Annotated in this window: 174 protein-coding genes, 1 tRNA gene and 1 pseudogene (1 of these 176 only partly in view); 110 read left to right on the top strand and 66 right to left on the bottom strand. The window is 45.5% G+C overall.

From position 1 onward, the window contains the following. The 3 genes from uvrC to gpmI all read right to left on the bottom strand — a co-directional run. Positions 1-1,271: the 5' portion of an excinuclease ABC subunit UvrC gene (gene uvrC, locus CPIN_RS02335; RefSeq protein WP_012788151.1), read on the bottom strand. Its footprint begins 577 nt before the window's first position; the window shows 1,271 of its 1,848 coding nt (coding positions 1-1,271); the start codon lies at positions 1,269-1,271; the stop codon falls past the left edge of the window. A 16-nt stretch (positions 1,272-1,287) separates the two neighbouring features. Beyond that, positions 1,288-1,860, bottom strand: coding sequence for a hypothetical protein (locus tag CPIN_RS02330; RefSeq protein WP_012788150.1), 573 nt, complete (start codon positions 1,858-1,860; stop codon positions 1,288-1,290). A gap of 232 nt (positions 1,861-2,092) precedes the next feature. After that, entirely contained in the window at positions 2,093-3,616 is a 1,524-nt protein-coding gene (gpmI, locus tag CPIN_RS02325; RefSeq protein WP_012788149.1) for a 2,3-bisphosphoglycerate-independent phosphoglycerate mutase, read from the bottom strand. Between the two features lie 283 nt (positions 3,617-3,899). Between gpmI and CPIN_RS02320 the strand changes: the two genes are divergently transcribed. The 4 genes from CPIN_RS02320 to CPIN_RS02305 all read left to right on the top strand — a co-directional run bounded on the left by CPIN_RS02320 (position 3,900) and on the right by CPIN_RS02305 (position 6,531). Next, positions 3,900-4,319 carry a DUF4783 domain-containing protein gene (locus CPIN_RS02320; RefSeq protein WP_012788148.1) on the top strand — a complete coding sequence of 140 codons (420 nt, stop codon included), beginning with the start codon at positions 3,900-3,902 and terminating at the stop codon, positions 4,317-4,319. 127 nt (positions 4,320-4,446) lie between these two features. Continuing rightward, positions 4,447-5,292: a carboxylating nicotinate-nucleotide diphosphorylase gene (nadC, locus tag CPIN_RS02315; protein WP_012788147.1), complete on the top strand. Its 846-nt coding sequence runs from the start codon at positions 4,447-4,449 to the stop codon at positions 5,290-5,292. Between the two features lie 11 nt (positions 5,293-5,303). Further along, a complete protein-coding gene (locus CPIN_RS02310; protein WP_012788146.1) occupies positions 5,304-6,188 on the top strand; it encodes a diacylglycerol/lipid kinase family protein in 885 nt (294 codons plus the stop codon). A gap of 10 nt (positions 6,189-6,198) precedes the next feature. Then, the gene (locus CPIN_RS02305; RefSeq protein ID WP_012788145.1) at positions 6,199-6,531 is read left to right on the top strand and encodes a translation initiation factor; all 333 of its coding nucleotides are present in this window, start codon (positions 6,199-6,201) and stop codon (positions 6,529-6,531) included. Between the two features lie 415 nt (positions 6,532-6,946). On the opposite strand, the gene CPIN_RS02300 is transcribed toward CPIN_RS02305, so the two are convergent. Beyond that, positions 6,947-7,891, bottom strand: a complete 945-nt coding sequence (locus CPIN_RS02300; protein ID WP_012788144.1) for a helix-turn-helix domain-containing protein — start codon at positions 7,889-7,891, stop codon at positions 6,947-6,949. Positions 7,892-8,264: 373 nt separating this feature from the next. Between CPIN_RS02300 and CPIN_RS02295 the strand changes: the two genes are divergently transcribed. Continuing rightward, positions 8,265-9,797: a glycosyltransferase family 39 protein gene (locus CPIN_RS02295; RefSeq protein ID WP_012788143.1), complete on the top strand. Its 1,533-nt coding sequence runs from the start codon at positions 8,265-8,267 to the stop codon at positions 9,795-9,797. A 1-nt stretch (position 9,798) separates the two neighbouring features. On the opposite strand, the gene CPIN_RS02290 is transcribed toward CPIN_RS02295, so the two are convergent. Then, positions 9,799-10,542: a biotin--[acetyl-CoA-carboxylase] ligase gene (locus tag CPIN_RS02290; RefSeq protein WP_012788142.1), complete on the bottom strand. Its 744-nt coding sequence runs from the start codon at positions 10,540-10,542 to the stop codon at positions 9,799-9,801. Between the two features lie 288 nt (positions 10,543-10,830). Between CPIN_RS02290 and rsfS the strand changes: the two genes are divergently transcribed. From rsfS to CPIN_RS02265, 5 genes are all read left to right on the top strand, one after another. Continuing rightward, positions 10,831-11,190: a ribosome silencing factor gene (rsfS, locus tag CPIN_RS02285; protein ID WP_245552072.1), complete on the top strand. Its 360-nt coding sequence runs from the start codon at positions 10,831-10,833 to the stop codon at positions 11,188-11,190. A gap of 46 nt (positions 11,191-11,236) precedes the next feature. Beyond that, positions 11,237-13,258, top strand: coding sequence for an ATP-dependent zinc metalloprotease FtsH (gene ftsH, locus CPIN_RS02280; protein WP_012788140.1), 2,022 nt, complete (start codon positions 11,237-11,239; stop codon positions 13,256-13,258). A gap of 6 nt (positions 13,259-13,264) precedes the next feature. Further along, the gene (locus CPIN_RS02275) at positions 13,265-13,900 is read left to right on the top strand and encodes a LutC/YkgG family protein (protein ID WP_012788139.1); all 636 of its coding nucleotides are present in this window, start codon (positions 13,265-13,267) and stop codon (positions 13,898-13,900) included. An 84-nt stretch (positions 13,901-13,984) separates the two neighbouring features. Further along, complete coding sequence (locus CPIN_RS02270; RefSeq protein ID WP_012788138.1) at positions 13,985-14,431, top strand: hypothetical protein; 447 nt, start codon at positions 13,985-13,987, stop codon at positions 14,429-14,431. 104 nt (positions 14,432-14,535) lie between these two features. After that, on the top strand, positions 14,536-15,327 hold the full coding sequence (locus tag CPIN_RS02265; RefSeq protein ID WP_012788137.1) for a UDP-2,3-diacylglucosamine diphosphatase: 792 nt from the start codon (positions 14,536-14,538) through the stop codon (positions 15,325-15,327). 27 nt (positions 15,328-15,354) lie between these two features. On the opposite strand, the gene recO is transcribed toward CPIN_RS02265, so the two are convergent. Together recO and porZ are read right to left on the bottom strand one after the other, a co-directional pair. Continuing rightward, positions 15,355-16,086, bottom strand: coding sequence for a DNA repair protein RecO (gene recO, locus CPIN_RS02260; RefSeq protein WP_012788136.1), 732 nt, complete (start codon positions 16,084-16,086; stop codon positions 15,355-15,357). A 46-nt stretch (positions 16,087-16,132) separates the two neighbouring features. Further along, positions 16,133-18,430, bottom strand: coding sequence for a type IX secretion system anionic LPS delivery protein PorZ (gene porZ / locus CPIN_RS02255; protein WP_012788135.1), 2,298 nt, complete (start codon positions 18,428-18,430; stop codon positions 16,133-16,135). 69 nt (positions 18,431-18,499) lie between these two features. Here porZ and CPIN_RS02250 point away from each other — a divergent pair, with 69 nt between their 5' ends. The 8 genes from CPIN_RS02250 to CPIN_RS02215 all read left to right on the top strand — a co-directional run bounded on the left by CPIN_RS02250 (position 18,500) and on the right by CPIN_RS02215 (position 36,774). Continuing rightward, positions 18,500-20,920, top strand: a complete 2,421-nt coding sequence (locus CPIN_RS02250; RefSeq protein WP_012788134.1) for an efflux RND transporter permease subunit — start codon at positions 18,500-18,502, stop codon at positions 20,918-20,920. Between the two features lie 187 nt (positions 20,921-21,107). Next, entirely contained in the window at positions 21,108-21,797 is a 690-nt protein-coding gene (locus CPIN_RS02245; protein WP_012788133.1) for a LuxR C-terminal-related transcriptional regulator, read from the top strand. Positions 21,798-22,388: 591 nt separating this feature from the next. Continuing rightward, a complete protein-coding gene (locus CPIN_RS02240) occupies positions 22,389-25,604 on the top strand; it encodes a SusC/RagA family TonB-linked outer membrane protein (RefSeq protein WP_012788132.1) in 3,216 nt (1,071 codons plus the stop codon). A gap of 19 nt (positions 25,605-25,623) precedes the next feature. After that, a complete protein-coding gene (locus tag CPIN_RS02235; protein WP_044217680.1) occupies positions 25,624-27,075 on the top strand; it encodes a SusD/RagB family nutrient-binding outer membrane lipoprotein in 1,452 nt (483 codons plus the stop codon). A 288-nt stretch (positions 27,076-27,363) separates the two neighbouring features. Continuing rightward, a complete protein-coding gene (locus CPIN_RS02230; protein WP_012788130.1) occupies positions 27,364-30,357 on the top strand; it encodes a SusC/RagA family TonB-linked outer membrane protein in 2,994 nt (997 codons plus the stop codon). A gap of 18 nt (positions 30,358-30,375) precedes the next feature. Next, entirely contained in the window at positions 30,376-31,812 is a 1,437-nt protein-coding gene (locus tag CPIN_RS02225) for a RagB/SusD family nutrient uptake outer membrane protein (RefSeq protein WP_012788129.1), read from the top strand. A 512-nt stretch (positions 31,813-32,324) separates the two neighbouring features. After that, positions 32,325-35,345, top strand: a complete 3,021-nt coding sequence (locus CPIN_RS02220; RefSeq protein WP_012788128.1) for a SusC/RagA family TonB-linked outer membrane protein — start codon at positions 32,325-32,327, stop codon at positions 35,343-35,345. 19 nt (positions 35,346-35,364) lie between these two features. Beyond that, positions 35,365-36,774: a RagB/SusD family nutrient uptake outer membrane protein gene (locus CPIN_RS02215; RefSeq protein WP_012788127.1), complete on the top strand. Its 1,410-nt coding sequence runs from the start codon at positions 35,365-35,367 to the stop codon at positions 36,772-36,774. 73 nt (positions 36,775-36,847) lie between these two features. Here the strand turns inward: CPIN_RS02215 and CPIN_RS02210 are convergent, their stop codons facing one another. Both CPIN_RS02210 and gatB read right to left on the bottom strand, forming a co-directional pair. Continuing rightward, positions 36,848-37,993 carry a TlpA disulfide reductase family protein gene (locus CPIN_RS02210; protein WP_012788126.1) on the bottom strand — a complete coding sequence of 382 codons (1,146 nt, stop codon included), beginning with the start codon at positions 37,991-37,993 and terminating at the stop codon, positions 36,848-36,850. 17 nt (positions 37,994-38,010) lie between these two features. Then, a complete protein-coding gene (gene gatB, locus CPIN_RS02205; RefSeq protein ID WP_012788125.1) occupies positions 38,011-39,465 on the bottom strand; it encodes an Asp-tRNA(Asn)/Glu-tRNA(Gln) amidotransferase subunit GatB in 1,455 nt (484 codons plus the stop codon). A 483-nt stretch (positions 39,466-39,948) separates the two neighbouring features. Between gatB and CPIN_RS02200 the strand changes: the two genes are divergently transcribed. Beyond that, on the top strand, positions 39,949-41,319 hold the full coding sequence (locus tag CPIN_RS02200; RefSeq protein ID WP_012788123.1) for an aldehyde dehydrogenase: 1,371 nt from the start codon (positions 39,949-39,951) through the stop codon (positions 41,317-41,319). A 57-nt stretch (positions 41,320-41,376) separates the two neighbouring features. Here the strand turns inward: CPIN_RS02200 and CPIN_RS02195 are convergent, their stop codons facing one another. Beyond that, positions 41,377-42,420 carry a PDZ domain-containing protein gene (locus CPIN_RS02195; protein ID WP_012788122.1) on the bottom strand — a complete coding sequence of 348 codons (1,044 nt, stop codon included), beginning with the start codon at positions 42,418-42,420 and terminating at the stop codon, positions 41,377-41,379. A gap of 149 nt (positions 42,421-42,569) precedes the next feature. On the opposite strand from CPIN_RS02195, the gene CPIN_RS39435 reads away from it, so the two are divergent. After that, complete coding sequence (locus CPIN_RS39435; protein WP_272867911.1) at positions 42,570-42,698, top strand: hypothetical protein; 129 nt, start codon at positions 42,570-42,572, stop codon at positions 42,696-42,698. Between the two features lie 285 nt (positions 42,699-42,983). Here the strand turns inward: CPIN_RS39435 and alaS are convergent, their stop codons facing one another. Continuing rightward, positions 42,984-45,599 (bottom strand): alanine--tRNA ligase, encoded by a 2,616-nt coding sequence (alaS, locus tag CPIN_RS02190; RefSeq protein WP_012788120.1) that lies wholly within the window; start codon positions 45,597-45,599, stop codon positions 42,984-42,986. Between the two features lie 285 nt (positions 45,600-45,884). On the opposite strand from alaS, the gene CPIN_RS02185 reads away from it, so the two are divergent. The 3 genes from CPIN_RS02185 to CPIN_RS02175 are packed head-to-tail and all read left to right on the top strand — an operon-like array spanning position 45,885 to position 48,062. Continuing rightward, positions 45,885-46,856 (top strand): M23 family metallopeptidase, encoded by a 972-nt coding sequence (locus CPIN_RS02185; protein ID WP_012788119.1) that lies wholly within the window; start codon positions 45,885-45,887, stop codon positions 46,854-46,856. A gap of 48 nt (positions 46,857-46,904) precedes the next feature. After that, entirely contained in the window at positions 46,905-47,534 is a 630-nt protein-coding gene (locus tag CPIN_RS39280; protein ID WP_245552071.1) for a MerR family transcriptional regulator, read from the top strand. Positions 47,535-47,543: 9 nt separating this feature from the next. Further along, complete coding sequence (locus tag CPIN_RS02175) at positions 47,544-48,062, top strand: thioredoxin family protein (RefSeq protein ID WP_012788117.1); 519 nt, start codon at positions 47,544-47,546, stop codon at positions 48,060-48,062. Positions 48,063-48,193: 131 nt separating this feature from the next. On the opposite strand, the gene CPIN_RS02170 is transcribed toward CPIN_RS02175, so the two are convergent. Both CPIN_RS02170 and CPIN_RS02165 read right to left on the bottom strand, forming a co-directional pair. Further along, positions 48,194-49,285: a mechanosensitive ion channel family protein gene (locus CPIN_RS02170; protein ID WP_012788116.1), complete on the bottom strand. Its 1,092-nt coding sequence runs from the start codon at positions 49,283-49,285 to the stop codon at positions 48,194-48,196. A 33-nt stretch (positions 49,286-49,318) separates the two neighbouring features. Beyond that, the gene (locus tag CPIN_RS02165) at positions 49,319-50,473 is read right to left on the bottom strand and encodes an amidohydrolase family protein (protein WP_012788115.1); all 1,155 of its coding nucleotides are present in this window, start codon (positions 50,471-50,473) and stop codon (positions 49,319-49,321) included. A gap of 82 nt (positions 50,474-50,555) precedes the next feature. Between CPIN_RS02165 and prfA the strand changes: the two genes are divergently transcribed. The 3 genes from prfA to CPIN_RS02150 all read left to right on the top strand — a co-directional run bounded on the left by prfA (position 50,556) and on the right by CPIN_RS02150 (position 53,492). Further along, positions 50,556-51,620 (top strand): peptide chain release factor 1, encoded by a 1,065-nt coding sequence (prfA, locus tag CPIN_RS02160; RefSeq protein WP_012788114.1) that lies wholly within the window; start codon positions 50,556-50,558, stop codon positions 51,618-51,620. Between the two features lie 180 nt (positions 51,621-51,800). After that, entirely contained in the window at positions 51,801-52,478 is a 678-nt protein-coding gene (locus CPIN_RS02155) for a YiaD family glycine zipper/OmpA-like lipoprotein (protein ID WP_012788113.1), read from the top strand. A 102-nt stretch (positions 52,479-52,580) separates the two neighbouring features. Next, a complete protein-coding gene (locus tag CPIN_RS02150) occupies positions 52,581-53,492 on the top strand; it encodes a cation diffusion facilitator family transporter (RefSeq protein ID WP_044220704.1) in 912 nt (303 codons plus the stop codon). Here the strand turns inward: CPIN_RS02150 and CPIN_RS02145 are convergent. The 4 genes from CPIN_RS02145 to CPIN_RS02130 form a co-directional block, all read right to left on the bottom strand. After that, positions 53,485-53,865 carry a VanZ family protein gene (locus CPIN_RS02145; RefSeq protein WP_044217662.1) on the bottom strand — a complete coding sequence of 127 codons (381 nt, stop codon included), beginning with the start codon at positions 53,863-53,865 and terminating at the stop codon, positions 53,485-53,487. The two genes, CPIN_RS02150 and CPIN_RS02145, sit on opposite strands and share 8 nt — an antisense overlap. A 134-nt stretch (positions 53,866-53,999) precedes the next feature. Continuing rightward, complete coding sequence (gene gcvH / locus CPIN_RS02140) at positions 54,000-54,380, bottom strand: glycine cleavage system protein GcvH (RefSeq protein ID WP_012788110.1); 381 nt, start codon at positions 54,378-54,380, stop codon at positions 54,000-54,002. 54 nt (positions 54,381-54,434) lie between these two features. After that, a complete protein-coding gene (locus CPIN_RS02135) occupies positions 54,435-55,094 on the bottom strand; it encodes a peptidylprolyl isomerase (protein WP_012788109.1) in 660 nt (219 codons plus the stop codon). Positions 55,095-55,317: 223 nt separating this feature from the next. Continuing rightward, positions 55,318-55,659 (bottom strand): hypothetical protein, encoded by a 342-nt coding sequence (locus CPIN_RS02130; RefSeq protein WP_012788108.1) that lies wholly within the window; start codon positions 55,657-55,659, stop codon positions 55,318-55,320. A 313-nt stretch (positions 55,660-55,972) separates the two neighbouring features. Between CPIN_RS02130 and CPIN_RS02125 the strand changes: the two genes are divergently transcribed. The 5 genes from CPIN_RS02125 (at position 55,973) to rsgA (ending at position 61,149) form a co-directional block, all read left to right on the top strand. Beyond that, on the top strand, positions 55,973-56,974 hold the full coding sequence (locus tag CPIN_RS02125; RefSeq protein WP_012788107.1) for an AAA family ATPase: 1,002 nt from the start codon (positions 55,973-55,975) through the stop codon (positions 56,972-56,974). 53 nt (positions 56,975-57,027) lie between these two features. Next, positions 57,028-57,891: a DUF58 domain-containing protein gene (locus CPIN_RS02120; RefSeq protein ID WP_012788106.1), complete on the top strand. Its 864-nt coding sequence runs from the start codon at positions 57,028-57,030 to the stop codon at positions 57,889-57,891. Between the two features lie 26 nt (positions 57,892-57,917). After that, complete coding sequence (locus tag CPIN_RS02115) at positions 57,918-58,907, top strand: hypothetical protein (protein ID WP_012788105.1); 990 nt, start codon at positions 57,918-57,920, stop codon at positions 58,905-58,907. Positions 58,908-58,941: 34 nt separating this feature from the next. Continuing rightward, on the top strand, positions 58,942-59,952 hold the full coding sequence (locus CPIN_RS02110; RefSeq protein ID WP_012788104.1) for a vWA domain-containing protein: 1,011 nt from the start codon (positions 58,942-58,944) through the stop codon (positions 59,950-59,952). Positions 59,953-60,213: 261 nt separating this feature from the next. After that, a complete protein-coding gene (rsgA, locus tag CPIN_RS02105; RefSeq protein ID WP_012788103.1) occupies positions 60,214-61,149 on the top strand; it encodes a ribosome small subunit-dependent GTPase A in 936 nt (311 codons plus the stop codon). 112 nt (positions 61,150-61,261) lie between these two features. On the opposite strand, the gene CPIN_RS38870 is transcribed toward rsgA, so the two are convergent. From CPIN_RS38870 to CPIN_RS02100, 3 genes are read right to left on the bottom strand one after another with little or no spacing between them, the layout of a single operon-like run. Further along, complete coding sequence (locus CPIN_RS38870) at positions 61,262-61,417, bottom strand: hypothetical protein (protein ID WP_012788102.1); 156 nt, start codon at positions 61,415-61,417, stop codon at positions 61,262-61,264. Between the two features lie 15 nt (positions 61,418-61,432). Then, on the bottom strand, positions 61,433-61,588 hold the full coding sequence (locus tag CPIN_RS38865) for a hypothetical protein (RefSeq protein WP_012788101.1): 156 nt from the start codon (positions 61,586-61,588) through the stop codon (positions 61,433-61,435). 39 nt (positions 61,589-61,627) lie between these two features. Beyond that, positions 61,628-62,158 (bottom strand): gamma carbonic anhydrase family protein, encoded by a 531-nt coding sequence (locus CPIN_RS02100; protein ID WP_012788100.1) that lies wholly within the window; start codon positions 62,156-62,158, stop codon positions 61,628-61,630. A 110-nt stretch (positions 62,159-62,268) separates the two neighbouring features. On the opposite strand from CPIN_RS02100, the gene CPIN_RS02095 reads away from it, so the two are divergent. The 6 genes from CPIN_RS02095 (at position 62,269) to CPIN_RS02075 (ending at position 66,799) form a co-directional block, all read left to right on the top strand. Next, positions 62,269-63,405 (top strand): aspartate aminotransferase family protein, encoded by a 1,137-nt coding sequence (locus CPIN_RS02095; protein ID WP_245552070.1) that lies wholly within the window; start codon positions 62,269-62,271, stop codon positions 63,403-63,405. A gap of 189 nt (positions 63,406-63,594) precedes the next feature. Beyond that, positions 63,595-63,768, top strand: a complete 174-nt coding sequence (locus CPIN_RS38860; RefSeq protein WP_012788098.1) for a hypothetical protein — start codon at positions 63,595-63,597, stop codon at positions 63,766-63,768. A gap of 251 nt (positions 63,769-64,019) precedes the next feature. Beyond that, complete coding sequence (locus CPIN_RS02090) at positions 64,020-64,661, top strand: hypothetical protein (RefSeq protein WP_012788097.1); 642 nt, start codon at positions 64,020-64,022, stop codon at positions 64,659-64,661. A 44-nt stretch (positions 64,662-64,705) separates the two neighbouring features. Then, the gene (locus CPIN_RS02085; RefSeq protein WP_012788096.1) at positions 64,706-65,005 is read left to right on the top strand and encodes a winged helix-turn-helix domain-containing protein; all 300 of its coding nucleotides are present in this window, start codon (positions 64,706-64,708) and stop codon (positions 65,003-65,005) included. A gap of 52 nt (positions 65,006-65,057) precedes the next feature. After that, positions 65,058-66,413 (top strand): cell envelope integrity protein CreD, encoded by a 1,356-nt coding sequence (creD, locus tag CPIN_RS02080; protein ID WP_012788095.1) that lies wholly within the window; start codon positions 65,058-65,060, stop codon positions 66,411-66,413. A gap of 20 nt (positions 66,414-66,433) precedes the next feature. Then, a complete protein-coding gene (locus CPIN_RS02075; RefSeq protein WP_012788094.1) occupies positions 66,434-66,799 on the top strand; it encodes a diacylglycerol kinase family protein in 366 nt (121 codons plus the stop codon). A 56-nt stretch (positions 66,800-66,855) separates the two neighbouring features. Here the strand turns inward: CPIN_RS02075 and CPIN_RS02070 are convergent, their stop codons facing one another. After that, the gene (locus tag CPIN_RS02070) at positions 66,856-70,245 is read right to left on the bottom strand and encodes a hypothetical protein (protein ID WP_012788093.1); all 3,390 of its coding nucleotides are present in this window, start codon (positions 70,243-70,245) and stop codon (positions 66,856-66,858) included. A 56-nt stretch (positions 70,246-70,301) separates the two neighbouring features. Between CPIN_RS02070 and CPIN_RS02065 the strand changes: the two genes are divergently transcribed. Beyond that, positions 70,302-70,940: an MBL fold metallo-hydrolase gene (locus tag CPIN_RS02065; RefSeq protein ID WP_012788092.1), complete on the top strand. Its 639-nt coding sequence runs from the start codon at positions 70,302-70,304 to the stop codon at positions 70,938-70,940. A gap of 5 nt (positions 70,941-70,945) precedes the next feature. Here the strand turns inward: CPIN_RS02065 and CPIN_RS02060 are convergent, their stop codons facing one another. Further along, positions 70,946-72,484: an oligosaccharide flippase family protein gene (locus CPIN_RS02060; RefSeq protein ID WP_012788091.1), complete on the bottom strand. Its 1,539-nt coding sequence runs from the start codon at positions 72,482-72,484 to the stop codon at positions 70,946-70,948. Between the two features lie 25 nt (positions 72,485-72,509). After that, positions 72,510-72,890, bottom strand: a pseudogene (arfB, locus tag CPIN_RS02055) (alternative ribosome rescue aminoacyl-tRNA hydrolase ArfB); the annotation flags it as partial. Between the two features lie 103 nt (positions 72,891-72,993). Here arfB and CPIN_RS02050 point away from each other — a divergent pair. The 5 genes from CPIN_RS02050 to CPIN_RS02030 are packed head-to-tail and all read left to right on the top strand — an operon-like array spanning position 72,994 to position 77,639. After that, positions 72,994-74,355, top strand: coding sequence for a hypothetical protein (locus CPIN_RS02050; RefSeq protein WP_012788089.1), 1,362 nt, complete (start codon positions 72,994-72,996; stop codon positions 74,353-74,355). 41 nt (positions 74,356-74,396) lie between these two features. Then, positions 74,397-74,849, top strand: coding sequence for a D-aminoacyl-tRNA deacylase (gene dtd / locus CPIN_RS02045; RefSeq protein ID WP_012788088.1), 453 nt, complete (start codon positions 74,397-74,399; stop codon positions 74,847-74,849). 8 nt (positions 74,850-74,857) lie between these two features. Further along, positions 74,858-75,184 carry a nucleotide pyrophosphohydrolase gene (locus CPIN_RS02040; protein WP_012788087.1) on the top strand — a complete coding sequence of 109 codons (327 nt, stop codon included), beginning with the start codon at positions 74,858-74,860 and terminating at the stop codon, positions 75,182-75,184. 26 nt (positions 75,185-75,210) lie between these two features. Beyond that, positions 75,211-76,164, top strand: a complete 954-nt coding sequence (locus tag CPIN_RS02035) for a YihY/virulence factor BrkB family protein (protein WP_012788086.1) — start codon at positions 75,211-75,213, stop codon at positions 76,162-76,164. Between the two features lie 44 nt (positions 76,165-76,208). Further along, positions 76,209-77,639, top strand: a complete 1,431-nt coding sequence (locus CPIN_RS02030; protein WP_012788085.1) for a glycine--tRNA ligase — start codon at positions 76,209-76,211, stop codon at positions 77,637-77,639. A gap of 66 nt (positions 77,640-77,705) precedes the next feature. Here CPIN_RS02030 and CPIN_RS02025 read toward each other — a convergent pair whose 3' ends face one another. Then, positions 77,706-78,425 (bottom strand): ferredoxin--NADP reductase, encoded by a 720-nt coding sequence (locus CPIN_RS02025; RefSeq protein WP_012788084.1) that lies wholly within the window; start codon positions 78,423-78,425, stop codon positions 77,706-77,708. Between the two features lie 113 nt (positions 78,426-78,538). Between CPIN_RS02025 and mfd the strand changes: the two genes are divergently transcribed. Beyond that, positions 78,539-81,919: a transcription-repair coupling factor gene (gene mfd / locus CPIN_RS02020; protein WP_012788083.1), complete on the top strand. Its 3,381-nt coding sequence runs from the start codon at positions 78,539-78,541 to the stop codon at positions 81,917-81,919. Positions 81,920-82,007: 88 nt separating this feature from the next. On the opposite strand, the gene CPIN_RS02015 is transcribed toward mfd, so the two are convergent. Beyond that, positions 82,008-83,960 carry a lectin-like domain-containing protein gene (locus CPIN_RS02015; protein ID WP_012788082.1) on the bottom strand — a complete coding sequence of 651 codons (1,953 nt, stop codon included), beginning with the start codon at positions 83,958-83,960 and terminating at the stop codon, positions 82,008-82,010. Between the two features lie 222 nt (positions 83,961-84,182). On the opposite strand from CPIN_RS02015, the gene CPIN_RS02010 reads away from it, so the two are divergent. Continuing rightward, positions 84,183-84,887 (top strand): SIMPL domain-containing protein, encoded by a 705-nt coding sequence (locus CPIN_RS02010; protein ID WP_044217646.1) that lies wholly within the window; start codon positions 84,183-84,185, stop codon positions 84,885-84,887. Between the two features lie 75 nt (positions 84,888-84,962). Here the strand turns inward: CPIN_RS02010 and CPIN_RS02005 are convergent, their stop codons facing one another. From CPIN_RS02005 to CPIN_RS01985, 5 genes are all read right to left on the bottom strand, one after another. Then, positions 84,963-86,354: a SusD/RagB family nutrient-binding outer membrane lipoprotein gene (locus tag CPIN_RS02005; protein WP_012788080.1), complete on the bottom strand. Its 1,392-nt coding sequence runs from the start codon at positions 86,352-86,354 to the stop codon at positions 84,963-84,965. 13 nt (positions 86,355-86,367) lie between these two features. Beyond that, on the bottom strand, positions 86,368-89,403 hold the full coding sequence (locus CPIN_RS02000) for a SusC/RagA family TonB-linked outer membrane protein (protein ID WP_012788079.1): 3,036 nt from the start codon (positions 89,401-89,403) through the stop codon (positions 86,368-86,370). Positions 89,404-89,619: 216 nt separating this feature from the next. Further along, positions 89,620-90,081 carry a hypothetical protein gene (locus CPIN_RS01995; protein ID WP_012788078.1) on the bottom strand — a complete coding sequence of 154 codons (462 nt, stop codon included), beginning with the start codon at positions 90,079-90,081 and terminating at the stop codon, positions 89,620-89,622. A gap of 226 nt (positions 90,082-90,307) precedes the next feature. Next, entirely contained in the window at positions 90,308-92,287 is a 1,980-nt protein-coding gene (gene gyrB / locus CPIN_RS01990) for a DNA topoisomerase (ATP-hydrolyzing) subunit B (RefSeq protein ID WP_012788077.1), read from the bottom strand. Between the two features lie 127 nt (positions 92,288-92,414). Then, positions 92,415-94,097 (bottom strand): hypothetical protein, encoded by a 1,683-nt coding sequence (locus CPIN_RS01985; RefSeq protein WP_012788076.1) that lies wholly within the window; start codon positions 94,095-94,097, stop codon positions 92,415-92,417. Between the two features lie 250 nt (positions 94,098-94,347). On the opposite strand from CPIN_RS01985, the gene CPIN_RS01980 reads away from it, so the two are divergent. Continuing rightward, positions 94,348-95,271, top strand: a complete 924-nt coding sequence (locus CPIN_RS01980) for a helix-turn-helix domain-containing protein (protein WP_186774190.1) — start codon at positions 94,348-94,350, stop codon at positions 95,269-95,271. A gap of 889 nt (positions 95,272-96,160) precedes the next feature. Here the strand turns inward: CPIN_RS01980 and CPIN_RS01970 are convergent. Beyond that, on the bottom strand, positions 96,161-96,625 hold the full coding sequence (locus tag CPIN_RS01970; RefSeq protein WP_012788073.1) for a PepSY-like domain-containing protein: 465 nt from the start codon (positions 96,623-96,625) through the stop codon (positions 96,161-96,163). 247 nt (positions 96,626-96,872) lie between these two features. Here CPIN_RS01970 and ileS point away from each other — a divergent pair, with 247 nt between their 5' ends. Both ileS and CPIN_RS38580 read left to right on the top strand, forming a co-directional pair. Beyond that, positions 96,873-100,424: an isoleucine--tRNA ligase gene (gene ileS, locus CPIN_RS01965; RefSeq protein WP_012788072.1), complete on the top strand. Its 3,552-nt coding sequence runs from the start codon at positions 96,873-96,875 to the stop codon at positions 100,422-100,424. A gap of 5 nt (positions 100,425-100,429) precedes the next feature. Then, positions 100,430-101,476: a TraR/DksA family transcriptional regulator gene (locus tag CPIN_RS38580; RefSeq protein WP_012788071.1), complete on the top strand. Its 1,047-nt coding sequence runs from the start codon at positions 100,430-100,432 to the stop codon at positions 101,474-101,476. A gap of 498 nt (positions 101,477-101,974) precedes the next feature. On the opposite strand, the gene CPIN_RS36255 is transcribed toward CPIN_RS38580, so the two are convergent. Together CPIN_RS36255 and CPIN_RS01950 are read right to left on the bottom strand one after the other, a co-directional pair. Further along, positions 101,975-103,507 (bottom strand): glycosyltransferase, encoded by a 1,533-nt coding sequence (locus CPIN_RS36255; protein ID WP_012788070.1) that lies wholly within the window; start codon positions 103,505-103,507, stop codon positions 101,975-101,977. A gap of 265 nt (positions 103,508-103,772) precedes the next feature. Then, positions 103,773-105,605 carry an ABC transporter ATP-binding protein gene (locus tag CPIN_RS01950; protein WP_012788069.1) on the bottom strand — a complete coding sequence of 611 codons (1,833 nt, stop codon included), beginning with the start codon at positions 105,603-105,605 and terminating at the stop codon, positions 103,773-103,775. A gap of 145 nt (positions 105,606-105,750) precedes the next feature. Between CPIN_RS01950 and rbfA the strand changes: the two genes are divergently transcribed. Together rbfA and CPIN_RS01940 are read left to right on the top strand one after the other, a co-directional pair. Next, a complete protein-coding gene (gene rbfA, locus CPIN_RS01945) occupies positions 105,751-106,125 on the top strand; it encodes a 30S ribosome-binding factor RbfA (RefSeq protein ID WP_012788068.1) in 375 nt (124 codons plus the stop codon). A 12-nt stretch (positions 106,126-106,137) separates the two neighbouring features. Then, complete coding sequence (locus CPIN_RS01940) at positions 106,138-107,367, top strand: FtsX-like permease family protein (protein WP_012788067.1); 1,230 nt, start codon at positions 106,138-106,140, stop codon at positions 107,365-107,367. 174 nt (positions 107,368-107,541) lie between these two features. Here the strand turns inward: CPIN_RS01940 and CPIN_RS01935 are convergent, their stop codons facing one another. Then, on the bottom strand, positions 107,542-108,384 hold the full coding sequence (locus tag CPIN_RS01935; protein WP_012788066.1) for a transketolase: 843 nt from the start codon (positions 108,382-108,384) through the stop codon (positions 107,542-107,544). 175 nt (positions 108,385-108,559) lie between these two features. On the opposite strand from CPIN_RS01935, the gene CPIN_RS01930 reads away from it, so the two are divergent. Both CPIN_RS01930 and frr read left to right on the top strand, forming a co-directional pair. Next, positions 108,560-109,714, top strand: a complete 1,155-nt coding sequence (locus CPIN_RS01930) for a glycosyltransferase family 4 protein (protein WP_012788065.1) — start codon at positions 108,560-108,562, stop codon at positions 109,712-109,714. Between the two features lie 101 nt (positions 109,715-109,815). Further along, the gene (gene frr / locus CPIN_RS01925; protein WP_012788064.1) at positions 109,816-110,379 is read left to right on the top strand and encodes a ribosome recycling factor; all 564 of its coding nucleotides are present in this window, start codon (positions 109,816-109,818) and stop codon (positions 110,377-110,379) included. Between the two features lie 53 nt (positions 110,380-110,432). Here the strand turns inward: frr and CPIN_RS01920 are convergent, their stop codons facing one another. Next, positions 110,433-111,302: a DMT family transporter gene (locus tag CPIN_RS01920; protein ID WP_012788063.1), complete on the bottom strand. Its 870-nt coding sequence runs from the start codon at positions 111,300-111,302 to the stop codon at positions 110,433-110,435. Positions 111,303-111,422: 120 nt separating this feature from the next. On the opposite strand from CPIN_RS01920, the gene CPIN_RS01915 reads away from it, so the two are divergent. The 9 genes from CPIN_RS01915 to CPIN_RS01875 all read left to right on the top strand — a co-directional run bounded on the left by CPIN_RS01915 (position 111,423) and on the right by CPIN_RS01875 (position 118,440). Then, positions 111,423-112,169 (top strand): PPK2 family polyphosphate kinase, encoded by a 747-nt coding sequence (locus tag CPIN_RS01915; RefSeq protein ID WP_012788062.1) that lies wholly within the window; start codon positions 111,423-111,425, stop codon positions 112,167-112,169. 78 nt (positions 112,170-112,247) lie between these two features. Further along, a complete protein-coding gene (gene mscL / locus CPIN_RS01910; protein ID WP_012788061.1) occupies positions 112,248-112,679 on the top strand; it encodes a large conductance mechanosensitive channel protein MscL in 432 nt (143 codons plus the stop codon). A 173-nt stretch (positions 112,680-112,852) separates the two neighbouring features. Further along, entirely contained in the window at positions 112,853-113,803 is a 951-nt protein-coding gene (locus tag CPIN_RS01905) for a DUF3078 domain-containing protein (RefSeq protein WP_012788060.1), read from the top strand. Between the two features lie 93 nt (positions 113,804-113,896). Next, positions 113,897-114,679, top strand: a complete 783-nt coding sequence (locus CPIN_RS01900) for a segregation and condensation protein A (protein ID WP_012788059.1) — start codon at positions 113,897-113,899, stop codon at positions 114,677-114,679. Further along, positions 114,676-115,575, top strand: a complete 900-nt coding sequence (locus CPIN_RS01895; RefSeq protein ID WP_012788058.1) for a helix-turn-helix domain-containing protein — start codon at positions 114,676-114,678, stop codon at positions 115,573-115,575. The genes CPIN_RS01900 and CPIN_RS01895 overlap by 4 nt, the downstream gene beginning before the upstream one ends. Before the next feature lie 255 nt (positions 115,576-115,830). Further along, complete coding sequence (locus tag CPIN_RS01890; RefSeq protein WP_012788057.1) at positions 115,831-116,358, top strand: YceI family protein; 528 nt, start codon at positions 115,831-115,833, stop codon at positions 116,356-116,358. Between the two features lie 303 nt (positions 116,359-116,661). After that, complete coding sequence (locus CPIN_RS01885; protein WP_012788056.1) at positions 116,662-117,072, top strand: OsmC family protein; 411 nt, start codon at positions 116,662-116,664, stop codon at positions 117,070-117,072. Positions 117,073-117,226: 154 nt separating this feature from the next. Further along, positions 117,227-117,937 carry a pirin family protein gene (locus CPIN_RS01880; RefSeq protein WP_012788055.1) on the top strand — a complete coding sequence of 237 codons (711 nt, stop codon included), beginning with the start codon at positions 117,227-117,229 and terminating at the stop codon, positions 117,935-117,937. Between the two features lie 26 nt (positions 117,938-117,963). Next, positions 117,964-118,440: a Dps family protein gene (locus tag CPIN_RS01875; RefSeq protein ID WP_012788054.1), complete on the top strand. Its 477-nt coding sequence runs from the start codon at positions 117,964-117,966 to the stop codon at positions 118,438-118,440. Between the two features lie 76 nt (positions 118,441-118,516). Here the strand turns inward: CPIN_RS01875 and CPIN_RS01870 are convergent. Further along, positions 118,517-118,588: transfer RNA gene (locus CPIN_RS01870), tRNA-Met, on the bottom strand. A 392-nt stretch (positions 118,589-118,980) separates the two neighbouring features. Between CPIN_RS01870 and CPIN_RS01865 the strand changes: the two genes are divergently transcribed. Next, complete coding sequence (locus CPIN_RS01865) at positions 118,981-119,355, top strand: hypothetical protein (protein ID WP_012788053.1); 375 nt, start codon at positions 118,981-118,983, stop codon at positions 119,353-119,355. A gap of 15 nt (positions 119,356-119,370) precedes the next feature. Here CPIN_RS01865 and CPIN_RS01860 read toward each other — a convergent pair whose 3' ends face one another. Then, positions 119,371-120,423, bottom strand: a complete 1,053-nt coding sequence (locus tag CPIN_RS01860) for a ferredoxin--NADP reductase (RefSeq protein ID WP_012788052.1) — start codon at positions 120,421-120,423, stop codon at positions 119,371-119,373. 82 nt (positions 120,424-120,505) lie between these two features. After that, entirely contained in the window at positions 120,506-122,431 is a 1,926-nt protein-coding gene (gene dxs, locus CPIN_RS01855; RefSeq protein WP_012788051.1) for a 1-deoxy-D-xylulose-5-phosphate synthase, read from the bottom strand. 184 nt (positions 122,432-122,615) lie between these two features. On the opposite strand from dxs, the gene CPIN_RS01850 reads away from it, so the two are divergent. Then, positions 122,616-123,656, top strand: a complete 1,041-nt coding sequence (locus CPIN_RS01850; RefSeq protein WP_012788050.1) for a sensor histidine kinase — start codon at positions 122,616-122,618, stop codon at positions 123,654-123,656. Positions 123,657-123,693: 37 nt separating this feature from the next. After that, positions 123,694-124,422, top strand: a complete 729-nt coding sequence (locus tag CPIN_RS01845; protein WP_012788049.1) for a LytR/AlgR family response regulator transcription factor — start codon at positions 123,694-123,696, stop codon at positions 124,420-124,422. A gap of 80 nt (positions 124,423-124,502) precedes the next feature. On the opposite strand, the gene CPIN_RS01840 is transcribed toward CPIN_RS01845, so the two are convergent. After that, positions 124,503-125,261 (bottom strand): phosphoglycerol geranylgeranyltransferase, encoded by a 759-nt coding sequence (locus tag CPIN_RS01840; RefSeq protein ID WP_012788048.1) that lies wholly within the window; start codon positions 125,259-125,261, stop codon positions 124,503-124,505. A 1,091-nt stretch (positions 125,262-126,352) separates the two neighbouring features. On the opposite strand from CPIN_RS01840, the gene CPIN_RS01835 reads away from it, so the two are divergent. After that, entirely contained in the window at positions 126,353-126,934 is a 582-nt protein-coding gene (locus CPIN_RS01835) for a hypothetical protein (protein ID WP_012788047.1), read from the top strand. A gap of 17 nt (positions 126,935-126,951) precedes the next feature. Then, the gene (locus tag CPIN_RS01830) at positions 126,952-127,431 is read left to right on the top strand and encodes a YcxB family protein (protein WP_012788046.1); all 480 of its coding nucleotides are present in this window, start codon (positions 126,952-126,954) and stop codon (positions 127,429-127,431) included. Positions 127,432-127,816: 385 nt separating this feature from the next. Here CPIN_RS01830 and CPIN_RS01825 read toward each other — a convergent pair whose 3' ends face one another. From CPIN_RS01825 to prs, 3 genes are all read right to left on the bottom strand, one after another. Then, on the bottom strand, positions 127,817-129,277 hold the full coding sequence (locus CPIN_RS01825) for a SusD/RagB family nutrient-binding outer membrane lipoprotein (protein WP_012788045.1): 1,461 nt from the start codon (positions 129,275-129,277) through the stop codon (positions 127,817-127,819). Positions 129,278-129,288: 11 nt separating this feature from the next. Beyond that, complete coding sequence (locus tag CPIN_RS01820) at positions 129,289-132,993, bottom strand: SusC/RagA family TonB-linked outer membrane protein (protein WP_012788044.1); 3,705 nt, start codon at positions 132,991-132,993, stop codon at positions 129,289-129,291. Positions 132,994-133,430: 437 nt separating this feature from the next. Continuing rightward, positions 133,431-134,348 (bottom strand): ribose-phosphate diphosphokinase, encoded by a 918-nt coding sequence (prs, locus tag CPIN_RS01815; RefSeq protein ID WP_012788043.1) that lies wholly within the window; start codon positions 134,346-134,348, stop codon positions 133,431-133,433. A 221-nt stretch (positions 134,349-134,569) separates the two neighbouring features. Here prs and CPIN_RS36250 point away from each other — a divergent pair, with 221 nt between their 5' ends. Next, the gene (locus CPIN_RS36250; RefSeq protein ID WP_012788042.1) at positions 134,570-135,331 is read left to right on the top strand and encodes a carboxypeptidase-like regulatory domain-containing protein; all 762 of its coding nucleotides are present in this window, start codon (positions 134,570-134,572) and stop codon (positions 135,329-135,331) included. Between the two features lie 89 nt (positions 135,332-135,420). On the opposite strand, the gene CPIN_RS01805 is transcribed toward CPIN_RS36250, so the two are convergent. Genes CPIN_RS01805 through CPIN_RS01795 form a run of 3 tightly spaced genes read right to left on the bottom strand, consistent with a single transcriptional unit; the run spans position 135,421 to position 140,979 of the window. Continuing rightward, positions 135,421-136,734, bottom strand: coding sequence for a TolC family protein (locus tag CPIN_RS01805; RefSeq protein ID WP_012788041.1), 1,314 nt, complete (start codon positions 136,732-136,734; stop codon positions 135,421-135,423). 15 nt (positions 136,735-136,749) lie between these two features. Next, positions 136,750-139,863: an efflux RND transporter permease subunit gene (locus tag CPIN_RS01800; protein WP_012788040.1), complete on the bottom strand. Its 3,114-nt coding sequence runs from the start codon at positions 139,861-139,863 to the stop codon at positions 136,750-136,752. A 27-nt stretch (positions 139,864-139,890) separates the two neighbouring features. After that, positions 139,891-140,979: an efflux RND transporter periplasmic adaptor subunit gene (locus CPIN_RS01795; protein WP_012788039.1), complete on the bottom strand. Its 1,089-nt coding sequence runs from the start codon at positions 140,977-140,979 to the stop codon at positions 139,891-139,893. A 381-nt stretch (positions 140,980-141,360) separates the two neighbouring features. On the opposite strand from CPIN_RS01795, the gene CPIN_RS01790 reads away from it, so the two are divergent. The 3 genes from CPIN_RS01790 to rnc are packed head-to-tail and all read left to right on the top strand — an operon-like array spanning position 141,361 to position 143,602. Further along, entirely contained in the window at positions 141,361-141,597 is a 237-nt protein-coding gene (locus tag CPIN_RS01790; protein ID WP_012788038.1) for an acyl carrier protein, read from the top strand. A gap of 24 nt (positions 141,598-141,621) precedes the next feature. After that, positions 141,622-142,875, top strand: coding sequence for a beta-ketoacyl-ACP synthase II (fabF, locus tag CPIN_RS01785; protein WP_012788037.1), 1,254 nt, complete (start codon positions 141,622-141,624; stop codon positions 142,873-142,875). 4 nt (positions 142,876-142,879) lie between these two features. Then, a complete protein-coding gene (gene rnc / locus CPIN_RS01780; protein ID WP_223233164.1) occupies positions 142,880-143,602 on the top strand; it encodes a ribonuclease III in 723 nt (240 codons plus the stop codon). An 8-nt stretch (positions 143,603-143,610) separates the two neighbouring features. Here rnc and CPIN_RS01775 read toward each other — a convergent pair whose 3' ends face one another. Both CPIN_RS01775 and CPIN_RS01770 read right to left on the bottom strand, forming a co-directional pair. Beyond that, positions 143,611-144,210, bottom strand: a complete 600-nt coding sequence (locus CPIN_RS01775; RefSeq protein WP_012788035.1) for a GyrI-like domain-containing protein — start codon at positions 144,208-144,210, stop codon at positions 143,611-143,613. A 206-nt stretch (positions 144,211-144,416) separates the two neighbouring features. Further along, entirely contained in the window at positions 144,417-145,373 is a 957-nt protein-coding gene (locus tag CPIN_RS01770) for a helix-turn-helix transcriptional regulator (RefSeq protein ID WP_012788034.1), read from the bottom strand. Positions 145,374-145,846: 473 nt separating this feature from the next. Here CPIN_RS01770 and CPIN_RS01765 point away from each other — a divergent pair, with 473 nt between their 5' ends. The 12 genes from CPIN_RS01765 (at position 145,847) to CPIN_RS01710 (ending at position 162,899) form a co-directional block, all read left to right on the top strand. Beyond that, the gene (locus CPIN_RS01765; RefSeq protein ID WP_012788033.1) at positions 145,847-146,395 is read left to right on the top strand and encodes an RNA polymerase sigma factor; all 549 of its coding nucleotides are present in this window, start codon (positions 145,847-145,849) and stop codon (positions 146,393-146,395) included. Between the two features lie 37 nt (positions 146,396-146,432). Next, positions 146,433-147,578 (top strand): FecR family protein, encoded by a 1,146-nt coding sequence (locus tag CPIN_RS36245; protein ID WP_012788032.1) that lies wholly within the window; start codon positions 146,433-146,435, stop codon positions 147,576-147,578. A gap of 207 nt (positions 147,579-147,785) precedes the next feature. After that, positions 147,786-151,172, top strand: a complete 3,387-nt coding sequence (locus CPIN_RS01755) for a SusC/RagA family TonB-linked outer membrane protein (RefSeq protein WP_012788031.1) — start codon at positions 147,786-147,788, stop codon at positions 151,170-151,172. 19 nt (positions 151,173-151,191) lie between these two features. Continuing rightward, entirely contained in the window at positions 151,192-153,093 is a 1,902-nt protein-coding gene (locus tag CPIN_RS01750; protein WP_012788030.1) for a RagB/SusD family nutrient uptake outer membrane protein, read from the top strand. A gap of 23 nt (positions 153,094-153,116) precedes the next feature. After that, on the top strand, positions 153,117-153,830 hold the full coding sequence (locus CPIN_RS01745) for a DUF3823 domain-containing protein (protein ID WP_012788029.1): 714 nt from the start codon (positions 153,117-153,119) through the stop codon (positions 153,828-153,830). A gap of 4 nt (positions 153,831-153,834) precedes the next feature. After that, a complete protein-coding gene (locus CPIN_RS01740; protein ID WP_012788028.1) occupies positions 153,835-154,857 on the top strand; it encodes a glycoside hydrolase family 43 protein in 1,023 nt (340 codons plus the stop codon). Positions 154,858-155,609: 752 nt separating this feature from the next. Then, on the top strand, positions 155,610-156,893 hold the full coding sequence (locus CPIN_RS01735) for a peroxiredoxin family protein (protein ID WP_012788027.1): 1,284 nt from the start codon (positions 155,610-155,612) through the stop codon (positions 156,891-156,893). 89 nt (positions 156,894-156,982) lie between these two features. Continuing rightward, on the top strand, positions 156,983-157,642 hold the full coding sequence (locus CPIN_RS01730; RefSeq protein WP_012788026.1) for a YceI family protein: 660 nt from the start codon (positions 156,983-156,985) through the stop codon (positions 157,640-157,642). Then, the gene (locus CPIN_RS01725; protein WP_012788025.1) at positions 157,642-158,577 is read left to right on the top strand and encodes a cytochrome-c peroxidase; all 936 of its coding nucleotides are present in this window, start codon (positions 157,642-157,644) and stop codon (positions 158,575-158,577) included. The genes CPIN_RS01730 and CPIN_RS01725 overlap by 1 nt, the downstream gene beginning before the upstream one ends. A 42-nt stretch (positions 158,578-158,619) precedes the next feature. Continuing rightward, complete coding sequence (locus CPIN_RS01720) at positions 158,620-161,172, top strand: TonB-dependent receptor plug domain-containing protein (RefSeq protein WP_012788024.1); 2,553 nt, start codon at positions 158,620-158,622, stop codon at positions 161,170-161,172. Positions 161,173-161,203: 31 nt separating this feature from the next. Next, the gene (locus CPIN_RS01715) at positions 161,204-162,016 is read left to right on the top strand and encodes a DUF4397 domain-containing protein (RefSeq protein WP_012788023.1); all 813 of its coding nucleotides are present in this window, start codon (positions 161,204-161,206) and stop codon (positions 162,014-162,016) included. Positions 162,017-162,029: 13 nt separating this feature from the next. Continuing rightward, positions 162,030-162,899: a cupin-like domain-containing protein gene (locus CPIN_RS01710; RefSeq protein WP_012788022.1), complete on the top strand. Its 870-nt coding sequence runs from the start codon at positions 162,030-162,032 to the stop codon at positions 162,897-162,899. 147 nt (positions 162,900-163,046) lie between these two features. Here CPIN_RS01710 and CPIN_RS01705 read toward each other — a convergent pair whose 3' ends face one another. Together CPIN_RS01705 and CPIN_RS01700 are read right to left on the bottom strand one after the other, a co-directional pair. Further along, a complete protein-coding gene (locus CPIN_RS01705; RefSeq protein ID WP_012788021.1) occupies positions 163,047-163,751 on the bottom strand; it encodes a response regulator transcription factor in 705 nt (234 codons plus the stop codon). A gap of 58 nt (positions 163,752-163,809) precedes the next feature. After that, complete coding sequence (locus CPIN_RS01700; protein WP_012788020.1) at positions 163,810-165,306, bottom strand: sensor histidine kinase; 1,497 nt, start codon at positions 165,304-165,306, stop codon at positions 163,810-163,812. Between the two features lie 349 nt (positions 165,307-165,655). Here CPIN_RS01700 and CPIN_RS01695 point away from each other — a divergent pair, with 349 nt between their 5' ends. The 12 genes from CPIN_RS01695 (at position 165,656) to CPIN_RS01640 (ending at position 183,815) form a co-directional block, all read left to right on the top strand. After that, positions 165,656-166,549 carry a hypothetical protein gene (locus tag CPIN_RS01695; protein ID WP_148230492.1) on the top strand — a complete coding sequence of 298 codons (894 nt, stop codon included), beginning with the start codon at positions 165,656-165,658 and terminating at the stop codon, positions 166,547-166,549. Between the two features lie 744 nt (positions 166,550-167,293). Then, positions 167,294-167,545, top strand: coding sequence for a hypothetical protein (locus CPIN_RS01690; protein WP_012788017.1), 252 nt, complete (start codon positions 167,294-167,296; stop codon positions 167,543-167,545). A 205-nt stretch (positions 167,546-167,750) separates the two neighbouring features. Then, positions 167,751-168,326 carry a c-type cytochrome gene (locus CPIN_RS01685; protein WP_148230491.1) on the top strand — a complete coding sequence of 192 codons (576 nt, stop codon included), beginning with the start codon at positions 167,751-167,753 and terminating at the stop codon, positions 168,324-168,326. A gap of 42 nt (positions 168,327-168,368) precedes the next feature. Continuing rightward, positions 168,369-169,586, top strand: a complete 1,218-nt coding sequence (gene soxC, locus CPIN_RS01680; protein ID WP_012788015.1) for a sulfite dehydrogenase — start codon at positions 168,369-168,371, stop codon at positions 169,584-169,586. A 32-nt stretch (positions 169,587-169,618) separates the two neighbouring features. Then, the gene (locus CPIN_RS01675; RefSeq protein ID WP_012788014.1) at positions 169,619-172,750 is read left to right on the top strand and encodes a SusC/RagA family TonB-linked outer membrane protein; all 3,132 of its coding nucleotides are present in this window, start codon (positions 169,619-169,621) and stop codon (positions 172,748-172,750) included. A 74-nt stretch (positions 172,751-172,824) separates the two neighbouring features. After that, positions 172,825-174,168 carry a RagB/SusD family nutrient uptake outer membrane protein gene (locus CPIN_RS01670; RefSeq protein WP_012788013.1) on the top strand — a complete coding sequence of 448 codons (1,344 nt, stop codon included), beginning with the start codon at positions 172,825-172,827 and terminating at the stop codon, positions 174,166-174,168. Between the two features lie 38 nt (positions 174,169-174,206). Continuing rightward, on the top strand, positions 174,207-175,553 hold the full coding sequence (locus tag CPIN_RS01665) for a hypothetical protein (RefSeq protein ID WP_012788012.1): 1,347 nt from the start codon (positions 174,207-174,209) through the stop codon (positions 175,551-175,553). A gap of 10 nt (positions 175,554-175,563) precedes the next feature. After that, positions 175,564-177,042, top strand: coding sequence for a hypothetical protein (locus tag CPIN_RS01660; RefSeq protein WP_012788011.1), 1,479 nt, complete (start codon positions 175,564-175,566; stop codon positions 177,040-177,042). Between the two features lie 143 nt (positions 177,043-177,185). Next, positions 177,186-178,616: a phytoene desaturase family protein gene (locus CPIN_RS01655; protein ID WP_012788010.1), complete on the top strand. Its 1,431-nt coding sequence runs from the start codon at positions 177,186-177,188 to the stop codon at positions 178,614-178,616. 215 nt (positions 178,617-178,831) lie between these two features. Next, positions 178,832-181,417: a T9SS type A sorting domain-containing protein gene (locus tag CPIN_RS36240; RefSeq protein ID WP_012788009.1), complete on the top strand. Its 2,586-nt coding sequence runs from the start codon at positions 178,832-178,834 to the stop codon at positions 181,415-181,417. 329 nt (positions 181,418-181,746) lie between these two features. Then, the gene (locus CPIN_RS01645) at positions 181,747-182,625 is read left to right on the top strand and encodes a polysaccharide lyase (protein WP_012788008.1); all 879 of its coding nucleotides are present in this window, start codon (positions 181,747-181,749) and stop codon (positions 182,623-182,625) included. 188 nt (positions 182,626-182,813) lie between these two features. After that, on the top strand, positions 182,814-183,815 hold the full coding sequence (locus CPIN_RS01640) for an MBL fold metallo-hydrolase (protein WP_012788007.1): 1,002 nt from the start codon (positions 182,814-182,816) through the stop codon (positions 183,813-183,815). Positions 183,816-183,817: 2 nt separating this feature from the next. On the opposite strand, the gene CPIN_RS37835 is transcribed toward CPIN_RS01640, so the two are convergent. From CPIN_RS37835 to CPIN_RS01610, 6 genes are all read right to left on the bottom strand, one after another. Further along, positions 183,818-186,607, bottom strand: a complete 2,790-nt coding sequence (locus CPIN_RS37835; RefSeq protein ID WP_012788006.1) for a PAS domain S-box protein — start codon at positions 186,605-186,607, stop codon at positions 183,818-183,820. 52 nt (positions 186,608-186,659) lie between these two features. Beyond that, a complete protein-coding gene (locus tag CPIN_RS01630; protein ID WP_012788005.1) occupies positions 186,660-187,139 on the bottom strand; it encodes a YdeI/OmpD-associated family protein in 480 nt (159 codons plus the stop codon). Between the two features lie 3 nt (positions 187,140-187,142). Continuing rightward, positions 187,143-187,799 (bottom strand): hypothetical protein, encoded by a 657-nt coding sequence (locus CPIN_RS01625; protein ID WP_044217623.1) that lies wholly within the window; start codon positions 187,797-187,799, stop codon positions 187,143-187,145. A gap of 5 nt (positions 187,800-187,804) precedes the next feature. Then, positions 187,805-188,302 (bottom strand): RNA polymerase sigma factor, encoded by a 498-nt coding sequence (locus tag CPIN_RS01620; protein WP_012788003.1) that lies wholly within the window; start codon positions 188,300-188,302, stop codon positions 187,805-187,807. A gap of 521 nt (positions 188,303-188,823) precedes the next feature. Continuing rightward, positions 188,824-192,888 (bottom strand): DEAD/DEAH box helicase, encoded by a 4,065-nt coding sequence (locus CPIN_RS01615; protein WP_012788002.1) that lies wholly within the window; start codon positions 192,886-192,888, stop codon positions 188,824-188,826. An 18-nt stretch (positions 192,889-192,906) separates the two neighbouring features. Next, a complete protein-coding gene (locus tag CPIN_RS01610; protein WP_012788001.1) occupies positions 192,907-193,320 on the bottom strand; it encodes a response regulator in 414 nt (137 codons plus the stop codon). 158 nt (positions 193,321-193,478) lie between these two features. Between CPIN_RS01610 and CPIN_RS01605 the strand changes: the two genes are divergently transcribed. Together CPIN_RS01605 and CPIN_RS01600 are read left to right on the top strand one after the other, a co-directional pair. Beyond that, positions 193,479-199,592, top strand: a complete 6,114-nt coding sequence (locus CPIN_RS01605; protein WP_012788000.1) for a HAMP domain-containing protein — start codon at positions 193,479-193,481, stop codon at positions 199,590-199,592. A 33-nt stretch (positions 199,593-199,625) separates the two neighbouring features. Then, complete coding sequence (locus CPIN_RS01600) at positions 199,626-200,900, top strand: sensor histidine kinase (RefSeq protein ID WP_012787999.1); 1,275 nt, start codon at positions 199,626-199,628, stop codon at positions 200,898-200,900. A 69-nt stretch (positions 200,901-200,969) separates the two neighbouring features. Here CPIN_RS01600 and CPIN_RS01595 read toward each other — a convergent pair whose 3' ends face one another. Then, a complete protein-coding gene (locus tag CPIN_RS01595) occupies positions 200,970-203,387 on the bottom strand; it encodes a glycoside hydrolase family 3 N-terminal domain-containing protein (protein WP_222838179.1) in 2,418 nt (805 codons plus the stop codon). A 322-nt stretch (positions 203,388-203,709) separates the two neighbouring features. Between CPIN_RS01595 and CPIN_RS01590 the strand changes: the two genes are divergently transcribed. From CPIN_RS01590 to CPIN_RS01570, 5 genes are all read left to right on the top strand, one after another. Continuing rightward, a complete protein-coding gene (locus CPIN_RS01590; protein WP_012787997.1) occupies positions 203,710-204,375 on the top strand; it encodes an isochorismatase family protein in 666 nt (221 codons plus the stop codon). A 146-nt stretch (positions 204,376-204,521) separates the two neighbouring features. Continuing rightward, positions 204,522-206,417: an amidohydrolase gene (locus CPIN_RS01585; RefSeq protein ID WP_012787996.1), complete on the top strand. Its 1,896-nt coding sequence runs from the start codon at positions 204,522-204,524 to the stop codon at positions 206,415-206,417. A 15-nt stretch (positions 206,418-206,432) separates the two neighbouring features. Further along, the gene (locus tag CPIN_RS01580) at positions 206,433-206,867 is read left to right on the top strand and encodes a DoxX family protein (protein WP_012787995.1); all 435 of its coding nucleotides are present in this window, start codon (positions 206,433-206,435) and stop codon (positions 206,865-206,867) included. 12 nt (positions 206,868-206,879) lie between these two features. Then, complete coding sequence (locus CPIN_RS01575; RefSeq protein WP_012787994.1) at positions 206,880-207,353, top strand: Dps family protein; 474 nt, start codon at positions 206,880-206,882, stop codon at positions 207,351-207,353. Between the two features lie 6 nt (positions 207,354-207,359). Then, positions 207,360-208,001, top strand: a complete 642-nt coding sequence (locus tag CPIN_RS01570) for a YoaK family protein (protein WP_012787993.1) — start codon at positions 207,360-207,362, stop codon at positions 207,999-208,001. A gap of 104 nt (positions 208,002-208,105) precedes the next feature. Here the strand turns inward: CPIN_RS01570 and CPIN_RS01565 are convergent, their stop codons facing one another. The 4 genes from CPIN_RS01565 to CPIN_RS01550 form a co-directional block, all read right to left on the bottom strand. Continuing rightward, positions 208,106-210,046 (bottom strand): SPFH domain-containing protein, encoded by a 1,941-nt coding sequence (locus CPIN_RS01565; RefSeq protein ID WP_012787992.1) that lies wholly within the window; start codon positions 210,044-210,046, stop codon positions 208,106-208,108. 437 nt (positions 210,047-210,483) lie between these two features. Next, complete coding sequence (locus tag CPIN_RS01560; RefSeq protein WP_044217618.1) at positions 210,484-212,979, bottom strand: hypothetical protein; 2,496 nt, start codon at positions 212,977-212,979, stop codon at positions 210,484-210,486. After that, positions 212,942-214,012: a hypothetical protein gene (locus tag CPIN_RS01555; RefSeq protein ID WP_012787990.1), complete on the bottom strand. Its 1,071-nt coding sequence runs from the start codon at positions 214,010-214,012 to the stop codon at positions 212,942-212,944. Before CPIN_RS01555 ends, CPIN_RS01560 begins: the two co-directional genes overlap by 38 nt. A gap of 51 nt (positions 214,013-214,063) precedes the next feature. Next, positions 214,064-215,146 carry a hypothetical protein gene (locus CPIN_RS01550; protein ID WP_012787989.1) on the bottom strand — a complete coding sequence of 361 codons (1,083 nt, stop codon included), beginning with the start codon at positions 215,144-215,146 and terminating at the stop codon, positions 214,064-214,066. Positions 215,147-215,255: 109 nt separating this feature from the next. On the opposite strand from CPIN_RS01550, the gene CPIN_RS01545 reads away from it, so the two are divergent. After that, positions 215,256-216,482, top strand: coding sequence for a multiheme c-type cytochrome (locus CPIN_RS01545; RefSeq protein WP_012787988.1), 1,227 nt, complete (start codon positions 215,256-215,258; stop codon positions 216,480-216,482). Here CPIN_RS01545 and CPIN_RS01540 read toward each other — a convergent pair. Continuing rightward, positions 216,475-217,050, bottom strand: coding sequence for a Crp/Fnr family transcriptional regulator (locus CPIN_RS01540; protein WP_012787987.1), 576 nt, complete (start codon positions 217,048-217,050; stop codon positions 216,475-216,477). The two genes, CPIN_RS01545 and CPIN_RS01540, sit on opposite strands and share 8 nt — an antisense overlap. Before the next feature lie 84 nt (positions 217,051-217,134). Here CPIN_RS01540 and CPIN_RS01535 point away from each other — a divergent pair, with 84 nt between their 5' ends. Continuing rightward, entirely contained in the window at positions 217,135-218,115 is a 981-nt protein-coding gene (locus CPIN_RS01535; protein WP_012787986.1) for an NAD-dependent epimerase/dehydratase family protein, read from the top strand. 147 nt (positions 218,116-218,262) lie between these two features. Here CPIN_RS01535 and CPIN_RS01530 read toward each other — a convergent pair whose 3' ends face one another. Beyond that, complete coding sequence (locus CPIN_RS01530; protein WP_012787985.1) at positions 218,263-219,069, bottom strand: helix-turn-helix transcriptional regulator; 807 nt, start codon at positions 219,067-219,069, stop codon at positions 218,263-218,265. 242 nt (positions 219,070-219,311) lie between these two features. Between CPIN_RS01530 and CPIN_RS38855 the strand changes: the two genes are divergently transcribed. The 3 genes from CPIN_RS38855 to CPIN_RS01520 are packed head-to-tail and all read left to right on the top strand — an operon-like array spanning position 219,312 to position 221,321. After that, positions 219,312-219,467: a hypothetical protein gene (locus tag CPIN_RS38855; RefSeq protein ID WP_012787984.1), complete on the top strand. Its 156-nt coding sequence runs from the start codon at positions 219,312-219,314 to the stop codon at positions 219,465-219,467. Between the two features lie 50 nt (positions 219,468-219,517). Next, positions 219,518-220,591 carry a sensor histidine kinase gene (locus tag CPIN_RS01525; protein ID WP_012787983.1) on the top strand — a complete coding sequence of 358 codons (1,074 nt, stop codon included), beginning with the start codon at positions 219,518-219,520 and terminating at the stop codon, positions 220,589-220,591. Next, positions 220,569-221,321 (top strand): LytR/AlgR family response regulator transcription factor, encoded by a 753-nt coding sequence (locus CPIN_RS01520; protein WP_012787982.1) that lies wholly within the window; start codon positions 220,569-220,571, stop codon positions 221,319-221,321. The genes CPIN_RS01525 and CPIN_RS01520 overlap by 23 nt, the downstream gene beginning before the upstream one ends. A gap of 5 nt (positions 221,322-221,326) precedes the next feature. On the opposite strand, the gene CPIN_RS01515 is transcribed toward CPIN_RS01520, so the two are convergent. Genes CPIN_RS01515 through CPIN_RS01505 form a run of 3 tightly spaced genes read right to left on the bottom strand, consistent with a single transcriptional unit; the run spans position 221,327 to position 224,086 of the window. After that, complete coding sequence (locus tag CPIN_RS01515) at positions 221,327-222,595, bottom strand: hypothetical protein (protein WP_012787981.1); 1,269 nt, start codon at positions 222,593-222,595, stop codon at positions 221,327-221,329. Continuing rightward, a complete protein-coding gene (locus tag CPIN_RS01510) occupies positions 222,567-223,499 on the bottom strand; it encodes a FecR family protein (RefSeq protein ID WP_012787980.1) in 933 nt (310 codons plus the stop codon). The genes CPIN_RS01515 and CPIN_RS01510 overlap by 29 nt, the downstream gene beginning before the upstream one ends. Before the next feature lie 2 nt (positions 223,500-223,501). Further along, entirely contained in the window at positions 223,502-224,086 is a 585-nt protein-coding gene (locus CPIN_RS01505; protein ID WP_044217612.1) for an RNA polymerase sigma-70 factor, read from the bottom strand. Positions 224,087-224,672: 586 nt separating this feature from the next. Between CPIN_RS01505 and CPIN_RS01500 the strand changes: the two genes are divergently transcribed. From CPIN_RS01500 to CPIN_RS36230, 4 genes are all read left to right on the top strand, one after another. Beyond that, positions 224,673-225,884 carry a hypothetical protein gene (locus CPIN_RS01500; protein WP_012787978.1) on the top strand — a complete coding sequence of 404 codons (1,212 nt, stop codon included), beginning with the start codon at positions 224,673-224,675 and terminating at the stop codon, positions 225,882-225,884. 22 nt (positions 225,885-225,906) lie between these two features. Then, positions 225,907-226,476, top strand: coding sequence for a Crp/Fnr family transcriptional regulator (locus CPIN_RS01495; RefSeq protein WP_012787977.1), 570 nt, complete (start codon positions 225,907-225,909; stop codon positions 226,474-226,476). Between the two features lie 87 nt (positions 226,477-226,563). Beyond that, positions 226,564-227,532 (top strand): MBL fold metallo-hydrolase, encoded by a 969-nt coding sequence (locus CPIN_RS01490; protein WP_012787976.1) that lies wholly within the window; start codon positions 226,564-226,566, stop codon positions 227,530-227,532. 478 nt (positions 227,533-228,010) lie between these two features. Further along, positions 228,011-229,003, top strand: a complete 993-nt coding sequence (locus tag CPIN_RS36230) for a hypothetical protein (RefSeq protein WP_052306722.1) — start codon at positions 228,011-228,013, stop codon at positions 229,001-229,003. Positions 229,004-229,114: 111 nt separating this feature from the next. Here the strand turns inward: CPIN_RS36230 and CPIN_RS01480 are convergent, their stop codons facing one another. Beyond that, a complete protein-coding gene (locus CPIN_RS01480; RefSeq protein ID WP_012787974.1) occupies positions 229,115-230,650 on the bottom strand; it encodes a hypothetical protein in 1,536 nt (511 codons plus the stop codon). Between the last annotated feature and the right edge of the window lie 36 nt (positions 230,651-230,686).

Raw genomic sequence — 230,686 nt, 5'->3', positions numbered from 1 at the left:
TCCTTTTTGGAGGCAACACCGTCCTTGAACACCACGCAGGCAGAAACCGGGTAAGCACCCTGGAAGTTGGAGTTATCGAAACATTCGATGTGCAATGGTAATTCCTGGAGTTCGAGGTCGGCCTGCAACTGGTACAATACCTTCTTTTTCTCCATATCGCTTTTGCCTTCCAGGTGCAGGATCTTTTTCCTGTACAGCTCCTCCTTGAAATAGTTCACATTCTTTTCAGAGAGTTCCAGCAGTTTCTTTTTGTCTCCGCCTTTGGGTACAGAGATAGTGACGTGTTCTTCCGGGTATTCTATTTCCAGGGGAACGATGATTTCCCGGGCAAGACTCTGGAAGGCGTCCCGGAGGTAACCGACGGCATAGGTCAGTACTTCTGTATCATCTTCTTCCAGTTTCTTTTCCAGCGTGACGGTCTTCGTATCTGCAATGGTGCCGTTCAATACGCGCAGGTAGTTGACATACGCGTAATTGCCTTCGCTGATGATGGAGAAGACATCGACATTACCGACCCGGGTACCCACGATGGTGGATTTAGACTGGTAAGCCTGCAGACTTTCTATCTTCTTACGGACGATCTCCGCTTTTTCAAACTCCATGTTCATGGCATGTTCCTGCATCTGTGTGCGGAACAGCTGTAATACGGGTGAGAGATTGCCGCGAAGGATGTTTTTGACCTGCTGTAAGCCTTCCCTGTAATCTTCTTCCGTCTGCAATCCTTCACAGGGACCTTTACAGTTGCCCAGGTGATATTCCAGGCAGACTTTATACTTCCCTTTGGCGACATTCTGCGGAGAGAGATTCAGGTTGCAGGTACGCAGGGGAATGTTATATCTGATCACTTCCAGCAGTTCGCGTACGCGGCCTACGGAAGTGAATGGACCCAGGTATTCAGAGCCGTCTTTGATCACATTACGGGTCAGGAATACACGGGGGTAGGATTCGTGTTTGATGACGATATACGGGTAAGTCTTATCGTCTTTCAGGTTGATATTGAATTTGGGCTGGAACTGTTTGATCAGCGAGTTTTCCAGCAGGAAGGCATCCTGTTCAGAGCCAACGATGGTAAATTCAATATGGTGGATGTTTTCTACAAGCTTACGGGTCTTGTAGTTATCATGATTCTTAACAAAATAAGAGCTGACCCTTTTGCGCAGGCTTTTAGCTTTTCCTACATAAAGCAGTTCGCCTGCTTCGCTGTAATACTTGTAAATACCAGGCTGAAGGGGTATTGTATGTGATATTTGTTGAAACTCCGCTGCTGTCATGTTCTAAGAAAATCAGTTAGGGGTGTCTGAGCAGGACTTTCACATCCAGTTCCCTGGCGGGCAGAAAAGCGATCTTTTGCCAGGTTACAATGCGGATATGTTTGTTTTGCTGATACACCAGGTTTTGCTGGTATTCGTATACCAGGTTTTCCACATGCTTATTCATCTGCACGTTGGTAATATGCTGCTGGTTGTCAATATCCATAATCACTTCCTGGGGTACGGTGGCTGCATTTCTTGCCTTGTACATGAGGGAATGGGTACCGGAGAACTGGTCGGCCAGCAGAATGGTATCGTATGCACCGCTGAGGGAGGGTTTATTCAGGTCTACTTCGAGAAAAGGGGCCAGCAGGTGCTGGAGCTGGGCGGAATCGGGAGTGGCGATGGTAATGCTGTCCCTTTGTCCGTTCATGACGATTGTCTTCTGTAATGCAGGTTTATTCGTAGAAATAGTATTCAGTTCTTCCTGAAAGTATCCTTTGAGATCCCTGTAAGCCAATGCCTTGCCTTGTTGCCCTCCGTTGCTGTTACTGCAGGAGGCGCAGAGGGCAGCGACGGCCATCAGTATCCATGAAAAACGATGATCCATGCTGCAAATTTAGGGAAGATGCTTTAATGCGCCGCGCATCTGTCTGAAAGCAAACCATATAAAAAAGTTAATGCGCCGTAAAGACGGCGCATCTAATGCATGAGCAAATCTGTCGAGAGCACTAAAAAACGTAAAACGTATTATCTACGCGAATAGTTACAGCATTGAAATAATATAAAAAAAGCTGTCGCGCCGTAAGGCGGACAGCTTTCCTATCAATGAGCTATACTACTTAGATCAGGATGTTGCCGGTCATTTCTTTCGGGATGGAGAGATCCATCAGTGTCAGAATGGTTGGAGCAACGTCGCCCAGTTTACCAGGTTTTACCGCACCTTTAAAATCATTGCTGATAATGAAGTAAGGAACCAGGTTGGTGGTATGCGCTGTATTTGGCGTACCATCATTGTTGATCATGAAATCAGCATTACCGTGGTCAGCAGTAAGGAAAACGGTATAATTGTTTTTCAGGGCTGCGGTAACTACTTTCTCCACACAGGTATCTACTGTTTCTACCGCTTTGATAGCAGCTTCCCATATACCGGTATGGCCAACCATGTCGGCGTTGGCAAAGTTCAGACAGATAAAATCAGCTGATTTGCTTTCTATTTCAGGCACGATGGTGCTGGTAACTTCGTAAGCGCTCATTTCAGGTTGCAGGTCGTAAGTCGCTACTTTCGGAGAAGCAACGATCAGACGGCGTTCGCCCTGGAATTCTTTCTCACGTCCACCGGAGAAGAAGAAGGAAACGTGCGGATATTTTTCTGTTTCAGCGATACGGATCTGGCTGCGGTTGTTTGCTTCCAGTACTTCGCCGAGGGTATTCTGCAGGTTGTCATTTTCGAATATAACATGTACACCTTTGTAGGTTTTGTCATATTCGGTCATGGTGGTATAATGCAGCGCCAGCGGGTTCATACCGAAATCAGGGAATGCCTGCTGGGTCAGTACCTGTGTGATCTCGCGGCAACGGTCAGTACGGAAGTTAAAGCAGAGTACTGCATCGCCTTCTGTGATAGTTGCGATCGGATTCAGCTGTGAATCGGTAGCGATGATCGGCTTGATAAATTCGTCGGTTACGCCATCTGCATAGGATGCTCTGATCGCGTTTACAACGTCCTGGGTAGGCGTACCGGTACCATGTACCATCGCGTCATATGCGAGTTTCACGCGTTCCCAGCGTTTATCACGGTCCATTGCATAGTAACGGCCGGTGATGCTGGCTACTTCACCTACGGTTGTTTTGAGGTGCGCGACCAGGTCTTCCATATAATTCAGACCACCTTTAGGATCGGTATCACGGCCGTCAGTGAAGGCGTGAATGTATACTTTGGTCAGTCCTTTATCTTTTGCGATCTGTGTCAGGGCTTTCAGGTGGTTGATATGGGAGTGTACGCCACCATCGCTTACGAGACCGATGAGGTGCAATGCCTTATCGTTATCTTTTGCATAGCTGAACGTGTCCTGTAATACTTTGTTACCGGCAAGTTCACCTGTGCGGGCGGCTACGTTGATGCGCTGCAGTTCCTGGTACACGATACGGCCGGCGCCAAGGTTGAGGTGACCTACTTCGGAGTTACCCATTTGTCCTTCCGGCAGACCAACATCTTCACCACAGGTAATCAGTGTACTGTGCGGGTATTTTGCATACAGGCTGCTCACAAATGGCGTTTTAGAATGCGCGATAGCATCAGCGGCAGGAACCTGTCCCTGTCCCCATCCGTCCATGATAATGAGAATGGCTCTTTTCTTTTCCATATTTCCGGTTGTAATTTTCTTGTTCTGTAAAGGAGGCTAAAGTTATGAAGCATCCGCGAAACGGCGTCAAACTTATTGAAATGCCTTCAAAATTCATACAGGGGTAACAGAAGTTTGTCTTACTTAGGTTTTATTCTAAAAATATATATTAATATATTCGCATTAATTAGTGATTGTACAATACAACGATGATTGTATTTTAAAAGGCATCCCGCAAATTGGCATAGTTTTAGCCCATTTTACTATAATGATGAAAACTTTACTACTTAATAAAATACTGACGATGAAAAAGTTATTGTATGGGCTTGGAGTTGTGCTGTTTGGCGTCATTATCACTGCATTTACACTATCAGCCGCTAACTTAAAAGCTCCTGCAGCAGGCCCATTCGATGACGTGGTAACTGCAATCAAACAAGGCGATGCAGGCGCACTATCCCGCTACCTGGACAACACAGTAGAAATCAGCATGGCCGGTAAATCTAATTCTTACAGCAAAGCACAGGCAGAAATTATCCTGAAAGATTTCTTCTCCAAAAATCAGGTGAAAACGTTTGAACTGATTCACCAGGTGCAGAGCACAAACGGTTCCAGAGTTGGTATTGCCAATGTTGGTACCTCCGGCGGCGCTTACCGTACTTCCTTCTTTTTGCAGATGAAAGGCGGTTCTATGGTGCTGAACGAGCTTCGTTTCGAGAACAAATAATAAATAAAGAATTGTTAAGATTGATATTGAAAAGTCCGGCTCCGTCCGGACTTTTTTATATTCGGAGGGGTTCTGAGCCGGCCTCGTTTCTGAAATTGGCTTACTTTCGTTCTTTCAAACCGATAGTATGTTACAGGAACCAGCATTAACTGAGCTTATTCGCAACGCACTGGCAGAAGATATAGGGAATGGCGACCATTCCACTTTAGCGTGTATTCCGGCTGATGCCAGAGGTGGCGCCAGACTGAAAATAAAAGAAGACGGTATACTGGCCGGAATGGAAGTAGCGCAGGCTGTTTTCCAAATGCTGGACAGTAATTCCATTTTTCGGCCATTCAAGAAAGACGGCGATGTCATGAAGTCGGGAGAGATTGCATTTGAAGTGGACGCATCGATCCATACCTTATTGATGGGAGAACGCCTGGTATTGAACTGTATGCAGAGAATGAGTGGTATTGCCACACTTACCCGCAGCTATGTCGACGTCCTGAAAGGCTATCATACCCGCCTGCTGGACACCCGGAAAACCACTCCTAATTTCCGCCTGCTTGAGAAAGAAGCTGTACGCATCGGAGGCGGTGTCAATCACCGTATGGGACTCTATGATATGGTCATGCTGAAAGATAATCACATCGATTTTGCAGGAGGTATCACCGCCGCTGTTACCAAAACAGTCGCTTATCTGCAACAGCAACAATTGCCCTTACAGATAGAAGTGGAAACGCGTAACCTGGAGGATGTGAAAGAAGTGCTTGCCATCGGACAAATCCACCGTATCATGCTGGACAACTTCTCTCCTGCCCTGCTCAAAGAAGCCCTGGCACTCATAGATGGCCGGTACGAAACAGAAGCATCCGGCGGTATCAATCTCGATACACTGGAAGCATATGCCAAAACAGGCGTTGATTACGTCTCCGCCGGAGCTGTGATTCATCACGCAGTTAGTCTTGATCTTAGTTTAAAAGCAATATAATATCCCTAACGTTGAGAAAGATTCTATTCATCATCAACCGTAAAGCCGGCACAGACAGAGAAAAACGCCTTGAGGGTATCATCAGAAAATATCTGACCCCAAAAGCATTTTCCGTGGAAGTGACTCACCTTGAATACCTGGGTCATGGTACAGATCTCGCCAAAGCAGCGGTAGCAAATGGAACTGATACAGTAGTGGCAGTAGGCGGAGATGGCTCCATCAACGAAATTGCGCAGGGATTGGTAGGAAGTACGACCGCCCTGGCGATCATTCCGCTGGGAAGTGGTAACGGTCTCGCCAGAGCGCTGAAAATACCCTTGAAAGTTTCACGCGCACTGGAAGTAATCGCTGACGGAAAAAGAAAGGCAATAGATGTTGGCTACGCCAATGAACACCTGTTCCTCAGTAACGCCGGCGTCGGTTTTGATGCACTTGTCGCCGATCAGTTCAGACATAAAACAAAACGCGGTCTCTGGGGATACGCCAAACTCGTATTCCAGAGCTTCAGCAGCTATAAAGGCCCGTCCTACGAAATCAGCGTAGATGGTAAAACAATACAGGAACGTGCATTTCTGCTGACCGTCGCCAATGGTAACCAGTTTGGTTATGAGTTCAAACTCGCCCCCGACGCAAATGTGTTCGACGGGAAACTGGACCTTTGCGTAGTACCGCCAATCAGACTTATAGGCCTTATTCCTGTCGGGTTCTATTCCCTCATGGGTAATATCGATAAGACGCGCTATATGCAACACTTTACCGGAGAAACCATCGTTGTTAAAAGTAATGAGCTTGTACATTTACAGGTGGATGGTGATGCCGTGCCACTGAAAGAAAATGGTAAAGTCGCGTTTCGTGTGCATCCTGGTGCGTTGCAGGTAATCGTTAACCGTTCTTAAACTTATTGTTATGTCGAAGAAAAAAAACAATACAGGTGGTATTGTGTATTCCACCAATCCTGATTTCAGACAAGAGGATGAGGAACCGGAAGCCGTGGAGACATTGCCGCCGGCGCAGCAGCAGTTGCGGGTGAAGTTGGATACGAAGCAGCGGGCCGGGAAAGTGGTGACGTTGGTAGATGGCTTCGTTGGGGCTGATGAGGATCTGGAAAAGCTGGGGAAGGAGTTGAAGACGAAGTGCGGGACAGGCGGAAGTGCGAAAGATGGTCAGATCCTGATACAGGGGGATTATAAGGAGAAAGTGGTGAAGTGGTTGCAGGATTGGGGGTATAAAGCCAAGTAGCAGTCTCAATTGCTTTTGAATAAGGTCTGGATGGTTTTGCGACTGTCCAGGCCTTTTTTAATATCCTTCTTTGAAGTTCTGGAGTTTTTTTCTGGTTGCTTTTAATAGTCCTGGTGCCTTTAGAAGTGGGTTGGGCGGCAGTCGGCAAAGGCAGTATGGGCTGGCAGGCTGTCGTTCTTTGAAGTGTCATTGCCTGTCTTGGCGGCAACCACTTAGGATAGAATGCTATCGGTAATGTGGTAAAGGGCGGAAAAAGCCACGATCTGACTGGTGAGATCAGGTCGTGGGTAAAAAGTTGTTGTTACTGCCTCTTACCGGCCTTCTTTCATCTTATTGTTTTCTTTTAAGAGCCTTGCTTTATTTGAGATAGCCGTGCTCCTTTTATTCCTAATTCACTACATCTTTTCCATCAGGCTTATAGCATCCTGAAAGTATGCGGTGTATGTCCTGTCTGGCTTTTGAAGAAGTGGGAAAAGTTGGCCGGTTCCTCAAAGCCGAGGGAGTGGGCGATGGCGGAAATGGGCCAGTCGGTGTGCATCAGCAGGAGACGTGCTTCCAGGAGGATGCGCTGGCGGATATGCTCACTGGTGGTACGCCCTGTGACACGTTTGACGGTGGCGTTAAGGTGGTTGGGATGTACGTTTAAAGTGAGTGCGAAATCGCTGGCTGTTTTGAGATGGATCTGTTCCTGTTCGGAAGTGATCGGGAACTGTCTTTCCAGGGTATCAGTGAAGCGTTCTGCCAGTAGCTGAGCTGTGGTCAGAGAGCGCTGCGGTACTATCTGGGGAGCGGCCACCCTTTTGGCTTCCAGTAATAAGAGCTGGAGGTAGATAAGGATGGCTTCCTGACGGTAAGGATTGCAGTCCTTGCTTTCTTTCAGGAGATGCCCAAACAGCTGCAGCATATAAGCTGTTTGTTGTTCGGTCAGATTGATGACCGGGTTCGCCCCTACCTGGAAAAGTGGATGGTGCATTAACTCATCACGGGAATGACGCTGCATTTCAAACAGGTTCTCCGTGAACCGGCAGTAATAACCATCCTGTTCACCTTTCGGTTCCCAGAGTTTTGGTTCAAGCGGATTGATGAAGACAATTGCAGGCGCTTTGATCACATAAGTGCGCTGACCTAAAGTCATGATGCCGCCACCTTGTGTCATCAGTGTTATTTTGTAATAATCTCTTCTGCTGGCAGATATATATTCCCGGCAGGGATTGGTGGAACGGGAGTGAATGGAGAAATTACTCTTTGCCGGCACCTTTGGCAAGTTCTCCTGATCAACGCTTACCTGTGAAAAGTCCTCGCTCAGCGTTAGCTTTTTGCGAGGAACAGTTCTGCTATTCTTACTGTTTATGGAGGACATAGAGTAAAGTTACTCAAAAGCAGATTGCTAATGGTATGCTAATCAAATCCCGTCTATTATAGCGAGGACGTGCGGAATAATAGTGGTTTGGATGGTCGTTCCGCTGTTTAAAAGGAAGCTTGTTTGTAGCAATGTTGCAAATTTAGTTTTGATAAATTAACAAATATTTCACAACTTGAGGTCAACCTTTATCAACCAAAATCTTGTTTTCATCAACTGGTCTTTTTGATGAACTGCCTATTTAAACCAACTATCTGTTGCAGTAATACAAGATTCTTTATATCGGGCTACATGTTATTAATTCCATACCTATGGCTGTAGTAATGATGACATGTAGCCCTTTCTTTTTTCACTGTATTCATTGTTATTTCGAATGTCCGGACGGCCTTATCTGCTACTGATCTTTTTTCTCCTTTTCAAACTGACTTTTAACTATTGGGCTATATATGCCGGTTATGACCTGCATAGAGATGAATACCTTCACCTGGACCAGGCCAATCATCTGGCAGCAGGCTATCTTTCAGTGCCACCGTTTACGGCATTTATTTCACTGCTCATAAAAGCGCTTGGCGGCGGTATGCATTGGGTGCGCTTCTTCCCTGCCCTGTTTGGCGCATTGACCATGTTGCTGATCTGGAAGACTGTCGAATTACTGAAGGGTGGATGGTATGCACAACTGATCGCAGGACTGCTGTTTCTGTGTTCTGCCTTGTCGAGAATCAATACCCTGTTTCAGCCAAATAGTGCAGATATCCTGGCCTGGACGCTGATGCTTTACCTGTTGATACGTTACGTAAAAGAGGGGAATTCCAGGCTGCTATTGTGGCTTGGATTGACTACAGGTATCGCCTTCCTGAATAAATACAATGTACTATTCCTGGTAGCCGGTTTGCTACCTGCATTGTTGATCTCTTCACAACGAAAAATATTCCTTGATAAATACCTGTATGGCGGTCTGCTGATTGCTTGTCTGCTGGCATCGCCCAATGTAATCTGGCAGCTACAAAACGGTATGCCGGTGATACATCATATGCATGAACTGGCAGAGACGCAACTGGTGAATGTAGAACGGATGGGTTTTGTGAAAGACCAGTTGGGCATTTTCCTGATAGGTAGCCTGATCTGGATAACAGCATTGCTATCGCTGATCTGGTATGCTCCTTTCCGCCCTTATCGTTTTATTGGCTGGACTTTTCTGCTGGTAATGGCGCTGTTCATCTACCTGAAGGCGAAAGGATATTATGCGTACGGGATCTATCCCATATTACTGGCGCTTGGAGGTGTCTATTGGGAGCGGCTTTTTTCAAAAGGATGGTTACGATATCTGCGGCCGGTATGGGCTTTTCTGATCATATTTCCTACTGTGTGGTTATTCCGGCTGATATTTCCTGTACTGTCCCCACAGCAGTTATATGCCGCTATGACGCCGCTGAGACGCGAAATATTCTGCAGATGGGAGGATGGTAAATTGCATGATCTGCCACAGGATTTTGCTGATATGCGGGGTTGGCGGGAACTGGCTGATCTGGCAGTGAAGACTTATCAGCAGGTACCTGACAGCGAACGGAAAAATACCCTGATACTCTGCGACAACTACGGACAGGCAGGCGCTATTAACTACTATGCAGGAAAGGCGCTTCGTCCGGCGATCACCTTTAGTGCCGATTATGTATGCTGGTTTCCAAAAATGGACAGTCTGCACTACCTGATCGTAGTGGGAGAAGCGCCGATGGAATATGTCCGGAAATATGCGTCCGGAGACGTCAAAACCGGACAGATCAATGACGTTCTGGCAAGAGAATATGGCACCGGGGTATACCTGTTGCAGGGAATATCACCTGTTTTTCCTGCGAAATTGTTTGAATGGCAACGGCAGGAACAAGCCAGTTTCAGGGCTTGGAAATAAGCTATTTTACAATAACGAACTCTACTTCGCCAAAGCCCAGCTGCAGGATCTCTCCGTCCTTTTCAAGGCAGAGTTTTCCATCAGGAAGTACATCGCGGATAATGCCCTCAAATAACTCCCCGTTCATGCGGTACGTACCTGCTTTATTGAACCGGAAAAGTTTGCTTTTATACTCGTCCAGAAGGGTGTTGTAATGCGCAGGATGCAACAGTTTCATTCTCTCTTCCAGGCAGGCGCAAAGGGTGCGTGTCAGCTCAATAGGATCCCAGTCTTTTCCTGTGATCTGCTTGAGGGATACGGGATTGCTGAGATGCGGAGGGAAGCTGGTCTGGTTCAGGTTAACCCCTATACCCACGATGGCATATTGCCATGTAGTGCCACGTAAGACGTTTTCGATCAGGATACCACCTGCCTTTCTGTCACGCCAGTAAAGATCATTACTCCACTTAATTCCGGTTTCATCACCGGCATATTTACTGAACCAGTCATAGGTGCTGAGTGATATTACAACGCTAAGCATGAATTGTCTGGAAAGAGGCAGTGTGCCCGGTTGCAGGGCAATAGAGAGCATGAGATTTTCTCCCGGGGGAGACGACCATTGTTTACCACGTTGTCCTTTTCCTGCAGTTTGCTCCATGGCAAACCAGGCTGTACCGGGTGTCACATGGCCGGTATTTACCTGCTCCATGGCATAGTTATTGGTGCTGTCTACTGTGTCTAAAATATATAATGGCTGTCCGATCACTGAAAAATTCTTTTCTGATTTATTTTGAGAGCAAAGTAACTCATTTTATCTTTTTCTTAACAATCGGCCAGGCGCTGGCATAAGAGCAGGGGTATTAGACAAGTGTATGATTTATAGGCGATAAAGTACTGTACATCATTGATTATTGCACATTGTAACAATATCATATTCCGGCGTTTATTTGCTCCTTCTTTAGTAATTTTGACAATTAAAGATTATTTTTAACCAAAAGAGATTTTATTGGCACCCTTAACCGTTCTGAGTACGAGAAAGAAAGCGTTAACGCGCTTGAGTAGAGAAAGCGAGATTTTTTCCACCATCATCAAGGCCATCCAGGAAAAAAAGGGAGAAAATATTGTTTCTCTGGATCTGCGCCAGATTCCTGAAGCTGTGGCTGATTTCTTTGTTATATGTGAGGCTAACTCCAACACACAGGTTAGGGCGATAGCCGACTACGTGGAAGACCAGGTGTCGAAACACATCGGCGAAGAGCCTTATAAACATGAGGGTTTTACCGCGCAACAATGGATACTTGTAGATTATGTGAATGTTGTGGTGCATGTATTCCAACCTGAGGCCAGGCAGTTTTACAGCCTGGAAGATATGTGGAGTGATGCAGAACGAATGGAGCATAATGATACGAACTAATAACTTTTAACTATTACAGACATCCTTAAAAAAGGATCGTAAGATTATGGAAAGAGGCAACAACTTCAACAAGGGAGACAAAACGCCAAAGAAAGGACCAAAGTTCAACATATACTGGGTGTATGCTTTTATCGGGGTAGCTTTGCTGGCAATGAACTTCGCTAACTTTGGCGCCGGACCCAAAGAGCTGAGTTTCCAGGAGTTCCAGCTCAATTACCTGAAACCAGGTGATGTAGACAAGCTGGTAGTAGTGAATAAAAAATCCGTAGAGGTCTACATTAAGAAGGACAGACTCCCTGAGTCTAAATTCGACAAGGTATCCAAGAACCGTCTTGGCTCTCCTAATCAAGGCCCTCATTTCCGCTTCTCAATTGGTAGTGAAGAGAGTTTTAAGGCCGACCTTGACAAGGCACAGGCCGGAGTCCCTCTGGAAGATCAGGTGAAAGTGACGTATGAGGACAGACAGAGCTGGTTCGAACCATTTGTTCAACTGCTGCTCCCACTGGTGCTGCTGATTGGATTGTGGATACTGCTGATGCGTAAAATGGGTGGCCCTGCCGGTGGTAGTGGTGGTCCAGGTGGCATCTTCAACATTGGTAAATCCAAAGCGACACTGTTTGACAAGGGTACCCGTGTAAATATTACTTTCAGTGATGTAGCCGGTCTGGATGAAGCGAAAGTGGAAGTGATGGAGATCGTTGATTTCCTGAAGAATCCGAAAAAATATACCGCTCTGGGAGGTAAGATTCCTAAGGGCGCATTACTGGTAGGTCCTCCCGGTACAGGTAAGACCCTGCTGGCGAAAGCAATGGCAGGCGAAGCCCAGGTACCTTTCTTCTCCATGTCAGGTTCTGATTTCGTTGAATTGTTCGTAGGTGTGGGTGCAAGCCGTGTGCGTGACCTGTTCAAACAGGCTCGTGAGAAAGCGCCTTGTATCATCTTCATTGACGAGATCGATGCGATCGGACGTGCCAGAGGTAAGAATGTAATGATGAGTAATGACGAGCGTGAAAATACCCTGAACCAGCTGCTGGTAGAAATGGATGGTTTCGGTACCGACAGCGGTATCATCATCCTGGCTGCTACCAACCGTCCGGATGTACTGGACAGCGCGCTGCTACGTCCGGGACGTTTCGACCGTCAGATCTCTATCGATAAACCAGACCTGAATGGCCGTGAGCACATCTTCGACGTGCATCTGAAACCAATCAAAACTTCTCCAAACCTCGATATTAAGAAACTGGCTTCAATGACTCCTGGCTTTGCCGGTGCAGACATCGCCAACGTTTGTAACGAGGCTGCTCTGATCGCTGCCCGTAAAGGCAAGACTGAGGTTGAAATGGAAGATTTCAATGATGCAGTAGACAGGGTGATCGGTGGTCTGGAAAAGAAAAACAAGATCATTTCTCCGGAAGAGAAAGAAGTGATCGCATACCACGAAGCTGGTCACGCTATCTGTGGCTGGTACCTTGAGCACGCTAATCCGCTGGTGAAAGTAACAATCGTTCCCCGTGGTGTAGCAGCATTAGGTTATGCACAATATCTGCCGAAAGAACAGTACCTCTATAATACCGAACAACTGCTGGACGATATCTGTATGACTCTTGGTGGTCGTGCAGTTGAAGACATCGTTTTTGGTAAAGTATCTACCGGCGCCCAGAATGACCTGCAGGTAATTACCCGTATGGCTTATGCAATGGTAACCGTGTATGGTATGAACGATAAGGTTGGTAACGTGTCTTTCTACGATCCTAACAGCGATCAGTCATTCACTAAACCTTACTCTGAAGAAACAGCCAAAATGATCGACGAAGAAGTTCGTCTCCTGATCGAAAAGGCTTATCAGCGTACCAAAACCCTGCTAACCGATAAACTGGACAACGTGAAAGCGCTGGCGCAGGAACTGCTGAAAAAAGAAGTATTGTACCAGGCAGATCTGGAAAGATTGATCGGTAAACGTCCTTGGGATGTTCACCGTGAGCATATCGCAAACAAGGAAGGTATGACCACTGACGGCGTACATCCTACCGATATCATCAATCCTTCACCTACACCTGCTAACGCGTAAGCTATTATGAAGATTTCTCCTGCGAAGGAAAACATCCTCAAGAGAGTACGAAACGCATTGAGTCAGTCGGTGCAGTTGCCCTTCCCTAACTCGGAGGGCAACAGTTCCGTTTTTGTGAAGGAACATGATGGGCTGGAGATGAAATTCGCAGAAGAATTTGCCCGCTTACAGGGGAAGTTCATTTTCTGCACCAGTAAAAACGAACTGCTGGACAACCTGGCGGCATTAGTCGAATCCAAAGACTGGAAAGACATACACTGCCAGACGCCATCCCTGATGGAGCAGTTTCAGTTAAAGCAGTTTCCTTTTATGAATAAAGGAGATATGCATACTGCGGAGGCAGCGATCACAGACTGTGAGATGCTGGTAGCGCGTACAGGCACTATGGTGCTGAGCGCCGCACAAGCTTCCGGAAGGGCCTTACCGGTTTACACACCGGTGCATATAGTGATCGCTTACACACATCAGCTGGTATTCGATCTCAAAGATGCAATCGCCCGTCTGAAAGAAAAGTATCACGGTGATCTACCCTCCTCTATCTCCTTTGCCTCCGGTCCCAGTCGTACCGCAGACATCGAGAAAACACTGGTAGTCGGAATACATGGCCCGCGAGAGGTATATGTGTTCCTGTTGGATGAATAGATTTGTAAACAATAAAGCATATTTGAGCAGCGCGTGATCCTATCATGCGCTGTTCTTTTAAATGATCATGTTATACGGGCCACTATGACCAGGTTATTCCTAATTCTTTTTGCTGCTGTTCTGCTGGCGTCATGTGGACAGTCTTCCGAGCAGCGTACCGCCACAGTAGATACCATTAATACCTTCATCGTAAAAGAACCCAGCGCTGTTATCTTCAGACCTGCAGGGGATAAATTACGCTCGCTGAAAGCCGCTATCGGTGAAAAAGGCTTCCCTTCTCTTGAAGCAATTAATAAAAGTACACAGACTGACGACAGTGCTTACCTTGCCGCTAAAGGTGTGAAGGTGGTCAGCACAAGCGCTACACTGCTGAAATTTATCAAACCGAACGGCGAAGTGTTCTATCTCAGTCTGGTTCATCCGAAGTACTCCTGGGAGATATTCCTGTACAACGGTTATAGTGATCCTGTGAAGGCAGATCTGACAGATATCGAGTCCGCTTACCTGGAATCGGGTATAAAGAAACCATGAGGGTTGTTTTCTTAAAGACTTATCTATTACTTCGCGGTGCAAATCGCTTCATCATCAGCGGTCTGTTGTTTCAAACAATACAGACCGGATAAATATCATCATCTATGACGCATGGACTGTCCACAGTGGACTATTCCATTCCTCTTCCGGAAGGCAAACGTGTTTACTTCGCATCAGACTTTCACCTGGGCGCTCCTAATCCTGCTGCCAGCAGAGAAAGGGAAAAGCGTATTGTAAAATGGCTGGATGCCTGTTCGAAAGATGCTGAACACATCTTCCTGGTAGGTGATATTTTCGATTTCTGGTTTGAATACAAAGAAGTGGTGCCTAAAGGCTATACCCGTCTGCTGGGTAAACTGGCTGAATTGCGTGATAAAGGCATCGGCATCACCGTATTCATTGGTAATCATGATATGTGGATGGACGGCTACTTTGAAGAAGAGCTGGAAATCCCGGTACACTACGAACCTAAAACATATGATATTGGCGGTAAGCGATTTTATATCGGTCACGGCGACGGTCTTGGTCCTGGTGATCACGGATATAAAATGCTGAAGAAAGTATTCCGTAACCCCATATGCCGCTGGTTATTTTCATTGATACATCCTTCCTGGGGAATTGGTCTGGCGAATTACTTCAGCCGTAAAAGCCGTGCTGCTACTGGTGGCGAATTGGAAAAATTCCTGGGAGAAGAGAATGAATGGCTGGCTATCCACAGTAAAGAAGTATTACAGAAAGCCCATTTTGATTACTTCATTTACGGCCACAGACACCTGCCGCTGGATTTACAGGTAGGTCCTGACAGTCGCTATATTAACCTCGGCGACTGGCTGAATTACTTCACTTATGCCGTCTTTGACGGAAAGAAAACTGAATTGATATATGATGGAAAATAGCGCTTCGCGCTGTTGCAATAAACTCCGTCAGTCGAGGATTTCGTGCAGGATCGGGGGAGAATTTAATTCCTGGAAATCAGGCAGGTGCAATCTGAAGAAATCCAGATAAGCATATAACAGCTTTCTGCGTTTATCTTTATTCATGTTGATCTCGTCCAATGCTTCCCAGCTTTTACACTGGAACAGGCGATCTGTGATCTCACTGTTCGCAGCATCAAGATAATTACTGTGATGTGGTGGCAGATCTGTAAATGAGCCTTCCTGGAGATCGAGATAGTGGGCATATTCAGAATAACGTCCATTGAGCCGGAAACCAAGATGCTCCGCCAGTTTAAGGGTGAAATAAAGCGGGATATTGGCCGCAATACCCAGTGGCGCCATATCCAGCGCCTGTAAAGCCTGTTCGGCAAAGTAGTATAGGTCCACCTGCTGCTCCGGTTCACGCAGACTTTTCTGTAGCAACTCGATCATATAAAGCGCTACTGTGTTCTTCACAATATTGAAGTGCAGGGAGGTATAGATATAACCCAGTTTAAACTCAGAAATACGCTGGATGGTCTTTTGCTCATAGTGGTATACGACCATTTCCAGGATATTACCCGGCTGGAACAGATTGCCTTTGGCTTTTGGTTTGGAGCTGCGCACGCCGTTCACCATATAGGATTGTACCCCGAATAGTTCGGTGAATATATTGACGATGGCACTGGTATCGCCGTATTTGACTGTTCTTAATACTATTCCGCGGGTTTTGTGTAACATAAAACTAGACAGCAACTGCTGCACTCAAATGTACGACTAGCGCTTGTTAATTGATGAATACAATCTTTGTCACCACATGCTCCCCTCCTGTTTCCCCTGCAACAAATACGAGATAAACACCTGACTGTGGCCGATGACCGGTATAATCCAGTCCGTTCCAGATGGCTTGTCCGCCAAGAGCTCTTGTCTGGTATACCATTCTGCCACTGATATCGGTAATTTTTACCCGGGTGTTATCTGCCAGTCCACGGATAGCGATAGGGGCGCTATAATCATGTTTCACAGGATTCGGAAACACCAGCACGGAATCTCTCTCCATTTTGCTCACAGGTGCTGTGGCGGTACCATGCCAGGACATCAGGCCTTTGGCGGTAGCGAAGTAGACTTCTCCTATCTTCGGATCTATGGCAATACGGTGGATGTGATTGTCGGGTAGCGGACTATTACCGGTATTGAAATGTTCAAGGATACATTGTCCATCGTCGCTCACCAGCCAGGCACCATTGTAAGTGCCGACCCATTTGCGGTTTGCGCCGTCCACAGCGATGGTAGTCACTTGTTCATCCTGGAAGAGATAACCGGCAAAGTTGTCCTGCTGAATGACAGGAAGGATTGCATTACAACCATCGGCAGCGGCCTGCCCGGGACAATTGATAATGGCAACGCCACGGGCAGTGCCGATCCATATACTGCCATTACGGTCTTTGGCCAGGCAGTAAACATCATTGGAAGGCAGATTGCCCTGTGCGGCACCCAGACGGTATTGCCGCCATTGGTCGTCAGATTTATTGTCGAGGGTATTGTTGTGATTCAGCACATATAAACCATTGCTTTGCGGAGAAACCATGTATACTAGTCCATTGTCGTCTGTCAGTAACTGACTGATAGCATTGCCGGTCATGGCATAAGGGCTGCGGAAGGAGACCCAGTTATCGTCTGATTTTTTAACCAGCAGATTGTTGTTTGCGCCATAAGCGGCCACCCAGAGATTGCCATTAAGATCGGTAGCGAGGCCGCTGATATTGTATGCTGTTGGATCATTTGTTGCCGCCGGCAGGATGCCCTGTTTGAATACGGTCCGTTTGTCCCCGCTGATGCGGACCAGTCCACCCCCAAAGGAGCCCAGGTATATAGCATTGGCATCTACTGTCATAGTAGCGATATCATGCAGGGAATCCGGCCATCCTGCAGTCGCATTCCAGGAGCCGTTTTCAAAACTGTAATAGCCATCGCGGTTGCCGGCAGCCTTCCAGTTATTACTGATAGTACCGGGAGCAGCCAGCAGCGTATTGCCGGAGAAAAGCAGGTCGCCGGTAATAATGCCGGCAGGCGCATCAGGATTGACAGCTGTATATTCACTGGTTTGTTTATCGTATTGTATCAGTCCGGAAAGGGAGTCTGCTATCCAGAGCGCATGTTCAGTGCCGGCTGCCTGCATAGGTGCTTTCAAGAGGGCATGTTGAAAAGAGGATACGACTGCTGCATTGGCGTTCAGTGCCAGAATACGGGATGCGCCGGCCTGTGGCTGGCAGAGCAGCAGTTGATTGTTATATATGCTCATATTGCTGATAGTACGACCGGCAGTATACCATGGCGTCCAGGTATTATTGTTCAGCAGGTATAGTTGATTACGCTGGCGGCATATCAGCAGGTTATTGAAGGCAATGATTTCCTGTACGGAGTCAGGGGCAAGGCCCTGTGAGAGAGAGGACCAGTTGCGGAAATCGGATGGATTGTTGCTGTTAAGCGATGCCGTTCTAACCCCTTCTGAAGTGGCAGCAAAGAGGGAGGTCCCTATTATGGCAACCGAGTAAACGGGTGTATAGGCGCCGGTGCTGCCCACGACATAGGTCGCCTCAATTTCCGGTACGGAAGTATTCAGCACTACGATACCCAGACCGGTACAGAGATATGCTTTGTTGTTACGAAAAATGACCCGGAAAATGGTTTTATCGGCGGCGACCTGTTTACGCATCAGGTCAGGGATATTATAGATCGTGTTACCACTCAGCAGATCGACGTTGCTGTTGGCATAAGCGACGAGTATGGTCTCATCATTAACTGCAAGGGTGCTGATACCGATATCATGCAGACCGTTTGCCTTACTGTAGCGACTGAGCTCCAGTCCATCTTCAGGCGTATTGGCCACGGCGGACAGTCCCTGGGCGGCGGCACAGTATATCTTGTCTCCTTTCACGGCGACAGCGACAGCGGGACGCCAGGGAAGGTGGTCGCTCCACTGACCGACGTAAGTGCCTTCAATATGTTGCTGAGCGCTTATCTGGAGGGCATTCAGACAGGATAGGCATAGTATGGCACAGAGGGATATCAGAAAACGGTACATGCATCAAAAATAGTTATATGTTATTACTTTGAGTTACCTTTACGCCCTACTAAAATTACAAAGACGCGTATGTGGCAACGCTTAGCAGGATTCGTATTGAAATTTCGTTTACCACTCCTGGTCTTATTACTGTTGAGCACTGCAGTGATGACCTATTTCGCCAGCAAAGTAGAGCTTTCCTATGAAGCAAATAAATCTATCCCGCTGGATAATGCGAAATATAAGGAATATATGCAGTTCCGGGAATTGTTCGGAGAGGATGGTAATATGATGGTAATCGGTATTCAGACTGACAATTTCTTTCAGAAAGATTTCTTTCATGATTATGTAAAGCTGAATGAGGACCTGAAAAAGGTGGAGTTTGTAGAGAATGTACTGAGTGTACCTTTTGCCATTAACCTGGTGAAAAATGACAGTACACGCAAGCTGACAGCAGAACCGCTTTTTCGCGGAGATCTGCAGCAGCAGGCCATACTGGACAGCCTGGCTGGTACATTGAATAATCTGCCTTTTTATAAGGGATTATTGTATAATCCGCAGACACATGCTTACCTGATGATGATCAACATTCAGAAGGGTGTCATGATGACTCCGCGCCGTACAGAGGTGGTGGAGAATGTGATGAAGCTGGGTACTGCTTTCGGAGAGAAACATCATACAGAAGTACGTATGAGTGGTTTACCGCTGATCCGTACCCTGATGGCAAATAAAGTGAAGAAAGAACTGGATCTGTTCCTGAAGCTGTCGTTTATACTGACGGCTGTGATCCTGCTGATCTTCTTCCGCTCTATCAGTGCGGTATTGATGTCCATGATCGTAGTAGCAATCGGCGTGATCTGGTCTGTAGCAACGATCGTGCTGCTGGGTTATAAAATCACCTTGCTGACGGGGCTGATCCCACCATTGATTGTGGTGATCGGGATACCGAACTGCGTGTACTTCCTGAATAAGTATCATACAGAATACGCGAAGGACGGTAACAAGACGCGGGCGCTGGTACACATGATACAACGTATGGGTATTGTGACGCTGTTTACTAACCTGACCGCAGCGATTGGTTTTGGTGTGTTCTGTTTTACGAAGAGTGAATTGCTGAAAGAATTTGGTGTAGTAGCAGGTTTGAATATCATGCTGATCTTCCTGATCTCTTTTATTTTCCTGCCTGCAGTACTGAGTTACCTGCCACCGCCAAAGACCAAGCATACGAATTACATGAACAACCGCACGTTCCGCGCTTTGCTGGACGGGCTGACTGCATTGGTATTCAAATATCGCGCATGGGTGTATGGCGTGACGGTGGTGCTGGTGATTGGAGCTGTAGCGGGTATGCTGAAGTTGAAATCAGAGGCGCATATGTTGGATGATATTCCGACAAGTGACAAGCTGTATACAGATCTGAAATTCTTTGAGCAGAACTTCAAGGGTGTAATGCCGCTGGAAATAGCGGTGGATACAAAGAAGAAAAATGGTGTGGTAAATCTGAAAACGCTGGAGAAACTGGATCAGTTATCTAAGCTGATCGGTGCGCAGCCGGAGTTTGCAAGACCATTGTCTGTAGCGGAAGGTATTAAATTTGCCAAGCAGGCTTATTATAATGGAGATAGTTCTAACTACGCTATTCCAAACCAGTTTGATATTGGTTTCCTGGCGCCTTATCTGCGTATGAAGGGCGGCACTAATGCGGCGGGTAATGCGACTGCGTTTACGAAGCTGGTTTCCTCCTTTATGGACAGCAGCCGTCAGGTAGCCCGTGTGAGTGTGAATATGGCGGATGTTGGTTCTGCGAAACTGCCGATATTGCTGGATTCATTGCGTCCGCAGGTAGATGCGATCTTTGATACGGCACAATACAAGGTAAGTTATACCGGTACGAGTGTGATTTTCCTGGAAGGTAGCCGGTTTATTATCAATGGTCTGACAGAAAGTATTCTGCTGGCGTTTGTACTGATCATTTTCTGTATGCTGTATCTGTTCCGTTCCTGGAGGATGCTGCTGATATCATTGATTCCTAACATCATTCCGCTGGCGGTAACAGCAGGCGTAATGGGCTGGCTGAACATTCCGTTGAAGCCATCGACGGTGCTGGTGTTTAGTGTGGCGCTGGGGATCGCAATTGATGTGACGATCCGTTTCCTGGTCAACTTCAAGCAGGAGTTACCGCATCATAACCTGGATATTTCGGCTACGGTGAAGCAAACGATCCATGAGACGGGTTTGAGTATCATTTATACATCACTGATTCTGCTGGCTGGTTTTATGATCTTTAGTTTCTCTGAATTCGGTGGAACGAAGGCATTAGGTTGGTTGACTTCACTGACTTTGTTAATGGCGATGATCACAAACCTGACTATTTTGCCGGCATTGTTATTGTGGATGGAGAAGGCTTTATTGAAGAAGGCTAAGAAGAAGCAATTGTGGAATGCGCTTGATGAAGAGACGGATATAGAGATGTCAGAGCTGGGGCTGAAAGAAAGAGAAAAAGAAGACTAGACAAGTATAGTTTCTACATATGTTTAAAACGCTCAATACATGATTATCAGTATTGGGCGTTTTTGTTATACCCAAATAATCTAGTGGGCTACATTCATCCCCCCTTTATCGCCGCTCGTATAAAAGGGCGTTACATACCCGGTAAAAAGTAAGAGGTTTATAATGCCATTCTAACCTCTTTTAGTTCATGAAAAACAAATACTTAAAGGGCGCTCACCTTTCTGAGCGTAAATTTAAGGAGATACTACGGCTATTTGCCGAAGATCTTACAGCCACTCAGATTGCCAACATTAGTGGGGTAAGCCGTGTCACTGTAAATAGTTATCTCAAAAAGATCCGCCAGCAGATTGCCCGTCACTGTGAGTCTTTATCGCCCTCCGACAATCACAACCGTTCAGTAGCCCCCGCGCGCATCACACATGCTTCACCTGCCGAGGATGGGGACGTATCCGTCAAAACAGAAGTAGGCCGTACTGTAAAGCCGGTCGTATTTGGTATTTACCGTTCTTCGGACCGGTTACATACGGAGATATTGCCTGATGTAAGCAGGTCAATGATCCATTCTGTTGTGAGGAGCAGCCGTTCTATTCTGGAGATGCAGGGAGCCGCCGAGAAGATCCGCCGTTTCAGCAATGTGGTGGACCTGGGGCAATACCGTTTGTACAACCTGGAAAATGAGGGCGCTATTAGTATTGCGGACGACGTGGACGCGTTCTGGGGGTTGACCAAGCACAGGCTTGCCAAGTTCAAGGGATTGAACCGTAGTACTGTGTATTTACATTTAAAGGAGTGCGAGTTCCGGTATAACAACAGGAATGAGGACATTTATGAGACTTTGCTGGAATTGTTAAAAAGCCAGCCGCTGAGTCTTTCCTGATTATTTCTCTTTTACTAAGATATTGCTGCAATGAGGCAGCGGAACTTTTATTTAGATCTGGAACAAAACCCGGATTTAGATTTTGGTTGATGAGCGCGCAGGTGGTATTCCTATCACCTGCCTTACTTGTTTTAATTATACTCGTTTTAGTACGAAGTTAAGCCCAGTGAAGCCCGGTTGATATATGTGGAACATATTTTGGATTTTACAAATAATAATTTTTATATTATGTTAAAAAACTGTTAAAGGGGCGTTATAACATATAATTTGTTTGCCGCTTTTCACTGAAATTATTGTTAAATAATTTATATTTGAACGTTAAAATTAAGTTAAACAACAGAAGAAGGGTAAATGCTTATGAGAAATGACCCAAAGTAGTCTTCTCACCCTCTGTATACTAATTCAAGGATTTTCCAGGACAATTAAATCGTTATGAACGATTGAAGGGGAACCGTAGATTAAGAATTTTATCAACAAAAGTTTGTTTTATCAACGTAGGACAGCTATTTCAGAGCCAGTGGTCGGTTTCCTGAGAAGAGTTTTTTCTATTCATTGAATATTTAAACTAAACAACCAGAAACAACAAAGCTTATGAGGAAAAGTTTATTTTTCCTCCTGCCCTCTATCGTGGTAGTTGGACAGGTGGTTGCGCAGACCCGCCCCATTACAGGGAAGATCACTTCCTCTGATGACGGGAGTCCGGTGATCGGCGCTACAGTAATTGTAAAAGGTACAACGACTGGTACTGTTACAAACATGAATGGTGAGTATACCATTAATGTACCAGAAGGAGCTACTGCCCTAACTGTGAAATTCGTCGGTATGAAAGACCAGGAAATTAAACTTGGTACAGGTGCGAAACACAATGTAGTATTGTATCCCGACGTAACAAAACTGACAGAAACTGTTGTAACTGCGAACGCGATCCGTCGTGATAAAGCCTCCCTTGGTTACTCAGCTCCAACCTTAAAAAATGACGAACTGACCAAAGGTCAGAGCTCCAGCCCACTGAATGCCCTTGCAGGTAAAGTAGCGGGTGTAAATATCTCCACCAGTGCGAACGCTCCAGGTAGTTCTTCCAGGATCGTATTGAGAGGTGGTTCTTCTATCGGTGGTAATAACCAGGCGCTGATGGTTGTGGATGGTGTGCCTATCGACAACAGCAGCATCATTGGTGGTGGCGACAGCCGTAGCACAGTTGACTTCGGTAACCGTGGTAACGACCTGAACCCAGAAGACATCGAATCTGTAACTGTTCTGAAAGGCCCTGCAGCAGCAGCGTTGTATGGTTCCCGCGCTTCTAACGGTGCGTTGATCATCACTACTAAGAGCGGTAAAAAATCCGCAAACAAGAAGAACGAAGTAATTTTCAACAGTTCAATTACTTTGTCTAATGTGGTAAAACTGCCAGATTTCCAGAATGATTATGGTCAGGGTTATGATCAGGAGATTATAGATCCTATGGAAAACTGGAGCTGGGGTCCTAAGTTTGATGGTACTGAGAAAGAGTGGGGACAATCTATTAACGGTGTAAGACAGAAGAAAGCTTATTCTGCAGCTAAAGACAATGTTAAGAATTTCTTTAAAACTGGCCAGGCATATAGCAATAACTTATCCCTCTCAGGTGCCGGTGAAAAAACTACTTATTACTTATCTGTGAATAGCCTGAACTCTGATGGAGTTATGCCAGGTTCTTCTGACAAGTACAATAAATACAGCCTGCGTTTTAATGGTACCGCACAGCTGAATAACAAGTTCTACACAGGTATCAACTTCAACTACAGCAAGATTAACGCTAACATGATCCAGGGTGGTCAGGGTGAAGGTTCTGTATTTGATAACGTACTGCAGACTCCACGTGATATTCCTATCGACAAACTGGGAGATCTGAGTAATCCTTATAACAGCTTCAATGTTCCAGATGCGAATGGTATTCCTTCTTATGGTTATTATGGCGCTTATACCGTAAGCCCTTACTACATCCTGAAGAACTATCGCAACCTGAACGATGTTGACAGGGTAACAGGTAACTTCACTATCGGCTATAAACCAACTGAATGGTTGGATGTACTCGAAAGATTAGGTACTGACGTATATACTGACCGTCGTCGTTACAAATATCCAAAATTCGATCTGAAGCCACTGGATGACAATCCTGACTACTACGAAACTGGTACTAACAACCATACCAGCAATGGTAAATATGGTGAGGATAATTATACACTGAGCGAAGTAACACATGACCTGATGATCACTGCAAAAAAGGATTTCACTCCTGATTTCAAAGCATCATTGATGGTGGGTAATAACGTACGTCAGCGTATATTCAACACGATGGAAACTGAGACTAACCAATCAAGTGGTCTGGTAATTCCTGACTGGTATAACCTGGATAACAGTAACGGTCCTGTTTATACTTTCAACAGCCGCTCTACCCGTCGTTTGATCGGTCTCTATGCAGATCTGAACCTGTCATATAAAAACATGTTGTTCTTAGGTGCTACAGCGCGTAACGACTGGTCTTCCACACTGCCAAAGGGTAATAACTCATTCTTCTACCCTAGTGTGAACGCTTCCTTCGTGTTCACTGAGCTGACTAAAGAATCTGGTCTTGCAGAGATCCTGAACTTTGGTAAAGTACGTGGTAGCTGGGCAAAAGTGGGTAACGATGCTGATCCATACCTGCTGAGAACATACTATGGTAAAACTGACCTGTCAAGTGGTTTCGGTAACACTACCTTCCCATTTGGTAACATTGCTGGTTATACCTATGGTAACAGAATCGGTAATCCGAACCTGACGCCTGAGTTCACAACAGCATTTGAAGTAGGTACTGAATTAGGTTTCCTGGAAAACAGAATCTATGTAGACTTCTCTTACTACCAGAATAAATCTAAAGATCAGATCCTGAACGTACCTATTCCAACTTCTTCCGGTTTCACCAGCCAGGTATTTAATACTGGTCTTGTTGAAAACAAAGGTATTGAGGTTAGCTTAAGAGGTACACCTATCAAAACTGCTTCAGGTTTCAGCCTGGAACTGTTTGGTACTTACACAAGAAACAAGAATGAAGTAGTAGATCTGGGTTCAGTTGACCAGGTGGTAATCGGTGGTTTCGGTGGTATGAGTATCGTTGCTGCGAAAGGAAGACCATATGGTACTTTCTATGCGCAGGATATTCAGCGTGATGAGCAGGGACGTGTAATTGTAGATGCATCAAGCGGTAATCCTCTGCTAACAGCAAATCCGGTATACCTGGGTTCTTATAATCCTAAATACCAGGCATCATGGGGTGCAAATGCAAACTATAAAGGTTTCAGCTTCAGCATCCTGTTTGACACTAAACAAGGTAACCAGTTCTTCTCCCGTACCAAGGACATCCTTGATTTTACTGGAGCAGCTTACGAGACTGCAGTGGGTGGTCGTGACGCCTCTGTTTGGGAAAACTCAGTATATACTGATGCTACCACAGGTAAACTGGTACCAAACACAAGTGTTACTTATGACAAACAAAACTGGTTCCCAAGTGTAATTCCTTCCGGCCAGCACGTTGTTGACGCATCATATATCAGACTGCGTGAAGCTAGCTTGTCTTACAGACTGCCAAGAAATCTGCTGAACAGAACTCCATTTGGTGATCTGTCTGTAGGTATCTTCGGTAATAACCTGGCGCTGTGGACAGCTAAGGAGAATAGATATGCAGATCCGGAAGTTAACTCTGGTGGTGCAGGTAACGAGCAAGGTTTTGATTTCACTGCTCAACCTTCACTGAGAAACTACGGTTTTAATCTGAGAGTAACTTTCTAAAGTTTAAAGAGTAAAAACAATGATGAAGAAACATATATTTAAGGCGACTGCAGGCGTATTAACTGCGTTGTCTATCACCTTAGCAGGATGTAGCGACTTCCTGGACGTTAACGATAACCCGAACCAGACTACAGAAGCTTTACCTTCTCTGATACTGCCTTCTGCGCAGGCGGCGGTTGGTATTGTGCTCGGTAACACCTATCAGGTATATGGTAGCATGTGGAGCCAGTACTGGACGCAGAACAGAAGCTCTTCACAATACAAGAGCGTCGATCAGTTCCTGTTACAGGGTTCAAATTTTGACAGACCATGGCAATTATTATATGCAGATGGTATGGAAGACCTGCAGCTGATTATTAATCAGGCGAATGCTGAGCCGGTTAAACAGTACGCTGCTGCTGCAATGATCTTAAAAGCATATGAGCTGCAGATGCTGACAGATGCTTTCGGAGATATTCCAAATAGAGAAGCATTACAGGGCGAACAACTGAACCTGAATCCTCACTACGATTCTCAGGAATCAGTATATGATAGCATTTTTGCACTGATCAACAGAGGTATCTCTCTGATTGATGCAAGTTCTGAATATATACCTGGTGATGAAGACATGATTTTCCAGGGAGACATGGACAAATGGGAAGCTTTCGGTAATACCCTGAAGCTCCGTGCATACCTCCGTCTGTCTGAAGTAAACCCAACTAAAGCACAGGCAGGTATTGCTACGCTGGCTGGCGCTACATTCCTGACAGAAGACGCAGCAATCAACTACACATCAACTGGTGGTAATCAGAACCCACTGTATGCTGAAATGGTTGGTCTGGGTCGTACCCAGAACCTGGTTGCCAGCGAAACTGCTGTTAATCAAATGAAAGCGCTGAGCGATCCACGCTTACTAGCTTTCTACCAGAATGCTGCCGGTACTACTACCGTTAATCCTATTCCTCAGGGTAGCTTTAATACACCTCCATCCGCAGCTTATCCGCTGTCTCTGCCATCACCTAACACAGGTGCTGCTCCAAGAAGTGCTGCTTCTGCACTGGCTCCGGTTAAGTTCATGTCTGCTGCTGAAAGCTATTTCCTGCAGGCTGAAGCTGCTGCACGTGGCTGGCTGGCTGGCGATGCAAGAGGCCTGTTTGAAGATGGTATCACTGCGAGCTTCGAAGCTTACAATGTAACTCCAGGTGCTTATATCACTACTGCTGTTGCTGCATTCCCTGCTAGCGGACTGGCTGCTCAGCTGAAAGCGATCATCACCCAGAAATACTTTGCTATGAACGGTAACCAGGGCTTTGAAGCATGGTCTGAATGGCGTCGTACAGGTTATCCTGACTTCTTCGTTCGTTCAGTTGAGTCTTCTCTGCCTGCTGGTCAATTCCCTGCACGTTTCCTTTATCCTAACACTGAGCTGACCAGGAACCCTAACTTCCCGGGTGCAAAAGTTGTTACCGATAAAGTTTGGTGGGACAAGTAAGCAATAACGTATATGTATATACCAGAAAGGGGCTCGTTGTGAAACGAGCCCCTTTTTTTATGCCTACTCAGATCAGTATGTGCCAGTCTGGCAATTAGTTGTTAAACCACATATCCCTACATCTTTGTAAGAATTTTTATATCTTGTGTTGCTTTTTTGACTGTGTGAAGATCAAAATAATAAAAGACACGGGGGACAAATCATCGCATTTCACCACAAATGCGATTCTCAATCTTGGTACTATATATCACAATGCCTGACTTCCTGCATTAATTAAAAATCTGTTTGATGAAAAAAGGAGTATTCCTGTATCTGTTTTCATTAATATCTGTGCTGCCAGCATTCGCGCAGATGAGAACACTTACAGGCACTGTTACTGCCGACAGCAGCGGCACGCCTCTGCCCGGTGTTACTATCCATCTGAAGGGCTCTACCTATCGCCTTGCCACAAATCCTGATGGATCTTATACTATGAGCATCGGGGGAACACCCGAACTGCAATTTTCTATGGTCGGGTATCTGTCCCGACAGGTAAAAGTCGGACCGGATATGACCCGGCTCGATGTAAAACTGGAGCCTGTATCTTCCAAACTATCAGAAGTAGTCGTAGTCGGATATGGAGAACAATCCCAGCAGTATACCACAGAAGCCTTATCAGTAGTGAAAGCAGCTGATTTTGCCAATGTACCGGCTGTTACTCCCCAGCAACTGCTGCAAGGACAGGTGGCGGGTGTCAGCATGACCAATTCTTCCGGTCTGCTGGGCAATGCTTCATTACTCCGCGTAAGAGGAACTGCTTCTATTACCGCTGGTACACAGCCATTATTCATTATAGATGGTGTACCCCTGAATGACGGTTCATATAATACAGCCTATGGTGGTGGCGCTTCGCTGAATCCATTGCTGGAAATGAATCCTGATGATATTGAATCTATTACCGTACTGAAAGATGCTGCGGCTGCCGCAATTTATGGTTCAAGGGGTTCTAATGGAGTGATATTGATACTGACCAAAAAAGGAGGCTACAGGAACAAAACTCAGGTAAAGCTTGATTATGCTACCGGCTGGGTAAACCCTAGCGGTAAGATAGATGTCATGAACGGTGACGAATATGTTAATTTCTATAATAATTATGTTACCAAAGCGATAGGTGCTACTCCGATTACGGCCCCGGCGTCGTTTACTGACTGGCCATCATTGGTGAGCAGGACTGGCCGCAACAGTAATTATGCATTATCAGCAAGTGGGGGTAACGAAAAGACCCGTTTCTACTTAGGTGGAAATTATGCAAAAGATGAAAGTTTTGTAATAGGAAACAACCTGCAGAAACTGTCCGGCAGGGTTAACCTGGAGCATACAGCAAATAAATATTTAGCACTGGGAGTAAACTTCAGTACGGCCTATACGAATATGGACCGTATAAATATTGAAAGTGGTTCACAGGCGCCTTATACCAGGGGTTTGCTGAATACGCCTACTACGCTTGCTTATACGGATGACGGAGAGTATTTTCTTCCTGCAAGCAATACATTGGCGAGTGTTTACCTGAGCACAAACAAGTATTACACGCGGCGTAATACCGGTAATGCTTATGCCAAACTAAATATCACTGACTATTTATGGTTGAAAACTGACTGGGGCATGGACCTGCTGGAAACAGAAGAACGTTTTCGCAGATCTTCTAAACTGGGAGGTACCGGTACAGCAGGACGTACCATCTGGCAGGATTATAAATGGCTGACTACCAACAGTATCAATTTTGATAAACGCTTCGCTGAAGTACACCAGGTCTCCTTATTGGCAGCATATAGTTATGAAACTGCCAGATATGATGATATCAAGGTAACAGGTACCGGCTTTACCAGCGACCAATTGCTGAACGTCGGATCTGCTGCAACGAATACGGGTTCTGCCACCGGGAAAGCCTGGGGCTTGGAATCCTATATCTTCCGTGGTAACTACCGCTTCAAAGACAAATACCTGTTTGAAGGTAGCTTCCGTCGCGACGGTTCTTCCCGCTTCGATGGCAATAACCGTTATGGTAATTTCTGGGCAGTATCCGGAGGCTGGATTATGTCAGAAGAGCAATTTATCCGTAAGCTTGGTTTCATTGATTATATGAAGCTTACTGCAAGCTATGGCGTAACTGGTAATGACCGTATTGGGTATTATGACTATATGGGACTGTATACTGCCGGAGTTGACGCTAACTATGCAGGACAATCTGGCCTGAGACCTACACAGATAAAAAATCCCAAACTCAGCTGGGAAGAAAGTCGTCAGCTGGACCTGGGACTTGCAGTGAATGTGCTGGATAACAGACTTCAGTTGTCATTTGATTATTATCGGAAGCATTCAGAGAATCTGCTGTTATACGTAGTTGTTCCATCTACTACAGGTTTTGGTTTTGCCACTAAAAACGCAGGTGAAATGCGTAACAGCGGCATCGATCTGCAGATAACAGGCATACCTGTAAAAACAAGAGATCTGCAGTGGACCACTTCCTTAAATATGGGACTGTTAAAGAACAAGGTATTATCATTACCGCCTGATAACAGAGATGATGAAGGCAGGCATTATATCCTCAGTTCTAATAATAACCAGCGCGTAGTAGAGGGCTATACACTGAACACTTTTTACCTGGTTAAATATAAAGGGATCAATCCTGAAACAGGTGACCCTGAGTGGTATACAAAAGACGGAAAAACTACCAGTACACCTACTGCCAAGGACCAGATCGTTGCAGGTAGTGCTTTGCCAAAATGGACCGGTGGATTTAACAATACTGTCCGTTATAAACAGTTTGATCTGAATGTAAATTTCTACTTCTCTTATGGCAATAAAGTATTGCTGAATGAATTTAAGGAGCTTGATAACGTGAATAAAAGTACAGCAACCAACCTGAGTAAGGATCTGCTGAATTACTGGCAGAAACCAGGTGATCAGGCGTTTGCACCAGCAGCAACCAGTACATCATGGAAAAATGGAAACAGCTTCTCACAGTTGTCCACTGCGCAGCTTTTCAATGGCTCCTTCCTGCGTTTGAAAACGCTTAGCCTGGGTTACAATGTACCAGCTAATCTGTTGAGCAGTACACGCGTATTGAGTGGCGCCCGCTTGTATGTAATGGGGCAAAACCTCTGGACAGTAAAGGATAAAAACTTCCGTGGAGCTGATCCTGAAGTATCCCAGTATGGTACCAATGCACAGGTAGCCGGAGAAGGATACTATTCTCTGCCTCAGCCTAAATCGATCACTGTAGGTGCAAACATGGTATTTTAAAAAATGAAAACAGCCAACATGAACCGGAAAAATAAGATATGGATATGGCTGCTGGCGGGTGTTACCTGTACCAGCATGTTTTCCTGCAGTAAGGATCTTCAGCAGGATCCTGAGCAGGCTATCCCTTCAGACGATGTGTTTACGTCCGGAGCTACCTCTTTAAGCGCATTATACGGCGTATACAGCCGCTCTCAACGTCCGGAGGTATTTGGGGCTCAACCTCAGATTATAGCCGATTATATGGCAGATAATGCCAATTATTATGGATCCGTTGCCGGTCTTAGTGAGATCAATACTTTTACAGCGACGCCAGCCAGCTCCATTATCAGTGAAATGTGGCGTATACACTATGATGCGATCATGGGTGCGAATATGGTCGTGGAGAAAGTACCATTGGTACAGGATCCGACCTTTTCAGCAGCCGACCGCAAAATGTATGTGGCAGAAGGAAAATTCATGAGATCTATCCTGTATTTTCAGTTGCTGAACCTGTTTTCTCAACCTTATCAGGTAGAACAGGGTACTCGTCCCGGAATTCCGATGGTGACTGCTGCCTTTAACGGCACCATCACCTACCCCGAGAGAGGAACCGTAAATGCAGCACATGCCCAGATAGAAAAAGATCTGCTGGAAGCTATTCCTGATCTTTCCGCAGCAACATTCAGTGACCCTGCACTGGCAAGAGGCAGGGCGACTAAAGGTGCTGCATTTGCCTTGTTATCCCGATTATACCTGTACCGTGAGCAATGGGATAAAGCTGCACAGTATGCGGATAGCGTACTGAAATCACCTTACTACAAATTAGCAGGAGATTATGGCTTCTATGATGGAAACACCATGGAAGATGTATTCTCTATTCAGAATACAGACATAGATCCTCCCAGTACTACACAGGGTTGGGCATATTACTATCGCCCTGCAGCAAATACAGCCGCAATAGGTGCTTGTCCGTTTGCCCCTTCTCTGATCACTGCATTTTCAGCAGAGCCGACCGACAAACGTTTTCTTGCAAGTGATGAAGGAAATGCGGCAAACAGTGAGAAAAAGCGTTTTACTTTAAAGTTCCCGAATATTGGTACTTTCAAAGACAACGCTCCTCTCATCAGAGTCACCGAAATGTACCTCAACAGAGCGGAAGCACTGGCATCTCTGAATGGCGTGAACCAGGAATCCATCAATCTGATGAATGCATTGAGAAGACGTGCCGGACTGGCAGAATGGGATATCAATACCTTTACCAGCACCGATGCTTTTGTTACAGCCATCCTGAATGAAAGAAGAAAAGAACTCTGTTTTGAAGGACATCGCAGAATGGACTTGCTGAGAAGAGGACTTGCATTACGTGATAATGATCCTGAGAAAAAAGCAGGCGCTGAAAGAGTGATACTGCCTATTCCTCAACGTGAGATCGATGTGAGTCCGGCGTTAAAAGGACAGCAGAATCCGGGCTACTAAACTCAGTTAATACATAAAAAAGCGGCGTTAAATACATGTTATTTAACGCCGCTTTTTTTTATATAAGATAATTGCCCGGAATAAGTTAGCGTCAGATGCGGCATTTTTTATTTCAAAAATATCTCTGCTAAATCAACAAGATAAATTGCTCCGAATTTCATATCTTGCAGTAGATGACTTATTGTGAACAACGCTGAACCAAAATCTAATATTCGAATTTGAATTCCTTGTAGAGACCCGACCCACCAACTTTTGCCGTATAGAAAGGAATTACTTAGACGTACTATTGAACATCAAAAACTAACTACCGATTTACGCTGCTGCCTGACATTGGGGGCTTGATGACTGTTGCCTGAAATGTAGCATACATTCCCTTTTTTGTGTTGATCCGTCGGCAGTAAGCTTTCCGTACAAACATATCTGTTTTGTACGGAATGGCTGTGGCATTTCATTACCCTAAATTTTAACTATGAAGTAAATATCCGGACGTTTATTATCAATCAAAATCGCTTATGAAACACACTTTACTCCTATGGCTATTCGTGGCCATCAGCGGGATGACCGCGTATGCCCAAACACGAACGATTAAAGGCAAGGTAACTGACTCAAAAGATGGCGCAGCCGTACCCTATGCTACTGTCAGGATCCAGGGGACCAACAAAGGAACTGCAACTGATCAAAGCGGAAATTTCAGCATCGATATTTCCGGTACACAGACATTGGTTATTTCAAGTGTTGGGTTCACCTCACAATCCGTGAAACCTGATAACAGTAATACGGTGAATGTATCATTGCTGGCAGATAATACACTTACCGAATACATTGCCACCGGCTATGTAAATACCAACAGGGTAAGAAAGGTAAGTGCGGTCGCTGAAGTCACGGCGGAAAAGCTGGGAAACACCCCGCTCGTTGACATCAACCAGGCTTTACAGGGACAAGCTGCCGGCGTATTCGTTGGCGGTGCTTCTGGTCAGCCGGGCTCCGTACAGAATGTACGCATCCGTGGGGTAGGTTCCATCAGTGCCAGCGCCGCGCCGCTTTATGTAATCGACGGAATCATCGTGGATGGCCGTGATGTGAACAATACCGGCAACCTTGCACTGCAATCCAATGACCTCCTGGCCAACCTGAACCCTAACGATGTTGAAAGCATCAATATCCTGAAAGATGCATCTGCTACAGCGATGTACGGTTCCAGAGGCGCCAACGGCGTGATCGTTATTAATACCAAAAAAGGAAAAGCAGGTGTTACTACTTTCGGCGCCCGTGCACAATATGGTTCGGCAAAACCAAGCTTTGGTAAATCCTCACTGCTGACACCTGCCGAAAGCTATGCCTATAATCGCGATGTACTGGCATTGAATGATTTTACACCGGCTGAAATTGATGAAGAGTTTCCTGCTTCATTACTGGCTACAGGCTTTAACTGGCGCGACGCCGGTTTCCGTACCGCTAAAATGCAGGATTATGGTATCTCTGCTTCCGGTGGTAACGAGAAAACAAAATTGTACATTTCAGCAGGTTATAATGACCAGGAGGGAACACTGATCAACTCCGGTCTGAAACGATATACCGTCATTTCAAACGTATCCCAGAAAGTAAATGACAGACTGGATATTGCGATGAACCTGAACCTTTCACAAGGCGACGCCAGCAGTGCAATGGGGGGTAACTTTTATTCCAGTCCGCTGTTGGGCGCTTATTTCGTTTCTCCTTTTCAAAGCCCTTATAAAGCCGACGGTTCACTGTATACTGGTCTTGAATCTGATTTTAATGCTGCCAGTGGAGATAACTTCCTGTACTCTGTTTACAGAAATGACAAGAAGTTGTCCAACTTCCGTGGTCTTGGTGGTGCAACGGTTTCATACCGCATATTCGACTGGCTGAAAATACAGGAGAGAGTCAATCTTGATATGGTGAATACAGAAGCGAATCTGTTCTATGATCCTACTACCGGTGATGGCTACAATGCCGCCGATCCGCTGAAAAGCGGAAGTGTATACAACCAGAATGTAAAAGTCTCTACAGTAACCAATCAGTTTTCTCTGAGCGGTAATTTCAATATCGGTGAAGAACATCAGCTGGATTATCTTGCACTGACGGAATACAACCGTTTTAAGTCAAGATCATTCAGTGCTGAAGGTATTGGTATTATCGGCAGTCAGCTGAAAGTACTTGATATTACTGCTACTCCGCAAACAGTAGGTGGTAATGCTACTGAGTATACGTTCCTGTCTTATATGGGACAATTGAATTATTCCTTCAGACAAAAATATAACCTGAGTCTTGGTGTCAGAACAGATGGTTCTTCACGTTTCGGGGTGAATACCCGCTATGGTACTTTCTTCTCAGTAGGTGCTTCGTGGAGATTGATAGAAGAAGAATTTATGAAATCGCAGGAGCTGTTTTCTGATCTGAAATTACGTGTTAGTTATGGTCAGACAGGTAATGCGGACTTTGGCAGTATCGACAACTTCGTAGCCCGTGCACTGTATGACTATGGCACCTCATATAACGGTGCGCCTGGTAATGCTCCTAACACGATTGGTAACGTCGATCTGACATGGGAAAAGAATAAGTCTTTCAATATAGGTCTGGACCTCGCTTTACTGAAAGGCGCTATCACTGCAACGATCGATGTATACAAACGTAAAACAGATGGGTTGCTGCTCAATACACCGGTGTCATCTACCAGTGGTTTTACTACACAGATGACTAACATCGGCTCATTAGAAAATAAGGGTATTGAAGCATTGATCTCCACTAAAAATTTTGATAACAGAGGTGGGTTTAGCTGGCGTACAGAACTCAATATCGGTATGAACAGGAATAAGATCACATCGCTGTTCATGGGCCGTGATGTGGCTGGTGGAAACAGTACACAGCTGCACAGAGTAGGTCAGCCTGTACAAAGCTGGTACCTGAATGAATGGGCCGGTGTAGATCCTGAAAATGGTGATCCTTTGTGGTATACTGCTGATGGAAAAACAACCAACAACATCAACCTTGCAGAAAGAAGAATTGTGGGTAATAGTCAGCCTAAATTCACTGGTGGACTCACCAACACTTTTGAATACAAAGGTATCGGTGTTTCTGTATTCTTCTATGCTGTAACAGGTAACAAAATTCTTAACAGAACAAGAATACTGGGTGATGCTGATGGTGCTTACTTCGGATACGGATATGATAAGCTGACTGCTGAAAATTACTGGCGTAAACCTGGTGATATTGCAGAGAGACCTAAACCTATTCCAGGAGGAAATAAAAATGCCAACTCCGCATTGTCGACACGGTACCTGGAAGATGGATCTTTCCTGCGTCTCAGAAATATCAGCCTGAGTTATAGTCTGCCTGCAAAATGGGTCAGAGCTGCCAAATTCACCAGTGTAAAACTCTATGCACAGGCGGCAAATCTTGCTACCTGGACCAGCTATACCGGATGGGATCCTGAACAGGATATCAGTGCGATGGAATTCTTCAGATATCCACCTTCAAAGAGCATCACTTTTGGCGCAAACATTAACTTCTAATCCAGGTAACTTATAAGCTATGAAACAATTATTTTTCCCGATATTAATGGCAGCGCTGCTTGTTATCAACCAAGGCTGTAATAAACAACTGGACCTTTATCCTGCAGATAAATTGCCGACTGCAGATGCACTGAAAACAATACAAGGTGTTAATGCTGCTGTAAACGGTATGTATGAAGGGCTGAAAGTAACTGAATACTATGGCAGGAATTACCTGGTAATACCGGAAATCGCTGCTGATAACGTATACCTTTCTTTCAATAACAGTAACCGTTTCCTTTCGAGCTGGCGTCTGAGCTGGGTGGTGGCTGACGGTGATGTAACAGGCGTCTGGAACAGGGTATATGCCGTGATCCTGCGTGCGAATAATATCATCAATAGTGTACCACTGCTGGAAGACGGTACAACGGAAGAAAAGAACAGCGCTCTTGGTCAGGCATTGTTTGTAAGAGCACTGGGGCATTTTGACCTGCTGCGTGTGTTTTCTACGCCTTATGCAGTTGGTGGCGGCGGTACCCTGGGCGTACCATTAATTACAAAATTTGAGGTCGGTTCACCGAAAAGAAATACCGTAGATGAAGTATACAAACAGATCATCGCAGATCTGACCACTGCTAAAGATTTGCTGCCTAAAAGCAGGAATACGCCTTATAGCGCAAGTTCTTATGCAGCAACTGCATTACTCGCAAGAGTACATCTCTACAAAGGAGAAGATGCCGCTGCTATCACTGCTGCTACAGAAGTAATTAATGCAGGTTATAGTATTGCGCCTGCAAATACTCTGGCAAACTTTTATAATACGCCGGGTACTACTGAAGATATCTTTACGATCAGGATACTCAGCAATGAGACTTTGGGATCTGATAACCTTGGTCGTATTTATCTGAAGCCTGGTTATGGTGATGTCAGGGTGTCTCCGGATCTGAAGAATGTATTGGAGGCGAATGATGCCAGAAATGTATTTGTTTCTGAATTCAGTGGCAGCCCTGCTGAATTTCAGAATAATAAATTCACCGGTCAGGATGGGATATCCGGTTTGTACAGCATTAAAGTACTGCGTATTTCCGAGTTGTACCTGATCCGAGCGGAAGCATATGCTAAGACAGGCAGTTATGCCCTGGCACTGGCGGATGTAAATGAGATCCGTGCGCATCGTAATTTGCCGGCACTTGAAAACGTGCCTGACGCCAATGTACTGACAGCTGTGTTGAAAGAAAAACGTGTTGAGTTTATGTTTGAAGGGCATCGTTACTTTGACCTGCTGCGAAATAAGCTGAGTATTGTACGTACAACCTGTAACAATCCTGCTCAGCTGAATACGCCGAGATGTACAATTGAGGCGTCCTCTCCTACCGCAATATTCCCGATACCACAACGTGAGATTGATGTGAATCTGAACATCGAACAGAATCCGGGGTATAAAAAATAATTGTGGTCGACCAATAAATAAAAAAAGCGTCTCGCCAGATGGCGGACGCTTTTTATTTTATAGTCAGTTGATATTACTGTAATACTTCCTGCAGTTTAGACTCCAGCGCAGGGCCTCTGAGGCCGATTGCGAGCACTTTACCCTGTGGGTCGAGCAACATGTTGGAAGGGATGGAATTAATGCCATATAAAGGCACTACCTGCGAATCCCAGAATTTCAGATCGCTTACATGTGTCCATGTCAGCCCATCTGCCTGAATTGCTTCTTCCCATTTACCTTTTGTTTTATCGAGTGATACGCCCAGTACGGTAAAGTTTTTTCCTTTGAACTTATTGTAAGCCAGTACAACGTTAGGGTTTTCCATACGGCATGGTTTACACCAGCTGGCCCAGAAATCAACGAGTACATATTTGCCTTTGAAAGAACTGAGGCTGACAGGTTTTCCTGATGGATCAGGCAGTGTGAAGTCAGGAGCAGCCTGGCCTATTTTTACAGTAGACATATTGGCTTCTTCTCCTGTTTCCTCGTTCTGTTGTGCGCCCTGTTTCAGTTTATCGGCAAAGCTCACGATGAGGGTATTCTCAGGGAAATGCTTTTTAATTTCTTCCACTGTTTTAGGATCCTCCATCAGTACCTGCGGACCAGCAATGCTCATAGCAAATGCGGCAACAGCGGGAGATTTGGTTTCTGTAGCTGATTTTACCAGGAATTTCTTGAAGTCTTCCTGTTTAGCCTGGAATGCGGCTACTCTTGGTTGCAGTACGCTATCCGGTGTTTTCAGCTGATGCAGACTGTCAAGTGCCGTCATTTCAGCAGAGAGTGCCTGATCTTTAGCACTGGCTTCGTTGAGCAGCTGCTGAATTTCTACGGTCGCTTCAGAGTTTTCGATCTTCAGTTCGCCCAGGTGATTGAAGTCACCAGTGATGCTCATGGTACCAGCATCGAGACCTAATGGAATCAGGCGGTTTGTTTCACCGAAACGGATACGGTATAATGCCTGTTCAGGCAGCATTCCTTTCAGCGTGAATTTTCCGCTGGCGTCTTTGATAACCGCAGTATCCACTATTTTCACTTCTTCCGTGGTCAGCTCTTCCAGGTAGATGGTACCTAAAGGAGCGTTGTCTATATGTGCGTTGATCGTAAAATCGCCTTTCTCGGTTTGTTGTGAACAGCTGGCCAGGAATAACCCGGTTGCCGCCCATAAAGCAAGTTTCTTCATATTCTTCAGTTATATAATTATTTCAGTTTTTCAGCAAGTAATTGGTTGGTCAGTTTAGGATCTGCCTTGCCTTTGGAGAGTTTCATTACTTCTCCGACAAAGAGTGCCATCAGCCCTTTTTTACCCTTACGGAATTCTGCTACCTTATCCGGATATTTTGCCAGGACTTCGTCAATGATCGGCGCAATGCTGCCGGCATTGTTATCCTGCAGGAGGTTCAGTCTTGTTGCAATATCCAGCGGCTTTTCTGTAGTATTTAGCAGCAATTCAGGGAAGATACGGGAAGAAGCTATGGAAAAGCTCACTTTACCATCTTCTACCAGTTGTATCAGACCTGCCAGTGCAGCAGGTGACAGTGCGAAATCACTAATGGCAGCGCCTTGCTCGTTCAGGGTGGATTTTACCGGACCTAAGAGCCAGTTGGCTACTGCTTTATGTTTGGGAATAACAGCAACTACCTGCTCATAATAGTCAGCAGTTGCTTTATCATCACACAGTACACGTGCGTCGTAATCAGGTAGTCCGTACTGGCTGACATAACGCTCTACCATTGCTTCCGGCAGCTCCGGTAATGCTTTTAACAACTGATCGAGATAATCTTCAGTCAGGTGGAAAGGCGCCAGGTCTGGTTCAGGGAAGTAGCGATAGTCATTCGCTTCTTCTTTGGAACGCAGGGAGAAAGAGGTACCATTACCGGCGTCAAAACTCCTGGTTTCCTGGAGGATGGTGCCACCTTCTTCCACGATGGAGATCTGGCGTTTTATTTCGCCCTCTACCGCACGTTTTACGTTACGGATAGAGTTCAGGTTTTTTACTTCGACTTTTGTGCCCAGTTTAGTCTCTCCTTTCAGACGGATGGAAATGTTGGCGTCGCAACGCATACTGCCTTCTTCCATGTTACCGTCACAAACGTCCAGCCAGCGTACCAGTCTGCGGAGGGTTGTCAGGAAGGAATATACTTCATCACTGCTGTGCAGCGCTGGTTCGGTCACGATCTCTACCAATGGTACCCCGGCACGGTTGTAATCCACCATAGTGAATGAAGGATCCTGGTCGTGCATCGACTTACCGGCATCTTCTTCCAGGTGAATACGGTTCAGCTGAATATCCCGTTGACCACCGGCCACGGGAATAGCAACGATACCGCCATCACAGATAGGCGCCGTATGCTGAGATATCTGGTAGCCTTTCGGAAGGTCCGGATAGAAATAGTTTTTACGGGCAAAGTAATTTTCCCGCTCAATCCTGCTACCGCAGGCCAGACCGAGGCGGATGGCATATTCCACCGCTTTACGGTTCAGTTTTGGAAGAGTACCCGGATGGCCCAGTGTGATCGGGCTGATATGGGTATTGGGAGCGCCTCCGAAAGCTGCACTGTCTCCACAAAATAATTTACTTTCTGTCAGTAGCTGGGCATGTACTTCAAGGCCGATGACTACTTCGTATTTGTCTGAATCGATGGCTGCGCTCATGATAATCTTCTGCTATTAGCACAAATATATACAATGAAGGGTAGAAAGGTAGTACAGATTGATCTGTAGCCCGCAGCCGGATGATGAAAATATGGCTAAAGCGTTACCGGACAAGGGGTCAACTGCAATTTTTATGGCCGGAAGATCTGCCGGTATGAAAAGGATGACCGGTTGGAACAGGGAAATCCGTTAATATTATTGGAATTTAACAAAATTTTAGTATTCTTGTATCACAGAACCATTCAACCTATATTCTGTCTCATTTGATACTCCCTTACAATCGAGTAATTATTTTTTACTATTACAAGTATTCTGCAGACCTCCATTAACCTATATGCTGTCCGGGCTGTATCTTTTCAGATCGCCTTCTCCGGATTTACTGCATTTTCCGCATACACCACCATTTAACCTGTATTTTGTCGTAGCTGTACTGATGTGTCTGGCTGCTCATTTCAGCTGGGGTTTCAGTACCTTTCAGGGTGTATGAATACCCAGGAGATCTATAACGTACAACAGGCTTTTTTTGAATCGGGTAAAACCCTGTCATATAAATTTCGCAGGCAGCAGCTTCGGTTGCTGAAATCGGCTGTTAAAAGGCGGGAAAAGGAGATTCTGGCCGCTTTGCAGGCTGATCTGCATAAACACCCGGTAGAGGCATATAGCAGCGAAATAGGTACCCTGTATGTCGAAATCCGGCATATGCTCAGTCATCTGAGAGAATGGATGCGGCCGGAAAAAGTCAGCAGCCCGTTTTCGATGTATCCCAGTAAAAGCCGGATTCACCGGGTACCACTGGGTCTCGTTTTTATTATCGCTCCCTGGAATTATCCTTTTCAGCTGGTTATGGCTCCGCTGGTGGGTGCTATTGCAGGTGGCAACTGCGCGATTGTTAAACCATCTGAACTCACACCACACACGTCCGCCGTCATCGCGGCATTAATAAAGGAAACTTTTGATCCCGCTTATATTACTACCCTGGAAGGAGATGGCGGTACCGTTATTCCGGATATGATGCGGCATCGTTTTGATCATGTATTCTTTACCGGCGGACCATCTATTGGGCGTAAAATAATGGAAATGGCCACTCCGCACCTGACACCTGTTACGCTGGAATTGGGCGGTAAATCGCCCTGTATAGTGGATGAAAAGACTAATATCCGGGTGGCGGCTAAGCGGATTGTATGGGGGAAGTTCTGGAACGCAGGGCAAACCTGTATTGCGCCGGATTATATACTCGTGCATATAAAGGTGAAAGATGAACTGATCGCCGCTATGAAAAAAGCGATTGTACGGTTCTTCGGAGAGCAGCCGGCTGACAGCCCTGATTACGCACGGATCATTAATGAAAAGCGTTTTAAAATATTACAAACATATATGACACAGGGAGCTGTTGTTCATGGAGGGAAGGCAGATGAAGGTAAGCTGTTTATGGCTCCTACCCTATTGGATAATGTATCCTGGGATAGTCCGGTGATGCAGGAGGAAATATTCGGTCCTGTTCTGCCGGTAATTACTTATACAACTCTTGAGGAAGCGATGCGGTTAATCAGACAGCAGCCATATCCATTGTCGCTGTATCTGTTTACCCGCAGTAAAGCAACCGAAAAACTGATCACAGAACAGTTACGTTTCGGAGGCGCCTGTATTAACAATACACTGGGGCATTTTACCAATCCGGAACTGCCATTCGGCGGGGTGGGTAATAGTGGTATGGGACAGTATCACGGGAAGTACAGCTTCGATACTTTTACCCATCCTAAGAGTATCATGAAAACCGGTACCTGGATTGATATCGCTATGAAATATCCACCTTTCAGAAATAAACTCTGGCTGGTAAAAAGACTGCTGAAATAATAAAAAAGGAGCTCCAGAATGAAGCTCCTCTTGTTTTAATACACAGACGGATCATTACTACAGATCCACTTTATTTAATTTCTTCGGCACTTTTACTTCCAGTGTTTTTGATTGCCCGTTTCTCTTCACTTTCGCAGAGAAAGATCCTTTCTCTTTGTTGGCCCGGTAAGCATTTGCCACATCACGTGTGGAGCTGATTTCACTGCCTGCAATATCAGTAACGATATCATTGGCTTTGAAACCGGCTTTTTCAGCAGCGGAACCAGGAGCTACGCTTAACACTACTGCACCTTTACCATCTTCCGTATCCTGTACGGAAAGACCCAGTTTTACTTCATTGTTTTCATGGAAATTACGGAAATCACGGTTGAAACCCGGACCAGGAAAACCCTGCCCAGGCCCGCCATCTCCGAAGTTAAAGCTGCCACGGGGTATACGACGGAAGTTTCTGTCATTGCGAGGGAAAAGCTCCAGGGTACCTTCGCCTTTTCTTTCATCCAGGGTAACGGTCGCTGTATTTTCTTTTTTATCACGTAAGTAAGTGATAGTTACTTTATCACCAGGATCATGGGCGCCGATCTTCTCAAACAGGTCTTTTGGTTCGTCGACTTTATCAGCGTCTACTTTAGTGATTATATCGCCAGCCAGTAAACCGGCTTTCTCCGCAGGTGTACCTTTTGCCACTTCTTTTACAGTTACACCAACCGCTTCTTTCTTTTCGGTAAATACGCCCAGTACGGCTTTGCCCGGTTTGATAGCCATTGCGTCATCGCCAGCCTCGTCATCTTCATTAAACAGCTGAATGCCGCCTCCACCCGGAGGCATGGCAAAATTGAAAGTATTGCCATCTACAGGACGGATGCGACGTCTGTATACAGAAATGTCACCGTCTTTATAAGCGTCCATTTTATCACCGTCAACTAAAACATTACCATCCTTTATTTCGATGGTCACTTTCCCATCCTTATTGGTGTTTCGTTTAATAACGATCTCGTCATACTCTCCCAGTTTATCGCTGCTTTTATCCTGCGCGATAGTAGCAGAGCTGAAAGCAAAGCAGGTAATGCTTGCCAGTGTAAGGGTCTGCAATAGCTTGCTCATAATATGTTCCTTTTTATTGTAAATGTGTATTAACGGAGACAAATTTAGGGGGGCGATATATAAACAAAAAGTTAAAATAGACAAACAGGGGTGTAATGATATGCATGGGCCTGGAATTAACATTACTTTTGGAAAACCCATACCTCCCCATGAAAGGAAAAGTTTGGCCTGCAAAGAATTCATATGAGGTAGATAAAATATATCAGGTTAAGCTGAAACCACTGGACATCCCTGAATTTAAGCCATTAACCCGTTCTTCAGATAAGAAGAGTCATTAATAATACCGCCTCATACCGGAGCTACAATATGATCGACAGGGCAATCTGATTTACGCAAAAAAAAGACGACCAATTCGAATATAACGTATACAGATCAGGTCTGGCCGCTTGAGGAGAAACTTAATCAGATAACAATTCCTGAAATGAAAGTGCCATTGGAGGATCAACTCCGCAAGCTTCGTCTTTTGTAATTAAAAGCGAAGAGAATGGAATAAATCTGGTATAAGCTAAAAAGGGTCTGTTCACCGGATAGTGAACAGACCCTTTTATATATTAAAAAGCTGATTACAGCATTGCTTTCACCTGTGTGATCACCTGATCCAGCTGACCAGCTTCCTGTCCGCCGGCAGTTGCGAAAGACTTCTGTCCGCCGCCGCCACCTTTGATGATAGGTGCGATCTTTTCCTTAATGATCTTCGGTGCTTCCAGTCCTTTTTCCGCAACCAGGTTATCAGAGATCATCAGTGCGACATTCGCTTTACCGCCGATATTTGCAGCCAGTATGAATACGTGGTTATCGATCTGTGTTTTCAGCGTGAAGCACAGTTGCTTCAGCGCTTCTGCATTGTTTACATCCACGATCTTACCCAGGAAGTTGATACCGTGTACGTTTTCAACTTCTGCCTGCAGACCGGCGGACAGCTGACGAACTTTCTCCAGTTCCAGCGCTTCCACACGTTTTTCCAGGGCAGCTTTATCGTTGATCAGGTTATCTACAACAGCTACGATATCTTTTGGATTCTTTAGTGCTGTTTTGATGTCTTTCAGTTGTTGCAGTTGTGCATTAACAAATGCCAGTGCATTGCGGCCGGTAACGGCTTCAATACGACGAACGCCTGCTGCTACTGCACCCTCTGAGGTGAATTTAAAGATACCAAGTTCGCCGGTAGAACCAACGTGTGTACCACCACACAGCTCGACAGAATAACCAGGATCCATTACCACCACACGTACCACATCGCCATATTTCTCACCAAAGAGTGCCATTGCACCCAGTTTCAGGGCTTCTTCCTTTGGCAGTTCTTTGATCACTACAGGGATGTTAGCGCGGATCTTTTCATTCACGATCTCTTCAATCTGTGCCAGTTCCTCGTCGCTTACTTTCGCAAAGTGAGAGAAGTCAAAACGCAGGTATTCAGGATTCACCAGGGAACCTTTCTGTGCTACGTGTGTACCCAATACCTGACGCAGTGCTGCGTGCAGGAGGTGTGTAGCAGAGTGGTTCATGGTAGTACTGAGCCTGTTGTTTTTATTGATCACTGCTTTAGCAGTAGTTGTGATATTAGCCGGCAGTTTATCGACAAAATGAACGATCAGGTTATTTTCCTTTTTGGTATCGGTTACCTGAATAGTTTCCGCACCAAAGGTCAGGATACCGGTATCTCCTACCTGTCCACCGCTTTCCGCGTAGAAAGGCGTCTGTGACAATACCAGCTGGTACTGTTCCTTACCTTTTGCCTTGATCTTACGGTATTTCGCTACGGAAGTTTCCGTTTCAGACAGCTCGTATCCTACAAATACTGATTCTGCATTTTCGTTCAGTACGGTCCAGTCGCCCATATCCAGTTCAGTTGCTGCACGGGATCGGTCTTTCTGTTCTTTCATGGCAGCGTCAAAACCCTCTTTATCCGCGCTGAAACCATTTTCTGATGCGATAAGGCTGGTCAGATCGTATGGGAAACCGTAGGTGTCATATAATTCGAAGGCAGTTTTGCCGTCCACAGATTTCTCTTTCGCAGCGCCCATAAAATCTTCAATTCTGCGGATACCGCTATCCAGGGTACGGAGGAAGTTGTTTTCTTCTTCGAATACCACTTTCTGTACGAAATCAACCTGTTGCAGCAGTTCCGGAAATACGTTGGCAAACTGTTGTGCCAGTACCGGTACCAGGTCTTGCAGCAGTGGTTTCTTCCAATTCAGGAAGGAGAAATAATACCTTACTGCACGACGCAGGATACGACGGATGACATAACCCGCGCCTGTGTTAGATGGCAGCTGGCCGTCGGCAATAGCGAAGGAGATCGCACGGATATGGTCGGCAATTACGCGGAAAGCCACATCGGGTTTGCTGTCAGTACAGCCATATTTAAGTCCGGTCAGTTTTTCCGTGTGTCCGATTGTGCCGGAGAATACATCTGTATCGTAGTTGGAGGTTTTACCCTGGATCACCCTTACCAGACGCTCGAAGCCCATACCGGTATCCACGTGTTTAGCGGGGAGTGATTCCAGGCTACGGTCTTTCAGGCGGTTGAACTGCATGAATACGTTGTTCCAGATTTCGATTACCTGCGGATCGTCTGCATTTACGAGGGTTTTACCGTCTACCAGCGCTCTTTCGCTGTCAGGACGGCAGTCTACGTGAATTTCAGAGCAAGGGCCACAAGGACCGGTATCACCCATTTCCCAGAAGTTATCCTTTTTGTTGCCCATGAGGATGCGGTCTTCCGGAACATGTTTTTTCCAGAATTCGAATGCTTCCTGGTCTTTTTCCAGGTTTTCCTTCGCATCTCCTTCAAAAACAGTCACATAAAGACGGTCTTTAGGTAGCTTATATACTTCTGTAAGTAGTTCCCAGCTCCAGTCGATCGCTTCTTTTTTGAAGTAATCACCGAAGCTCCAGTTACCTAACATTTCGAACATGGTATGGTGGTAGGTGTCGATACCTACTTCCTCCAGGTCATTGTGTTTACCGCTTACGCGCAGACATTTCTGGGTATCCGCCACCCTTTTCCAGGCCGGCGCCCTATTGCCCAGAAAGTAGTCCTTAAACTGGTTCATACCCGCGTTGGTAAACAACAGGGTAGGGTCGTTTTTTACTACAATAGGAGCAGAAGGCATGATATGGTGGCCTTTGGACGCAAAAAAGTCCAGGAATTGCTGACGAATCTCGGGAGCTGTCATAAGTATTTGAAATAATTGGTATGTATATTAATTTTGTGTCACCTAAATGGCTTTAATTTGTATTTTAAGCCAACTAGCGGTATTTAGAAAATTGACATTCAAAAGATTGCCCTTTTAGTCTAATTCCCTTAGGTTTGCACACCTTGCCGTATTTCCGGAAAGGAGTGCAAAAATATTGAAAAAGTCTATATCCCCTCTCATCCATATCTGTATAACCCTGTTAAAAGTAATCCAAAGGACTTCCATTGGGAATGTAGGTTCTGCTTAAATGCTTAAGGCCGGTACATGAAGAAGGTTAAATACTTTTATAATACACAAACGCTCAAATATGAAAAACTCGTAGTGTCCCTGCGGGTGAAACTGTTGAGGATACTGGGATTTGTTTCTGCTGCCATTGTAACGGGATTCATCTTCCTGTCCGTATCCTACCGTGTACTGGATTCTCCAAAAGAGAAACGGTTACGCCGTGAGCTGGAGGTAATGAATGAAAAGTATGAGGCCATGGAAGACCGTATGAACGAGGTGAAATCCCAGCTGGGAGAACTGGAACATCGTGATAACGAGATCTACCGGGTTATTTTTGAGGCATCTCCTATCCCGGATAGTACTCGTGCCGGCAGTGCAGAGAAAGAAGAAGAGCTGATCCAGTTACAGTCTTTCTCCAGCAGCGAGATTATCGCCAGCACAGGCGCTTTGCTCCAGGAACTGTTACACCGTATCTCCATCCAGGCTAAATCTTACGAAAAGATCGATGACCTGGTGAAAAATAAACAGAAAATGCTGGCCTCTATCCCTGCTATTCAGCCGGTGGCCAACAAAGACCTGAAACGTATTGCTTCCGGGTTCGGTTATCGTATTGACCCTATTTACAAAACAGTAAAGTATCACTCCGGACTTGACTTCGCCGCTCCGGCAGGTACGCCTATCTATGCGACGGGCGACGGGGTGGTAGAAGACGCCAGCCTCAGCGACGTGGGTTATGGTAACCACGTTACAATCAATCACGGCTATGGTTATAAGACACTGTACGGGCACATGCTGAAAATGAAAGTGAGTACAGGTATGACCGTAAAACGTGGTGATGTGGTAGGCTGGGTAGGTAGTACAGGTAAATCGACAGGACCGCACTGCCACTACGAGGTAGTGAAAAATGGAGAGAAAGTTGACCCGGTATACTTCTTCTTTAATGATCTGTCTCCCGAAGAGTTTGACCGTATGCTGAAGATTGCCCGATCAGGCAACCAGTCATTCGACTAACTTGTTAATGCTGAACTCTCAAAGGGGAGAATTTTGTAATTTGGTACCATGATGCAACAACTGGACCTTTTTTCTTCACCAGATCCAAAGCCGCAAGTGCAAGTGCCAGAACAGGTACAGGAACCCGTCGTTGTCATAAAGCCGGCCCCCGCGCCGCCACCACCACCAAGGCCGCAGCCGGAGGTGGAAATTCCCGTGAAGATACAGGTACAGATGCCATCAGACAATTTGCCACCCGTGCCATTTATTGGTAAAGGGACGTCTGTTACGGCAACACAACCTCCACAGAAAAAACGTGGCAGGAAATCATTAAAAGAAGTGGCAGATGACCCGGACCTGATGAGAGCATTAGATGCAATCCCCCTGGATAAGCAATATTACTCAATCAGTGAAGTGGCCACGATGTTTCGCGTAAATACCTCATTGATCCGCTACTGGGAGAATGAGTTTGATATATTACAGCCTAAAAAGAACCGAAAAGGCGACCGTTTATTCCGCCAGGAAGACATTCAGCACCTGAAACTTATCTATCATTTACTAAGAGAACGGAAATATACTATCGAAGGTGCTAAACAAAAATTGAAAGAAGACCGTAAACTGGCAGCCCGCAGTTTCGAAATGGTACAAGCTTTGCTAAAGGTAAGAGGTTTTCTGACCGAACTGAAGGAACAATTATAAAAATACATTATGCGATTGAAATCATTATTACTGGTTGGCAGTCTGTTACTGTCAACATTGACATTTGCACAAACCACAGCAAGCAGAGCATCCAACGGTAAAAAGGTATTAAAAGGTAAAATAGACATGCAGACCCTGATGAATGACAGCGCATTTGCCTGGTTTTATACCGGTGTAAATGGTTATCAGCCAAATGATAACATGCTGAACTATATCAAGGACAATCGCGGTAAATTCAATATAGTGGCGGTTGTAGGCACCTGGGAAGACCAGAGCCGCCAGCTGTTGCCTCAGTTATATAAAATCATGATCTTGGGTGGTAGTCCTGATGAACAGGTGCAGACCTATGGCGCTGATGAAAAAATGCAGACCAGTGCACCACAGGACTATAAAGTAAAGAAACTCCCTACTTTTATCGTGCTGCGTGAGGGTAAAGAGATCGGCCGCCTGAATGGAGAAGTAGGAGAATCCCTGGAAAGCGATATCGCAAGAATACTGCTGAAAGCTAACAGAAAAGATAAAGACTGATTATACAGTTATCAATAGTAAATCCCCGGTTAGACTATACTTATCTTTCATTGATCTGTCGTTGAAAAACGAAGCATTAACGAAAGATAAGTATAGTCTAACCGGGGATTCTTCTATTATATAAAGGTTGTTTATTTCTCGTGTATCTCTACTTTCGTGCTGCTCAGCTTCACATTTCTTCTCTCCATAATACTGATGATCGCCAGGTTGATCTCATTACGCAGTCCGTTATATGGTACGCCTTCAATCACCTGTGTCAGATAGATCAGCTGAATAACATAAGTATCTTTCGTAAACTCATTCAGGTTGAGTACGAACCCCTCCTGTACCCGCTCATTTGAAATCAATAATTGTCTGATATCGTTTAATACCTGCAGGATGTTGTCAGCGGGTGTATCTCCTGCTATTTCAAGGCGCATAACGGCACGCTGGTGGGTGCGCAGTGAAAGGTTATCCAGTACACTGTCCACCATTTTCTTGTTAGGAACCGTTACAAAGGTCTTTTCCAGTGTACGGATACGCGTACTGCGCAAGCCGATCTTTTCTACGTTACCCTGGAAGGAATCCACTTTTACTGCATCTCCCACCCGGAAAGGCTTATCAAAGAAGATGATGAAGGAACAAATCAGGTTTTCAATGCTTTCTTTCGCAGCGAGTGCAAGGGCCGCCGCACCGATACCAAGACCGGCGATGATCTTGTTCACCAGTACCGCTCCGAATAAGATACGGATAAAGGCAATGGCGCCAAAGATGAATACGATCGCTTTGAAGAAGTCCCGGAAAAATACGATGAACTGATTGTCAGTGATATCATGCGAAAGATCGGCGCTTTTGCTGATCATGAGTGATACGAAGTCAATCACACGCAGGATGATCCATATGATAGAGATGGTCAGTGCCAGTTCCATGAGTGTATGCAGCACCATCTTCACGGTAAAACCATTGTAGACGGTTACATTCAGTTCCGGCGGGAAGTTCAGGTGATCTATCGTCAGCATGAAGGTGATCAGCAGGAGGAAATACTCCAGTGGCACCAGCAGCAGATGGGAAAATTCATGTTGCCCGATCTCCGGCGCCCAACGTCTTACCTCACGGTATAACAGGGTTGCTACTCCCCTGGAGAGGTAGCGTTTGATCATGGAAACAAACAGCAATATAATTGCCAGTATAAAATAATTCTGGATAGGGTTGCCAAGTATTACCTGGTCTAAGAGACTGTTCATAGTTTACGTTTGCATTCTTCTAATGCCGCGAAATTATAGAATCCTGCGGCTTTCCTGTTCATCTATTAGTATTACGCCCGGCTGCCGGCCTTTCTCAAAGCTGCCATATTTCCCGTCAATCCCCAGTGCCATTGCTCCGTTCAGGGTTGCCCATTGCAATATTTCCTCCAGTGCAATATTTGAGTAATACTTACGGATGGTCTGGATTTCCTGCCAGATGGATAGCTCATGATTGGACGCCAGACTATCTGTACCAAGGGTGATCGTACAACCCTGACTACGCAGGAGGGGGACATCGGGCATCCGTTTTTCAATATACAGATTGGCCTGCGGACAGAGACACCAGTATGCATTCGGCGCCTGTTCCCTGGTAAAGGCGATATCTTTTTCGGTGGTATATGTATTATGTACCAGGATGACCGGCAGGTGTTTAAACCAGGGGAGCCATGCCGGTAAACTATTCGTGCCACTGGCTCTGAATGCGGAAGCATCCATATTAAAGTGCTGGTAGAAGTCGAGGAAAGCGCCCGACTTATCCTGGTAAAGGGTGTTTTCGGCCTCACATTCCTGGTTATGAATGCTGACAGGGGTATTATCCGGCGTAGCCGAAAGCAAAGAAAACAAGGCCTCGCTCACCGAATAAGGTGCGTGTGGAACGATGGAAGAAGAATGCCCCGGGCCATTGATCTCCTTAAACTGCTCCAGTATGCCCAGGCTGTAGTCATAGCGTTGTTGGGCAAAACCGGGTACAAAACCCATACTTTCTACAAAGGAGTGATAATATACAGGGCTGTCTTTCTTCAGTGCCAGGGAGGCGGTACTATTACAGATATCGCCTACGGCAGAGACGCCACTTTTCCACATGGCGGTGGCTGCCTTTTCCATGGCCAATACCTGGGCGGAGGTATCCTGCTGCCCTCTTTTCTCCATTACACTGGTCAGAAAGGCGGGTAAACCGGTTCCTTCCGGGATGATTCCCCCCATATGGGACAATTCCAGGTGACAGTGCGTATTCACAAAACCCGGGCTCAGGATGCCGTTGAGTTCCCTGACACCCTCCCCTGCTTCGCTCTCGTGTACGATGTCTTGCACGATTCCACCGTCTGTCAATACCAGTACCATACTCCCGGGCAATAACTGCCGCCCGTTAAATAATGCCGTTCCCTTAAATTTCAGCTGTTCAGACATGTAGTAATTATATTAATTTTGCGGCCAGTCAGAGGAAATGGCAACCGTAAGGTCACCCGTACCCTCTCCAACAAAGATAATTATGATAGATAAACTTTATGCGATTAAAGGCCGTTTTGAGCAGGTATCGCTGGCATTAACGAATCCTGAAATTGTTAGTGACAATAAGCAGTTCAGCAAGCTGAGTAAGGAATACCGTCAGCTGGAAAAGATCGTAAAGGTATACGATGCCTATATGAAGACGCTGGACAATATCGCCTTTAATAAAGAAGTCCTTGAGAGCGGAGATGAGGAAATGAGGGAGCTTGCCAAGGAGGAAACAGAAGCGCTGCAGCTGTTGAAAGACGAGCAGGAGGCTGATATCCGCAACCTGTTGATCCCGAAAGATCCGCAGGATGAGAAAAACGCGATGCTGGAGATCCGTGGTGGCACCGGTGGCGACGAGGCGAGCCTTTTTGCCGGCGACCTGCTGCGTATGTACCTGCGTTATTGCGAAACCAAAGGCTGGAGTACATCCATTATGAATGAGACGCCTGGCGCCGCTGGGGGATATAAAGAGGTTGTCGTGGAAGTAACCGGCGACGATGTATATGGTACCCTGAAGTTTGAGTCAGGCGTACACCGTGTACAGCGCGTACCGGCGACTGAAACTCAGGGGCGTGTACACACCTCTGCTGCAACAGTAGCTATCCTGCCGGAAGCGGAAGAGGTAGACGTCGAGATCAGAGACGCAGATATTAAAATGGATACCTTCCGTTCATCCGGTGCGGGTGGTCAGCACGTAAACAAGACTGAGTCTGCCGTACGTCTGACGCACATCCCATCCGGCGTAGTGGTAGAGTGTCAGGAAGGACGTAGTCAGCACTCCAACAGGGATATCGCGATGAAGATGCTGCGTAGCCGTATTTATGAGGCGGCAGTGCGTAAGCATGAAGAGGCGATTGCTTCACAGCGAAAGAGCCTTGTATCTACCGGTGACCGTTCTGCCAAGATCAGAACTTACAACTATCCACAGGGGCGTGTAACTGATCATCGTATAGGTATGACTATGTACAATCTGGATGCATTTATGAACGGAGATATCCAGGAAATGGTACAGGCATTACAGTTCGCAGAGAACGCGGAGAAAATGAAGATGGGCAGTTAATAAGTAGTGGCGGAGCAGATATATATCTTATTTCATAATAAATATATGTCTTACATTTGCGCCGCTCGTAATATCTAGTTCACTGGTATGCTGCCTGTTTCAAAATCTGGCAGCATATTTGTCTAAGGTATTTCGCTTGACTATTAAAAGCAAATTATAAGAACGTTTAAACTAATTAAGATGAAAAGGATAAATCCTATTGTAGCTATTCTCTTGTCTGCGATCACCTTATTCGCTTGTAACACAGTGAAACAAATGGATAACACTCAAAAAGGCGCTGCTATCGGTGTGGCTGGTGGTGCTGCAACTGGTGCAATTATCGGTAAAGCTGCTGGTAATACTGCATTAGGTGCGATCATTGGTGCTGCCGTAGGTGGTGGTGCTGGTGTGCTGATCGGTAAAAAAATGGATAAACAGGCGCAGGAAATCAAAACTGAAGTTCCAAATGCAACTGTTGAGCGTGTAGGTGAAGGTATTAATGTAACCTTTGCTTCAGGGGTACTGTTTGGTTTTGATAAATCAGACCTGACCGGACAAGCACAGCAGAACATTAAAGACCTGGCTACTATTCTGAACAAATATCCTGATACTTACGTTCGTGTAGAAGGTCATACTGATACTACAGGTACAGATTCTTATAACATGGGTCTTTCTGAAAGACGTGCAAATGCTGTAGCTACTTACCTGAAATCTCAGGGTGTTGCTGCCAGCCGTGTACAGACTTTCTGGTATGGTGCAAGACAGCCGGTTGTTCCTAACAACTCTGATGCTAACAAAGCTAAAAACCGTCGTGTTGAATTCTCCATCTTCGCGAATGAGAAGATGAAATCTGACGCACAGAAAGAATCAGGTAAATAATTAGTATTCCACTGATCAACTGATACAACTGGTGCCTCCGTTATTACGGGGGCACTTTTTTTTGTGGCTATTGGCACGATTTTCCCGTCGGTATTGATGTATATGGCCGCGAATAATAAAACCATTTTTACAGCGCTGGCAGCCAATCTGCTGATTGCTGTCATCAAGTTTATTTCCGGTGCGGCAACCAGTAGTTCCGCCATGATATCAGAAGGGGTGCATTCCCTGGTGGATACGACCAATCAGTTATTATTACTGTTTGGCATCAGGCGTAGTAAACGCTCTCCTGATGAAAGACGGCCTTTTGGTTATGGCAAGGAGATCTATTTCTGGTCGTTTATTGTATCTATACTCATCTTTGGTATAGGAGGCTGTATTTCCTTTTATCAGGGTGTGATTCATATTCAGCACCCTCCTCCCCTTGAAGATCCTACCTGGAATTATATCGTACTGGCGTTTTCATTTGTATTTGAAGGAACTTCCCTGGTTGTTGCTATCAGGGCATTTGATAAGGTACGGGGTAATTTATCCTGGTGGACGGCGATCCACCGTAGTAAAGACCCGGCAAGTTTTATTGTGTTGTTTGAAGATGGCGCTGCGGTGATCGGACTTTCAGTTGTTGCGTTAATGGTATATCTGGGGCATCATTACAACAATCCGTTCCTGGATGGAGTTGCTTCCTTGATTGTGGGCATCATTCTCAGTATTGTGTCGGTACTGCTGGCGAGAGAAAGTCGTAGTCTGCTGATGGGAGAAGGTATTGCGCCTGCTACGCAGCAGCACATAAAGGGGCTGGTAGAGAGTGATCCGGCAATAGTGAAGGTACAACATATCTTTTCTACCTATCAATCGCCGGAGGACGTTATGTTATTACTGATGGTGACTTTCAGAGACGACCTGGGAACGGAAGATATCAACGAAGCCATCATACGTATCAGGAAAGAAATTATGGCGGCTTATCCGCCTATACACTTCATTATCGTACAGCCGGAGCCACAGCAGCAGGCTACTTGAGCCACCATTTCCTTACCAGGTTAAAAGCAATGATACCTGTGACGGCGCCTACTATGTCAGCAGCGACATCGCTCATATCAAAGCTGCGGTGAACAGCGAAATATTTCTGAATATATTCAATTGCGAGGCCATAAAATGCCGCTGAAATGGCGATAATCGTCAGCGTGAATTTCGATATGATTCTCTTTTGCAGGTATACGCCAAGACACAGGAAGAATACAGTTCCTCCAAATAATCCGATGTGTACTATCTTGTCCAGATGAATCTTCTCAAAGAAGGGATTGGACGGCAGATCGTCTCCCGGAAGCGTACACAGATACAGTACCAGTAATATCCAGACTGTTGCTGGCAGGTAATATCGGAAAAGTCTCATTGCTGGCACCATGACAAAATTTAGTCCGTAAAGTTATAAGGTTATAAAGTTGTTACCAACCTTATAACCTTAAACTTTGCGGGGTTATACCCTTTTTAACCTTTTATTAAAATATCGTGTGGAGTGCGAATGAATTATTCAGCAACCAGAGACGCATAAGCTTCTGCAGTAAGCAGACCATCTACGTCAGCCGGGTTCTTAACAGTCATTTTTACCATCCAGCCATCTCCGTATGGTTCCTGGTTAACCAGTTCAGGAGAACCTTCCAGTTCTTCATTAACTTCATTGATGGTACCTGCAACCGGCAGGAACAGGTCAGAAACGGTTTTCACAGCTTCTACTGTACCGAAAACTTCTTCGGCTTCAAGGGCTTTACCTACGGTAGGAATGTCTACAAATACGATATCGCCTAATTCGCGTTGTGCGAATTCAGTGATTCCGATAGTTGCTGTATTACCTTCAAGTAATACCCATTCATGGTCTTTTGTGTAACGCAGCTCTGATGGAAAATTCATGGCAAGTTTGATTTTAAGCGGTAAAATTAATGAAATTCCGATTGAATATTTAGCCTAGAAGAAAAGGAACTTGTGTATCAGCCTTATCTTCATGGGAACATCTGTTGCCGGACGATTATTCGCGTCCGTTTTGAGGGTAGCGATCTTATCGATCACATCCAGTCCTTTCACTACCTGTCCGAAAACAGTGTAGCTCTGGTCCAGTTGTGGCGTACCGCCATATTGCTTATAGTATTCCCTTTGATCGACAGGTATCTTTCGGCCGCCAAGGCGGTTTTTTTCGAGATTGTCAAGTTGTTCGTCTGTCCATTTCTTTCCCTGTACAATGTAAAACTGACAACCGGAACTGGCTTTAGCCGGATTGTCGTCACGCGCAGCTGCCAGTGCGCCTTTCGCATGAAACAGGTCCAGCTGGAACTCGGCCGGAACGGTATAACCCACGTCACCGTTACCCAATTGCGCACCAGCTTGTGCATGTTTGGATTCAGGGTCTCCACCTTGTATCATGAAGGTATTGATGACCCGGTGAAAAAGGGTACTATCGTAAAAGTGAGCCTTTACCAGTTTGATGAAGTTGTCTCTATGCAATGGGGTCTGATCATACAGTTTGATGATCATGGTGCCATAGGGTGTAATCACTTTTACTTTCCGGTTTTTTGCCATGGCTGTGCCGACTGAGAATAACAAGAATAGTAGTAGTAAATGTTTTTTCATGCAGGTGTTTTATGGATTTTTTTGATGAACCGCCTGGTTGAGAGAATGCGGGTCCATGAAAAAGTTATCTTGTCCGGGTTGCAAAACTCCTTTCGCTCATAAAAACGTTTTATGTTGTGATTATGTTCCCAAATGCCGGGCCGTATTATGAAGATCGGCGGAAAAAGGGCGTGCGTATGGGGGGATAAGTTGCAATGGCCGTCTTTTAAGGGAGGAGCGCCGTTTAGCGCCCCTCAAGATCGTCAAAGTATGCAATAATATGCTCCTGTAAAAATCTTTCCTGTTCAAGCATATTCATTTTAGGAACTGGTTGTACCTCCTTGAAATGCGGCCAGCCATCCTTATCGCGGCCTTCTACTTCAAAATAGCCGCTCTGGCTCAACAGGGTACAGGTGGCCACATGCATGAGGTCCTGTTTCTGTTCCTTGGTGAATTTCTTTTTTATGTGGTTCAGCTCCTGGATACCTATTAAAAAGAGGATAGCCTCCATATTGGGTTTTTTACCAAAACGTTCTGTAAGCATATCCTCCACCCGTTTCCATTGCTGCGCGAAATCTTCCTGCATCTTTCTAAATATTTAATTATGAGCTCCGTATGGAGAAGTTATAGCTGCAAATGTACGTTATAAAAAAAGATGATATAAATATGCTCAGGCTTTATTAATTTGGTCGCATGAGTTAGTGAGACTTATGAATGACCATTTTCTGATATAGGCACACCTGGAAAAACCTGAGTATCCTGATAATCATAGACGTAATTCGTAATTTGTCATTTATAATGTTATTATTAACAGCATTTTAACGGGCAAAAACTGCGCGTGGCGCGGGCTTTTACCCGCGGAATGTTTACTTTAGCAAACTTGTAAATCATATATAAGCATGGAGAATACATCGTATGATATCCGTCAATTGAACGAAAAGATCCATCAGGCCAGCGCATTTGTGGACCTGCTGAACCTGGAGCTGAGTAAGGTGATCGTTGGTCAGCGTTACATGGTAGAAAGGTTGCTTATCGGCTTGCTGGCAGGTGGTCACGTATTGCTGGAAGGTGTGCCTGGTCTGGCGAAAACACTATCCATCAAATCCCTTTCCTCTGCTATCAATGCGAAATTCAGTCGTATTCAGTTCACACCGGACCTCTTGCCGGCTGACGTGATAGGTACTATGTTATTTAATCAGCAGAAGAATGAGTTCGTGGTACGCCGTGGTCCTATCTTCGCCAACTTTATCCTGGCGGATGAGATCAACCGTGCCCCGGCAAAGGTGCAGAGTGCGCTGCTGGAAGCGATGCAGGAAAGACAGATCACTATCGGTGATACCACTTTCAAACTGGACGATCCGTTCCTGGTACTGGCTACCCAGAACCCGATAGAACAGGAAGGTACCTATATGCTGCCGGAAGCACAGGTAGACCGTTTTATGCTGAAAGTGACCATCGGTTATCCAACGAAAGAAGAAGAGCGTCATATCATCCGTCAGAACCTGAATCCACAGGCTTCCGTACAGATCAATCCAGTAGTACAGCCATCTGATATCCTGGAGGCGCGTAAACTGGTGCGTGAAGTGTACATGGATGAGAAAATAGAACGCTATATCATCGATATCGTTTTTGCGACCCGTAATCCGGAAGATTATAAACTGCAGAAGCTGAAGCCACTGATCTCTTATGGTGGTTCTCCAAGGGCCAGTATCAACCTGGCACTGGCAGCAAAAGCATACGCATTCACCAAACGCAGAGGATATGTAATTCCTGAAGACGTACGCAGCATCTGCTTTGATGTAATGCGTCACCGTGTAGGTCTTACCTATGAGGCAGAAGCAGAGAATGTAACAAGCGAAAATATCCTCAGTGAAATTCTGAATGCGGTAGAAGTACCTTGATCTTTATAGCTAAAGTCGGGAGTAGTAATCATTATTCATTTTAATCATTACCGGTGGATACTGCGGAAATATTAAAAAGGGTAAGGAGGCTGGAAATAAAAACCAGAGGCCTTTCCAACCACATCTTCTCAGGTGAGTATCACAGTGCTTTCAAAGGCCGTGGTATGTCATTCAGCGAAGTAAGGGAATACCAGTTCGGAGATGATATCCGGTCTATTGACTGGAATGTGACTGCGCGTTTCAATCACCCGTTTGTAAAGGTATTTGAAGAAGAACGTGAACTGACATTGATGCTGATGGTGGATGTGAGCGAAAGCTCCGTCTTCGGCACCTCCAAACAGAATAAACGGAACATGATCACTGAATTGTGTGCCGTACTGGCGTTTTCTGCTATCAACAACAATGATAAGGTAGGTGTGATCTTTTTTAGCGACGGTGTTGAGAAATATATACCCCCTAAAAAAGGGAAATCGCATATCCTGTTTATCATCCGTGAACTGATCTCTTTCGAACCAAAACGCAAGGGCACGAATATTAAAGAAACATTGCGCTTCTTTAATAACGCGACCAAGAAAAGAAGCATCGTGTTCCTTATGAGTGACTTCCTGACCGGCAGTTACCAGGATGCGCTGAACATTGCATCAAAGAGACATGACATGGTCGGTATACATGTATATGACCAGCGTGATAAGGAATTGCCTTCTGTAGGATTGATCCAGATGAATGACCTGGAAACAGGCGAGCGTCAGTGGGTGGATTCCTCCGACAAGCAGGTACAGCAGTATTACACCCAACAGTTCAATCAGCACGTGCAATATTGCCGCAATTCATTCAAGAAAAGCGGCGCAGATCTTATCAGTATCCGTACCGATGAAGATTATGTAAAAGCCTTGCAGAACTTTTTCGTAAACAGGTGATAGTCTAAAGCTGAGCAAGTATTAACATGGCTAAACTGATTATAGTTAAACGTCTTATTTTATTTTTTCTGCTTGGATTTATCCTGGCGCCATTTGCTTCCTTCGCACAGCAGGGTGAAGTAAAGGCTACAGTCGATACAGAGAGCATCCGTTTGGGAGAACAGGTCCAGCTGCGCCTTTCGGCAACCATGCCTCCACAGGGTATGGATATCTTGTTTCCGCAGATACCTGATTCCTTCGGACATTTTGAAGTAGTACGCCGCTCCCCGCTGGATACTACCGCACAGGGCAACACAAAGCTACTGGGACAAACCATTGTACTGACCAGTTTTGACTCAGGCAGATGGGATATTCCGGCTTTGCGTTTTGACATTGTCAATAATGGTAACATCACGGATTCTGCCTTTACAGGTCCGCTATTCATTGATGTCAATACCGTGAGCGTTGATACCACAAAAGCTTTTAAACCGATCAAAGGTCTGCGTACCGTAGCCTGGAGTTTCTGGGATTACTGGTTGTATTTTGCCATTGGCATATCCGCAGCGCTGATCGGTATCGGCTTATTTGTATACTTCCGCAACCGGCCTAAGAAAGTGGTACCCGTACCAGTTGCACCTGTTGTACCTCCTTACGAAATCGCACTGCAACAATTGCAGCAGCTGAAAGCGGAAAAGGTATGGCAGCAGGGAGATATCAAACAGTATTATACCCGTCTTACAGATATTCTGCGTGCTTATTTTGAGCAACAGTTTAATATTCCTGCACTTGAGCAAACGACAGAAGAACTGTTACAGCATATCAAACCTGTTACTATTCTGAACCAGCAGCGCGACAAGTTACGTAACCTGTTAAGTGTAGCTGACCTTGCGAAGTTTGCAAAACTGATGCCTTCTCCGGAAGAGCATGAAAGTGCGATGCAACAGGCGCAGGAGATTGTTGAGTGGACGAAACCGGCAGCAGAGAAAGCAGCGACCGCAGAAAACGGGAAAGAAGAAATAAAGCAGCCTGCGAAGTAGGCCGCTCCTTGCAAAGAGAAATTATTATCAGTAAATGGATTTTTCGATCTGGAAAAATATTGAATTCGCCCATCCCGCCTTCTTCGGATTGCTGGTGCTGATACCGGTAATGATCTACTGGTATATTGCCCGGCAGCAACGCAGACAGGTTGCTATGGAGATGTCTTCCCTGCAGGGATTGAAAGGCTTACCGGTATCCTGGAAGGTGAGATTGCGCCCCTTATTGCTGGTATTGCGTTTAGTGGCTTTTGCAGCACTGGTGGTTGCACTGGCCAGACCGCAGACAAGTAATACATCTGAAAGCATCGACAGTGAAGGTATTGATATCGTGCTGGCGATGGATATATCAGGTAGTATGCTGGCGCAGGACTTGCAACCTGACAGACTGGAAGCCGCCAAAAGGGTAGCTATGAACTTTGTAGACAGCCGTATCAGCGACCGTATCGGTCTGGTGATCTTTTCCGGCGAAAGCTTTACACAATGTCCTATTACGACGGATCACGGTGTGCTGAAAAATCAGATCGCACAGGTGAAAAGTGGTATGCTGCAGGATGGTACAGCGATCGGTATGGGACTGGCTACATCTGTAGAACGCTTACGTACCAGCAAGGCGAAAAGTAAAGTGATCATCCTCCTGACGGATGGTGTGAACAATACTGGTCTGATAGATCCGCTTACCGCACTGGAGATTGCAAAGGCATTTAAGATCCGCGTATATACCATCGGTGTTGGTACCATTGGTAAAGCGCCATTCCCGATGACAATGCCGGATGGCTCTATCCAGATGCAGATGCAGGATGTACAGCTGGACGAACCTTTAATGAAAAAGATCTCTGTTGAAACAGGGGGTAAATATTTCAGAGCTACCAGCAACAAAGAACTGGAAAACATCTACGGAGAGATCGACAAACTGGAGAAAACCAAGGTTGAGATTACCTCTTATAAACGTTTTGCAGAGCATTTCTTCGCACTGGCAATGCTGGCGCTGGCATGTATACTGCTGGAGGTGGTGTTGAGATATACGGTCTTCAGAAGTCTGCCGTAAGACAATTAGGAATTAGGGAATTAAGAATTAGGAATTGAAATGCAGCGGAGATTGGTGAGAATGATTAAATAGTATTTTTTATTATAAATAGAAAAGGGTGTTTTGGCGAGGGCTGAGACACCCTTTTCTGTTTGTGATATCTAGTCAAGATTTTTAAACAGGCAGCAGGTTTAAGGTGAGACAATTTGCCAATAATTCCTAATTCGTAATTCCTAATTCCTAATTGAACTACCTTTATACCCTAAATAATTACAAGAAGCATTGCAGGCAACTATTTACAGATCGACCGGTAGCTGGTATACAGCAAAAACAACCGAAGGGGAAGTGTTCCAGGCACGTATCAAAGGGGTATTAAAAATCGATGAAGATATTACCTCCACCAATCCTATTGCCGTAGGCGATGTGGTAGAGATCGTGCGGGAAGGCGGAGATGCTACTGCGAACAATGCAATGATCACGGAGATTAGCAAACGACATAATTATATTGTGCGGAGTTCTCCGCATAAGAAGAACCAGAAACACATCGTGGCGGCTAATATGGACCAGGCGATGCTGATCTGTACGGTAAAAGAGCCACGTACCTCAAACGGCTTTATGGACAGGTTTCTCGTAACAGCGGCGGCCTATCATATTCCGGTGATCCTGGTCTTTAATAAGAAGGATATTTATAAAGAAAAAGACCTGGATAAGTTCGCCGAACTACAGGCTTTATATGAAGATATCGGGTATAAGGTATTATTAGTATCTGCAGAAACCACTGATGGTATTGATCTCCTGAAAGCGGAGATGAAAGATAAAACCACCCTGATGTCAGGCCATTCCGGTGTAGGTAAATCATCCCTGATCAACCGTTTGTTACCGGGACTGGATCTCCGTACTACAGCAGTGAGCGGATGGAGCGGAAAAGGTTTACACACGACTACCTATGCAGAAATGTACGACCTGCCGGATGGCGGCAAATTGATTGATACACCGGGTGTGCGTGAGTTTGGTATTGTGGATATCACAAAGCCGGAGTTATCCCATTATTTCCTGGAAATGCAGCCCTATCTACAGGAGTGTCAGTTCAATAACTGTCTCCATATCAATGAGCCCGGATGTGCCGTAAAAGCGGCTGTAAATGAAGGCGAAATTGATGTTGAGCGTTATGTCAGCTATGCCAGTATCCTGGAAAGTATACAGGAAGACCAATACTGACCTGCAACTGACTGCCGACCGGTATTAGCCTTCCCCCAAACAGGCTTCCGGTGGAAATACCTGCTTATGTCAAATTATATATTTTAATTATCTGTACAGATACTTGCTGCTGTCAACGACGTTTCTTTTTCTTCGGAGCGCTCATTTCGTCCAGCAGTTTTTCCGCACCCCAGTTTTTGCGGGGCGTAGGGCAACCTGTCTTACGGGTACGACAGGCGGATAGTCCGATAAGGGACAGCACCAGTACAAAGAGTACTAATCTTTTCATAGGGTAGCTTATTTATCAGAATACTCTTCCGTTCATCTGTTTGATAGATGACCTGTTCTGTTTTCCGTTTTTGACAGAATAGTAGTTGTTGTTGGGGCAACCGGTACGCTCAGTTTTGCAGCCAATGGCAAAAATGCTGCATACCGCCATCAGGAATAATAGCTTTTTCATAGGGTAAGGTGTTAATAAATGCAAGATAATTAAAATATGTCACTTACTACCGGCATCCTCTTTGAACCAGCCGGAGTACATGAGATAGTTGTTGGCAATGCGGTCTATTTCACCACTGATCAGGGATTGGCTGATATCTTTCACTTTTTTGGCAGGTACGCCGGCATAAATGGATCCCGGCTCTACTTGGGTACCTTCCAGTACTACTGCTCCTGCCGCAATGATGCTATTACTGCCAATGTGCGCATTATCCATCACAATTGAGCCCATGCCGATCAATACATTATCTTCAACAGTGCAGCCATGCACGATAGCGTTATGTCCGATAGAGACATTATTGCCAATAATTGCTTTTGTTTTTTCATAGGTGCAATGTATCACGGCGCCATCCTGCACATTTACTTTATTGCCCATCCTGATGCTGTTTACATCTCCGCGGATCACTGCATTAAACCAGACGCTGCATTGATCGCCCATAACGACATCGCCTACGATAGTCGCATTTGGCGCAATAAAACAGTCGTTTCCCATTGTAGGCAGTGTTCCTTTAACCGGTAAGATGACAGGCATATAGTTAATTTTAACGCAAAAGTAAATAAAATCGTATAGCGTATTTTTGTGTCAGCATGAATAACAGACAACTATTTTTACGCCATGTGGCTCAGTTATCTGACGCCCCTATGGCTCTTGAGATAACAAAGGCTTCCGGCATGTATATGTGGGATGCGGATGGCAAAAAGATCATGGATCTGATCGCAGGTATCAGCGTGTGCAACGTAGGGCACTCCCACCCTGCTGTCGTGAATGCCATAAAGGAACAGGCGGAACAATATATGCACCTGCTGGTGTATGGAGAGCTGATTCAGACCCCGCAGGTTGGTTTTGCGACCCTGCTGACCCAGCACCTGCCGGCATCGCTTAACAGTGTTTATTTCACGAATTCCGGTGCGGAGGCAGTAGAAGGCGCCATGAAACTGGCCAAACGTTATACCGGCAGAACGGAAATCCTGGCTTTTGACAGAAGCTATCATGGTTCCACACAGGGGGCTATGAGTATCATGGGGGATGAAACCTGGAGAAATGCCTATCGTCCGTTATTGCCTGATATACAGCATCTTCAGTATAATACATGGGAAGCGCTGGACAAGATCACCGAACGTACGGCCTGTATTATACTGGAAACCGTACAGGCGGAAGCCGGTGTCAAAGTCCCACAAAAAGAATGGTTACAGGCCATCCGGGAGAAATGTACCGCTACCGGTACCCTCATGGTGTTGGATGAGATACAGTGCGGATTGGGAAGAAATGGTAGTCTCTGGGCATTCGAACAGGCCGGCGTAGTACCGGATATATTATTGCTGGGAAAAGCACTGGGTGGTGGTATGCCAATGGGGGCATTCATTGCCGGCAGAGACATTATGTGGAGTTTTACCAATAAACCCGTGCTCGGACATATGACCACCTTTGGCGGTCATCCCGTGATTTGTGCGGCAGGTATGGCAGGATTTAAGGTCTTGCTCGAAGAGAACCTGATAGACCATGTTAAGGCGAAAGGAGCGCTGTTCCACCAGTATCTCAAACATCCGGCTATTAAGGATATCCGTTCTCTTGGACTGATGATGGCCGTTGAATTTGAGAGCTTTACCATGAATAAAAAGGTGATCGATCTGTGTATAGAAAAAGGCTTGCTGACGGACTGGTTCCTGTTTGCGCCGGAGTGTCTGCGTATTGCGCCGCCATTGATAATCAGTGAAGAAGAGATCAGACAGGCTTGTGATATTATTCTACAGGCGATAGAGGAAGCGACAAAGAGATAAGTGATCAATTAAGCATCTTAAAAGGTCATCAGCATAGCTGATGGCCTTTTTTATTGATGTGAGAAATCCCCTGAGCAGGAAGGGGATTTTTCCTGTTTCTGATTGTGGCTGACCGTCAAATATAGTCGTAGTGTTAATTTACATGTGTAGAAACCACTAACATTTTAACCTCAAAAACAACATGCTCATATGGACATAGGTATGGCCATCGCTACTTTCGGCACTATCGTATTCGTTCTTGCACTTGGAACACTATTAAGCCGGCAGGTTTTCCGGATTGATGATATCATTGCTCAACTCAAAAGCATCAATGATAAACTGGATCGCCTGAATCAACAACCGATAAACAAACAGGAGTCATGAGCTGGGTAAAAGGATACTTCCGCAGAAACGGCACTTTTGTACCCGGTCACTTTCGCAAGGGCAGCTACCGTAGCAGCAGCGGTGGCTGTAGCATTGCATTTGAGATGTTTAAACCCCGTTCCATCGCGTGCCGGCAGTGTAAACGCTGCCGGCTATATTCAATACATCAGCCCTCCCCTAACCCATAATAGAAAAATATATTTTGTCATCTCCCTAAAATATGTAACTTTGATTTACAAAGTACTTTAAGCATGACAGAAGAACAACATCTGCAAACATTAAGTGATATCAAACGCATCATGGAACGTAGCAGCCGCTTTTTATCCTTAAGCGGATTAAGTGGTGTTTTTGCTGGAGCTTCGGCACTTGCAGGTGCAGGTACAGCGCTGGTTCTTTTCCGCGCGTACTATGACAGATGGGAAGTCAGAGGTCACTATGATGATGCTGATTTTTCTCAACTCAGACTGCAGCTGATATTGTTAGGCTTTGTTGTGATGTTTTTGGCTGCTGCCGGCGGACTTTATTTTACCTGGAGACGTGCGAAAAAGAATAATCTGCCAATATATGATGCTACTTCCCGCAAAGTGCTTATTAATGGTATGATCCCTATGGCTGCGGGTGGTGCTTTTATAGTGGGTCTGATGTACAATAGTATGGATGTACTCGTGGCGCCTTCCTGCCTGATATTCTATGGCATGGCTGTACTCAATGCCAGTAAGTATACAGTATCTGATACGAAATATTTGGGTATCGCGGAAATTGCCCTGGGGATATTAAATGTTTTCTTTTTGCGCAGAGGGCTTTACTTTTGGGCTGTCGGTTTTGGTGTGATGCATATATTTTACGGCATCGTGATGTGGTGGAAGTATGAGCGGAATGCCGTTGAAGAGTGAGCCGGTGCTGTTTGGTATCAATTTTTTGAATAAATGATGAACTCGTGATCAATCCCATAGGTAACTTAAATAAGATATTTGACAGCCGTATACGGCTGGGGGTCATGAGCATCCTGATGGTGAATGAGGAAGTGAGCTTTAATGACCTGAAGCAGATGCTGGAATTGACCGATGGTAACCTTGCCTCCCATCTCAGTACCCTGGAGGAAAATGGTTTTCTGAAAGTACATAAAGGGTTTGTCGGACGTAAAACCAATACTACCTATTCTATTACGAAAGCTGGTGAAAAGGCTTTCAAAGGGCATCTGGCTGCTCTCGAAAATATGATCCGCTCCATGGAGTGATTTTTTTTGCCTTTATACTTTGAAATACAAAGCACTTTAAAATATAGTAAATATGGAAACAACGAATATCAATGACGGGTCCAGTCGCCCGAACGCATCCTCACGCCAGCTTCCTGACACAACGGAGCCCAGGCCGTCCTTTTTTGAACGTTATGCCTATGGTGTTAAGGCCCTGTTGATAGGCATCCTGGTCCTCTTACTGTTGATACCAGCCAATATGATCATGGGCCTGATCTCAGAAAGAGAACACCGTCAGTTTGAAGCGAAAGGAGAAGTGAGTGGTAAATGGGGCGACGCACAGACAATCACCGGACCTGTACTGGTAATCCCTTATTACAGCAAACCCAATGTAGTTTCCAATGCGATCTTTCTGCCCGAAAAACTAAAAGTCAATGGTCAGCTGATGCCGGAAATCCGCCGGAGAGGGATCTATGAAGTAGCAGTATATACTTCCAGACTGGACATCAGCGGCGCCTTTTCCAAACTGGATCTCAGCGAACTGAATATCCCTGCTGAAGCGGTTCTGTTGAAAGATGCTTATCTCGCTGTTGGCGTAAACGATATGCGTGGTATCAGTAACCAGGCCGGTGTGCAGTGGAACAGTCAGACCTTCTATTTCAATCCTGGTATTCCGGCGGCAGATCTTTTCTCTAATGGGATGCAGGTGAAAGTTCCCCTGTCAATGTCTGATAGTGGTATCGTAGCCGGCAACTTTGCAGTAAATCTTGAGCTGAAAGGATCTGGTCAACTGTACTTCTCCCCTGTCGGGAAAACAACATCAGTGGAAATGAAGTCTAACTGGACCAATCCAAGCTTTGATGGGGCCTTTTTGCCCAATGCCCATCATGTAGACGATAAAGGTTTTACAGCTGCCTGGCAGGTCTCTAACCTTAACCGTAATTTCCCGCAAAGCTGGATCGGCAATAACAGTAATCTGCATTCCGCCGACTTTGGTGTAAAATTGTTCCTCCCCGTCGATACCTATCAGCAATCAACCCGTGCTGTTAAATATGCAATATTGATTATCGGTCTTTCATTCCTTGTTTATTATTTCATCGAGCTGTTACAGCGTTATTCCGTTCATCCATTACAATATATACTGATAGGCGTGGCTTTGTGTGTATTCTATACCCTGCTTATCGCCCTTGCTGAACAATTGAATTTCAGTATTGCTTACCTGATATCGGCAGTCATGACCATCGGACTGGTATCGTTTTATACGGCAAGCGTATTACGAAGTGTCCGTCTGGCAGCCGGTATTGGTGGCGCACTTTCTCTGCTCTATGGATTTATCTATGTGATCATCCGTTCTGAAGATCAGGCCCTGTTAATGGGTAGCCTGGGGCTCTTCATAATACTGGCCATTGTGATGTACTTTAGCCGGAGAATCAAGTGGGGAGAATTGTAAACCAGTAAATAAAGATATTCATGCAAACCGGTCGTTATCTGCAACAACGCATACGAAGTTTTAAATACGCCATTCAGGGAATTATCGCTTTTCTGCGTAGCGAACCTCATGCCCGTATTCATGCCGTCGCAACGGTGCTGGTGATAGCGGCCGGTTTTTATTACAGATTGTCAGCCAGCCAATGGCTCCCTATACTGATCGTCATTGGAATGGTGTGGGTTACCGAGATGTTGAATACTGTTGTTGAAAAGATCATGGACCATTTGTCCCCGGACTATCACCCCAGGGTGAAGTGGATTAAAGATGTTGCTGCGGGGGCGGTACTTGTTGCGGCATTGATCGCAGCTATTACAGGAGCTGTCATTTTTATCCCTATCCTGTACTAAAACAAAAGGGGCTCGTTGTTCAACGAGCCCCTGCTTTATATGTGTTAATCCGATTATTAGAAGTCAACTCCCAATCCAAAATACCAGATCGGTTTGCCACGGAAGAATGCTACTGCCGGCCAGCCTGCATCTATTCTCAGGAAATAACCTGCGAGTGTGGTACGGGCACCGAAACCATAACCGCCTACAAATGGTCCGAGGAAACCTTCTTTCACTTTCACAGTTACCGTTCCGTCATTTCCTGTATAATAAGTGTAGTTAGCATCTTTGAAGCTCAGTTTCTCGTTCCAGGCAGTTCCGATGTCTACGAAGCTGGTCACCTGGAAGTTACGAACGAGCGCTGAGTTGATCGGCTTGTTCATGAAGGTCGCAAATACCGGCAAACGTAATTCTGTGTTGAATACCATTACGTTATTACCGTTACGGGCGTTCTGTTTGTAACCGCGCAGTGGTGTAGCCAGTGTCTGATACGCGTAGTTGGCGTTCATATTTACCGGTGTATTGGTATTGATCTTAGGAGTCAGCCAGTTGTCACTACCACCCAGGTAATACAGCAGTTTACGTGTACCCCATGACAGGTCAGCCGAGAAGCGGGTAGCCCAGATGAAGTTGCGGTAAATAGAGTGGTAATGTCTTACGTCAATACCCATGTTATATGTGAACTTGCCTTTACCTGCAGCAGCACCCTGGTCAAATATATCGTTCAGGTCACCGTTAATCTGGGCATTCATATCACCATAGATCTTATAACGGGTACCATGCCAGATGTTAGTAGCCGGATTGATGGTATTGTCATACACATATTCCAGACGAAGTAATGCATAGTTGTCAGCAAAGTTTTTCATCTTCAGTGTATTAGCATCGGATGCTGATACGACGAACTTATCGTTACGCAGACCTACCTGTAAACGGATACTTCTTGCCTGATCGAACGGATAACGAATATCGAACTGGAAGAGGTTTGTTTTCAGTTTGGCTGGGTAATCCAGTAGGTTACCTGAAGTATCCACACCCAGGCTACTGTATTTATCCACCCTGCGGTAGTAAGTGAACTTATAATCAAAGCGTTTTTTCAGATAAGAGCCGGAGATGAAGTACTCCGTACCATCCAGGCTGGAAGGGAATCTGAATCCACCATTGATCTTCACATCTTCCATCATGTCGCTCACCCCGATACGGATCAGACCATTAACAGGGTCAGCCAGTCTGATCGGACTTACAGGAGGACCGGTAAATGGCTGATATCTGTTGATCAACACAGAGTTATCCAGTTGTAGGATCAGGTAGTCTGAAGAGAATTTCCATTTATATGGCAGCAGTTTGGCCTTTTTCAGTACCGGCTCAATCAGCGGTATCTGTATAGCCATTGCTTCTGCGGCAGCTGTTGTATCTGGTGCTTCCTGTGCGAACTCGCTCTGGAAGAAATCACCATGTTTCGCGGTATCTGTCTGGGCCTTCTCATGATAGGTTGGCAGACCGAGGCGGATACTATCCTCGTGCATCTGACGGGACCTGAAGGTTGTCGGACGGCTGCTGACGTTTCTCTTACGCAACGTTACGGTATCGATCCTCAGTTTCTGGAGGTTCTTGAAACCATACTGCTGAATCACCTGTGATACTTCCGATTGGTCGCCTGCGCCTCTGGATTCTTTGATACCATAAGCATAGTTGGACATCGGGAATGTATAGGTAGAGTCTTTTGTCAGGGAAACAGCCATTACAGAGTCCGGAGCCGTAGCGCCATATTCTGCCAGGGCAGAATCGAGATCTGCTTTGTCGGGGTTATGGAGGATCTCTGAACCTACAAAGAACAGGGAATCTACTCCGGCTCTTTCAGTTTTGAAGAAACCTGCATAACGGTTACGGATACCGTTTACGTCAGATACGAACGTAAAGTGGGTCGTGTTATACTGTAACGGTGAACGTGCATCACCGTATTTCATATCTGTCAGCTGGGATATCTGCTTGTCGGCACTCTTGTTAAAGTTGTCGATCAGGAAGATGTTATAATGTCCGGCAGGCAATATGGTATCGCCGCTTTTCGCGGTTGGTGAAGGTCTGTTTGAGGAGTAAATGATACCACTCTTACCAGGGAAAGATACAAAAGACGGATCCAGGTCATCATACACGTCGTTGGTGATCTGTTCAGCTGTCTTTTTGTTGATGCTGTAAGTGTAGATATCTGTATGCCCGTTTTTCACTGCAGACAGCAGCAGGGAGTTGTCATACTCGAAGAAGTATTTCACATCGATGATCCTGTCGAATCTTGGCAGATCTTCTTTGGTGCTTGTCCTGGTAACCAGGTCATATACCATGAGTTTGGTAACGCCTTCATGCTCATATACGATGGCCAGGCGGTTACCTTTCTGGTTCCATGCCAGCAGCGGGTAGTTAGGGTCCAGCTGGCTGGCCTGCATTCTCACACCACTGCGCAGGAGCACTTTAGGCTTCATGTCAGCAAACTGGATCTGTACTTTATACAGGCCTTTGGAGAATTCAACCACCGCGTAGTAGTTGCTCTTCGGGTTAGCCTGGAAACGGTAGAAGTCTGATTTGTTCAATTCTCTGGATACAACGGTACGTGCGCCACGGGTACTCTGGCGGCGACGGCGGTTGTCATCCTGGTAACGTTTGGTATTGAATACCATGAAGTCTTTGAGCGCATTTTTCGGTTTCTGGTTCAATACCTGCTCAAAGCCTTTTTTCAGGGTACGGTTAATACGGGAGATATACATCAGATAAGGCACTGCATCCTTACCATATTTACTTTCTACATAATACCAGAACGCATGTCCGGCCAGGGTTGGTTTTTCGTAGGCCAGCTGGTAAAAGTCTTTATATCTGCCTGATTGAATCGCATCTTTCAGTTCATCATCCAGCTGAGGGTTCCAGTTTTCAGCCGCATATGCAACAAATCCATCTGTAAACCATTTTGGGAAATCGATCAGGATCGTATTACCTGCAAACTCTCCGATATCTTCTCCAAACAGCAGGTTTTCGAGCATCACACGGGCAATACCTTCACGTATCTGACGGTAGAGGTGCTGGTGATCGCCATCGAAATAAACGATCAGTTTGTTGCCCACCAGCTTGGTAATACCACCTGTATTCTGCCAGTCAACGCCAATGCCTATATTGGATTGCTTCATTTCTCCGAAGCTGTTGTACACAACGATGTTCACGCGCTGACGGAAGGTAAATTCCATGAACTGTTCCAGCTGCGGCAATTCCTTTTCTGCTGCTTGTGCAACGTATTTTCCCAGTTCAAGACCGTTTTGGCTGAAGTACGTATTAAAATGACGGGTTTGATAATAACGCCATTTGAAATTCTTATGCTGTATGCGGTTCTGCCCAAATTCCACGGTATTGGTCTGTGCCTGAGATAGATACGGGCCAAGTAATAGGGTACCGGTAATTATTAATAACCTGGTAATAAGTCGGTTCATACAGAAAGTATTGATAATATTGCGTTCTGAATTAAAAATAGCAAAAATCGGCAACAATGATGGAAATACAACATTTCACCTTTAATCCGTTTCAGGAAAATACCTATTTACTCATTAACGAAAAAAAGGAATGTATAATTATAGATCCGGGCTGTTATTTTGAAGAAGAAAGGAAACAATTACAGAATTATATCGAAAAAGAGGGGCTTAAAGTTACACGCCTGCTCAATACTCATTGCCACATCGACCATATCCTCGGCAATAAGCTGGTAGTTACAACATATGGCGTAGGTCTGGAAATACACCCCCTGGATAAGATATTACTGGACCGCTCTCCTGAAATAGGGAAAATGTATAATATTCCCTTTGACCCCTCCCCTGAACCTGTTCGTTTCCTTGAAGATGGTGAAAAGATAACATTCGGTGACGACGAACTGGAGGTACTGCTCACACCTGGTCATTCACCAGGCAGCGTATGCTTTTATTCCGCCGCCGGGAAATTTGTGATTGGTGGCGATGTCCTGTTCTTCCAGAGCATCGGTCGGACCGATCTTCCCGGAGGCAGTCATCAAACTTTATTAAACAGCATACAGGAGAAATTGTTCGTATTGCCTGATGACGTAAGGGTATATCCCGGTCATGGACAGTCCACGACTATCGGATACGAAAAGCAGCATAATCCCTTCCTGAAATAGGAGGATCAGATTTTTGCTACATACTTGCCGATGAACGGGAGCCTGGAAAACTCTTTCTTTTCCATTTTCAGCAGGAACCAGAGATAGGCGCAGAAGAAAATTGTCGCCACCGTCAGTGATAATGGACTCAGCGCATAGATATCTTTGGGAGAGAACAGGGTCCTGTTCAACAGGTCATATACGTAGAAAGTGCCTACGGCTCCCAGTATGTAGGTGAGTATACGCGGGAGGTGGTAAGGCACCGGGTAGTATTTTTGTCCGAGTACATAACAGATGGCCATCTGTACAAAGTAACAGGCCATCGTAGCCAGGGCTGCTCCAAAGTAGCCCATAACAGGTATCCACCACCAATTCAGCAGGAAGGCCAGTACTGCCGTGACGATCGTAATCATCGCCCCGGTTTTGGTCCGGTCGGTCAGTTTGAACCAGATGGTCAGGTTGTAGTAAATACCCAGGAACATATTGGCCAGCAATAAGATAGGAACGATCCTCATACCAGGATAGTATTCCGGTTTACGGAGGAATATTTTCCAGACGTTCAGGTACAGACCTACGAACAGGAACATCATGCAAAGCAGTACCACGAACAGCTTCATAATACGTGCATACATTTTCTGTGGATCCTTTCCCTCGGCCTGTTTGAAGAAAAAGGGTTCCGCTCCTAACTTAAATGCCTGTATGAACATTGTGATCAGAATCGCCAGTTTATAGTTGGCCGCATAGATCCCGATCAGTTCTTTTTTATCGTTCATATTGTTGCCCGGCAGGAATTCCGGCAGGAACCAGGCCCTGTCAAACGTCTCATTGACCATGCCCGCCATCCCGAAAAAGATCAGCGGAACGGAATAATTGAGCATCTGCCGCCATAATACCTTGTCAAATTTCCAGCTGATGCGCATCATTTGTGGCAGGAATAGCAGGAAGGTAACCCCGCTGCCCAGCATATTACTCAGGTACACATAGCCCAGCTGGTTACCGCCAGGACCTATATCAGGCAGCCAGGTCTGTCCTGCTGCATACAATTTCGGGATCACTACAAGGAACAGTACGTTAAATGCGATGGTGGTAACAATACCCGTCAGGCGTATGAAGGCATAACGCACGGGTCTGTTTTCCATTCGTAGTTGGGCAAACGGAATCGCGGTCAGGGCATCAAATGCCATAATCAGTACCAGGGAGGTATAAAATCCCGGATGTCCGCCCAGTCCGCCCAGTTCGCCGATATAGGAATTGATGATCGTCCCTCTGAACAGCAGGAGTATGATGGTAAAGCTGATGGTTGAAAATAACAGGGAAATGGTTGAGGTACTCAGAACGGACTGACTGTTCTCCTTTTTGGCAAAGCGGAAGAAAGCCGTTTCCATCCCGTAGGTGAGTATAATATTCATGAAAGGCACATACGCATATACCGTAGACATCTCCCCATAGGAAGCCTGTGTCATCAGCTCCAGGTAAAGGGGGGTAAGAAAGTAATTAAGCAGCTTACTCGCAATGTTACTAAAGCCGTAATAGATCGTTTGTCCTGCCAGTGATTTTATACTCAATGCCCTGAAATTTTTCCAAAATTAACTATTCCAGCCCTTTCCGGCGCTGCTGTTTTTTCTCGGATTGCTGTTTTTTAAGTTGGATTCTCTTTTCCCGTACAGCTCTGGATGGCCGCGTAGGCACCCTCTTTTTGGGTTTGATGAGTGCTTTACTCACCAGTTCGTTCATCTTTTTTATAACCAGTTGTTTGTTACCCAGCTGGGTACGCTCTTCCTGTGAGCGGACTTGTAACAGCCCTTCCGCATTAATGCGGTGGCCCAGTTTTTCCTGTACCAGTGCTTTTTGTTCCTGGGTTAACAATGTTGACGCGGAGACGTCGAAATATCCTTCTACCATCGTCTCCACTTTATTGACATTTTGTCCGCCTTTACCCCCACTTCTGGCTGTTTGGAAGGTGATTTCAGCGGAAAGATCTAAGCTCATTAATTAACGTTTCTTTATAATTGATTATCGTAATTTAATAAAGGTAAATGATTTTATTTGCCGCCCACCCTTAATCCTGTGCTATATGGCTCTTTTTACATCCATTCAGTTACGCGTTCTGAAAACAAGCTGGATTCCAGTACTCCTGATATGGTCGGTCACTGCTTTTTGTATGTTGAATAATATTATTCGCCAGGACAACTTCGAATATATCAGATATGGCGGATTTGCACTGATGACGGTATTACCCCTCTTTATTACGGCAGTATGGGAAATGGTGATAAAGAAAGCATGGAGACATGCAGTCATCATCGCACTGGCGGTACTGTTGACCGCTGTGTTACAGGTGGGATTGAGTAAGATGCTGATGCAAAGAACGGATCTGGATATGAGATTCCTCCTTGAGAAGATCAATACTTTCGCGGTACTATTATTAATCTTTATTACCCGGTTTTATCTCGCCGGCATGAGCGATAAACTGAATGCAGCCCTGGTAGGTGCATTGATCTATTTTCTGATGCCCAAAGAGGGAATCCCATTAAACAATCTCCAGCTGGCCCGTGATCTGCCGGTGTTGTCCCTTTTCTCTTCCTATACTAAAATAGCACTTGCACTACCTGTCGGATATTGTTGTTTCATCTGCTATTACGTGATTGTATTTCTTATTGAAAATAGCTATAAGTGGCAGTTCTACAGTATGTTACTGCAATCAAAAGTGCAGACGTTGGCAAAATGGGAATACTTCTTTCTGTTCCTGTCCATGTGTTTTGTCTACATTGGTGCGATCGGTGTACTAGATACCAATATTTATATGTTCTTCGAAGAAGGTCCGCAACCCATAACGGTGGCAGGGTATATGCTCTTTTCTACTCTGGGGATGATCCTCCTCTTATATGCAGTGGCCGGATTGATGCGGAATGTTATTACCAGCCGTGCCCTGACAGTAGGCAGGTATTCCTTCTGGACCCTGCTCCTGCATTATGTGCCGGTACTTAATATCGGCGCTGTAACCTGGCTGTTTTTCTCCAAAGAAACACCTGCTACTGCATCCGAACATGCCAGCATCTATATGCAGCAGGACAGGACCCTGGCACAAAATATCATGATTGCCGCAGGTATCCTGGTAACGGTTTTCAATAGCTATATGCTGCTGACAGAACCTACTGGCCTGCGACTGCCGGTGATCGGTCTTATTGGTGTATTATACCTGCTGAAGATCATCGGTTATATCCGTTTGCGTTCCGGCAGAGCTGCCGTAGGACTGGTCATGTCTCTGAATGTAGTTACCGTACTGTTTGCAAACAGCGGTCACCTGATACTCATAATGGCATTGCTTTATCTTTACTACTACCTGCTGCTGGAGCTTTTCTGTCCTAAACTGGAAATAGAAGATACCATGAAGATCAAGGAACCGGAAAGCAGCGATATTTTCACGCAATCCGCATAATTATTTAATTTCCCGGCGCAATAAATTGATCTGTTACACATATGCGTGCAGTTATACAACGCGTGTCCCGGGCGTCCGTGACCGTAGACGGGAATATTACAGGTAGTATCGATACCGGACTGCTGGTATTATTGGGCATTGAAGATGCCGATAATACAGAAGATATTATCTGGTTGAGTAATAAAATCGTGAACCTCCGTATTTTTAACGACGAAGAAGGTGTAATGAACCGTTCGGTGAAAGAAGTGGACGGTGATGTGCTGCTCGTCAGTCAGTTTACCCTGCACGCTGCCACCAAAAAAGGAAACCGCCCCTCCTATATCCGCGCCAGTAAACCGGATATTGCCATACCCCTGTATGAACAGATGATCAGTCATTTAGGACAGGACATGGGGAAAAAGATTCCTACCGGCATTTTTGGCGCAGATATGAAGGTGGACCTGTTGAATGACGGCCCCGTTACTATCATTATTGACACAAAAGCAAAAGAATAATCAGCAATATGACTATCAAAGAAGCACAGGAACAGATTGACGGCTGGATCCAGACCGTAGGTGTCCGTTATTTCAGCGAACTGACCAATATGGCTATCCTGACTGAAGAAGTAGGCGAAGTAGCCCGGATTATGGCCCGCCAATATGGAGAGCAGTCCAGTAAAGAATCAGATAAAAAGAAAGAACTGGCCGATGAACTGGCCGATGTTATGTGGGTATTGCTATGCATTGCCAACCAGACAGGAGTGGATATGACCACCGCACTGGAGAAGAATTTTGAGAAAAAAAACATCCGCGACGCCAACCGGCATAAGAACAATGAGAAGCTGCAATAAGGCAGGTTTTTTGTGAAATCAATCATATGAAGATCCCCTCTATAGTAAAAACTTACTGGCAGATCCTGAGGCAGACTGTCAATGACTTTATGGATGATAAGGTGCTCAAGCTCAGTGCGGCATTATCCTATTACACTATCTTTTCCATTGCACCCATGCTGATTGTGATCATCACCTTGTGCGATGTGTTCCTGGGAAAAGAAGCCATTGAGGGTAGTGTATATGGGCAGATCAATGATATGGTCGGTAATGAGGCGGCTTTGCAGATCCAGCAGATGATCAAAAATGCAGCCCTTTCCGGAGATTCTACCGTGGCTACCGTAATCGGGATAGTGACCCTGATCATCGGTGCCACCAGTGTATTTGGTGAAATCCAGGACTCTATTAACTTTATCTGGCAGCTGAAGGCCAAACCTAAAAATGGTCTGCTGAAAATGCTGCTCAACCGATTATTATCTTTCTCCATGGTGGTCAGCCTCGGATTTATTCTGATGGTTTCCCTGGCTATGAACGGTATCATAGAACTGTTCAGTCAACAACTGGCAGTCCTGTTCCCACAGGTAACCATGGTATTGGTATATATCGTCAACCTGGCCCTGACCTTCCTGATCATCAGTTTCCTCTTTGCCATTATCTTCAAAGTGTTGCCAGACGCCAAAGTGAGGTGGAAACATGTGATCGTGGGAGCTGTCACTACGGCCATCCTGTTCATGATCGGGAAATTCGCCATCGGCATGTACCTGGGATCCAGTAAGGTAGGGACTGCCTATGGGGCCGCAGGGTCTATTGTCATTATCCTGCTCTGGGTGTATTATTCGGCGATAATCCTGTATTTTGGGGCCGAATTTACCCAGGTGTATGTGCAGCATTTCGGCGGAAAGATCAGACCCAATGAATATGCAGTGTATGTGAAGGAAGTGCCGGTAGAAACGGATGAATTGCCGGTAACAGCCCCTGTAACCAATGAAAAAGGTAAATAACAGGCTCCTTTAATTCCGAAAACCCTTATTATATTTGCGCCACTATGGCTACAGATCAGAACAAATTCCAGGCGATTATCTCGCATTGTAAAGAATACGGCTTCGTATTCCAGTCCAGTGAAATATACGACGGCCTAAGTGCAGTCTATGACTATGGCCAGAACGGAGCACAGTTGAAGAAGAATATCCGCGATTACTGGTGGAAGAGTATGACCCAGATGCACGAGAATATCGTGGGGATCGACTCTGCTATTTTCATGCATCCTACTATCTGGAAAGCTTCCGGACATGTGGATGGGTTCAGTGATCCAATGATCGATAATAAGGACAGCAAGAAACGTTATCGTGTAGACCATCTGATAGAAGCGCATGCTGAAACCCTGCCTGAGGGCAACGGAGATGTGCTGATCAGCAAAATGAATGAATTGCTGGCAGCAGATGATCTGGCTGGTTTAAAAACACTCATAGAAACTTATAACATCCAGTGTGCTGTTAGTAAAACTGCTAACTGGACAGATGTTCGTCAGTTTAACCTGATGTTCTCTACCCAGTTGGGTAGCGTGACAGACGAAGCAAGCGAAATTTACCTGCGTCCGGAAACCGCACAGGGTATCTTTGTAAACTTCCTGAACGTACAGAAAACCGGCCGTATGAAGATACCTTTTGGTATCGCGCAGGTTGGTAAGGCTTTCCGTAATGAGATCGTAGCCCGTCAGTTCATCTTCCGCATGCGTGAATTTGAGCAGATGGAAATGCAGTTCTTCGTACGCCCTGGCACCCAGAAAGAATGGTTCGCCTATTGGAAGGAAGAGCGCCTGAAATGGCATAAGAGTCTGGGTATCGATCCTGATAAGTACAGATTCCATGTACACGATAAACTGGCTTTCTATGCTGACGCAGCAGAAGATATCGAATATGAATTCCCTATCGGTTTCAAAGAGGTAGAAGGTATTCATAGCCGTACTGACCATGATCTGAGCAGACACCAGGAGTTCAGCAGAAAGAAAATGCAGTATTTCGATACAGAAATTAACCAGAACTACATCCCGTATGTGATAGAAACTTCTATCGGTCTGGATCGTATGTTCCTGCTGACAATCTGTGATGCTTATGTTGAGGAAGACCTGACTAAAGATGGTAAAGAAGACAGCCGTGTGGTAATGAAACTGCCTGCGAAGCTGGCTCCGGTGAAACTGGCTATTTTCCCACTGACTAAGAAAGACGGTCTGCCAGAAATCGGAAAAGAACTGATGGACAAGTGTAAATCAGCTTTCCATTGTTTTTATGAGGAAAAAGATGCTATTGGCAGACGTTACCGCCGCCAGGATGCTATCGGTACACCATTCTGCGTAACGATCGACCACCAGACCAAAGAGGACGGCACTGTTACTATCCGCTACCGCGATAACATGGAACAGGAAAGAATCCCAATGGATAAAGTGAAAGAGCTCGTGTTGAATAAGATCAACGAATAGAAAATAAGTATAAATTATAGAAAGGCCGCATCCCAGGATGCGGCCTTTCTCATTGTAGTATATCTTTTAACCATATAACTCCTGGTGAATATCATGTTTGTCATAACCCAGTGCCAGGATACGGTGTTTGGCCTCGTCGATCATATTTTTCCAGCCGCATAAGAAGAAATGTGCCGGCTGACGTTGTGCCAGTTCCTCATAAATAAGATGCACATACCCTTTTCTGCCGCTCCATTTGTCATCATCCCTGGATAGTGTAGGCGTATAATGAAAGTCTGTCAATTCTTTTTCCAGGTCCCACATCTCCGCCGCATACAGCAGATCGCATTGCTGTCGGCACCCATATATAAGATGTATAGGCGGATGTGCCAGATCGTGCGCCTTTATATATTGCGCCATGGCCCTGAAAGGAGCAATACCAGTGCCTGTACAGATAAAGAAAAGGTCTTTGTCCAGTTGTTCGGGTAATACAAAGTGACCTAACGGGCCTTTTAATACCAGTTCGCTCCCTTCTTTAACGTGGTTAAAGAGATAGTTGGTACCTGCCCCTCCTTCCAGTAATACAATCACCAGTTCAATGGTATTGGTACCATCCGGCGGGGAGGCAATGGAGTAGCTGCGCCAGCGTTTGTTTTTTTGTTCGTGTATGGGAAGATCGAGGGTGACAAACTGCCCGGCTTTAAAGCTGAACTGCTCCAGCTCGGGGATCTGTATCCAGAACCTGCGTGTATTATGGGTTTCCTGTACGATACGGGTCACCAGTCCCTTATGCCATTGGTCCGCCATTTGTGTGGAATTTATTTATACTAAATATAACCAATTTAGTCCGTAAGCGGTCGTCCCGATCCGGTATACCATTTATGGACTGATAACAGTAATTCCGTATCTTTGCAACCCTCATGAATATACAGGCTGTTTTACAACTGTACCAGCGAGATTCCCGCCTGCAACAGCTGGTGAAAGGGATACATTTGTCCGATCCACAGTATTTTCAATTAACAGGATTAACAGGAAGTGCCACCACATTCGTAGCTGCGGGAGCTTGGGAGATGGCCAATTCCGTTAATCACCTTTTCATTCTCAATGACAGAGAAGAGGCCGCCTATTTCCATAATGACCTTGAGTCAATTACGCAGGGGCTGGACATCTTCTACTTCCCGGACTCCTTTAAAAAGGCCGGCTTCTTCAACGAGATCAACAGTAGTCATAGTATGCTGCGTACGGAGGCACTGATGAAGTTCTCCGGTAATGCCGTACACAAGAAAGTATTGGTTACCTACCCGGAAGCACTCTGGGAAAAAGTAGCAGCTTCTGTTGCCTATACAGGCAACATGGTGCAGCTGAAAGTAGGCGACGTACTGAAAGTGGATGACCTGCTGAACAAACTCGTCAGCTGGGGCTTTGAGTTCACTGACTTTGTGTATGAACCGGGACAGTATGCGCTGCGTGGCGGTATCCTCGATATCTACTCGTTTGGTAATGAAAAGCCTTACCGTATTGAACTGTTTGGAGAAGACATCGATTCTATCCGTCTGTTTGATCCGGAAAGTCAGCTGAGTGAACGTAAGCTCAATCAGGTTACACTGATTGCCAATATGGATACCCAGGGGCTGAAACACGAGAAAGCCTCCCTGCTGGGCTTCCTTCCTGAAAATACCATTGTCTGGATGAAAGACCCTGGTTATGTGCAGGACGTGATCCTGCAACTGGAAGAAAGACTGGATGCTTTTCTGCAAACGGGGCAACAGGTGAAGGTAGGTGATGATGATACCATCGCATTATCAGAAGCTGACTTTGTCAAAGCACATGCGATGATGCAGGACCTGCTGCGCAGACACTGTATTGTATTCGGTAGTCGCCAGTGGTGGGAAGATACCAATCGTGCTTTCATACCGCTGAACTTTGAAACGCAGGAACAACCTGTCTTTAACAGACAGTTTGAAATGCTGATCAAAGATCTCGACGCGCACAACAAGAATAAATACACACTTTTCATCTTCGCAGAAAATGCCCGTCAGCTGGAAAGGCTGCGCAGCATTTTTGAAGACCTGAAAGCTGATTTTACCTTCTTCCCGATCCCCTCTCCTGTCAGCCATGGCTTCATTGATCACTCGCTGAAACTGGTATGTTATACTGACCACCAGATCTTCCAGCGTTATCATAAGTACAAGGTTAAACAGGCTTACAACAAGAACAAGGCGATTACAATGAAAACCCTGCGTGAACTACAGGCGGGTGATTTTGTAACGCATATTGATCATGGTGTAGGTGTGTACAGTGGCTTGCAGAAGATTGAAGTAGGTGGTAAAATGCAGGAGGCTATCCGTATTATCTACAAGAACAATGACCTCTTGTATGTAAACATTAACTCCCTGCATAAAATCAGCAAGTATTCCGGCAAAGAAGGTGTTGAACCGCGTGTGAATAAGCTCGGTAGTGATGCCTGGGATAAGCTGAAAGAAAAAGCAAAAACACAGGTTAAGGATATTGCTAAAGACCTGATCCAGTTGTATGCTGCGCGTAAGGCCCAGACCGGGTTCCCTCACTCGCCGGATACCTATCTGCAGACAGAGTTGGAAGCATCCTTCCTGTATGAAGATACACCTGACCAGAGTAAAGCAACTGCCGACGTTAAACGCGATATGCAGTCGCCTGCTCCGATGGATCGTCTTGTCTGTGGTGATGTTGGTTTTGGTAAGACAGAGATTGCGGTACGTGCTGCATTCAAATCTATTGTTGACGGTAAACAAGCTGCTGTATTGGTGCCCACTACCATTCTTGCATTCCAGCACTACAAGACTTTCTCAGATCGTCTGAAAGACTTCCCATGTACAGTCGACTATCTTAACCGTTTTAAATCGGCAAAAGAAAAGAAGGAAACACTGCAAAGATTGGCAGAAGGTAAGATCGATATTATCATCGGTACACATGCACTGCTGAGTAAGGATGTGAAGTTCAAGGATCTCGGTGTAATGGTGGTCGATGAAGAACAGAAATTTGGTGTAGCTGCGAAGGAAAAACTGAAACAACTGAAGATAAACGTAGATACGCTGACACTAACGGCAACACCTATACCGAGAACATTGCAGTTCTCATTAATGGGTGCAAGAGATCTGTCGGTGATCAATACGCCGCCGCCTAACAGGCAGCCGATAGAAACAGAGGTACATGTCTTTGATCATGACCTGATCCGTGATGCTATTTATTACGAAACAGAGCGTGGCGGACAGGTATACTTTGTATACAATCGTGTGAAAGGTTTGGGTGAAATGAGCAGTCTGATCAAAGGTCTTTGTCCTGATCTTTCTATTGCCACTGCACATGGTCAGATGGAAGGTCATCAGCTGGAAGAGGTGATCCTTGACTTTATCGATCGTAAATATGATGTACTGGTATGTACCAATATCGTGGAAAGCGGTGTGGACATTCCAAATGCAAATACTATCATCATCAACAATGCACATCACTTCGGATTGAGTGATCTGCATCAGTTGCGTGGACGTGTGGGTCGTAGCAATAAAAAAGCATTCTGTTATCTGCTGGCGCCACCTATCAGTACATTGCCCGGCGATAGCCGCAAGCGCCTGCAAACGCTGGAACAGCATAGTGAGCTTGGTAGTGGATTCCAGATCGCTATGCGTGACCTTGATATCCGTGGTGCAGGTAACCTTTTAGGAGGTGAACAAAGCGGATTTATGGCAGAGATAGGCTTCGATATGTATCAGAAGATTCTTGACGAAGCAATCCGTGAATTGAAGCAGAATGAATTCCGTGATCTCTTTAAAGATCAGCTGGAAGAGAAGAAAGACTTTGTGAGTGACTGTACCATCGATACTGATCTGGAGATCCTGATCCCTGACAGTTATGTGGAAAGTATACAGGAACGTCTGAACCTCTACCAGGAGCTCGATAACATTACGCTTGAAAGCAAGTTACAGGCATTTGAAGTTGAAATGCAGGACCGTTTCGGGCCTGTTCCGGAGCCGGTAAAAGACCTTTTCTGTATGATCCGTTGTCGTTGGATGGCGATCAAGCTTGGCTTTGAAAAAATGATGCTGAAAGAAGGGAAATTACGTTGCTATTTTATTAACAATCCTGATTCTCCATATTTCGAATCACCGACGTTTAATCATATTCTTACTTACCTGCAAACAAGAGTAAACAATGCGAAACTCAGACAGGTAGGAAAGAACTTTATGCTGGTAGCAGATAAGATAGTGACGATGAGTGATCTGTATGACTTCCTGCATAATATGGAAGACGCAAGAAACGAGAAGTAAGAACGCATTCAGCGATAAACAAGTATGGCGCATCAATATTGATGCGCCATACTTGTTTATACTAATTACTTTGCAGCGTAACAGGATATCATCTCACAATTGTCACTGTACCTCTTCTGTTAAATACGTTCCCTCTGTAATCCGTTCCCTGTATCATCCACACATAAGTTCCTGCAGGCATCTGCTGGCCTTTGTAGCTGCCGTCCCAGCCGGTCAGAAGCGATTGTGTACGGAATACTTCCTGTCCCCATCTGTTCCATACACAGAAGAAATCAAGTGTTGCAACACCGGGAGAAATAGCCCGGAAAATATCATTCTGTCCATCATTGTTAGGAGAAAATGCAGTTGGTACATAGAAGTCCGGACCTGCATACACTTTAATGTGTATAGTGTCCATATCAATGCAACCCTGTGGAGAAGTTACTGTCAGATAGTAGGTCTGATCATTATTCAGTATCGCTGTCGGATTAGCTGTATAAGGATCTGTGAGTCCGTTGTCAGGTGTCCAGCTGAACTGAAGATTATTACCGCCGGTGACTGCCTGTAACTGTAATGGCTGACCACGCGCAATGAGTGTATCGTTACCCAGATCCAGTTTGATATCCGAAACAGTTACCGGCACATAAGCGGTATCTGAGAAGCATCCTTTGGTGCTGAGTGTATGTAGGGATGCTTCATATTCACCCCCATCCGGATAGATATAATCGATGTTTTGTACTGTCTGCTGTTGTCCGTTCCCCATATCCCAGTACCATTGCGACAACGGAATGGAAGGTGTTAAATCCGTGCCTGTGAATGCAACAGGTTCTCCGATACACACGCTTTCTCCTGCAGCTGCAATCGCAGGTGTCGGATATACATTGACAGGTTTGGAGATCTCTGCGCCACAGCCTTCGGAACTTGTCACCTGCAGCCTGACAGTGTAAGTGCCGGTACTATCATAACTGAATACAGGTGTTTGGGTGGTCTCAATCGTACCGTTGCCCATATCCCATACCCATTGACGCAATGTGCCTACATCCAGGGTTGTTTTATCCGTGATACTAACGATACGGCTCGTACAAAGTGAGTCATAAGAGAAATCAGGGATAGGATAACTACCAATTGTAAGGTCTTGTTTCATGGTATCTGATACACAGCCACTGTTGTCTTCTATGAGAAGTTTTACCTGGTACCTGCCGGGTTTAGCGTATTGATGTGGAGGAGGATCAGGTACGGAAGCGGTTGTACCATCTCCGAAATCCCAGCGCCAGCGTGTGATGCTGCCAAATGATTTTGAGTTGTCCGCAAAGACAATGGCGGAGCCGTCACAGAAGAGCTGGTTGCTGTTAAATTCCAGCTGGGGGCGCAAGGCGGCACAGAACTGTTGTTTGTTAGATGCTCCACCTGTTGCGGCGCCAAAACCCCAGAATACCATCGGGTCGCCGCCAAATACCTCTGCGACCAGGTCTTTCTGTATGCTTAAACGCAGGGAGTCGTCCATACTCACTTCCAGTTGTTTGGTGGCCGCATTCCATTTAATATGAAAGATGTGCCAGTTACAGTCTTCGATGTTGTCATTATTTGCCAGTGCTGTAACAGGTCCTGCCAGGTTATTGGTACTGCTGTGTGAGATATCACCGTTAATCTGGATAGATACGTGATCGTAGTAAGGATCACCGTCATCCATGTTTTGCCAGGTATCTATAATAACGCCAAGGGAAGGTCTGATATTCTGAAAGCCTATGCCCTGACCGGTGGCCCCAAGGTTTGTACCCTGTGTTTGCAGAATAAAACCGATGCCATCTGCACCGTTTTCATCTTTACAACCCAGGTTGACATCAAAATAATAATCAAAGGAATTATTCAGGCTGATCTTATTCTTATTCCATACTGTACCGCTCGAAGTACCCTGATCTTCTGTAAGCACATAACAATTACAAGTCCGTTGTGTCGCAGCCCCATTCAATATATATGGGGTCTGTAGTTGAGCATGTACCGTTGTATGGGATAAAAAAAGAAGCCAGCACAATCCTGCTATAAGCAACAATGCTCTGGTCATAGGCAAATACTGTGTCAGTAAAATAAAAAAAATAATCAGTGTAACATATCCCCGACTTGCACGTTACAGGCAGATACTCCATATATCTTTAATCATAAAGTGTTGAGCACTGGTATACTGGGAAAATATTTTTTTACCCCTTTATGGAATCAGGATATTTTATCGCATCATATAGGCAGACAACGGAAACTAATATTCATTTTAACATCAAATCACAACAGTATGAAAAAGGTAATGTTTTTACTGGCAGGAATACTCGTAGCAACTTTCAGTCAGGCACAGCAGACAGACAACAAGCCTCCTGTTAAGAAAATCGAAGTAACAGGCTCCGCAGAGATTGAAATCACTCCTGACGAGATCTATCTCGATATCTCCCTCCGCGAGTTCAAAAATAAAACGACTAAAGTAGACATGAATACACTGGAACTCCAGTTACAGAAAGCGGTGAAAGAAGCTGGTATACCTGCCGGCGATCTGACTATCGCGAATGTATTTGGTACGAACTATGACCAGTGGTGGACTAAAAAGAAAAAAGACCCTGATTTCATGGCGCGTAAACAATACCGTCTTAAACTGAGCAATCTGGATAAGGTAAACAGCATCCTGGGTGGCGTAGATGATGAAGGTATTGAAAGCGTAAACATCAGCAGCTATACACACAGCAAAATGGAAGATTACCGTAAACAGGTAAAAACCAAAGCTTTACAGGCTGCGAAAGCAAAAGCTACCTATATGCTGGAAGCAATCGGTGATAACATCGGTGGTGTGCTGGAAGTACAGGAAATCAATACGGATAACTATGCAGATGTACAGCCAGTGGCTTTCGCTAATGCGCGTTTAATGGCTACTGATGCAGTTGCTGATCCTGCTGCTTTCAAGAAAATAAAAGTACGTGCAGAAGTAAGAGCGGTGTTCTTCATCAAGTAATTACTGTCGCATAAATAGAAAAAGGGAGCATGCTTTACCGCTGCTCCCTTTATTTTTGTTACATATCCATCTATATCAGCTATCCCACCATACTTTGTCCGTGAGTTTTGCTTTTTGTAAATCCTGTGGATTGGCACTGATCTCATTCAAAGGATACAGGAATCTGCGCGGCAGACTTGTCACCGTATTATTAGGAATCATTTTCAATGCCGGATAACCGGTACGACGCCAGTCTGTATAGTTTTCAACAGAAAGGAAATTAGCCGTCGCTTTTTCTTCAATGATCAGTTGCAGGGCGTTATTCGCAGTCAGTATACCTCGTTTGGATAAGAAAGTCTGTGCTGCTGCACTGTTGGTGTCAACACCCAGTTTTAGCAGATTACCCGCCACTGCTTGTCTGAATGCCGGTTGAGCGGCATTATATCCTGATGTGATATAGTTAGCCTCTGCTTTCAGGAATAAGGCTTCTGCTGCATTCAATATGTAGACCTTCGATCCGATTGCGCCATAGAAACTACCGGCAACGGAGAAGTCCTGTAATGCACCAGCGCCTGAACCGATCACGTTACCATTGTATTTGCCGGTATTCTCTGCTTTGCTGACCAGAGATGATATACGGGGATCAGCATACTTCATCAATGAATCCACATAATGAGAAGACAGTACTAACGTAGAGGTATTGTAGAAGTGCAGATACCAGGCATTGGAAGATGTCGAAGAGCCGTTATAAGCAAATGAACAGTCGTCATCGTTATTCGTCATACCATTGCCGAGTGCTGTCAGTGCAAGATTCGCCTGTGTTTTTGCATCATAACCGGGTGCTTTGGTAAGATGCATATAATACCTTGCCTTCAGCGTATAAGCCATCTTTGTCCACTTATTCATATCACCGGCATAGTAGTAATCGTCTGTGCCTGGTGTACTTCCTCCATCTGATTGTAATTGTGTGATGGCTTCGTCCAGCAGTGATTGTATACTCTTGTAAATGTCTTCCTGTTTATCATAGCTGGGCGTTGTATTTCCGGTTCCGGTAAATGCCGTTGCATTGGGAATGTCGCCCCACAGATCAGTGGCTGTGCCCAGTGTATATGCTTTCAGTACCTTCGCAATCCCTGCATATTTAAGATTACCGTTGGCTGTTGCCTGCTTGTCCAGTATGGTGACGTTGTTCAGTACCACGACATAGAATGAATTCCAGAAGTCGTCAAAATTGGAACTGGTCACCATATAATTGGCCGTATTCGGCATAGGCTGATTCGGCACACAGTTTTGCATCCACTGATTCACCAGTGTGGCAGCATTTCCTGCTGCTATGTATTGGGAGACACCTGCTTCCAGGGGCGCCAGTAAAAGTGATTCAGAGACGTCAGAAGGCACGTTTGAATTCTGGTTGACGTCCAGGTATTTGCTGCAGGCAGACAGTGTAATTGCTGCCGTTAATGCTATCGTGATGAATGGTCTTTTCATGTTGCGTAGTTTACTAGAACGTGAATTTTAATGTGCAGTCAAATGAACGGGCTGTAGGCGCAGAGAAAGTATATACGCCTAATCCGCCATTACCAGCGCCCCATGAGTTTACTTCAGGATCTCCGCCGGTAAATGTTTTGTCTTTGTGTATCCACAGATTGCGGCCGGTAAGTACGATGGAAGCATCTTTGAATGGCGTGCGTGCTGTTGCGCCTTTTCTGAAAGTATAAGAAAGACTCACGTTACGCAGTTTTATGTAAGATGCATGCTGAATAAATGCTTCCGTAATTCCGCTGATCTGCTGGAAATAGGCCTGTCCGGTCACCACCTGTTTGTTAGGCGCATTGTTTGCATCGCTGACACCTGGTACTACTCTGTCCTCCCGTTTTTCTGTTTGTTTTGAGCTGCCATAATAGAGCCCGTATCCATCATCTGAGTTCAGTATATCACCGCCCTGTTTGGTGTCAAAGAAGAAGCTTAAATTGAATTGTTTGTAGCGTAACTGATTCGTGATACCTCCTATCCAGTCGGGTGTGATGTTACCGACTACGTCAAATTCGCCGGAGGCGTAAGGTAATCCTGCTTCATTGATGCGTAACTGACCATCTGCTGTACGTGCGTATTTAGTACCGAAGATCAATCCCCATGGTTCTCCTTTTTTTGCATAAATACTGCCAATGCTTGTCTGATCCAGATCAGGACTGATCTCTTCTACTTTCTGTTTCAGCTTTGTGTAATTGATCGTTATATCCCAGCTGAAATCTTTTGTGGTGACAGGTGTCACATTTAACAGTACTTCAATACCTTTAGTTGACATCTTCGCAGAGTTAATAGTCGTACTCGCATAACCGGTAGAGTTGGCGAGTGAGATGTTTTCGACAATCCCCTGTGTCATACGCCGGTTGAAATAAGACGCTTCCAGTCCGACCCTGCTTTTGAACATTTTCATTTCCAGACCCAGTTCATACTCTTTCTGCAGCTCATTTTTCAGATTAGGGTTACCTAATGCAGAGCTGATCAGGAAACCATTCTGGCCATTATAAGGAAAGGTAAGATTGCTGCTCACATCCCCATAGATCACTGCCTGGTAATAGGGTGTGGTGGTAGCGTATGGTTTCACATTGTCATTACCAACAGAAGCAAACGAAGCCCTAACTTTACCAAAGTTGATCACATCTTTCAGCTTGTCTTTGAATAATTCGGAGAAGATAAATCCACCTGCTACAGAGCCATATGGGTAATATCTGTTTTCGGAGGACAATACAGAGCTGCCATCATATCGTCCGGTGAGAGACAGTACTAACATGCGATTGTAGTCTACTTCTGCCTGCGCATAGAAGCCTGTTTTCCGTCTCAGATACTCTGTGCCGGTATAAGTAATGGAAGAAGCGCTGGCCATGTTATAATAGCCTGGTTTTGCCAATCCGAGACCTAATGCCGTCATGAAGTCGCCGTGTTCTGAATAGACGTTGTTACCTAACAGCAGACTTACGTTTGTGTTGTTAAACTGTTGTCTCAGCTGCACGATGAAATCGTGGTTGAACTGTCTGAAGTTTTTATTGTTGTAGTACGTTAATCCTGTTGCATAGGTAATGTCATTTGTATTCACGTGATAGGTCTGCTGATCAGTGTAGATATCAGCACCTGCGCGTTCTGTAACGGAAAGCCATTCAAACGGTGTGTACACAAAAGTAAATACCGGCAGGAACCTGTTCACAACGGTTGTGTTCAGCACGTTATCTAATACCCAGTAAGGATTGTTGCGGCTGTAGCGGTACAGACGTTGTGACCCATCCGGATTCAGCGCTGGTTTCAGATCATAGGATACAGGTGCTGTAAAGATGGTCCATAGCGGAGATTCAAGCCCATATCCTTCCGGTACTTTTTTGTTGTTGGCAGTGCTGTATGTCAACTGAAAAGTAGCGTTCAGTTTGTCGATGATCTGCGCGTTGTATTTCGTGAATACACTGTGCCGTTTATATGAAGTTACGGGTATTGTTCCTTTCTGATCGAAGTAGGAATAAGACATGAAATAATTCGATGTCGATCCGCCGCCGGATACGCTGACTGTACTATTGGAAGTCACGCCTGTCCGGAAGAATTCTTCCAGCGGATTATGCGCTTTTATTTTTTGTCCGTTCACTGTTAATGTATCCATACGAGGTCCCCATGAGGTACTGCTTTTCATGCTTTCTCCATCATAGAATACGCCTTTGTCCCCCTGTGCATAGAGGTATTGACGATCAGGAAAAATGGTCTTTTCGAAAGATAAACCGGATGATAATGTCACTACTGGTTTACGGCCTGCAGCGCCTTTCCTGGTGGTGACAAGTACAACCCCTCGTGCACCAGCGGAGCCGTATAAAGCAGTAGCTGCAGCTCCTTTTAATACGTTAATGCTTTCAATGGTGGACGGATCTATATCGGCCAGTCTGTTGGTGCCTGAACCACCGTTATAGGTGCCGCCGCTTTCGTCATTGTTAATAGGTACACCATCCATAACAAACAGTGCCTGGTTTTCACCAGATATGGAGGTAATACCACGGATGACTATACGTGCTGAACTGCCTGGCATACCTGAAGAACTGGTGATCTGTACACCGGCTACCTTTCCTGTCAAAGCGTTCAGTACGTTGGGTTCCTTTGCACGTAATACCTCATCGCTTTTTACCTCCTGTGCGCTGAAGGTGAGATTTCTTTTTTCTTTTTTTACGCCTAATGCAGTCACTACTACTTCATTCAGATCACTGGCATTTTCTGTCAGCGAGATATTGAAGTGTTGTTCACCATTAACAGGAATCTCCTGCAGGTTATATCCGACGGCGCGGATAATGAGTATGGCATTGGGGGATACTTCCAGTTTAAATGAGCCGTCCTGCGCAGTAGTTGTCCCTTTTGAAGTGCCTTTGATGATGACGGAGGCGAAGCTGATAGGCTGCTTTTTTTCATCGGTCACTGTTCCATCTATTCCCCTTGTTTGTGCTATTGCTGAGGAATAGATCAGCAGTCCCGCGAGCAACGCCAGCAGGTGAAATACGTTTCTTTTCATACAACGAGATTAGATATTGGTTTTTGTGATTTCCCCTCTAAATAACTGATCCCGTCATCTGCGCAAATGACTTAAAATGATATATACTCAAATGTAATATTGGAAGGGGGCTAACCTTTTTATGATTCTTGACTATCTATAGACGGATATTAACCAAAAAAAAGTCCCGCCTTGAAAGGCGGGACACGATGGAAAAAGATTTCAAAAAAACGATGATCAATTAATATTTACTTTAAACTTTCCGTCCGTTAATGGCTTTTCTGATTCACCATTGTTTAAAATGCCGTCGAATGTGCCTTCGGCATACTTACTATTTATGCTTGTAATTTTTATAGTCGCTGTTTTGCTTTCGTAAGTGTCAGAACCGGATACAGAAGAAGTGAATATTATACTTGCCTTTTCTGTATTGGTGTAGGTGCCTGTTTTCAGTGTATCAGGGAAGATCACTGTCATAATGATAGCGCTGTTCAGGTTACTGGTCAGTCCTTGTATCATTAAGACCTTTTTACCTATTACGGTCGTGTCAAACACTTCACCGTAAGCGGTATTAGCTGAATAGGAAGCACCATCAAATTTGAATTCACAGGAACCGGATGCCAGTACTGCCTTGTCTTTCTGGCAGGATGCGAAAGTAATGAGGCAGAGGCACAGGAATCCCAGCAGGGAATAGAGTTTCATAGGATAGGTAGTTTCTTCAGGTATAGTGATAAATAGGAGTGCAAATTAGCTACTTTCCAATGAATTAAATAAATTATTTATAAGTTTTTTAACAGGTATGATGCAATAAAATGGGAACTGACTGGGAATGAAGGAGAAATGAAACGAGGTAGAAAGGTGTTAGAAAAGCAAAAGCCCTGGTCTGATCGGACCAGGGCTTTTATATTGTGCGTAAACACTTCAAATTTTATGCATCGATCTTCGCATATTTCGCATGTGACTCGATGAATTCCCTTCTTGGAGGAACTTCATCACCCATCAGCATACTGAATACGCGATCTGCTTCTGCAGCGCTTTCGATGGTTACCTGTTTCAGGGTACGGTTATCCGGGTTCATGGTAGTTTCCCACAGCTGTTCTGCGTTCATCTCACCAAGACCTTTATAACGCTGGATCGTTACGCTGTCTTCTTTACCGCCTGCGATCTTAGCGATAGCTGCTTTACGGTCTTCTTCAGTCCATGCGTAGATCTGTTCTTTACTCTTTTTCACCAGGTAAAGTGGTGGCTGCGCGATGTACACATAACCCTGTTCAACCATTGCCTTCATATAACGGAAGATAAAGGTGAGGATCAGTGTAGCGATGTGACTACCATCCACGTCAGCATCCGTCATGATGATCAGTTTGTGATAGCGCAGTTTGGAGAGGTTGAGGGCTTTGTCATCTTCTTCCGTACCGATGGTTACACCAAGTGCGGTGAAGATGTTTTTAATCTCCTCATTCTCATATATCTTATGCTCCATGGCTTTCTCCACGTTCAGGATTTTACCCCTGAGCGGCAGGATCGCCTGGAAGCTACGGTTACGTCCTTGTTTAGCCGTACCACCTGCGGAGTCACCCTCTACCAGGTACAGTTCACATTTTTCAGGATCATTTTCAGAGCAGTCAGCCAGTTTACCAGGCAAGCCGCTTCCACTCAGTACGCTCTTACGCTGTACCATCTGGCGTGCTTTACGGGCTGCTTCACGCGCCTGTGCTGCCAGTACCACTTTATTGATAATGATCTTGGCTTCGCGGGGATGTTCTTCCAGGTAGGCATCCAGTACGGCTGCTACGGAACTGTCCACAACCCCCATTACATCGGAGTTACCGAGTTTGGTTTTGGTCTGGCCTTCGAACTGTGGTTCAGGTACTTTTACGCTGATGATAGCGCTCAGACCTTCACGGAAGTCATCACCTGTTACTTCGATCTTGGTTTTTTCGAACATTTTGTTCTTATCACCATAGCTCTTGAAGATACGGGTTATCGCACGGCGGAAGCCTGCTACGTGTGTACCACCTTCGATCGTGTTGATGTTATTGACGTAGGAGAAGATATTCTCACTGAAAGAGTCGTTATAGATCACTGCTACTTCAACGGCCACGTTGCTGCTTGCGTCGTGTGCTTCGATGAAGATTGGATCAGGCAACAGACCATTACGACGGCCGTTACGATCCAGCATCTGTACGAATTCGATGATACCGCCTTCGCTGTAGAAAGTTTCAGTGACAGAATTACCTGCTTCGTCCTTTTCACGGTCGTCAGTCAGGGTAATTTTGATCTTACGGTTCAGGTAAGCCAGTTCACGCAGACGGCCAGCCAGGATCTCACGGTTGTAGATGGTTTCCTTGAAGATCTCATTATCTGGTTTGAAGTGAACGGTCGTACCGGTTGAGTCGGAGGTACCGATTTCGCGAACCGCATATTGCGGTACACCGCGCTGGTATTCCTGCTCAAATAATTTTCCTTCGCGGCGTACGGTTACATGGAGTTTGTCACTGAGTGCATTTACGCAACTCACACCCACTCCGTGCAGACCACCGGATACTTTATATGTATTTTTATCGAATTTACCACCAGCGTGTAACACTGTCATTACTACCTCCAGTGCGGAACGTCCTTCTTTAGGGTGCATTCCGGTTGGGATACCACGACCGTCATCCGTTACCAGGATGGAGTTATCTTCACAGATAGTTACACTGATATTTTTACAGTAACCGGCAAGGGCTTCATCGATGGAGTTGTCCACCACCTCATATACAAGGTGATGCAGCCCCTTGACACCAATGTCGCCGATATACATGGCCGGGCGCTTGCGCACCGCTTCCAGGCCTTCCAATACCTGTATACTACCCGCATCATAGCCACTGCTGGCAGGGGTAGGTGCTTGCACTAATTCTTCGCTCATATTTGGGTGTAAAATGTGTTTAGATTTGAATCCTCGTGAATTGTGCAAAAATACGAAAAATGAGGCTTATTTCCATATTTAACACATGGTTTTTGAATCGTTGATATCCACATTTTCGCCTGAGAAATCAGATAGGGGAATTTTCTCCTAATGCGGTCTCTTTGATCCCCGTAAACAGGGTCTTCCAGACCAGGTTAAAGAAGGACTTGGTAATATCCCTTTCATATTTCGGGTGCGCCAGGCGGGTTTCTCCGCCGTCCGGGTTGGCGTCTTTGATCACCAGGGCGTTAGCCAGAAAGCTCAGCAATCCTTTCTTTTTAAACTCGTGTGAATTGTCTTTTTTCTTTAAAATATTCACTTTCAGGTTACTATAAAGGAATTTCACCTGACCGGATGCCCTTCTTTCGTTGCCGGACATATTGAAAGTCAGGTCCTGGATCTGGCAGGACTTGATCTCCACCATACCTAAAGGCTTCAGTACGGGGTTCAGTTCCCGGCCGTCCATATCTTTCAGTTGCCCGGATACGCCAAATGCACCGCTACTGTCTTTCATAGAGAAGTCAAAATGCGCCCTTAGTTTACCGCTATTCATTAAAATGGCATTGATATCCGCAGTGATATGCGCATTTTTAGCCACCATACTGTCTATATTGGTGATATTCCGGAAAGTACCGTGTATGTGTTTAAAACTGAGTCTGCCGGCTTCTTCTGATTTCGGACTGATCTCCGTATAGGTCAGTTCGGTCTTCTTGCCGATCATTGTATCTATATATATAGGTACTGCGAGTCTTTTGAATAGCTGGTTCGGGTAACCCCCCAGTTTGTTGCCCGGACCATCCGGTAATTTCCTGTTATGATAGATATCAAGTTCACCGCTGCCGATAGTGAGTTTATTTGCCCATATTACCTGATGTTCCAGTAACATGCGCGGTTGTAACTGGGCCAGTTCGATGTCATTTAGTTTGACGTCAAAACGGTCACGTTGTGTTTTTGCTTTGATGTCAAATGCAGCCCTTGCGTAGCGGGGTTCTACGGCAAACTGTCCAATCCGTAGCGTTTGTTCCTCGGCACTGTACAATACGTCTTTTATGTGCATCCAGTAGAGGCTGTCCGGTGTCCGGTAACGGTATTCTTTCAGACCGAATTCATAGTTGCGCGCATACAGGAAACGTGTCGGGTCTTCCAGGGCTACTGAGTCAATCAGGAAATCCTTGACCTGGATACGCAGGTCTTCCAGGTGTGTCATAACAAGGCCGCTGTCAGGTTTTATGACGGTGTATTTAAGATTCGTATGATCAAAACGGAGATTGCCCAGGTAAAGCGACTTTATTTTAGCCGAAATATTCTGATAGGCGTTTTTAGGGGCAGAAGTATCCTTGTTCGTGGTATTGTATTCCAACAGTACGATCGGGTTTTCAAAAACCAGCGAACCTGCGCTCAGTTCCTTTTTCATAAAATAACGCCATACCCTGAAATAACTGAGCGAGATTCTGTCGGCCGTAAAACTGTAGATCAGTTTCGGCGCTTTCTGTTCCTGTTGTAGACGTTTATATACGTCCGGATCCCTGATCAGGCTTACTTTTTCAAGGCTGAGACTACCAGTGATGGGATTCAGGGCCATATCTGCATAACGTAGGGTATACAGACTGTCCGACATGTCCATTATATACGACCGGAGCTGCCACTGAATCTGCCTGTTCCAGCGGTGTCCGATGTACCATGCGGCTCCCAGTATCAGTGCTACTAACAGCAGGAAGCTCAGGAGGATTTTCACCCATATATTTTTGAAAAAGGATTGTTTGTGCATCATATACAATTAAACGAAATTCATACCATTGTCCCTATATCAAGGTAGTAGAAAATAGAAAGCGGGTGTTTTTTTTCTACTGCAAGTAAAAAATATTGATGATCATCAATAAATCATAAGTAGTTGTATTATAATTATTTATGTTAATTTGGGTGTCGTTTTGAAGGGGTTGCTATTGTAACCTGAATGTCAAAACGTTTTTGAATAAATTTTGAATGCCTATTTTTGTGACGGATTTAACAAAATGCAAGGCGTGAAAGAGGTTCAGGATATATTAGCATTGGCTATCAGGCAGCCCGCGATGAGCGATCAGCTGCAGCTGGCAGAAAACGACGCTGTAGCGGTGCCGGACTGCCTCGACTTTACATTGCAACGGTTTACGTATGATCGTCCGTTGCCGGTAGAAGATATTGCCATGGTGGTATATCAACCTGCCAAACGTGGTCAGACTGCTGCCATTGAGTTGCGCTATTGTGTCGCCGGCAATAAATATTGTCAGAATCCGGGTTGTACGGATCAGGTATGTGCTGGCGGGCATAAAGACAACTGTGTACAGAAGTCTCCATCTATTGATATGATCACTGTAAGGTTTCAGCCTTCTTTCATACAATCCCTGCAGAAAGGGTCTACCAACTCTACCCTTTTTGACATGCAGTCCCGCAAGCCTTTTGTGAAGACGATTCAGCCAAGCACTAAATCCAAAGAGGTGCTGGAGCAGATGGTACATCATAATTATGATGGCGCCCTGAAGAATATCTTCCTGCAGAGTAAAGCGTTGGAACTCTTACTGTTTAGTTCTGACCAGTTTGTACAGAATGATACGGATGATCGTTATGGTTGTCGTTTCCTGACACAGCTGGAAGACCGTGAAAAGATCGAAAAGGCAAGAGATATTTTACTGGAGCAGCTGGATGCACCGATTACGATCCGTGACCTGGCTCGTCGTGTTGCGATGAATGAATGTTACCTGAAAAAAGGGTTCAAAGCGATGTATGGCACTACGATCTATGATTATTTCCAGAAAGAGAGAATGGAAAAGGCCAAAAGCCTGCTGTACGAAAGAGGCATGTCTGTGTCTGAGGTAGCGATTCTGATGGGTTATTCCTGTATTTCGCACTTCTCTACCGCTTTTAAGAAGCACACAGGACTGAAGCCATGTGAATTGCTGCTGAGATGAGAATAATACAGAAAATAATTTGAAGCCTGATCAGATATGATCAGGCTTTTTGTTTTATGTAGCTGATATTCAGATTGTTGGGTTGGTTGCAAGAGGCTGGTATAGAGAGGGATCGTTTCTTTTCCCGATTTGATCATTACTTTTCCCGAATACAAAAACACTCCCGGGAATATTGGTGTTTCTTTGTATCACGATCGGCTGATATCTATCCCGATCTTCCTTATAAGCTTCCTTATCAGATTTGACCATGGAGAAAGCTTACTGAGCAAAAAAAGAGTAAAGCCATCGATTTTTGCACCTCATAACACCAATTTTGACCTTTTGGAAAAAGTGCATTTTTGTTCAGTAAGTTTTCTACCGTAATTACATAAAGCCGTCTCGTCTCACGAGACGGTTTTTGTTTTGGACAAGTCACCGATATACCTGCAATTTTTCCTTCCGGCACTGCTTTTCCAGCGATATATCATTGCTTATCTGACCAGGTTCAGAAGCCGTTTAGATAAGGCTTATCCTACGTTCATCTTACGTTCACCAACGTAGGATGAACGTAGGATAAAGCATATAAAGCAAATATCAGAACGGGTATAAGAAGCAAAATAATGATTAGCCGTGCTACCGGAATGCGTGGAAAGAGAGGACTGTGATGTTGATCTATTGTACAGTCTGTAGAAAAAAATACGTAAAGATGGGGCTGGTTAATAGGAATTTATACTAAATTGAGTACTGTCTGAATTTCAGATATTACGTCAGATCGTCGTTGGGTATGACATTCTGTGTCCAAAGGTGACAGGAGAGTATGTGGCATATAAAAAAAAGAAAACCCCGCCCAAAAGAGCAGGGTCTGTCCTATTTATCCCTATACCTATGAAATACAAATTAATGTGGTTAATTATTCTGCAACGGTGCCACTTTCATTCACTAACACAGATCTCTCTGTACCGTTGTCCTGAATATTAACCTTATAATATGCAGCTACGTCGGATCTTTCAATTCTCGAACCGTCCTTAATGGTGGCGGTAGGATATTTAGATCTCAGCGTAGAGGCTACTGCTTCTGGTAACCTGTCTGCTGCATAAGTGCTACGGGTTGCAATCCACTTACCATCAGCATCATATTCGGCCGCAGTCTTTACATCTTCTTTAGTAAAGTTCGCTACCCAATGTCCGCTGTAGTTCTTCGCCCACTTCGCTTCTGTGCCTGAAAAGTTCTGCTGAAAAGCATCCTTTACGATAACAGGAGCTACTACCTCTTTTTTCGCAACTACCTTCTTTGTTTTTTTTGCTGATTTCTTTTGTGCAAAAGTTGTGCCGGAAGATATGAGTGCCACACAAATTATTAATACTAACTTTTTCATAAATAATCAGATATGGTTTTTCAATTGGGTTGAGTTTTTCAACTTATTCTTCCGTCGTAATTACCAAAACAATGCCAAAAAGTAATCAACGAACTAATGCCCGGTAAAAATACAAAAAAAAACCACAATTAAAAGCAAAACCATCTTTTTCGTGACACGGTCTCTTCTAGGCTGCTGTAAAATCCGTAACTTTGCAGAATTTTAATCAACATATTTTTAATAACGTCAAAGGGCGGAGAATTGTTTTATGGCCAGCAAATATCAGGAATATAATCAGCTGAATTTACCGCAGATAGAGAAGGATATATTGGCGCACTGGGAAGAAATCCAGGCATTCGAGAAAAGCGTATCCATTCGCGAAGGCGCCACTCCTTTCGTATTTTATGAAGGTCCGCCTAGTGCGAACGGTATGCCTGGTATTCACCACGTGATTTCCCGTACCCTGAAAGATCTGGTTTGCCGTTACAAAACAATGAACGGTTTCCAGGTGAAACGTAAAGGTGGCTGGGATACCCACGGTTTACCTGTGGAACTGGGTGTAGAAAAAATGCTCGGTATTACCAAGGAAGCTATCGGTAAAACAATTTCCATTGAGGACTATAATAAGGCCTGCCGCGCAGAAGTATTAAAATTCAAAGATAAATGGGATGACCTGACCCGTCAGATGGGATATTGGGTTGACCTGAAATCTCCGTACATCACTTTCGACAATAATTATATTGAGAGTCTGTGGTGGTGTCTGAGCGAACTGTATAAAAAAAATCTGTTATATAAGAGCGTTAGTATCCAGCCGTATTCTCCGGCTGCAGGTACTGGGCTGAGTTCCCATGAGCTGAATATGCCGGGTTGCTACAAAGAGGTAAAAGACACTACTGTCGTAGCGATGTTTAAAGCGATCGAAGCTGACAACTCCGCATTTCTGTTTGAAGCAGCAAGAAAAATTGCTGCTGATGCAGAAGTATTCTTCATGGCCTGGACCACTACTCCATGGACGCTCCCATCCAACCTGGGTCTGACCGTAGGTGCTAACATCGAGTACACCCTTGTACGCACGTTTAACCCATATACCCATCTGCCGCAGTTTGTGGTAATGGCGAAAGACCTGCTGGGTAAGTATTTCAAACAGGAAGGTGAAGACGGCGATTTTGCTGCCTATAAAGAAGGAGATAAAATCATTCCCTGGCAGATTTTGTCTGTATTCAAAGGAAGTCAGCTGGAAAACATCCGTTATGAGCAGCTGCTGCCTTACGTACAGCCAGAATCCGGCGATCCGTTCCGTGTACTGTTAGGCGATTTCGTAACAACAGAAGATGGTACAGGTATCGTGCATACTGCTCCTGCTTTTGGTGCGGATGACTATCGCGTAGGACAGAAATATGACATCGGTATACTGACCCTGGTAGATCGTCAGGGTAAGTTCCTGGATGAAGTAGGTGAGTTTGGTGGTCGTTATGTAAAGAATTATAAGAACGATCCGGAGTATAAAGACGTAGATGTTGATATCTCTGTAAAGCTGAAGAGAGAAAACCGTGCTTTCAAAGTAGAGAAATACGAACATACTTACCCTCACTGCTGGCGTACACATAAACCAGTACTGTATTATCCTTTGGATGCGTGGTTTATCAGAACTACTGCGGCTAAGGAGAAGATGGTAGAACTGAACAAGACGATCAACTGGAAACCAGCCAGTACCGGTACAGGCCGTTTTGGCAACTGGCTGGAGAACATGGTTGACTGGAACCTGAGCCGTAGCCGTTTCTGGGGTACGCCGCTGCCGGTATGGAGAACAGTTGCTGTGAAAGAGGATAGTCCGGAAGGCGCTGTACAGAAATGTCTGGGTGCAAAGAACGAACTGGTGGGTGCGCTGCTGTTTGTGAAGAAAGATGAATTCAAGGCGGATGTATTAAATGCAGACAGTGCGCTGAGCAAACGTATCGCGGCTCATAATGCACAGTACGTTGGAAAGAGTAAGGAAGAACAGGAGCAGTTTGTTATTAATATAGATAAGATTCGCGCGAAAATTCAGAAAGAAGAGATCACCTTGGTAGATGTGGCTTTGGCTAACTTCTACCTGACAGATCTGGTGAGTAGCTATTGCGTAGCGATTACCGAAGAAACATTAGCAGATATCGACCTGCATAAACCAATGGTGGACAATCTGATCTTCGATCATGAAGGGCAGCTGATGTATCGTGAGCCAGATCTGGTGGATGTTTGGTTTGATAGTGGAGCGATGCCTTATGCCCAGTGGCACTATCCGTTTGACAACAAAGAAGAATTTGCGAAGAGTTTCCCGGCCGATTTCATTGCGGAAGGTGTTGACCAGACACGTGGCTGGTTCTATACCCTGCATGCGCTAGGTACTATGCTGTTTGATAACGTTGCATACAAAACAGTGGTATCAAATGGGCTGGTGCTTGACAAGAACGGGAATAAGATGAGTAAGAGTGTGGGTAATGTTGTGGATCCGTTCGCTACACTGGAACAATATGGGGCGGACGCAACACGCTGGTACCTTATCACCAATGCTTCTCCGTGGGATAGCATGAAATTTGATGTAGAGGGGATCCGGGAGGTACAGCGTAAATTGTTCTCCACCCTGTATAATACGTACAATTTCTTTGCGATGTATGCGAACCTGGACAAATTCACGTTCAGCGAAGCATATGTACCGATGGAAGAGCGCCCGGAGATAGACCGCTGGATTATATCCCTGCTGAATACACTGGTGAAAGACGTTACAGGCTATTTTGATGATTACGAGCCTACCCAGGCGGGAAGGGCGATACAGTCCTTCGTTGACGAGCATCTGAGCAACTGGTATGTGCGTCTGTGCCGTCGCCGTTTCTGGAAAGGTGAGTACGCTCAGGACAAGATTTCTGCTTATCAGACCTTGTACGAGTGTCTTGAAACACTGGCCCGTTTAATGGCGCCTGTGTCACCGTTCTTTGCAGATTGGTTATTTGGCAACCTGAACAAGGTAAGTGGTCGCCATGCGGAGGCATCTGTTCACCATATGCTGTTCCCATCTGTGGTAACAACAGCGATTGATGCGGACCTGGAAGAAAGGATGCAGCTTGCGCAGGATATTTCCTCGCTTGTGTTGTCTCTAAGAAAGAAGGTAAATATTAAGGTACGTCAGCCGTTACAGAAGATACTGATACCAGTACAAAACCTGCATATTAAAGAACAGATTGAAAAAATTCAAGATCTGATAAAAAGTGAGGTGAATGTGAAAGGTATTGAGTATCTTACGGAAACGGAAGGTTTTATCAAGAAAAAGATTAAGCCAAACTATAAATCCCTGGGTGGTAAAATGGGGGCCAAGATGAAAGCCGTTGCGGCTGCCATCAGTGCATTCTCTGCTGCCGATATCGCATCCCTCGAACGTAACGGAGAATTTATCCTTCAAATTGAAGATGAACAACTGCCTATACAGTTATCTGACGTAGAGATCATCTCAGAAGATATTCCCGGTTGGACCGTAACTAATAAGGGCGCACTTACAGTGGCGCTCGATATTACTATTACACCAGAGTTGTTGGACGAGGGCAATGCCCGTGAATTAGTCAACCGTATTCAGAAGATCAGAAAGGATAATGACTTCGAACTGACTGACAGGATACAGGTAAAAGTGGCAGTAATCGAGAGCTTGAAATCGGCGATTATTAACTATAATGACTATATTTGCACGGAAATTTTGGCAGATAGTTTGGAATTAGTGCCGGAATTACAGGATGGAATTGAAATAGAAGTAAATGATTTGACATTCAACGTATTAGTTAACAAAAAAAGCTAATCCCCATGGCAACAAGCAAGAAAGTTGCTAGTAAAAAGACCCAGAAAGCGGTAACACCGGCTAAAAAAGCAGCGGCAAAACAGGTTACTCCTGTAAAGAAATCCGCAGCAGCCAAGCCAGCGACGAAGAAGGCAGCAGCACCTGCAAAGCCAGCTGCGAAAACTTCGGCGCCAAAAGTTGCCACCAAACAGGTCAAGCCAACTACAACGCAGAAAGTTGTTGCCAAAAAATCAGCAGTTACCCAGACGGCTTCGTCAAGTAAATCTGTAGTAAAGAAAGCACCCGTAGCAGCACAGGCGGTGCCTCATACCGAAGTAAAGAAAGCAACGGCTCCTGCTAAGCCCGCAGCTTCCGCGAAAGTGCCTGATACAAAGAAAGTGGTGACGCCAAGCGTTACTGCAGATAAAGAAAAACTAATTTCCAAGCCAGAAGAAAAAGAAGTAATAATGCCAGTAAATAAAAAAGACGATAAAGAAAAAGTAGTTGCTAAAGACGCCAAAAAACCAGCGGACAAAGTACAGAAAGCTGAAAAAGCAGCACCAGCAGCAAAAGCTGAAAAGCCGGCTGACCGTACTGAGAAAGTTGATAAAAAAGGCGCTTCCAAAGCAGCTACATTAGTAACCTACCAACCAGAGTTTACTAAATCTGTTCTCGATCAGCCAGAACAGCCGTCCGGTCCTGTTTACCGCTATAGTGATACAGATCTGCAGGAATTTAAAGACCTGATCCTGAAAAAGCTGGAAGCTGCTAAAAAGGAACTCGTATATCTGCAGGGCCTGATCACTCGTAAAGATGAAGCAGGTACCGACGATACCGAAAACAAATATATGAGCATGGAAGATGGTTCCGGTTCTCAGGAAAGAGAACAGCTGAACCAGATGGCAAGCCGCCAGATCCAGTTCATCGATCACCTCGAGAAAGCACTCGTGCGTATCGAAAACAAAACTTACGGTATCTGCCGCGTAACCGGTAAGCTGATCGATAAAGCCAGACTGCGTGCTGTACCGCATGCTACGCTGAGTATCGAAGCGAAACTGGCGAAAAGCAAATAAGTAACTACTTATCCAGTTATAGGAAAAAATCCTGATCAAAAATCCGTTAAGCACAGAGCCGGCATTGCCGGGAAGTGGTAGCGGAGGGAAGATCAGGATTTTTGTTTGGGGAGAGGTATGTTGGTCATCCATTTTTGGCGTTCCAGATTTCTTTCCAGCGGCAAAACTCTGACGGTCTTACCCGATAACGTGCAAAATTGCCTTCATGTAATGACAGTAATTCAGTTTCCACTCTTTCGATAATCAAGATCGATCGTTTTCTGGAAGGGAGGCTGCTTTATTATTAATACCCGCTGTTGCTTCTTTTTGTGACATTGCCTCTGAGATAATCTGACTGATAAGCGGGCGGATCGTGTCGCGATATTGTAGATGGAATGGGGCTGGCGTACCTGATAATTGTCTCATTGTTATCTAATTTGTACACATTTAAAAAAAAGCGTCCCCTCTTTTCAGAAGGAACGCCAGTGTAAATAAACAGGGGCTTCAAGGAGAAGTTCTTTATGAGACCTCTTGTTTTTTGCGTTTAGTAATCTGCCTGGCCGCCAGGTAAACTAACCCTACGGACGCTAATCCGATAAGGCTTCCCACACCAATCCTTTTTGCCTGTTTCTTACTGATCGCTGGTAAGCGTAGCTTGAACTTCTCAGGACTGGCCTGGGCTATCTGCAACAACGGTTCCATCCATGGGCCGGGAATAATTTTATCTGCAATTTTCTCTGCGTCGGGGTTGACTGCATCAAATGCAACGCCAATTCCTGCTTCTTTCAGCAATTGACTACCATCAGAACCACTACCAACATATATAATATTTTGTGGAGTGACGTGGTATTTGTCTGCAATATAGGTTAATATATTGCTCTTACAATACACCGGCGCCTGAGCAGGCAGATTTTTGTCTGTGCAGAGGAAATATTCAGGAATGGTCACCTCCCCTGTCGCCACGCTATTGAATAGATGCAATTTGTTGGCAAACACGAAGTCCATTCCCAGCTTGTTTTTAACATGGCGGGCTACACATTCGAAGCCATCCGTAATAATACCACAGGTATATCCTCTTTTCTTCAGCTCACGTACGACTACTTTAATGTCGGGTACCAGCGATACTTCGTCTGCTACCTCAAGCAGTTCTGCCAGATTTCTGTCCTGGAAAAGGGTGGCAGTATGCTCTATAACGGATACCGGGTCGGAGAAATGGCCCCTGATCTGTTTTAAAGTATTCTCAAAACCGAATTCTGTAGCGGCTGCCATCAGGTAATCCTCTCGGAAGATGGTCTCGTCGAGATTGAAGATGACCATTTTGTGAAGCTTGTCAATAGATTCCAGGATAGAATATTCCATCTGTTCACGGATCATATTAATGTTACCCAGTGTTTCCAGGTTTTCCTGTGGAATGTTCTCCGCTTTACGCAGAATGGTACGGGATACTTCCCTTGACATTTTGCTCAGCTGTTCCCAGGTCTGCATGGCATTTTCTACGCGACCAATATTGGCTTCCGTAATGCGGGCGCCCTGTAGGTGCAGGTCGATCAGCAGTCCGATATCTACCCCATAGTCGTTTTCAAACTGAACCTGTGATAATAATGATTTCCTGGCTGCAATCATGCCGCTAAGCGGTTGGTTGAAATTCGCCAGTTCAGGAAAAAGAATACTGAGCAATGGTTTGGCCACCAGTTGTGTAACCCTGCCTGCCTGTCGCTCGAAATAGGATTTTACAAAATCAGCTTTTCCCTCAATAATGGGATCAGTCAGTAATTCCACTATATTGTCCGGATAGGTCAGGATATCACCATCTACATACATGACAATATCGTTCTTGGCGGCCATCATACCTTCCCGCATGGAAATTCCTTTGCCCCGCTGACTGCTGGTAATGACGCGCACTTTCTCTTTCAATGCTTCCTCAACCGAATTGTCGTTGGAATTATCATCTACCACAATGATCTCAATTTTTCTTGTCGTCTTTTTGATGGTTTTGATTACCTGACGTAATGTAGCCCCTTCATTCAGAACCGGAATGATAATAGAAATCATAGGTGAATGCTTGTTTAATGTGAATAATCGGCCGTTGATAAAAATGTCATCAGGCCATACATGGACATAGGGCCAATGGGTCACAAAAATAGTACCATAGCAGGCCCTGCTGGCCAATTACGAATTAGGAATTAGACAATTAGGAATTGAAATGCAGCGGAGACAGGAGTCCGTGGAATATTATTGAATGATTAATTATCATAAAAGGAAACGGGGCATTCTCAGCCAGAGAATGCCCCGTTTCCTTTTATTACAGTATGCTGTATTATTTGAATTCCTGCATCTCTACCAGTTTACGGTAGATACCATCTTTAGAGATTAGCTCGTCATGTGTGCCGCGCTCTCTTATCTCTCCCTGATCCATTACGATGATCTCATTCGCGTGTTGGATGGTAGACAAACGGTGTGCAATCACAATAGTGGTGCGGTTTTCCATCAGCTTATCCAATGCATCCTGTACCAGTTTTTCTGATTCTGTATCCAGGGCTGAGGTGGCTTCATCCAGGATGAGGATTGGCGGATTCTTGAAGATAGCACGTGCAATAGTAAGACGTTGACGCTGCCCTCCACTGAGTTTCATACCACGGTCACCGATCGGGGTGTCATAACCGTTCTCCAGCTGCACGATGAATTCATGTGCATTGGCAATTTTTGCAGCTCTGATCACTTCTTCCCTGTCAGGGTTTTCCTGTCCGAAGGCAATGTTGTTAAATACGGAATCATTGAAGAGGATAGCTTCCTGCGATACCATACCTGTCAGCGCACGCAGATCATGCATCTTCACGTCACGGATGTCTTTCCCATCAACGAGAATAGCACCGGAGGTCACGTCATGGAAACGCGGAATCAGGTCGGCCATAGTCGATTTACCGGCGCCACTCTTTCCTACCAGGGCGATCATACGGCCTTTGTCGATAGTCAGCTGAACATTTTTCAGCACTGGCTTTTCATTATAGGCAAAGGTGACGTTTCTGAATTCGATATTCTTTTCGAAGCCAGCCAGTGTCTCCGCATTGGCTTTATCAGTGATCGGATTGGGTGCATCCAGGATACGTAGTACACGTTCACCGGCAGCCAGACCTTTGGGCATTGCTGTAAAAGCACTACCGATAGATTTAGCCGGCGCCAGGATCTGGAAGTAGAAACCCAGGTAAGCGATAAAACCGGATGCTGTCAGTGAAGGATCACCTGCCAGGATCAGACGGCCGCCATACAACATGATGACGATCACAATCAGTACGCCCAGGGTTTCAGATACCGGAGACGCAGCTTCACGCTGGTCTGACATCGCTTTGACAGTACGGGCAAAAGCCCTGTTATCCTGGTCAAATTTCTTTCCGATGAACTTTTCAGCGTTAAATGCCTTGATAATACGGATGCCGGACAGTGCTTCTTCCGTGATATTCAGGAGTTTACCTAATAATCCATGACTGAGAACGGACTGCTTTTTCAGTTTTTTGGAAATAGAACTGAGCACCAGACCAGATATCGGGAAGAAAACAAGGGTAAAGAAAGTCAGCTCCTTTGAAATATAAAATAAGGTAATAAAGGTCGAAATAATCACAAACGGATCACGGAGCACCGTCTGCATAGAGGTCACCACTGAGTTTTCCACTTCCACCACATCAGAGCTGATCACGGAGAGCAGATCCCCTTTACGTTCGTTCTGGAAGAAGGAAAGGGATTGCGTACTGTACTGGTGGAACACTTTCTCACGCATCTTACGTACCATGGTAACACGTACACGGGTCAGCACGCGCTGACTCAGGTAACCAAAGATGTTTTTGAGCGTGATGGCGATGAAGAGGATCACACAGACATATACCAGTATGGCAAATTTGTTGCCGTTGTAATGTACCAGTAACTCATTATAATAGAAGTAGAATACCTGTTTAAAGTAAGCGAAAGAAAATGAAAAATCCGGGAGCACCGATACCACTTCCTGCTTACCGGTGGAAAAGAGTGTATCCATTAATGGAATCAGCAGGGTGAAGTTTACGAGACTGAACAGCGTATAGAGGAAAATGTATACAACATATTCCGGAACGTAGTGGTGATAGGGCTTCGACAAACTCAGCAACCTGAAAAAAGTCTTCATCTTACGATTATTTATCTTATCTGTTTTGCTTTTCCGGGAGCAGGAACCGATTTTATATCTGTCAGCACATGCCCGTTTCCTTATCTTTGCCGGAGAAGATTGAATTAAGGGTGCAAGTTAATACAATCTCAAATCTTTAAACATTATGCAGGAAAGCAAAAGACAGAAACAAATAGGACAGCTGTTACAAAAGGAACTGAGCGAAATATTTCAGCGGATGGGATTCAACGTGGTAGATGGAGGGATGATCTCCATTTCTTCCGTAAAGTTGACCCCGGATCTGCTGGAGGCAAGGGTGTATCTGAGCATGTTCAAAATAGCTGATTCCCATGAAATGGTGAACAGGATCAAGGAAAGAATGGGTGAAATCAAGAAAGACCTGGGTAACCGTGTGGGCAAACAATTACGCCGTGTACCTGAAATTTCGCTGTTCCTCGATGATACACTGGAATATATCTTCAAAATGGAAGAGCTGTTCAAAAAGATCAAAGAAGACGACGCAGGGAAGGAAAACAAATAAAATAGCTTCACTTTGATCTGGCAGTTCGCATCCCGTTATTTCAGGGCTAAAAAAAGTACCAATGCCATCAATATCATTGCCTGGGTAAGTGTTTCGGCTATTGCGGTAGGTGCAGGCGCGCTGATTGTTATTCTCAGCGTTTTCAACGGATTTGAAGGACTGGTGAAATCCTTATACTCTACTTTCTACCCCTCTGTCAAAATCAGTGCAGTAAGTGGAAAAAGTATTACCCTCACGCCAGCGCAATTGAAAAAGATTGCCGGTGTGAAAGGTGTTGCCTATATGACGGAAGTGATAGAGGAAAAGGCGGTATTGCGCTACGGACAGGGAGATCAGACGATCGCTATCCTGAAGGGTGTAGACAGCAACTACAATAAAGTGGCTGCTGTCGATAAAAGCATGTCCCGTGGCAAGTTTGACACCGGTAATGAGCAGGATGGCTATACGGCTGTGCTGGGCATCGAATTGGAAATGGCGCTGGGCGTAGATGTGGACAGAGACCTCACTCCGGTCAGCGTATATCTGCCCCGCAGGAACGTCAGCAGTGTCACAACGCCGGAAGATGCACTTGGCAGCGGTATTCTGTATCCGGCCGGCTCTTTCGCGATTCAGCAGGAGTTCAACAGCAAATATGTGATTACCAATATCGCGTTTATGCGCGGACTGCTTGGCTTAAAGGAGGATGAAATGTCAGCGCTGGAGGTAAAAGGAGCTTCCGGACTGGATGACGTTGTGCTGAAACGCCGGTTACAGGAAGTGCTGGGGGCTGACTATAATCTCCAGACCCGCTACGAACAGAATCAGGCTCTGTACGCTATCATGCAGACGGAAAAGTGGGCGGTATATGTGATCATGAGTTTTATCCTGGTAATCGCCGCTTTTAATATGATTGGTAGTCTGTACATGCTGGTGATGGAAAAGCAAAAGGATATTACGATCCTGAAAGCAATGGGAGCCCGTCCACAGCTGATCACCCGTATATTCCTGGCAGAAGGGATGATCATTGCAGCTATTGGCACTGTCATCGGATTTGGTATCAGTATTGGTTTTTGCTTACTACAGCAGCATTTCGGTCTGATCAAGCTGGAGGAGGACTCTTTTCTGGTGAATGCCTATCCGGTGAGTATGCATATTTCCGACTTTATCCTGGTGAGTATAACAATTGTTGTTATCGGCGGGGCGGCCAGTTGGTATCCGGCCAGAAGAGCTGGGAAACAGGATATTGAATTAAAAGCAACCTGATGATCAGTATCATATAACTATATGAGAGCCTCCGGAGACGGGGGCTTTTTTATGTCTGGAATAAATAAAAGAGGCGGTCGCCATAAAGGGACCGCCTCTTTTATCTTATTCGAAGTCGTGTGGTGTATGCAGACCACATTGATCTATCATTCGTAATTGCCAGATTCTTGCAGACTAGTAATCGCCCAGTTCTGCTGGTTCTGGTAACTGCTCCAGCGCTTTTGCCAGTTGCTCGTCGCTTGGTGCAATACCGTGCCATTCGTGGTGACCTTCCATGAAGTCAACACCTTTACCCATTACAGTTTTCATCAGGATCACGATTGGCTGGCCCTGGCCGGTCAGGCTAACTGCCTTTTCCAGGGTAGCTACCACTTCATCCATGTTGTTACCGTCCATGTGCAATACTTTCCAACCGAAAGAAGCAAATTTAGGTTCCAGATCACCAAGACCACCTACCTGTTCAACAGTACCATCGATCTGCTGACCGTTCCAGTCAACAGTTACAATCAGGTTGTCAACTTTATGGTGAGGAGCGAACATGATCGCTTCCCAGTTCTGACCTTCTTCCAGTTCACCATCACCATGGAGGGAGAATACCAGACGATCGTCATTATTTAATTTCTTAGAGAGTGCAGCACCGATAGCTACGCTCATACCCTGACCAAGGGAACCTGACGCTACTCTGATACCTGGAAGGTGTTCGTGTGTAGTCGGGTGACCCTGAAGACGGGAATTGAGTTTGCGGAAAGTGGCCAGTTCTGACTTGTCAAAATAACCTGCGTGGGCTAAAGTGCTGTAAAATACTGGAGAAATGTGCCCATTGGAGAGGAAAAACAGGTCCTGATCTAAACCATCCATTTCAAAAGGCTGCGGCTTATGCTGCATTATTTTGAAATAGAGCGCAGTAAAGAAATCTGCACATCCTAAAGAACCGCCTGGATGGCCGCTTTGGCAGCCATGCACCATACGAACTATATCCCGTCTTATTTGTGTTGCTATGTCTTTCAACTGAGGCATGATAATTGCAAATTTTGAGATTGCTAAATTAATAGAATTTAGATAGAATCTGGCATATTTGGTCTCTAAGCTAATAGTTTTTAGTGACTAAGACTCAATTCTTTTTAATTTCCTATTTTTGTGATACACATTTGATTGAAATTAATATCTTTGTAATAATCAAGCCCCTCCCAATATGGAGAATGTTTTAATTGCGACTGTCCTGAGTTTTGTTATAACCTATTTTGCAATTCCCGTACTGATCAGGGTTGCAGAGTTGAAACATCTTTATGACGAACCGGACGAAAGAAAATCTCACAAAGCGCGTATACCAACTTTAGGGGGTATAGGTTTCTTTTCTGGATTTGTGATGGCATCTGCAGTATGTGTACCAGGATTTGCAGATTCTCCATTTCAGTACATGGTCGCAGCTTTTATAGTTATTTTTATGGTGGGTATGAAAGACGACATTGTTGGTCTTTCCCCGTTAAAGAAACTGATTGGCCAGTTAATGGCTTCTTTTGCTGTTATATACCTCGGTAATTTACAGATCAATAGCATGTATGGTATCATGGGTATCGAAGCCCTGCCTCCTTACATCAGTCTGATGCTCACCTATTTTACTTTCCTGGTAATCATCAATGCATTCAACCTGATAGACGGTATTGACGGTCTGGCGGGTAGTATTGGTATGCTGGTATCTGGTGTAATGGGTACCTACTTCCTGTATACAGGCGAGTTACTGTATGCGGTAATGGGTTTTGCTATGTCAGGTGGTCTGGCAGCATTCCTGATCTATAATATTTCTCCTGCCCGCATCTTTATGGGCGATACCGGTTCCCTGATGGTTGGATTGGTGAATGCGATCCTGGTGATCAAGTTCATCGACGTGGCAGGTAATCCCGCAGGAAAACTGCCTGTAAACTCTGTTCCTATTGTGGCCATTGCTATCCTGGTAATGCCACTGTTTGATACATTACGTGTTTTTGCGATCCGTATGATGCATGGAAGGTCTCCTTTTTCGGCTGACCGTAACCACATTCACCACTATTTCCTGGAACTGGGTCTGACCCACAGACAGACAACCGTGGTGATGGTATCCATCAATGCTGGTTATATCGTGTTAGCATTTGCTTTGCAGAATATAGGTTCTGCGTATCTGTTAAGCGTGATCCTGGGTTCTGCCCTGCTGCTGACAGGTGTACTTTACCAGATGAAGAAAAGAAAAGAGGCAATGTTGCGTGCACTGGCAGTTTCTGCTATCAGTGAAGCGGCAAATGAAGCACAGGCTGCTATTAACCATCCAAAGATCCTGCGCGTAAACACAAAGGGTGTCCTCCAGGACAAATAATTTCAGGCCCGGTCATCCTGTACCGGGACCTTCCCCTCCGTTCCCCCTTTCCAAATTCAGATAAATCCTGTAGGTTTGCAGGCACTTAATTATTTTTTGCTATGCAAGATGATCTAACGTTAATAATAGAAGATGCCACCGCAACCATGCGTAAGGCTATCGGACACCTGGAATCGGAACTTACCAAGATCAGGGCCGGTAAAGCCAATCCGCAGATACTGGACGGAATTACGGTAGACTACTATGGTTCGCCTACTCCCCTCGCGCAGGTAGCTAATATCACTGTGGCAGATGCCCGTACACTGACAGTTCAGCCATGGGAAAAAAATATGCTCCAGCCTATTGAAAGGGCTATCATCGCCTCTAACATCGGTATTAACCCACAGAACGACGGTATCATCATCCGTATGTTCCTGCCGCCACTGACAGAAGAGAGAAGAAAGGAATTTGTTAAACGTGCATTGAATGAAGGTGAGCAGGCAAAAATAGCTATCAGAAATATCCGCAGAGATGCGATCGAAGGCATCAAGAAACTGCAGAAAGATGGTCTGAGCGAAGATACCGCAAAAGACGCCGAAGCAGATGTACAGAACCTGACCAACAAATATATTGAACTGGTAGATAAACACACCGCTCAGAAAGAGAAGGAAATCATGGTTATCTAACAGAACCGAACTTATTACATATAAGCATTTAGGCAAAACGCTGATCCGATGGGTCAGCGTTTTGCTTTATTGACAGTGTATACACTGAGCAGAATGATACAAAGGCAAAGTACCTGCAACCAGGAGATCTGCTCTCCTGCCAACAGCCCCCAGCCAATTGCTACTACCGGTAAAGCATAGGTGACCATCGAGGCAAACATAGCCCCAGCTTTATTGATCAGAATATAGAATAATACAGACGCAACACCACTACCCAGGATGCCCAGCGTTACACTGGCTGCCAGAGAGCTCCAGGGGATAGCTGGTCCTGAGAGTATGCCAAAAAAGCCACTGAATAACAGTACCGGCAGCGCGAAAACAGCACAGAAGAAAAGCGCAATGGACCCCAGTTGCAGGGAGCTATATCCCTTCAGGTGATGGTGTACCAATGCAATATTCAACCCATAACAGATCGTGGCAACCACAATCCAGAGGCCGTAATACCAGTAACCGGCATCCACTCCTTTCACGGCAAACAGCATGACTACGCCCAGCAGTCCGACACAGATACCCAGCAACTGTTGCTTTACAATAGGTGCACGAAACAGGAAAAATCCTGCCAACAGCGACATTAATGGTACAAGGCTATTCAGTATACCCGCCAGTGCACTGTCTATACGGGTTTCTGCTATACAGAACAGATATGCCGGTAAGAGATTACCCAGAATACCCGACAGGATGATCATGGGAATTTTGTTCAGCGGTGTCTGACGGATGAATTTTATAAAAAAAGGCAGCAGGGCCACACCGGCGCTAAGCAGGCGTAAACTGGCTACCTGGTATGGTGAAAGAGCCTGCAGACCGATTTTCATCAGAATGAAGGAACTGCCCCAGGTAAGTGATAAAAGAAGGAAAATGCTCCAGTGAATGGCACGGTTGTTCAAAAGCGGTTGATTTAAAGGTGCAATGTCCGAATATTTTGCTACACAGATCAGTAGAATTTCGTGCTACCGCAACACTTCGGATTGTATTTTGTTACAAATACATGAACTAACCCTTTCAGCATGAGTAAGATCAGATTATCAGAAATCAGCACGACACCTCCCGATGGAATGGATAAGGAAGCTATCAAGTTAATGACCAAAGAAATAGTTAAAGAACTGGATGAATTACAAAATCTGCTATATGCAGAACATAAACACTCGGTATTAATTGTCTTACAGGGAATGGACGCCAGTGGTAAGGATGGGCTGATACGTAAGGTATTGGGCAATATGAATCCGCAGGGGGTAAATGTAAAGTCATTTAAGGGACCAACTGATGAGGAGAAAGAGCATGATTTCCTGTGGCGTATTCACCGGCATGTACCAGCCAAAGGCATGATACAGGTGTTTAACCGTTCTCATTATGAAGATATTCTTATACAGCGTGTACACAAATGGATAGACGATAAAACTGCTGAAAAAAGGATGCAGGCGATCAATGATTTTGAGCGTTTGCTGAGCGAAGACAACAACACCACAATACTTAAATTCTATCTGCACATTTCGCAGGAAGAGCAGTCAAAACGATTACAGGAAAGGCTGGAAGACCCGCGTAAAATGTGGAAATATAATAAGAGTGATGCTGTAGAGGCTAAGCTTTGGAAGGATTACAGAAAGATGTATGAAGATGCCATTGAAAATTGTAACGAAGTGAAATGGAATATTGTACCGGCAGATAAAAACTGGTACAAAGAATATGTGGTGGCACAAACGTTGAGGGATACACTGCGTTCGTTTGAAATGCAGTATCCTAACCTGGAGCAGTAAATGTCATGTGAATGAATGTTATAACTTATAATAACTATCTTAGCAACTGATTGTCTTCACCCTTAAAAATAGTTGTATATGTCTTTCTTCAAAGAGTTTAAAGAGTTTGCCACGAAAGGAAATGTAATGGATCTGGCTGTCGGTGTGATCATTGGTGGTGCATTCCAGAAGATCGTTACTTCACTGGTTGATAATATCTTTATGCCAGTGTTGGGGATTGTCACTGGTGGTATTAATTTCAAAGACAAGTTCTGGCTGTTGAATACAAGTAAGGGTACCGATTTCCCTTCATTGGAAAAGGCGAAGGAAGCGGGTGCACCAGTATTTGCCTATGGTGCATTTGTACAAAGTATCATTGATTTCATACTGATCGCTTTCTGTATATTCCTGCTCGTGAAATTCATGAACAGTATGCGTAAGAAGAAAGAAGCAGCACCAGCAGCCCCACCAGCGCCAACAAATGAAGAAAAGCTGCTCATGGAGATCCGTGATGCACTGAAGAATAAATAAACTCATTATAACAGCCGGATTGTGAAACCCGCATCCGGCTGTTCTTCCAACTCCGAAAAAAATTCTCTTTTAGTTTCCTAACTTTGCGGCCGCGTTCGATAGACGCGGCATGTTCGTAACGCCCATATAACGGCAATCATATTATCCATAGCATTAAACAACTTTTTAAACTGATGAGAAAATCCGTCCTGACTATTATTTGCTTTTTGGTATGCTTCCAGGTGCTGCACGCACAAAGCGACTGGATGAAAACATCCAGAGAAGAAGCCAGCGGAAAAATCAAGAAAGACGCCAACGACACCGTTCCGGCTGTATGGAAAAAAGGTGGCATCTTCAACCTGAACATTAACCAGGGAAGCCTTACAAACTGGGCTGCGGGTGGTGATAAATTCTCCTTCTCCGTAGCTTCCAATCTGAATGCGTATGCATTTTACAAGAAAGGGAAAAACAACTGGGATAACGTACTGGACCTTGCATATGGTTATGTTAATACGACCAGTCTTGGTGGTCGTAAAAGTGATGACCGTATCGGTATCACTACAAAATATGGCTACGAAATCGGTAAAAACCTGTATCTGAGTGCCCTGTTAGACCTCCGTACACAGTTTACCGATGGTTATCTGTATTCCAGCGTAGACTCGGTGAAACCTACATTGGTGTCCCGTTTCTTCTCTCCTGCATACGTACTGCTGTCTCCCGGTCTTGACTACAAACCCAGTGATCAGCTGTCCGTTTTCTTCTCTCCTGTTACTGCACGTTATGTAGTGGTGATGGATGATCACCTGGCAGCGCAGGGCGCATTCGGAGTAGATACCAGTAAACATGTAAAAAGTGAGCTGGGTGCTTACCTGACTGTCAACTGGGTAAAGACACTCGCAAAGAACATCGTATATAAAACCAGGATGGACCTGTACTCCAATTACAAACATAATCCGGAGAATATCGATCTGTTCTGGACCAATAGCCTGAATCTGCAGGTGAACAAGTACATCTCAGCAAACATATCCCTGGATATGATTTACGATGATGATGTGCGTGTTTTCGAAAACCCCAAAACAGGCGTTTTAGGGCCTAGATTGCAGGTAAAGCAGGTGATCGGGGTCGGATTCACCGCCAAATTCTAATGAGCGGGAATTTTCGTTATTTTTGATGGCTTTCACTTGATAATGCAGTTGCCATTTGGCACTGAAATACAAGTGAAAGCCATACATAACATTATGAATGACAACTCCTACAAAATAAAATTACCCCAGTTTGAGGGGCCGTTTGACCTGCTGCTCTTCTTTATTGAAAGGGACGAACTGGACATTTATAATATCCCCATTACTACTATCACCAACGATTTCCTCGATTATATCCATCACCTGGAATCGCTCAATATTGAGCTGGCCAGTGAATTTATCCTGTTCGTATCTACCCTGATGCGTATCAAGGCTAAAATGCTGTTGCCTCGTAAGGAACTGGATGAACAAGGAATAGAGATAGATCCCCGCCAGGAGTTGATCGATAAGATATTGGAATACAAACGTTTCAAGCAGGCAGCCGCTGAACTCGCAGAGCGCGAGGCCGAGCGTATGTTGCAGATCAAACGTGGAAACATAAAGAAAGAACTGGCCAGCATCGGAGAAGAGACCAGCGAGGGAACGGAAATACAGACCCTGACCCTGTTCAAGCTGACCCAGACCTTTGAAAAGGTCATGCAAAGGGTAAAACAGCGGGAAAACAAGCCTCAGCACGTTGTATACAAATATGAATACACCATGGAAGGCTCCCGTGAATATATGATAGAGCTGGCGGCCAGCGAAAAGACCCTCGCTTTTGAGAAAATCTTTGATCATTGTCGTGACCGGGTACATGCCATCTTCCTGTTTCTCGGTATGCTTGAACTGGTACAGATGAAATATCTGGGAATTATGGTAGGAGAAGGCAGGAATAATTTTATAATTGACTACATTGAGCCTGAGGACCGGGAGTTAGAAGTTGCCGGTACATTTGAATGAGTGATAAACGAGCACATATAGAAATAGTGTCTTTACCGAAGTACGCACAGGCGGATCCGAAATTTGTTGTATCCGGACTATGCGAACTGGGAGATGGGTTCTTTTCCAGCAATGGTATTCCCCACAGGCATGATTTCTATACCGTTTACTGGATCAAAAAAGGGCAACTTATCAATACCATCGACACTGTCACACATGCCGTAAAGAAGAACACCCTGTTCTTTCTGGCGCCTGGGCAGGTACATAAGATGGAATTCAGCGACAGGATCGAAGGATATATGATCGCTTTCCAGGACGCTTTTATGTGTCTGAAAGACCAGGCAGCTACCCTGATGGGCATCAATTCCTCTCTCTTCTTTAATAATCAGTTCAGCAGCGTCATTACCCTCAGTCCGGAGCAGGAAAAAGACTTCGAGATGGTGGTACATATGATGATGAAAGAGGTACAACAGCAGGAGGCAGACTATGAGACTGCTTTTCACGGCTTGTTGCGTTATTTCCTGGTACTTGCCTCCCGTATCAAGGGAAGCAGTATGCTGGCCGCTCCGGAACAACATGCTACCCATAACAGTTCCCTGTTCCTGCAATTCAAAAACCTGATCGAAGAACAGTATGTCACCTTGAAAAATGTGTCAGATTATGCTGCGATCCTCCATATTAAGCCGGTCTTACTGAATGAGATCAGCAAACAGTTGTCCGGTATTACTGCCGGAGAGCATATCCGCAACCGGGTTATCCTGGAAGCACAGCGTTATCTATATAATACAGATCTCTCCGCCAAGGAGATTGCCTATAAACTGGGTTTTGAAGATCCTCACTACTTCAGCCGCTTCTTTAAGAAATATACCAACCAGACCCCTTCTGAGTTCAAAGAAGCTTCTCGCGCAAGTGCCTGATAATTAGTATTTTTTAAGTCGGCGAAAAAAAGTACACCGATTAAGTCATTTTATCCATTCCTAACATTTGTTGCAACATGTAATTTTGTATTGTCTTAATGAAACGGATATAACAAACAGAAGAACGGCAGACAAGAACAAGAGAAAGGACAAAGTGAATCGATGACGTATTTGTTCATCAGATGGAAATAAGACAAAACGAATTGACAACGCAAGACTTAAAAAAACACTAAACTTAAAAAAACACTTAAAGTTATGGCAATCTGGAAAATCGACGCATCTCACAGCGATGTAGAATTTAAGGTAAAACACCTGATGATCTCTAGCGTAACTGGATATTTTGGTAAATATGAAGGAACTGCAGAAAGCAGCAGCGATGACTTCACCGATGCAAAGATCACTTTTGAAGCAGATGTAAACAGCATCAGCACGAAGAACGAACAGCGTGATCAGCACTTACAGGCAGAAGACTTCTTCCATGCTGCACAGTATCCAAAGCTGAGTTTTGTATCTACCGGTGTGAAGAAAGTGGACGATGAGAATTATAAAGTAACTGGTGACCTGACTCTGCGCGGTGTTACCAAACCAGTAGAACTGGCTGTAGAATTCAGCGGTATTGTAAAAGACCCATATGGTCAGACAAAAGCAGGTTTCGATATTAAAGGTAAAATCAACAGAAAGGATTTCGGCGTTTCATTCCATGCTGTAACTGATAATGGTGGTCTGGTATTGGGTGATGAAGTGAAGTTACAGGCGAGTGTACAGCTGGTGAAACAGGCTTAATCCGTTATAGACTGGCAAAAGCCATTGCAATAATGAAATGATGCTAATCAGTCTGGAATAAAGAATTTAAGACAGGGGAAACAGTGGCGGCAATGGATATGAGAAAGATGTTTTTTTGAGGATGATTGCCAGCAATAGTGTGAGCCGGATGAAGTGATTCATCCGGCTTTTTGTTGTATAAAAGCTTGTAGAGAAAAATCTACGTGTGGCAAGGTCTTTGGAAACAAAAAAGAATAGTAATTTCAGGAAGATTAACCACTTTGATCATTCACATATTCATTCATCTAATCAAACGTATTTATTATGAAAAGAACTGCATCCGCTAACTGGAAAGGTACCGGTAAAGATGGAAAAGGTACAGTAAGTTCACAGTCAGGTGTACTTGACAATACAGCATATTCCTATAAAAGCCGTTTTGAAGACGGTACCGGCACCAATCCTGAAGAGCTGATAGCGGCTGCGCATTCAGGTTGCTTTACCATGAAGCTCAGTTTTCTGCTTTCCGGCGCCGGTTTTACCCCTGAAAATATTGATACAAAAGCAACGATTACGCTGGAGAATGGCGCTATTACAAGCAGTCACCTGGAATTAAAGGCAACTGTTCCTGGTTTGGATAATGCGAAGTTCCTTGAACTGGCAGAAGAGGCAAGAACTAACTGCCCTATCTCCAAACTGTTGAATACGGAGATCACACTGGACGCTCAACTGGCGTAATCAGTAAGCAAAAAATCATTATAGAAAGAGCTGTGCGGTTATATACTGCACGGCTCTTTTTTATCGGTATAAATAGTCCACTCTTTTCAACAAGCTATCCATTTCCCTGCCTTCATTTAATGAGGATATTTGTATTGTAAAGGAGACAAGATATATGGACAAGATCATTCACAGAGCTGATTCACGCAGCTTCTCAAACCACGGCTGGTTACAGAGTTATCACACATTCAGCTTTGCAGGTTATTACAATCCTGAACGCATTCATTTTGGTGCATTACGTGTACTCAATGACGATATAGTAAAAGGTGGAATGGGTTTCGGTACTCACCCGCACGACAATATGGAAATTGTTTCGATTCCTTTAAGCGGATCGCTTGAACACCGCGATAATACGGGCAGACATGAGATCATTCGCAGTAATGAAGTACAGATCATGAGTGCAGGTAGCGGTATCGCACACTCTGAATTCAACGCTTCTAAAACAGATCCTGTTAACTTTCTGCAGATATGGGTATTCCCAAAACTAAAAGATATAACACCGCGTTATCAGCAGAAAGCATTTGATGTTGCAGAACGGCAGAATAAATTACAGGTAGTCGTTTCTCCTGAAGCAGACAGTGATGCACTCCTGATCAACCAGGATGCATGGTTTTCACTGGGACATTTTGACGAGGGGCAAAGTGTGGAGATTACGCCAAAAATGGCGCAACAGGGTAGCTATCTTTTTGTACTCGACGGAGAGGTAGAAATAGCCGGGGAAGTCTTGAAAGCACGTGATGCGATTGGGTTAAGCAATTACGATAGCGCTACGGTAAAGACACTCAAAGCGGCAAACTTTTTGTTGATTGATGTTCCTATGAGTTAATTGCCATTACCCAAAAACATAACGATATGAGTAATTCGACTACGAACATCGGGCTTGAAAAGAAAACATCCAAAGAACTTGCAGAGAAGCTGAATGTACTGCTGGCTACGTACCAGTTGTTTTATATGAATGTGCGTGGCTTTCACTGGAACATACGTGGTGACAAGTTCTTTACCCTGCATGTAAAATTCGAAGAGTTATATACAGACTCGTTGACGAAGATCGACGAGATTGCAGAAAGAATCCTGACGCTGGGATTCACACCTACGCATGCTTTCTCTGATTATATAGAACAATCTGTTATTGCAGAAGTGAAACATGAAAGTAAAGATGTGGCCTGTGTACAACATGTGTTGTCCGGCCTGCAGTCACTGATAGAGATCGAACGTGAAGTATCTGCGCTGAGCGATGAAGTGGGGGATGACGGTACAAACGATCTGATCACAACTTACATCCGTGAGCAGGAGAAGATAGTGTGGATGTACAACGCTTATCTGAGATAGAGAAACATGCAGATATAGACAGTGACGCGATAAAAACACAAAAGCCGAAGATAACTTCGGCTTTTGTGTTTCTGAGTAGCGAGGAGAGGATTCGAACCTCTGACCTTCGGGTTATGAGCCCGACGAGCTACCACTGCTCTACCTCACAATGAGGGTGCAAATATAGGTGTTTTTTTCTAATGAAAAAATCTTTGTTATATAATTTATCGGCCATCATCCCCTGAAATGACAGCTTACAAAGGTGTATCCCTCGGTGGCAGGGCGATACAGGCTGAAATAATTTTTTTTATTATATAATAATCCGCTGTTGTTTCACTGCCTGTAAAGATTACAAGCAATTAGTAGTCAGTTACACTATGATATATGGATGAAAATCTGAAGGAAATATCACATGGTAGAGATGCCTGAAAATGGCTCGTATGGCGGATTCTAAGCAGGTGTTTATTTGATGTAGCCTATGTGAAAAAAGGTTTGTACCTTAGAAATATGTAACGGACGAATATTGTATTGCTTAATTATTTCACGTTAAAATCAATACACATGGAAGTTTCCGCACAAACCTCAGACATCGAACAGATCAGTAACTGGAGAGACGAAGTGATTGCTACCAGGGAGTCTATCCGGTCTATGCGCAGTCAGTTGGAACAGCTTGCCCGCCACAAAACTGACGATGAATCCCTGGCCCAGATCGAACATTTCCAGAACCAGTTTATTTGTCAGGAAGAAAAAGCAGATGAACTGCGTCACGATCTGAAGCAATCTTCAAAGAAGATCTCCAATAATGGTCAGCCAGCTATATTACATGACGACCGCCCGGTTGATGATTATGATGTAATGTATGACCGCATGAATACCTTCAGAAAATTGTATAACGAATTGCAGGACGAATTTGAGAAATTCAGGTCTTTCTCGTGATCCTGTCTCTGGTAGTTATAGCTCTATCACTACCGCTGCACTAGCCGCATAACCGGTGCAGGTGAGGACAAAGCCCTGTTCTACCTCTTTGTCCGTTAATACTTCATTCAGGGCCATCCACACTTTACCTTTTGTACAACGGGCCGTGCAGGATCCGCAAACACCTCCTTTACAGCTGTAAGGTATTGCTATGCCTTGCTCAAGTGCTGCCGCCAGTATATTACGATTGCCGGGAAGGGAAAGCTGATGTACTCCCCCGCGGAAATGTATTGTCACATCTTTCCGGGAGGCATCATCCGGTACACCTATTCTTGCCAGTTGCGGCGCGGTATTTACGACGAAATTCTCCTTATGCAGCTGTTCCTCTTCAAAGCCCATAAAAGTGAGCGTTAAGAGCGCCATACGCATATATTCAGGAGGTCCGCACACAAAGAACTGGGCGTCCTGTTTATGATAGCGTAGCTGTTGCTGTACCAGTGGTTCCAGGGAGAGGTTACCCAGCCGGCGTATGATATGATCAGGCGGCTCGCTGCTGTACAGGTGTATGATATGCAACTGTTCAGGAAACTGTGCTTTAAGTGCCTGTAATTGTTGATGGAAGATAGTCCGCTGTTCAGAGCGATTGCTGTATACTAATTTGACATGTGCAGTGGGTTCATGATGCAGCACGTCTTTCAGGATTGAATATAAAGGCGTTATACCGCTGCCGGCGCCCAGTAAAAAGATATCCCTGGGAGTCTTACTGTGAGCGGGTAATGTAAAACGTCCGGAAGGCAACAGCGCTGTGATCTTGTCACCAACTTTCCAGTCGCGCAATATATGACGGGATATCTCGCCATTCTGCTTTTCCCGGACTGTTACAGACGGATAAGGATCAATGCCGGGCGTAGAACTGAAGGAATAAGACCTTCTGTATTCCGTACCGTGCAGATAGATCAGCAATGTAATGAATTGACCCGGCTGATAGTGCAATGGCTGTCCGTCGACAGTCTCCAGTCTGTAAGTAAATGTATCTGCTGTTTCCGCTATGACCTCCCTGATGCGGAGGTGTATATACAATTCATCCATATTATAAAAATAAGAAAGCCACCTGTATGAGCAATGTCATAACCGGTGGCTTTCTTGTTATTTTACGGGTACAGCCTTTTTATCAGGCAGTAACAGTGATCTTCTCTTTCAGCATGGCACGTGCAGCAGCAGCGATGCCAGTCGCATCATAGCCACATTCACGGTGCAGTTCGTCTGGTTTACCATGTTCAACGATACGGTCAGGAATACCCAGCAGACGCACATCTGCCTTGTAACCGTTAGCGGCCATGAATTCCAGTACAGCGCTACCAAATCCGCCTGTTACAGCAGCATCTTCTACGGTGATGATCTTGTCAAACTGACTGAATATTTCGTGCAGCATGGCTTCATCCAGTGGTTTCACAAAACGCATATCGTAGTGGGCTGGTTGCAGACCGTCTGCCAGCAGTTCTTTGCAGGCTTCGGTGACAAAGTTGCCCGGATGACCCAGGGAGAGGATGGCAATATCTTTACCGTTACGCACTTTGCGGCCGGTTCCGACTTTGATCTCTTTAAATGGCTGTTTCCAGTCAGGCATTACACCTTGTCCTCTTGGATAACGGATCACAAAAGGATATTCCTGGGTAGGCAGCTGAGAAGTATACATCAGGTTGCGGAGTTCTTCTTCGTTCATCGGGGAACTGATGATCATGTTCGGAACGCAACGCATGAAAGCGATATCGTAAGCGCCATGGTGTGTAGGGCCGTCCTCTCCTACCAGACCTGCACGGTCCAGACAGAAAGTAACCGGCAGTTTCTGGATAGCCACATCATGTAAAGCCTGGTCATAGGCGCGCTGCATGAAGGAAGAGTAGATGTTACAGAATACGCGCATACCCTGTGTAGCCAGACCGGCGGAAAGGGTAACGGCATGCTGCTCACAGATACCAACGTCGAAAGCGCGGTCAGGCATTTTCTCCATCATAAATTTCAGGGAAGAGCCGGAAGGCATCGCCGGGGTGATACCCATGATATTCTTATTCTGCTCTGCCAGTTCGATGATGGTATGACCAAATACGTCCTGGTATTTTGGCGGCTGTGGTTTATCCACCGGTTTCTTAAAGATTTCGCCGGTGATTTTATCAAACAGGCCCGGAGCGTGCCAGGTGGTCTGGTCTTTCTCCGCCAGTGCATAGCCTTTACCCTTGGTGGTAACGATATGAAGCAGTTTTGGGCCGGGAATGTCTTTCAGATCCTGCAGGGTATCAACCAGTTTCACGATATTATGACCGTCGATCGGGCCGAAATAACGGAGTTTGAGCGATTCAAACAGGTTGCTGGAGCTGGAAACAACACCTTTCAGACCAGCTTCCAGTTTGGAGGCCATGTCACGGGTGAAGCGTTTACCTACAGGGAGTTTCCCCAGCAGGTTCCACACATCGTCGCGCAGTTTATTATAGGTAGGAGAAGTTGTGATGTCGGTCAGGTATTCTTTCAGTGCACCTACATTCGGGTCAATGGACATACAGTTGTCATTGAGAATGATCAGTACATTGGCATTGGCAACACCTGCATGATTGAGTGCCTCAAACGCCATACCTGCTGTCATGGCGCCATCACCGATGACGGCGATGTGCTGACGGTCGGTTTCACCTTTATATTTAGACGCCATCGCCATACCCAGGGCTGCTGAGATGGAGGTGGACGAGTGACCTACGCCAAAGGTGTCATACTCGCTTTCATCCCTTTTCGGGAAACCGCTGATACCGTGATATTTTCTATTGGTATGGAAAACGTCTCTTCTGCCGGTCAGGATTTTATGACCATAAGCCTGGTGACCTACGTCCCATACCAGCTGGTCATAAGGGGTATTAAAAACATAGTGTAGTGCGACAGACAGCTCCACCACTCCGAGGCTGGCTGCAAAGTGGCCACCGTGCACACTGACAACATCAATAATGAACTGGCGGAGTTCTTCACTTACTTCGTGCAGTTGCTCTTTACTGAGATTCCGCAGATCAGCAGGGGTTTCGATCTTGCCCAAAAGAGGGCCCGGCGTAATATTCATACTTTTTGATGCAGGATTTAAGTAAGCAAAAGTACAAATTCTGTGCTAATGTACAGTGATTCCATACATCAGCACATTTCGACATTCTTCAATGTAAGGTACCCACTCATAACATTTAGCCCCGGGCAGGCTAAGCACATCGGTATTTTTGAAATGTAGCAGTAGTTTACTAATTTTCAGATAGATGTTTAAACGAATATCAAGATATTGGTGGTGTCAGATCCTTGGCTGGACGGCTTATTCAGTAGTTAATCTGTTTTTTGCCTATTCCTTTGCCGGTTCCTTCGGATCTTACTTCCTGGTAAACCTGCTGGTCATTATGTTTTTCGGCATGGTGGCCACGCATCTGCTGCGGAGCATCATCAAGCGTCTGAACTGGTTCCAGTATAGCTTTGAGAGCCAGATGCTGCTTTTTTTCGCGTTGACGGTGAGTTCCGGGGTAATTATTTACGTGGGAAATACTATTGCCGGTAATCTTTACCGGTATTCCTGGCAACAAAGGGCTCTGACGGATCAGACGACACTGACCTTTCTGTTGCCGATCTTCCTGATCACCTCTATCTGGTGGCTGATTTACTTTGTGTGGCACTATATCGAACGCAGCAGGAACAGCCAGGTAGATAAGCTGAAACTGGAAAGTACCGTGAAGGAGCTGGAACTGAAAACGATCAAATCCCAGCTGAATCCACATTTCATATTCAATGCTTTAAATAGTATCAGGGCGCTGGTAGATGAGAACCCGCAAAGGGCCAGAACGGCCATCACGGAGCTGTCTAACATCCTGAGAAGTTCGATGCAGGTGGAAAAAGCGGAAACAGTGAACCTGGAAAACGAGTTGGATATAGTAAAAGATTACCTTGCACTGGAGAATATCAGGTTCGAAGAGCGCTTACGCGTGCAGTATGATATTGATCCTGAGACACTTGAGCTACCTATTCCCCCTATGATGCTGCAAACCCTGGTGGAAAATGCCATCAAACATGGTATTTCACGTACAGTCAGCGGCGGAACAGTGATAATAGGATCTCATGTAAGGGACACACACCACGAAATTACTATTGAAAATACGGGACAGATCGGAGGAGCTGCTACCACCGGACATGGTTTTGGCCTCCAGAGTACGAGACAGCGGTTGAGTCTGTTGTATGGTAATAAGGCATCATTTAACATTTATAATAAAAATGAGGAAACGGTGGAAGCCATTGTGCTGATGCCGTTGTTCTGATTATTGTATTTCGCGCCAAGTTTAAAAGTAGTTGCTCATGAAAAAAGCATTGATAATCGATGACGAACGCCTGGCCAGAAGCGAGCTGAAGAAATTACTGGCTGACCACCCTGAGATAGTCATTGTGGGAGAAGCCGTAAATGCAAAGGACGGACTGGAAAAAATTGAAACGCTGCATCCTGACCTGCTTTTCCTGGATATACAAATGCCGGATAAGACAGGCTTTGATTTGCTGGCCGAACTGGAAAAAGCACCACAGGTGATCTTTACCACTGCTTATGATGAGCATGCGCTGAAAGCATTTGAGTATAATGCGCTGGATTACCTGTTGAAACCTGTTGAGCCTAAAAGGCTGGCAGACGCCATTCACAAACTGCATCAGCAGGAAGAAAAGGAAAGACAGGCGGAAGCCGGTACGATCCGGACCATCCTTTCTGAGAATGACCAGGTATTTGTAAAGGACGGAGACCGCTGCTGGTTTGTCAAATTGCAGGAAATACGCCTTTTTGAAAGTGTAGGTAACTATGCGAGAGTGTATTTTGAAGGCAATAAACCTTTGATCCTGAAGTCATTGAATGCGCTGGAAGAGCGCCTGGACGAACGCACGTTCTTCAGGGCTAACAGAAAGCACATTGTGAACCTGCGGATGATCGAGAAAATAGACACCTATTTCAACGGAGGCCTGCTGCTGGAGATGCGTGGCGGTGAGAAGATAGAAGTGAGTCGCAGACAGGCAGTTAAGTTCAAGGAAATGATGAGCCTCTGAGGCGATATGAAGCTGAAAAGCGAAACGCTGATTACCGTATTGACTACGATGATCAGCGTTTCGCTTTTTTAAAGCATTTATTATTTTAACACAGGTGCAGCTGCGTGCACTGCATCGGCCATTTCTTTGATGAGTGAAGTTTCCTTCTCGATCGCATTACCTACGACTATGATATCAGCGCCTGCTTTACAGTTCAGGTAAGCCTTTTCTGCGTCGCGGATACCGCCGCCAACGATAATAGGAGCTGAAACCTGGCTGGCTACACGGGAGATCATACTTTCCGTGATCGGCTTACGGGCGCCGCTGCCGGCGTCCATAAATACTACTTTCATGCCCAGCATCTCGCCCGCCATTGCAGTACACATGGCAATGTCGTCTTTATCTGAAGGAATGGGAGTGGTATTACTGATATAAGATACAGTAGTCGGCGCGCCGCCGTCAATTAAGACATAACCGGTAGAAATAACTTCCAGGCCGCTCTTTTTAACGGCTGGAGCAGATAGTACGTGTTGTCCTATCAGCAATTCGGGGTTACGCCCTGAGATAACAGACAGGTAAAGCAATGCGTCGGCATAACGGGAGACCTGAGAGGGGCTGCCAGGGAATAACACCACAGGAATATCACAGAGTGTTTTAAACTGTTGTACGCATTCATCGAGGTGGTTGGTGATCACAAGACTACCGCCAAGGAATATATAATCCACCTTAGCTGCCGTACATTTCGCCGCAAGGTCTGCTATGTCAGCAGGATTTACCTTATCCGGATCAATCAGTACTGCGAACGACTTTATGCCCTTCGCTTTCCTATCGATAAAAGAATTGTATATTTTATTGTGCATTAAAATAGCATTGTTCCGGTTGTCGCAAATGTATAATTTTTTCGGTAATAAGCCACATTGTTAAATGAATATGCATATTATTCATTTTCTATTCGACCAAATTCCCATCCAGTAAGGGTTCTGTCCGTTTATAGTGCAATCTTCAGGCCATATATTCGTTCTAAAGAAATGGAAATAAAAAGATTAAAACACCATCATATCAAATAAAAATATACTTTTTTAACCCTCCAGTCAAGTACTTAAATGAGCGGATCCCTGTGTAAGGGGAAACTGGTAGGAAGATAATTCTACATACATTCTACATACAAAATGACTCTTTCGTGGACAGGCCCATCAATAAGTTCTGAGCGGTTTGTTAACGAATTTAGGAAAAAAGTACGAATAAGCGGAATTCAATACTGTTAAGGGATTGAGGCGTTGTGAGATTGCTGTCTTTGTTAACGATTTGTTATTGTGGCTTTAAAATTTCAAAGAAAAATAACATGCCCTTACATTTGTATTCAAATAGGGTTTTCATAGGATAGTAACAAATTGAGGGCGCCTTTCCAGGTGCCCTTACTCTTTTTACTCGGTACCGTTCTCACGGTTTTATTCAGTAAATGTTAATTTCTCCCCTTATCTGTCCGTTTCAGTATTCTCACGATTAGTTTTTTCATACAGTATTACAGTTGGCTCCGGTCAGTTTAATTTACAAATCCCCTTACGATGCTTTCGTGGTCATTTTAGCTTTATTTATATATATCCGTAAAAAGTCGTGTTTTGGATTTTTAACAATCCTTTATGTTTTTTACCAGCTTTGCAAAAATGGCGATGGTAAATTGAAGAATTTCAAATATTTAGGATCGCATCTATCTTGCAATAAATATTTATTATATTTGTTATTGTATTAATTTTATTATGGTTACTGTCCTATGAAGAACCAAATATTTCCTACAGGCGTGAATCATCATGCAATGTAAAATGACTCTCGAAAGCAATGGTTTATCCATTGCTTTTGTTTTTTAACCCTCTATCCTTCCCTCCCGCCGGACAATTAGTTTGGGATTTATAATTTGGATTTTGTATTTTTAGTCTTACAAATTTTTTACACTATGAAGAAGCTGTTGTTCCTGCTGTTGGTCTCCGTTGCCTCAGCCGCATCAGCAAGCGCAAATAGCGAAAAATGGAAGGACGAGGATAAAACCAAAGCCGGTAAAGAGAAAGAGAAGGAGAAAGACAAGGAGAAGGAAGGCGATAAGGCCGGAAATAAGAATGCTAATTGCGACGAGAAGACGGTAACTGTAACCAAAGTAACCCGCCCGACCAGGGTGGAAGAATACGTGTGGATGTTACCTAAGGATCAGGATGGTGATAAAATGTATGAAGAGGAGCTCAAAAAAGGTATCCTGGATCTCTATAAATGGTACCTGCAGAACGAATCCCGGATCAATAGCAATGAATTGTCGAAACTAACCGGCAACGAGCTGGCCTTTCCTTTCAAAGTAGATCCAAAGACCTTACAACAGTATTTTCAGTTCGTAAAGAATAATTTTCCAGGTTTGAGCGAGGATGACCTCTCCGATGGTTCCTCCGGCACTGTTAAAAAACAACCAGTTGCCAACCGTAAGAAATACGCGCCTGTCAGCCGTAGAGATGATATGGAGAGTCAGATGACCCTTCCTGTTAATAAATAAAAGTTTGCCTTGCCATAATGCATTTGGAGTTTAATTACAATAAGGAGGAGGTATTGAATGCATTACGCTATCATTTTTTGCAGCTGGGAGAAATAAAAGTATTCCGCAACACACTCTTCATCCTTTTGGCCTTCACACTGGCCGGATTTGCTTTTAAAATAGTAACAATAGGCGCCCTGATAGGGATTGTCTCAATGGTGGTACTCATCATTATGGTGTTCTGGTTCCTGCTGCCCGTTTCCATCTATAATAAGGCCGCTACCTTTAAAGACGATATCCACCTGAAATATTCAGAAGAAGGGATCACCATCTCCACCCGTAACAGTGAACAACAACGCCTGCTCTCCTGGAGCACTTTTACCCGGGTCGTAGAAGCCAAAAACTTCTTCTTCCTCTATCGTGGTAAAAAGAATTTTTTCCTCGTACCAACCAGCGCGTTCAAATCTGCCGACGCACACGAGGAGTTCAGCCGTCTGGCAAATGATCATATCAATTAAGTTTTACTGGTAAAATGGCCCTTTAACACCGGGACTGGATAAGTATGTCCGGGAAACAACCGTATGTGGTAAATAAGCCCCAAACAGCGTCTGAATAATATCCGTCAGCCTCGTCTCCTCCGTTAATATTGCCTCCTGATTACATGCCTGTAAAAAGGGCTTCATATTGTAGTTGCCTGACGTCATGCAGCCGCAGAAATCAGGCTTACCTTTGGGAATACTATGGCGATAGTATTAATATAGTCTGACTATACTCATCCAACGTTAATGCTCCGATAAAAAGGGAGCACTAACGAAGCATAACTATAGGTGTATTATCTCTTATACAAAGAAAAAGCCCCGGCTTGTGGCCGGGGCTCGGGATTTATGAGGATAGTTGTGTTCCTTAGTTTTTATCCCACCAGCTTTTGCTCTTTTTGGTATCACCTCCGATCGCATCAGCCGCCTTCTGGTAAGAATCCGCATTCTGTGTACGCTCACCCAAAGGATAAGTCAGACGGGATGGTACATATGGTACATTCTGGTCCAGAGAGCCTGAATATGGCGCTATGAACAATGAATCTCCATTCGGTTTTTTGAAGTCAAGACGCAGACGCTCAAACCATGCCTGGAATCCCTGCGGATACAGCGCCAGCCATTTCTGGGTACCGATCACATTTTTCCAGTCACCGGCAGTAAATGGTACTCCGGCAATGTATTCATCAATACCTGTTGTAATACCCCAGAATTCCATAGAAGCACGGATTCCTTTTTCGTAAAATGCCTGTGCCGGTTCTCCTACGTTCCAGGTCCTGGCGGCAGCTTCTGAGAGTATAAATGCTACCTCCGGATAAGTCATCAACAGCCCTGGCATAGTGTCCGAATAGATCCTTCTGCCAGGATAAGAGTAATTAGCGGGAGCTAACCTACCCGGATCATTTGCGCTTCTACCGTATTCAAGGCCTCTGATCAAGGTATCGGCAGGAGCTGGACGGGCGAATATCGGCAAGCGTGGATCGTTTACACTTTCCATGTAATCTACCAGTGTTTTACTCACAAAGAAATCAAGGATTTCCCTGTCCACATCACTCATGGGAAATTTATTAGGTGCTGCACCCAGATAATTAAATCTCGCGTTATCAGCATTGCTCTGCATGGCTGCCGCATAATTAGCCTCAATGATCGTTTTTGCCCTGTCTGGTGATACATCCGCAATACGGATCGCCAGTCGCAGCATCAGTGAATGCGCCAGTGTTTTCCATTTCGTCACGTTGCCGTTATATATTACATCACCGCCATCGAAAGTAGGCTGAGCCGGATCAAGTGCTGTAATCTGCTGGTTCAGTGTATCGATCAGAGAAGCGTAAATAGCCTGTTGATTGTCATAGGCAGGTGTAATATTATCACCTTCTTTTAATGCCTGTGAGTAAGGAATGTTTACATATGAATCCGTTAATACCTGATACAACCATACTTTTAGAATACCGGCAATGGCATTCTGATTTTTAGCAGCCGGATTATTACCCCGCTGATTATTGATTGTTATTATTCTATCAAGGCTGTGTAAGGATACATACATTGAATTCCAGAAAGCCGTATTGTTATTTTCATCAATAGCATACTGACTGTCATTCACCCTTGAATTGGCGGACCAGAACTGTGCATAGTGCATACCGATATAGCCATTCTGCAAAGTGCTGTACATAAAATCCATCGCATTTTTCTCAGCGCTGGTCAACAGATATGCAGGCTCTGACTCTGTAGGTTTGGTTGGATCGTGATTGATCTCATCCAGGTTTTTACATCCTGCCATCATCACAAAGATGAATAATACCGGCCATGCGTATATTAAGAATCTTTTTAACATTGAACTCAGTTTTAGAATGATACATTCAGGTTAACACCATAAGAACGCAGTGATGGTAAGGCACCACCTTCAATCCCCTGTATATTGGAAGAGGAGTTGATAATGTTCGAAGGGTCTACGTTTGGTGCATTGGATTTGATCAGCCAGAGGTTACGTCCGTACAGAGACACTCTTGCGGTCTGTGCGCCTACTTTTTTGAACCATCCTTCCGGCAGATTATAACCCAGTTTTACTTCACGCAGATAGATGTAGCTCGCATCGTACAGATTCGCTTTACTCAGATTTTTACCTTCGTTATTCTGGAAGTAGGTAGCTGCATCCAGCACTACATCATTTGGTTTGCCATCTTCAGTTACACCCTCTGCAATGATGCCTTTTTCTCTCACACCATTCGCAGCAGTGATATCCAGCAGACCGGAACCTTTACCATACATGTTTGTGTAAGAGAAGAAATCACCTCCGTGCTGGAAGTCAACCAGGGCAGACAGATAAATACCTTTATAAGTAAAGCTGTTGGTTACACCACCGGTGAAATCAGGGTAGGCGTTACCGATAGGAACAGGATTGTCAGTGATCTTGTACAGACCATCAGGTCCGACGATTTTACGGCCCTGTGCATCGTATACATAATCAGTTCCCAGTAAGGTACCCATTGGTTTACCTACATAAGCTGCTACAGACACTTTCGTTGTTCTTCGGTCTGTACCGATCAGCAATACAGGCAGTGAGCTGTTGTATTGCGGAATATCCAGGTCCAGCAGCTTGTTACGGTTACGGGCGATGTTAGCATTGATATCCCAACGGAAACCATTTTTCAGGCGAATCGGATTCAGGTTCAGTCCTATTTCCACACCACGGTTCTGTACAGAACCACCATTTACGATGGTGCTGGTAAAACCACTTGCAGAAGAGATCGGCAAAGGAATGATCTGATCTTTGGTGATCCTGTCATAGTAAGTAACATCCAGTCCGATATGATCATCCAGGAATTTCAGGGAGATACCTGTTTCGTATTCTCTCGTACGTTCCGGTTTTAGTGTCTTGTTGTATTTAACTGATGTCAGCTGTGTAGCCGGGAAGTTACCGAATGGAGGAATGAACTGGTAAGTATCATAGATCTGATACGGATCCGTATCACTACCTACCTGTGAAATACTTCCACGCAGTTTACCGAAGCTCAGCCATTTCCAGTCTTTCAGCAGATCTGAGAACACGAAGGATGCAGATGCTGAGGGGTAGAAATATGGATTGTTTTCACTGGCCAATGCAGAGCTCCAGTCAGCACGTCCGGTCAGTTCCAGGAACAGATAGTTTCTATAACCGAGAGACGCTGTTGCAAATCCGGAATTGATTTGTTTTTCGAAGAACTCATCAATCGGCTGTGCTGTCTGCACAGAGTTATTCAGATTATATACATCCCGGATGATCAGACCTCCTACAGTACTACCGCCGGTAGTCGTCCATTTACGATGCATGATATTACCACCTACTACCGCATTCAGTTTAAAGTCTTTACCAAAGTCTTTATTGATATTCGCAGTTAACTGATAGTTCATTTCTCTGGAAGTACGTACTCTTTTGATATAACCACCGATCAGATAATCTTTCGCAGATCTTTCCTCTTCGAGTGTATTGTAGTCATCCATGAATACACGGCCACTGATGCTCAGCCATTTTGCCACATCCCAATCGAGACCTGCATTACCGAATAAGCGGTTGCGGCTATCCGTTTCATAGTCCTTGTAACGGTTCCAGTATGGACCATTGCTGGAAGCTACAGCTGGATCACTCCATGATTTACGGTTCCAGGTGATTTGTGATCCGTCCTCATACTGATACTTCTTTTCACGTTCGATATCCAGCTGACGCTGTCCGTACATGGTGAACTGTAAAGTCGGGTTAGGACCTGTGAAACCTGTACCTGGACGAGCGTTTGCTTTGGTCGCGCTGTAGTTGATAGAGGCTACACCTTTCAATCCTTTTGCTACCTCATAGCCACCATTAAATGAGAAGTTATTACGACGCATTTCTGCATTCGGCAGGATAAAGTTTTGTGTCATATTACCATAGGACAATCTGAAGTAACCTTTATCATTGTTACCCGCCATGGCAATATTATTGGTGAGTGTGAACCCCGTTCTGTAGAAATCCCTCACGTTATTAGGATTCGCTGACCATGGCGCTGTTTTACCGAAATCAGGATTGCCCTTATTCTTATCCCATGACCAGTAGTGACGTACCTGACGACCATCTAATTTAGGTCCCCATGATGCATCATCATAATATTTTACCAGCAGGTCATAACGGCCTAATCCATTGTTGTCATCATATGTTGCTGCGCCTTCATTCAGGAAGCCTTCCGGATGCTGGTTGTAATAGAGTGTATCGAATTTACCACCGGTGCCACCACCATACTCGTTCTGGTATTTAGGCAATACATATACCTGATCTACCTGTGCATTGATGCTGTATGTTACACCAATACCACCGGAAGTTTCTGGGCGTTTCTTCGTAGTGATCAGCATGACACCGTTAGCACCGCGGCTACCGTACAGAGCCGTTGCGGCAGCACCTTTCAATACAGAGATGTTGTCGATATCTTCAGGGTTGATATCCTGGAGTGAGCTACCAAAATCGTAACCACCACCACCGTTGAGCTGACCGCCCTGATTAGTGTTGTTATTGATAAATGGTGTTCCGTCTACAACAACAAATGCGTTGTTATCTCCGAGAATGGATTTCACACCACGGATTGTGATCTTAGTGGAACCACCCATGGAACCCGTATTGCTGTTAACTTGCAGACCAGGTACTTTACCGGTCAGCGCATTTACGAAGTTGACTTCTTTTGCTTCCTGTACAGCGCTACCATTTACTTCTTCTACTGCATAACCGACAGCGCGTGTATTTTTTTGGATACCGAGTGCGGTCACAACCACTTCTTTCAACTCTTTCTTACCAGCTGAGGCAGGTGCGAGATTCACTGCGAGTGGTTCTTGCGAGTCAAGTGGAATGGACTGTTCTGCGAATCCCACGGAGGAAATTTTGATAGTATCTTTCAAAGAAGCCTTTAGTGTAAAGGTACCATCAATACCAGCTGCTACACCCTGTTTAGTGCTGAGATTGACAACCTGAGCACCAGGAATAGCTGCTCCTCCGGCCTCTTTCACTGTGCCTTTCAGGTTGAACTGACCGGTTGTCTGCTTGATCGTGTTAGGATCGGCAGGTAATATCAATGCAGTGTCACTTTTAGGTTTTGTTGTTGTGTCTTTAGCAGCAGCAGTACGTGTACTGTCCGTGCGGGATGCTGAAGAAGAATCCTGCTTTGGCTTGCTGGTATCTGCATTTGGCGTGATCACAACAGGAGACGCAGTAGCCGGGGCACTGGTATCTTTTGTTTGTTTGCCGGAAGTATCTTTCGCGGCAGCGTTCGGTGTAATGACTACCGGAGATGCAGCAGCAGGCTTTGCAGTATCCTTCGTCTGTTTACCAGAAGTATCTTTTGAAGATGACGAAGGTGTAATAACTACCGGACTGGTAGTGGGTTTTACAGTGGTATCTTTCTGTTGAAAGGCTGTAATTGCGGGCTGATATTTACTTAGCTCAGCGCTGGTTTCGTAAAAAGAGTGGTTAACGCTTGTGTTTGCCTTCGTGGGTTTTACACTACAGAAAAAGGCAAAGCACAGCCACAACCAGTTGAGTACATGGCTTCTCATCTTATATAGTAAGATTTGGTTACAAATTTTTTTGAAGCAGGGGCAGCTGCTTCTATCTATATTGCTATGATAACTTCGATATCGTCTCTGCTAACTATAATACAACGTAATCGCCTTTCACAATGAGCCTGCAACTGATTTATTTCCGATATATGAAGAAAACAGTGCTCATTCATCTCATCAGTTGGCAGTCCATACCTGTGCCTGCAATGCGTAGGTATAGCTATCCGGCGTAAATTGTACATTTCGTTTTTATGCTAGCTTAGATGAAAATAGAGGATGCAACAGCCATTCATCATTTGTCCCTTCCCTGTATTATACGGCACGACATGCCAGGGCATGGTCTTCCGCTACAAGAGCAATCCCTTCTATTGCGCTGTATATCAAACACCTTGCCAATGGCATACTCTAAAAAGACTTGCTGGTACTGAGTATTGCTAGTTAAAGTAATCTGCGATAAGCTTATCTACAGATTTAATTGTGAGCATTTCATCTTTAATCGTGAGGGCATTGGGGTGAGTATCGGTACATATCACCCGTTTGATAATACCACTTTGTTTGATCTTATTAAAGCCATTTCCGGCAAAAATTCCGTGAGTAGTGATAACGGCTATTTCTGAAGCACCTGCCTGTAAATAGGCTTCTGCTGCGTTTATAAGCGATCCTCCTGTACGGATCATGTCATCATAGATGATCACCAGTTTATCCTGTACATCGGCACTGATCGCCGTGATATGTGTTTCTTCTCCGGAGAGGCGTTTTTTAAATACGAATGCTGCTGATACATGCAGATCATTGGCGAGGGATTCTACCCATTTCGCACGACCGGCATCTGTGCTGGCCAGCACAAAAGGTCTGTCGCCGGCTATTTCAAGCGCCGCTTCTTTTACCAGGTCTTTCCCGTAAAGATGTACAGGACGTATACTATTCTCAAAGTAGTAGGTAATGCCATCCACATGAAGATCCAGCATCAGTATTTTATTCCCCGATGTGGTGGGCGGAAGTGTCGAAAACAGGATTGCCCTGGTCTTTGCCTTCACAATCTCTCCTGATTTTACCGCTCTTTCCATTGTGGAATAACCGAAAAACGGAATGACGATATTGACAGCGCACGCGCCTTCCTGGATACAGCCATGCGCAATATCAAAAAGTTCTAATGTCTCCTTGTCATCGATCGTACCTCCCAGTAATATCACTTCTTTGTTGGTGACATTGGAATTGATACGGTGATAATGTTCCCCATCAGGAAAATCCCGGATATCCAATTTCCCTTCTTCCCATTCCGGAACAAGCGTCAATAATCTGTCTTTCAGATACTGATAACGTTGAGTTGCAAACAAGATCCTGTGAGGCATAGTCTTTGAAATAAGGATTAAAGATAATAATATACTTTTTATATAACAGATTATCAAGGCGTATGATCGGGAATTTATTGTCAATTCATAAGGAAGAGACCGTTTATTAGAAATAAAAATCCTAAGTTTATTGCTTGTTCCTATAACTGTGGGACTGTAGTCTGTCGAACGAGAACTATTTTTTAACTTTTCATTTGCGCTGGGAAAATTAATTTTGAGCGATGCCTAGACGATTCATACAACTTTCCGGTAGCATCGGAGCACTGTTTTTGTACCTGTTATTCTTTCTGCAGCACGCAAGCGCGCAGGTAAGGGTGTCGGGTATGGTAGCTGAAGCTGATAGCAGAACAGGTGTACCGGGGGTTACCATTCTTAATAAAACTTCACGTTCAGGCGTTGTCAGCAACGAAAGCGGTCGTTTTGCCATAGATGCAATGCCAGGCGATACCCTGGAATTCTCTATGTTAGGTTACTACAAAAAGGATATCAACGTTCCCACTACTTCTATGTTTATCAATGTCTATATGACCCGTCAGGTGATCGGTCTGACTGAACATAAAGTAATTGGAAAGGATCATACAAAGGATTCACTAGCCACACGTGAGGAGTATGGTAAATACTTCAATTACCATAAACCAGGCGCTGTTGATGTGCTTAAAACGCTGCCTTCCAACCCGATTACTGCTCTGACTTATCTTGTGCCCAGTAAGACGCGTAAGCGTAAAGAGCACTTCCAGGAGCAGCTGGTATACTGGGAGAAAGAGAAATATATTGACGATAGATATAGCCCTGAACTTGTAGAAAGGATGACGAAGCTGAGCGGCGATGAACTGGATACCTTTATGCTGCGTTACAGACCCGGTTATCAGTTCTTAAAGGAGGCCACAGATTATGACCTGATGTTGTTCATTAAGGAAAATTTCAAGCATTATCAGCTGGATAAAGCGGCTCCTCCTGCGGCGAAGAAGCCTGACGAAGAATAACAACACATTATTCAATAAATAGAAAGAGGCTGTCCTCCATATGGGGGGCAGCCTCTTCTTCGTTTATAAGTGTTACGCATCCACTTTCTTTATTTCACCAGCATACCATTTAATCTCAGTAGCTGTGTTTCCGCCAGTTTGATATTGTACCGTGCATTGATCAGGCGGTTGTAAGCATCTTCTAGACTCTGTTGTGCTTCTTTCATTTCTATCACCGTGCTTACCCCTTGTCTGAATCGTTCCATCGCTACCATCACGTTTTCTCTGGCTAATCCAAGGTTCTCGTCTTCCAGTGTTACGGCTGTTTTATAATATTCATAATCCTTGAAAGCGCTGATCAGGGAAAGGTCAACAATTGTACGGGTGTTATCCAGTGCCAGTTGCTGATAATTTACATTCAGTTTTGCCGCATTCACCTGTCTTCTTACATTCAATCCGTTGAAAATCGGAATCGTTGCAGAAAATCCATAACTCACGACGCCATTCTGGTTATACACCGGACTGAATGAGTTGGTGGCTGCGTTGGAATTAACGCGGGAATAGTTGTATGCAGAGTTGAAGTTGATCACAGGGAAATAATCTCCTTTGCTTTCCTTCAATTGCAGTTGTGATACAGTCAGGTTCTGCTGTGCCACTTTAATCCCGGTGTTTTTCTCTAACGCCTGTTGTCTTAATCCGCCGTAGGAAAGATCCATATTCAGTGGAATGGTATCCATCACATCGTATTGTGTATTGCCTGCTTCAACGGCCATCAGCTGATTCAATGTGGCCTTACTCTGTTCGATTAAGGTTTGCTGACGCAGATAGGACGCCTTGAGCGCATTGTAGTCTACCTTAGACTGTAACCAGTCTGTCTTTGGTCCCAGACCAGTCTGGAACTTGGCATCTGACAGTTTCACTCTTTCTTCTGATATAGACAGTTGTTCTGAGAGATTACGCAATTGTTGTTTCTGTTGTACAACGTTGTAATAGCCGGCAATGACATTGGCGACTGTGTTGATCACCTGGTCTTTTACGGCCAGTTCACCGAGATCGCGCAGCGACTCCAGTTTTTGTCTGGTAGCAAACATCTTCAAACCATCAAACAGTGTCCATGCAAGACTCACGTTTGCACTTAAAGTGCTGGCGCGGATACCGGAAGTATCACGTTTACTGCCGTTGGCGAATTCCTGTTTGGTCTGCGTAGCATTCCATACTTTATTGGCGGTTCCGTTCACACGCGGTGCAAAGGCGAGATTAGCATATGCATAATCATTTGCAGTGATAGCTGCATCACTTTTTGCAAGACGGATATCATAGTTGTTCTTCAATGCGACATCTATTGCCTGTTCCGGCGTCAGTATCTGCTGTGCATGTGCAGCAGAACAAAGCAGCAAAGAGAGATATAAAAGTGTTCGTTTCATGTAGTTGCTGATAATTTATGCGTGCACAGAGGCTGTCTCCTCTTCTTCTTCTTCACTTTTTCTTTCTGCCGCAGGTTTTCTTCTGGACAGGAAAGTATACATCGCCGGAATTACGAATAAGGTCAGGATCAGTGAGAATATGATACCACCCACAATCACGATACCCAGCGGGATGCGGCTGGTAGCCGCAGCACCTAATGACATGGCGATCGGCAATGCACCGAGGGCCATCGCAAGGCTGGTCATAAGGATAGGACGCAGACGCATAGCAGATGCTTCCACTACTGCTTTTGCCTTGGACATACCTTCATCACGTTTGTGGTTGGCAAATTCCACGATCAGGATACCATTTTTCGTAACAAGCCCTATCAGCATAATTACACCGATCTGGGAGAAGATGTTCCAGGTCTGACCAAATATCCACAATGACAGCAATGCACCTGCGAATGCCAGCGGTACCGTCAGCATGATGATAAACGGATCGACCCAGCTTTCAAACTGGGCGGCCAGTACGAGGTAGATCAGTACCAGTGCCAGTATCAGTGCGAACATAGTGTTGGAACCGCTTTCTGCATAGTCACGCGATGATCCGGCCAGCGCTGAAACATAGTTGTCATTTAATACACCCTGCTGTTTCAGTTTGTCGTAGATAGCATACATCGCGTTGATACCATCTCCGATCGTTTTACCAGGTGCAAGACTCGCAGATACGGTGGCGGATTTATAACGGTTAAAGTGATAGATGATCGGCGGACTGGTTTCCTCATCGATCGTTACCACGTTGTCGAGCTGAATCGCTTCTCCACGGCTGTTACGTACATAGATGTTCTGCAGGTCGGTTGGTTTATCGCGTGCTCCACGGAATACCTGTCCCATTACCTGGTATTGCTTACCATTACGGATGAAATAGCCGTAACGGAGGTTACTCAGTGCGAGCTGTAAGGTTTGTGAAATATCATCAACAGATACGCCCAGTTCACTTGCTTTCGCACGATTGATCTGGATACGGAGTTCTGGTTTGTTGAACTTCAGGTCCACGTCGATTGCAGCAAACGTCGGGTTGTTATTTGCTTCTTCCAGAAACTTCGGCAGTACGGAGGAAAGACTGTCAAAGTTAATATGTTGTAGTACGAACGATACCGGCAGACCGCCACGACGTCCTACCTGGATCGTCTGTTGTTCGATCGCAAATACTTTACCTTCCGGGAAGCGGAACATGTTCTTGTTCACCATATTCACGATCTCCTTCTGCGAACGTTGACGTTCGTTAGGTTCGGTCAGTACGACGTTGGCAAAACCGGAGTTAACAGCGCCACCGCCAAAGCCCGGAGATGTCACGGAAATGAGGATCTTCTTCTCAGGGATGGAGTCTACCATGAACTGTGTGAGACGGTTCATATAGGTTTCCATATAGTCAAAGGAAGTTCCTTCCGGTGCGCTGATAGACAGGCGGAACTGGCTACGGTCTTCAATGGGCGCCAGTTCTGATTGGAGATTTGTGAACATGATCCGGATCATCGCAAGACAGATCAATACGATCAGCGTCGCCATCCAGCGGATCTTCATAAATGCTTCCAGCGCACGCTCATAGCCAGATTCCATTCCGGTGAAGAATGGTTCTGTCTTTTCATAAAACCAGGAGTGTTTATGTGTTTTACGACCCAGTTTTACGTTGAGTACGGGTGTGAGCGTCAGGGATACAAATGCGGAGATCAATACAGCGCCTGCTACCACGATACCGAATTCACGGAACAATCGTCCTACGAAACCCTGTAAGAATACGATCGGAAGGAATACGAATGCAAGTGTAATAGATGTGGCGATCACCGCAAAGAAGATTTCTTCAGAACCTTCTTTTGCCGCTTTCATACGCGGCATACCGGCTTCGATTTTTTTATAGATATTTTCCGTGACCACGATACCATCATCCACCACCAGACCGGTAGCGAGTACGATCGCCAGCAGGGTCAGGATATTGATGGTAAATCCGCAGACGTACATGATAAAGAATGCGGCAATGAGTGACACAGGGATATCCACCAAAGGACGGAAGGCCATGAGCCAGTCGCGGAAGAAGAGATAAATGATGATGATCACAAGACCGAGTGCGATGATCAGTGTTTCTTCCACCTCCTCGATGGATTTGCGGATAAACTTCGTGTTATCGATCGCGATATCGGTGGTGATATCATCCGGCAAATCTTTCTTTAACTGTTCATAACGTTTATAGAATTCGTCTGTGATGGCCACATAGTTTGAACCTGGTTGTGGCGTGAGTGCCAATGCGATCATCGGTACGCCTGATTCTTTCAGGATGGTTTCTTCGTTTTCCGGTCCGAGTATGGCCTGACCGATATCACGGAAGTGGATTACTTTACCGTTGTCATTTTTGATGATAAGGTTGTCGAAATCTTCTTCTGTATTCAGACGGCCAAAGGTACGTACGGTCAGTTCAGTTGCATTACCGGCGATCTTACCGGAGGGCAGTTCCACGTTCTCACGTGAGAGAGCAGCCTGTACATCACCTGGCGTGAGGCTGTAGGCCGATAGACGGGCAGGGTCCATCCAGAGGCGCATGGCAAATTTCTTTTCACCAAGGATACGGATGGAGCTGACACCGGGAATGGTTTGTAATCTTTCGAGCAATACGTTGTTGGCGTATTCGGTTACTTCGAGCTGGTTACGGATGTTACTCTGTACTGTCATGGACAGGATATAATCAGAGTTAGCATCTTCTTTCGAAACAACAGGCGGCGCGTCGATATCCGGCGGCAAACTACGAAGTGCCTGAGATACTTTGTCGCGCACGTCGTTAGCCGCAGCTTCAAGGTCAATACTTAGTTCAAATTCAACCGTGATATTGCTGGAACCCTGGCTGCTGCTGGAGGATATATTTTTGATACCCGCGATGCCATTGATGGATTTCTCCAGCGGTTCGGTGATCTGGGTTTCGATAATATCGGAGTTGGCGCCGGCGTAGGAAGTACGCACGTTCACGATAGGCGGGTCAATAGCGGGGAAGTCCCTTACCCCCAGGAAATTGAATCCCACCAGGCCGAATATCACAATAATGATATTCATCACGATAGCAAATACGGGACGTTTAAGAGAGAGTGAAGGAAGGCTCATAATCTATAGCTTTAATTGTCCGGAGGCCTATTTAACGTCATTGTATTTAAGCACCAGTCCTGGTTTGATCTGCATAATACCACTGGTGATCACGGTGTCACCTACGTTGAGTCCGCTGGTGATCTGTACATTGTCTGCATTGCGGATGCCTGTCTCTACTACTACAAATTTCGCTTTTCCGCTGTCAGCGATCGCTACTTTTTTATCACGCGTACCAGGTATTACGGCCTGGGTAGGAATCATGATAGCGTCGGGCATATTTTTCAGTGCGATGAGTACACGTGCAAAGGCGCCTGGCAGCAATTTACCGGCATTAGGAACGATCGCCCTGATCCTGATGGTACGCGTAGACAGATCGATTTTCGGATCGAGGGCATAGATATTACCCTTATACGTCTGGTTATCGCCGGCTACTTTGAAATCTACCACATCACCCTGTGCGATAGCTGTACGGTACTTTTCCGGTACGGAGAAGTCTACTTTCAGGGGATCTATCTGCTGGAGGGTGGTAATAACTGTAGCAGGTGTAACGATAGCGCCGAGGCTGACATTCCGGAGGCCGAGGCGACCGGAGAATGGTGCGCGGAGTTCCGTTTTCTGCAGCTGAGTACGGGTATATTCGATATCAGCGCCATAAGCGCTTACCTGGTTACGGGTAACGTCGACGTCCTGGCGGCTGATACCATTTATTTTAAGGAGATTTTCCTGTCTTTCGAGTGTGGTTTTAGCCAGTTCACGTTGTAATTCCAGCTTCTGCAGCTGGGCTTTCAGGTCTTCGTCATAGATTTTCACCAGCAGGGCGCCTTTGGCCACCTGGGTACCTTCTTTAAAGAAGAGTCCTGTAACACGACCGGTAATTTCTGCCTGTACCTGCACTTCTTCATTGCTTTGCAGGGTTCCGCTCGCTTCTATCGTCTCGTTCAGAGAACTGGTCTTTACAACATAGTAGTCCACGAGGAGGTTTTTCGGGCCTCCGCCACCTTTCGCATTTGATTTTTCAGGAGCATTTTCCCCTTTTTTCCCTGGAGCATTCACTCTGTTAATGATAAAACCGACAATGACAGCAGCCACTATCAGGAATAAAACAGTTGTCAGGATCTTCTTATTGCCAGCCATGAGCTTGTATTGGTTTAATATAGACGGGATAAATCCGGGCAAATTTAATAAATGGGATTGCTGCGACGATGGCCGCAGTGTTAATTAAAGTTAATTGTGTTTTATCGGTATATAGGTGGCAGATTAGGCTGTTGAGTGGCAATTTGTGTTTATTGTGCTGTCAACTGCATATATATAGGTGTGTGTCTGTGCGACAGGAGGGGCTTTTTGGACGGAAAAGGACTTTTGCCGGTTTAAATAATAGGGCTTGGAATCCTTTGTGGTAGGGAGTTTTGGGCGTCTACAACTAAAGTCTAGGGTGTAAAATTTGTATGCTTTCTTGTCAATTCAATAAAAATTATATTTTTGCACTCAAGTTTTAAACCAAAAACACTTAAAATTATGTCAGACATTGCATCAAGAGTTAAAAAGATCATCATTGACAAATTGGGCGTTGACGAAGCTGAGGTAACTCCTGAAGCCAGCTTTACCAACGACCTGGGCGCTGACTCTTTGGATACGGTAGAACTGATCATGGAATTCGAAAAAGAATTCAACATCTCCATTCCTGACGAACAAGCTGAAACTATTACTACTGTTGGCCAGGCAGTTGCCTACCTGGAAGAACATGTGAAATAATCCTACTTAATCAGATTTGTTTTAATGCAACCAAGACGAGTAGTCGTTACAGGTTTAGGCGCACTTACACCGCTCGGCAATTCCATATCCGACTTCTGGAAGGGATTGACGGACGGTGTATCCGGTGCCGGCCCTATTACACATTTTGATGCTGCCAAGTTCAAGACCCGTTTTGCTTGCGAACTGAAGAACTTTGACGCTACCAATTTTCTGGACAAAAAGGATGCACGCAAGATGGATCCTTTTACGCAGACCGCTGTGATTGCTGCCGACCAGGCAGTACAAGACGCCGGGATTAACCGCAATACTGTCAATATTGACAGGGTTGGGGTGATCTGGGCTTCCGGCATTGGTGGTATGATCAATTTCTGCCAGGAAATGAAAGAATTTGGTCAGGGTGATGGAACTCCCCGTTTCAGTCCTTTCCTGATTCCCCGGTTAATCCTTGATATTGCCGCTGGGCATATATCTATACGTCACGGCTTCCGAGGTCCTAACTTCTCAGTAGTCTCTGCCTGCGCTTCTGCTACCAATGCTATTATTGAGGCTATGCTGTATATTCAGTTTGGTAAGGCGGATGTGATGATCACCGGAGGATCAGAAAACGTTATTAACGAAGCCTGTATAGGTGGGTTTAATGCGATGAAGGCCCTGTCTGAACGAAATGATGACCCAAGAACCGCTTCCCGCCCCTTTGATCTCGACAGAGATGGCTTTGTCATGGGGGAAGGCGCTGGTGGACTGGTGTTAGAATCCTATGAACATGCGACGGCAAGAGGAGCCAAAATTTACGCTGAATTGGCCGGAGGCGGCGCAACTGCCGATGCCTATCACCTTACAGCACCACATCCGGAAGGACTTGGCGCAATGAATGTAATGCGGTTGGCCTTAGCAGAAGCGGGAATGCAACCCCATGATATTGATTATATTAATGTGCACGGAACGTCTACACCTCTGGGTGACATTGCGGAAGTAAAAGCTATCCAACAGGTTTTCGGGGAACATGCTTACAATCTGAACATCAGTTCCACGAAATCTATGACCGGGCACCTCTTAGGCGCTGCCGGAGCAATTGAGGCCATCGCTGCTATTATGTCTATAATACATGGTATTGTACCTCCTACCATCAATCATTTCATGAAAGATCCGGAGCTGGATCCCAAATTAAATTTTACCTTTAACGTCGCACAACATAGAGAAATCAACGCTGCATTAAGTAACACCTTCGGTTTTGGAGGGCATAATGCATCTGTTATTTTCAAAAAATTTGTTGCTTGATTGTGTGAAATTACTGCCAGGATTTTTATACCGATTCGTTCCTAAGAAAAGGAGCCTTTACAAGGACCTTTATAATTTGCTGGGATTTGCCCCGGGCAATTTCTCATTGTATGAAGTGGCACTCAGCCACCGTTCCAGCAAAGAGAAGTTCCTAGAAAGCAACGAGCGCCTGGAATATCTGGGCGACGCAATCCTTGGCGCCATTATAGGAGACTACCTTTTTAAAAAGTATCCCTACAAAACGGAAGGATACCTGACCGAAATGCGGTCTAAAATCGTTAACCGTCAGCAGCTCAATGATATTGCTATCAAAATGGGCCTGCGTAAACTGACCATCTACGATAAATACAACAGCTTCCTGAAAATCAGCCAGATCTTCGGTAATACGCTTGAAGCCCTTGTCGGCGCCGTATACCTTGACAAAGGCTATAACAGGACCAAACAGTTTGTACACCAGCGGCTGATCGTTCCTTACATTGACCTTGAACAACTGGAAAATGTGGAAATGAACCATAAGAACAAGCTGTACGGCTGGGCGAATAAACACGGCAAGACCCTTGAGTTCGACCTGCTGGAAGAACAGATGGATAATGGCCGTCGTATTTTCACCGTCGGTGCTGTCGTAGATGGTGAGCTGATTTGCAGTGGTAAGGCGTTCAATAAGAAAGACGCCAGCCAGATAGCTGCACAACAGGCCATAGAACTACTGGGCCTGGGCGAAAAATAATCACTTATTTATTTTACCGGCTGTCGCAAAATGGTTTTCATTTTAGCGGGTGCTGTTTTACGCGGATCTGACAGATAGATCTCATGATGCCTGCCATTATAGGCTAATCCTTCCTTTCTGATAAACTCCTCCATTATCGCTAACGTGGCCGGTTCTTCCGAGTAGGGACCCGTATGTAGTACCTGTACGCTTTTACCTTCTGCCAGTGTAATCAACGAAACCTGTTGCAGCAAAGACAGCTGCTTTTTGACAAAGGCTGCTTTCAGAGCTTGTTGTACTACCGGATTGACTACGTAGTCAGGCATACGTATCAGTAGTTGCCAGCACCACTCAGAACGGGGTACATCCAGGGGATAGCCCTCCTGCTCTACCCACCAGGTGCCTTCCAGTTTACTGACTGTAAAGTCCTGCGTGGATTGTTTATAGACATTCTTTACGCTATAGGCAGCAGTATACAATGCCTGGGTACTGTCCGCAAATACAGGACCGTCGGGGTCGCCTTTGCCGGTAATGGCCAGATAATGACCGGCGGGTACGAATAGCAACGCGGGTTTAACTTTTGCCGTATACAGTTCACGGTGTACTTTGGTAAGGTCTGTTTTAGACATAACGCTTGTTTTAGTTTTGCATGGATCAGAAACACGTTTATTCTTATGCGTGATAACGCATGATTGATCAGACATTGTAAACTGGTGCGCAATACCAATAATCAGCAATAACCAATGGCACCATAAGTGTAGCTTCATTCAGTAATGATTTATCGTTACTGATACAAAGTAAAAAAGGGGGAGTGACAGCCTTATGTCAGGAGGGATTACAGATAATGTGCTTTTATTTCGAGGGCGAGTTCCTGCATTTTTTCAGTCAGGGCTACCGGGGTGACGATCTCCGGAATGGAGCCCCATATCAATAGCCAGCGGCCAAACCAGTCCAGGCAGGGCGCCAGGAAGGTCATTTCTATACATTCGTCATTTATGAGCTGTTCTTCGACCAGTCCATAGTAGTATTTCTGGTCGCCGATACGACGGGCATGTGTCTTCGGGAAACGTATTTTGACCATGTGCGCCTGCGTTTCATACTCCCCGTACCTGTCCATATATTCCTTGAGTGTAATATGACGCTGCTTGTCATAGTTGTCAGCGGATACTCCTACATTTTTTATACGGTCCATCCGGAAGTCGCGGTATCCATGACGTAGCCGGCACCAGGCGATCAGGTGCCAATATCCGTTCATAAAGATGATACCGATCGGTTCCACATCTCTCTTGGTATGGGTTTCATTGTGCAGGGCGAAGTAGTCCAGCTGGAGAATGAGCTGTTTACCCAGGGAATGCTGTATGTCTGACAGGAAGCGGTTAGGAAACTCCTCTCCTACCGGAGGACGACGGCTGACAACTGCAATATTATCTTCCAGCGATTCCAGGAAGTCTTTTTCGCTGCCTCTCAGTACGGCTTTGATCTTTTGCATAGCGTTGCTGAACTCCTTTCTATTAGAATGATCGCTCAGGTTGGCCATGAGTTTCTCTCCGGTGAGCAGTGCAGCAGCCTCTTCCCTGCTGAACATAACAGGAGGCAGGTGATACCCTTCCACCAGGTAATAACCGGTACCCGCTTCCGCGCCGACAGGTACGCCTGCTTCCTGCAAGGCCCTGACGTCCCGGTATACAGTACGGAGGCTGATGTTAAAACGTTCGGCTATTTCTGCTGCCTTTACAATTTTCTTGCCTTGTAACTGAATGAGAATGGCGGAAAGACGGTCTATCCTGTTCATATCAGCAGCAAGTTAGAATAAAATTGAAAAAATTTTCCGCAGCGATTAAACTTCGGTTATAATAAGCAGTCTTAGATAAAGTAAATATTTGAGGGCAGCACTTTTAGCGATTGATAATTGTAGTGATGACAGACTAATCTAAAATGTAAGCACCCTGAAAAATATTTGAAAAATTGATGCTACAGTACAGAATATAGGTTAAATGGTAAGCCCCTGCAATTTCTTGCGGGGGCCTTTTTTTGCCCTTCCCCATGACCTCGTTTTCATCAGAAATTATTTGAAATCATTAACTTATGGTTAACAGATGGCGGATAGAATCCCCCTATTTTTGGTACAGCAAAATTCAAATGAGTTTTTTTAATGGTTAATTTGGGGAGGGCCTGATTTTTATCAGGCCCCTTTTTATTTTGTTTACTGTATCATTTTATTTTTATAGCTTGTAGTTTATAGGCAATAGCTTTAAACGAGGTAAATTGGCGGGGTCCGAAAATATCAACCAGACAACCATAGCGGACCACGAGCTATGGACTGCTTTCAAACAGGGGAATGTACAGGCTTTCAGTGAAATGTACCGGCGTCATGCAGGTACGCTGTATAACTATGGCTATCACCTTGTACCCGATGCCGCCCTTGTAAAAGACGCTATGCAGGATCTGTTCGGGGATCTCTGGCGTACACGCAATAATCTCTCTGATACCAGTTCTATCAAGTATTATCTTTTCCGCTCTCTCAGACGCCGGTTGTACCGGCTGGCAGATATCAAACCGGTGCCTGTTATCAGCCCTTTACAGACCGAATCTATTGAAGAACTGAAGATCCGTACGGAAGAAGATCTGTTGCAGCAGCAACGGTTACAATACCTTATGTCGAAATTGCCTGAAAGGCACCAGGAAGTGATCCGCCTCCGCTTTTATGACAATTTCAGCTGGGAGGAAATCGCCGGAATTCTTCAGATCAATGAACAATCTGTTCGGAACCTGGTACAGCGGGCGATCGTTAAACTGCGCGAAAACTGGAAATAACACCCTTCAAAAATTTTTTTCTTAAAAGTGAGTTAAAATGAAACTCACCTGCCTTTATTATTACAACTACTGTCGGAAGGCACATAATGCTATGGATTATTCAGTATACGATACAGCAGATTTTGTCTGTGACGATTCTTTTGTGGCATGGGTGAAGGAAGGAAGGGAGGAAGCGCACTGGAAAGAGGTAATCGCACGATATCCCGCACGGCGGGAAGCGATGTTGCAGGCCAGGGCCATTATCCTGGCAGCGGCGCAGTTACCTGCTTTTGGGCTGAAAGAGAAGGAACAGCAACTGATGTGGGAGAATATCCGGGAAAAGATGGACCTGACAGAAAGGACAGTAGTGAAAACATCGCGGGGATATTTTTTGTACTGGGCAGCAGCCCTCTTATGTATAGCCGCCGGCGCTGCCATCTGGTGGATGCGTCCGGCCCCTGCTCCAGCGGTATATAGCCGCCTGTTGCGGGAAGCAAAACTGGAAGGGAAGGAAAGAATAGAAGAGATCAATGAAGAGAAACACCCGAGAACAGTAAGTCTGCCTGACGGAAGCTCTGTCGTATTGCAACCCGGCGCAAGGATCAGTTTTCCTGCCTGTCCGGATCAGAAGTGCAACAGAGAAGTATATCTGTCGGGAGCCGCTTTTTTTGAAGTATCACGTAACACAATGCAACCTTTCATCGTGTATGCGAATGAAATGGTGATCAATGTGCTGGGGACCAGCTTCAATGTAAAAGCATATGAACAGGATAGCCTGGTAGAAGTGCACGTTAGAACAGGAAAAATAGCAGTGTCAGTGAAACCATTGGGAAACAAAGTTGTCGCCAATCTTTCTGCCAACCAGCAGGCCGTATTAACAAGAAGTACACTGGCCGTAGCGGTATTGCAGACCATTCCACAGGTCAATACCCGGAAGATGGACGAAACAACAGTTTATTCATTTGAATTCAGTGATACGCCGGTAGATAGTGTGATGACAACTATAGAGAATGCATACGGGGTACGCATCAACTATGACAAAAGTTTACTGGCTGATTGCAGGCTGACCGCCTCGCTGACTGATGAACCATTAATTGAGAAGATTCGCCTGATCTGTAAGGCGCTGGAGGCGGGATGTATCATCGAGGGAGATGAAATAACGCTGAAAGCTAAAGGATGTCGCCCAAATGTTATTGAAAACTAAACCACGATTAAATGTAGTATGAACCGCAGTACTTAATGAAAAATAGCCAGCGGTATGGCCGTACCACTGGCTAACACCAAAGTCACATCTGACTTAAACCCGCTCCACTGGGTTTGAGACAGCCATTCTATTTCCCAATATTTATTCAGGAACACAATCCAAGTTATGAAAAAAAGATTACGAATCCGTGATTTAATCTTCCACGTTATGCGTACTTGTGTTTACCAGCTGCTGGTGGCCCTGTCGTTTACCACCATCGTATTTGCCAGGTCCGGCAAAGCCCAGGAAGTATTACAGCAAAAGATCTCCCTGGAAGTAAAACAACAACCTGTAGGTAAAGTACTGAACCAGATTGAAAAAATGGTGGATGTCAAATTCCTCTACAGTTCCTCTCTTATCCAGTCTGACCGCAAAGTAGACGTAGCTGCTGATCATGAAACACTGGCAGCTATCCTGGATGAATTACTCCTTCCTTTGCAACTCCAGTATCATGTATCTGGTCGGCAGATTGTGCTAAATCGATTACGCTCCACTGCTGATGCCGGACAACAACAGCCTGTGCGTATCACCGGTCAGGTAATTGACCCGAAAGGTGTACCCTTGCCTGGTGTAAGCGTTAAGCTGAAAGGCACCGCTACAGGCGCCACTACCGATGCCAGTGGTAATTATGGTTTTAACGTACCTGCACTCAGCGGTATCCTCATCTTTACCTATGTAGGTTATGCACCTAAAGAGGTAGAGATCAATGGTAAGCACACTGTGAACACGACACTGGAATCATCGTCTACCGCACTGGGCGACGTTGTGATCGTGGGATATGGCTCACAGCGCAAAGAATCATTAACAGGCGCTATCTCTTCCGTAACCAGCAAAGAACTCAACGGCATACACGCCGGTTCTACTGTGAGTGCTGGTCTGGCAGGAAAGATCGCCGGTGTGTCTTTTCGTATGTCTGATGGTCGTCCCGGCGCCAGCGCTTCCATACAGATCAGAAACATGGGTAATCCACTGTATGTAATTGATGGTATCCAGCAGGATGAAGGACAGTTCAATAACATCGCTCCTAATGATATTGAAAGCATTACCGTACTGAAAGACGCTTCCGCGGCTATCTATGGTATGAGAGCTGCAAACGGCGTTGTCGTAGTAACTACTAAACGCGGTAAACTGGGCAGTCGCAACACCATCAACGTAAACGTTTACAGAGGATGGCAGAACTGGACCCGTTTCCCGAAAACAGTCAATGCGTATGAATGGATGGTAGGTAAAGCAGATGCAGATGTGAATCAGACCGGCCACACTACTATCACACAGGCAGAACTGGACAAGTGGAAAGCTGGTACGGAGACAGGCTATAAAAGCTTTGACTGGTACAAGTTCATTGTAAAAGGAAACTCTCCGCTGACGTCTGCAAACCTGAACTTCACTGGTGGCTCTGAGCGTATCAATTATTATGTATCTGCCACTCACCTGAGCCAGAACTCTGTACTCGGCAGGGAATTTACTTTTTCAAGATCCAATGTACAGAGTAATATCGACGCCCGCGTATCTGACCGTTTCAGAATCGGCGCGCAGATCAATGGCCGTGTGGAAACGCGCGATCAGCCAGGTGTACCAGGAGGTGATGACTACTGGGCAGCACGTTTCGCGATCCTGCGTAACAGACCAACAGAACGCCCTTACGCCAATGATAATCCTGACTATCCGAATGACATCGGTCACAACACAGAGAACTGGGCGCTCCAGAATAAAAAATTGTCTGGCTACTGGCGCAGTGACTGGCGTGTAGTACAATCTAACCTGACCGCGGAATATCAGTTCCCGCTGGAGGGACTGACTGCAAAGGGTCTGTTCTCTTATTACTATGCAAATGAAATTATGAACGGACATGAGTATACTTATAAAGTGTATACCTACAATCCGGCAGACGATACATACAACGTAACCGGCGGTAGCTCCAACCCTTACCGCGAAAGGCGTAACAGAACCATTCTGTCGCCTACTTTACAGGCTCAGCTGAATTATAATAAAACGTTTGGTAAACACGTAATAGGTGCTACACTGGTAGCTGAAAGGATCAAAAGAAGAGATCTTAGCACCTATGTACACTCCGTACCAACACTCAACCAGTTACCATTGATCTACTTCTCGACAATGGATACTTACAATGACTTCGATAATACAGAGGCAAGACTCGGTTATATCGGTCGTGTAAACTATAACTATGGCGGTAAGTATTATATTGAACTCTCTGCACGTCGTGATGCCTCCTGGAAATTTGCACCGAATAAAAGATGGGGTACATTCCCTTCCGTATCCGGTGGATGGAGAGTAAGCGAAGAGAAATTCTTCAGCGGTGTGAGCAAAAAGGCTGTCAGTGAACTGAAGCTCCGTGCTTCCTTTGGTAGAATGGGGGATGATGACATCGGAATCGGTGCATATGATTATCTGGCAGGTTATAACTATAACGCATCTACTGTTATCCTGGATGGTAATGCAGTGATCGGCTCCCGTAACAAAGGTGTACCTATCAGCAATATCTCCTGGTTTGTAAGTCAGACACTGGACGTAGGTCTGGATTATGCATTATTCAATGACAAAATTACCGGTGCGATCGACGTGTTTAACAGAAAGAGAACCGGTTTGCTGGGTTCTAAATACGATATCCTCGTACCTAGTGAACTTGGTTACAATCTGCCATCTGAAAACGTAAACAGTGATCAGGTAGCTGGTTTCGAAGGTTCTATCGCCTACTCCGGAAAAGTGAAAGACGTGAGCTTTAGTATCGGTGGTAACTTTTCCATCGCGCGTCCGAAAACACTGAACACTTATAAGCCGGTATTCAACAACTCACTCGACCATTATTTCAACTCACGCGAACAACGTTTTGTAAACGCTTTCTGGGGATTTGAATCAGCAGGACAGTTCCAGTCACAGGAGCAGATCAACAAATATCCTGTGAACGTGGATGGTTTTGGTAACAAAACTTTATTACCAGGCGATATCATTTATAAAGACCTCAACAACGATGGTATCATCAATGATCAGGATAGACGTCCGATTGGTTATGGTACCGGCAGAAACCCAATCCTGAACTTTGGTTTTAGTCTTTCTGCAAGCTGGAAAGGTTTTGACGGCCGTATTGATTTCTCCGGTGGTGGCGGTTATTCCTTCAACCGTAACTGGGAAACACGTAATCCATTCCAGAATGGTGGTAACCTGTTTGCCGACCTGTATAACGACCGTTGGCACAGAGAGAATCCACTGGACCCTAACAGTCGCTGGATTCCAGGTAAATACCCTGCACTCCGTTTCAATGATGGTGGTCATAGCAGTTACGGAAGGGATTCTGATTTCTGGCTGACCAATGTTAAATACCTGCGTGCCAGAACGATGGAGCTGGGATATACTATTCCGAAAAATGTGCTCAGTCGTGTGAAAATAGAAAGAGCCCGTTTCTACGTGAATGCGAATAACCTCTTCTCTATTGACAACCTCAAGAAGGTGGGTATAGATGCGGAAATCGTGGATGATAACGGTCTTACCTATCCGCAAAGTAGATTTGTGAACGTTGGTTTTGAACTTTCTCTCTGATCATTTAATTACACGCAGCATGAAAAAATATTTGCTGATACTGACAGCTGTCATCTCAATCATAACAACAGGATGCTTAAAGGATGATGAATTCCTGACGACTGATCCTACCAATTTGCTTACTGACGATGCAGTATGGAAAAGCTCCGATCTGGTGCTTTCTGTACTGGCTGATTTATACGACCGTTATCCTGAACAGCAGACCATTACCAACTGGGCTGAGTTTACCAACTTTGATGAGGCATTTGCTTCAGAAGCTGGTCAGTACTGGAGAACCAAACAGGTAGATTATCCTACCGGATGGTGGTCTTTGTGGGATTACGGTTATATCCGTGACCTGAACCTGTTCGTGCAGAAATGCCAGGCTGCTAATGAGCTGGCTGCTGATGCACGCGCCCGTTTCCTGGCAGAAGCCCGCTTCCTGCGTGCTGCTATTTACTTTGAAGAAGTAAAACGTATGGGTGGCGTTCCTTTGATCCTGGAACCAATGGAATATAACTTCAGTGGTGATCCTACTTACCTGCAACATGCACGTGCGAAGGAATCCGATATATATGATTTCGTGATCAGTGAACTGGATAGCGTGAAGAATGTATTGCCTGATGATGGCGGTATCAAATCCCGCGCAACCAGAGCCGCCGCATTGGCGATGCAATCAAGAGCTGCTTTATATGCAGGTTCCATTGCGAAGTATGGCGGATCCACGCCGCTGGTAAGTCTGCCGGGTGGTGAAGTGGGCATATCTGCCGACAAAGCAGTTGCTTATTTTACAAAAGCACTGGAAGCATCCCAGGCGGTGATTACCGGAGGTAAATATTCTTTATACAAAAAGAAAGCAGAAGACCTTCAGGAGAATTTCGCTTCACTCTTCTATGATAAGTCAAACAACCCGGAAGTTATCTTCGTACAGGATTTCAAATTGAAGTCAGGTAAAACACAGGACTGGACGCTGGCTAACCAGCCATGGTCTTCCGCCGAGGAACAACAGGGAGGTAGAGTAAATCCATCCCTGAACCTGGCCCTGCAATACGAGAAACTGGATAACACGTTCGCGCCATTCGCTACGAATAACGGCAGTGACTATGTGTACTACAATAATCCGGGTGATATTTTCGCTGGCAGAGATGCCCGTTTGGGTGGCACGATCATGTTACCTGGCAGCCGTTTCAAAGGTGTTCCACTAGACATCTGGGCAGGCGTGATGTACTGGAAGGATGGTAAATACAATATTATCACTGGTGATAACTTTGGCGACAGAGACAGTATTCCGGTTGCGGGATCTCCAAGGAGTTCTCAGGTAGTGGGTACAGATGGTCCGGTAGACGGGCTGCAATACAGTGCACAGACCGGTTTTTTTGTTCGTAAGTTCATGGATCCTACAGTGGGTTCTGGTCAGATAGGTACCCGTAGTGATGTATGGTGGGTACGTTTCCGCTATGCAGAAGTATTATTAAATGCAGCAGAAGCTGCTTTCGAACTCGGTCAACCCGGTCTTTCATCCACTTATATTAACCAGCTGCGTGAGCGCGCAGGTTTTACTACCCAGCTCACAGACGCCCAGATGACCTTTGACAGGATCGTACACGAAAGACGTGTGGAACTGGCCTTTGAAGGACACGAGATGTTTGATAACAAACGTTGGAGGATCGCACATAAAGTATGGAACGGGGAAAATATCTCTGCTGCTGATGTGACGAGCAATCTTGGTAAAGCTGACAGGGTAAACACCATGATCTATGCGATGTGGGGGTATAAAATCTATAATCCGGGTAATGCAAATGACGGTAAATGGGTGTACAGAATTGTAAAACCGTCCAATGTAACTGCCGCACACCGCTTTAACCTGGGGAACTACTATTCTGTGATAGGCTCAGATATCCTTAGTAATAACCCTAAGCTGGTGAAGAATCCTAATCATTAAGTACTGACCGTAAAACATGCCACATGAAAAAAACATTCGTATATATAGCTTTGGCACTGACTGCTTTTGCCTGTAAGAAAGATAATTATGATCCACCTTCCTCTACCCTTTCGGGTCATATTACCTATCAGGGAATGCCGATCAACGTCAGTTCAAAAGACGTAACTTTCGAACTCTGGGAACCTGGATGGGGTAAAAGCGGGGCTATTACTGTCAATGTAAAAGAGGATGGTTCTTATTCCGCGCTGTTATTTGATGGTAATTATAAACTGGTTATCCCTCGTTCACAGGGACCATTCAGATCCATCACGAATGCAGAGACTAAAACTGACACGATGCTGTTGACCGTAAGTGGTAGCCGTGATATGAATATTGAGGTGATGCCTTATTATATGGTCAGGGATGCGAAGCTGACAGTAAGTGGTACTACCGTGAATGCGAACTGTAAGCTGGAACAGATCATCACAGACGCAAATGCCAGAAACGTGGAATCTGTGTTCCTGTATGTAAACCAAACCCAGTTTGTAGACGGAACTAACTACCTTGCGCGTACGGCGTTGAATGGTAGTGATATCGCCGACCTGGCTAATGTCAGTCTGAGTGTGAATGTGCCAGATAATCATTCCGCCAATGGCGCAAGCGGCGATCAGGATTACGTATTCGCCCGTATCGGCGTGAAAATCAGTGGTGTGGAAGATCTGTTGTTTTCTGAAGTTCAGCAGATTAATCTGAAATAAAAATATGCTAAGATCACTTATTTGCTTTTTGTTGCTAATGACGTCTGTTGCCTACGGACAGCAGACGTTTAAAAATCCGGTCCTGCCGGGCGGGCCTGATCCCTGGTGTGTGTATAAGGATGGATATTATTATTATATGCATACGATGGGTAACCGCCTGGAGCTGTGGAAAACAAAGAACGTCGCTCAACTGAAGGATGCACCACATAAAACCATCTGGACGCCACCGGCTTCCGGTCCTTATGCCAAAAATATCTGGGCGCCTGAAATCCATTATCTGAAAGGGAAATGGTATGTCTATTTTGCTGCGGATAATGGTGATAATCAGTTCCATCGTATTTATGCGCTGGAAAACAGTTCACCTGATCCAACGCAGGGTACCTGGGAGTTTAAAGGAAAGGTAACTGATCCGGAAGATAAGTGGGCCATTGATGCCAGTGTGTTTGAGCATCACGGAAAATTGTATATGATATGGTCAGGATGGGAAGGAGATAAGAATGGCCGGCAGGATATCTATATCGCCGCCATGAAAGATCCGCTTACCATCCAGGGGAAAAGGGTAAAAATATCGACACCGCAGTATCCATGGGAGACCAAGGGAGATCTCGGAGATCCTAATCTAAAACATATAGACGTTAACGAGGGGCCGCAGATGTTGCAACATAAAGGGTTACTTTTCATCATTTATTCGGGATCCGCCTGCTGGACAGACGATTACGCATTAGGGATGTTAGTGGCTGATGAAAAAAGTGATCTGTTGAATCCGGCTTCGTGGAAAAAACACGACCAGCCGGTTTTCAGACAATCTACTGAAAACAAGGTCTATGCGCCTGGTCACAATTCTTTCTTTACATCGCCTGACGGCAAAGAATACTGGATCTTGTACCACGCCAATGACCATCCGGGAGATGGTTGTGGAGGAAAGAGATCACCCAGAATCCAGCGGTTTAGCTGGAACAAAATGGGCTGGCCGGTGTTCGGAACACCGTTAAAAACAGATACTTTACTACAAATCCCCCGTTCCTGACGGGGGATTTTTCTTTATGGTAGCGGATTTGCAGAGAAATTAAACGATCGTGGTATTGTCAGAGTCGCCAAGCTGTGTTAACTTTTGTTAACGAAATTATACTTATGTCAGGTAATTATTGAGACTGCCGTATATTTTCAACCTGTTTTATGTAGATTTAGATACAACAACAGTATAACAATTAGTGTAGTACTTATTCAGCTTTATCATCATGCCGTCAATCGTTTTACATTACGTTATCATTGCGTGCATTACAGTTATGTTTGTGTTAGTGAACAGATTCTACGGTCACAAGACTAGCGTAAACTGGAAGGAGAACAATGAACAACTTTAAGCGCCACGCATAAGGTAACCCCGCCAACATACTTTGTCAGATGCCTTTGTACCAGATGGTCAGGATAGTTTGCCACGTGCTATCTTATTCAGGTACAGGGATTTCTATCTTTGTTTTGAATAGTCTATAAAATTTATAGACTATTATTTGGAAAATAAAATCAGCCATTCTATCTTTGTTATCACCACCCTAATTAAGCCACCATTAATTAGTTGATTTTCTAAAAATTAACTAACACTTTTGAACATGAACAATTTCCTTCGTTCTTCCGGCTGTATGCCTTACTGTTGTCGCTAATCTGCCTTTTGTCCAAAGGCGCTTTCTTTTTCCATCGTCATATACTGATTACAAATGACCGATAAGCGGAAGGAGATAGCTATACCCTGAACTATCAACTACTCAAATCAAATCTACTCTCATGAACACAATTGCCCGTATCGGAGTAAAAGGCCTGCTGGCCACTGTACTATTCGGCAGTACTGTATTTGCAACTGAGAAAAAGCCCCTGTTTTTAAAAGAAGGCGTATGGCGTGGTGTTTTTACTGTTAATGAAGCCAACGTGCCTTTCAACTTCGAATTCAAAGGAAAAGACCCCGAGCACAGCGTGTTCTCATTGATCAATGGTACCCGCCGTGATGAGTTTAAAGTAAAGCGTGTCGGAGATGATTCGCTGTTTATAAAAATGAATACCTATGATGCTGCGCTGTTTGCAAAGATCGAATCAGACGGCCGTATCACCGGTGAATACAGAAGCCTCGTGCCTAACTTCAGAGGTAACGCATTGCCTTTTGTAGCGGAGGCCGGTAAGAAATACCGTTTTGTAGAACCGGGGAAAGACGTCAAACCTGCGGTGAATCTGTCCGGGAAATGGGAATTACAGATCTACAGCAAAGAACCTACGCCTAACCGGATCGGACTATTGAAGCAGGACGGTAACCGTCTGACAGGCGTAATCATGTCTGTTGTAGGCGACAGCCGTGAGCTGGAAGGCACTGTACAGGGCAATGAATTTGAACTGTCAGGTTTTACCGGCCCAAGCCCGATATATATCAAAGGTCATATCAATGACGACCAGTCTTTTACAGGAGAACTGAGTCTGGGGATCTATAACAATGTAAAGTTCGATGGTAATAAGAATGCCAATGCTGAACTGCCGGATCCTTACAAGCTGACCTACCTGAAAGAGGGCTATAAGAAGCTTGATTTCACTCTACCTGACCTGAATGGTAAACAGGTATCGCTGAGCGATGCAAAGTATAAAGACAAAGTGGTGATCGTTGAGATCATCGGCACCTGGTGTCCTAACTGTACTGATCAGACGGCGTTTCTTGCTCCCTGGTTCAAAAAGAACAAAGACCGTGGTGTTGAGGCTATCGCCATCGGTTTTGAGCAGAAAGATGACTTGGAATATGCCCGGTACACATTAGGTAAATTAAAAGATAAATACGGTATTGAATATGATATTCTTTTTGGTGGCATTGCTGATAAGAAAGTGGCTTCGGAAAAACTTCCGGCACTCAACCGTATGATGGCATTCCCTACAACTATTATTATAGATCGTAACGGTGACGTGCGTCAGATACATACGGGTTACACCGGTGAGATTACCGGTAATTATTTTAACGATTATGTAAAGAAGTGGAACGACGATCTGGATGCGCTGATTGCAGAACCTGTCCGTCAGGACGTGGCCATCAAATAATGTCTTCTCGTCTATACATGTTGTTCTCTGTTGTAAAATCCTGCGGGGTCGCGTGGATCGGCCCTGCAGGTTGCTAAAACAAAATTCCCATGAAACTTTTTCAACACGCTGCATCTTTCGCTTCGATAGGCGTGATCGCTGTGATCACCGCTTTCACCGTGCAGGTTCAAACTACAGCTCCTATACCTGCAACTGTAACAACTGTTGCTGCTACCAGTAAAGTCACGGCTTTCCAGGTAGATAATAAAAGCAGTAAACTCTTATGGACAGCCCGTAAGGTAACCGGAGAGCATACCGGTACTATCAATATCAGCAATGGTACGCTGAATGTTGAAAACAATGCGCTGCAAAGCGGCAGTTTTAAACTCGATACCCGCAGCATTGCCGTAACTGATATTAAAGATGCGGATGGTAACGCAAAGCTGACCGGCCATCTGAAGAGCGACGATTTCTTTGCTGTGGAGAAATTCCCGGCGGCTGATTTTGCTATCACAGGTATTAAGCCGCATGGCAACAACCTGTACGACGTCACCGGCAAACTGACTATTAAAGGTATTACCAACGACATCAGCTTCCCTGCCACCGTGGTGATCGATAAAGGTAAGCTGACCGCCAATGCAAAGATAAAAGTGGACAGAACGAAGTACGATATCAAATTCCGTTCTAAAAACTACTTTGAAAACCTGGGCGATAAGGCTATCTACGATGACTTCGATCTGGATATAACACTGCTCGCTAATGCTCAGTAATGAAAAAGTGGCTCATCACAGGTTTGTTAGTGACCGCATCTACCCTGCTGGCTTTTCATTCAGAAGAACCGCTGACGCGGGTGACCCTCGGAGAAAAATTGTTTTTTGATCCGGTATTATCGATGGACAGGACTGTCAGCTGTGCTTCCTGCCATAGGCCACAGTTTGCCTTTGCCGATACGTCAACCTTCAGCAAAGGCATTCATGACAAGCTCACCAAGCGAAATACCCCTGCGCTCACGAACCAAAGTGGCCGGCCCAGCTTTTTCTGGGATGGACGGGCCGCCACATTGGAGGAGCAGGCAAAGCAACCAATCATCTCTCCTGATGAAATGGGACTGCCCATTGATGAAGCGGTAAAGCGGTTGAACGCGGACAGTACATATGTACAGGCATTCAGAAAGATCTTTAACAGTGCACCTACTGAAAAAAATCTCCTGCAGGCACTGGCAGCTTTTGAACGTACGCTGGAAACAGCGAACAGTCCTTATGACAGATACATCAACGGCGATGACAATGCCATCTCAGCTACGGCTGCTCGGGGACGTTTGTTATTCATCGGAAAGGCCAACTGTAACAATTGTCATTCGGGTGAAGACTTCACTGCTGACCGCTTCAAAAATATAGGACTATACAACGGTACTACACTGAAAGATGCGGGGCGTTTTGATATCACTCACGATAGTGCCCAACTGGGATTCTTCAAGGTGCCAAGCTTACGTAATGTGGCTGTTACAGCGCCTTACATGCACAACGGAATGTTCCGGACATTGCGTGAAGTCATTGTATACTACAACACACCGGATGCATTAATACATGACGGTATAAAAAGGGATTTATCATTAAATACGCCATTGAACTTAACAGACACAGAAATAGACGAACTGGAAGCTTTTCTTAAGACACTTACAGACGACCGTTTTATCAACCAATAATCAAATCCCGCCACAGGCGGACAGTCTCTTCAACACTATAACATGAGAATCTTTACTATCATTATTCTACTGCTGTTGACAGGCTACTACGCGCCGGCACAGTCGCAGGAAAGGGATTCCCTTACCCTGCGACGGCTGGGTGAAGTACAGATAGTAGGTTCCCGCAGCGTGACGCGCACACGTTTAAATGCGCCTGTACCGGTAGATATTATTGACCTCAGATCTTTACAGGAAAACGCCCCACAAATCAGCCTGACGCAGTTGCTGCAATATATCTCCCCTTCCTTTCACTCTGTGAATGGCAGCAACGCCGGCGATGCCGGGTCTGCACTCAATCTCGCACAATTAAAAGGATTGGGTGTGGATCAGCTGCTGGTGCTTGTGAATGGTAAAAGAAGACATAAAAGCTCTAATGTGAACTGGGGTGGACTGGGTAACGGTGCTACCGGCTACGATCTGAATGCGATTCCTGCCGGCGCCATTGAGCGCATAGAAATACTCCGGGATGGCGCTGCCGCGCAATACGGTTCAGATGCCATTGCGGGTGTGATCAATGTCGTGCTTAAAAAATCAACCGATGATATTACAATCAGTTCTACCGCCAGTGTACGCCGGCGGGGAGATGGATTAACGACGCGTACCAGCACCGGATATGGTTTTAAACTGGGCGATAATGGCGGATACCTGCGCCTGACTGCAGAATTTGCCACACAGGCAGTTGCACTGCCTGCCGGTAAAACAGATGCAGGTCTGTACAATGGTCCTATCTATGGCGGCGGCGCTAATACCCGTGGCTATGATGCGATCTATACAAAGGAAACAGATGATGCCATATTAGTCAGCCGTGGTATCGACCGGCATTACTTTGATCAGCGTGGCGGTGGTGCTAACAGGGCGAAAGATGCCCTGCTGTCATTCAACGCAGCTATTCCCCTGAAAGAAGGTGTAGAGCTATACACATTCGGTGGTATCAGTCATCGTAATTCAGAATTTACAGCGGTATACCGCTTGCCGGGATGGACAGAAAGAAATAACGCCTTCCTCTACCCTGATGGCTTTTTGCCCGAAATGGACAATACCATCACAGATAAATCAATTGCTATTGGCGTAAAAGGAAAGATAGGACAGTGGACAACCGATCTTTCAAACGTATACGGAAAGAATGATTTCGGAAATGTCATTGACAACTCATTGAATGCAAGCTATGGACTGAAGAGTCCCACCACTTTTGATGCCGGCCGGTATAACGCATCCCAGAATACCGCTGGCCTTGACATCTCCCGGTATTTTGAACATGCGTTGCAAGGTATCAATGTGGCCTTTGGCGGACAGTACCGGGTAGAAACCTATCAGATCATCGCAGGAGAAGAAGCCTCCTATGCAAAGGCCGATCTGCGTACCATCTATAATATAGATACAACGGCGGCAGGCGTGCCTTACCAGTCTGCCGCAGGTCTGATCGCATTGAACGGCCTCTCCCCTGGTTCTCAGATCCATGCAGGTTTTCGTCCTGCGAATGAAGTAAATGTCAACCGTGCTGTAACGGCCGGTTATGTAGATATTGAGGCAAACATCACCCGTCGGTGGTTATTGTCTGCCGCCGTAAGAGCAGAGCATTTCTCTGACTTCGGTAACGTAACTACCTGGAAAGTAGCCAGTCGTTATAGCCTTGCTAAATGGCTAGCTTTCCGGGGAGCCTATAACATGGGCTTCCGCGCTCCCGATCTGGCGCAATTCTATTACACAGAAACGTCTACGACTTTCCAGCAGGGCCGTGCTGTTGACCTGGTCACCGCTTCTAACAAAAGCGCCGCAGCGCGGGCATTGGGTATTCCATCGCTGACGCCGGAGCGTTCAAGAGGATTCAGTGCCGGTATCACATCAGAACCTGCACCAAGAGCGGAACTCAGCATAGACGCTTATCATGTGGAGATAGACAACCGCGTAGGCAATACAGGCAATTTCTCTGCACTGGATACAAATCTGCCGGAGGATGTAAGAAGCCTCTTATTACAGACAGGCACTACACAGGCTAAATTCTTCTACAATGCTTTCAGTACCCGTACGAAAGGGATTGAGTTCACGGGTAGTTATAAAATACTGTTGAATAAAGGTTCCTTATCATTCCTCGCAGGTGCGAATTTCTCTAAGAATGAAGTAAGCGGCGTGAATACGCCAAAGGGCCTGGAGACGTATCGTTATGTCATCTTCAGCGAAGCAGAAAGAGCCAGGGTAACGACTAATATTCCGCAGCAGAAGGTTACCCTGCAGGGTATTTATAATTCACGCAAATGGAACCTGTTATTGCGTACTGTTTATTTCGGCACTGTTACTACGGCTACAGCGTTGAATGCTACCTTTCCCCGCCCGGATTATTTCTTCCAGAAACTGCCTGCGATATGGGTAACCGATCTTTCAGTCGGCTATCATATTACGCCGCAGTTGCTGGCCACCATTGGTGTCAACAATGCATTTGATGTATTGGGTGATTACACCGCGCCGGCAGTTTCAGGGTTGCGTAATCCTACTGTAGTCGGTATCCAGAATGGCAGTGCCGGCGTGCAGCCTTTCGCCAGACTCCTGGCTAAATTTTAAACGCACCTGATGGTGTATTAAAAGATACGACATGAAAAAGAAACCTTATCTCCACCATACGATTGCGTTGTTGCTGTTTGTCTTGCTGACAGCCTGCAACAAGGCAGACTATCTTGATGTGAATGCGGGAGAAAGACCGCCACTCAGTGCACAGATCAGTTTTGTCAATGCACGTCCGGCAGATGTGCCTTTGCAGTTCTGGATATTTACTACCCAGGTGACGACAACTGCGGTAGGTATCAATCAGGCATCGCCTTATTTACCTGCTTTATTCGGTAACGTACAGATCAATTTCACAGAAGGTACAGGCACCAGTTATAAGTTATCCCGTCAGTTTGGTAACCAGGCTACTTTCTCTGCGAATGGAGGACCTAATGGTCCAATAGCCGGCTACTATCATACGGTGTTTGCTGCCAGGGCGAAAACAGATATTACAAAAGATACCCTCATACTATTCTATGATAACCCGCAGCCGCCTGCTGCCGGTAAGGCCAAGTTACGCTTTGTGCACCTGGCGCCGTCCATTCCCACCGTACAGGTGTCATTACAGCAGCAAGGACATGAAAGCCTGCTGTTTGACACGGTGGATTACGGCCGTGCGGGAGGATCCGTATTATCAGGAGACAATCTGAATGCCTGGTCATTAGGCCCTTTTGTAGAAGTACCGGCGGGTGCTTCCGCAGTGGTGGTCAGTACCGTGGCGGATCGTCAGCCACTGGCGATTGATAAGGAAGCCTTTTCCAATCTGCTATTGGAAGCGGGTAAAAGCTATACGGTCTTTCTGAATAGCGTACCAGGCAAAGCAGCGACAGGAGGCGCTATCGTCACTCATTTTGCGAACTAACAAAAAAAAAATCATGCATCTGAAACCTGTAACAGCCATCAGTGGGTACACCCGGGAACAGTTCACGACAGCATATCTTACACCCGGCATTCCGGTATTGATCAGAGATTTTATTGAACCGGACAGTGTAGCCCTGCAGAAATGGAACTATGATTACTTCCGGCAGGAAGCGGGAGAAGTAATGGTAGGCATACATAGTGAAGAAAATGCGCACCTGGACAAGGCGACAAGTCAGCCAGGCGAAAAGATGAAATTCGGCGATTACCTTGACCTGATAGAATCACGACCGACTGTAAGAAGATTATTCCTTTTCAACCTGTTGCGTGAGCGACCGGATATCAAAAAGGAACTGAAGGTCCGGAAGATGGCAGATAACCTGCTGACCTGGTTACCTTTTTTATTCTTCGGGGGAGAAGGTTCTTCAGTACGGTATCACTATGATATTGATATGTCGCACGTATTCCTGTCACAGTTTCAGGGCGTGAAAAAGGTGTGGTTATTTCCTAATGAGCAATCTGATCTCTTATATCGTTTACCATGGAATTTTCACGGTATTGCCGATCTGCGGAATCCGGATTATGAAGCCTTTCCTGCCTTACGGCAGCTAAGTGGATGGGAATGTACTCTGCATTTTGGAGAAACGCTGTATATCCCTTCCGGGTACTGGCACTACATACAGTATGAAACAGCCGGATATTCTGTGGCATACAGGGCATTGCCGGTCTCAATGTTGAAACGGGCAGTGGGGGTCAGAAATATCTTTATTACCCGTCGTTTTGACGACGCGATGCGCAGGATACTTGGTAAGAAATGGTTTGATTATAAAATGAAGACTGCTTACAGGAGAGCGGCACGTGCAGTGGAAAGAGGAAATTCCAGGTAAGCACTATCCCGATATTGCCGGTGGAACTCTGCTGACAGCGAACACTGTCTGACCGATTAAGTGGTGGAAAATCGGTAAGGGCATGTATTGCCAGTAGGGTTCCATTGCCGGTAAATAATGAAGTTATAATATCAGCTGAATGATGAATTATTTTACGTTGAATACAAAGCCGATCCCGTATACGTTTTTGATACTGATACCCGGATTCTGCTGGAAATACTTTCTGAACCTGGAGATAAACACATCCAGACTACGCCCTACGAAGTAATCATTCGATCCCCAGACCTTCGTCAGGATCTCTTCCCGTTTGATGACACGGTTGACGTTGTGGAAGAATAATACCAGCAGGTCGCATTCTCTTGGTGTGAGCACAATTTCATCACCCTGCTCTGTAACAAGTTTCAGTGAATCGACGTACAATTGTGTATTGCCGATGATAATGACGTTTTTAGCTTTCACCACTTCAGGCGCTGCAGAAGGCTGTTTGCGTTTGATGATATTACGGATACGCAGTACGAGTTCGTCGATATCAAAAGGCTTTACAACATAATCATCCGCTCCTATTTTCAAACCGTTGAGACGATCGGTTTTTTCACCGCGTGCGGTGAGGAACAGGAATGGTACCTGGTTGTTGATTTTCACAATGTGTTCGGCCAGCTCAAAGCCATCCATGCCGGGAAGGTTGACGTCAATCAGGAGAATGTGGTATAGTTCAGGTGCTCTCTTGAATTCTTCCAGTGCATCGCTGCCGTTTGGCTGCCAGTTTACTTCGAAGTCCATTAACTCCAGGTATTGCTTGACTACATTACCCAGATCAGCTTCATCTTCGACCAATAAAATTCGGTGTCTCATAGCTGCAATTTTTAATTTGAAGCAGGCGACATTGTCTACGTTAGAATGTTCACGCTTGTTATTGAGGAATTACAATTACAAATGTAGTTCCATTTCCTACTTCGCTGTCTACCTTTAGTTTCCATTTGTGGGCATCTATGCATTGTTTGACATAGTGTAACCCGAGTCCCAACCCCTTTGTGTTCTGTGTCAGATCTTTCTGATATCTGTAGAATTTCTCAAAGATGTGTTTAAGCGTCTCCTTCGACATGCCGATACCATCATCTGTTATCGTGATATAGATATGCTCATTATCTTCAGTAATCATCACCACCAGTTCTTTTACCGGGTGTGTGTTGTATTTCACGGCATTATCCAGGATGTTCAGCATCAGGGTAGTGAAGTGGAAGCTGTCCAGTTCTACTACAATGTCTGTGTCTGCCGGTTTAAAATCTATCTGCACATTGGATGCTGAGAACTTGATGCTGAAGTCTGTCAGTATCTCGCTCACTCTCATGTTAAGATGATGTGGCGTTTTTTGTACAAATAATTTATCTACCGTCGCAAGATCGAGTACCTGTCCGAAAAGTAATTTCAGGCGGTGCGACTGCCGGTCGATAATTTCTGACAAAGAGCGGATGGCCACTTTGTTATCCAGTATCTTTTCGTTCTGGATATTTTTATTGGCCACCATAATGGCTGATAATGGTGTATGAAATTCGTGCGTAATGTTGTTGATAAAATCAGTTTTAACATCTGAAAGATGTTTCTGCTTTATCCAGTTGCGCATCGTGATGAAAAATAATACAATTATCGCAAACATCGATAAAAGAGACATCGTCAGTACCAGCCGCATCTGCCGGAATACCATCTCACGCCTGTTATAAGGCTCTGCGTGAAGACTGAATTGCATGGCATAGGTATAAGGTACGGGGGTGCTGACATTGAGTCCCAGCACCTGGCTGCGTTCATCGGGATCTTTAAGATCACCAAAGATGCGGATCCCATCTGACCATTGCAGGGAATCATCTATCAGTTTATATTTTTGCCGGCTGTTGTAGATATTGATATATCTTCTGTCACCGGTCATGATGTCTATTTTAAGAATGGTCAATGCGTAACGCAGTGAGTCTGTGATATTGTTCCGCTGACGGATGACGCGCATCAGGCTGTCTGTAGTAGATTGTCTGACGAGTCTGTGAAATACTTCGTTTAATAATTCCTGTGAAGTCGTCTGAAACTTTGTAGTATCAGTCTGATAAATCTGTTCTAAATTTCTTAATTGCGGCATCAATATGGAATCTACAATTCCTTGTCCGCCGGGAAATAATTTATCATTCGTAATAGCTTTCGAATATTCTTCGTTGATCTTATTTTTCTTCTCGTAATAGAAACGACGATTGAGCAGATCGTAGGTATTGTATACCAGCATGAACTGCACGAGTGCCAGTACCAGGAAGCAAATGACAGATGTGGTGATATAGATTTTGAAAGGATGCCGCATGAAAAAATTCCTGAAGAACAAATATATTCTTTCAGATGGCAGTTTGCGCAAACTCCATAATTTTCTAGTCATATTTAAATATCGGAAATTTAAATTTCATTCACAATTCGTTTAAGATTGTTTACACTTTGTTTGCTTTCCATTTACAACTTTTCTGCTGCTGCTTTTTTAATTTCGGTTGTCGTTCATCCATTTTGAGCATACTATTATCAACCAATACTGTTTAACTGTCACAGCAAAGCGTCTCAGACCTTTGTGCTAATTACCACGATCACGTACTCAGCTGTTTTAGAGAAAAAAGTAACAACTACAGGCTGTACTCCTGTACGGCTTGTAGCTTGTTTGTTAGTTAATCACATCTTAAACCCTAATCGAAGATTCCATGAAAAAGAGCCCTCAATTAATCGTTCTTTTAGGCCTTATGGCATCCACGTTTTTACTGGGAAGTTGTAAAAAAGACAATGACTCCCTTCAATCAAAAAAGCCGGTGACCGAAGAAGCAGCGGCAGAAATACCGCCCGCGACCTGGCAGGAACACTGGTTTGAACACGTACAGCTCCTAAAGCGTGTTTATTACAATGATCACATTGCGGTGTATTATGACAATGATATGCCTACAAATGTTACGTGGCCTTATCGCCGTCTGGATAGCATCTGGCGCTATACCAAAAGAACATACGGTGAATTCGGTCCGGATAAACGCCTGTTCGTAATCCTGCATGAAAATAAGTATAGTGGCGGACATCCTTCAACTTATTTTGACGCCAGCCATGATTTCCGCAATGTCATTGACGTAGGACTAAACGGCTCATGGGCTGACAGCACCGGGCAACCGCTCCATATTACCGCTCATGAAGTAGGGCATATCGTGGAAGGCGCCTCCAAAGGATTTCACAATTCGCCTGCATTCCCGCTGTGGGGTGACAGTAAGTGGATGGAAATTTATCAGTATGATGTTTACAAATCACTGGGTTGGACGACTATCGCGAATGCCTGGTATAATGACATGTGGAATAAGGTCGATAACTTCCCGGTAGCGAATACCCGCTGGTTCAGGAACTGGTTCTTTCCTATTTACAGTCAGCATGGCGGTACCGCCACACTGAATAAATTCTTCGCTTTGTTAGCACAGTACTTTCCTAAAAATGGCAGCAACTATGCCCGTAATATGAACTGGGGAGAGTTTGTGCATTTCTGGAGCGGCGCTGCAGGCGTCAATCTGAAAGCACAGGCGACTATCGCCTTCGGATGGCCCGCCAGCTGGGAAACACAGTTCCAGCAGGCAAGGCAGACCTTCCCGAATATCACGTATTAACGCAGAGAAACATACAGGTCATGGTTTGATCCCCTATGATGAGGTTATTAAACTGTAGCCTTGAAGAGATGCACCGGCTTTGTTCCGGTGCATTTTCTTTTGGACTACTACAAGGCAGGAGAACCCGTTTAATCTGTTTTAAAAAGCAAGGTATCGGGGAGATAATTGCTAGATAAGCCGTACATAACCCGTAGATAACCCGTATATGATCCATTCTTATGGATACGGGTTATCTATGGGATATCTATATGTTACCTATGGCTTATGTTGCCGACACCTTCGTTTTTAAGATGGCTTAGGTCCTATAAAGACAACCGGTACTGTCGGTCACTGCCATAAAGCCATGTGACATGTTTTTTTAATTAGTTGATATTCAATTGTATTTTAATGTAACTGTCGGACATATACCTCAATTTTCAGGAGACATCCCGGTCCGGGTTAGGAGGCTGGGAGTATTATTCCACACCTGGCCGTGAAGAACATACTGGCAGATATTTTGTTCTATTTAGTATGTCAGCTTTTAACTAACCCATTAAAACCGTGAGATTATGAAGACGTATTCAATCAGTGGCAAAGAGACGGTGACAAGAGGAGCGAAGGAAGCAAAAGCAGGTAGTTTATCGAACAGTGATAATCGACACTCTCCCCAGGCAGTCAGCAGCCAGTAGTCATATATCAACAGATTCTCTCCGACTTTATCTGCTGTGGAATATCCCGCAGTAGCAACCCTCTTAATTGTTTGTTATGGAAAGGCGTACGATTACAGTATATATCGATGGACGATCTTATCAGCTTGCAATAACGGTGGATAATATAGCACAGGAAACCACTTACGAAGTCATCACCAGCGGCGATATCCTGCGGGACTTTATGCCTGAAGCGATCGACTGGCAGGATGACCGTATGATCACCCCGGAAGAGCGTGTAAGAACCATTGAAAGTGAACAGATCGCCCGCATCATCTGGACAGATATCCTGGACATGATGGAACATTAATACTATCCCCCCTCTTTTACTACTTAAAAGAGCAAAAAAATACCGTTCAAATAAAAGTCTACACAAATAGTAGACTTTTAAATTTCTACTGTATATATTTGCATCAGATTATTATTGTGCTCCCACCAAGAGACAAATGCAGTAGCCGATATGGCTACACTCTGCGCATTGTAATCAACCATAAGAATCCAAGTCTCATTATCTGATGTTTAAGCTACGAATGCCTTATTGGGCCTGCGTTGCAGGTATTGCTATGATTTCATGTGAACGCCGTGCCAATACTGCGCCAACGCATTTCGGCTATGGTCGTCCTGCTACACAGCAGGAGATCGCAGCAAAAGCAATAGCTATTCGTCCCGATGGAAAAGGATTGCCAGCAGGTAGTGGCTCTGTACAGCAAGGGCTCGTTGTCTATGCGACAAAGTGCGCTTCCTGTCATGGTGTGACTGGTGTAGAAGGACCATTCAACATACTGGTAGCGCCAGATACGGCAGATGCAGTTCCTTTTGACCGTGCTCCGCAACGGGTGAAGGCCATCGGGAATTACTGGCCGTATGCTACGACCGTATTCGATTACGTACGACGTGCCATGCCTTTTAATGCACCCGGCTCCTTATCAGATAATGAAGTATATAGTGTCACGGCATATCTGCTGTATGCTAACAGACTGATAGATAGTGCTGCTGTCATGAATGCGAAAACCTTGCCCGGCATTGTTATGCCGGCCCGAAAATACTATGTCACAGACAACCGGAAGGGAGGGGATGGACCATATGAATAACATATGTGTCGCATAAAACTGTAATTCTTAACAGAACATAATATGAGCCAGAAGATGACGCGTCGTCGCCTTTTGCTCGGAGGTGCCGCCACAGCTGCTGTAGCTATGGTTAAGTCATCCTTTGGCAAAATGGTGCAGACAGGTATTCCCGAAGCTGCTATAGACCCGACCAAACAGGTGGGGCCACTACCTGGCATTTTGGGTACGAGATCGCCGTTTGAACATCCGCAGCGAAAAGCATCACTCACTTCATCGCAGACGCCGTTGCAGGACCTTTACGGAATCATTACACCGTCTGATCTGCATTTCGAACGTCATCATGCCGGTGTACCCGCCATAGATCCCAATACCTATGAACTCACCATACACGGTATGGTAGACCGTCCTACCGTCTTCACCCTGGCTGATCTTAAACGATTTCCTTCCGTATCCAGAATCTGTTTTATCGAATGCTCCGGCAACTTCCGTAAGCCGGATAAAGAAACGATTACGCCGCAGGATATCTGCGGGCTCACCAGTCAGAGCGAATGGACCGGGGTGATGCTATCTACTATTTTCAGGGAAGTAGGCGTGGATCCAAAGGCTACCTGGTTCCTTGCCGAAGGATCAGACGCCGCCGTCATGACGCGTAGCATTCCCGTCAGCAAAGGATGGGACGATGCTATGATTGTTTATGCACAAAATGGGGAGGCCATTCGCCCCCAGCAGGGATACCCGGCCCGGCTGCTGTTACCGGGGTGGGAAGGCAACACCAGTATCAAATGGCTGCGCCGTATTGAATTGTCAGACGGTCCTTTTATGACCCGTGAAGAAACATCGAAATATACGGAGCCTGTAAAAGATGGGAAGATCCGTCAGTTCAGTTTTACGATGGATGCCCGCTCTATCATTACCTATCCTGCGTATCCTGTACAACTGCAGAAAGGCTGGGTAGAAATCAGGGGTATTGCTTGGAGCGGACGTGGAAGAATAACGGGTGTGGAAGTCAGTACCAACGCAGGGAAAACCTGGCAGGCCGCCCGGCTGCAGGAACCCGTCATGGATAAAGCGCATACCTACTTCAGGTATCTATGGCAATGGGATGGCGATACAACAGAGATCATGAGTCGCGCAACAGATGAAACAGGCTATACACAACCTTCACTCAAAGAGCTGATCGCAGCAAGAGGTATAGGCACAGGATATCACCTGAATCCCGTAACAGCATGGCTGGTAAAACGGGGCGGAGAAGTCGTATACAGACCGGAAAAATGGAAATAACACTATCAGCATAAAAAAAACCAATCAGTAATATGTCAACCACCTTCTATTACAGACACCCTGTGATGCGCAGATTCGTCCGGAATGCCGGCTTTCTGCTGATTCCCGCTGTACTGGGCAGCACTGCCATGAGGGGCGCTGTTTTTCCGGATGCAGTCAGCAGTACACTATCTGACCGCCTACCTGCAGATATCCCGGTAAAAGGAAAAGTCACTGATACTAACGGACAGCAACTCCCTGGTGTAAGCGTTATTGTGAAAGGCTCCAAACGCGGCGCTCTTACCCGTATAGACGGGTCTTTCGAACTGAATGCGCCCGCAGATGCCGTACTCGTTTTTACTTATATCGGGTATAAGCCACAGGAAATAAAAGTGGGTAGCAATGCCTCTTTTCATGTTCAACTGGAAAATGACGATAAAAAGCTAAGTGAGGTCGTGATTGTCGGGTATGGTACCCAGGAGCGCCGGAACCTTACCAGCTCTGTGTCTACAATCAATACTTCTGAAACAAAGAATATTCCCGTAGCAGGTTTTGATGCTCAGCTACAGGGTAAAGCCGCTGGTCTGCAAATCAATTCTAATACCGGCGTACCAGGGGATGGTGTATTTGTACGTGTACGCGGTACGACTTCTATCAATGCCGGTAATGATCCGCTGTATGTAGTAGATGGTGTGTTTGTGAATAATACCAGTCTGCAGACTGTCAGCACCGGCGGCCGTGCCACCTCTCCTATTGCAGATATCAACCCGGGCGATATCGCCAGTATAGAGGTACTGAAAGATGCCAGTGCAACGGCAATATATGGTTCACGTGGCGCCAATGGTGTCGTGATCGTGACGACCAAACGTGGTAACTACGGACAAAAAACCAAAGTCAACGTGAATGTATCACATGGCTTTGCCAAGGCGCCGGAATTGTGGGATCTGACCACTGGTCCGGAACATGCGGCATTAATCAATGAATACTGGATCAATACAGGGATAGATAATCCTGCGTCTAATCAGACTTTTGCCAACAGACCTTTTCGTCCTGTAGCAGAAGGTGGCCGCGGATTACCGGAAGAACAAAAAACCTATGACAGATTGGGTGAATTATTCCGTACCGGACAACTGGCTAACTACGATCTGTCCCTGAATGGTGGCGGCGATAAAACCAAATTCTACATTGGTGCAGGTTATACCAAACAGGAAGCGAATATCCGGCCAGTGTTCTTCGAAAGAGCCAGTCTGAAACTCAATATCGATCATAAGATCAGTGATCGTGTACAGGTAGGTGTGAGCAATGGTATCACACGTTCCTACAGGAACCAGGCACGCGCAGGTGATGGTCCGCAGGGAGGTTTGCTGCAATCCGCACTGCACACGCCTACTTACTTGCCGGAAACGAATGCCGACGGTACGCCTGCCCGCTGGGCCGGTTTTGACAACCTGCAGGTGCTGCTGGATAACTACGATGTAAATACGGTGAGCCTTCGTTATATCGGCAACCTGTATGCAGAAGCCGAAATCCTGCCGGATCTGAAGTTCCGTACCAGCTGGAGCGTTGATTATAACAACTACGACGAGTCTGAATACTGGAATGATAAAACACAGCTGGGTGCTGCACCGACTTATGGTCTGGCAACATCTTCCATCACACAGAACAGTACCTGGATCAATGAGCAGACCTTATCTTATCGTAAGAAACTCGGCCGCGGACATACCTTCGGTGCGGTAGTCGGTAATACGGTACAACAGAATACCCTGAAACGCACTTTTGCACAGGGTACAGGATTTCCGAATAATTCCTATACGGACATTTCATCTGCCTCTACCCGTACTTCCGGTCAGACCTGGACACAGGGTACGCTGGCATCTTTCTTTTCCCGACTCGACTATAACTACGACAGTAAATACTATCTCGAATTCAGTTTCCGTGCTGATGGTTCTTCCCGTTTTGGCAGTAATCACCGCTGGGGTTACTTCCCTGCAGTAGGCGCCGCATGGCGTCTGAAGGAAGAGCAGTTCCTGAAAGATGCGCAGTTTCTCAGTGACCTGAAATTAAGAGCCAGCTATGGCGTAACCGGTAACCAGAGCGGTATCAATGATTTTGCTGCCCGTGGTTTGTGGACAGGCGCCAGTGGTTATCCGGATGCCGAGACAGGTGGCGATAAACCAGCTACAGCACCCTTACAGTTATCGAATCCTGATCTGCGTTGGGAGAAGACCAAACAGGCCAATATCGGACTGGATGCTGCCTTCCTGGATGGACGTCTTTCTGTGGAGCTGAATGTTTATTCGAAGAAAACCTCTGACGTACTGTTACAGCTACCTGTACCATCCAATACCGGTTATTCCACTTACTACTCCAATGCAGGAGAGATCAGCAACAAGGGATATGAGGTGGCTATCCGTTCAGAAAATATCAAAAGAGGCGATTTCACCTGGAATACTTCCTTCACTATTTCCGGCAACAAAAACAAGGTAGAGAAACTGCCGGTGCCTATTACCCAGTATAACCGTGACTGGATCCGGATGCAGCAGGGGTATTCCATGTATTCATTCTGGATGTACAAACAACTGTATGTAGATCCTAAGACAGGTAATGCGGTGTTTGAAGATGTAAATGGAGATGGCAGCATTACAGTGGCAGACAGGCAGATTGTAGGGAATGCATTGCCTAAGTTCTTTGGCGGTATCAATAACAGTTTTTCCTGGAAGTCATTTGATGCGTCTGTACAGTTCAACTACCAGTACGGTAATAAGGTGTTAAACCTGAACCGCTTCTTTGGAGAAGGTGGCGGTACCCGTGACGCGAACAGGGTATTGTTTGCCAGTCAGCTGAAACGCTGGCAGAAAGAGGGCGATGTGACAGATGTACCAAGACTGACGAAAGTAGGTAATAACTACACACTGGAGCAGAACAGCCGCTTTATCGAAAATGGTTCCTTCCTGCGTTTACAGGCGCTGACATTGGGTTATACCCTGCCGAAGGCATTGACGAGCCGCTGGCATATTGATGCGCTGCGCGTCTACTTTGCCGGTAATAATCTCTGGTTGCTGACGAAGTATACCGGTCCTGATCCGGAAGCAAACGTATCGGCTTCGCAGACGGTACAGGGGATTGACCTGGGTACACCCCCACAGTCGAGGACTTTACAGTTTGGGGTAAATGTGACATTGTAAGGAATTAGGAATTAACAATTAAGAATTAAGAATTAAGAATTAAGAATTAAGAATTAAGAATTAAGAATTGCGTTATGCAGCAGAATATAAAATTATTGATCCGCATATTACCGATTGTCTTTTTGCTGGTTTCCTGCAGTGACTTTCTGGATGTGCAACCGAAAGACTCCGTTTCAGATGAAACGACGATCGTTGATAAAACCTCTGCGCAGACAGCTGTACGTGGTATATACCGGCAGTTGGGCGACGATGATTATTATGGCGCACTGTTTCAGACGATCGGGTATCTCTCCGGAGATAATATTCAGTGGACAGGTTCACAGTCGATTATCCAGCAGTTTATATCGCATGCGGTAAAGGCGGATAATACGAATATAGCGACGGCATGGTCGGCCATCTATTCCACTATCAACCGGGCTAACCAGGTAATTGATAAACTGCCGGGTGTAAACGATGCTACCCTGACAGCAGATGAAAGAAACGCCCTGCTGGGAGAGGCTTACTTTGTACGTGCGCTGGCCTATTTTGACCTGGCCCGTACCTGGGGAGGTGTACAGCTGGTCGTGAAAGCGACTTCCGATATCAATGATACAAAAGGGCTGAAACGCAGTACGCTGGAGCAGACTTATGCCCAGGTACTGAAAGATCTGCAGATGGCGGAACCGCTTTTACCTGAGACTACTAACCGCTATCGTGCCACCCGTAAAACTGTATGGGCATTGTTAGCCCGTTTTCACCTCTATCAGCGCAATTGGGAACAGGCAGAGGTATATTCCTCCAGATTGATACAAGACGCGAAATACAGGCTTCTAAAGCCCTATAGCGCGTTCTTTGCCAACAACGTGGTGGCGACCGACGAATCCATCTTCGAAATCTCCTACAGCGCCACTAATACGAATGCACATCGTGGCTACTGGCAGCCCCCTGCCAATAATGGAACCCGTCAGTGGGCGCCTAATGACGCTTTTATCGCATTGATCAATAATCCGGCTGTGGGCGGTAACAGAAACGCGGCTGTGGCTATTACGAACCAGGGGCTCTGGTATGGCAATTTCTATTATCGCAGTCCGGCGACAGATCCGGCCTATGTCCTGCGTATCGCAGAACAATACCTGATCAGGGCGGAGGCACGTGCACAACAAGGTAATCTGTCTGGGGCGCTGGCTGACCTGGATGCGGTAAGAGACAGAGCAGGACTGAGCGGGAGTACGGCAGTATCACAGGGTGAAATACTCCTGGCGATCGAAAATGAGCGCAGACTGGAGTTCGCATTTGAACCTCACCGCTGGTACGACCTGGTAAGAACAGGACGTGCAGGTACTGTATTGGGTGTTACGGACGAACGCCGATATGTAATGCCGATACCCGCTATCGAACTGAGTGCAGACGATGCACTGGAACCTAATCCGGGTTACTAAACACAGATTGATTTCTTGACTATATAAACCCTGCAGGTATGACACATCCGGCAAATTTATTACCACCACAAACGTGGAAAGCATCCTGGAAGGTGCTGTTCCGTTTTTTCTTCATTTACTTCATTATCCAATGTGTACCATTGGATATCCGCTATTATGCGGGCTTATTTCAGATTCACTGGGGAGAATTGAGTTTCCGTGATATCTTTTACCTGACCCGTTATACGCCACGTTTTGTAACGACGGATAGTCCTTTCGGCAGTTTTGCTGACTGGGGCGTAGCTGCTGTTATCGCGATCGCAGGTGCGCTGATCTGGTCTTATCTGGACAGACGGCGACAGGAATACAACCAGCTGTATTACTGGTTGAGGGTGATTGTCCGGTATCGGCTGGCAATCGGTGTGATCGCTTATGGCTTACTGAAGCTGTTTCCGCAGCAATTACCTTTCCCTTCTATCAGTCAGCTCAATACTCAATACGGTGACCTGTCAGCCTGGAAGATCTTCGCCATGAGCACTGGTGTGGTGCCTTCTATGGAAACATTTCTGGGTCTGGTAGAGACGGTAGCGGGGCTGTTATTACTACATAGGAGAACTTCTACGATTGGCGCGGGTATTATTATCACCTTTACCGGTAACGTATTCATGTCTAACCTGGCATATGAAGGCGGGGAGTATGTATACAGTTTTTACCTGGTAGTACTGGCTTTATTCCTGTTACAGTATGACACTATACGTATTATCAATCTGCTGACACTTGAACAGCCTACAGCGCCGAATACGGTGCGTCCCTATCTGCCGCAACCGTGGCAGCGGGGATTGAAACTGGCGTTGAAGACCTTGTTTATATTCTTCTTTGTCGGACTATACGGTTATAAGACCTATGCGAGTTACAAACAGCTGGGCTATCAGTATCCGCATATGCCGGGTCTGACAGCAGCAGCCGGTATTTACAATGTAACGGAGTTTCGCATCAATAACCAGGAAATCCCCTATTCACTGACAGATACCGTGCGTTGGAAAGACGTGGTATTTGAGCCGTGGGCGACATTGAGCGTACGCTCTAATCGCTATGTACATCCGGATCTGGCGAATACGGAAGAAATATTTGTGAATGATTCTGACCGTAACTACGAACTGGCAGGATCGATCAGCAGGCACTATTACAGCTATCATATCGATGAAGCAAAGCAGGTCTTGTTGCTGCAGAATAAAAACAGGTATCATCATGAGGAACAGCTGGAGCTGCATTATACAAGACCTGACAGCAGCCGTATTATCCTCAGTGGTATCAACGAGAAGAAGGATTCAGTGTATGTTATACTGGATAAGATCGATAAGCAATATCCACTGATCGAAGGTCGCCGTAAACCGCTTAAACTCTAAAATCAACGTTATGTCTGATATAATTCATTTAACTGTTGCCGCACCTGCAACACCCGTAGCGGAAGTGCATACCGAAGCAACTACATCAGCTGCAAAGCCCTGGAAAACCTGGCAGCGAGTAGCGTTTCGTATTGCCTTTATCTTTTTTGTGCTGATGAGTATCCCGACCAGCTGGAACTGGTATCAGCATCTTTTTACGATGGACTGGATACATCTGAAGTACAGGGATGTGTATGATATCGCGCGTTTTCAGCCGAATTTATGGAATGTAGAATCCGAAAGTGGCCGTTGGGGAATTGCCAGTTATGCCAGCTGGCTGGCGGCACTAATCATTGCGATAGCAGGCGCCGGAATCTGGAGCATTTTTGACCGCAGAAAGGAATATAATATCCTGTACTATTGGCTGCGGGTGATTGTACGTTACCGTGCGGGTATCGGAATCATTGGTTTTGGGTATACCAAGCTGTTTCCTGTACAGATGCCTTATCCGTCGATCTCTAATCTGCATACCAATTTTGGTGATTTCACGGCGCAGAAAATATACTGGTTGTCTATTGGTATCGTACCCTGGTACCAGGTGTTTGCGGGTATCGTAGAAGTATTGGCTGGTGTGCTTTTATTCTTCAGAGGTACAGCTGCGATCGGCGCTGTGTTACTGGCTGGTGCATTGGCGAATATCACCTTTGTAAACTTTGCTTATGATGGTGGAGTGCATGTGTATAGTGCTTACTTTGTAATACTGGCATTGTTTGTACTGGCATATGATGTGCCGAAGATCTATAATCTGCTGGTGTTAGAAAGATATACTATACCTGTACATTATTATCCTTCCTTTAAAGAGAAATGGCAACAGTATTCCCGTTATATCCTGAAAGGAGGCGCTGTACTGTTATTTGTCGTGATCCTATTTTATCTGCAGATGTGGAACTACCTGTATGATCCGTATAAGCAACCAGTGAGTAAAGGAATCGCTGGTACAAAAGGTTATTACAATGTAACAGAGTTTCGTTTGAATAACCAGGTAATCCCTTATTCACCACAGGATACTGTACGTTGGCAGAATGTGACATTTGAAAAATGGTCTACGATTACTTACCAGGTAAATAAACCGGTGTGGCTTGACCTGAGTAATGGCGGCGGTTCCCCTAAGAACGATGTGGACCGTAATTTTGAGCTGGCAGGTGTAGCTGGCAGACGCAGGTTCTTCTACTATGAAGCCGATACAGCCAGACAGGAGCTGGCATTGCGGGATAAGAACAGGAGTCAGGCGAATCAGGGCAGAGAACGCCAGCGGCGGAATGCGACTGATCGTCCGAATACCAGTAAGAAGAAAGATCCTCCGTATGTATTGCATTATGAAAGACCGAGTGATACACGGATCATTCTTTACGGCTTAAATGAAAATAAAGATTCTATTTACGTAATTTTAGACAGGGTTGATAAGCAGTATTTGCTGTCACCCAGTAAATTAGAAGCAGGACAGTATTAAAACAATTAGGAATTAGGAATTAAGAATTAGGAATAAGGTGTAATGACCTTCTTTCTTTTGAAATGCCTGCAGCTGATAAAATGGTCATCAGGCTATTTGCAAAAGCCTAATTCTTAATTCCTAATTCTTAATTCCTAATTTTTATGAAGAATTCATACGACGCTATTGTCATCGGCTCAGGACCTAACGGACTCGCGGCAGCGATACTCCTGCAACAGCAGGGTTTATCCGTGCTTGTGATAGAAGGCCGTGACGAGATCGGTGGAGGTTTACGATCCAAGGAATTGACATTGCCGGGATTTACGCATGATATCTGTTCTGCTATTCATCCTATGGCGCAGACGTCGCCTTTCTTTAGCCAGTTGCCGTTGGCGCAGTTTGGCTTATCTTTTCTCCATCCTGTAGCGGATGCTGCGCATCCTTTTGATGATGGAACGGCGGCCGTGTTGTATTCTTCCCTGGAGAAAACGGCTGAGTTACTGGGTAGTGACCGTCAGACTTATGAGCGGCTGTTTCGTCCCTTACTACAAGATTTTAAAGATCTCTCTGAAGATATACTGGGCCCTTTGCAGCTGCCGAAACATCCGTTAACGATGGCTAAATTCGGATTGAAGGCATTACCTTCTGCTATGCATCTGGCGAAGCGTTTTAAGACAAGGGAAGCACGTGGATTGTTTGGAGGAGTGGCTGCACATGCGATACAACCTTTGACAAATATTGCGACTTCCGCGATAGGACTGGTGTTAATGGCGAATAGTCATGTAAGTGGATGGCCTGCGCCGAAAGGAGGCGCACAGTCGCTGGCCAATGCATTGGGCGCTTATTTTACTTCATTAGGTGGAGAGATCGTGACAGGAAACTTTGTCAAGGCATTAAAGGAGTTGCCGCCTTCGAAGGCAGTGTTACTGGACGTTACGCCGAAGCAGTTATTACAGATTGCGGGCGAAAGATTTACTTCATTTTATAAATGGCAGCTGAAACGCTATAAATACGGGATGGGCGTATTTAAGGTAGACTGGGCGCTGGATGGCCCCGTTCCTTTTACAGCGGCAGCTTGCAGAGAAGCAGGTACGATTCACCTGGGTAATACCATTGAGGAGATAGCCACCAATGAGCAACGTACCGTGGATGGTCAGCATCCTGAATTACCTTATACCTTGTTTGTACAACATAGTATTTTTGATAAAACCCGGGCTCCGGAAGGCAAGCATACGGCCTGGGGCTATTGTCATGTACCGAATGGTTCTACCAGAGACATGACTGCCGCGATTGAAAACCAGGTGGAGCGTTTTGCACCCGGTTTTAAGGATCTGATTATCGGCAGGCATGTGATGAATACCGCCGATGTAGAAGCATATAACCCTAATTATATCGGGGGAGATATTAATGGTGGTCTCCTGGATATTACACAACTCTACACCCGCCCAGCTTTGAGATGGTCACCCTATACGACGCCTGCTAAGGGCATTTACGTTTGTTCCTCTTCAACACCTCCCGGTGGAGGTATTCATGGTATGTGTGGTTATCATGCGGCGAAGAAGGCATTAAAAGATGTTTTTGGCGTCCGCCTGTAGTTTAATTTCCATTAACAATCTGTTTGAAATTCGTTGACAGCTTTGCAGCTGTTTACTTACGATATTAGTAAATCGTATATCGCCTTTGTGTTAGCCGTTTCGTGAGCACTTATATCAACCAAAAAGCACACCCACTTTGAGAAACATTTCATCACCCTATGATTCGCAAAAAAACAGGCATTTTTTAATTACATAAACCTAAAAGAGCAATCACTATGCTTAATTTTACAAAGGCATCTTTGTATGTGGCCCTCCTATGCGCTACCGTGCCGGCACTAGCTCAGACGAACATTACGTCTACAGCAGGTTCGCTGACCGCGCAGTATGGAAATTCCAACGCCGTGGAAAACTATCCGAAGTTGATAGACAACAACACCAGTACGAAGTATTACATTGACAAAACGTCCCTTTGGGTTCAATTCGAAGCGGCAAGATCCGCCGTTGTTACCCAGTACTCAATTACCTCTGCAAACGATTATGCTGACCGCGATCCAAAGAACTGGAATCTGCAGGCATCGAATGATGGTAAAACATGGACTACGTTGAACACGCAGACCAACCAGGCATTTGCCAGTCGTTTTCTGACAAAAACCTATTCCTTTACCAACACAACTGCTTACACTATTTACCGCCTGAATGTTATTGCGAATAATGGCGCAGGCGCTATTCAGATAGCAGAGTGGCAATTGCAGGGAACATTGACAGGACCTGCTTCCGGACCTACGAATGTGACTGCCACCGTTCAATCAGGTTATAAAATAAACCTGACCTGGTCGGACAATGCCACCAACGAAACCGGTTACCGTATCGAAAGCTCACTGGATGCGGTTAATTTCCTGACACGTGCTACTGTTGCTGCAAATGCAACTACTTACACAGATAGCGCACTGAGTGCAGGTACCAGCTTTATCTACCGCGTAAGAGCGGTAAATGCGACAGGTGTATCTTCCGCAGATACTTCCGATGTTGTGAAAACAAGCGTGGCTCCTTCCGGATTTGATATCACCAATTACACGAACGCAAAGTTCAACGATCCGTATAATACAACTGGTGCTGAAGGATTGGATAAAGCTTTTGATAACAGCCCTTATACCAAATACCTGGCGTGGGCGGCTACAACTGCTATTGGTTATTCCCTGCCAGGTGGCGCCGTAGCTACACAATACAGCATTACTTCTGCGAATGATGCATCAGATCGCGATCCACGCAACTGGACCTTCCAGGGTTCCAATGACAGTACTAACTGGACAAACCTGCAGGTAGTAACAGACCAGCAGTTTACTGCCCGTTATAAGAAACGTACTTATGTATTCCCTAACACAACTTCTTATAAGTATTACCGTTTGAATATTACTGCGAATAATGGCGCGTCTATTACTCAGTTGTCAGAATTCGAAATCATCGGTACCGGCACAGGTACGGTGAATACAGGTGTTCCTGCTGCTCCGACAGGCTTTACGACGCAGTCGGTATCGAGCAACCAGATCATCCTGGATTGGGCGGATGCTGCAAGTACAGAAACTAATTACCGTCTTGAAAGAACGACAGATACGCTGAACTGGAACACAGCATTTGTATTACCAGTAAATACGACGCATTTCTATTCTCTCGACCTGTCTCCGCTGACGAAATATTATTACCGTCTCAGGGCAGAAAATGCGAATGGTGCATCTGCATGGGTAACTGGCAACAATACCACATTGACGGCTACACCGAAATCAGTATGGCAGGAACATTGGTTTGCGCATGTAGAACCATTGACCCTGAACTATTCTAACAGTAGTGTGAACATCTATTTTGATGCGGCGGTAAGTCCGTCTATTACCTGGATGAACCAGGATTTCACGAATGTATGGGAGTATGTAAAACAGAACTACGGTTCTTTCAGCGATCCTAAGCTGAACATGGTGTTCCATAGTAAAGCAGGTTATTCCGGTGGTCACCCTGCGAATGTATTCGATGCTTCTCATGACTATGCGAATGTGGGCGATCTTGGTGGTAGCTGGGCTACCCGTGAGGGCTGGAACCTGCACGCGTCTATTCATGAAGTAGGCCATATCGTAGAAGGTGGCAGCAAAGGCGTACATAATTCACCTTCTTTTCCGATCTGGGGAGATAGCAAATGGGCTGAAATCTTCATCTATGATGTAATGAAACGTCTGGGATGGTCAGCTGATGCACAGCAGGCATACAATGACTTTGTGGTGAAAGCAGAGAGCTTCCCTAGTCCGGATACTTACTGGTTCCGTGACTGGTTCTATCCGATCTACGACAGAGCGGATTCCAGTGCTGCGTTGAACAGGTATTTCGAGCTGTTATCACAGTATTTCCCGCAACATAATGGCGAATACACCCGTGACCTGAACCTGGGTGAGTTTGTGCATTTCTGGAGTGGCGCGGCTCAGTTCAGTCTGGAACTGCAGGCTGATACTGCATTTGGTTGGACCAAACAACTGGAGATGCAGTTCAAACAGGCACAGATCGATTTTCCGTTTACCTATCCACAGCCATTGTTAGCACCGGCTGTAGCGGCTGTACCGGAAAAGAAAGCTGCTGTGTTGAACATCTGGCCTAACCCTGCGAGCAACGTACTGAATCTTTCCCTGCCAGATGCAGTGAAGGTGTACAATGTGGATATCTACAATATCGCTGGTGTGAAAAGAGTGTCTCAGCGTATCAAAGGCAATTACAATAGTCTGAGCATTTCATCCCTGCCGGATGGTGTATATATTGTGACTGTTACTGATGATAAAAAGATCATTCACCGTCAGAAGATCGTGGTAAGTAATACGAACCGCTAATTATCCCTATAAGGTCCGTCGAAAGGAAAATGGGTTGTCCGCCGTATGGCAGGCAACCCATTTCGTTTTTTGGGAACCTGCCGGATACTGGCCTTCCCTGATCCAATTCTCCACTTCCGGTTTTGTGTCGGGACAATTCTTCACTTTTTTATTGAAACGAGTAGTACCCTTTTTCCCCTCACGCGACATCTAAGGAAACCTACAGCTCGGATCCACGTTTGACTGCTTGCGTATAGATGCAATCGATTGTATTAATGAATTGAAGACCTAATAGATTATCCTATAGCGAATTATCTTTTTTCATTTTCCCTTAAAAAACCAATTCAAAGATGAACAGACAACAAATTGTCAATGTCGCCAGGGCCGCAGCCCTCTCCATGACCGTATTACTGTCAGCATGTACAAAAGAAAGCGTTCAGCAGGAAGAACGTCTTGCCGCTGGCAGCAGTTTAGCCGCTCAGGCAGTGGGCAATATTATCCTGAATTCCTGGAGTGTGAACTGGGATAATTATACACATGGGGTGACTTATACCGCCAATAACGGCGCTACCGACTTTGGTAACGTTACCGGCTGGGTAGATAGCCGGGGGATGATCTCCAATGGTAATCTGCGTATTACCCTCTTAAAGAATGCCTTATCCGGTGCAGGTGGGGTTGTCGCCAACATCGACATTTCTGATGGTACTGCCTATGAAGTAGACTACGATGTGAGGTTCCACAGCCAGTTTGACTGGAGCAGGGGTGGAAAACTGGGCTTTGGTTTCTCTATCGGCGATGGTAATACCGGTGGTGATCCGGGATGGGATGGTAATGGCGGTACTGCCCGTCTGATGTGGTACCAGACAGATGCCGGCAGGGTATTCTTCCAGCCTTATGTTTACTTCAAAGACCAGTCTGGTCAGTACGGTGAAACTTTTGGTAAGTCTTATCCATCCAGCGGTAGTCTGAACAAAGGGCAGACCTACCATGTACACCTGTATGTAAAGAGCAACACGGGTAGTAATACCAATGGTCACGTACAGTATGTGATTGATGGTACAGTAGTGCTGGATCAGGATATCCGCTGGACGACCAACGACAGTAAACGTCTCATCAGAGGCCTGACCTTCCATACTTTCCGTGGTGGCAGCCAGACTTACTGGCAATCATCTACAGACGGTTATATCTACTACGATAATCTGAAAGTGCATAGAATCAGTACCAACTGATAAACCAGATATGTTTTTGTGGCCTCCGGAGTATCTCAGCTGTTCCGGAGGCTTTTTTATGCATACAGCTCCTCTTTGAAATCTGATATCAATCCTTTGATTTTTCTTATATGTGATAGCTGCTTTTTCCTGACCTTTGCGCAGACGGTAATGGCTGTCTGAACCAACATCCTGATTAAATTTATTGTATGAAAAAGCAATGGCGGATACTGACTGAGTCCCGGAATTATAAGGAAGGCAAATTCCTGAATCTTGAGTACACCCCTATGATGACGGAGGGTACCTCTATGAGCAAAATGCTGGTAGAGTATTTTCGTCCGCCGGCAACAGCTGTTCCCGCCAGCGAGATACCCTCTGTCAGAACGGATCTGAAAGCGTTACGTTCAGATAAACCGGTGATCGTCTGGTTCGGGCATTCCTCTTATCTGATTCATTGCAAGGGCATCAATATACTGGTAGATCCTGTATTAAGCGGACATGCGTCTCCACTACGTACGATGGTGAAAGCTTTTCCTGGTGCTAATGTTTATCAGACAGAAGATATGCCTGCTATTGACTACATGATCATTACACATAACCACTACGATCACCTGGACAAGAAGACGATCAAGAAGCTGCGTCCGCAGACAAAGGCGTACTATACGTCATTGGGCGTGGGAAAGGATATCGCAGGTTGTAGTGTGAATGACCAGGATATCACAGAAATGGATTGGTGGGAAACGGAGCAGTTAAGTCCGGAGATCTCTCTTACCGCTACACCTGCGCGGCATTTTTCCGGCAGGGGGCTTAAAAGAGGTGGTTCGTTGTGGTCGTCATTTGTGCTGAGAATATATGGTTATACTATTTTCATCGGTGGAGATTCCGGTTATGGTGCCCATTTTAAGGAGATCGGTGAAAAGCAGGGGCCAGTAGATATTGCTATATTGGAATGCGGTCAGTATAATGAAGCCTGGAAACATATTCATATGATGCCGGAAGAGACGGTACAGGCAGCATTCGACCTGAAGGCAAAAATGCTGTTACCTGTACATTGGGCTAAATTCAAGCTGGCATTACATCCCTGGAATGAGCCTATTGAAAGAGTCACCAAGGCTGCTGTTGCACAACATATGCCTATTGCTACGCCAATGATCGGTCAGCCGGTTACTGTAGGAAAACAGCCGGTGATTACGTCATGGTGGAACTTCTGATATTATAATCCGGGAATGATAATATGAAAGAGGGTCCCCTTCCCAGGCGCAGACTCTACAAACAGGTGGCCTGCGTGATTGGCCACAATGCGTCTGCATAAAGACAATCCGATACCGGAACCGGGAAACATGGCGCGGTTATGCAGGCGTTTGAATACTTCGAAGATCTGTTCGGCATATTTCTGTTCGAAGCCGATGCCATTATCCCTGAAGGTGATATCAAAGTATTGTCTGTATCGCTCGGATTTGCCGAGGTAGCTGCCTGCCATATCGGATGTTATGATTTTTGCGCCGATTTCTATTACGGGGCGGATGCCTGGCTGTGTAAACTTCAAGGCATTACTCATAAGGTTATAGAACAGCTGGTTGATCTGTAGCGGAATACCCTGTATAGTAGGGAGTGGTCCGATCAGGATCTCTGCATTTTTCTCTTCTATGATCAGTTCGAAATCGCTGATGACGCTTTGTAGGATGAAGGTGAGGTCTATTGGCCGCGTCATATTTCCTTTCTCCAGCAGTCTGGAAAACTCCAACAGGTCTTTGATCAGCATCGACATTCTTTCTGACGACTGATTGATCTTTTCCACCAGCTTCTTATGATCCGGAACGAGGTCTTCATAACGGTTCAGCAGGTCGGCATAAATGCGGATCTTGCGCAAAGGCTCCTGCAGGTCATGACTGGCCACGTATGCGTATTGTTCCAGCTCCTGATTAGATCTGACGAGATTGGCGTTGGCATCCTGTAATTCTTCGTTCATGGCTGCCAGTTCCTCATTGGAGGCGGCAAGTTCTTCTGTCCTTTCAGCCACTTCCAGTTCCAGGTTACCCTGATGTTCCAGTAGTTTGTTACGGGCCAGTACCTGTTCGGTTACATCGATGGCCATGTCTACAATCGCGAAGACTTCTCCCATTGCATTCAGCAATGGTTTGTAAGTATAGTTGAAATAGAATGTTTGCGGTTTGCCATTGATGACAAGGATTGCCCTGGCTTCTTTTTCATGATAGGCGATACCGGTTCTATATACCTCATCCAGTATTTTCAGGAAAGGCTGTTCTTTCAGTTCAGGTACTGCATCAGACAGTTTTTTGCCGAGAACGGATCTTCCTTTGCCCCATACATTGATCATCGGTTCATTAGCGACTTCTATGACCAGTTCAGGACCTACAAAGAGTGCGGTGGCTACAGGCGCTTCTTCTACGAGAGAGCGGAACCGGTATTCACTTTCCAGGAGTGCCTGTTGCACTTCCTGTTCTGCTCTCAGGTCTCTGGCTACGCAGGCAACAGCAATGGGTTCTCCGCTCATAGGACTGTCGAGCCGGAAAGCATTGGTATGAAAAGGAATCTGTTCGCCGGTTTCCTGTTGTGTATAGTATTGTCTTCCTGTCCATTTACCTTCTATAAAGACAGCAGGAAGGATATGTTTTTCGAGATGTACCAGGTGTTCGAGGGTAAAGATATCCCTTATATTACGCGTGATGGTGGAGCTCTTTCGGCCCATGCCCAGTAATTTCATACCGGCATCATTCACATAGGTAATGGTACCATCGAGATTAGCTACGGCAATAAAGTCGCTGCTGTTTTCTACCAGTGTCAGCAGCTTTTGCTGTTCCTGGCGGGCGGCTACTTCGTTGCTGATATCAAAAGCGATCACCAGTATGTTTTCTTTCTGATCGTTCTGACTGGTGATACGGGCTGTATTAACCTGTACCCATCGTTCGGCGCCATCCCTTAGCCTATAACGTTTGATCTGATTGAATACATCACGTTTACCCTGCATCAGTTCTGCGAAGAGCTGTACATTTTCCTGCTGATGTTCGGTATGTACGATCTCGATGTATTCTTTGCCGGTCAGTTCTTCTGCGGTGCAACCCAATAGACCTGCAAAGGCTTTGTTGATCATATTGAACTTTGCCTGGCTATCGATGAAGGCCATGCCGATGGTGGCATTGTTAAAGGAGAGTGCAAAGCGTTGTTCAACTTCTTTGAGCAGGCGGTCCTGTTCTTTCTGCAGGGTGATATCCAGGCAGATACCGGACAGTGATACGGGGGTACCGTTTATATCATAGTAATACTTGCCACGTACTTTACCCCAGTGAATAGTACCGTCTTCCCATACGAAACGTGCTTCATAGTGCAGGGTACCGGTTTGGGCGGCCATTGCATATGCACGTTCTCTTATTGGCACATCATCCGGGTGAATATGGCTGATCAGTATGTTCCGTTTCTTAACGACAGGTTCCCGTATGCCCGTCATAATGTATTGAAGATTGGCAGAGAAGTCAATATCATCGGTGCTCAGATCGACGGTAAAGATACCGGCGTCAGAACCTTCTACAGCGAGACTGGCCAGTCTTTCTGCTGCTTCTGCCTTCTCATGGGCGGCTATTTCTGCGGTAATATCCTGGCTGATGCCGGAGAGGCGGATGGCTTTTCCTTCGTTATCAAAGTAAGCCTGTCCTTTTACATTCAGCCATAAAGTATTGTTGTTGTCACTTGCAATGCTTCTGAACCGGACGCTGAACTGATGATCAGATTGCGGCTGTAATGCCTGTCTGACCGTCTGCCGTACGGAGTCCTGATCTGCGTAGTGAATATGCCGTATGACGGTCTCGTAAGTAGGCGTTTCGTCGTCTGCCAGTCTGAATAAAGCCCTGCAACGTTCATCCAGTACGATCTGCCGGTTGACCATATCTACATCCCATGTACCGATCCCGGCAGCATGTAATGCAAAACGTATCTGAAGTTCCTGGTCCCGGGGGATAGACGGTTTGGGTGTTATAAGTTCACTCATGTTTCACTGGCAGTCCATTGAAGGTACAAGTTAAATCAAAGGAACCGAATTATTATTTCTCGGTCACCTTCTTTCCTGCTTCCAGCTTTTCGATCATGCTTTTAAGACGGTTTTGTTTGGTCTCCTCTCTTTTAGCAGAGGTGATCCACACCATATATTCCTTCCTGTCGGTGTAAGACAGTTTAGTATAAAAGGCTTCCGCTTTAGGGTGTTTGGCAAATAAAGCGACTACTTCGGCTGTGAGTGGTACTTCCCTGACTTCCAGGTCCTGTTCCAGTTCGACGTGGATGGTATCGCCGAGTTCTTTACCTAGTTGTTGCCGGATTGTCTGGGTAATGCCCAGCCAGTGCTCCGGCATGTTCATCTTTGTCAGGCTGCCCCGATAGGTCACTTTACCATCAATCAGTGCTTTCACCTTTACCTGGCCTTTTACGCCAAACAATTCCTGTACGTTATAAGGAAACACGACATAGCCGGCATTCATACCACCATGTTGTCGTATCACGGCATCAAAAGTTACTTTCCTGGACATGTGTTATTCTTTTTCGTAGGCTTCAATCTCGTGGAGGAAGTGTTGGGCCTTTGTAAGAGCGATCCATTCACTGCTACCAAAGATAATCTTAAACCAGCGTTTATCTGCATTTTCGATCTTCGCGTTTTGGTAGAACCAGATGACGAGCGCTGAAAACAGAAAAGTGATGGTCAGCTGGAATACCCATAGTCCGATGGTACCATTTTCAAACATGCCTTTATTGAAGTAGAAGGTGGTATAAAAGGGGGCTGACAACATAAGTATGCGTACGATACTGATAGTTGAAAGTTGCAGGCGAACCAGTTTTTTCTGTGTGTCCAGTACATTGTTGTCATTGTCGATCTGTTGTATCAGCGCTACCTGTCGGATATATACAACGATGGCTGTGACGGTAATGATGATAACGGCCATTGCAGATATAATGAAGAAGAGACTATAAGGCGTCATGTACATGATGGCCAGAACGACCAGTGCAGACAGGAACAGCGACCAGATGATACCCAGGATTACGGCTACGATCTTGATTGCTTTTAATGGCCGGAGTGCAGTTCTTGCTTTCTGGGTCTGTATTTCGGTGATCAGGCGTTGATTCAGTGTCAGTGACTTTTCCAGCTTTTTATCGTAAGCGGCCCACATTTGTTTTAATAAGATGTCTTCCATTGTTATCAGGTATGAATGGTGGAAAATTTGTTTTTCAGTTTGCTTTTGATGCGGTTGATCTTTGTTGCGATGTTGGTTTCTGTTAATCCCAGTATATCGGCTATTTCCTTATAGCTTTTCTCTTCCAGGTACAACAACATGATAGCTCTGTCCAGTTCCGGCAGTTCATGAATGAAGCGTTGCAATAATTGCAGCTGTTCCATATCTGCTGTTTCTTCTGTAAGGACGATAATATCGGCGGTGAGTTCGTGTGCGCTGTTGCGCTTACTGTCTTTACGATAGAAGGAGATCGCCACGTTCAGGGCTATTCTGTATAGCCAGGTAGAATACTTATACTGATCATTATACCGGTCAAATGATCGCCATAGCTGGAAGATGATCTCCTGTATGAGATCTTTTCTGTCTTCTGTATGGTGGCAGTAGGAATTGGCTATTTTATAGATAATTCCCTTATGCTGTTCGATGACCGACAGAAAGAGCTTATCTTCTTTTGGAGGGGCCATATGATGTAATCATTAAGGTCATTTGAATAAATATTTACCTTATTATTCGCAGGAGGGAATGAAAAATCACATCAGGATATCAGTAATCCTGAAAGTAACAAAAATTGGGGATACAAGGGGGAGATTTTAGACGATTTTCAGGTGCCTTTTATCGAAGGCAGGTGTTTCATAGGATAGTAAAAAATTATTACGGATGATTTTCATTGCATCGGCTCAAATGCCACGCCATAGCGGGATTCGAGCCGATGTAAAAAGGTGATTCATAGGATAAGTACACGCTAAAGATAATCAAATTTTGATATCAGGAAATTATTTCTTCTCTTTTTGAAATAATTAATATTAAAATGAAGAAAAATGCGTTGCGCGATAAAAAATGAAGGATTTCTGCGCGATTATTTGTCAAAATTTAAAGGTCAGATCATTCAATATCAATAGGAATACTATCCGTTTATTCTTCTGCTGTCATTGAGCTATATACTAACAGTGTTTCCATTGTTGCCTTTATGAACAATCACTTTCTATTATTTATCTGCTTTTGCAATCAGGGATAATAATTCATCCGTGGATAACTTACCACTGATGTCGCTTCCTTCCAGAAGTCTGTCGGCCAGGTCTCTTTTACTATTATGGAGTGCGATGATCTTTTCTTCAATGGTGTGTCTTGTTACCAGCCTGTATATTGTTACTGGTCTTGTCTGACCGATACGATATGCTCTATCTGATGCCTGTTCTTCAATAGCAGGATTCCACCAGGGATCCAAGTGAATGACATAGTCAGCGGCAGTCAGGTTCAGACCAGTTCCGCCAGCTTTAAGACTGATCAGGAATAGTGAACCGGCGCCTGCCTGGAATTCTTTTACGACTCTTTCCCTGACGGGGATAGGAGTGCTGCCATCCAGGTAGCAATAGGAAACATTCAGTTCATCGAGGGCTAACCTGACCAGGTCGAGGTGTTTTACGTACTGACTAAACACCAGTGCGCGGTGATTATTGTCGATCAGCTCTTTTACGATTTCAATGAATACAGCGAGTTTGGAAGAAGGTATCCGGATCTCCGGATCTATCATCTGTGTATTACAGGCTGCCATGCGCAGTTTCCCGATCTCTGTCAGTGTATTTAAATTATGCTTGCTGGTCTTGTCTTTACTATAACGTTTGATATTTTCCACTGCTTTCAGGCGAAGTGCTTCATAGAAAGCCGCTTCTTCCGGCGACAGGGAGATCATTTTCACAATCTCTGTTTTCTCCGGCAGTTCATCCAATACGGCGGTTTTGGTACGACGTAGCATGAATGGCGCGACGATCTTACGCAGGTGTTTAGTAACAGTACTTTCTGCGTTATATATAACCGGCGTAGTAAACTGTTTATTAAAATATGGCAGGCTACCCAGTAGTCCGGGATTGATAAAGTTGAAAAGGTTCCAGATCTCAGTCAGGTGGTTCTGTACCGGGGTACCAGTCAGTATCAGTCTGAAGCCAGCCTGTAAAGCCATGGCAGCTTTGGAGGTTTTGGTCTGGTAGTTTTTAATGGTATGCGCTTCATCCAGTACGACGGTGTTCCATGGAATCACGGATAGCAGTTCATCTTCGGATTGCAGGATACCGTAGGTGATCAGTACTACATCAAATGGACCGGCTGCTTTCAGTATGGCATGTCGTTTACTGCCGGCGATCTGTCTGACTTGTAAAGAAGGTGCGAACTTATACAGTTCGTTTACCCAGTTCGGCAATACGGATGCCGGACATACCACCAGCGCCGGACCTTCATGTGCCCTATATAACAACATGGCGATTGCCTGGATCGTTTTGCCCAGACCCATGTCATCAGCGAGACAGGCGCCTGCGCCCCATGCGGCCAGTCTGGCCATCCATCGGAAGCCTTCTTCCTGGTAAGGACGTAATTGTGTTTGTAAGGTAGCAGGGATTTCTGCCTGTACGGTTGCTGCCGCTGCCTGTCCGGCGCGCAGTGCTTTCCAGTGTTCATCTGTTTCCACCTGGCTGGCGCCTTCCAGTAGTTCGTCCAGCATGTGTGCAGCAAGTGGACGTATACGGAGTTCTTCGTGTTCTGCTATTGCTACACTGGCGAGTTCATTCAGCTGACGGTAGAGTTTACCGGTCAGCGAAAGGAATTCCCCTTTTCCTACTGTCACAAAGCGGCTATTGCTGGCTTTCACAGCGTCCAGCAGATCTTTCAGGGATAAGACCGTGTCTTCGTCCACTTTGAGATCGCCGTTAGCAGCAAACCATTTACCATCTACCCTGCGGATGGTCAGGCGGAGTTGCGCCTGTGGTTCGACCATACGTACCCGTAATTTCTGTCCTTCCGGCCATTCCGCAGTGGCCAGTTCAGGGTGACGTTGTATGACTTCCAGCAGTTGCAGGCATTCCAGAGGATCTTCGAAGATGATGACGTCATCTTCTATTTCCTGTTTGACAGATTCCTGGATAAGGGTAACGAGTTTTTCCAGATTGCTCTTTTCTGCATCGAGATCGCGGGTAGCCTGACAACGTTCTCCATTGGTAACGCCGATCAGGTGTTTGGCGCCTTCTCCTGGTTTGCAATAAGGTGGATCATTGACAAACGGTTTTACAAAGAAGGAGGCTCTCAATGCATCGCCGGTGGGTTGCAGCTGTACGCGTATACGGGCGTCGCCTGCCCGTTGCTTAATATTTAATGCTGCGGTGTCATCCAGGTTGGAATGCACCGTCATATGAGCGCCTATATTGCGCAGCGCCTGCATCAGTTTATCTTTTCCTGTGGCAGGCACTGTTTCAATTTGCCGGAGCGTCTGTAATACGGTACGTTGTTGTTGTGTAAGCCTGATCACTTTCAGGCGTGTATCTGATTCTTTTATCAGTACGGTATCGCTGATATAATCGTTGATATTGGTGCTGAATTCGTAGCCGTTACCTGTTTTATTAACCACCAGTTCCGGTTGTCCCTTGATAATCTCCACAGGGGTTTCCGGTGCATCCAGCATGAACAGATAAGGATGACCTGTTATTTCATGCCATACTCTTTCGCCAAAGGCATAGGCTTCGGTACCATAGGTATGATAGTTTTCTTTGATGATCGCGCCGGCAATACGGGTATCGTGATCCGTCATCGCTTCTATCAGACCATCCTTCAGTTTTTTCAGTTCTACTAGCCGGCCTCTACTCCATCCGGTATCTCCTTGTGTTTGTATGACAGGCTGGATTTCTGATTTACGGATGTCAATCAGGTAAGCCAGTCTTGTAGCGGCTGGCGCCTTTTCTTTTTGTGTTTTGCCGGCTTCAGGTAGGATGAGTACGTTGAGCAGGCGTTCCCAGTCCGCGACCGGCTGCATCCGCGAAAAGATCGGCTCTTTACCAATGAAGGCGGCCAGTTCGCGGAAAGTCTTTTCATTATTCAGATATGCCTGCTCACGGAACAGGTATAAGAGTTCGTATGTGAGCAGACGGTATTTGCGTTGTATACCGTGATATAAAACGACTTTCAGGAAAGGGCTATATTGTTTGAGCAGTTTACTTTTCGGGTAATATGCCTGCAGACATATCAAGGCCAGGTAACTGAGCAGGTATTTTTCCGGCTGTTTAGAAGTTGTTTCCAGCAGGATCTGCAGGATGTGATCCGCTTTTTCTTTGCGTCCGCTATGAAAGTGTAACAGCGCAATGGCGGGTGTAATATCCTGGAAGAGTTTTTTATCGTATGCAGCTACTACTTTGTTAATAGTAGTATATGTTTTTTCTTCTGGTAGTATCGTCAGGGTGTAGGCGTACAGGAAGGCGAAGAGTGGCGATACCGGAATGGTATGTTTTTTATCCTGTTGCCGTTGTTGTTTGATACCCTGTTCAAATGCAGTGAGGGCTTTGTCGGATTGCCCTTCGTAGAGATGTACGGCAGCCTGTGCATAAATAGCGTCCGTACCGGTGATCTCCTCTCCTGTTTCTCCGGCCTGTAAGATGACTTCTGCATGTGCTAATGCACCCGGTTCTGTTCTGATCAATATGGCGACCTGTACTTTGAGCTGTTGCAAAGCATCAGGCGTACTCATGGCCAGCAGGTGTTGCCGGACGGCTGCGTGATAGATACTGGTAATGCTGCCGGTATCGAACAATCGTAATAATCCTACGTATTCGGGATAGTACAGCAAATAGCAGAGATAGGGAAAGTATTCTGCGAGTTCAAAACTGATCTTTCTGACAGGTTGCAGTAACAGGGAGCGATCGCCGGTAAAGAAGGCGGTCAGCAATTGTTGCAGTTCCTGCAAGCGGGCGCTGGTGCTGTAAAATGAGTATGGTTTTGCATGATCCAGCAGGCGCAGGTATTCCGGCTTTCTGATATTTTCCGGAAACAGGAGGAAACCCAATTCTGGTATCAGGGAATAATTGCCCGCCAGGTTGTAGGTTCCCAGTCCTTTTTCCTTTAGTAGTTCAAGGATATCAAGTATCCTGTCCTGTGGTATTTCCCTGACGCGATTCACCGCATCGAGAAACGTATATCGTTCCAGGGGATATAGGTATACGGACAGCACGTCTGCGACGATGCGGGCATCGGCGTCGAGTGATTGATACTGTTCAGTGTAAAAGGAATGATTCACCATGGCTGGTGCAAGTTCCGATCATTCTTTGACAAAAGAAAGCATGTACCTCGCAGTGGTCAGGAAAGAAGCGAGGTCATTAGGTTTTGTGATATAGTCCTTAACGCCCAGTTCAATGCTTTTCGCTTTGAAAACGGGAGATGTTGAGGTGCTCCAGATAATTTTCGGAATATCCATGAAGCGTCCCTGATCATTCAGTTCTTTTACCACTTCTACGCCGGTTAGTTCAGGAATATTATAATCAAGTATCATGAGTGCAGGCATATTGCTTTCACCCATGGTATCCAGATATTTCACGAATTTTCTACCATTAGGGATGCACACCAGTTGCCAGGTGGGATCTATCTCCTCTATTGCATTTTCCAACAGCTCCTGGTCATCAATATCATCTTCCGCCAACAGGATCAGCCTCTTCGAATGGCCTGAAAGTTGCATCTGTAAAGTTGTTTTTTAATAAGAACAAATGTAATCACTTCAAGCCATATAATACATAACATCTATATGCGATAGCAAAAAGAGCCGTAGAGATTGATAAACACAACTTAAAGAAATTTTTAACTTATACATATAAGTGTTTCGCTAACACCTTCACTATGAACACGCGGAGAAAAAATCCCGATAGTACTGCCCTGTCCAAGAAAGATGTGGAAAAGACTCCACAGACTTCCACAACAAAGCGCAGCAAAGAAACCAAGCAAGTATACGCACCCGTAGCAGATGAACTGGATTTGCGGCAATTGTTGCAGGTCCTGCTGGACGTTAGAAGTGGCAATTTCTCCACAAGGATGTCGGCGGATAATATCGGGTTAAGTGGCAAAATCTGTGACACGCTTAATGAGATTATTTCCCTGAACGAAACCCTGGTGGAGGAACTGACGCTGGCGAGGAATACCATCGGAAAGATGGGACGTCTGAATCACCGTGTGGTCATGCCCCGTACTGCAAAGGGCTCCTGGGATAATGCGGTTGCTTCTATCAATACACTGATCTCTGATCTTGTTCATCCTACCATCGAAATAGCACACGTAATCAGTTCTGTGGCGAAGGGGAATCTTTCGCAGGAAATGCCTTTGCAGATCGAAGATCACGTGTTGCAGGGGGAATTTGCCCGTATTGCGACGGAGGTGAACGGGATGGTGAAACAGCTGAACCTCTTCTCACGTGAGGTGACGCGTGTGGCGCGTGAGGTGGGATCCGAAGGTAAGTTGGGCGGACAAGCGAAAGTAAAAGATGTGGCTGGTGTATGGAAAGACCTGACGGACTCCGTAAACCAGATGGCGGGTAACCTGACGGCGCAGGTGCGTAACATCGCGGATGTAACGACGGCGGTGGCAAAAGGTGACCTGTCCAAGAAAATTACAGTGGATGTACAAGGAGAGATCCTTGAGCTGAAAGATACAATCAATACGATGGTGGATCAGCTGAACTCCTTCTCCTCCGAGGTGACGCGTGTGGCCCGTGAGGTAGGTACGGATGGTAAGCTGGGTGGCCAGGCAGAGGTAAAAGGTGTGGCAGGTACCTGGAAGGATCTGACGGATTCTGTGAATCAGATGGCGTCCAACCTGACAGGTCAGGTGCGAAACATCGCAGAGGTAACAACGGCGGTGGCGAGAGGTGACCTGTCCCGTAAAATTACCGTGGACGTACGCGGGGAGATCCTGGAGCTGAAAAACACCATGAATACAATGGTGGACCAGCTGAACTCCTTCTCTGTAGAGGTAACGCGTGTGGCGCGTGAGGTAGGTTCTGAGGGTAAACTGGGTGGTCAGGCAACGGTAAAAGGTGTCGGTGGTGTGTGGAAAGACCTGACAGATTCCGTAAACCAGATGGCGGGTAACCTGACGGCGCAGGTACGTAACATCGCAGACGTAACGACGGCGGTGGCAAAAGGTGACCTGTCGCGTAAGATCACGGTGGATGTAAAGGGAGAAATCCTGGAGTTGAAAAATACCATTAATACAATGGTGGACCAGCTGAACTCCTTTGCTTCCGAGGTGACCCGTGTGGCTCTTGAGGTGGGTACGGAAGGTAAGCTGGGTGGTCAGGCGAAAGTGCAGGGTGTGGGTGGTACCTGGAAGGATCTGACCGATTCGGTAAACCAGATGGGATCCAACCTGACGGCACAGGTGCGAAACATTGCGGAAGTAACGACCGCGGTGGCGAATGGTGACCTGTCAAAGAAGATTACGGTAAACGTAGAGGGTGAGATCCTTGAACTGAAAAAGACGATCAATACGATGGTGGATCAGCTGAACTCCTTCGCCTCTGAGGTGACCCGTGTGGCCCTTGAGGTGGGTACGGAAGGTAAGCTGGGTGGCCAGGCGAAAGTGCAGGGTGTGGGTGGTACCTGGAAGGATCTGACCGAGTCGGTGAACCAGATGGGATCCAACCTGACCGCGCAGGTGCGTAATATCGCGGAAGTAACAACGGCGGTGGCGAAAGGTGACCTGTCGCGTAAGATCACGGTGGACGTAAAGGGAGAGATCCTTGAGTTAAAAAATACCATCAATACAATGGTGGACCAGCTGAACTCCTTCGGTTCGGAGGTGTTCCGTGTGGCGCGTGAGGTAGGTTCTGAGGGTAAACTGGGCGGACAGGCCGATGTACCGGGTGTGGAAGGTCTCTGGAAAGACCTGACGGACTCCGTGAATATCATGGCGTCCAACCTGACGTCGCAGGTACGTAACATCGCAGAGGTAACAACGGCGGTGGCAAACGGTGACCTGTCGCGTAAAATTGAAGTAGACGTTAAGGGAGAGATCCTTGAACTGAAAAATACCATCAATACGATGGTGGAACAGCTGCGCGCATTCGCTTCTGAGGTAACGCGTGTGGCCCGTGAGGTAGGTACGGATGGTAAACTGGGTGGTCAGGCGTTCGTACCGGGCGTCGGTGGTACCTGGAAAGACCTGACGGATTCGGTGAACCAGATGGCGGGTAACCTGACGGCACAGGTGCGAAACATTGCGGATGTGGCGATTGCGGTGGCGAACGGTGACATGTCCCGTAAGATTACGGTGGACGTACGTGGCGAGATCCTGCAGCTGAAAGAAACGCTGAATACGATGGTGGATCAGCTGCGTGCATTCGCTTCTGAGGTAACGCGTGTGGCCCGTGAGGTGGGTACGGATGGTAAACTGGGTGGTCAGGCATTCGTACCGGGTGTCGCTGGTACCTGGAAGGATCTGACGGACTCCGTAAACCAGATGACGGGTAACCTGACATCACAGGTACGTAACATCGCCGAGGTAACGAAAGCGGTGGCATCGGGTGACCTTTCCAAAAAAGTAACGATCGACGTAAAAGGAGAAATCCTTGATCTGAAAAACACCATCAATACGATGGTGGACCAGCTGAACTCCTTCGCTTTTGAGGTGACCCGTGTGGCCCGTGAGGTAGGTACGGAAGGTAAGCTGGGTGGTCAGGCGGAAGTACAGGGTGTGGGTGGTACCTGGAAAGACCTGACAGACTCTGTGAACATGATGGCCTCCAACCTGACGAACCAGGTGCGTGGAATCGCGAAAGTGGTAACGGCGGTGGCGACGGGTAATCTGAAACAGAAACTCTCCATCGTATCGCGCGGTGAGGTAGCACAGCTGACTGAGACGATCAACGAAATGATCGATACACTGGCATTGTTTGCCGACCAGGTAACAACGGTGGCCCGTGAGGTGGGAGTTGAAGGTAGATTGGGTGGTCAGGCGAGTGTGCCAGGTGCATCCGGTATCTGGAAAAACCTGACGGAAAACGTAAACCAGCTAGCGGAAAACCTTACCACACAGGTACGTGCGATTTCGGCGGTGGCATCGGCGGTAACGAAAGGTGACCTGACTCAGATGATCCGTGTGGAAGCGAAGGGTGAGGTAGAAGAGCTGAAAGATACCATCAACCAGATGATCGCCAACCTGAAACAGACGACCCTGCGTAACCAGGAACAGGACTGGCTAAAATCCAACCTGGCGAAATTCACGCAGATGCTGCAAGGGCAGAAAGACCTGAATACGGTAACCCGCCGTATCCTCTCAGAGCTGGCCCAGGTGGTAAATGCACAGAAAGGGATGTTCTATATTCTGGAACAGGAAGAGAACCTGCTGAATCCAAAACTCAAATTATTTGCAGCATATGCATATGGCAACGAGGTGAGCGTATCCCGCGAGTTTGCACTCGGACAGGGACTTGTAGGTCAGTGTGCCGTAGAAAAAGAACGTATCCTGCTGACCAACGTACCGTCAAATTATATTAAGATCAGCTCCGGACTGGGTGAAGCCACACCGGTTAACCTGATCGTATTGCCGGTATTGTTTGAGCAGGAGATCAAAGCGGTGATAGAACTGGCATCCTTCGATACCTTTAGCCAAACGCACTTAGACTTCCTGAGTCAGTTGACAGAAAGTATCGGTATCGTACTGAACACGATCGAGGCGAACTCCAGAACAGAGGACCTGCTGGAGCAGTCCCAGTCATTGGCGGATGAGCTGAGAAGAACGAACGAAGAACTCCAGGATAAAGCGCACCTGCTGGTGAAACAGAAGGATGAGGTGGAAGAGAAGAACAAGGAGGTGGAAGAAGCAAGAAGATCACTGGAAGAAAAAGCAGAACAGTTACAGCTGACATCTAAGTATAAATCAGAGTTCCTGGCGAACATGTCGCACGAGTTGCGTACACCGCTGAACTCATTACTGATATTGGCGCAACAGCTCTATGAAAACCATGATGGTAACCTGAATGAGAAACAGGTACGTTATGCGAAAACCATCCATAGCTGTGGTGATGACCTTATCCAACTGATCAACGACATCCTCGACCTGTCGAAGATCGAATCTGGTTATATTTCTACAGACTTTATCAAGGTACGTTTCAACGAGGTGGTATCTTTTGTGGAAACGACCTTCAAACATATCTCTGAAAGTAAGAGTCTGCGCTTCCGTATTGAAATGGATGAACAGCTGCCACAGTCGCTGGAAACGGACGTACAGCGTCTCAACCAGATTCTGAAAAACCTGTTGTCAAATGCGTTCAAATTCACAGAAAAAGGAGAAGTAAAACTCCGGATCTATGAAGCGAAACGTAACTGGCGACTGATGAATGGTAGTCTCGACAGTGCGGACAGAGTGGTTGCATTTGAAATCAGGGATACAGGCATTGGTATTTCCAAAGACAAGCAGAATATCATTTTCGAAGCCTTCCAGCAGGCAGAAGGTTCCACCAGCCGTAAGTATGGCGGTACTGGTCTGGGACTGTCTATCAGCCGTGGTCTGGCAGACCTCCTGGGTGGTTCTATCGAATTGGAAAGCGAGGTTGGAAGAGGTAGTATCTTCACTTTGTTCCTGCCATTGCAGTACAATCCGGCTGCTATCAAACGCGAAAAACAGAGTAGTCTGACCGTAGGACAATACCAGTTGCCTGAAAGCTATGAGCCTGCCCTGGTACAACCTATGGCTATTACACAGACGAAACTTCCTGAGACGCTGGAAGGCCTGAATGAGATCATCAACGAAATAGGCGACGACAGAACCCATATTATTGAATCAGACAAGGTCGTACTGATCGTCGAAGATGACGTACGTTTTGCTAAGATCATGCTGGAGAAGGCGCATGAGATGGGACTGAAAGTAGTGGTAGCGACCAGTTTCGGAGATGTGTTCGATCTGACCAACAAGTATAATCCGATTGCCGTTACACTGGATGTAAAGTTGCCGGATGCGAGTGGCTGGAGAGTACTTGATCTGTTCAAAAACGATATTAATTTAAGACATATCCCCATCCACCTGATATCCGGAGAAGAGAACCGTTTGCTGGCGATGCATCGTGGTGCAAGAAGTTTCAATCTGAAGCCACTGAAAGCAGAAGCGCTGAATATATTGTTCACCAGTATCATGGAGCATGATAGTCGCAAGACGAAGAAAGTGCTTGTGGTGGAAGACAATGAACCTGATGCATCACAGATCGCGCGTATCCTGGATAATGGAGAGCTGATTGAGATGGATTTTGTTGAAAATGGTAAAGCGGCTATTGATAAGGTGAATAGTACAGCATATGATTGTATCATTGCAGACTATATGTTGCCGGATATCGATGGTGCTGAGTTTGTAGCGAACATGAATACGGTCAACAGGCATAACGCTACACCGGTGATCGTATACTCGGCGAAGGACTTTACCAACAATGAGCGGTCGAAACTAAAGCAGTATGCCAATAAAATACTGCTGAAAGGCGTTAACTCATTGGATCTGTTGCTGGAAGAGACGATCATGCAGCTGCATATCAATCATCAGTTCCTGGCGCCGGAGAAGAAGAAGCTGATCGAAGATCTGCGTTCACAGAAAGATGTATTGATCCATAAAAATGTGCTGGTAGTCGATGATGACGTACGTAACCTGTTTGCACTGACCACCGCTTTCGAGCGTTTCCATATCAATACCATTACAGCGGAAAGTGGTAAGGAAGCCATGAATATCCTGAGTGAGAATAGTGATATTGATATTGTACTGATGGATATTATGATGCCTGAGATGGATGGTTATGAGACGATGCAGAAGATCAGAAGGGAGCATAAGAACAGTGCATTGCCTATTATTGCAGTTACGGCTAAAGCGATGAAGGGTGACAGGGAGAAGTGTCTTGAAGCCGGAGCTTCTGATTATATTACAAAACCGTTAAAAATAGATCAGTTATTATCGTTGATGCGGGTATGGTTGTATAGATAGTAATAGCGTATTCATTTGAAAAATTAAACAGTTTTGCACGAACAGGACTTAATAAAAATATTAGTTGTTGACGACCGGGCGGATAATTTATTATCGATTGAATCCATCCTGGAAAGGGAGAGCTATACGATTGTAAAAGCCAACTCGGGCAGGGCTGCACTGAAGATCCTGTTGAAGGAATATGATTTTTCATTGATACTAATGGATGTGCAGATGCCGGATATGAACGGCTTTGAAACTGCAGCCCTGATCTATCAGCGGGATAAGCTAAAGGAAATTCCGATCATCTTTATCACGGCGCATAGTCATGAGGAAGAAGCCATCTTTAAAGGCTACAAGGTAGGGGCCGTAGACTTTATTTACAAACCGATCAATCCTGAACTGCTAAGGGTAAAGGTGGGACTGTTTGTTGAACTGTACCGAAAAACACAGTCTCTTATTGCGCAGGAACAGAAGCTGCTGAATACGAATGCTTCCCTGCAACGGGAAATTGAGGAGAAAGAAGCCTCTGAGTTAAAGGTGCGCGAACTGAACAGGCAATTGTTGCAGAATAACATTCACCTGAAAGCTGTCAATGAAGAACTGGATAGGTTTGCCTATATCGCTTCACATGACCTCCAGGAGCCTTTGCGTAAGATCAGGGTGTTCAGTGATATGATCCTTCAGAAGAAGAGTAGCGCCGGCGACGTGGATAAATATGTGCAGAAGATCACCAATGCGACGATTCGTATGCAGCAACTGGTGAGCGATCTGTTACGTTTTTCCCGGCATTCTATTCAGGGGGGCGACTTTACAGTATGCGACCTGAATGACCTGGTACGCGATGCGCTGACAGAACTGGAGATCAAAGTGCAGCAATCCAGTGCCAGTATAAAGATCGAGAAACTACCTTCTATACAGGTAATACCTACCTTGATGCGACAGGTATTTTACAACCTGATCAGCAATGCGCTGAAGTTCCGCAAGAAGGAAGTGTCACCGGAGGTGCGTATCTATGCAGAACTGGTGGCATCGCCTGATCCGCATCTGCGTGAAAGACCGGATGGTAATTATTATAAGATCTTTGTTGTTGACAATGGTATTGGCTTTGAGAGTCAGTATGTCGAAGATATATTCGTTGTGTTTAAACGCTTGCATAGCTATCATGAGATCGAAGGGACGGGTATCGGTCTTTCGATCTGTAAAAAGATCATGGAGCAGCACAATGGTTTTATTACAGCGACGAGTGAGATTGATAATGGAGCGACGTTTATTATCGGAATACCGGAGAAGCAGATGTTGCCGGTGAATATGACGTTGATGGATTAAAGTCTTTATAAAACAGGAAAGGCCGCCAGCGATAAGTTGGCGGCCTTTCATGTTTTATAACAACCCAGATCAGTATTTACACGCCACCTGTTGTTTTACTTCAAATTTTCCATTCAGGCGGATATCTTCAGAAGAAGCTCCTATCATCATTGTAAAAGTACCTGGTTCAACCACCCATTTCATATCAACATTGAGTAGTCTGAGGTCATCAGGAGACAGTTCGAATTTAATTTCTTTCTGTTCGCCTGGCGCCAGGTGTACACGCTGGAATTTCTTCAGTTGTTTTACAGCAGTCACTACAGAACTGGCATCGTCACGGATGTAGAGCTGTGCTACTTCATCGCCTGCTACAGTACTTGTGTTTTTCAGTTTGAAACTCACTGTTACTTTCAGGTTATTACCAGTGGCCTGTACATCAGAATGCAGGTCTTTGTATTCGAAGCTGGCGTAACTGAGACCGTGGCCGAAGCTGTAGAGTGGTTTAGCGTCCATTTCAACATAGTCATGTCTTGCCGCACTCTTGTAGTTGTAGTAGACAGGCAGCTGACCCACAGATTTAGGGATGGATACAGGTAAACGGCCGGCAGGATTGTAATCGCCGAAGAGTACATCCGCGACAGCGTTACCACCTTCCTGACCAGGATACCACGCATTTACGATGGCAGGTACGTTTTTAGCGGCCCAGTTAATATTGAGTGGGCGACCTTCGATCAGTACCAATACAACTGGTTTGCCGGTTGCGACGATGCTTTCCAGTAACCTTGACTGTAAACCCATCAGGTCGAGACTTACTCTGTCGTAACCCTCGCCACTTTCCATATCACTTACGGCTACTTCTGCAGCTTTTACTTCAGCGGCGCCGGTGCTCTGGAAGGTTGTTTCGAAGTCACGTGCGCTGGAACCGCCAAGTACGATCACTACTGCGTCTGCCTGTTGCGCAGCAGCTACAGCAGCACTGATATTTGCGTGTGCGGTGTCACGGATCGCACAACCTTTGACATATGTTACTTTAGTATCAGCAGATACTTTTGCTTTGATACCTTCCAGTACCGTTACTATTTTTTCCTGTGGCTGCGGAGCGGTATAATCACCTAACTGGTTATAGATATTATCTGCGTTAGGCCCTATTACAGCCAGGTTTTTGATCGTTTTTTGCAATGGCAACAGGCCGTTCTCGTTTTTCATCAGCACGATAGATTCAGCTGCTACACGTTTGGATAACGCCCTGTTGGCTGCTGTACCTACGGTTTTCTCTGCTACATCCACATCTACATATGGATTTTCGAAAAGTCCCATAGTGAATTTCAGTCTGAGTACATGTGCTACCGCTGTATCCAGGGTTGTCATTGTCACTTTCTTATTGTTCACAGCTTTGATCAATGCATCGCCATATGCTTCACCACCCAGGTCTGCATCCAGTCCGGCGTTAATTGCCAGCGTAGCTGCTTCTTCCATCGTTGCGGCTATATGGTGTGTAGAACGTACGCCTGGAATACCACCGAGATCAGATACAGAGAAGCCGCTGAAGCCCCATTGTTTTACCAGTACATCTTTCAACAGGAAGCTATTTGAGCTGCACGGTATACCATCAATAGAGTTATAAGAAGCCATAATAGACAGTGCACCAGCCTTCACTGCCGCCTGGAATGGAGGTAGGTAGGAAGAGTACAGGTCACGCAGACCTGTCAGCGCAATACCGCCATTGTGACCACCCTCCGGAGAACCATAAGCGGTAAAATGCTTCAGCGTAGAAATGACATTGCTGCCACTGCCGATACTATTACCCTGGAAACCTTTTACCATAGAGATACCCATCTGACTGATCAGGTATGGATCTTCCCCGTAAGTTTCTTCCAGTCTGGACCAGCGTGGTTCACGTACCAGGTCCAGCACGGGGCCATAACCGATATGGGCTCCCTGTACGCGTGCTTCTTTTGCAATGGCACCAGCCATTTCCTGAATGAGCGCAGGGTCCCAGGTACTGGCCTGACCGATAGACGTTGAGAAGACGGTCGTACCGATCGCCATATGTCCATGCGGACATTCTTCTGCCAGCAGTAATGGAATACCCAGGCGGGTATTTTCCATCATGTACTTTTGCAGGGCATTGGTTGCGATAGCTGCCTGTTTAGGCGATAAGCCGGTCACTAATGTCTTTTGCGTCCATGGATCGGCCCTCAGCGTAGCCCAGAAACTGCCGATATACCTTTTGGACATTACAGATTTAAACTTGTCACTGACGCCTACGGAGTCGCCTTTTTTGTCATACATCTCCCATCCCAGCAAGGTACAGAGCTGACCTACCTTTTCTTCCAGTGTCATTCTTTTCAGGAGATCCTTCACCCTGGCATCAACCGGTGCTGATGCATTTTTGTAGACAACTGAAGTAGTGGAGGTCTTTTTGACCTGCGCGAAGGCTTGAGTGCCAAGACCGAGCATTGCAATGCAAAGCATAAAATGACTACGGTTACCGGCGAATTTTTTCATTTTCATTGGACCTGTTGATAAGATTCTACTATGTTGAGTTAATTGACAATCATTCAATTAATCAGGTTGTAAGTAAAAATAATAAGTAGGTCGGGGAATTTCAGAATAATTTTCAATCCGCACGTTTTTAATGGTAAAAAGGACACTTAATCTTCATTTTTTACTGTGCTTAATCTGCTGATCATTATGAGAAAAGAGTATGATTACAACTAAACCGCCCCTTCGATAATTTATACAACATTTGAAGGCATATGGCAATTGCCGCCCCGCGCATGCATAAATACCTTTGATCCCATAATTCACACACTAAATTATAGAGATCATGTCTAATGCGACTAAACACACAGGTGCAGAAGCTCAACCATCACCTGCATTACTTACACCCGACAATCACACACTCGTACTGATCGACTTCGAAGGTCAGATGGGCTTTGCTACCAAGAATATTGATATCATGGAACTGCGCCAGAACGTAGCACTGATAGCTGGTGGCTCTAAAATTTTTAATGTGGCGACTGTTGTGACGACCGTTGCAGAAGACAGCTTCAGCGGACCTGTATTCCAGGAACTGGAAGAGGCTTATCCTAAAGCGACATCCGGTTATATCGACAGGACTTCCATGAACACATGGGAAGATATTAACGCGTACAGAGCGATTGTGGGTAAAGGAAAGAAGAAGATCGTACTGGGTGGTCTGTGGACAGGCGTATGTATCGTAGGACCTGCATTATCCGCTATCGCAGAAGGTTACGAAGTATATGTGATCACGGACGCTTGCGGAGACGTATCTGTTGAAGCGCACGAAAGAGCGGTACAGCGTATGTTACAGGCAGGCGCTATTCCGATGACTTCCGTACAATATGTACTGGAACTGCAACGCGACTGGGCAAGAACAGGTACTTATGAACCGGTTACTACCCTGATGAAGAAACACAGTGGTGCTTATGGCATCGGTATTCAGTACGGACACAACATGCTGAAACACTAATCAGTATTCTTTATAGCAGTTATTACTGCACACAATACAACGAGACAGGGCGCCTGTGCCGGAGGCACGTTATTATGTGCCTCCGCATGACAGGCTGATTAGCGGACGTCCTGCATAAACGGCATCAACCGTTCAAATACAATAGCATGAAAGCGGATTTAATACTTTATAACGGGAATATCCATACAGTAGATCATGAGCAGCCGACTGCAACAGCTGTTGCTATCAGGGATGGCAAATTTGTAGCAGTGGGCGATGATAGTACTGTGATGCAATATGCAGACGATAGTACAAAGATGATTGATCTGAAAAGAAAGCGTACGATCCCTGGTATTAATGATTCCCATACACACCTGATACGTGGCGGTCTGAATTATAACCTGGAGCTGCGCTGGGATGGCGTACCTTCTCTGGCGGATGCAATGAGGATGTTAAAGGAACAGGTGGCCCGCACTCCTACTCCGCAATGGGTGCGTGTTATCGGTGGATGGAGTGAATTTCAGTTCGCCGAAAGACGGATGCCTACACTCGAAGAAATCAATGCTATTGCCCCTGATACGCCGGTGTTTATCATGCACCTGTATAATAGTGCATTGTTGAACAGAGCAGCGTTGAAGGCAGTAGGATATACCAAAGATACACCTGATCCTCCGGGTGGTAAGATCCAGCGTACTGTCAGCGGAGAACCAACCGGATTGTTACTGGCCTCTCCGAGTGCTGCCATTTTGTACGCTACATTAGCCAAGGGGCCGAAGTTGTCATACGAATACCAGATGAATTCTTCCCGTCATTATCTGCGGGAAATGAACCGGCTGGGTATAACCAGCGTTATCGATGCGGGTGGTGGATTCCAGAACTTCCCGGATGATTATAAAGTGATAGATGAACTGCATAAAAACGGCGAACTGACCGTACGTATCGCTTACAATCTTTTCACACAGCGTCCTAAACATGAAGAAGAAGATTTTGATAGCTGGGTGAAATCAGTGCAACTCCACCAGGGGGATGATATGTATCGGCATAATGGTGCAGGAGAAATGCTGGTGTTTTCGGCAGCAGATTTTGAGTCGTTTATGAACCCTCGTCCGGATCTGCCTGAAGTGATGGAAGAAGAGCTGGAAAGGGTTGTACGACTGCTGGTCGCAAATCGCTGGCCTTTCCGTTTACATGCTACTTACAATGAAAGCATCACCCGTTTCCTGAATGTATTTGAGAAAGTGAACAGGGATATTCCATTTGATGGTCTCTCCTGGATCTTTGATCATGCGGAAACGATTGATGAGAAAAATATAGAAAGAGTAAAAGCACTGGGAGGAGGTATCGCGATACAAAGCAGAATGGCTTTCCAGGGAGAATATTTTACGGACAGATATGGTAAGGCTGCTGCTGCTCAGACGCCACCTGTAAAGAAGATGCTGCAGATGGGAGTACCGGTTGGTGCGGGTACAGATGCTACCCGTGTATCTTCTTATAATCCCTGGATCGGCTTGTATTGGCTGAGTGCCGGTAAGACCGTCGGCGGACTGGAACTCTACGACAATCAACAACGCCTCAGCAGGGAAACCGCCCTTGAACTCTACACAAAAGGCAGTGCATGGTTTTCCAGTGAACAGCATAAAAAAGGCTGTATCAAAACAGGTATGCTGGCAGATCTGACAGTGCTGGACAGCGATTATTTCACCATTGAGGATGAAGCGATCAAGTCTATCGAAGCTGAACTGACAATCGTCGGGGGGCGAATTGTGTATGCGAAAGATGATTTCCAGCAATGGGCGCCACCAGCCATCCCGATATTGCCTGACTGGTCTCCTATCGCTATTTACAATGGTTATTATCCCGGTTCGAACAGACTGAGTGCCAAAACACCTCCTGCAAAAACAGCGTCTGCTCCTGCTGCTGATATCAGCGCTGTCGTGCACCAATGTATAGGCAGTTGTAGCGTACACGCACATGATCATGATAAAGCACGTATGAGTGAGGTGCCAGTTAATAACTATACAGCATTCTGGGGCGCATTGGGTTGTTCCTGTTTTGCTTTTTAATCCAATAATAAGCGCATGACTGAGATAATCAAACATTTGCTGTATGCCGATGCAGGCAGTGATTTCAATAACTGGGTGTTGCTGGTATTCCGGGTATTGCTGGCATTTGAGTTATTCAGGGTACACGGACTAAAGAAGTTCAGGTTAGAAAACGGTGAACGGGAACATGTGCCTAATCCTTTGCATCTGCCAGACAAACTAAATGGTATGATGGCTACCCTGGCAGATACAGTAGCGCCTTTTCTGGTGATGATCGGTATCGGTACACGCTTGATTGTATTGCCCATTATCGGCGTGACCGCCATCGGTTATTTTGTCGTACACCGTCACGACAATGCTGAAGTAAGGGACGTTCCCTATATGTATACGCTTTGTTTCCTGTTCCTCTTATGTATGGGCGCAGGTACGATATCAGCAGATCACTACCTCTATTCAATATTAACACAGTAAATCTATTTGCAGATGGAACCAAATATCGGTATCAAAAAAGACAACCTTTCCTCAGTAGCACATGAACTGATGAAAATACTGGCAGACGAATTCGTACTCTATACCAAAACGCGTAATGCTCACTGGAACGTAGAAGGACCGGATTTTCATTCTAAACACGTATTCTTTGAAGCGCAGTATGAAGAACTGGACGAGATTATGGACAGCGTTGCAGAACGTATCCGTTCTATCGGTCACTACTCCCCCGCTACCCTGAAAGAGTACCTGTCGCTTACACATCTGACAGAAAAAAGCCGTTCGGCCAATGATGGCGCTGGTTTTATCCGCGAACTATTGTCAGACCATGAAAGCATTATCATTCACCTGCGCGAGAATGTGAACCGTTTTGCGAATGAATGGCATGACCTGGGTACCAGCGACTATATTACTGGTTTGATGGAGACGCATGAGAAGATGGCCTGGATGTTAAGAGCTCATTTAAGATAATCTGATATGGATAAAAAGAATATTGCCCTTGTCAGCTTAATCCTGGCCTTTGCTGCCGGTTTCTGCGATGCGGCTACTTTCACGGCAGCAGATGAGTTATTCTCTGCGCATGTGACAGGCAACTTTATCGTTTTTGCTTATGACCTGATCAGAGGTGCAGGAACACAATCCTGGTTAAAACTATTGTCTTTCCCGGTATTTACGGTGGCGGTAGTCGGTGCCGGCTGGTATGCACCTAAGCTGAAAAGCGGCTATACCCTGTTATTTGCAGAAGGGGTCATCTTGCTGGTGGCCGGTGCATTTGATCTGGCATTTGACCGGCCAGGCACTACCTGGTCGGCGGTATTACCTTATGTGGTGGTGCTGGCCATGGGGATACAGAATGCTTTCGGGCGACTGTACGCCACAGCGGCTTATGCGCCTACGACCATGATGACGGGGAATGTGACGCAGCTGACGCTGGATGTCGCAAAGATATTGATGCCAGGTGTATGGAACAGTGATAAACGTCCGGCGTTCGGGAAACAGTTCATTATTATTGGCGGTTTCCTGGGCGGTTGTGTGGCCGGCGCCTTTCTGGCGGCCCACTTCGGGTTATGGACAATTGCTTTACCAGGATTGTTGTTGCTGTTCATCAGTTTTCTCTGATCACTGACAACAGGATGAATATTTATTAAAGACGGGAAATGGAAAAGGGCTGCCCGCCTTGGCGGGACAGCCCTTTGTCGTATATGTAGAAATGGATGAAAGGGTTATTTATTTTCAGCGGATTCCGCTTTGTCTGTTTGTGCTTCAGTTGTTTGTTTGTTGCCCAGTTGTTCCAGCAGTCTGAGACCGAGTAATCCGCCGATCGGACCGTTGGTACTATCGCCGCCACCACCGATAAGAATATCAGGCATGATCTTGATATGTTGTTGACCGATGGCTTCCATTACCTTCAATTGCGTAAAGTTGTTACCACCCATCGCTTCTACCGCCAGTTTATAAGACTCGGCGCTTGACTTACCGATCGCCAGGATTTTTTCCGCTTCCGCGTTACCTGTGAGGGAGATCTTTTCTGCGTCCGCTTTTGCGATCAGTTCCGTTCTTTCTGCTTCTGCCTTCGCAAGTACACGTACTTTTTCCGCCTCACCACTTGCCATCAGTTTCATTCTGTCAGCTTCCGCGTTTGCCTGCAGACGTACGCTGTTCGCGTCACCCGTTGCTTTTTTCACCGCAGCGTCGGCAATCCTTTCTGCGATCAATACACCCTGGTCGGCTTTTACGATCTCCTTCTGGATTTCGGCGATCGCGGTTTCTTTTTCCAGTGCCTGCCTTGTTTCCTGTGCACGCATCTGGGTGTCGTAAGTTACTTTCTGTTCTTCCGCCAATTTACGGTCAGTCAGTGTTTTCATCAGACTTTCCGGTGGAACGATGTCACCTATAAGGGTATCCACACCGAATACGTTGTATTGTTCCAGCACTCTTCCGATATGTGCTTTCGCAGATTCCTGACGTTCCTTACGGCTCTTCAGGAAGTCGATCACCTCAGCATCCTGCGCGGAGTTACGGAAGTAGTTACCGATTGTTGGTTCCAATACCTGTGTTACCAGGTTGCTCATGTTACCGAAACGTGCGATCACCTTAGGCGCTTCATTAGAAGGGATGTGGATGATCTGTGCGACATCCAGGTTGAAGGTAAAACCGTCCTTACTACGTACTGTTATGGTAGAAAGGTTTTTATCCAGCTGGTGCGCTTCACTGCGGGCGGAGGCCCAGTTTAACACCAGGTTGGTTGTTGGTACATATTCCACCTTCATGATGTAGGAGTTGATCGGATACTTACCCGGTCCTAGTGGTTCTGCCCATACCCCTTTATGGTTTTTTGCGACGATATTACCGTGTTTGAATTCGGTACCGCTGATGTCTTCACCTTCGTTACCTACATAAGAGATGACAACACCCACATGGCTGATCGGGATTTCCGTCATCTGACGCATTTCCACCTTGGCAAACCATGGGTTGAGGAAGTAAGAACCGGCAAGGATTACCTGCTCCTGCAAACCTTTATACCCACCATTGCTCAGGAAGGCGTCTGCATCCTGGAAGTTGTTATGGTTCTGAATGATCTTACCGGCGATCTGACCATTTTCGATAGCCTGCCCTTCAAGGGTGGTTACGATAGCGACCGTGTTGTCAGGTACGGTGGTCATATCAGTGATTTCCACTTCGAACAGGAAGGTGTTCACACGGTAAGAACCAGGCGTCATAATGGCTGTCTGACGACCCTTCTGACCGCCATTGTTCAGGAATGCCTCTGCGTTCTGATAGGCGTCGCTTTCTACACGACGGGCAAGAATAGCACCCGGATTGAGTGGGGTACCGTCTTTTGCCAGTACCAGACCGATTTTACCGGTAGGGATGATGGTGAAGGACTGGAAGGTTACTTCATACTGCCAGAACCATTTCCAGAAGTATACACCGGGAGCCAGTGTCTGGGCCTGAAAACCCGCTTCCCCGCCGGTAGCGATGATACGTCCTTCGGGCAGCTCCTGTTTACCCATCAGCACGAATTTTTTGGTCACAAGACCGATCTTGTCTTCCGGTACGATTACAAGACCGAAGAAGACGCGAAGAATGTACTTGTAAAATACAAGACATAGGATGGGCAGGCCGATCATGATCAGCCACCTGATCACTTCAGATGATTGCATAGTGTTGCTGTTTAGTGTTTATATATGTGAATGGAAATAAGATGCCCTTGACGCGTATGTATGTATATACGCGGACAAATCGTACGTTGCCGTACAAGTGTGCATAGCAATGCCATGTACAGTTTGAACTGTATTACAGCAGATCGCTGACAGAAAGCCTGTTAAAACTTTCCGTCGTTCGTAAACTTAAATTCCGGGGGGAGAAGTGTTAAGAATGGTGAAGTGTAAAAAGTGCAAGTCAGCACGTATAGAGGAATCGGTGTCCATTTGTAAATTGATTACCATACAAAGGTTATAACAATTTTCTGAATTGCAAAAATGATTTGGAATAATGAGAATAAAACCGGGTGTAAAAACACCCCACTACAATATGTAAATCACATCGTTATGCAATGTGCATAACTTCTATAAATTTTTTTGTTCCAAAGTAGTGTTTTCTAGTGCTTTAGGTATTCGTCGACGTCCGGACAGTAGGTACGTGCATCGATAAATGTTTCCGTGTCAGCATATCTTTCTTTCAGGACAGCCAGGTAAGGATAGCTGTATGGTAAAATCTCTTTTTTGTAGTTGGAAATACCGTTCGTTGAACTGTACCGTGATTCTCCGATAAAGAAGTTATATCTGGCCTGGTCACATACCGTCATCATGAGTAATACTTTTGCATGTAGTTCCTTCTGTATACCGGAACACTGACGTGCTTTTTCATACATCTCCATTGCATGATTACACCGGTAGTAATCGTTTTTGAAGATCGCCTTATTCGGATAGAAAGAGAAGTAAGCCCATTGATAATCATCTTCCTCCTGGCTATGCGGCTCGCTGCTTGACTTGCCGTAACTGCTTAGCATCCAGCATCTGCCGTGGTAACTGATGTTAAAATAGGCATTCCCAAGCGCATAATAGAAGTGTGCTTTGGCGGAATTGTCTGTAGCTTTCGCCAGACTGTCTTCCAGTAAAACAATGTCTTTTACGATTGCTTTTTTGCTTGCAAAAAGATAACGCTTTTGTACTGGTTCGTTAGGTATGAGCGATGCCGGACTGCCGATATAAGTCCGGGTAAGATAAGTACTATAGTCATAGTTAACCTCCCAGAAGTCATCCGCTATCTTATCGAGCGTAGTAGCAGCTGCTTTGAATTGATGTTGTCGTACCTGTAAAGTAGCTTTTACATCCCTGTAAAAATCATCAGGTGCCCAGATGGCTGGCGAGATCATTTTTTCAAAAGGTGTTTTATTCGTTTTATGTTTTAATGCAATCACCTTATCCAGATCTGCCGGAGCGGCATATTTGTCAAAATAAGCGATCCGTGAATAACTGACCCGGGAGGTATCCTCTATATAACCTGTATATTCATTGATCACTGTTTTTGATTGCTGTATGAGCAATCCTGCAGTCAGATGATCTCCCAGTGTGCGATAACGCTGTCCCAGTAAGAGGTAAAGTGCCGAACGCAGATCCCTGTTCTGGCTCCAATCATCTTCAGCATATGTCAATTGTTCCCCTCTCATGATGGTGCCGACTTTTTCCAGGGCATGAAACTGTTCGTACAGGTATTGTTTCACCTGATTGCTATGAAGGTCTTTTGAATAAAAAGAACTGAGCAGGTTTTCTACGATTGCCTGCCGGCGGAAGGTATTATCCTTCAGGTTTTTGAGTCCGGCGGTATAAGTAGCGGCAGTTGCATATTGACCATCCATATTATACAGGTGCGCAATAGCCAGACGTAGCATATCTCTGTGTGGTGTTTTCCTTTGCTGCATACTGATCAGAAAATCCCGTAGTGTACGGAGATATTCCCGGTCGCTCTGCAGGTTTTTCTTCGCATAATAGAAATAACTGGTATCCGGCTTATTATCTCTTTCCGGATCGTTTTGTTCAGCAGCCAGTTTTTCTTCATAGAAGGTATTTACATTGATCATTGGATTGAATCCAAGTACGGTGGGGGAATAAATCCAGTCTTCCAGTTTGTTGACTTCCCGGCATACCAGCATGGGCAGGAATTCATTATCAGGTGCTATTTCATAGAGTTTTTGCAGGTATTCCAATGCCCGCCCCGGTTGTTTTAATCCCTGCATCAGCGCTATTAACGCTGACAGGTGCGGATCCGGTTTGGTGGCTGCAAGATCTTTAAGTTCCTGTTTTGACAGGTAACCGAAGACGAATCCTTTTTTACTTTCTGAGCGCTCAAACGTTTCCAGCAGGAAGCGGGTACGCTCATTTTTGTCTGGTTGTATCAGGGCATAATATAATAGGGCCCAGTCGGCAACAATCGTTTTATGGTTCTTCAGATGGGCATTATAATAGTCGGTCAGCTGTGGTCTTAACACTGAATCTGCATTGTAGTAATACATTTTGACCAGCTGAAAGGCATAACGGTCTTTCAGGAAAGGCATTGTTGTCGTGTGGGTTTTCTGGCGAACGACGTGCAGGATAGAATCTGTATTGACGCTGCCAGCTCTTTCGTTCCAGGGATCCAGTTCGCCCTGCTGACTGAATTCTATCTGTTTGGCCAGTGCCATATAGTCCAGTACCTCTTTCTGAGCAGGTTGACATAGCCATTTTACAAAAGAATTGTCTTTCAGCTGCTGCCATTGCTTATGCTTATAGGCATACAGAAAATCGTCCGGAGAAAGGTCATACTGTACGGTATATATATCCTTTAAAGAGACTGTTTTCCCGGTTAGCTGCTGCCATTCATTACAATTCTTCCAGTAATCCTTCTTCCGGGGATCTGAGTCAAAATAACTGACGAAGGGAATCGAATAATAGAGTGGCGCCAGGTCGTTTTTCCCTGACAGGTCCGGCTGGAACAGGGCAAAACGGTAAGCTTCATCAGGTAATTCCGGTCCGCAGCTTTGCGTATCCAGATAAGGAACAAACACTAAAGCAACAACACTAACGGCCAGCAAAAGCCGTTTTAATAACTTTTTCATATGTCATAATTGATGACTGATGCCAGTGATAAAAAGCAATACGTTTGTAATCGGGGATTTTTTCTTCTACCAGTGTAATGGCCGTCTGTAAGGTAGCTGTATCGGGGTACTCCATGCGCAGTATATCTCCTGCACGATAATAGTTCTCACCCAGTACAGTATCGGTCTTAATACGGTAGCGTTGTTTGTCGATTGCGGCAAATGAACTGGTATCTTCAATGAATTCCGGTCCGTCGTGGACGATCCCTTTGAATTCATTTCCCCTGAACCAGGCATACCAGCCAAATACGGGAAAGGCAATATCCAGCGGAAGCGGATAATCGTCGCCAGAGAGGTACTGTTTCAATGTGTTGACATCAAAGATAGAGTTAATGGTGCTGACATCTTTGATATTGCCGAGGTTATAACACATCAGCATTCCCCGGTCAACCGGAGGAATGCCTGTTTTATCAGGGTATTTATAAGGATACAACCTGATGGTAGCAGATAAGGTATAATCCGGGAACAGTTGTCTGATTTCTTTCAGGAAATGAAAATACTTATCCTTCGTACCCGCTGTCCAGTCACAGTCGATCTGGATTTCGGGGCGTTGCTTTTCCTGCGGCACGACTGAATCATGCGTATGTTTTATATTACTGCTCAGCTGATTGATCTTATCAGCGACTCTTCTGGCCAACAGTGCACAGGAACTGTCCAGCATTCTTTCGAAGGTCCGGTTAGTGATAAATACGACCGGCGTATAACCGTCCCTGATGAATTGTGATACCTCATAAATACCTCTGAATGCTGCCTTAGGTATGGGCATAGAGAGGTTTTCGCTCCAGTCTACATCAAATAAATGCAGGTAAACGTGTGATGCACCAAAAGTCCGTCTCAGGGAGTCCTGCGGATCACTTGAGGGATACCGGTCATAGATTAAAGTATAATCTGATTTCCAGTAATAAAAGGCATGTTCGGGTGGTGTACGTTTGGACGTACAAGCATTTAATACCAGGAAAACCAGCAGTAGCAGCAATACTTTGGAGTGATACATAGATCGGTGGGAAAGTGAGATAAATGTACCAAAAAAAGTAATACTGAATTGTTAAAACATCAAGGTGCCGTTATCAATATCTATTGTTGTTGCTTCAGGTTGCTGTCTGGTGATATAAGGGATGGTCTCTACGCTAAAAAGACCGGTAGTTGTAAGTCCGAATGCGGCGCCTCCGAGGCCGCCTGTCATTGCACCCCAGAAGATCGCTTTGTTTCTGCGGTTGATCGCGTCCAGGTAATTGGACAGTACAAAACTGTTACCGCTTTTCTCGATAGGAATCAGTCGTTCTTTATGGTATTTATACAGTTCTCCGTCTTTACAAATACCCCATGCATTTTCAACTGCCGGACCTGCATTATCATTCGTGTCCATTTCCTGAATGGTCACTTTTCTTTTTTTGATCTCCACGTTGAACTTCTCAATGGAAGGCTGGTTGTTCAGGAATTCCTGGTAGGTTTTGTAGACGCCTGGTTTATAGATACTCGTTTGCAGGATGGGTAATGCAAAACGGTTTTGTTCTTTGGACAATACGTCTGCTACGGTCAGTGTGGCGTTGCCGGTAGCTGTATTCGCCGCATCGACAGACCTGCCCCAGAGCAGTTCGAATACTTCAGCGATGTTCTGATCGTGTTTGTGGGTAACATCCATACCACCTTTTAATAATACCGTATCGAGTGAACTTATGAGTTGATAGTGTGCATTGTCCCTGCTCAGGTAAGCATTGGCTTTTAATCTGACATAAGCCTTTTCACTCATGGCAAAAGTATGTTCGTTGATACGGAGGTCTTCGACTACCCAGAGCAACTGTGCACCCGAAGCCGTCAATGCCGTTTTAAAACGGGTATCTACAAAATCTTGGAGATAGGCATTCCAGGGTTTGTCAGGTACGGCACTGATCTTTTTATTTGCCATACCTACCTGAACGAAACCAAGCCGGAGGGTGTCTCCGCAGGAAGGGATCACCTTGATACCCGCAATAGGGGCGGCGGGTGCTGATATCTCAGCTGGTTGCGAAGACAGCTTTATCTTCTTAACTCTTTCCGCTTTTTCCGGAAGATCATTATCTGTTGGGTATTGTGCTTTGGCAGACAGGAATTGTACCAGTAGCAGGCTAACAGTCAGAATATGTTTCATGGGTATAAGCATTTTGCTCCTTAAATATAAGTAATTCGGGTGGGGAAGTTGGGGCTTAGCGGTTAGATTTTTGTAAACATTATATATCTTGTCCAAAGATTCCTACGTTATGAACAAGCGACTGTTTTATGTATCCTTACTGATCATATCCTGTATCCTTATATTTTCCCGATGTGTCCGTAAGGCGCCGGAAAGTAACAGCGCTGATATCAGGGGAAAAGAGTTTGCCGGAGCGACCACCTGTGCGAATTGCCACCGTCAGATTTACGACTCCTATATGCATACAGGACACTTTAATACTTCTGCTCCTGCATCCGCTGGAACGATCAAAGGCAGTTTCGCCGCCAATGGCAATAGCTTTTCCTATAGCAACGGGATCCGGGTAGCTATGGAGCGCCGGGACAGTGGCTTATTCCAGACGGCCTATGCGGACAGTACTTTACAGGAGATACACCGTTTTGACATTACCATAGGATCGGGTAGAAAAGCGCAGACTTTTCTGACCTGGAGTGCCGGCAGGTATTTTCAGTTACCGCTTTCCTGGTTTGTGCCAGCTGACAGCTGGGCGAATAGTCCTGGTTTTCCTCCCTCCTATCCAAAGTTTGACCGGATGATACCCAGTACCTGTTTTGGGTGTCACAGCTCCGCTGTAGGCATTAAAGACGTGCATATGGAAGGACGGCATCTGTCAGAGGAGTTTGAAAAGAATCAGCTGGTATACGGTATTGACTGTGAACGCTGTCATGGGCCTGCTGCTGCACATGTGGCTTTTCATACTTCCCATCCGCAGGAGAAAAATCCCATGCATATTACAAAGGTCCGTTCCTTACAACACCAGCAGCGACTGGATATGTGTGCTTTGTGCCATTCCGGTTTAGGAACGCCGCAAAAGCCCGCTTTTGCCTATAAGCCCGGAGATGCCTTGTCAGATTATTTCTTCCCTGACTTTACCCGTCCTACCCGGGCTGCCGAACTGGATGTACATGGGAAGCAATACCAGTTGTTCACCGCCAGTAAATGTTTTGTGAAAAGTAATGATATGACCTGTTCTACCTGTCATAATCCGCATAATAGTGAGCGCAATCAGCTGGCGACATTTTCACAGCGTTGTATGAGCTGTCATCAGGCAGGGCAGCCTACTTTCTGTAAATTGGAAAATATATCGGCGGAAGTGTTGTCGAAGAATTGTATTGATTGTCATATGCCGGCCCTGGCATCCGGTAAGATCACGCTGCTGACCAACGGAGAGAACAGTCCTACGCCTGATTCCATGCGTACGCACCTCATTACGGTATATCCTGAAGAAGCAAAACGGGTATTGGCCCGGTTTAAATAGCCGTATGACCAGTATCTTTCAGCATCCTGTTGAGGCTTCTCACAGAAATGCCCAGGTATTCGGACAGGTCTTGTTTAGTGAAATTGATCTGTTGCGATTCAAGGGTATTCAGCAACTGGGGCAGAATTTCTGCCAGGGTATATAATTGATGCCGGGAAGCCTTTTCAGAGATCCGCATGACACGATTGACCAACTGCTCCAGCACTGCCATATTAAAAGCCGGGATGGTTTCCAGGAAATGCCTGAACTGGGTACTGGTAAGCGCATATACGGTCAGCGGGGTAATGGCTTCTACCGTACAACCAGCCGTTTTATGGCGTATCGCCTCTATTTCCCCCAGTAATTCTCCTTCTCCCAGAAAGTCGAGTATATAATCCTTCTCATTCTCTTCGGTCATAAAACATTTAATAACGCCTGACTTAATAATATAGACATTCTGCAATGTCTGATCCTGCATGATCAGTTTTTGTTTTATATCGAGATGGCGGAGTGTAATGGCGCTTTTTGTATGCTCTCCTGCGGAGAGTTCTTTCATCAGTTGTAATAGCGCCAGGTTTGTCTTGATCATAGCCGTAAAATGGGACAAATGTCCCAAAAATTGTATCAGGACCGTTTAATTTCGATCCTGAACATTAAGATAATACGCTAACATATGAAAGTTTTAGTTACCGGGAGCGCCGGACATCTTGGTGAGGGGTTAGTCCGTACGCTACAGGCACGTCGTTATGAAGTAACCGGCATAGATATACAAGCGTCTCCGTTTACAACATTTGTAGGTTCCATCACAGACAGGGAGTTTGTTAAAACTTGTCTTGAGGGGATACAGGCAGTGATCCATACCGCTACTTTACATAAACCGCATGTTGCCACACATAGTAAACAGGATTTTATTGATACCAATATTACCGGTACGCTGCACCTGCTGGAGGAATCAGTTGCTGCCGGTGTGGAAGCCTTTGTTTTTACCAGTACGACAAGTGTATTCGGAGATGCATTGGTGCCACCACCAGGTACGCCTGCGGCCTGGATTACTGAGGAAGTGACGCCGGTACCCAAGAATATATATGGTGTGACCAAGGCCGCCGCTGAGGATATTTGCCAGCTGTTTTACCGTAATCACCAACTGCCTTGTATCGTACTGCGTACTTCCCGCTTTTTCCCGGAAGAAGATGATAATAAAGGAAGAAGGAATGCTTTTACAGATGGCAATCTGAAAGCCAACGAGTACCTGTGCAGACGAGTGGAGCTGGAAGATGCCGTTGAAGCGCATATACTGGCCATTAAACGGGCGAAAGCCATTGGTTTCGGAAAATATATTATCAGTGCCACATCGCCTTTTATGCAGGGGCATACACCTTATTTACGCAGTAATGCCGAATGGGTGGTGCAGGGCGTCGTACCGGCATTTGTACAGGAATACGCCCGCAGGGGCTGGCGGATGTTCAAAGAGATAGACAGGGTATATGTCAACGAAAAAGCGAGAAAAGAGCTGGGATGGGCGCCTAAATACGATTTTGCTTATGTGGTGGAACAGTTAAAAGCTGACCGTGATTTCAGGAGTCTGCTAACGCGGGAGGTAGGTGCGAAAGGCTATCATGCAGAAACATTTGAAGACGGACCTTATCCGGTATAGACGGGGGAAGGGGACAAAAGACGATATCGTTCTTTGTCCCCTTTTTTAGAATGGCGGGTTCTGTTTCCCCGGTGGCATGCTGTTGTAGAATGCTGTAGCAAAGAAAGGACATCTGGAAAGTTTAAAATTGTAAAAAAGCGAACAGCGTCAGATTCCCGTCGTATTTTCTAAAAGAGCAGGTTGGAGGAAGCGGGAAGGCGTAACGCCCGAAAATGCCTTGAATTCCCTGATGAAATGGGCCTGATCATAGTATCCACACTCATAGGCGATGGAGGTCAGGGATTCCTGCGCTTTTCTGACCAGGTCCAGGCTCTTATTAAAACGCCTGATATTGAAAAAGCGCTTGGGTGTGATGCCAATACAATCGAGGAATAATTTCTGGATATAACGGGCTGATACACCGTGTTGCAGGGCCAGTTGTTCTATATCAGGTCCGTCCCCTCCTGTTCCGGCATAGCGGCATATACTCTCCACCAGAGAGATCTGGGACAGGTTCTTTTGGGATTTAATGAGTTGCCGGACGAGGAAGCCGTCCAGTATGCCGATCTTCTGTGCCAGGGTACGCTGGTCCATCATGCGGGCATGCAGATCGACTGTATCTGTCTTAAAAACGTCTAAGAGGTCTACTGAATCATCTGTAAAATCAGCGATCCGGTTAGGGAAGAATAAGCCTGTCGCATGAGGATAAAAGCGGGTGACCAGCAGAGTGGTTTGCTTTCCTGCGATAATCCGGGCAGGCGCCGTCAACTGACCAAGTACTTCCACCGGAGGCATCCCGATATAACGGTCATTCAATACAGAAACAACTTCTCCTTCCGAGATATTAATGGCCAGTTCCAGGTAGCCGCTGGGGTAAATAGCATCGTTGATACTTTGCTGATCCGTGGCAAAGACCCAGTAATACTTGATATAAGATTTTAAGATGTCGGAAGGGAGAAATGTCTGCATTTCCATTCCTCTAATTTACTAAAATGGCGGCAGTGTGCCTATCTACTCCGTTAGTGCTACGTTCCTGATCGAAGCATTAACGGAGTAGATAGAGGATAAGAACAATGTAATACACGGAATTGACAGTATTTACTTCGGTATGCGATATTTTAACTTGGGTATCCAATTTCGCGACTTCAGTCAGATTGGACGGGCGGGTCTGTCGTTTATGAGGCAAATTGCCTCATAATTATTAAACGGAACCGATCATGACAAAAAAAATGCATTACGTGTCACAGCTGTATAAAATAGGTAAATTGCTGAAAATCGTTAAAGTTGTACTGTCTGTTTTATCATTAGGCACGTTTTATCTGATATGGGAATCATTGACAAGGCCGGTATCTCACCGCGTTGCTGTCAACTAAGATATCAATGGATAGGGCAGCCGATAAACAGTCTGATCTAATTAGATATTATGGCTGCATCCAATTATAAGTTTTTAAGATTATATGGATATCCTATCTTTTGCCTGCTGACAAACCTGATCTTTTTCCTGATCAACCCTTACGAGCGTACGTTCAACGCCTGGAGACAATTCACGGTGCTGGACTTTTTTATCAATAGCCTGATTTCCCTGCTTTTCCCACTGGCAGTGATAGAAACAGGTATATGGCTGACTTATTTCCTGAACCAGCGTCTGCACTGGAAACGGAATATGAAAATGCGTTTCATCGTACAGCTGATCGCGCACATGACGATTGTGCTGTTGATTGTGAACCTGTTCTTTCGCATCCCATTTCCGGCCAAATTTGCCTTCAACCAGCTATTATACCGGCAATCTTCCATTACCGGGATGATCTTCTGCCTGGTGATTACTTCCATATTTGCCGCGGAATACCTGGTATTCCGTCTGAACAATGCCCGGATCGAAGCCTCCAAGTTAAGCGAGCTGGCTGTACAGGCACAGCTGGATGCATTGAAACTACAGTTAGACCCTCACTTTCTTTTCAATAATTTAAGTACCCTCACCTCCCTTATAGAGGAAAACCAGACTTTGTCCGTTAATTATGTGGTAAAGCTATCCTCTATTTACCGCTATATGATGAGTAATCGTACACAGAATACGATTGCTGTTGCGGTAGAGCTGGATTTTATCAAAAATGTACTGTTTCTGCACCAGACCCGGTACGGACAGGCGATCCGTGTGAATATTGCTGCGGAAGTGGAAGGATGGCAGGGGGAAATCGCACCGCTGACATTGCAATTGCTCATAGAAAATGCGATTAAACACAACCAGTTTTCAGGAGATGCGCCGCTGATTATCGATATTTACCTCCAGGAAAAGAAGTGGCTGGTAGTCAGGAATAACAAGAAACCGAAGCGGGTGAAAGAGCCTGGTGCGCAACTGGGACTTAAGAACATCACACAGCGTTACGTGCTGTTGTGTGGAAATAAACCACTGATAGACGACGGCCCTGATTATTTTGAAGTAAAGATACCATTGCTGAAAATAAATACGAAAGACGATGTTGAGCATATTGATCATTGAAGACGAATTACCGAACGCGGCACGGTTGAAAAAACTGTTGTTGCAGATAGACAGGAATATTGAAATCGTTGGTGAGATACAGACGGTGGAATCAGCAATCAGCTGGTTAAAAGAACACGAACATCCGGATATCATCTGTATGGATATTAAACTGACGGATGGATTAAGCTTTGAGATATTTGATCATGTGACTATAACATCGCATGTCATCTTTATTACTGCATATCATGAATACGCATTGAAAGCGTTTGAGGTGAATGGTATCGATTATTTACTGAAACCATTGGAGGAGGCACAACTTGAAAAAAGTATTGCGCGTATCAAAAACCTGGTGAACTTATCTGTGGCGCCGAATCTGCAGGAAGTGATCCGGAAGATGCAATATAAAGAAGTGGCATATCGTACGCGCTTCCTGGTGTCTTACAGGAATATGTTTATTCCGGTGATGGTGCATCATATTGCTTACTTCTTTTCCGAACATAAATCTGTGTACCTGGTTACAGAACAAGGGGAACGTTATGTCATTGATCAGACCCTTGAAGAGCTGGAACAGGAGTTAAATCCGAAAGAGTTCTTCAGGGCAACGCGGCAGTATATCGTCTCTGCCGCCTCTATCCGGAAGATACATCAGACTTTCAACGGGAAGCTGAAACTGGACCTGCATCCTCCGGCAGAGGAAGTTGTTGTGAGCAGAGAAAAGTCTATTGCGTTGCGGAAGTGGCTGAGTTAAGCGCCTTAAAAGAAATGATAGTATAGGGATAGCTGAATACCTATCCAACGTTGATAATCATTTTGGGTACCAAAGCGTTCGCTGATGGTGTATGGTGCTTTCCCATATCTGAACTTTCTCTGCTCGCCCAAATTTTCAAATATAGGTGGAGGAATATGATCCGCCTTTTTTCTCAGATCATTATAATGCACCTGTGCGTGCAGGGACCATTTTTCAGAGAATGTTTTAGACCATCCCAGGCTATAACGGTTCAGTCTTTCCTTCAGATGGATATCGTCTATTCCCAGGCTATCTGGTACATCATATTTTATTGTGCCGGTAGTAAAGGTGATATGCAGTTGTTGTGTTTCGTTGAGTTTTACAGGAATGCCGGCACCCCAGCGGAACCTGCCTCCATAGGATGTATACCCGTAAGAAGCGATGCCGTACAGATATCGGAAGCCTGTTATCATCGATACATTGCCATATAATATTTCATCTGCACTCAATCCTGCTTTCAGGTATGGTTTGTACCAGTTTACTCTTCCGTCATCATTGTTATTGCTGCTGGTTGTAGCAGCAGGTTTAATGGTGCTGTTTTCCTTCGTGCTGATAGTCGTAGTAGCTATTATTGTCTTGGTATTAGTGCCTGCAGATGTTATACCGGTTGTTGATCTGCTTGTTTTTTTAACCACAGACATTTTATAGTTAGCGCCTCTTTTCCTGAAATGAGGGCCTTGCTGTGTTTGTGCGAGTGTGTTCAGTGTTACACTGGTGTCACTATTAGTAGTGGCGACGGCAGATAGGGCGTGTAATGTTAATGCATCGGTGTTCTCAGTGCTGGTTTCTGTTAAGTTTCTTCTTGTAGCACTCTCCGCAGGACGGGTATTCTGGTGATTAGGAGCGCTCGGCGCAGGTGCTGTTTTGGGGGCTTCTGCTGCCAGGGAATTGCGTTTTGCATCACCGGTGCGGGTATCCATAAACAGGATGTGATCGCCGATGATCTTGTAGCTCAGGTTGGCCTGCTGCTGCACCTGTTTTAATATGTTGGCTAATTGCCAGTTGCCGGCACGTAGTGTGATACGTTTTTTCAGTGAGGAGTTTTGCATGTTGAGTGAATACTCCAATCCTGTTTGTTTTGCAATGATTTTAGCGAGTGTAGTGATATCGATGGGGGATGTGTTGATATTAACAACTGCTTTGTCGTATTGCTGCGCGTACAAAGGTGCTGAGAAGAACAGGGAGATAATACAGTGTAGTATATAATTAGTTCTCGGTGGTGAAGTGGATTTCATTTGTTTCGGGTTTACGGGTGTATTGAATGTTGAGGGTGGTGGCAATCACTTCGAGCACATAATCCAGGGTTTTGTTGTCGAAGTTGCTGGATATTTTCAGGGAAGCGATTGCAGGTTGATCGATGATAATGTTTGTCTGATACGCTTCAGTAAGGGCTTTGCAAACAACAGACAGGTCTTCGTTTTCAAAGTGGAATACACGGTCATATCTTATACGCTGGTCTTTTTTGCTGTAGACAGCTGTTTGTCCGCCGGCAACGGGCAGGGTATCACTGATGGTATACATCAGGATCTTCCCTGTCAGCATCTTGACCAGTATACATGTATCATCTTCTGCTACATTAAAAGCGGTACCAAGCACTTTTATCTGTAGACCGCCGGCGGTGATGATAAAGGGTTGTGCTGCATTACCGTGGATGTCAAAACCGGCCTTCCCTTGCAGCGATACATTCCTTGCTGGTGTTGCAAATGTTTCAGGATAAGTGAACGTACTATTAGCCAGTAGTATTATGCCGGAGCCGTCAGGCAGTTTCAGCTGTCTGGTTTCATCCGCTGTGGTAGTTACTGTATGCTGGCGTACAGGTCGTAACAATATAGCGGCGCATATGATGATACCGGTCAGGACAGCAGCCGCCGCCCAGGTTGCGATATGAATACGTTGTGGGCGAGTACGTTGAGGCAGGGGCTGCATTTGCTGCCATGCGGCAGTTGCATCCTGCATGACATAGGGAAGAGCGCTCGTTGCGTTCCAGGCAGTACGCAGGGCGTTAAACTCTTTGTTATTGGCGTTATTACGGCCTCTCCAGTCGTCAATGGTCATGGCTTCTTCAGGAGAGGCTTCTCCGGAGAAATACCTAGACAGGAGTTCATCTGTCACATTCATATTTTTAGCTTTTTGTGCCATACTTAGTGAAAAAGATTTTTCAGGATGGAGATCAGTTGTGCACTGATAATCAGCCAACTGAAAGTTCGTTCGGACAGGATTGTTCTTAACGTGCGTAATGCCCTACCCATCTGTGCTTCTACTGTCTTTACAGAAATTTGCAGTTCTGCTGCTATCTCGTTATAACTTTTTTCTTCGAATCTGCTTTTAAAGAATATCTCCCGGCATCGTTCAGGCAGGGCCTTCATGGCTTCGAGAACTTCTTTTCTCATATCGGCAAAGACGATCTGCTGTTCGATATCAGTTATGCCGGTGGATGATATACCGGATGCAAACCTGTCGTAATGCTTCTTCCGGATCTTACTGCTTTTGATATGATTCAGGCAGTGATTGTGAGTGGCTGCGTAGAGATAAGCCCTTACAGATTGCCGGATCTGCAGGCTTTCTCTTTTCTGCCATAGCTGGATAAAAACTGCCTGTACTGCATCTTTCGCCTCGTCATTATCTTTCAGGATCGTATACGCATAGTTGTGCAACACCTCAAAGTATTCAAGGAAGTACTGCTCAAGTAAGGCACTGTCTGTTTTAAGGTCATTTAGTGGTTCCAATGTGCCGTAAAAGTGTTTTACCCGAAGGTAGACAATGCACAAAGAGACGCACCCTTACGCGGGTTGAAAATTTTTTTTAATTGGATAAGTAGGTAGATACATGAAATATGAAGGCACGCCTGGAAAGGTAGACGGATGAATTTTTCCTGTACATAAGGGTAACGCCTTTTTGAGATTGTCAACGTACAGACCCCTCATTTCCTAGTTCAGATAAAGAGTAATGGTAGTAGATGCCCATTCCTCTATAATGTAATAGTCTGACCATAAAATGGCGGCTTTCATTGAATCTCAAAACATATACGGGATGGAATTTTATATTCCGTCCCCTTTCTTTTTAACTGAAAGTGAGCGTTTTGTGTTACGGCGGTTAGGCAAAGGGTATGGGGGAAGAATGATGATGATGAATATTTTGACCTGCTGGCGAATACCTGATAACAAGGGGCTGTATTGACGGCGTCTGGGGATACGGGGCCTGTTCCATTTTTAATGGACTTTGTTCTATATTCGGGGGATAATTTGATATATCCTGTACCGTACGCATTTATCCCGGTGAATATCGCATATCCCTATAACTTAAACATCAAGTATGACAAGAGGAATTCTACTATTTTTTATCAGCATTGCCGTAGCAACTACTTCATTTGCGCAACAGGACTCTACCGTTGCCGACAAAATTAAACTGGAAAGAGACCAGCAGTTAAAAGAGCTGAATGACAAACTGAAACTGAATGAGGGTGAGATTAAAGTACTAAAAACCGAACTGTCCGGACTGAATGACAAGGAAGCGAAGCGCAAAATGACGGCCATGGAAAATCTGCAGGTAGCACTGGACAGCAGACTGGCCATATTAGAAAAAACGCCGAAAATCAGGGTTGGTCTGAATGGTCAGCTGGCATTTACAGAGTTGCTCAGTATACAGCGTGATGTGCAGCCGGCGGACTTGTTCTTAGCCTCACAGCAGTTCTTCACACAATTGGGTGCTGTCAGCAATCTTCAGCAATACAAGGATTTCAACGAATGGAAGACAGAATATGAGAACTGGTATTCAAAAAAAGGGCGTGGCGATCAGATGTTTGACTTTCTGAACTCCTCGCTTTCACTGGTGACCAATGCTGCCAATAGGGTGCCTTTATATGGTTCTCTGGTGCAGACGGTATCATCTGGTGTGAATACCCTGGTCATGTCTTTCGGTAAAGAGAACAGAGAATTGAAAGGTAAAAGCCCTTCCATGCTGCGATTACTCAACGTGGCCAGTCAGTTTGAGCAACAGAAATCAGTGATCGACTATGAGTGGACGGCCATCACCAAAGAGCTGAATCAGTTGCAGCAGGAGAATCAGGACTTGCTGAGCCAGCAGTTGTCTTATTATGGTCTGGACAGCGAGGGCTATAAAAGAGAGTATTTATCTACTACACTGGACCGTAAAAGAGAACAGTATAAGAATGATTGCCGCTTATCTATTGCCCGGAAAATACAGGCAATGGAGGCGGATAGTCTGATGAAAGGAAAGTGGTCAGGCCAGGTAGAAACGTTTATGTATAAGGTACAGTCGCTGCGTATGCGCTTCGGACAACTGACTGCGCGTATGATGATCAATATTGACAGGTACAATGAGCTGATCACTGATTATTCAGACAGCAATAAGTTCCCGACTGAATTCACCACAAAGGTTGGCGAACTGAAGGAGAAGCTGTCTTTTGTGAAGAAGACCTTCGGCAATTCCTTTAATCCGGCGAAATATATTGAAGATTCAGCGGTAATGTACATAGGAAGTAATACTGCTGAGACGGGGATATAAGGTATTCTTTTACCTTTGCAGTATGTCGCATCCGTTACGAGTACATATAGAGTCTGTCTGTAAGCTGACAGATGAGGAGTTTGACTATATCTTGTCTCACTTTACGCCTGTGAAGTATAAGAAACATAGTACGCTGGTACGTGAGGGTGATCTGGTGAAGCATGAGTACTTTGTGTTGAAGGGATGTCTCAGGGCGTATATGACAGAAGCCAGCACGGGGAAGGAGTTTACTTATCAGTTTGCTGCGGAAGGATGGTGGATTTCAGAGCGTGAATCGATTGTCAAACAGATCCCTGCGAATACGGCTATTGAGTGTCTGGAGGATTGCCAGTTATTGTCGCTTTCTGCAGAGAACCGGGATAAACTGGCGAGGGAGATGTGGAAATATCAGCATTATCTGCTGACTAAGTCAAGTCTGGGTTATGTGGCTTTACAGAAAAGGCTGCAATTGTTGATTATGGGCAGTGCGAAGGAAAGATTTGAGAATTTTGTACGACAGTATCCGCATTTATATAACCGTATCCCGAAGATGCACATTGCTTCTTTCCTGGGAGTGTCCCGCGAGACCATAAGCCGTTTATACCGGAAATAACGGCACATTTGTCACAATTTTTAAGTGACAAAGGTCCTTCTACAGGGACGTGTACAGCAGGAAATTTGTGCTATAAATTTTAAAGCAATGAATTTTCTGCGAACATTTTCCCTGAGAGGAGTATTGGCATTATTACTACTGAGCGGCATATTATCTGCGAAAGCACAAATAGCCGGTTCACCGGCGCAACCGGGATATTACAGTATGCAGTTGGGAGATTTCCGTGTCATAGCGCTTTCAGACGGTACCATTCCCCTGAATATGCATACCATGTTACATGAAACAAAGAAGGGGGAGATTAATACATTACTGCAACAACACTATCTTGATACGGTAGTGGAAACCTCTATTACCGCCTATCTTATTATGAAGGGTGATCAGCAGATCCTGGTAGATGCCGGTTCTGGTAGTTTCCTGGGGCCAACACTGGGTAAACTGTCATCCAGGCTCGCAGCCATCAACGTAAAGGCGGAAGACATTGATGCGGTATTACTGACGCATCTGCATGGAGACCATGTCGGCGGATTGATCAATGAAGGTAAAGTTGTCTTTCCGAATGCGACACTTTATATCAGCAAACCGGAGGCGGATTTCTGGTTGACAGCAGCGAATAAAGCGACTGCCAATAAAAGAGCGCAACCGTTCTTTGATCTTGCCCAGATGACGATTCAGCCTTATCAGCAGGCAGGTAAAGTAAAGACTTTTGTGCCGGGTCCACAGTTATTACCCGGTATTTCAGCGATGCCCGCTGTAGGACATACGCCAGGACATAGTTTTTTTGCACTGGAAAGTAAGGGACAAAAACTGGTTTTCTGGGGAGATGTGATTCATGCCGGTGCGATACAGTTTGCGGATCCTGGGGTAACGATTGACTTTGACGTAGACCTGGTGGAAGCTGCGGCTATCAGAAAGCAGACTTTTGACGATGCTGTGAAACAGGGATACTGGATTGCGGCGCCACATTTATCATTTCCTGGTATCGGTCATCTGAGATATGTTGGGAAGGAGTATGAGTGGATACCGGTGAATTATGCGGAGATATTTGCGGGTAAGTAAGATGGATGTAATATTAATAAAAGGTGATGTTCTTAGGAGCATCACCTTTTTTATTTTATTAAATAGTGTGTGGTTTCCTGAAAAGTTTTAACACTTTTGTGTAGTAATTACGGTCCCCGGTGCGTTATTTACTAACTAGTTAAGTGTTTAAATGTAAATTATGAATAGTCAAGAAAAAGTTATTATTTTACATTGAACTATGCCAGGATATTAAACATTGTTGCCCAGAATGACATTAACCTATACGTCTCATTGTTTCCTTCATTAAGCACAGAAATACGGTGTATTTAAGACGCCGGCTTCTTCTGGTTAACATTGGAAAGTCATGATATGTTTGTTCGTAACGTAAATGCGATTTTAAGGAGAACTCCCTGTACCCGGTAATTGCAGCCGTTATATGTCTTTTAGCAATCGAAAAAAATCCGGCCTGTTTGCCAGAACAATTTTGTAAACCTTTAAGATTGCTATGCCCTTATTTATGAAACGAATTTTCTTTTTTACATTTTCATTGTTGGCGTCCGCTGCTTTTGCGCAGGAGAACTCATTTCCGGACAACGGGTCTGTTGGTATCGGAACCAACGGCGCTGCTCCCATTGAGAAATTACATATTAATAACGGTAACATTTTTCTGAATAGTGGTAGTCAGATAAATGGTGTCGGTTACAACTATTTTTACCACGCCGGTCATAACCTGGTGGTAGGTAGCCGTCCAGGGCTTTATACACATAACGCCCTGATGTTACGTCCGGGAGGCTCAACCAGTGGGGCACTTAATTCGACGTTCCAAATGTTTCTCACACCACAGCCAAACGTTTACACATTGAGAGTCCAGCTAAGGGCAGATGGTTTGTCTTTTCTGAATGGCGGTAACGTCGGTATTAATACAGAGACGCCTACTGCGCGTCTTGAAGTCAATGGTCAAACGATGGTCAGTGGTGGTAGTAATCTGATATTGAAAGCACCGGATGCCGCACCAGGTGATCCGGGTGATGTGTTTTTTGCGGATAACACAGGCAACGAGCTTGCCAGAGTGTATCTAAACCCAGGTACTGGTGACCTGCGATTTTCCGTAGGGGCGACCGTATCTGCTAAAATGATGATTTTAAAGAATGGTAATGTCGGTATTGGCGCCACACCAAAGGATGATTATAAGCTGGCTGTAGGCGGTACTATCGCCGCCAGAAAGATGAAGGTGACTTCGGAAACCTGGGCGGATTTTGTTTTCCAGCCGGAATATAAATTGCCGACTTTGTACGAAGTGGAAAACTATATTAAAATGCATCAGCATTTACCGGATGTGCCTTCAGCTGCAGAGGTAGAGAAAGATGGTATCGATGTGGGGGAAATGAATAAAAAGCTGTTGCAGAAGATAGAGGAAATGACCTTGTATCTGATTGAAATGAAGAAAGAGATCGGTGAGTTGAAGGAGAAAAATAAGCAGTTGGAGACGGTGGTACGGAGTGGTAAATAATTGTTAATATGAGAAAGTGGCAGTGTCAATAAAGACGCTGCCACTTTTTTTATTGATATTCTTGCAGATATGGTTTTGCTCGCAGTTCTTATGTTAATCTGCCGCTGCTATTTATGCTGTCGTTACATAAGTAATATCAATCACCATTGTTTTATTTTGTACATCGCCCCAGCGCTCATTCGTGTTAGAACGAATTGCATCTCCATTTGAGGAGACTATAACAGCCAGATTGAGATGCTGATTGGCGGATCCGGGTTGTACCTGACTGTCAGCAAAGCTGGTACCGTAATATCCACTATAATAAGTCACACCGAACTCTCTTACAGGGAATGGTAATCCTTTTATAAAGATCAGGTAAATAGATTGCGGATAAGGTACCTCTCCTATCTGAAACTGTAAGCTCACACGTACATTATTTCCGCTCCTTACATAATATGCTCTGACATATCTTACAAGCGCGTTCAGTTCTCCGAAGTCAGGTGTCCACGGGCCTTCTGAAAATTGATTATTCAGTTGCTGATAGGTTACAAAATGTCGTGGATCTGTTGCGTCGCTACCTGATACATTGCCGGTAAAAACACCATCGCCGGCTACGCCTAGTTTGGCTTCCGGCGCAGCGTTCCCGATGAGTACATGGCCGATCGGTCCGCTGAGCTCATTGTTCAACAGTAAGGTAGAAGCGTTTATCGCCAGTTTTTTATATCCGCCTCCCGGATTCCTGTCAATGGAGAAGATTTCTGCTGCATTGTTACTGTAAAGTAATTCTAAGCCTTCGCCGTTCCCAAGATCGCCGGCAGCGCCTGATATGCGCATTCTGTTGTTTGTATCAAAACCATTTTCAGTAACTGCCTGTAATGTATTGTGGGTGTTACTGATCTCTCCTCCGGCTGAAACATTAATGCCTGTACCAGCAGTAAATGCTGCACGGGCACGGTCGTTTGTAAAATACTCGTTCTGCTCTTCTGGTATATCTTTTGTACTCAGTTGCACTGCTACACCGCTTTTCCCGTTTACGCTCTGGACGGACAAACCACTTTTGATTTCTTTCCAGTCAACGAGTACAGTTGGATCATCGGTAGATAAAATGAATGTTTTAGCGACATCCGTTCTTACAGCAACATCACCACGTTGTGCATCTAATGCCAGCATTTCCGTTTCATTGGCTGCTGTCATCACATCGGTGATCGCAATGGCTGGCAGATATTCAACAGGTACCTTATTGTTTTCATCCAGTATTACTGCTTTGTACAGTTGACCCTGCAATTTGGCGAAGGCGGTCAGTATTGTATCTGCTCCACTGATGTATTCCTGTGTAACAGGGATGTCAAGACCTTCCAGCACCTTTGCAATTACGGCATCGTTATTCAATAGCAGTGCATCATAGGTTCCGGTTACTTCTCCACTAAAGGCTGTGTTCTTTAACAATGCATCATTTGATAGTTGCTGATAAAGATTGAACATGGCAGCATAAGTCTCCTGATCCGCCTTTTGATTTAAGATGTCTCTGAGCGACGCTACATTCTCGATTGATATCTGGTCTTCTGATTTGTGTATGTAACTATCCAGCCAATCCCAGAATTGATTCTGGACAGGATATGCACCTGTTACGAACCAGCTTTTAAGTTTATTTCTTTCTTGTATGGCCATGGTATTAAGTTTTCTTGCTGCGAATTGTAACAGAAG

It is taken from the genome of Chitinophaga pinensis DSM 2588 (genome assembly GCF_000024005.1).
GTDB lineage: Bacteria > Bacteroidota > Bacteroidia > Chitinophagales > Chitinophagaceae > Chitinophaga > Chitinophaga pinensis.
This window is presented reverse-complemented; position numbering and strand designations above follow the sequence as displayed.

Excerpts from the sequence above, each read along its gene's own strand:
- gyrB (WP_012788077.1), bottom strand. The coding sequence starts at position 92,287 with ATGAGCGAAGAATTAGTGCAAGCACCTACCCCTGCCAGCAGTGGCTAT.
- CPIN_RS02065 (WP_012788092.1), top strand. The coding sequence starts at position 70,302 with ATGATGGAAATACAACATTTCACCTTTAATCCGTTTCAGGAAAATACC.
- CPIN_RS01595 (WP_222838179.1), bottom strand. The coding sequence starts at position 203,387 with ATGAAAAAATTCGCCGGTAACCGTAGTCATTTTATGCTTTGCATTGCA.
- prs (WP_012788043.1), bottom strand. The coding sequence starts at position 134,348 with ATGCCTCACAGGATCTTGTTTGCAACTCAACGTTATCAGTATCTGAAA.
- dxs (WP_012788051.1), bottom strand. The coding sequence starts at position 122,431 with ATGAATATTACGCCGGGCCCTCTTTTGGGCAAGATCGAAACCCCTGCT.
- CPIN_RS01560 (WP_044217618.1), bottom strand. The coding sequence starts at position 212,979 with ATGAAAAAGTTATTAAAACGGCTTTTGCTGGCCGTTAGTGTTGTTGCT.
- CPIN_RS01530 (WP_012787985.1), bottom strand. The coding sequence starts at position 219,069 with ATGGAAATGCAGACATTTCTCCCTTCCGACATCTTAAAATCTTATATC.
- CPIN_RS36255 (WP_012788070.1), bottom strand. The coding sequence starts at position 103,507 with ATGATTTCTATTATCATTCCGGTTCTGAATGAAGGGGCTACATTACGT.
- porZ (WP_012788135.1), bottom strand. The coding sequence starts at position 18,430 with ATGTACCGTTTTCTGATATCCCTCTGTGCCATACTATGCCTATCCTGT.
- CPIN_RS01685 (WP_148230491.1), top strand. The coding sequence starts at position 167,751 with ATGTTTAAGCTACGAATGCCTTATTGGGCCTGCGTTGCAGGTATTGCT.
- CPIN_RS39435 (WP_272867911.1), top strand. The coding sequence starts at position 42,570 with ATGAAAGGAAAAGTTTGGCCTGCAAAGAATTCATATGAGGTAGATAAA.
- CPIN_RS39280 (WP_245552071.1), top strand. The coding sequence starts at position 46,905 with ATGATGCAACAACTGGACCTTTTTTCTTCACCAGATCCAAAGCCGCAA.
- CPIN_RS01550 (WP_012787989.1), bottom strand. The coding sequence starts at position 215,146 with ATGAAACATATTCTGACTGTTAGCCTGCTACTGGTACAATTCCTGTCT.
- CPIN_RS02155 (WP_012788113.1), top strand. The coding sequence starts at position 51,801 with ATGAAAAGGATAAATCCTATTGTAGCTATTCTCTTGTCTGCGATCACC.
- CPIN_RS01480 (WP_012787974.1), bottom strand. The coding sequence starts at position 230,650 with ATGGCCATACAAGAAAGAAATAAACTTAAAAGCTGGTTCGTAACAGGT.
- CPIN_RS02300 (WP_012788144.1), bottom strand. The coding sequence starts at position 7,891 with ATGTCCTCCATAAACAGTAAGAATAGCAGAACTGTTCCTCGCAAAAAG.
- CPIN_RS01770 (WP_012788034.1), bottom strand. The coding sequence starts at position 145,373 with ATGAACAGGATAGACCGTCTTTCCGCCATTCTCATTCAGTTACAAGGC.
- CPIN_RS02000 (WP_012788079.1), bottom strand. The coding sequence starts at position 89,403 with ATGAAAAGAAACGTATTTCACCTGCTGGCGTTGCTCGCGGGACTGCTG.
- CPIN_RS01525 (WP_012787983.1), top strand. The coding sequence starts at position 219,518 with ATGGCTGCATCCAATTATAAGTTTTTAAGATTATATGGATATCCTATC.
- CPIN_RS01850 (WP_012788050.1), top strand. The coding sequence starts at position 122,616 with ATGTTTAAACGAATATCAAGATATTGGTGGTGTCAGATCCTTGGCTGG.
- CPIN_RS01500 (WP_012787978.1), top strand. The coding sequence starts at position 224,673 with ATGACAAGAGGAATTCTACTATTTTTTATCAGCATTGCCGTAGCAACT.
- CPIN_RS01875 (WP_012788054.1), top strand. The coding sequence starts at position 117,964 with ATGAGTAATTCGACTACGAACATCGGGCTTGAAAAGAAAACATCCAAA.
- CPIN_RS02095 (WP_245552070.1), top strand. The coding sequence starts at position 62,269 with ATGGCTCTTGAGATAACAAAGGCTTCCGGCATGTATATGTGGGATGCG.
- CPIN_RS01545 (WP_012787988.1), top strand. The coding sequence starts at position 215,256 with ATGAACAAGCGACTGTTTTATGTATCCTTACTGATCATATCCTGTATC.
- CPIN_RS36245 (WP_012788032.1), top strand. The coding sequence starts at position 146,433 with ATGAAACTCACCTGCCTTTATTATTACAACTACTGTCGGAAGGCACAT.
- alaS (WP_012788120.1), bottom strand. The coding sequence starts at position 45,599 with ATGACAGCTCCCGAGATTCGTCAGCAATTCCTGGACTTTTTTGCGTCC.
- CPIN_RS02195 (WP_012788122.1), bottom strand. The coding sequence starts at position 42,420 with ATGAGCAAGCTATTGCAGACCCTTACACTGGCAAGCATTACCTGCTTT.
- CPIN_RS01490 (WP_012787976.1), top strand. The coding sequence starts at position 226,564 with ATGAATTTTCTGCGAACATTTTCCCTGAGAGGAGTATTGGCATTATTA.
- CPIN_RS01750 (WP_012788030.1), top strand. The coding sequence starts at position 151,192 with ATGAAAAAATATTTGCTGATACTGACAGCTGTCATCTCAATCATAACA.
- soxC (WP_012788015.1), top strand. The coding sequence starts at position 168,369 with ATGAGCCAGAAGATGACGCGTCGTCGCCTTTTGCTCGGAGGTGCCGCC.
- CPIN_RS01715 (WP_012788023.1), top strand. The coding sequence starts at position 161,204 with ATGAAAAAGAAACCTTATCTCCACCATACGATTGCGTTGTTGCTGTTT.
- CPIN_RS02010 (WP_044217646.1), top strand. The coding sequence starts at position 84,183 with ATGAAAAAGGTAATGTTTTTACTGGCAGGAATACTCGTAGCAACTTTC.
- CPIN_RS01540 (WP_012787987.1), bottom strand. The coding sequence starts at position 217,050 with ATGATCAAGACAAACCTGGCGCTATTACAACTGATGAAAGAACTCTCC.
- CPIN_RS02235 (WP_044217680.1), top strand. The coding sequence starts at position 25,624 with ATGATGAAGAAACATATATTTAAGGCGACTGCAGGCGTATTAACTGCG.
- CPIN_RS02165 (WP_012788115.1), bottom strand. The coding sequence starts at position 50,473 with ATGTCTGAACAGCTGAAATTTAAGGGAACGGCATTATTTAACGGGCGG.
- CPIN_RS01890 (WP_012788057.1), top strand. The coding sequence starts at position 115,831 with ATGGCAATCTGGAAAATCGACGCATCTCACAGCGATGTAGAATTTAAG.
- CPIN_RS01805 (WP_012788041.1), bottom strand. The coding sequence starts at position 136,734 with ATGAAACGAACACTTTTATATCTCTCTTTGCTGCTTTGTTCTGCTGCA.
- CPIN_RS01820 (WP_012788044.1), bottom strand. The coding sequence starts at position 132,993 with ATGAGAAGCCATGTACTCAACTGGTTGTGGCTGTGCTTTGCCTTTTTC.
- CPIN_RS02015 (WP_012788082.1), bottom strand. The coding sequence starts at position 83,960 with ATGACCAGAGCATTGTTGCTTATAGCAGGATTGTGCTGGCTTCTTTTT.
- CPIN_RS02135 (WP_012788109.1), bottom strand. The coding sequence starts at position 55,094 with ATGAAAAAACATTTACTACTACTATTCTTGTTATTCTCAGTCGGCACA.
- CPIN_RS01795 (WP_012788039.1), bottom strand. The coding sequence starts at position 140,979 with ATGGCTGGCAATAAGAAGATCCTGACAACTGTTTTATTCCTGATAGTG.
- CPIN_RS01775 (WP_012788035.1), bottom strand. The coding sequence starts at position 144,210 with ATGTCTAAAACAGACCTTACCAAAGTACACCGTGAACTGTATACGGCA.
- CPIN_RS01720 (WP_012788024.1), top strand. The coding sequence starts at position 158,620 with ATGAGAATCTTTACTATCATTATTCTACTGCTGTTGACAGGCTACTAC.
- CPIN_RS01735 (WP_012788027.1), top strand. The coding sequence starts at position 155,610 with ATGAACACAATTGCCCGTATCGGAGTAAAAGGCCTGCTGGCCACTGTA.
- CPIN_RS01570 (WP_012787993.1), top strand. The coding sequence starts at position 207,360 with ATGGATAAAAAGAATATTGCCCTTGTCAGCTTAATCCTGGCCTTTGCT.
- CPIN_RS38870 (WP_012788102.1), bottom strand. The coding sequence starts at position 61,417 with ATGAAAAGATTAGTACTCTTTGTACTGGTGCTGTCCCTTATCGGACTA.
- CPIN_RS02275 (WP_012788139.1), top strand. The coding sequence starts at position 13,265 with ATGAAGATTTCTCCTGCGAAGGAAAACATCCTCAAGAGAGTACGAAAC.
- CPIN_RS01615 (WP_012788002.1), bottom strand. The coding sequence starts at position 192,888 with ATGGTGAATCATTCCTTTTACACTGAACAGTATCAATCACTCGACGCC.
- CPIN_RS02050 (WP_012788089.1), top strand. The coding sequence starts at position 72,994 with ATGGCTCTTTTTACATCCATTCAGTTACGCGTTCTGAAAACAAGCTGG.
- CPIN_RS01710 (WP_012788022.1), top strand. The coding sequence starts at position 162,030 with ATGCATCTGAAACCTGTAACAGCCATCAGTGGGTACACCCGGGAACAG.
- CPIN_RS01905 (WP_012788060.1), top strand. The coding sequence starts at position 112,853 with ATGAGAAAATCCGTCCTGACTATTATTTGCTTTTTGGTATGCTTCCAG.
- CPIN_RS01700 (WP_012788020.1), bottom strand. The coding sequence starts at position 165,306 with ATGACTAGAAAATTATGGAGTTTGCGCAAACTGCCATCTGAAAGAATA.
- CPIN_RS01660 (WP_012788011.1), top strand. The coding sequence starts at position 175,564 with ATGTCTGATATAATTCATTTAACTGTTGCCGCACCTGCAACACCCGTA.
- CPIN_RS01520 (WP_012787982.1), top strand. The coding sequence starts at position 220,569 with ATGTTGAGCATATTGATCATTGAAGACGAATTACCGAACGCGGCACGG.
- CPIN_RS02130 (WP_012788108.1), bottom strand. The coding sequence starts at position 55,659 with ATGCAGGAAGATTTCGCGCAGCAATGGAAACGGGTGGAGGATATGCTT.
- CPIN_RS01585 (WP_012787996.1), top strand. The coding sequence starts at position 204,522 with ATGAAAGCGGATTTAATACTTTATAACGGGAATATCCATACAGTAGAT.
- CPIN_RS02075 (WP_012788094.1), top strand. The coding sequence starts at position 66,434 with ATGCAAACCGGTCGTTATCTGCAACAACGCATACGAAGTTTTAAATAC.
- CPIN_RS01900 (WP_012788059.1), top strand. The coding sequence starts at position 113,897 with ATGAATGACAACTCCTACAAAATAAAATTACCCCAGTTTGAGGGGCCG.
- CPIN_RS01835 (WP_012788047.1), top strand. The coding sequence starts at position 126,353 with ATGAAGAAGCTGTTGTTCCTGCTGTTGGTCTCCGTTGCCTCAGCCGCA.
- CPIN_RS02240 (WP_012788132.1), top strand. The coding sequence starts at position 22,389 with ATGAGGAAAAGTTTATTTTTCCTCCTGCCCTCTATCGTGGTAGTTGGA.
- CPIN_RS01885 (WP_012788056.1), top strand. The coding sequence starts at position 116,662 with ATGAAAAGAACTGCATCCGCTAACTGGAAAGGTACCGGTAAAGATGGA.
- fabF (WP_012788037.1), top strand. The coding sequence starts at position 141,622 with ATGCAACCAAGACGAGTAGTCGTTACAGGTTTAGGCGCACTTACACCG.
- gatB (WP_012788125.1), bottom strand. The coding sequence starts at position 39,465 with ATGAGCGCAGCCATCGATTCAGACAAATACGAAGTAGTCATCGGCCTT.
- CPIN_RS01755 (WP_012788031.1), top strand. The coding sequence starts at position 147,786 with ATGCGTACTTGTGTTTACCAGCTGCTGGTGGCCCTGTCGTTTACCACC.
- CPIN_RS01840 (WP_012788048.1), bottom strand. The coding sequence starts at position 125,261 with ATGCACAATAAAATATACAATTCTTTTATCGATAGGAAAGCGAAGGGC.
- CPIN_RS02220 (WP_012788128.1), top strand. The coding sequence starts at position 32,325 with ATGAAACACACTTTACTCCTATGGCTATTCGTGGCCATCAGCGGGATG.
- CPIN_RS02215 (WP_012788127.1), top strand. The coding sequence starts at position 35,365 with ATGAAACAATTATTTTTCCCGATATTAATGGCAGCGCTGCTTGTTATC.
- CPIN_RS02070 (WP_012788093.1), bottom strand. The coding sequence starts at position 70,245 with ATGAACCGACTTATTACCAGGTTATTAATAATTACCGGTACCCTATTA.
- dtd (WP_012788088.1), top strand. The coding sequence starts at position 74,397 with ATGCGTGCAGTTATACAACGCGTGTCCCGGGCGTCCGTGACCGTAGAC.
- CPIN_RS01950 (WP_012788069.1), bottom strand. The coding sequence starts at position 105,605 with ATGAAGACTTTTTTCAGGTTGCTGAGTTTGTCGAAGCCCTATCACCAC.
- CPIN_RS02250 (WP_012788134.1), top strand. The coding sequence starts at position 18,500 with ATGTGGCAACGCTTAGCAGGATTCGTATTGAAATTTCGTTTACCACTC.
- CPIN_RS01575 (WP_012787994.1), top strand. The coding sequence starts at position 206,880 with ATGGAACCAAATATCGGTATCAAAAAAGACAACCTTTCCTCAGTAGCA.
- CPIN_RS02005 (WP_012788080.1), bottom strand. The coding sequence starts at position 86,354 with ATGAAAAGACCATTCATCACGATAGCATTAACGGCAGCAATTACACTG.
- recO (WP_012788136.1), bottom strand. The coding sequence starts at position 16,086 with ATGTTACACAAAACCCGCGGAATAGTATTAAGAACAGTCAAATACGGC.
- CPIN_RS02210 (WP_012788126.1), bottom strand. The coding sequence starts at position 37,993 with ATGAAGAAACTTGCTTTATGGGCGGCAACCGGGTTATTCCTGGCCAGC.
- CPIN_RS38580 (WP_012788071.1), top strand. The coding sequence starts at position 100,430 with ATGGCAACAAGCAAGAAAGTTGCTAGTAAAAAGACCCAGAAAGCGGTA.
- CPIN_RS01655 (WP_012788010.1), top strand. The coding sequence starts at position 177,186 with ATGAAGAATTCATACGACGCTATTGTCATCGGCTCAGGACCTAACGGA.
- CPIN_RS02170 (WP_012788116.1), bottom strand. The coding sequence starts at position 49,285 with ATGAACAGTCTCTTAGACCAGGTAATACTTGGCAACCCTATCCAGAAT.
- CPIN_RS01510 (WP_012787980.1), bottom strand. The coding sequence starts at position 223,499 with ATGGCACAAAAAGCTAAAAATATGAATGTGACAGATGAACTCCTGTCT.
- CPIN_RS01845 (WP_012788049.1), top strand. The coding sequence starts at position 123,694 with ATGAAAAAAGCATTGATAATCGATGACGAACGCCTGGCCAGAAGCGAG.
- mscL (WP_012788061.1), top strand. The coding sequence starts at position 112,248 with ATGTCTTTCTTCAAAGAGTTTAAAGAGTTTGCCACGAAAGGAAATGTA.
- CPIN_RS01590 (WP_012787997.1), top strand. The coding sequence starts at position 203,710 with ATGTCTAATGCGACTAAACACACAGGTGCAGAAGCTCAACCATCACCT.
- CPIN_RS01865 (WP_012788053.1), top strand. The coding sequence starts at position 118,981 with ATGGAAGTTTCCGCACAAACCTCAGACATCGAACAGATCAGTAACTGG.
- CPIN_RS01915 (WP_012788062.1), top strand. The coding sequence starts at position 111,423 with ATGAGTAAGATCAGATTATCAGAAATCAGCACGACACCTCCCGATGGA.
- CPIN_RS01515 (WP_012787981.1), bottom strand. The coding sequence starts at position 222,595 with ATGAAATCCACTTCACCACCGAGAACTAATTATATACTACACTGTATT.
- CPIN_RS02230 (WP_012788130.1), top strand. The coding sequence starts at position 27,364 with ATGAAAAAAGGAGTATTCCTGTATCTGTTTTCATTAATATCTGTGCTG.
- CPIN_RS01790 (WP_012788038.1), top strand. The coding sequence starts at position 141,361 with ATGTCAGACATTGCATCAAGAGTTAAAAAGATCATCATTGACAAATTG.
- CPIN_RS02225 (WP_012788129.1), top strand. The coding sequence starts at position 30,376 with ATGAACCGGAAAAATAAGATATGGATATGGCTGCTGGCGGGTGTTACC.
- CPIN_RS01895 (WP_012788058.1), top strand. The coding sequence starts at position 114,676 with ATGAGTGATAAACGAGCACATATAGAAATAGTGTCTTTACCGAAGTAC.
- CPIN_RS02125 (WP_012788107.1), top strand. The coding sequence starts at position 55,973 with ATGGAGAATACATCGTATGATATCCGTCAATTGAACGAAAAGATCCAT.
- CPIN_RS02200 (WP_012788123.1), top strand. The coding sequence starts at position 39,949 with ATGAATACCCAGGAGATCTATAACGTACAACAGGCTTTTTTTGAATCG.
- CPIN_RS01640 (WP_012788007.1), top strand. The coding sequence starts at position 182,814 with ATGAAAAAGCAATGGCGGATACTGACTGAGTCCCGGAATTATAAGGAA.
- CPIN_RS36230 (WP_052306722.1), top strand. The coding sequence starts at position 228,011 with ATGAAACGAATTTTCTTTTTTACATTTTCATTGTTGGCGTCCGCTGCT.
- CPIN_RS01935 (WP_012788066.1), bottom strand. The coding sequence starts at position 108,384 with ATGCCTCAGTTGAAAGACATAGCAACACAAATAAGACGGGATATAGTT.
- CPIN_RS02150 (WP_044220704.1), top strand. The coding sequence starts at position 52,581 with ATGGCCGCGAATAATAAAACCATTTTTACAGCGCTGGCAGCCAATCTG.
- CPIN_RS01580 (WP_012787995.1), top strand. The coding sequence starts at position 206,433 with ATGACTGAGATAATCAAACATTTGCTGTATGCCGATGCAGGCAGTGAT.
- CPIN_RS02100 (WP_012788100.1), bottom strand. The coding sequence starts at position 62,158 with ATGCCTGTCATCTTACCGGTTAAAGGAACACTGCCTACAATGGGAAAC.
- creD (WP_012788095.1), top strand. The coding sequence starts at position 65,058 with ATGGAAACAACGAATATCAATGACGGGTCCAGTCGCCCGAACGCATCC.
- CPIN_RS01675 (WP_012788014.1), top strand. The coding sequence starts at position 169,619 with ATGTCAACCACCTTCTATTACAGACACCCTGTGATGCGCAGATTCGTC.
- CPIN_RS38855 (WP_012787984.1), top strand. The coding sequence starts at position 219,312 with ATGACAAAAAAAATGCATTACGTGTCACAGCTGTATAAAATAGGTAAA.
- rbfA (WP_012788068.1), top strand. The coding sequence starts at position 105,751 with ATGCAGGAAAGCAAAAGACAGAAACAAATAGGACAGCTGTTACAAAAG.
- CPIN_RS01670 (WP_012788013.1), top strand. The coding sequence starts at position 172,825 with ATGCAGCAGAATATAAAATTATTGATCCGCATATTACCGATTGTCTTT.
- CPIN_RS02110 (WP_012788104.1), top strand. The coding sequence starts at position 58,942 with ATGGATTTTTCGATCTGGAAAAATATTGAATTCGCCCATCCCGCCTTC.
- CPIN_RS01995 (WP_012788078.1), bottom strand. The coding sequence starts at position 90,081 with ATGAAACTCTATTCCCTGCTGGGATTCCTGTGCCTCTGCCTCATTACT.
- CPIN_RS02295 (WP_012788143.1), top strand. The coding sequence starts at position 8,265 with ATGTCCGGACGGCCTTATCTGCTACTGATCTTTTTTCTCCTTTTCAAA.
- CPIN_RS02115 (WP_012788105.1), top strand. The coding sequence starts at position 57,918 with ATGGCTAAACTGATTATAGTTAAACGTCTTATTTTATTTTTTCTGCTT.
- CPIN_RS01690 (WP_012788017.1), top strand. The coding sequence starts at position 167,294 with ATGGAAAGGCGTACGATTACAGTATATATCGATGGACGATCTTATCAG.
- CPIN_RS01535 (WP_012787986.1), top strand. The coding sequence starts at position 217,135 with ATGAAAGTTTTAGTTACCGGGAGCGCCGGACATCTTGGTGAGGGGTTA.
- CPIN_RS02185 (WP_012788119.1), top strand. The coding sequence starts at position 45,885 with ATGAAGAAGGTTAAATACTTTTATAATACACAAACGCTCAAATATGAA.
- CPIN_RS01745 (WP_012788029.1), top strand. The coding sequence starts at position 153,117 with ATGAAAAAAACATTCGTATATATAGCTTTGGCACTGACTGCTTTTGCC.
- CPIN_RS01565 (WP_012787992.1), bottom strand. The coding sequence starts at position 210,046 with ATGCAATCATCTGAAGTGATCAGGTGGCTGATCATGATCGGCCTGCCC.
- CPIN_RS36250 (WP_012788042.1), top strand. The coding sequence starts at position 134,570 with ATGCCTAGACGATTCATACAACTTTCCGGTAGCATCGGAGCACTGTTT.
- gcvH (WP_012788110.1), bottom strand. The coding sequence starts at position 54,380 with ATGAATTTTCCATCAGAGCTGCGTTACACAAAAGACCATGAATGGGTA.
- gpmI (WP_012788149.1), bottom strand. The coding sequence starts at position 3,616 with ATGGAAAAGAAAAGAGCCATTCTCATTATCATGGACGGATGGGGACAG.
- CPIN_RS02245 (WP_012788133.1), top strand. The coding sequence starts at position 21,108 with ATGAAAAACAAATACTTAAAGGGCGCTCACCTTTCTGAGCGTAAATTT.
- CPIN_RS01630 (WP_012788005.1), bottom strand. The coding sequence starts at position 187,139 with ATGTCCAGGAAAGTAACTTTTGATGCCGTGATACGACAACATGGTGGT.
- CPIN_RS01555 (WP_012787990.1), bottom strand. The coding sequence starts at position 214,012 with ATGTATCACTCCAAAGTATTGCTGCTACTGCTGGTTTTCCTGGTATTA.
- CPIN_RS02320 (WP_012788148.1), top strand. The coding sequence starts at position 3,900 with ATGAAAAAGTTATTGTATGGGCTTGGAGTTGTGCTGTTTGGCGTCATT.
- ftsH (WP_012788140.1), top strand. The coding sequence starts at position 11,237 with ATGGAAAGAGGCAACAACTTCAACAAGGGAGACAAAACGCCAAAGAAA.
- CPIN_RS01495 (WP_012787977.1), top strand. The coding sequence starts at position 225,907 with ATGTCGCATCCGTTACGAGTACATATAGAGTCTGTCTGTAAGCTGACA.
- CPIN_RS01625 (WP_044217623.1), bottom strand. The coding sequence starts at position 187,799 with ATGGAAGACATCTTATTAAAACAAATGTGGGCCGCTTACGATAAAAAG.
- frr (WP_012788064.1), top strand. The coding sequence starts at position 109,816 with ATGCAAGATGATCTAACGTTAATAATAGAAGATGCCACCGCAACCATG.
- CPIN_RS38865 (WP_012788101.1), bottom strand. The coding sequence starts at position 61,588 with ATGAAAAAGCTATTATTCCTGATGGCGGTATGCAGCATTTTTGCCATT.
- CPIN_RS38860 (WP_012788098.1), top strand. The coding sequence starts at position 63,595 with ATGGACATAGGTATGGCCATCGCTACTTTCGGCACTATCGTATTCGTT.
- CPIN_RS01740 (WP_012788028.1), top strand. The coding sequence starts at position 153,835 with ATGCTAAGATCACTTATTTGCTTTTTGTTGCTAATGACGTCTGTTGCC.
- CPIN_RS02330 (WP_012788150.1), bottom strand. The coding sequence starts at position 1,860 with ATGGATCATCGTTTTTCATGGATACTGATGGCCGTCGCTGCCCTCTGC.
- CPIN_RS01830 (WP_012788046.1), top strand. The coding sequence starts at position 126,952 with ATGCATTTGGAGTTTAATTACAATAAGGAGGAGGTATTGAATGCATTA.
- CPIN_RS01695 (WP_148230492.1), top strand. The coding sequence starts at position 165,656 with ATGGCATCCACGTTTTTACTGGGAAGTTGTAAAAAAGACAATGACTCC.
- CPIN_RS01705 (WP_012788021.1), bottom strand. The coding sequence starts at position 163,751 with ATGAGACACCGAATTTTATTGGTCGAAGATGAAGCTGATCTGGGTAAT.
- CPIN_RS02175 (WP_012788117.1), top strand. The coding sequence starts at position 47,544 with ATGCGATTGAAATCATTATTACTGGTTGGCAGTCTGTTACTGTCAACA.
- CPIN_RS02145 (WP_044217662.1), bottom strand. The coding sequence starts at position 53,865 with ATGAGACTTTTCCGATATTACCTGCCAGCAACAGTCTGGATATTACTG.
- CPIN_RS02030 (WP_012788085.1), top strand. The coding sequence starts at position 76,209 with ATGGCTACAGATCAGAACAAATTCCAGGCGATTATCTCGCATTGTAAA.
- CPIN_RS01725 (WP_012788025.1), top strand. The coding sequence starts at position 157,642 with ATGAAAAAGTGGCTCATCACAGGTTTGTTAGTGACCGCATCTACCCTG.
- CPIN_RS01620 (WP_012788003.1), bottom strand. The coding sequence starts at position 188,302 with ATGGCCCCTCCAAAAGAAGATAAGCTCTTTCTGTCGGTCATCGAACAG.
- CPIN_RS37835 (WP_012788006.1), bottom strand. The coding sequence starts at position 186,607 with ATGAGTGAACTTATAACACCCAAACCGTCTATCCCCCGGGACCAGGAA.
- CPIN_RS02035 (WP_012788086.1), top strand. The coding sequence starts at position 75,211 with ATGAAGATCCCCTCTATAGTAAAAACTTACTGGCAGATCCTGAGGCAG.
- nadC (WP_012788147.1), top strand. The coding sequence starts at position 4,447 with ATGTTACAGGAACCAGCATTAACTGAGCTTATTCGCAACGCACTGGCA.
- CPIN_RS01730 (WP_012788026.1), top strand. The coding sequence starts at position 156,983 with ATGAAACTTTTTCAACACGCTGCATCTTTCGCTTCGATAGGCGTGATC.
- CPIN_RS02040 (WP_012788087.1), top strand. The coding sequence starts at position 74,858 with ATGACTATCAAAGAAGCACAGGAACAGATTGACGGCTGGATCCAGACC.
- CPIN_RS01665 (WP_012788012.1), top strand. The coding sequence starts at position 174,207 with ATGACACATCCGGCAAATTTATTACCACCACAAACGTGGAAAGCATCC.
- CPIN_RS02090 (WP_012788097.1), top strand. The coding sequence starts at position 64,020 with ATGACAGAAGAACAACATCTGCAAACATTAAGTGATATCAAACGCATC.
- CPIN_RS02270 (WP_012788138.1), top strand. The coding sequence starts at position 13,985 with ATGACCAGGTTATTCCTAATTCTTTTTGCTGCTGTTCTGCTGGCGTCA.
- CPIN_RS01930 (WP_012788065.1), top strand. The coding sequence starts at position 108,560 with ATGGAGAATGTTTTAATTGCGACTGTCCTGAGTTTTGTTATAACCTAT.
- CPIN_RS01610 (WP_012788001.1), bottom strand. The coding sequence starts at position 193,320 with ATGCAACTTTCAGGCCATTCGAAGAGGCTGATCCTGTTGGCGGAAGAT.
- CPIN_RS02305 (WP_012788145.1), top strand. The coding sequence starts at position 6,199 with ATGTCGAAGAAAAAAAACAATACAGGTGGTATTGTGTATTCCACCAAT.
- CPIN_RS01880 (WP_012788055.1), top strand. The coding sequence starts at position 117,227 with ATGGACAAGATCATTCACAGAGCTGATTCACGCAGCTTCTCAAACCAC.
- ileS (WP_012788072.1), top strand. The coding sequence starts at position 96,873 with ATGGCCAGCAAATATCAGGAATATAATCAGCTGAATTTACCGCAGATA.
- prfA (WP_012788114.1), top strand. The coding sequence starts at position 50,556 with ATGATAGATAAACTTTATGCGATTAAAGGCCGTTTTGAGCAGGTATCG.
- CPIN_RS01825 (WP_012788045.1), bottom strand. The coding sequence starts at position 129,277 with ATGTTAAAAAGATTCTTAATATACGCATGGCCGGTATTATTCATCTTT.
- CPIN_RS02025 (WP_012788084.1), bottom strand. The coding sequence starts at position 78,425 with ATGGCGGACCAATGGCATAAGGGACTGGTGACCCGTATCGTACAGGAA.
- CPIN_RS01860 (WP_012788052.1), bottom strand. The coding sequence starts at position 120,423 with ATGGATGAATTGTATATACACCTCCGCATCAGGGAGGTCATAGCGGAA.
- CPIN_RS01605 (WP_012788000.1), top strand. The coding sequence starts at position 193,479 with ATGAACACGCGGAGAAAAAATCCCGATAGTACTGCCCTGTCCAAGAAA.
- CPIN_RS02265 (WP_012788137.1), top strand. The coding sequence starts at position 14,536 with ATGACGCATGGACTGTCCACAGTGGACTATTCCATTCCTCTTCCGGAA.
- mfd (WP_012788083.1), top strand. The coding sequence starts at position 78,539 with ATGAATATACAGGCTGTTTTACAACTGTACCAGCGAGATTCCCGCCTG.
- CPIN_RS01985 (WP_012788076.1), bottom strand. The coding sequence starts at position 94,097 with ATGATGCACAAACAATCCTTTTTCAAAAATATATGGGTGAAAATCCTC.
- CPIN_RS01970 (WP_012788073.1), bottom strand. The coding sequence starts at position 96,625 with ATGAAAAAGTTAGTATTAATAATTTGTGTGGCACTCATATCTTCCGGC.
- CPIN_RS01800 (WP_012788040.1), bottom strand. The coding sequence starts at position 139,863 with ATGAGCCTTCCTTCACTCTCTCTTAAACGTCCCGTATTTGCTATCGTG.
- CPIN_RS01645 (WP_012788008.1), top strand. The coding sequence starts at position 181,747 with ATGAACAGACAACAAATTGTCAATGTCGCCAGGGCCGCAGCCCTCTCC.
- CPIN_RS36240 (WP_012788009.1), top strand. The coding sequence starts at position 178,832 with ATGCTTAATTTTACAAAGGCATCTTTGTATGTGGCCCTCCTATGCGCT.